Origin of the sequence: Adlercreutzia faecimuris, assembly GCF_022669055.1 — a bacterium.
Lineage (GTDB): Bacteria > Actinomycetota > Coriobacteriia > Coriobacteriales > Eggerthellaceae > Enterorhabdus > Enterorhabdus faecimuris.
Genome location: NZ_JAJMLW010000003.1, coordinates 344,127 through 519,823, shown reverse-complemented (window position 1 = coordinate 519,823; position 175,697 = coordinate 344,127). Strand labels below are relative to the sequence as shown.

The window sequence follows — 175,697 nt, the reverse complement described above, 5'->3', positions numbered from 1 at the left end:
CGCGGCGGCGTCGGCGACGGCGGGGTCGGGGGCCTCGGGGGCCTCGTAGCCGGCGAGCTCGCGCACGGCGTAGCGGCGCGCCCGGGGCGGCACCGTCGCGGCGCCCGCGGGGCGCGCGGCGCCGGCGACCCGGGCGCGCAGGCGCGGGTTGTTGGCCCCGCCGGCCGCCTCGGCCCGCTCCTCCTCGACGTACTCGGCCAAATCGTCGAAGGTGAGCAGCATCGCGCCCGACTGCGACGGGCTCGACTGCATGCGCCGCCTGGGGCGCGCGGGGGCGGCGTCTTCTTGGTAGTCTATCTCGTTGTCAGCCAATGCTTCTATCGGTTTGTTCTCTTTGGGCGGTGCTTGCGTTCTGGGAAATCAGCGGGGCTTGCGGAGGATCTCGAGGCCGACGGGAACCTCGGCCACCCGGCCGAGGATGCGCAGCTCGAGCACGGCGCGGCGCTTGCGGCGGTTGATGCGCTTGACCTGCGCCTCCTTGCCGACGAGCGGGCCGTCCACGATGCGGACGATGCCGCCCTCGACGACCGCGTGCGACATGTCCACCACGCGGTGGCCACGGCGCGTGAAGGCGTCGATCCAGGCCACCTCCTCGTCGTCGAGCGGCAGGAACTCGCCGTCCACGTCGAGGAGCCGCGCGAAGTCCGGCAGCCGATCGAGCGCCGCGCGCAGCCTGCGGGGCTGCGCGGTATCGACGATCAGGTAGCCCGGGAAAAGGGGCTCCTCCACGGTGCTCCACGTATCGCCCACGCGATGGGCCACGCTGCGCCGCGGCACGAAGCACTCCGCGTACAGGCTCGGATCGACCCGCTCCTCGATGAGGCGGCAGGCCGCGGCCTCGCGTCCGGTGCTCACGTGGACCACGTACCACATGGCTGCTCCCTTCCCGGCCCCTCCGGGCCCGGCGCGCGAGAGCAGCGCTCCCGCGACGGGGCGCGGCGGCGCCGACGGCCCCTCGGCCGCCCCATCGCTGCGCCTCGCGGCCGACCGGGCGCGGCACGCCCGGCGAGCCTGCGGACATGGCTTCGCCGCCGGCCCCCTCGGGCCGTCCTTCGCAGCCGCGACGCGCGCAGCCGGCCGACGCCCTCAGGCGACCGGGCCGGCCCCGCGCATGGCTTCGCCCCGGCCGCCCACAGGCGACCTGAGGGCCGCGTCCGCGCCACCTTCCCCACTGAGGCCAAGCGGCACGGCTTCGCCATCCAAGGCCCAAGGGCCCTGGTCGCGGCTTCGCCTATTTCCCTCCCGCGCTTATACGAGACGCCGAACGCGGCCTCGCCTTACACGACGGGATATGCGTGCAGTTTCCTGCGGAGAAACCGAGGGAGGAGCCGGCCGGCCGCTCGCTCGGGCTCTCCGCAAGAGGCTGCGGAAGAACGGCAGGTCAGCTCTTGGAGACCACCTCCAGGCCCACCTTGAGGCCGCGGGCGCCGGCCGGCAGAGCGGAGGGGGATGCGGAAGACGGGCTGCGGCCCAGCAGCACCTCGTCGGCGCGCGACGGGTCGAGCCAGGCGGCGCGGCGGTGGCGGTCGACGTGGCAGACGAGCCCCTCCCGCCCGGCGAGCGGGCCGGACTCCACCATCAAGCGCCCGTCCTCGATGCGCCCGCGTGACGTGCGCACCACGTGGTCGGCCCCGCCGAGTACGGCCAAGAGCTCCGCCTCAGCATCGGAGAGCGCGGCCACGCGTCCGTCGGCGGCCAGCACGTCGGCGGCCTGGGTCGAGCGGGCGAGGAGGCGCGCGACGGCCTCGGGATCGTCGGCGTCGAGCAGCAGGTAGCCGGGAAGCAGCAGGTCGGTGGCGTAGCCCCACTCCCCCGCCTTCTGGCGCGGCATCTGGCGGCGCAGCGGGAAGCACGCCCGCACGGCGTCGCCGGCAAGGGACGCGACGAAGCGCGCCGCCGCGTCCTCGCGGGACGGGACGGCCTGCACGACGTAGCGCGCCAGGGGCGCGGCGGCAGGTTGCTGGATGAGGGGATCGCCCGCCCGCGACAAGGCGGGGCGGGCGGAGGAACGGGACGCGCCCGGAACCAGGCGCGCGGAAGAGGCTACGCGGCGGCTGCGAGGGCTACCTTGAAGCGGCTGCCCCCCCCCGCGAGGTTTGTCGGTATGTGTCAGCATCAGCTGGCTCACGGCTCTTCTCGTCCTCGTCTCCTTGACGGATAACGCCCCTCACCTGCGGTAAGGGAGCGTTGTAGTTCAGTTGAATATAGTAGCACAGCGCCCTGGACGCGCCAGGGGGCGTTCATGACTGACCAATTATCGGTACAACTCTCCACAACTCGGAGAAAGGTTCGTCGGCGAGCGGCTGACGAGACGGGGAATGAGGGGCCTTCACCTCCTGCGGGGCTCTTGGTAGCACCGCGGTGGCTCCCCCAGCGCGCGTGGCGACGACGCGACTACGAGGGAGGGAGGAGATCGCGGAAGAGGGCGCTACTCAGCGCGGGGGAACTTCGCCTCCAGGGCCTCTCGCACGCAGGCGGGGACGAACTGGTCGAGCTCACCGTGGAAGGAGGCTATCTCGCGCACCACCGAGGAGGACAGGTACATGTACTCCGGAGGCGACATGATGAAGATGGTCTCGAGCTGGCTATCGAGCTGGTAGTTGAGCGCCGTCTGCTGGAACTCGTACTCGAAGTCGGTGATGGCGCGCAGGCCCTTCACCACCACGCGGGCGTCCATCTGCCGCGCGAAGTCGATGAGCAGGCAGTCGAAGGGCTCCACCCGGACGTTGGGCAGGTGCGCCGTGGCCTCGCGCGCGAGCGCCACGCGCTCCTCGAGCGAGAACAGCGGCCGCTTCTTGGCCGAGGCCGCCACGGCCACCACCACCTCGTCCATGATCTGGGCGGCACGGGTGATGACGTCGAGGTGCCCCGCGGTGATGGGGTCGAAGGTGCCGGGGGTCAGGGCGCGTCTCATCGGGTCTCCTCCTCGTGGGGCGTGGCGGGCGGCTCGGCGCCCTCGGTGCGCGCGCCGTCGGGGCGCAGCAGGTCTATGACAGTATCGCCCCAGGCGCGGCGCGTGGCAACGGCGAGGCCGGCCGACGCGGCCAGATCGTCTACCGCGGCACTCGCCGCCGCGTCGTGCTCGTAGGACACGAGGGCGTCGCCCGCCAGCAGCCCCGCCGCGGCGAGGCGCGCGACGAGCGCCAGCACGTCGGCTGGGTCGGTGGCGTAGGGCGGGTCGAGGAATACCAAGTCGTAGGGCTTTCCCATCCGCGGCACCGCCGCCTTGAGGACGTCGGCGCGGCGCACGCGGGCGCGATCGGACCCGTAGCCGAGCAGCCGCGCGTTGGCCTCGACCACCCTCACGGCCGCGCCGTCGCGCTCCACCAGGCACGCGGCGGCCGCCCCGCGCGAGAGCGCCTCGAGCGCCAGCGCGCCCGACCCCGCGAAGGCGTCGAGCACCACGGCGCCGTCGAAGCCGCCCCGCGCGCTCGCCAGCATGGACATGAGCGACTCGCGCACGCGGTCGGTCGTGGGGCGGGTGCCGTCCCCCTTGGGCGCCTTCAGCACGCGCCCCTTGTGCTCGCCCGCGATGATGCGCATGGCCTTCCTTCCTCTTCCCTACCCGCCGGACGGGGCGTCGGCGTGGGAGGCGAGGATGCGCACCTCGCGGGCCAGCGCCCGGTGCTCGGGGGCCTCGAGGGCCGGATCCTCCTCCAGCAGCGCCGCCGCGTCGGCGTGGGCCGCCTCGATGATGCGCCCGTCGCGCACCACGTTCACGAGCTTGAGCCCCGAGGCGCCGTGCTGGCGGTTGCCGAGGATGTCGCCCTCGCGGCGCAGCGACAGGTCGAACGACGCCAGCTCGAAGCCGTCGTCGGTGCGCTCCATGGCCCCCAGGCGCTGGAGCGCCGCGTCCTGCTTGGACGCCGAGACCAGGAACACCTCGGCCGGCTTCTCGCCGCGGCCGACGCGGCCCCGCAGCTGGTGGAGCTGCGAGAGGCCGAAGCGGTCGGCGTCCTCGATGATCATGACCGTGGCGTTGGGCACGTCCACGCCCACCTCGATGACGGTCGTGGCCACCAGGACCCCGATCTCGCCGGCGCGGAACCGATCCATGACCTGCTTCTTCTCCGCCGCGGTCATCCCCCCGTGCAGGAGCGCCACCTCGTAGTCGGCGAAGGTGGACGACTGGAGCATGGCCGCCTCGCGCGTGGCGGCGGCCACGTCGTCGCCGGCCAGGTCGGCCTCCGACTCGATGCTCACCACCGGGTGCGCCGCGCCGTCCTCCTCGTCGCGCGCGGCCGCCGCCTTGGCGTCGCGCTCCTCGGTGCCCTTGCCGATGAGCGGGCACACCACGTAGACCTGCTCGCCGCGCCCGAGCGCCTCGCGCGCCGCGTCGTAGGCGACGCCGCGCCGCTCCTTGGTCACCACGCGGGTGGCCCGCGCCGCGCCGGCGTGCGGCTTCTCGCGGATGTAGGACAGCGTCAGGCTGCCGAACAGCGCGAGCGCCAGCGTGCGCGGGATGGGCGTGGCCGTCAGGTAGACGGCGTCGGGCGCCTCGCCCTTCGCCAGCAGGCGCGCCCGCTGGTCGACGCCGAAGCGCTGCTGCTCGTCGATGACCACGAGCGTCAGGTTTCTCGGCGCCACGTCGTCCTCGAGCAGCGCGTGGGTGCCGATGAGCACGTCGGTGGTGCCCCCGGCCACGCGCGCGAGGATGGCCTCGCGCTCGGCCGCCGGGGTCGAGCCGGTCAGCACGTCGTAGGTGACGCCCGCCGCGTCCAGGAGCGGCCCCAGGCTGCGCCCGTGCTGGACGGCGAGCACCTCGGTCGGCGCCATGAGCAGGGCCTGCCCGCCCGTGTCGGCGGCCGCGGCCAGGCCGAAGGCGGCCACGGCGGTCTTGCCGGTGCCCACGTCGCCCAGGATCATGTGGTTGGCCGTGCGCGGCGCGGCCATCACGGCCAGAAGGTCGCGGCGCGCCTGATCCTGCTCGCCGGTGAGCGAGAACGGCAGCGCCTCGCCCAGGCGGCGCAGGTACGGCCCGTCGGCGACGTGGGACACGGGCGTGCGCCCGGCGCTGCGCCGCGCGCCCTCCTGCATGAGGAACAGCTCGAGCACCAGCAGCTCCTCGTAGGCCAGCCGCCGGCGCGCCTCGGCCACCTCGCCCATCGTCTGCGGGAAGTGGATGCACGACAGCGCCGACCCGCGACTCATCAGGCGGTACTTCTCGCGCAGGGAGAGCGGCAGCGGGTCGTAGAGCCCGCGCACCGCCGCCAGCGCGTTCTCGGCCAGCCGGCGCATCCACGCGGGGGAGAGCTTCTCGGTGGCCGGGTGCACGGGGATGATCATGGCCGCGGCCTGGCCGCCCTCCACCTTCTCCAGGTAGGGGTTGGTCATGCGCTTGAAGCCGTAGTCGAACTCGACCTTGCCCGCGACGGCCACCACGTCCCCCGCCCTCACCTGGTCCATCAGCCACGGCTGGCGGAAGCACGTCACCATGAGGGTGCCCGTGCCGTCGACGAGCGCCATCTCCACGAGCGGGAGGTTGGGCCGCGGGCGCTTGAGCTTGATCTCGTGGACGGTGCCGCGCACGGTGCACGACTCGCCGATGCGCGCGTCGGCCACGGTGCGCACAGCCGACAGGTCGACGTAGCGCCGCGGGAAGTGGGTCACCAAATCGCGCACGGTGCGGATGCCGAGCTTCTCGAGGGCTTTGGCGCGCGCCGGGCTCACCAGGCGCACGCGGCCCACCGGCTCGTCGAGGGCGAGGGTGGCCGCCAGACGGTCGGGCGCCCCCGCGGGGGCGCCCTCGTGAGCGGCTCTCTTTCGGGTGGCGGCGGCCAAGCGCGGGCGGGTCGGGGCGCTACTCGACCGACAGGATGACCGGGTAGAGGGGCTGGCCGCCGCGGTGGGCGTCCACCTCCAGGTCCTCGTAGGCCTCCTCGATGGCGGCGACGAGCGCCTGGAAGTCGTCCTCGGCCAGGTCCTCGCCGGCCAGAAGCGTGCAGGTGTCGGCGTCGTCGGCCTCCATCGCGGCCAGCAGGTCCATCACCACGCCGGGCACCGTCGCGCCCACCGCGTCGATGGAGCCGTCGCAGATGCCGATGACGTCGCCCTCGGCGATGGGGTTGCCCGCCGCGTCGTGGGAGTCCTTGATGGCGGTGGTGACCTCGCCGGTGCGCACGTCGGCGTAGGCGGCGGTCATCTCCTCGACGTTGGTCTCGAGCGAGGCGTCCTGGTCGACGGCGAACAGGGCCGCGAAGGCCTGGGGCACGCTCTTGGTGGGCACCACGGCGCACGGGCGCTCGGAGAGCTCCGCGGCGCTCTGGGCAGCCATGATGATGTTGGAGTTGTTCGGCAGGATGACGATGGCGTCGGCGTTCACCTGCTCGGCGGCGTCCAGCAGATCCTTGGTGGAGGGGTTCATGGTCTGCCCGCCGGAGACGACCACGTCGACCCCCAGGCTGCGCAGGATCTCGGCGTTGCCCTCGCCCGCGGCCACGGCCACGAACCCGAGCGGCTTGGCCTCGGCCTGCTGCTCGGCGGCCAGCTTCTCGGTGCGCTCCTCGCTCTGGAGCTGCATGTTGTGGATGAACACCTCGGATATCTGGCCGCGCTCCAGGAAGTAGGCGAGCACCTTGTCCGGCGTGTTGGAGTGGACGTGCACCTTGAACTTGGGCACCGAGCCCACGCACAGCTCGCAGTCGCCCATGGTGGCCAGAAACTCGAGCGCCTCGTCGGTGTCGAGGGCGTCGGAGTCCACCAGAAACTCGTTGCAGTAGCGGAAGGCCGAGCCCTCCCAGTCGTTGATCTGCTCGATCTCCACCTTGGGGGCGGCGCCGCGGGCGAAGGCCAGCTCGTCGCCGAGGGTGCCCTCCTTGCCCGTGAGGGCCGAGGCGAAGGAGTCGAAGAAGATGGCCAGGCCGAAGCCGCCGGCGTCCACCACGCCGTTCTCCTTGAGCACGGGGAGCAAATCGGGCGTGCGCTGGACCGACGCGTAGGCCTCGGCGACGACGGCCTCGAGGGCCTCGTCGGTGGCCAGGCCCAGCTTCGCGGCGTTGACGGCCGCCTGGGCGCTGTCGCGCAGGACGGTGAGGATGGTGCCCTCGACCGGCTTGCGCACGGCCTGGAAGGCGACCTCGACGGCCTTCTCGAAGGCCGTGGCCAGCGACGCGGCGGTCATGCCCTCCCAGCCGACCGTGCCCTCGCACAGGCCGCGCAGGATCTGCGAGGTGATGACGCCGGAGTTGCCGCGCGCGCCCATGAGCGCGCCGGTGGTGATGGCCTTGCGGATCTCGGCGCCCTCGGCCCCGATGGGCAGGCGCGCCAGGTTCCCCACGACGCTCTCGATGGTCAACGACATGTTGGTGCCGGTGTCGCCGTCGGGCACGGGGAAGACATTGAGGCGGTTGATCTCCTCCTTGCGGGACGAGAGCGCCTTGCTGGCGGCCGCGATGGCGTTCAGGATGTCGTTAGAGGTGTAGGCGGTTGGCATGGCGGGTGTTTCTCCTTAGGGGATGCGGGGCCGTGGAAGGCGGGCCCTCCTTCTGGCTGGGAAGGGGCGCTAGCGGCGCACCTTGACGTCCTGGACGTGGACCTCCACGCCGGCCAGCGGGACCCGCGCGTACTCGGAGAGCACGAAGCTCACCTGGTCGATGAGGTTGCGCGACACCGTGGAGATGTTGGTGCCGTACTCGATGACGACGTAGAGCTCGACGTGGATGCCCTCCTCGGTGGCATCCACCACCACGCCGCGGCGCAGGCGCGAGTTGGGGAGGATCTTGGCGATGCCGTCAGCGGCGTTGGGAGCGGTCATGCCGACGACGCCGTAGCACTCCATGGCCGCGTTGCCGACCATGTCGGCCAGCACGTCGTTGGCGACGTGGAGCTCACCGGGGATAGTAGTGTCCATGATGCTCCTTTCAGGCTCGGCCGCCGCGGGCGGCCGCGAGGGGGAGGCGCGTGAGGTGCCTTTAACTCAACCTGGTAGTATAGCGCAAGGCCCCGCGGCCACGGCCGGCCGGTGGCGGGCGGCGCATAATGCACAAAACGCACGGTGGGCGCCGGGCGGGCGCGGGGGCGTGGGGCGAGGCGGCGGGTTCCCCATTTTCTTCTTGATGGCCGTTGCGCGGTGTGCTATAGTTTGAGGGCTTTTGTGTCCCGTGTGGGTTAACCAAGTAACAATGGAGTTGATAGAAATGTCCAAGGTTTGTGAAGTTTGCGGTAAGCACCCCGTCGCCGGTCGTAGCATCAGCCACTCGCACCGCGTGTCCAATCGCGTCTTCCGCCCCAACGTGCAGAAGATCACCATCAAGGACTCGAACGGCCACGTGCGCAAGGCCAATGTCTGCACGTCCTGCATGAAGGCCGGCAAGGTCGAGCGCGCCTAGCGCCTCCCCTGTCGCCGCGGCTCCTCCGGGACGCCGCACCGCATGAAGCCCGCCATCGCGGGCTTTTTTGCGTTTGGCGCGCGCCTCGCCCGTCTCGCGCTCGCGCGGCGGGCGGGACGCGCGGCGCTAGGCGATGATGAGGAGGCGCTTGCAGGCCGGGCAGGTGCCGAGCGGCGCCTGGGCCTTGAGGTCGATGAGGCGGCCGCCCTCGATGACGGCGCGGCAGGTGCCGCAGCGGTTGCCGTCGAGGCGCCCCACGGCCACGCCGCCGGACCGCGCCGCGGCCCGGTCGTAGAGGTCGAGCACCTCGGGCGAGCAGGACGCGGCGGCCGCGGCGCGCTGGGCCTGCATCTGGGCGATGGTGTTCTTGAGCGAGCCGCCCTCGCGCTGGAACGACTCGACGAGCGAGCGCTCCTGGGCGTCCAGCTCGTCGAGGGCGCGGGCGATCTGGGCCGCGAGCCCGTCGATCTTGGCCAGCTCGTCGGCGGCGGCGTCGTGGTCGGCGGCCAGGGTCGCGCGGCGCTTGGCGATGCCGGCCAGCTCCTTGGTGCGCGCCTCGGCGTTGCGGAAGTCGCCGTGGGCCGCCTCGATGGCCGCCTGGACGCCCGTCTCCTTCTTGGCGAGCGACGCGTCCTCGTCGGTGATGCGCGTGATCTTCTTGCGCGCCTCCCTCTGCAGGCCCTCGACCTGGGCGCGCTTGGCCTCGATCGACTCGCGCTTCTGGCGCGTCGCCAGGATGGCCTCGCGCTGGGGTAGTTCCTCGAGCTGCTTGGTCTGGCGCATGATCTCCAGGTCGATCTGCTGGATCTGGAGCAGGGCGGCCAGGTCGTCCCGTGAAACCTGCATAAGGTCCCATCCTTTCGTCAGCGGCGCTCCTCGGCGTGTCTGACCCCATGATAATGCTCGACCCCGCCTCGGGCGGGGTCGATGGGGAGTTTTTTCCGGCATTTAACGTCGGCCGTGCGCGGGCCGCGGCGCTAGATGCGGATGGCCTCGGGGTAGGCCCAGTTGTCAGCCTGGTCGATGACGATGACGCGGTCGTCGGGCACGCCCGCCTTGAGCAGCGCCTCGGCCAGGACCGCCACGAGCGGCAGCTCGCTCACGTCGTGGCCCAGCTCGATGACGGCCAGCCCCGCGCCGGCCAGCGCCAGCGCCTCGTGGTACTTCACCTCGCCGCAGATGAGGCAGTCGACGCCCTGGGCGAGCGCCGCGCGGCCGAGCGAGCCGGCCGAGCCGGTGGCCGTGGCCGCCGTGCGCACGGGCGCATCGAAGTCGCCCCACACGCGGGGCTGGCGCCCGAAGACCGACGTGCAGCGCGCGGCCAGGCGGCCGAGCGTCTCGGGCTCCTCGCCGGCGGCGCGCACGGCACACACCTGGCCGTAGCCCTTGCGCTTGGAGCCGGCCAGCGGCTCGAGGAACGCGCCCTTGGGGGCGAGCCCCAGCATGCCGGGCAGCACCCGGGCCGCCCGCGGGCTCACGTCGAGCGCGGTGTGGAAGTCCATGAGCGCCACCTGCGACTGGATGGCGGCCCACACGCCCGCCCCGGGGCAGAGCGCATCCGACGCCTCCGGCGCGAAGGCATCGGGAGCGGCGAGGAAGGCGGGGTGGTGCGTGACGAGCACGTTGGCGCCGTCGCGCGCGGCCTCGTGGATGGCGGCCACCGTCGGGTCGAGGGCCACGGCCACCTTCCGCACGGGCAGTGCCCGCTCCCCCACCAGCACGCCGGTGCGATCCCAGCTCTCGGCGTCGGCGGCCGGGAACTCCCTGAGCAGCGCCGACTCCAGCCCGCCCACGGTCATCGCGAAGCCCTGCTTGGCCAGCGCGCCGGACGGCCGCTCCGCCAGCGCCCCGGCATCACCGGCCGCGCGGGCGGCGCCGTCGGTCGCATCCTTGTCCCTGCGGGTGAAAAACGCCATGTCGATCAGCCTCTTCCCATCGTTCGCGTGCCTTCTCGGGCAAACCATAGCGCACGGCGGCGGCCCGGCGGGGGCGCCGCGCGCGGCCCTACAGGATTCCCACGATACGCCGCGCGGGCCCCCTAGGCCAGCGGCACCTCGCGGCGGTCGCCCGACCTGGTGGGAACCGTTACGCAGCGGTAACCGGCGGCGGCCATGAGGGCGTAGCCGCGCTCGATGTCGCGGGCGACGTTGGCCGGGTCGTGGGCGTCGGTGCCCACGGTGCAGGGCGCGCCGGCGCGGCGGAACGCGGCCAGGAGCGCCGGGGCCGGGAACATCTCGGCGCAGGCGTAGTAGCTCCCCGACGTGTTCACCTCCACCATGCGCCCGCCCGCGGCGGCGGCCTCGGCCATGGCCCCGTAGAGGGGCGCGGGGTCGAAGGAGGGCATGAAGCCGAACTTCTTGGCCAGGTCGGGGTGGCTCATGACGTGGAAGGGCTGGGCAGGGTCGGACGCGGCCTGGCACCACAGCTCGACGTAGCGCCGCCAGATGCGGTCGGGCGCCCCCGGCTCGTCCCAGGCGCCGCGCTGGGCCGGGTCGTCGAAGGGCCAGGCGTCCACGAAGTGCACCGAGCCCAAGATGAGCTCGAAGGGGGCCAGGTCGTCCGCGGTGAGGCCGCGGTCCTCGTCGGGGCCCAGGTAGTCCAGCTCGCAGCCGCAGATGATGTCGAGGGCGGGATGGTCGGCCCGCGCCTGCTCGACGGCGGCCAGGTAGGCGGGGATGTCGGCGGCGGGCACCGACAGGTAGCCGTCGGGGTCGAGGGCGGCCGAGAGCGGGAAGTGCTCGGTGAAGGCGAGCGTGGCGATGCCGGCGGCCTCGGCCGCGCGGGCGTAGTCGGCCACCTCGCCGGCCCCGTGGCCGCAGTAGCGCGAGTGGCAGTGCGTGTTGACGAGCTCCAACGTTCCAGTCCCTTCCCGCCGCCGCCCCGGAGCGCGCGACGCGTCCTCTCCTCCCGCCGCCGCCCAGGGCGCGCGGCGTCCTCTTCCTGCCGCCACGCCTCCTCGGGCGCGCGGCGCGTCTTCCCCGGGCCCGCCCGGCCCCCGCCGGCGGACCCGCCCTCCTACCAGTCGAGCGCCCGGGCCATGGCGGCCAGGAGCCCCTCGACGTCGGACTCGGTGGTGTAGCGGCCCATCGACACCCGCAGGGCGCCCTGGGCCCGGTCGGCCGGCACGCCCATGGCACGCAGCACGTGGCTCGGCTCGAGCGAGTGCGACGAGCAGGCCGAGCCGCCCGACACGCCGAAGCCCAGCATGTCCAGGCGCAGGATGAGCGTCTGGCTCTCGTAGCCGTCGACGAGCACGTGCACGACGTTGGGCAGGAAGTCGCGACTCCCCGGCGCCACGTCCACCGTGGCCTCGACGGGCCCCAACGCCGTGAGCCCGGCGTAGAGCCGGTCGCGCAGGACGCGCAGGCGGGCCGCCTCGTCCTCCATCGAGGACTGGGCCGCCACCGCCGCGGCCGCGAAGCCCGCGATGCCGGCCACGTTCTGCGTGCCGCTGCGCAGGCCGGATTCCTGGCCGCCGCCCAGCAGGAAGGGCGCAAACGGCGTGCGGGCGCGCAGGTACAGGGCGCCCACGCCCTTGGGGCCGCCGATCTTGTGGGCTGAGAACGAGGCCGCGTCCACGTCGAGCGCTCCCACGTCGACGGGCGCCTTCCCCAGCGCCTGGACGGCGTCGGTGTGGAAGAGCGCGCCCGCCTCGTGGGCGCAGGCGGCGAGCTGGGCGATGGGCTGGATGCTGCCCACCTCGGAGTTGGCGGCCTGCACCGACACGAGGACGGTATGCGGCGTGAGCGCCTCCTCGAGCGCGCGCACCTCGACGAAGCCCGAGGCGTCGGGGCGCAGGCGGGTCACCTCGAAGCCGAGGGCCTCCAGGCGCTTGGCGGGCGCGAGCACCGCGTCGTGCTCGATGGCCGAAACGATGACGTGGGGCGTGACGTCGCCCTTCCCGGCGCGGCGGTAGACCTCGCGCGCGCCCTCGGCCAGGCCGAGGATGGCCGCGTTGTCGGCCTCGGTGGCGCCGGAGGTGAGGATGACCTCGGAGGGGCGCCGGGCGCCGAGCGCGCCGGCCAGCGCGCGCCGGGCCTCCTCCAGGGCGGCGAAGGCGGCGCGGCCCGGGCCGTGGAGCGAGTTGGCGTTGCCCCCGCAGGCGATGTTCGCGCGGCCGGGCTCTTGGTAGGGCGCCATGGCCGCGGCGGCCTCCTCGCAAAGCGGCGCGGTGGCGGCGTAGTCCAGGTAGGCGTAGGACCCGTCGGCGACGGGCGCGGCGGCGGCCACGGCGCTACGCCCCCGCCGCCGCGAGAGCGGCCAACCGCGCGGCGTCGGCGGCCGCGGCCACCTCGCGCAGGGCGGCACCCGGGTCGTCAGCGGCGAACACCGCGTTGCCGCAGACCAGCACGTCGGCGCCGGCGGCGGCCACGAGCGGCGCCGTGGCCGGCCCGATGCCGCCGTCCACCTGGATGAGCGGCGCCACGCCGAGGGCCCGGGACGCGGCGACCACCTGGGCCACCTTTCCCTCGCTGCCGGCGATGTAGCTCTGGCCCGAGAACCCGGGCTCCACGCTCATGACGAGCACCATGTCCACCTCGCCGAGCACCGGCAGCAGCGCCTCGACGGGCGTGCCCGGCTTCACGGACACCGCGGGCGCGCAGCCCGACTCGCGGATGAGCGCCACCGCGCGGACGAGCTCGTCGACCCCGAGGGCCTCGGCGTGCACGGTGATCGAGTCGGCGCCCGCGTCGACGAACCAGGGGATCTGCTCGAGCGGGTTGGCGATCATGAGGTGCACGTCCATGGGCAGCTCGGTCGCGCGCGACAGCTGCTTGAGCAGCGGCACGCCCATGGTGAGGTTGGGCACGAAGTGGCCGTCCATAACGTCGACGTGCACGTAGCCGGCGCCGGCCTCCTCGATGGCGGCGATGTCGGCGCGCAGGTTCATGAAGTTGGCCGACAGGATGGACGGCGCGATCTTGACAGGTTGGAACATGGGGCTCCCTCGGGTCGGGCAGCGCGGGCGATGCGGGCGGCCGCGTCTGCGCTTCCATCAGCGGGTTCCCATTCTAGCGCAACGCCGCCGCGCCCGGCGCCCCCGTTGACGGGGCGCAACGCGGAAGGCGGGCGGGACGGCGGGCGGCAGGCGCGTGCCGCTCGAAGCAGGCGCGCGCGGGGGGGCGGGGCGGGGCGGGGCGCGGGCGGGACAGGAGGTGCGGGGGCGGGGCGGGGGACGAGGGACGCGGGGCGGGTGGCCTCCCGCGGCCGCGCGCCCCGGGCCCGGCGGGCGCGCCGGGCGGCCCGCTGCGGCGCCGGGGCTATAATGGGGCCACGCGCCGGACAGGAAGGAGCGCCGTGGCCGACCCCGCGCAGACCCACTACCTCTACCGCACCCCCTACGGGCCCGTCACCATCGGGGCCACGCGGCGCGCCGTCACCGCCGTCGTCCTGGGCGAGGCGGCGCTGCCCGGGCCGTGCCGTCCCACCGACCTCACCAACCGCTGCGCCACCGAGCTCATGGAGTACCTGGCCGGCAAACGCCGCGCCTTCTCGGTGCCCGTCGCGCCCGCCGGCACCGACTTCCAGCAGCGCGTGTGGCGCGCCCTGCGCGCGATCCCCTACGGTCAGACGCGCACCGCCGCCGACATCGCCGCGGCCATCGGCTCGCCCGCGTCCTACCGCCTGGTGGGCGCCGCCGTGCGCGCGAACCCCGCCGCCGTGCTCGTCCCGTGCCACCGCGTGGTGGGCGCGGGAGGGCGCACCCCCGGCGCCGGCCGCGCCGCCCGCATGCGCGAGGCCTGCCTCAAGCTCGAGCGCCGCGCGCTGGCCGCCGAGTAGCGCCAGGCGGGCGGCACCCCCTCGCGACCTCCCCGGATTCCCCCCTCCCCTTTCCTTCCCTTCCTTCCCCCAACCCTCCCGCATCCCCTCTCCCACCCCCCTCCCTCCCCTCCCTCCCCTCCCTCCTCTTCCGCGCCCCCATCCAGATCCCCTCTCCTTCCCTCGCCCCCTCGAATCCCCACTCCCCGCTCCCCACTTCCCACTTCTCCCTTCTTTCTTCTTGCCCCTCCCCTCCTTCTTCCTCTCCCTCTCTTCCCCCCTTTCCTTTCCCTTCCCCCCGACAAGATTCCTGGCCGCTTTTGCCATGAATTACGCAGGTCTCCGCGCCAGATGGCCGCTTTGGGCGCGAATTACGCAGGATCAGGCCCCGTCGGGGCGGATCTGGCGGGCGACGATGCGGAATTCGTGGCGAAAACGGCCAGGAATCCCGGAACGCGGGCAAAAAAAAGGGCCGCCCCGGATGGGGGGTCCGGGGCGGCTTCCAATACGCACGGAGGAGAAGGGGGAAACGTGCGCATGCATGAGGTCAACTGCAGGATTGAGAGAGAGGAGGGTTCACGCAGGAGACGAGACAGTCGGCCTCTTGGGTTGTCAAGGTCGTCCGGGAGGCGCGGCCCTCGCCGCCAGGCCCTCGCTGGGCCCCTCCCTTCTGGCTGACGCCAGCATAGAGCGCCAAAACGCCCCCGCGCCGGGCACGGAGGCGTTTTTCACGGTCGCGTATGGCTTTCGTTGCTGGCGCGAAACCTGGGGTGCGCGGGGTCGCGAGCGGCCGCGCGGGGCGCCTCGGGCGAGGCGGGGTCGGCGCGAGGCGCGCAGCATGACGCGGGGCGCCGCGCGAGCGGACGCGCAGCGCGACGGGGCGCCACACGCGGCCGCGCGGCCCGGGCACGGGGGCGCTACAGCCCGTAGAACTCCGTGGTCAGCGGGCGGTCGCCCAGAAGGAGCGCCGCCTCGCGCGGGTCGGCGCCCTCCCACACGATGGCGCGCACCGTGTCGGTGATGGGCAGGTCGACCCCGTGCTCGCGGGCGAGCACGTCGAGGGTCTTGCAGGCCAGCGCGCCCTCGACCACCATGTGGTTGTCGGCCTCGAAGTCGGCCAGGGTGCGGCCGCGCACGACGTACTCCTCGCCGAAGCGGCGGTTGCGCGAGTGGCGCGACATGCAGGTGACCACCATGTCGCCGGCGCCGGCCAGCCCCATGCAGGTGAGCGCCTCGCCGCCGCAGGCCACCACCATGCGGCTCATCTCGGCCAGGCCGCGCGTGATGAGCATGGCCGCCGTGTTGTCGCCGAAGCCCAGCCCGTAGCTCACGCCCACGGCGATGGCGATGACGTTCTTGAACGCCGCGCACAGCTCCACGCCCACCGTGTCGTCGGAGGTGTAGGCGCGGAAGGTGTCGTTGGCCAGCGCGTCGCGGAAGAAGACGGCCGTCTCGGGCGACGAGCAGGCCACCACGCTCGCCGAGGGCTGCCCCTTGATGACCTCCTCGGCGTGGTTGGGGCCCGACAGCACCGCGATGCGGTCGCGGTTGCCCAGCTCCTGCTCCATGACGGCCACGGGGAGCAGCCCGGTGTCGGCCTCGGCGCCCTTCGAGCAGATGAGGACGGGCATCTCGGCGTCGACCACGTCGGCGAGCGCCCGGCCCACGCCGCGCAGCAGGTGCGAGGGCGTCACCACCAGCACGCCGCGGGCGCGCAGGAGCGTGTCGCGGTAGGAGGTGGTGGCGACGATGCCCGCCGAGAGCTCCTCGTCGGGGAAGTAGCGCGTGTTGCGGTGCTCGGCGTTGATCGCCTTCACGACCTCGGGCTTGCGCGCCCACAGGCCCACGTTGGCCCCGTTGGTCGCCAGCACCTGCGCGAGCGCCGTGCCCCACGACCCGGCTCCGATGACGGCTATCTTCATGACGCGTGCCTCCTTACTCGCCCGCTTCCCTGCGGCTTCGCGGCGCCGACCGCGCCTCCGCCCGCTTCCCGATCGCGTCTAAGGCGGGGCGCCTGGGCACCTGCCCCAGGCCCGCCCGGCGCCCGCGCCGCGCTAGCCCGCGGCGGGCTCCTTCTTCTTGTCGCCGATGCGCCGCTCGGTGCCGTGGCGCAGCCTGTCGATGTTGCCGCGGTGCGCCCACACCACCACGAGCGCCGTCGCCGTGATGACGGCCCAGCACGGCCAGTCGCCCCAATAGTAGTAGAGCGCGAACAGCGGGCAGGCCACCGCCGCCGCCACCGAGCCGACCGAGACATAGCGCGTCGCGAGCACCAGCACGGCGAAGATGGCGATCTCCAGGAGCGCGCCCACCGGCCCGAACACGAAGAACAGCGCGCCCACGGCCACCGCGATGCCCTTGCCGCCGCGCCAGCCGAGCCACGGGCTGAAGATGTGCCCGAGCGTGCAGCCGGCGAAGGCGACGGCCAGCGCCACCTGGCGGGCCAGGCGCGCGGCGTCCATGACGGCGTCGGCCTTGTCCAGGCCGCAGAAGGCGAGCAGCGGCGTGACCTGCGGCAGCCCCGTGGCCGCCGAGTCGGCCGCGAGCACGCCCGCCAGCGCGACGGCGAGCGCCCCCGACGCGACGCCCTTGCCGAAGTCGAGCACGAACACCGCCGCGCCGCCGGCCTTGCCGAGCGAGCGCATGGCGTTGGTGGTGCCGATGTTGCCCGAGCCCTCGTCGCGGATGTCCTTGTGGAACACGAGGCGGGATATGACCACGCCCCAGGGGATCGAGCCCAAGAGGAACGTGACGACGAACAGGATGAGGAGCATTCCGAGAGCAGAGAGCATGAAGCGCGGGCCTTCCCTTTCTTACCGACCGCCGGGCGCGGCTAGTCCTTCTTCTTGAACTTGAGGCGGATGGGGGTGCCCGTCAGGTCGAAGGCCTGGCGCAGGCGGTTCTCGAGGTAGCGCTCGTAGTTGTCGTCCACGATGTCGGGGCGGTTGCAGAAGAAGGTGAACTGCGGCGGGCACGTCGACGTCTGCGTGACATACTTCATGCGCAGGATGGCCTTGCCCTTGGATATGGTGTGGCCGCTCTCGCGGATGCCCGACAGGAAGTTGTTGAGCTGGGCGGTGGGGATGGTCTTGGCGTAGTTGGCGTAGGCCTCGTCGATGAGCGTCCAGATGCGGTCGACCTTCTTGCCGGTGAGCGCGCAGACGGCCACCACCGGCGCGTAGCCGACGAAGGTCATGCGGTCCTCGATGCGCTCGCGGATGTCGGCCTTAGCCTCGGGGCCCTCCACCAGGTCCCACTTGTTGAGCACGATCACCATGGCGCAGCCGCGCTCGGCGGCGTAGCCCGCCACGCGCTGGTCCTCGTTGGTCAGCCCGATGGAGCCGTCGATGACGAGCAGCGCCACGTCGGCGCGGTCGATGGCGCGCATGGCGCGGACGAAGCCGTAGTACTCCACGTCCTGGTCGATCTGGCTCTTGCGGCGCAGGCCCGCCGTGTCGACGATGCGGTAGAGCTCGCCGTCGTGCTCGACCAGCGTGTCGATGGCGTCGCGGGTGGTGCCGGCCACGTCCGACACGATGGAGCGCTCGTTGTTGGTGAGCTTGTTGGTGAGCGAGCTCTTCCCCGCGTTGGGGCGGCCGATGATGGCCACGTTGATCGCCGGGACCTCCTCGTGGGGCTCCAGGTCGAGCTTGCGCAGCTCGGCCACCACCTCGTCGAGGATGTCGCCCGTGCCGTGGCCGTGCATGGCGCTCACGGGCCACGGGTCGCCGAGCCCGAGCTGGTAGAACTCCCACAGCCCGTCCTCGCGCGCCGGGTTGTCCATCTTGTTGACGGCCAGGAAGATGGGCTTGGACGACTTGCGCAGGATGCGCGCCACCTCCTCGTCGTCGGCGTTGATGCCCGTGCGGCCGTCCACGAGGAAGATGATGACGTCGGCCTCGCGCGTGGCCTCGAAGGCCTGGGCGGTGATGGATCCCTGGAAGGCGTCGTCGCCGCCCATCTCGATGCCGCCGGTGTCGATGAGGGTGAAGTCGACGCCGTTCCAGTCGGCGGTGTGGTAGGAGCGGTCGCGGGTGACGCCGCGCATCTCGTGGACGATGGCCTCGTCCACCTGGGCGATGCGGTTCACGAGCGTGGACTTGCCCACGTTGGGGCGGCCCACGACGGCGACGATGGGAAGTGCCATGGCGTGTCCTCACGTACGGCGCCCCTCCGGCGCGGGCGGCCGCCTAGCAGGCGTCCGGCGCGGCCAGAAGGGCGATGATCTCGGTCAGGTATTCCTGGGGGTTACAGGATACCACGGCGAGCGGCGCGCCCGCCTCCTTCTCCACAGACGGCACGGTCATGTCATCGAGGGTGACGCCGGCGTCGTTCAGGATGACGCGCGGGACGACGTAGAGGGGGGACGGGGAGCCGCCCGCCCCCTCCGCGCGGATGGCGGCGGCGATGTCGCGGCCGGCGAGCAGGCCGGTCACGGTGACGTTGCCGCCGTAGAAGCGGTTGCGCACCGTGAGGGGCACGACGCGGCCCGCAAGCGGACTTTCCGCCAAGAGCGCGTCGAGCCAGGGCTGCATGGCCTCACCCACCACCAGGCGCACGGGGCGCCCGGCCGCGTCGATGGCGGCCGCGGCGCGCGCGGCCAGACCGCCCTCGCAGGCGGCGGCGAAGTCGTCGACGTAGGAGCGGATGATGCCGATGCCGTCCTCGAACAGGCTGAAGTCGCCGTAGTCCGCGGCCGGCGGGACGTGGGCCGGGGTGTCGGCGAGGTAGGCGTTGCGGTAGAACTCGTCGGCGGCGAAGACCCACGGCGTGCCGCGCTCGGCCAGCGCCCGGCGCTGGAAGGGCTCGATGTCGGCGAGCACGGCCGCGGCGGCGTCGGGCGCGTCGAAGCTGCGCTCGAGGCGCTCCTGGTGGCGCGTGTAGCCGAGCGGCACGATGCCGACGTCCACGATGCCGGGGCGCGCGTAGGCCCACGCGAGCGTCTCGCGCAGGGCGTCGCCGTCGTTGACGCCCGGCATGAGCACGATCTGGCAGTGCGCCTCGATGCCGGCGGCGAGCAGCCGCTCGAGCGCGTCCAGGCCGTGCTGGGCGTGCCGTCCGATCATGCGCCGGCGCAGGTCGGGGTCGGAGGCATGGAGGCTCACGCGCAGGGGGCTCATGCGCTGCTCGACGATGCGCGCCTCGTCGTCGGCCGTGAGGTTGGTGAGCGTGACGAAGGTGCCGGCCAGAAAGCTCAGGCGGAAGTCGTCGTCGCGCAGGCTGAGCGAGGCGCGGCTACCCTCGGGCAGCTGCCGCATGAAGCAGAACACGCAGGCGTTGCGGCACAGGCGCACGCGGTCGAAGACGACGCCCTGGAACGTGACGCCCCAGTCCTGGCCGCACGCGCGCTCGAGCTCGACCTCGCCCTCCTCACCGTCGAGGTCGATGTAGCCCACGCGCACGGTCTCGTCGCAGGCGAGCCAGCGCCAGTCGACGATGTCGCGCAGGGGCGCGCCGTCCACGGAGGTGAGGTAGCAGCCGGGCTCCAGGCCGACCTCCCACGCCGGGGAGCCCTCCTCGACCGCCGCGATGAGCGCCGCGGGCCCGGGATGCGCCGCCGCGGCCCGGTCGGCGGCCGTGGGCGCCGCGGGGGCCGGGCAGGCCGCCGGGGCGTGCGGGGCGGCGGGCGCGGCGGGGTCGAGCGCGCCCGAGGCGGCGGGGTCGAGCGCGTCCGGGGTGGGGGCCGGACAGGCCGTCGGGTCGCCCGGGGCGTCCGGGGCGCCGGGCGCGCCGGCCCGGGCCGCGTCGCGCGCCGCCTGCCGCTCGATGTCGTCTGTGGGATAGATCGCCATGGCCGCGATTATACCGGTTCGCACGCCCCGGGCGCGCCGACGTCATCGCAATCGGACGCCCTCTTTGCAAATCGCGGCGGTTTTGCACCGTCTTCACGAAGTCTGCCAGCGCGACGCCCGGATGGTTGCGAACAAAACCCCAGGTCAGCAAAATTCCTTACGGCGCAAAGGCGCCTCCAACGGCTCACCGCGAGTGCAGAACCGTCGCGATTTGCAGAGAGGCGCGTGTTTGCCGAGTTCTCCCTACAGCTCCCACTCGTAGAGGACGAAGTTGGGCTCGGCGGGGTTGTCGTAGTTGGCGTCGTAGGCCAGGCGGTGGGCGCCGCGACAGGCGAGGCCGAGGCGCTCGTAGGCGCGCTGGGCGCCCACGTTGCCCACGAGGGTGTCCAGGCGGATGACGCGGCAGCCGCGGGCGCGCGCCGCCTGGGCCGCGGCCCCCATGAGCGCGCGCATCAGCCCGCGGCCGCGCAGGTCGGGGCGCACGGCCAGCAGGTGGACGACGGCCACCTCGCCGGCGATCGCGTCGACGCCCCAGGGTACCGCCTCGTAGCCGGGCGCGCACTCCCCGTTCAGGATGAGCGCGCCGGCCAGGCGCTCCGCGCGCCCGCCCTCGCGGGCCGCGATGAGACCGCCCCCGGCGATCGCGTCGGCGAGCATGGCGCGGGAGGGGTGGACGCCCATAGCCCACCGCGGGTCGTTGTCGGTGCCGGCCGCAGCCTCCTGCGCCGCGGCGTAGAGCGCCATCAGCTCGTCGACGAGCGCGTCCGTGCCCGCCGGCCCGAGGGCAGCGGCGTCCGCGGGCGCGATGGCGAAGGCGGGATCGGCGGGGTGACGCTCGGGCATGGGAGGCTCCTTCTCGCGGGTACCCGCCCAGTATAGGCCATCGCCCGCATCGCCAGGCTCCGGCGAGGCGCCGTCCGCGCGGCCGCGGCACCGCGGCACGCACGCCGTCGACGCGCAGGCGGGAGGCGCGCAGGCGCGGGGCCGGCACGAGCGCCCAGCCGTCCAGTCGGCGGCGCCTACAGACTGCGGAGACGGGCCTCCACGGCGGCTATCTGGTCTTCGGGGGTGGAGGCGCCGGCGGTGACGCCGACGCGGGCGCAGCCGGAGAACCAGGCGGGGTCGAGCTCGTCAGCGGACTCGATGTGGAAGGCGCGCGGGCAGCCCTGGGCGCAGATCTCGGCCAGGCGCGTCGTGTTCGACGAGTTGCGCCCGCCGATGACCACCATGGCGTCCACCGTGCCGGCCAGCTCGGCGGCCGCCTGCTGGCGCTGGCCCGTGGCCGAGCAGATGGTGTTCTTCACCAGCGGGTCGAGCCCGCGCTCGCGCAAGGCGGCCACCACTGCGTCGAGGTTCTCGCGACGCTGGGTGGTCTGGGCCACCACGCCGATGGGATCGTAGAGCCCCTCGGGGATGTCGTCGGGACCGGCCACCACGTCCACCTTGCCGCCGGCCTCGCGCGCCCAGGCGGTCAGCCCCTCCACCTCGGGATGACGCGCCTCGCCCAGCACCACCACGCGGCAGCCCGCGCGGGCGAGCTCGGCGGCGGCGTGCTGGGCGCGGGACACGTGCGGGCACGTGGCGTCCACCAACGTGAAGCCGGCCTCCTCCACGGCGTCGAGCACGTCCGGCGTCACCCCGTGGCTGCGGATGACCACCGACGCGGGCGCACCGGCGGGTGCGTTGGGCGTCGCGGGGGCGGCGTCGGCAGGGGCGGCAGACGCGGAAGCAGGCGCGTCGGCGAGGGCAGCGGCAGGGGCGGCGTCGGCCCAGAGCGCCTCGAGCACGCCCGCGGCCATCCCGCCCCCGTGCGGGACGGCGGGCGCAGATGCGCTCGGCGCGGCGCCGGCCGGGGCCGCGCCGACGAGGGCGGGGGCGGATGCGTCGGCGTCGCGGGCGTCTCGGCGGGCGGGCGCGCCGCCAGGCGCCAGGGCCGCCTCGCGGGCGGCCACCTCCCCCACCGACCCCACGGCCTCGGCGCCGCGGGCGGCCAGGTCGGCCACCACCTGCGGGTTGTGGATGAGCGGCCCGAGCGTGTAGGCGCGCCCGCCCGCGGCCAGCACCTCGTCGGCCATGTCGAGGGCCCGCTGCACCCCGTAGCACGCCCCCGCCTTGCCCGCGCGTATGACCTCCATGGCTGCTCCCTTCGCCCAACTGGCCGGGTCGGCCCGGCATCCTCGGCGGCGGCCCCGCCTCGGCGCGCCCGCCGCCCCGCTCGACAGCGCATCCCTCCCTGGAGCCGCCGTCGACCCGCCTGTCAGCGCACGCCGCCTCGGCGCCGCTGCCGCTTTTCTCGACTTATCACACCGAAAAGCACCGCGATTCGGCGCGCTGGGAAGTTAGCCGCGGCTCTTTCCAGGCGAAACGCCCCGGCACGCCTTCCCGGCCTTCCAAGCTGCCCACGCGGCGGTGTGATAAGTCGCATTTTCCAGCATGACGATGTGATATCGCGGGGTTTCGGGCAGATCTTGCCAAAAAATACGGGATATCACCCCTTCCATCGCCCGCGGAGGCGGACGCATGGGCTCTCCCGAATCCGCAGGCGCTCCCGCTGCGCGCGAGGGCTCCCACGACACGCATACACCCGGCGCGCTCTCGAGAATGGAGGGGACGCAGCGCAGGCACGGAACGGCGAGTTGCGCGGGCATGGGGGCATAGAAGCGCGACAGAGGCGACGCGGCACACGACAGCCGACTGAGCCCGAATCCGCAGGCGCAACCGCTGCGTGCGGAGGATCCCACGAATCCACGGACGGACATTACCGCTGTACGCGATGACCCTCACGATGCGCATGCACCCGGCGCGCTTACGGGAATGGAGGAACGCAGACGGGAACGGGGCGGCCGGCTACGCGGGAATGGGGCGACATAGGCGAAGCGGGGGCTCCCCCGAATCCACGGACGGACATTACCGCTGCACGCGAGGGCCCTCACGATACGCATGCGTCCGGCGTGCTTTCGGAGGACGCAAGGGACGCCTACGCAGAACAAGGCGGGAGACGGGATTTCTGGCCGTTTTGGCCATGAATTCCGCGATGTCTAGCGGGCAACCCCCCTCCCCTGCTCGCCATCGCGGAGTTTTCCCAGGTCGTGCGCGCGAAGAAGAGGCCCTGCGCCGCCGAAGCGCTCCTTCGCTGCGGAATTCATGGCCAAAACGGCCAGAAATCACCTCGTCGCCGCCAATCCCCCCCCGCCGACGGGCCGCCCGCGCGCCTCAGGCTCCGCGCCCGCAGTGCTCCGCGAGACGCCCGCGGGCTTGGGGCTATGCGTCGGCGGCGGCCTGCTCGCGGGCGGCGCGCTGGGCGCGGATGCCGGCCACGATCTCCTCGGTGGTGTGGGTCGGCACCGGGTGCTCGGCGAAGACGGCCGCGTAGTCGCGGGCGTGGGGGAACAGCTCGTCCATGCGCACCTCGGCGGCGGGGATGCGCAGCGACAGCGCGAAGACCTCGCGCATGGCGTACCAGGTGCAGCCCTCGAGCCGCTCGTCCTTCGGCAGGAAGTCGAAGTCGCCCAGGAGCAGCGGGCTGCCGTACTCGATCGTCACCTTGGGGAAGCGGAAGAAGCGCCCCTTCTCCTTGATCTTCTCGGCGTTGCGCACGGTCATGGGTAGGATGGGCGCGTGGCCCATGCGGGCGATGAACGCGGCGCCGGCGTGCAGCTCGGGCTCGGTGTCGCTCTTGCCGCGGCGGGTGCCCTCGGGCATGATGCCCACCACCTCGTCGCGCTTGAGCATGGCGGCGGCGCGCTTGATGGCGGTGCGGTCGGCCGAGTCGCGCTTGACGGGGAAGGCGCCCACGCGCGTGAGGATCTGCCCCACCAGGCCGTGGGCGTTGGCGAAGAGGGTGTCGCGGCCCATGAAGCGGATCCACTGGGAGGGCCGGGCCGACAGGTACATGAACACCACGTCCAGGAACGACGTGTGGTTGCCGATGACGACGACGCCCGTCTCGCCCGCGAACCCGCGCAGGGCCTGGCGGTTGTCCACCCGGTAGCGGAAGCACACCTTGAACACCGCGCCGAGGAACGCCCACAGGACGTTGCCCAGCCAGTGGGGCATCTGCCTGGCGTCGGACGTGCCCCCCAGGGGCATGTCCCACATCTGCTCTGATGACAGGAACAGGCTCACGGCCTCCCGCCTCCCTTCCATCGCCCGACGCGCCGCCCGGCACGCCCAACGCGGCGCACTCGGCGCACCCGCCCGCGTCGCCGCCTGACGCAGCACGCCCAGAGCGCCTCGCCCGTGCCCGGCGCACCCGCGCGCCGGGCGCGGCGCCGTCCGCCCTAGGCGCGCGCCTCGTCGGCCAGCGCGCAGATCTCGTCGATCACATCCTCGATGTAGCGCCCCGTCGAGTCCAGGCGCACGGCGTCGTCGGCCGGGCGCAGGGGCGACGTGGCGCGGCTCGAGTCGATCTCGTCGCGGCGGCGCAGGTCGGCCAGCACCTCGTCGTAGTCGATGGAGCCGATGCCGCGGTCGACGTTCTGGCGCACGCGGCGGTGCGCCCGCTCCTCGTCCGACGCGGTGAGGAACACCTTCACCGGCGCCTCGGGGAACACCACCGTGCCGATGTCGCGGCCCTCGACCACGTAGTCGCCGGCGCGCCCGATGCGGCGCTGCTGCTCGACGAGCGCCTCACGCACCGAGGGCGCGGCCGACACGGGGCTCACCGCGCGGTCGATCTCGGCGGTGCGGATGGCGTCGGTCACCTCGACCCCGCCGATGAAGACGCGCTTGGGCACCGGGTCGCCCTCGACGTGCCCGAAGGCGATCTCGTGGGTGCGCGCCACCTGCCCGAGCGCGGCGTCGTCGTCGAAGGGCACGCCGTCGGCCACGGCCTGCCAGGCGATGGCGCGGTACATCGCGCCGGTGTCCAGGCACGAGAACCCCAGCTTCTTCGCCACCGCCTTGGCCACGGTGGACTTGCCGGCCCCGGAGGGCCCGTCGATCGCGATGATCATCTACTTCGCCAGCCTTTCCATGTCGTCGAGGAAGTTCGGGTAGCTCACGGCCACGCAGCCGAAGTCGCGCACCGTGACGGGCACCTGCCCGGTGAGGCCCACCAGCGCCCAGGTCATGGCCAGGCGGTGGTCGCCGCGGGAGTCGAAGACGAGCCCCGCGGGCACCTCGAGCGCCGGGTCGCCCTCGACGCACAGGTCGTCGCCGTCCTCCCAGGCCTCCACGCCGAGCAGCGCGAGCCCCTCGATGATGGCGGCCAGGCGGTCGGTCTCCTTCACGCGCAGCTCGGACACGTCCTTGAAGACGGTGACGCCGCGGGCGCGGGCCGCCACCAGCGCGAGCACCGGCACCTCGTCCACGAGCGAGGCGATGTGCTGGGCCGGCACCTCGCAGCCGCGCAGGACGGGCGTGTAGGCCACGTCGATGGCGCCGCGGGGCTCCTTGCCCTCCTGGCCCTCGTGGCGCACCGCGATGTCGGCGCCCATGCGCTCGAGGGTGCGCACGAAGCCGGTGCGCGCGGGCGCGAGGCTCACGTTCTCCACCGTGAGGCGACTGCCCGGCCGCATGAGGGCGGCGCACACGGGGAAGGCGGCCGAGGAGGGGTCGCCCGGCACCGTCACGTCGGCGGCCGTCATGGCGGCCGGCCCGGTCACCGACGCCAGGCGCGCGGCGGCCGTGGTGGGCACGCCGAACTCCGGCAGCATGAGCTCGGTGTGGTTGCGCGACGGCGCGGGCTCGCGCAGCGTCGTGGTGCCGTGGGCGAAGACGCCGGCCAGGAGCACCGCCGTCTTGAGCTGGGCCGACGCCATGGGCGCGTCGTAGTCGATGGCGCGCAGGGCGGCGCTGCCCGTCTCCGTGAGGGGCAGCGTCTCGCGCCCGGCGGGCTCGAAGCGCGCGCCCATCTTCATGAGCGGCGCGGTGATGCGGCGCATGGGGCGGCGCTGGAGCGACTCGTCGCCGGTGAGCTCGACGGTGACGGGCCACGGGGCCACAACGCCCATGAGCAGGCGCGCCGTGGTGCCGGAGTTGCCGCAGTCGATGGGGCCGGCGGGCTGGCGCGGGCCGGCCGCGCCCCAGCCGGTGACGGTGCCGGCCAGGCTGCCGTCGGGCTGGACGGCCAGGTCGGGCGCGGCCCCGAGGGCGTGCACGGCGCCGATGGACGAGCGCACGTCCTGGGAGTCGAGCACGCCGGTGAGGCGGGACGTGCCCTCGGCCATGGCGGCGAAGATGACCGCGCGGTGCGAGATGGACTTGTCCCCCGGCACGCGCGCCTCGCCTGCGAGCGGGCCGCACAGGGGCTCGATGAGGGTCTCGGGGCCGAAGGCGCGCGGGGCGCCGGGGGCGGGGCTAGTCGACATGGGCGTACTCCTTCACCAGGATGGGGCTGAACGACACGGAGAAGCCGGCCTTGATGAGCTGGAGCGAGAGCTGGCCCACGTCCCCCTCGTCGGTGAGGATGAGGGAGAGCACGGCGTTGCCCTCGGACACGTGGTCGATCTCGATGGACTGGATGTTGCAGCCGACGGAGCTGGCGATGGTGGTCACCTCGGCCACGACGCCGGCGCGGTTGACCATGGGCACGCGCACCTCCAGCAGGTTGTCGGTGGAGGGCACCCAGGCGGCCGGCAACGCCCGGCGGGCGTCGGCGGCCTGGACGAGGAGGTCGGTGAACGCACCGCGGTCGCCGGCCTCGAGCGCGTCGACGAACGACCCGATGATGCCCTGCATCTCCACGAGCCCGTCGCGCAGGGCGGCCGCGTTGTCGAAGGCGATGCCGCACCACAGCTTCGGCGAGCCGGCGGCCACGCGGGTGGTGTCCTTGAAGCCGCCCGCGGCCAGGCGCATGAGCGACTGGGTGTCGTCGGCGTGGCGGCTGGCCAGCTCGACGAGGGAGGACGCCACCATGTGCGGCACGTGGCTCACGATGGCCACGGCGCGGTCGTGCTCCTCGCGGCGCAGCGACACGACGCGCGCCTCCATCCCGGTGATGAGCTCGTGGAGGCGCTGGAAGTGCTCGGGCACCGTGTCGGCGTCGGGGCAGAGGATCCAGTTCGTCCCCTTGAACAGGTCGGTGCGCGCGCCGTCGACGCCGTTGACCTCGGACCCGGTCATCGGGTGGCCCGGCACGTAGTTACGCGGCTCGGGCAGAAGGTCGGCGGCCGCCTCGAGCACGTGGGCCTTGGTGGAGATGGTGTCGGTGACGACGCCGTCGAAGCCCCAGTCGGCCAGCGCGCGGAAGTAGTCGTCCACGCAGGCCACGGGCGTGGCGATGACCACCAGGTCGCAGCGCTCGCGCACGAAGTCGGCCAGCGCCGGGTCGTCCGGGGCCAGGGCCCGGGCCGTCCAGCCGCGCTCGGCGGCGAGGGCGCGGGCGCGGGCGTCCACGTCGACGCCGACGACCTCGGCGTCGGGGAAGGCCTCGGTGACGGCGGCGGCGAGCGAGGCGCCGATGAGGCCCAGGCCCACGATGGCGATGGCGTCGAAGGGCTGGCGGCGCGCGGCGTCGGCGCCGGGGGTGTCGGCGGCCGCGGGGGCCGCGATGGGATCGGTCACGGTTCTCTTCCGTCCTCGGGTGGGGGCTCGCGGGCGGGCCTTCCCGCTCGCGGCGCGCGGGCGGGCCTCCCCGCCCCGCGTGCGACGCCCTATCGTAGCACCATCGGCGGGCGCGGCCAGGGCGAATGGCGCGAATCCGGCAAGTTTCCGGGCTGCGGGGCCCGCGCTGCGGCGCTAGGGGTGCAGCTCGCTGGCGGCCCAGCCCTCGTCGATGGCGCGGTTGCACTGCCCGTCGATGGCCGCGGCCACCTCCTCGGGGGTCGCCTCCCCGCGCAGGAGGTCGGCCATGCACAGGTAGAACACCTCGCGCACGCCGCGGGTGTTGGGGTTGGTGCCGGTGAAGTCCACCACGTTGCGGGCGTTGGCGCGGAACAGGTCGAAACCGGGGATGTCGTCGCCGTAGCGCTCGGCCACCGCCTGGGAGGCCGGCAGCGTCCCCGCCGCGTAGTCGAGCCACCCGGCGTCGCCGTAGACGTAGGCGATGAAGTCCTTGGCCGCCTGCACCGTGCGCGCGTCGCCGTTGTCGAACACCTCGAAGCCTGACACGAACGTGGTCGCGCAGCCCTCCGGGCCCGGGCCGGGGAAGTTGACCAGCCCGATGCTGTCGCCGTAGCGCCCGAGCGACACGTTGTTCACCATGTAGATGGCCAGCTGGCCGTTGCGGAACAGGCTCGAGCAGTCCTCGATCTCCAGGTTCTCGGCATGGGGCGGGTACCAGCCCCGCGCCACGCCGTCCTGGAGCCACCGCAGCGCCTCGACGCCGGCGGGCTCGGACAGGGCGAAGCGGCCCTCGTCGTCGAAGAAGGGCGACCCGGCGCTGCGCAGGAGCGTCATCACGTGGGTGTCGCCCTGGGAGCTGTGGGCGTACATCATCATCGGGAACGTGCCCTCGGGCAGGTTGGCCGCCAGGGCGTCGAGCACCTGCTCCCACTCCTCGCGCGTCCACGACTGGATGACGCCGTCGCGCACGTAGCCGTCGAGCCCCGCGGCGTGGAAGAGCTCCTTGTTGTAGGCCAGCACGTTCTGCCGCGCCAGGTACGGCATGAGGTAGGTGCGACCGCCCACCTCGCTCATGGACCACAGGTAGTCGTAGACGTCGGCGCGCACGGCCGGGTCGATGACGTCGTCGAGCGACACCACGCGCCCGCTGTGGACGTAGGTGGATATGTTGAAGTAGTCGCCGTAGAGCACGTCGGCGGCCCGCGGCGTGTCGAAGCAGCCCACGACGGCCTCGTCGTAGCGGTTCTGCTCGAAGACCTCCACCTCCACCTCGACCGGCGGCCCGTCGTAGGAGGCGGCGAAGTCCTCGGCGGCGGCGGCGATCACCTGGTCGATCTGGGTGACGTCCGGGTCGAAGGACACGCTGTGGCTCGTGCGGGGCACCTTGATGGTCAGGTGCACCGGCTCCTCGGCCGGCCCGCAGCCGGCCGCGGGCAGAAGCGCGCAGGCGAGCGCCGCCGCGGCGGCGAGGGCGGCCAGGCGCCGGGCGGCGCGGGCGGAAAAGCGGGGGCGGGCGCTCATGGGCGGCTCCTTCCCACCTCGGCGAGCTTCTCGAGCATCACGCGCACGTCGAGCGGCTTGGCCAAGAAATCGTCCATGCCGCTGGCGAGCGCGCGGGCGCGGTCCTCGGCGAAGGTGGACGCGGTGCAGGCGAAGATGCGCACCGCCGCGGCGTCGGGGCGGTCGAGCGCGCGGATCTCGCGGGCCGCGCCGCAGCCGTCGAGCACGGGCATCTGGGCGTCCATGAGGATGGCGGCGTAGGAGCCGACGGGCGAGGCGGCGAAGGCATCGACCGCCTGGCGGCCGTCGGCGGCCACGTCCACGACGTAGCCCTCCTCCGCGAGGATACTCGAGATGATGTCGGCGTTGAGCTCGTTGTCCTCGGCCACGAGCACGCGCACCGCCGCGGCCGGCGCCGCGGGCGCAGGCGGCTCGGCGGGCGCGCCGTCCCCGGCCGCAGACGCGGGCAGGCCGTCGGCCGCCCCGCCCCCGCCAGCGGGCGCGCCCGGCGCGTCCTGCGCCCCCGCGTCCCCGGCCGCGGCGGCCCGGGGCATCGTCACCCGCACGGTGAAGCATGACCCCTCGCCCAGGACGCTCTCCACCGAGAGCTCCCCGCCCATCTGGGTGACGAGCATGTGGCTGATGGACATCCCCAGCCCGGTGCCCTTCTGGCTCTCGGCGTTGCGGTTGCGCTCCTGGGTGAACGCGTCGAAGATCTGCCGCTGGAACTCGGGCGTCATGCCGCAGCCCGTGTCGGCCACCGTGATGACGGTCGTCACGCGGCCTCCCGGCGCCGCCTCCTGCGCGGCCCCGAGCGTGACCGCGCCGCCCTCGGGCGTGAACTTCACGGCGTTGGACAGGATGTTCATGAGCACCTGCTCCAGGCGCACCTCGTCCCCCACCAGGCGCGGCCAGGGCAGCTCGCCCCCCTCGCGCCGGAACTCGACGCCCTTGGCGGCCATCGGCCCGCGCTGCATCTCGCAGGCGCTCTCGATGAGGGCGCCCATGTCGAGGGGCTCGTGGCACAGGACCACCTTGCCCGCCTGGAGCTTCGACACGTCCAGGATGTCGTTGACGAGCGCCAGCAGGTAGCGGGCGGCGCTGCCGAGCTTGCGCACGTGGGCCTCCATGGCCTCGCGGTCGTCCAGGTGGCGCTCCATCAGGTGGTTCAGGCCGATGATGCCGTTGAGCGGCGTGCGGATCTCGTGGCTCATGTTCGACAGGAACTCGGCGCGGGCGGCCGCCTCGGCCTTCGCCGACACCGAGCGCTTCATGAAGCGGAAGATGAGCAGCAGCATCACCCCGAGGGCCACCACCACGGCCGCGAGCATGAAGGAGGTCATGGTGATGAACGGGGCGAATCGCTCCTCGAACACATGGGAGGGCACGGCCATGATGAACGACCAGGTGGTGCCCTCCACCGGGGCGAAGCTCAGCACCAGGTGCTCCCCCTCGGCGTTGGTGCAGTCGATGGTGAAGCTCTTCCCCTCCGATATGTTGCGGCGCACGTCGTCGATGGTCACGCCGCCCTCGATGCTGCCGGCGAGCAGCATGTCGTAGAAGTTGTCGCGGCCGGCCAGGTCGGTGGCGGCCGAGGCGCCGACGATGTAGTAGCCCTGGGAGTTGACCACGCTCGACACGCCCTGGCCGTCGAAGCTCTCGATGAGCAGCTGGTTGCGGATGGCGCCCACGTCGCTGCGGCCGAGGATGGCGACGAACTCGTGGCCGCCGAAGGCCACGCCGGTGAGGCGCACCCCGTAGACGAGCGACTCCTTGGTCGTCTCCAGCCGGCCGTTCGCGTCGTCGTAGAGCATGACGAAGTGCTCGCGGCCGTCGGCGAGCATCTCGTCGTAGGCGTGGTCCGCCGCGGCGATGCGCACGTACGAGCTGCTATAGAGCGTGCCGTCGGCGTCGAGCAGGTACAGCGCGTCGAACACCCCCGACGAGGCGGCCTCCAGGTTCAGGCGCTCCTGGGCCACGAGGACGTCCTCCACGTCGTAGAGCTCCATGCGCTCGGCGGCCGAGATGAGGCGGCCGTAGCAGTCGTCGAGCGACCCCTCGATGGTCTCGACGTCATGGCAGGATATCTCGTCGACGGTGGTCATGAGGTTGCTCGCCACGGTCGCGGAGAGCTGGGCCAGGTAGACGCAGACGGCCAGGGCCACCACGGCGATGGTCGCGGCGAACGCGATGATGTACCTCCTGCGCGCCAAAGGCCCCTCCTCCCCGAAGCTCCCGCGGCGTGATCTTCCCACCGCCCAGTTTAGTACCGTTTCGTTACCGAGACGAAGGGATGGCGAAAAACGTAACCTTCGGCTTACCTTTGGGGTGGGCGGCGAAGAGCGACGCGCGCGGTTCGCGCCCTGCGGGCGCGCGCGAGGAGGGAGCAGGGCGGACGGCGGAGGACGGCGCACACGGTTCGCGCCCCGCGGGCGGCGCGGGCGCGCTGCGCCCTCCTCCCGCGCTAGGCCGAGGCGTCGCGCAGGGCGCGGACCTCCTCGCACGTGAGCTCGCGCCACTCCCCGCGCGGCAGGCCCCCCAGGTCCAGCGGGCCGAGCGCCTGGCGGTGCAGGGCGATCACGGGATGGCCCACCGCCTCGAGCATGCGGCGCACCTGGCGCTTGCGGCCCTGGCGCAGCTCCACCACCACGTAGGAGCCCCCGCCCGCAAGCGCCTCCCGCGAGCGCCGGCCGCCGTGGCGGCGCGCCCGCCCGCTCGCCCCGGCGCCGTCCCCCACCGCCGCTGCGGCCCAGGCGGCCTCCTCGCCGCGGGCCACGTGCGCCCGCGCGGGCAGCGTCAGGCCGTCGGACAGGCGCACGCCGCGGCGCAGCTGGTCGAGGTCGCCCTCGTCGGGCGTGCCCTCCACCAGGGCGACGTAGGTCTTGGGGACGTGGCGGCGCGGGTGCATGAGGGCGTGCCCCAGCTCGCCGTCGGTGGTGAACAGCAGAAGGCCGGTCGTGTCGGCGTCCAGCCGCCCCACCGGGTAGAGCCCCGGCAGCTCGCCGGCGGGCACGAGCCCGGCCACGGTGGGCCGCCCCTGGGGGTCGTCCATGGTGGTCACGTAGCCGGCCGGCTTGTGGAGCATGAGGGTGACGGCCTCCCGCGGCGGGGCGACGGGCGCGCCGTCCACCGCCACCGCGTCGGCATCCGGGTCCACCTTCACGCCCAGCTCGTCGGCGACGTCGCCGTTCACCGTCACCCGCCCCGCCGCGATGAGCTCCTCGGCATGGCGCCGCGACGCCACCCCGGCCCGCGCCAGGAACTTCTGGAGCCTCACCTCGCCCATGGGGCGCTACTCATCGTCGGTCTCGAAGGTGAGGGCGTCGAAGTCGATCTTGTCGACCACGCCGAGCGTCGAGGCGATGGCCTCGGCGAACATCGCCTCGGCCGAGCGCGCGCCCGCCGGCGCGTCCGGCTCGGCCGGCGCCCAGGCCGCCACGGCCGCCCCCTCGGCGAGCGCGACGGCGCCCCCCGCGGCCACGGCGCCCAGCGTCGCCGCCGCGGCGTCCGGGCCGAGCAGGGCCTCCTCCTCGAACAGGAAGGCCTCCTCGTCGCCCTCGGCCAGGTCGGCGGCCATGAGGCGCGCCTGCTCATCGGTGACGCCGGCCTCGGACCGGGTGGCGCTCAGGCGCTCGGTGATGAGGCGGCGCGTCTCCTCGTCGGGCGCGAACTCGGCCAGGTCGGGCAGGTCGGCGGGCGAGCGCAGCCCGAACTTCTCCAGGAAGGCGCGGGTGGTGGCGTACAGCGTCGGGTTGCCCGGGGTGTCGGCGGTGCCGGCCTCGCGCACGAGCCCCTTCTCCACCAGCGAGTTGACCGCGCTGTCCGAGCTCACGCCGCGCACCGACGCGATGCCGGCGCGGGTGACGGGCTGGGTGTAGGCGATGATGGCGAGCGTCTCCATGGCCGCGCCCGACAGCTTGCGCGTGTCCCACGACAGCACGTAGCGCTCGATCAGCTCGTGGTAGGCCGGGTGCGTGAACAGCCGCCAGCCGCCGGCCACCTCGCGCAGCTGGATGCCGCCCTCGCGCGCGGCCAGGTCGTCGCGCAGCTCGTGGCAGGCGCGCTCCACCAGCGCCGGGTCGCACTCCAGCATGTCCGCCAGCGCGATGACGCCCACCGGCTCGTCAGTGACGAAGAGCATCGCCTCGACGGCGCCCTTGACCTGCGCCTCCTGCAGTCCCTGGAACATGGCTTATCCCTCCTCGCCCACGGAGGTGAGCCCGTCGGCCCCCTCCAGGTTGAGCTCTCCCGAGCCCTCGATGTAGTCGATGGCGATGTCGCCGAACGCGTCGCGCTGCTCGAGGCGCACCATGGACCGCTTGTACAGCTCCAGGATGGCCAGGAACGTGACCACCACCACGGCCGGCGCCGTGGACTCGCTCACCAGGTCGGAGAACATGAGGTGGCCGCGGTTCACGATGCGCTGGTGGATGGCGCGCACGTGCACCTCCACGGGGATGGGCTTGGCGGCGATGTGCTCGGACTCCAGCAGGAACACCTCGCGCCGCGCCATGGCCGCCGCGGCCAGGAGCGCCAGCGAGTCGACGGTCACGCCGCGCAGGAAGTCGGGCATGAGCGCCAGAAACGGCGCGTCCGGGCCGAAGGGGCGCGTGTGCATGCGGCCCTCGGCGATGAAGCGCGCGTGGAGCGCCGCCGACGCGTTCTTGAACTTCTTGTACTCCAGAAGGCGCGCCACCAGGATGTCGCGGGCCTCCGACGGCGCGAGCTCGGCCAGCTCCTCGTCCACCTCGTCGCGCGGGCGCGGGATGAGGCTCTGGGCCTTGATCTCCAGAAGCGTCGAGGCCACCAGCAGAAAGTCGCTCGCCACGTCCAGGTCGAGGTCGTCCATGTGGGAGACCTCCTCGAGGTACTGGTCGGCGATCTCGGTGATGGAGATGGCGCCAATGTCCACCTTCTGGCGGCTGACCAGGTACAGCAGAAGGTCGAAGGGGCCCTCGAAGCTCTCGATGCGAACCTTGTACGACACGGGCGCCCCCTAGTAGATGCGGAACGGGAACAGCAGGTTGCCCAGGTTGCCGGCCGTCGCCCCCAGGTACCACGAGAACGGGTTCACGTGGATGAGGTAGGGCAGGAGCACCACCGCGACCATGAACACGGGGAAGGCATACTGCTGGATGCGGTAGTACTTCGGCAGGTACCGAGCCGGGATGAGCAGGGCGAAGATGGACGAGCCGTCGAGCGGCGGGATGGGCAGCAGGTTGAAGAACATGAGGAACAGGTTCACGAGCGCGAACTGCGGAAGGAACCACAGGTAGAAGTAGGAGAACAGATCGTTGGAGAGCAGGCCGCCGCGCGCCGGGTCGAGCAGCAGCCACGCCACCGCCGCCGCGACGCAGGCCATGGCCAGGTTGGCGGCCGGGCCCGCCAGGCCCACGATGACGTCGCCTCTGCGCGGGTCCTTGAAGTAGCGCGGGTTGTAGGGCACGGGCTTGGCGTAGCCGAAGACGGGCATGTTCATGAGCATGAGCATGAGGGGCAGGATCACCGTGCCGAAGGGGTCGATGTGCTTGAGGGGGTTGAGCGACAGGCGCCCCGAGCGCTTGGCCGTGGGGTCGCCGAGCTTCCACGCCGCGAAGCCGTGGGCCACCTCGTGCAGCACGAGGGCCGGCACGAAGCTCAGGATGGAGCAGGTGATATATATGAGTTCGATGTTGCTGGACATAGCTTGACAGTGTACCCCAACGGGGGCGCGACTCCTGCCGCGCCCCGAAAATCCACGCTAGGCGCGCTCCTGCTGGCGGGCCATCTCGGCCTCGAGCTCCTCGGTGAGGGAAAGCCACTCCTCCTCGGCCGCGGCCAGGCGCCGCTTCAGGTCAGCGTGCTCGGCGATGGCGTCGGAGGAAGCGTCCTCGTTCACGTAGAAGCCGGGGTCGGCCATGAGGGACAGGAGCTCTTCCATGCGCGCGTTGTCGCGCTCCATCTGCGCGTCCAGCTCGGCGATGCGCTTGCGGTGGTTCTTGAGCGCGGCGTAGGCGCGGTTGCGGGCCTCGGCCTCGCGGCGCTTCTGCTCCTTGGTCTTGGGCGCGCTCGCCTTGGGCGCCGTGAGCGGGGCGGCGGCCGGGGCCGGCGCGGCCGCGCGGTCGCGGCGCCGGTTGACGGTCACCGTCGTCTTGGCCCCCTTGGCGGGGCGACCCGCCGCGCCCTCGTCGAACACGTCGTCGACGAGCGACCGCTCGGCGGGCGCGGGCCCGTCCAGCTGGCCGGACTTGTACAGGTAGTAGTCGTAGTCGCCGTCGTAGCAGGTGATCTTGCCCGGCTTCACCTCCACGATGCGGTTGGCCACCGAGCGGATGAGGTGGCGGTCGTGGGTGATGAACAGGATGGTGCCCTCGAAGTGGCGCAGGGCCTGCTCCAGGATGTCGGCGCTCGCGATGTCGAGGTGGTTGGTCGGCTCGTCGAGGCACAAAAGCGGCTTGGGCGCCACGAGCATCTTGGCGAGCGCGAGCCGGCTCTTCTCGCCGCCGGAGAGCACGCCCACGCGCTTGTCCACCGCGTCCCCGCTGAAGAGGAACGCGCCCAGGAGCGTGCGCACCTGCGATATGGACCAGCCGGGCGCCACGTGGTCGAGCTCCTCGAACACGGTGTTGCCGGCGTGCAGCTCCTCGAGCTGGTGCTGGGCGTAGTAGGTCAGGCTCACGTTGACGCCGTAGTCGATGGTGCCGGCGTCGGGCGCCATCACCCCGGCGATCATCTTGAGCAGGGTGGACTTGCCCGCGCCGTTGGGGCCCACGAGCGCCACCTTGTCGCCGCGGTACATCGTGAAGTCCTGGCCGTCGTAGACCGTCTTCTCGCCGAAGCGCTTCACCAGGCCGCGGGCGCGCACCACCTCGTCGCCGGTGCGCGGCGGCTGCTGGAAGTTGAAGCGCACGGTCTTCCTCTCCTCGGGGATGACCGGCAGCGTCTCCTTGATCTTCTCGATGCGCCGCTCGCGCTCCTGGGCCTGCTTGGCCTTGGTGGCCTTGTAGCGGAAGCGGTCGACGAAGGCCTGGAGGTGCGCGATCTCCTCGAGCTGCTTGGCGCGCTCGGCCTTGAGGCGCTCGAGGCGCTCCTCGCGCGCGACGAGGTACTTGGAGTAGTTGCCCTTGTAGAGGTTGACCTGGCCGTTGTCGATCTCGGCCACGCGGTCGACCATGGCGTCCATGAAGGCGCGGTCGTGGCTGACCACGATGACGGTGCCCTCGTAGCCGCGCAGGAAGCCCTCGAGCCACTTGACCGACTCCAGGTCGAGGTGGTTGGTGGGCTCGTCGAGCAGCAGCACCTCGGGGTTGCGGATGAGCAGCTTCGCGAGCGCGATGCGCATCTGCCAGCCGCCGGAGAACTCGTCGGTGGAGCGCGCCATGTCCGCCTCGGCGAAGCCCAGGCCGAACAGCACGCTTCTCACCTTGGCCTCCAGCGAGTAGCCGCCCATCATCTCGTAGGCGTCCCGGGCCCGCCCCACGGCCGCCAGCTGCGCCTCGGTGGGGTCGCTGCCCAGCTCGGACTCCAGCTTGTGCAGGCGCTGCTCGGCCTCGAGCACCTCCACCTGGCTGGAGAGCACCTCCTCGAACACGGGCAGCCCGCCCATCTCGATGGCCTCCTGCTCGAGGTAGCCCACCCGGGCCCCCTTGGCGAACAGGATGCGCCCCTCGTCGGGGTCGTCCTCGCCCGAGATGATGTTCAGGAGCGTCGTCTTGCCCGCGCCGTTGGGCCCCACGAGCGCCAGGCGGTCGTACTCCTCCAGGCGGAAGGTGACGTCGTGGAACAGCTGGCGTCCGCCGTAGGACTTCGAGAGGTGCTCGGTTTGGAGGATCATGGCGCCCTAGCCTCTTCCTGGTCGGGCCCGCGCGGCGGCGCGGGGCCGCGGGCGTGGGCGCCCCGCGGGCGCGGGGCATAAGAAAGGCCCCTCCGTGGAGGGGCCTGCTGTTCATGGTGGTCGCTACAGGATTTGAACCTGTGACCCCCGCCGTGTGAAGGCGATGCTCTCCCGCTGAGCCAAGCGACCGGATGCGTCCTCAGGGCTGCTGCCCGATGACGTTCGATTATTCTAGCCTTCCCCCGCCGGCGGCGCAAGGGGTAAGTTTGTGGAGAAACGAAGGGGGCGGGCCGCCCGCCTCCCCGCCGCCGGCCCGCGTCCGTCGCGCCCGGCGCGCTTTTAGGCTAGAATAGCCGATGCGCCGCCGCGAGGCGGACGCGGGCCTGTAGCTCAATGGTGGAGCAGGGGACTCATAATCCCTTGGTTGTCGGTTCGAGCCCGGCCGGGCCTACCAGCGAAGACGAGGGGCGCCCCCAGGGGCGCCCCTCTTGCATGTATATGTGCGGACGCGGGCCGGGCGGCTAGTACACCATGCCCATGGCGGCGCGCACCTCGTCCAGGGTGGCGTCGGCGATCTCGTTGGCGCGGCGGTTGCCCTCGCGCAGGATCTCCTCGATGTAGCCCGGATCGGCCTCGAGCTCGGCGCGGCGGGCGCGGATGGGCGCCAGGTAGTCGTTGACGGCCTCGGTCACGTAGGTCTTGAGCGCGCCGGAGCCGGCGTCGGCGATCTCGGCGGCGATGGCCTGCTCGTCACGCCCGGTGCACAGCGCCGCCGTCGTCAGCAGGGCCGACACGCCGGGGCGCGCCTCCTTGTCGAAGGTGATGAGGCGCTCGGAGTCAGTCTTGGACTTCTTGATGAGCTTGGCCGTCTCCTCGGCGGTGGCCGACAGCGCGATGGCGTTGCCGTAGCTCTTCGACATCTTGCGGCCGTCCAGGCCGGGGATCTCCACCGCCTCGGTCAGAAGGCCGTGGGGCTCGGGGAAGACGCGGCCGTAGCGCTCGTTGAAGCGGCGCGCGATCTGGCGGGTCTGCTCGATGTGGGGCAGCTGGTCCTTGCCCACCGGCACGACGTTGCCCTTGCAGAACAGGATGTCGCAGGCCTGGTGCACCGGGTAGGTGAGCAGAAGCCCCGTGAGCGCGTGGCCCGACGCCTCCTGCTCGGACTTCACCGTGGGGTTGCGCAGGAGCTCGGCCTCGGTGACGAGCGAGAGGAACGGCAGCATGAGCTGGTTCAGGGCCGGCACGGCGGAATGGGTGAAGATGATGGTGCGCGCCGGGTCGATGCCGCAGGCCAGGTAGTCGATGACCATGTTGCGCACGTTGTCGGCGATGTGCTCGGTGGTGTCGCGGTCGGTGATGACCTGGTAGTCGGCGATGATGATGCGCGAGGTGACGCCGGCGTCCTGCAGGCGCACGCGCTCACGGATGGTGCCGAAGTAGTGGCCGAGGTGCAGGCGGCCGGTGGGGCGGTCGCCCGTGAGCATGACGTACTTCTCGGGGTGGACGGGAAGGTCCGCCTTGATCTCGTCGCTGATCTTCCTGCTCGCCTCAAAGGTATCGCTGGCCATGGCCCCTCCTCGTCGTCGGCGCGGCCCCTGCGGCCGCGCGGCATGAAAAAGGCCCGCCGCGAGCGCGACGGGCCTGGTCAATCGTGGTGCTCCGTGAAGGACTCGAACCTTCGACCTTGGGATTAAGAGTCCCCTGCTCTACCAACTAAGCTAACGGAGCACGTGTCTGCGCAAAGCGCCTTGCTATTGTAGGCGAACCCCCTTGAGGGCGCAAGCCTCAATTTCAAAAGCGCGCTGGGGTGGATGATGGGACTCGAACCCACGATCTCCAGAGCCACAATCTGGCGCCTTAGCCAACTAGGCCACACCCACCATTTTGCGCAAGGCGAAATTATAGGCCCTCGCCCCCGCTCGCGCAAGGGGCGTTCCCCAAATTATAAGAATCTCATCCGAATTGGCGATTGACCGGGTGAAAGCCCCGATCAAGGGGTATTATCAGAGGCTAGCGCGCCCAGATGGCGGCCCTTCCGGCCCCTCCCCTGCCCCGCGCCCCTCGCCGCCCGCGCCGCCGCGGCCGGGCGAACGCCCCCCTACTCCGAAGGAGCCCGCTCACCCATGGAACCCAAGTCTTCGTCGGACAAGCGCTTCGCGCTGCTCATCGACGCCGACAACGTATCGGCCAAGTACATCAAGCCCATCTTGAACGAGCTGTCGAAGTACGGCACCGTCACCATCAAGCGCATCTACGGCGACTGGACGCTCACCCTGCACGCCAAGTGGAAGGACGCCCTGCTGGAGAACTCGCTCACCCCCATCCAGCAGTTCGGCTACACCTACGGCAAGAACGCCACCGACTCGGCCATGATCATCGACGCCATGGACATCCTCTACGGCGACAACGTGGACGGGTTCTGCCTCGTGTCGTCCGACAGCGACTTCACGCGCCTGGCCAGCCGCCTGCGCGAGAGCGGGCGCACGGTCATCGGCATGGGCGAGAAGAAGACGCCCACCCCCTTCCGCCGCGCCTGCGACATCTTCACCACCCTCGAGCTTCTGCTCGACAGCCGCAAGGGCGACCGCGGCAACGGCAACGGCGCCCCGGCCATCAGCAAGGCCGAGGTGGAGCAGGCCGTCGTCGACATCATCACCGACAACCAGAACAACGGCAAGTCCACGGGGCTCGGCGAGGTGGGCAGCCGCCTGCAGAAGCGCTACCCCGACTTCGACGTGCGCAACTACGGGACGAACCTGCTCTCCAAGCTCCTCGACGAGTTCACGCGCGTGGTCATCACCAAGGACCGCAGCTCGGTGACGGTGGAGCTGGCCGACGGCCACCACGACGACGAGGCCGCGCCCGCGCCGGAGCCGGCCGCCGCCGAGGCCGCGCCCGCCGAGGAGGCCCCCGCGGCCGAGGACGCCGCCTCCCAGGACGGCGCCGCCCGCCGCTCGCGCCGCGGCCGCTCGGGGCGCCGCGTCAACGCCCGCACCCGCGACGAGGAGGCCGCGGCCGAGGAGGAGACCGTCGTGGAGGCCGTCGAGGAGGCGCTCGAGGCGATCGACGAGGCCGCGGCCGAGGCCGTCGCCGAGGAGGAGGCCGCGCCCGAGGATGCGCCCAAGCGCAAGCCGACCCGCCGCGGCCGGCGCGGGGGCCGGCGCCGCAGCGGAGGCGACGCCGCCGAGGCGCCGGTGCCCGAGGACGCCGCGCCCGCCGAGGAGGCCGCCCCGGCCGCCGAGCCCGAGCCCGAGGCGCAGCCCGCGCCCGCGGCCGACGAGGCCGCCCCGGCGCCCGCCAAGCCCAAGCGCGCCCGCAAGGCCCCGGCCAAGAAGGCAGCCGAGAAGAAGCCGGCCGCGGCGAAGAAGGACGACGCCCCCAAGCGCCCGGTGGGCCGCCCGCGCAAGGCGCAGCCCGCGTCCTCGCCCGAGGACTACATCGCCGAGCTCGTCCGCAAGGCCGGCGCCAAGGGCATCGGCGTCACCCAGCTGAGCAACGACGTGCGCGCCCGATTCAAGGACTTCAAGGTGCGCGACCTGGGCTTCCCCCAGATGCGCGCCTACCTCGAGGGCCAGCCCGGCTTCGCCGTCGAGAAGGAGGGGCGCACCTTCACCGTCCGCGCCCGCTAGCCGGCCGCGCCCTCAACCCCGCTCAAACCGTGAAGAGCCCGCGCCCCGACCCGGAGGCGCGGGCTCTTCCCTTACAATAAGGGTAATCATCGCCCGCACGGAAGCAACGAAAGGGGGAATCAGCCCGTGGCGACGCTCACCCTGTGCCTCCTGCTGCTCGCCGCCGTCCTCGTCTCCTCCGTCATCGACCAGATCGTCCCCAAGGTATCGCTGCCGCTCATCCAGATCGGCCTGGGGCTCGTCATCGCGCTGATCGCCTCCACCAACATCACCATCGCGCTCGACCCCGAGCTGTTCTTGGTGCTGTTCATCGCGCCCCTCCTCTACGACGAGGCGAAGAACGCCGACAAGGCGGCCCTGTGGGCCCACATCAAGCCGGTTCTCTCGCTCGCCATCGGGCTGGTGGTGGCCACCGCCCTCATCATCGGCTTCACCCTCAACCTCATCATCCCCTCCATCCCGCTGTTCGCCGCCTTCGCCCTGGGCGCGGCGCTCGGCCCCACCGACGCGGTGGCCGTCACGTCGCTATCCAAGGAGGTCAACATCCCCGCGCGCCAGAAGTCGGTGCTCAAAGGCGAGCTGCTCCTGAACGACGCGTCGGGCATCGTGTCGTTCCAGTTCGCCATCGCAGCGGGCGTGACCGGGTCGTTCTCGCTGCTCAACGCCACCGAGGTGTTCCTCCTCGAGTTCTTCGGCGGCCTGGCGGCGGGCGTGGTGCTCGGCCTCATCGGCAACTTCATCGTGCGCCGCGTGCGCGCCATCGGCGTGGAGAACACCACCTTCCACGTGCTGTTCGAGGTGTTCATCCCCTTCCTCGTGTACCTGATCTCCCAGGCGCTCCACGTGAGCGGCATCATCGCCGTGGTGGTGGCGGGGCTCATGAACGTCATCTCGCCGCGGATGATGGGGCCGTCGGTGTCGCGCATGAACATCGTGTCGTCGAGCGTGTGGCGGGTGCTGTCCTTCGCGCTCAACGGGGTGGTGTTCGTGCTCCTGGGCACGCAGCTGCCCAACGCCATGCGCCGCACCTGGGACGACGTGTCCATCTCCAACGGCACCCTCATCGCCTACGTGGTGGGGCTCACGTTCCTGCTGCTGGCCATCCGCTTCGCCTGGGTGCTCGCCATGGACTGGGTGCACGCGCGCCGCGGCGAGCGGCGCCGCTTCACCGCCCACGACGCCAAGATGGCGCTCGTCACGACGCTGTGCGGCGCGAAGGGCACCATCACGCTGTCCATCATGTTCACCATCCCCATGTACCTGTCCTACGCCACGGTCGACCACCCGGCCATCCGGTTCCCCCAGCGCGACCTGCTCATCTTCCTGGCCTGCGGCGTCATCGTGTGCACGCTGCTGCTGGCCACCTTCGTCGTGCCGCTGCTCTCGCCCAAGCCGGCCCGCAAGGAGTCGGAGCAGGAGGTGCATGACCGCGACACCGCCTGCTACATCGACATCCTGCGCGCGGTGATCGAGGAGCTCACGGCGCGGCAGACGCCGGAGAACCGCGGCGCCACCCGCGCCGTCATCCGGTCGTACAGCGACCGCATCGAGCAGATCAAGGAGAACAACGACATCGAGAGCGAGTCCGACGTGGGGCTGCGCCTCCAGGCCCTGGCCTGGGAGCGCGAGCGGGCGCTCGAGCTCATCGAGGAGGACGCCGTGGCGCCCGTGGTGGGCTACCAGTACCTCGGCCGCCTCGACCGCACCGAGCGGCTGCTGCGCCACAGCAGCGACCGCACGTCGTTCCAGCGCTACGTCCTGCGCCTGCGCGCGCTCCTGCGCCGCGGCCTGCACGCCTTCATCCGCGAGCTGCCGAGCGCCGCCACCCCCGCCCGGGCCGATGAGCTGCGCCAGCTCCAGCTCGACTGCGTGAACTACGCCATCGCGCTTCTGGAGATCACCCTGTCGGACAGCTCGGTACCCACCGAGGACGCCACGGCGCTTCTGCTCGAGTACCAGAACGCGCGCCTGACGCTCCAGGAGCAGCGCCCCACCATCACCACCGCCTTCAAGGTGGTGAACCGCGCCGAGGACGTGCGCCGGCTGGCCCTGAGGCTCGAGCTCGAGCAGATCCAGGCCAAGTACGAGGACGAGTGCCTCTCCCGCGAGGGCGCCAAGCGCATGCGCGAGAACGTCAACCTCATGCAGCTCGACCTGGAGGACAACGTCTAGCGCCCCTCCCGCGGGGCACGTCCGCGAGGGCTCACCTGCCCCGCCAGCACGCGCAAAAAGAGGGGGCGCCCCGCCGGGGCGCCCCCTCTCGCATTCGCGCGTCGCCGCGCGGGCTACATCTTCTCGGGCGCGCTCACGCCGAGCAGGCTGAGCGTCAGCGCCAGCACGATGCGGGTGGCGTCCACCAGCGCCAGGCGCGCGGTCTGCACCGCGGCGTCGTCCACCAGCACGTGGCAGTTGGTGTAGAACTGGTGGAACAGCGCCGCCAGGTCCTGGGCGTAGTGGGTCAGGCGGAACGGCGCGCGGTCGCGGGCGGCCAGCGCCACCAGGTTACCGAAGTCGGCCATCTTGCGCATGAGCGCCAGCTCCGACTCGTGGGTGAGCGGGCTGAGGTCGCAGTCCTCGGGGATGATGCGGGCGGCCAGCTCGCCCATGGTGATCTCGCCCGCCTCGGCGGCCGCAGCATCGGCCGGGTCGGCGGCCTTGCGCAGGATCGAGCAGATGCGCGCGTGGGCGTACTGCACGTAGTACACCGGGTTGGACGAGTCCTTCTTCTTGGCGGCCTCGATGTCGAAGTCGATGGGCTGGTCGGAGGAGCGCGACAGCATCAGGTAGCGCGTGGCGTCCACGCCCACCTCGTCGATGAGCTCCTCGAGCGTGACCATCTCGCCGGTGCGCTTGGACATGCGCACGGCCTCGCCGTCGCGGTAGAGGTTCACGAGCTGCCCGAGCACGATCTCGAGCGCGCCCGGCCAGCCCCACGCCTCGAGCATGCACTCGCAGCGCTTCACGTAGCCGTGGTGGTCGGCGCCCCAGATGTTGATGAGGTGGTCGAAGCCGCGCATCTTCTTGTCGTAGTGGTAGGCCACGTCCGACATGAAGTAGGTCATCTCGCCGTTGGCCTTGATCATGACGCGGTCCTTCTCGTCGCCGAGGGCCGACGAGCGGAACCAGATGGCGCCGTCCTCCTCCTTGACGTAGCCCTTGTCCTCCATGGCCTTGAGGGAGCGCGACACCGGGCTCTCACCGGTCTCGTCCTCGACGTAGAGGCTGCGCTCGCTGAACCAGCGGTCGAAGGTGGTGCCCATGCGGCTCATGACGCGGTGCTGCAGGTCGAGCATCTCCTGGTAGGCGATCTCGCGGAACGCGCTCATGCGCTCCTCGTCGGTCATGTCCTCGTACTTGCGGCCCTCGCGGTCGATGATGCCCTGGGCGATGTCGGCCACGTACGAGCCGCCGTAGCACTGCTCGGGCATCTCCACGTCATGGCCGAGCAGCTGCATATAGCGCACGGCCACGGAGTTGCCGAACACGTCCATCTGGGTGCCGTGGTCGTTGATGTAGAACTCCTCGTACACGTCGTAGCCGGCGTGCTCCATCACGCGCGCCATGGCGTCGCCCAGCGCCGCCCAGCGGCCGTGGCCCACGTGGAAGGGGCCGGTGGGGTTGGCCGAGACGTACTCCAGGTTGATCTTGCGCTCGCCCTCGGGGACGGTGCCGCGGCCGAAGTCCTCGGCCTCGGCGCGCACCTCGCGCACGACGCCCTGGAGCACGGCGTCGGACAGGCGGATGTTGATGAAGCCGGGGCCAGCGATCTCCACCGACGCGATGACTTCGTTGGTGGGGATGTGGTCGACGATGGCCTGGGCCACGTCGCGGGGGCTCTTCTTGGCGAGCTTGGCCGAGCGCATGGCGACGGTGGACGCCCAGTCGCCGTTGGCCTCGTCGCGCGGGCGCTCCAGCGCGGCGGCGGGGGCCTCGTCCATGACGAGCGTGCCGTCGGCGCGGGCCGCGGCGATGGCCTCGTCGATGATGTTCTCAAGCTGTTCGCGGATCTCCATGGTATGCGGTCTCTCCTTCGTCGGCTGAACGGCCCGCGACCTCGGGCGAGGCGGGGCGGGACACATGGGCCCGATTCTACCACCAAACGGCAGAACCGGCAGGTAGGGCATGAAAAAGGCGCACCCGGGAAGCCCCGGGTGCGCCTCGGTCAGGCACAGGCCTTGCTCAGGGGCCGCGCCCCCTCCCCTATCAGGAGAGGATCATCATGGCCGCGGTCAGGATGATCATGCAGACCACGCCCAGCACGACGAACAGCTTGGCGCCGAACTTCAGCCACGTGGTGTACTCGATCTTGGCCAGGGCCAAACCGCCCATGATGGCGCCGGAGGTCGGGGTGAACAGGTTCACCAGGCCGTTGCCGGCGGAGTAGATCATGATCATCGTCTCAACCGAGAAGTTCAGCTGGGACGCCAGGCCGCCCATGATGGGCATGGACACGGTGGCCATGCCGGACGACGAGGGGATCAGGAAGGACAGCACGATGTAGAGCAGGAAGGACAGCGGCGCGAAGATGATGGCCGACATGCCCGCCAGCGCGTTGGCCGCGTTGTCGAGGATCCACAGGTCCAGGCCGGTCTCGCCCATGAGCACCGTGATGGAGCGGGCGAGTGCGATGATGAGCACGACCGACATCATGTCGGCGGCGCCGTTGATGAAGGCCTTCACGAAGCGGGCCTCGGACAGGCCGCCGATGAGGCCGATGACGAGCGCCATCAGCAGGAACCAGGTGGAGGCCTCGTCGAAGTACCACTGGCCGAGCGGCAGGCCGGTGAGGAAGGCGGACCAGCCGTCGGTGACCTGCTCCTCGGCGACGGCCACGCCGTCGACGTTGCCGTCGAGGGCCAGCTCGGACTCGGTGGCCTCATCGTAGACGGCGGTGATGTCCTCGGCGGTGACGGGGGTCACGACCTCCTCGTAGGTGGCGCCGGCGTTGAAGAAGTCGACGTTGAGGTCCTCCCACGGGATGAAGGACACGATCATGATGACGAAGGTCAGCGCGAAGACGACGAGCGACCACTTCTGGCGGCCGGTCATCGCGGGGAGCTTGGCCGTGTCATCGGTCATCTCCTCCTGGGTGGACTCGTCCATGCCCCACTCCTGCATCATGTCCTGCTGCTCCTGCAGCGACAGGATGGTGGAGCCCTTGTCGGCCTTGACCTTCTTGGCGTACTTCATGACGAACACGATGGAGATGGCCAGGGTGACCAGCCACAGGATCACGCCGAGGCCCATGATGATGCCCTGGTTGATCTCGATGCCGGTGCCCGACAGCGAGTCGACGGCCACGCCGACGGCGAACGGGTTGACCGTGGAGCCCAGAACGCCGCAGCCGGCGCCGAGCAGCACGACGGCCGCGCCGGTCAGGCTGTCGAAGCCCGCGGCCACCATGGTGGCGGCCAGGAGCAGGTAGAACGGTACGGTCTCCTCGCACATGCCGTAGGTGGTGCCGCCGATGGAGAAGATGAACATCAGGATGGGAATGAGGACGAGCTCATTGCCATGCAGCTTCTTCACGAGCGCGGCGATGCCGGCGTCGAGGGCGCCCGTCTCGGTGACGATCCCCAGGAAGCCGCCGAGGATCAGGACGAACAGGCAGACGGGTAGTGCGTCGGTGAAACCCTTCACAGGTGCGGTGGTGATGTTGGCGAGCGTCGCGCCGGTCACGCCTTCGGTGCCGGTGGCGGCCATGATCATGGTGATGATCGCCAAGATCACCAGGATGATGAGCAGGATGGAGAACGACGATATGCTGCGCCGCTTGCGATCCTTCTTCTTCTCATCAGCTGTCATAGGTTACCCCTCCTTTTCAAGCTTTTCGGTTACAGATCCGGTGGGCTCGCCCTGCATCGGCGACGTCATGTGAGCAGGATGACCGTCGTCGATGGAGGGCGGGCGTCCCGGCCATGGGGGCCGGGGCGCCCAGGTGGTGCGATCGGGGGCTCGGGCGGCTCCCACGGCCGCCGGGCCCGGTGGGGCCTAGTCGGCCGTGATGACGGTGCCCGTCTCGCCCTTGAGGCCGGCGGCCGCACACTCGAGCGACGTGATGAGCGCCTTGCCCTGAGGGTAGGCCTCCAGGTACTCGATGCAGGCCTGGACCTTCGGCAGCATCGAGCCGGGCGCGAACTGGCCCTCCTCGATGTACTTGTTGGCCTCGGCGATGGTCATGGTGTCGATGGACTTCTGGTCGGGCGTGTTGAAGTTGATGGCCACCTTCTCGACGGCGGTGAGGATCACCAGCATGTCGGCCTTGAAGTCGGCGGCCAGCTTGGCGCTCGAGCGGTCCTTGTCGATGACCGCGGGCACGCCCTCGTAGGAGTCGTTGCGCTCGATCACCGGCACGCCGCCGCCACCGGCCGCGATGACGACGTAGCCGTCGTCCATGAGGTCCTTGATGGCGTCGAACTCGACGATGCGCTGGGGCTTGGGGCTCGCGACCACCATGCGCCAGCCGCGCCCGGCGTCCTCCTTGTAGGTGGCGCCGGTCTCGGCGGCCCGCTTCTGGGCCTCCTCCTCGGTGAGGAACGGGCCGACGGGCTTGGTCGGGTCGGCGAAGGCCGGGTCATCGGGGTAGACGACGGTCTGGGTGATGACCGACGCCGTGGAGCGCATGATGGAGCGGCGCTTCAGCTCGTTCAGGATGGCCTGGGACAGCTGGTAGCCGATGTAGCCCTGGGACATGGCCCCGCACTCGGGGAACGGCATGTCCGGGGTCTTGCCGTCGTGGTCGTGGGCGTAGTCGAACGCGTTGTTGATCATGCCGACCTGGGGGCCGTTGCCGTGGGAGACCACGACGTTGATGCCCTCGGCGATCATGTCGACGATGTGGACGGCGGTGCCCTCGACCAGCTTCAGCTGCTCTTGGGGGGTGTTGCCCAGGGCGTTGCCGCCGAGGGCGATGACGACGCTCTTGCCGTCGCCTTTCTGATATGCCATGGTTGATCACCACTCTTAGGGTCTCGGGGCGGGAAAGGGGACGCAGCGGCCCAGGGGAGGCGCTCGGCCTCCCCCTTTGCGGGCCCCGAGGGGCCCGCGCGGGCTGATGCGGGAGTCTTAGGCGGGGTTAGCGCAGGGTCGCGTACATGATCGCCTTGATGGTGTGCATGCGGTTCTCGGCCTCGTCGAAGACCTTGGACTGGGCGGACTCGAACACCTCGTCGGTGACCTCCATCTCCTCCAGGCCGAACTTCTCATGGACGTCCTCGCCGATGGTGGTCTGGGTGTCGTGGAAGGAGGGCAGGCAGTGCATGAAGATGGCGTCCTTGTGGGCGAGGCCCATGAGCTCGCTGTTCACCTGGAAGGGCTTGAGCAGCTTGATGCGCTCGGCCCACAGCTCGGCCGGCTCGCCCATGGACACCCAGATGTCGGTGTAGAGCACGTCGGCGTCCTTCGCGGCCTCCTTGGCGTCATCGGTGAAGGTGATGGTGGCGCCGGTCTGGGCGGCGATCTCCTTGCAGGTCTCGATCAGCTCGGGCTCGGGCATGAGCTCCTTCGGGCCGCAACCCACGAAGTGCATGCCCATCTTGGCGCCGAGCACCATGAGGGAGTTGCCCATGTTGTTGCGCAGGTCGCCGAAGAAGACGAACTTCAGGCCCTTGACGCCCATCGGGAAGTTCTCCTCGATGGTCAGCAGGTCGGCGATCATCTGCGTGGGGTGGAACTTGTCGGTGAGGCCGTTCCACACCGGCACGCCGGACACCTTCGCCAGCTCCTCGACGAGGTCCTGGGAGAAGCCGCGGTACTCAATGCCGTCGTAGAAGCGGCCGAGGACGCGGCCGGTGTCCTCGATGGACTCCTTCTTGCCCATCTGGGAGCTGCCGGGATCGAGGTAGGTGACGCCCATGCCCAGGTCGTAGCCGGCAACCTCGAAGGAGCAGCGGGTACGGGTGGAGGTCTTCTCGAAGAGCAGGACGATGTTCTTGCCCTCGAGGTAGCGGTGCGGCACGCCGTTGCGCTTCAGGTTCTTGAACGTCTTGGCCACGTCGACGAGGTACTGGATCTCGTCGGGGGTGAAGTCGAGGATCTTGGTGAAGCTGCGGCCGGAGAGGTTGACGGGCATAATGCGCTTCCTTTCATAGGAGGGGTACGGGGGGCCGGGCGCGGGGCCCGGCGCAAAACCAAAAGCCGGGACCGGCGGCCGGAAGGCCGGCCGACGATCCCGGGGGATGGGGTGCTACTCAGCGTCGCGCCAGAGGGGCATCGACATGCAGCGCGGGCCGCCACGGCCGCGGGACAGCTCGGCGGAGGGCATCTGCAGGACGTTGATGCCGGCCTCCTCGAGCACCGCGTTGGTGACGTCGTTGCGCTCGTAGACGACCACGGTACCGGGGCGGATGCACAGGGTGTTGGAACCGTCGTTCCACTGCTCGCGCTCGGCCGCGATGCGGTCGCCGCCGCCGCAGGGGATCAGGGTGACGGGGCGCCCGACGTACTCGGTGAGGATCTCCTCGAGGGTCTCGTTGCGCTCGCGAACCTTGATGCCGCCCTTGCCGTCCGACTTGATCTCGAACACCGTCAGCGGGCCCATGATGCCGGGATGGATGGTGAACTTGTCATAGTCGATCTGGGTGAACACCGTGTCGAGGTGCATGAAGGCGCGGGAGTTCGGGATGTTGAAGGCCAGGATCGTCTCGATGGGGGAATCGGACTCGAAGATGTTCTTCGCGATCTGGTCGATGGCATCCGGCTCGGTGCGCTGGGAGATGCCGATGGCGAGCACCTTGTCGTTGATGTTGAGGATGTCGCCGCCCTCGATGTGGAAGGTGTTGTAGCGGCTGTAGTACTCCGGCACGTCCTGGAGGTCCGGATGGTACTTGAAGATGTACTCGCCGTAGATGGTCTCGCGGTTGCGGGTCTCGGAGTACATGCGGTTGATGGACACGCCGTTGCCGATCATCGCGAACGGGTCGCGGGTGAAGTACAGGTTCGGCATCGGGGCGCACACCAGCTTGGAGGCGTCGCTGACGAGGTCGACCAGGGAGTTGGACTTGTCGGTGTGCAGCTCCTGCAGGTTGATGCCCGCCATCGTCTTGAGCACGAGCTCCTTGTTGGTGGGATAGTTGTCGTTCAGGTAGTCGTAGATGATCTTCTGGTAGCGATCGGTGCGGATGCCCGCCTCGAAGATCCACTGCTTGAGGAACTTCTCGCGAAGCTCGGGGTACAGGTCGAGCACCTCGGCCATCAGGTCCTCGAGGTAGACGACCTCGACGCCCTCGTCACGCAGGATCTTGGCGAACGCGTCGTGCTCCTCCTGGGCGACCTTCAGGAACGGGATGTCGTCGAAGAGCAGTTCCTCCAGGGTGTTCGGCGTGAGGTTGAGCAGCTCGTCACCCGGTCGGTGCAGCAGAACTTTCTTTAGGGGCATGATCTCGCTAGGGACGTTCACACCAGCCATAAAGAGCCCTCCTATCCATGTGTCTTGTGGGTTTCCTTGTCGCCTCGGCGCCGCGCCCCGGCGTCCCGCGGCCGCGCCTCAGCACGTCCTACGATGACACCGGAGGGTGATCGGGACAATCACGGCGATCATTGCCTTGACAACTTGGAACTCCCGCGACACCGCCGCGTTACCGGGCGGAGGCGGGAGGTCGCAGGGTGCGGGCGGCGGTTCGCCGGTGCTTGCCACGGGTGCGGCCCCTCGGCCTTGTGCCGCCCATTCTAGAGGGCCCATCGGCCATTAGATATGTGCATGGTGAACAACACTTAAAAGATCATTTGTGTATAATTGCCATATCATTCCTCCTCCCCCTCATGGAGGAAAAGATTCGTCAACGGTTGGTAAACGAAGGCGAAAGGATGTTGCCCATGCAGTTCCCCCTCGATATGCTCACGGGATACTTCCTCGACCAGGGCATCACCGTGGTCAAGGAGCCCCAGCATCCCCGCGCCCTGTTCTCGTGGGTGTCCGCCTTCCTCGACCAGGAGGCGCCCGCCGTCGCGGAGGGCGAGGACGACACCCTGCGCTTCATGGGCCCGCGCGCCCTCGCCGAGCTGCGCGAGGCCGGCACCCCCGGCCGGCGCGTGGTGGTCTTGGGCCCGCGCGACCCGGTGCCCGAGGTGCTCGCCGCCGGCAACGACGACGTCTACGTCCGCAGCGCCCTTTCCCCCGAGCTGCTGGCCGACCGGGTCCAGCGCCACCTCATGCGCGTCGTCCAGTGGAACGACCAGATGAGCGCCATGCTGGAAGAGGGCTGCATCAACCAGGACCTGCTCAAGGCCTCCGAGCCGGTGCTCGGGTGCTTCGTGGCGCTGTCCGACTCCACGTTCTCCTACATCGCCCACACGCCCAACATAGCGCCGATCGACGAGCGCACCGCCTACCTGGTCAAGAACGGCTGCTACAGCCCCGACACCATCCGGGTGGCGCGCGAGCACGGGCTCATGCGCACCTGGGAGCACCAGGAGTGGACGGCCGTGCACAACGCGCCCACGGCGCTGTGCCCCTACCCCACCCTCGACCGCGTCATCCACCAGCGCGGCAGCTACGCCGCCCACCTGGTCATGGTGTCGCCCTCCGAGATATCCACCTCGCAGCTGTTCCTGTTCAACCTGCTGGCCAAGAAGGTGGAGGCGTGCCTGGAGCGCCACTGGCGCCTGGAGAACCCGCTCGAGCAGAGCTACTCCTACTTCCTGCGCGAGCTCCTGACCGGCAACGTCTACGACGAGCCCCAGCTGGCCGAGCACGCCAAGCTGCACGGGCTGCCGCTCACGGGGCTGTTCGAGCTGTGCGTGTCCGACAACACCTGGCGCGCCGGGTCGCCCAACTACTTCGCCAAGAAGGTGCTCGAGAGCGAGCCGTCGTGCAAGGTGGCCATCAACGGCCAGCGCGTGGCCGTGCTCCTGTGCGCGCCCGACGAGCGGCGCGGGCGCATCGCCGCGATGGAGGAAGAGGTGTTCAGCCTGGCGCACCGCATGCGGGTGGAAGTGGGCGTCTCCGAGAAGTTCGAGCGGCTCGACGAGGCGGCGCTGGCGCTGGAGAAGGCGCGCATCGCGCTCAAGTACGGGCGGCGCAAGTCGCGGCGCTACCTGGCCTTCGACGAGCCGGGGACGGGCACCGAGGACGTGTTCCGCTTCCGCCGGTACTTCCCCTACTTCGCCACCGACCCCTTCGCCCGGTCCGAGAAGTTCGTGGCGCGGCTCCTGGCATCCCCCAACCCGCTCTCCGCCCTGCGCGCCGCCGATCGGGAGCGCGGCACCAACGACCTGGAGATCCTGCGCGTCTACCTGCACAGCGAGGGGCGCGTCAACGTGGTGTGCGACCTCATGCACATGCACCGCAACACAGTGACCTACCGCCTGGAGAAGATACGGCGGCTCGTGGGCGGCAGCCTGGACGACCCCGACCTGCGGATGTACCTGCGCGTGCTCTACCTGCTGACCGAGTAGCGCGCCCGCCGCGCGCGGGCGCGGACAACGGGGACGTAGGATGTTGTCCCGCGCCCGCGTGCCGGGGCCCGGGGCGCCGGGGCGCCGGGCGGCTTTCCCGCCGGGGGCGGGCGGGCGCTGCGCTATAATGGCCGTCACGCGCCCATGGCTCAACGGATAGAGCAACGGACTTCTAATCCGTAGGTTGCAGGTTCGAATCCTGCTGGGCGCGCCATCCGCCGCAGCGGCCGGGCCGGGACTCCCCGCCCGGCCTTCTCTCTTACGGGGCCTTAAGGATCGGCAACCGTTGCGCAACAAGATGAGCAGGCGGCTCGTCGTTTCCGGGCGCGGCCCCTTACACTGGGTCGGTGATCGCAAAGGAGAAGAGCCTATGAACTACCTGCAAGACCACACCCTGTACTACAAGAAGAGCTGCCCGTTCTGCGTGAAGGTGCTGCGGTTCATGGACGCCAACGGCCTGACCATGGACAAGCGCGACACCCTGCAGCCGGGCAACCAGGAAGACCTCGTGCGCATCGGCGGCAAGAAGCAGGTCCCGTGCCTGGTCGTGAACGGCCGGGCGCTCTACGAGTCCGACGACATCATCGCCTACCTGCGCGACAAGATCCCCGCAGCCTAGGAAGGGGCGGAGGGCGACGGCCCTCCCCTCCCCCACGAGACCGAGGCGCCCCGCGCGCCCCTGACATGAGGCGGCCCCCGTCGGATGACGGGGGCCGCGCTTGCGTCTTATGGAGCGGGCGACGGGAGTCGAACCCGCCTCAGCAGCTTGGAAGGCTGCGGTTCTACCGATGAACTACGCCCGCAGGGCGAGGGAGATTATACCCCATTCGCCCCGCCCCGCGCCCACGATCTTCGCCGGCGTCCAAGGCCGTCAGGACGCGGCCCCCTAAAGCACCTGCGATTCGCGGGGTGTTCATGCGGGGACGAGGCTTGAGAATCTACGGCGAGACTATGCGACCCTGGAAGTCTTCTAACGGCCGCGATGCTTTTGCTTGCGCTTCTCCGTCCGCTTGGCGAACTGCTCGCGCTTGTGCTCTTCCTTCCGTTGCCGGGACGAGGTCTTGCCGGCCTCTGCAGTCGCCTCGCGTTGCTCTGCGAGGGTCTGCTGCGCCTTGGTTCCGCGCCAGGCGTCCGACCGCATCTCCTTCTCGATCATGCGGCGGAGCCTCTTGGGGTTGATGCGCTTGGCCTCCCGGGTCTCGATTTGGACCTCGTGCGTGAAGCGCAGGTCGTTCCAATGGTCGCGGATGAAGTCGAACACCTCGGGTGTGGTGGGCTCCGCGCCGAAGACGTGCCTCGCCACGCTGTAGCTGCCGCCGTCCTCCACCTCGACGAGGCCGATCCAGAACGGCTCCTTAAAGCGCACGGTGAGTTTGCACAGGCTCATCGCTGTTCCTCCTTTATGTCGGTGACGAACCTGAAGGAGGGACAACCAAGGAGGCAGGTTACTGACGGCTCGTCGCAAGAGCGCGGCCGCACCCCGACTACCCGACGGGGTCGTGTTTTTACCTTCGGGGAGAGTATATCGCAAGGGGAATGAAAAACCCTCCGACTCAAAGGCCGGGAGCTTCACCTCTCTCCGTTGCGCCGATGTTCTGCCTTCGGGAACGCATGGCTCCAAGGTGATGGCGTGCGGAACGGACAACGGGACAACGGGGACGAACGGGACAACGGGGACGTAGGGTGTTGTCCTCGCTGGATGTTGTCCTCACTAGCGGCGCAATGGTATGCTCGCCTCTCCTTGGCAATCGAGCGATGGGAGGGACGATGGTCAGGACGTCGAGATCGCGCCGTGAGAGCGAGGCGGGAATCTACCATGTCGTGTCGCGCGGGGTCGGCCGCCAGCTCATCTTCGAGGACGACGGCGACCGCCAGTGCTATCTCGACCTGCTCCAACGGGAGGTCGAGGGCCACGGCGGATCCGTCCTCGCCTGGTGCCTCATGGGCAACCATACACATCTTCTGCTGAAGATGGGACTCGCCGACCTGTCGGAGTCCATGCGCCTCGTCAACTCGGCCTACGCGCTCCGCTTCAACAAGAGGCACGGGAGGGTCGGCCACCTCATGCAGGGCAGGTTCAAGAGCGAGCCGGTGGATACGGACGAGTACCTCCTGACCGTAATCCGCTACATCCACCAGAATCCGGAGAAGGCCGGCATCGGCGCCGCGGCGTCCTATCCCTGGAGCAGCTACCGCGAGTATGCAGGCGAGCCCGCCGTGGCCGACACCTCTCTCGTGCTCGAGATGCTCGGGGGCGTCTCGGGATTCAAGCGCTTCCATGAGGCAAGTGACGCATCCGCGCCCTGCGTAGACGAGAACCGCGGACGTCGGGTGCTGGACGACGACAGCGCGCTGGAAGCCGCGCGCCTGCTGCTCGCGCCGACTCGCGTCGAGGAGGTGGCCGCCCTCCCTAGGGAACGGCGCGACGAGGCCCTCTGCCGGCTCAAGGCGGCGGGGCTCTCGGTGAGGCAGGTCGAGCGCCTGACGGGCGTGTCGAAGAGCGTCGTCGCGAAGGCGCGGGCGAAGGCGGGACAATAGCCTACGTCCCCGTTGTCCCGTTCGTCCCCGTTGTCCCGTTGTCCGTTGTCCCGTCCAGCATGGCCAGGATGCGCCCCTTTCCCCCTCCCCTGCCGGCGGCGCGGATCAACGCAGGCCGGGGTCGAGGAAGTAGCCCTCCCTCGAGAAGCGCTTGCGGAAGGTGAGCAGGCTTATCATCACGATGGCCAGCGTGGTGGCGGCCGACATCATGAGCAGAACCACGATCTGGTACTTCGCCGCCACCACCGGGTCGGCGCCGGCGAGGATCTGCCCGCTCATCATGCCCGGTATCTGCACGATGCCGGCGGCGCACATGGTGGCCAGCGTGGGTAGGATCCCCGCGCCCACCGCCGCCTTGATGGAGGGGAAGGCCGCCTCGCGCGGCGTGGCCCCCAGGGCGACGAGCGCGAACATCTCGTCGGAGCGGGCGTCCAGATCGGCGAAGAGCCGGTCGACGGCCACGGCCGTGGCCGACATGGTGTTGCCCAGCGCCATGCCGGCGATGGGCACCAGCTGCCGGGCGCTGTACCACGGGTCAGGCTGGACGACCCCCTCCACCACGATGAACGCGATGGTCATGGACGACGCGAGCAGCGTCGCGAAGACCGGCAGCCACAGGCCGCCGACCTGGTTGCGCACGCGGCTCACCGCGATCTGCGCGGCGCACAGCGTCATGGCCAGCAGCACCAGCGCCACGAGCCACCAGGTCTGGTAGCGGAACAGGTAGACGAGCAGGAACCCCATGGCCAGCAGCTGGACGAAGGCGCGCACGGCCGCCACGGCGATGCTCTTCTCCTGGCCGAGCTCCAGCTTCCACGACACGAAGCCGGCCACCAGCATGAGGGCGCTGGCGGCGAAGAGCTGGGGGTAGCCGATGTCGATGACGCCGCCGTCCATCACGCGTCTCCTTCCGCGCCGAGCCCGGGGCGCAGCCGGCCGCCCTCCAGGCGGAAGACGCCCCGCGCGAAGCCGTCAGGCGGCCGATGGCGGATGCGCAGGCACGTCGCCCCCTCGGCCGCGACGGAGGCCGTGAGCGCGCCCACCGCCCGCGCCGACTCGTCGTCGAGCGCGGCGTCTACCTCGTCGAGCAGCAGCACCGGGGGCCGGGTGGCGAAGGCGCGCAGGAGCGCCACGCGGGCCGCCTGGCCGCCCGAGAGCCGCGCGGCGTCCCGGTCGAGGGGCACGTCGAGGAGCGCCGCGTCCATCAGCTGCGCGAGCTGGGCGTCGGAGGGCGCGGGACGGCCCCGGTTCACCTTGAGCGCCCAGGGAACCAGCAGGTTGTCGCGGACGGTGCCGGGGACGAGCGACGCCCGCTGCGGCACCAGGCAGACGCGCCGGCGCCACTCCTGGCACGTGAGGGCGTTGCCCTCCGTGCCGTCCAGCAGCAGCCGGCCGGCCGCGAGCGGCATCATCCGGGCGCAGGCCCGCAGGAGCATGGACTTCCCCGCGCCCGAGGGGCCGGTGAGGTCGTAGACGGCCCCGGCCTCCAGGCCGAAGGACACGCCCGCGAGCCGCACGGGCGCGCCGTCTCCCCCGCCGACGTAGGCGACGCTCAGGTCACAGGCCTCGAAAAGCGGCATAGGGACTCCTTCCCACGAGGCGGTGCCGGCCGGGCTGGCGCGCCGCCTCATCGCTCGCGCCCGCCTTCCTCCGGCGGCGCCGCCTCCCACGTCCGCCCAGTTTAGCAGAGCCCCGCGCCGCGCGCCCCGGGGCGGAAGTCTGCTAAGCTGTCACGCACGATGCCGAGTGAGGAGGGGCCATGGACAAGAGCCGACGGAAAGAGCTGATCGAGGCGTACCGGAACCGCCGCCCGGAGATGGGCGTCATCGCGCTGCGCTGCCGCGAGACGGGCGACTCGTTCCTCGGCGCCTCGCGGGACGTGCCCGCCGACTTCAACAGCGCCCGCGCGAAGCTCGAGCTGGGCGGCCACCCCAACCGCCAGCTGAGCGCGCTGTGGGAGCGCTACGGCGAGGACGGGTTCGACTTCGTCGTCCTGGAGACGCTCGAGTGCGAGGACCCGGACAAGGACTACGGCCCCGACCTGGAGGCCCTGCGCGAGCTCTGCCTGGCCGCCGACCCCCGCGCCCAGAAGATCTGGCGCTGACGCCCCTCCCCCGACTGCGCGGCCGGCAGCCGCCGGCCCGCGCGGCGCCCACGCCCCCGCCAGGCCCGCGCGCCCGCGCGGCCGCGATCGCGCCGCGCGCCGCCCGCCTGGGGAAACAGGCGCGAAACCCGTCGAAAAGACCTCAGTAACAATTGCCCGATCCGCCGCCGGGGCGCCCGCGGAAGCCTTAGCGTTGCCTCCCGAAGAAGACTACGAGGAGGTGGAGGGCCGTGGCGAGGCGCGCGCGGATCATCGTGGTGGGATGCAGCACGTTCGGGGCCGGCGTGGCCCTGGCCCTGTCGGCCGGGGGCGGCGACGTCATAGCGGTCGACATGCAGGAGGACGCCCTCGACGAGCTGGGCCCCGACTTCGACGGCGAGACGTTCACCGGGGACGGGAGGAGCGCCCAGGCGCTGGAGGAGTGCGGCGTCCGCGAGGCCACGCACCTGGTGGCCGCCACCGGCGACGACGCCACCAACCTCCTCATCGCCGAGCTCGCCAGCGAGGTGTTCGGAGTCCGCCACGTGCTGCCGCTCGTGGAGGACGAGGCCCTCGTGCAGATCCTCGAGGACCGGGGCATCTCCCCCATCTGCCCCCACCGCGTCTGCGAGGAGGAGTTCTTCAGCCTCACCGGGCTTGCGCGGGGAGGCGAGGGGCGATGAGGGTGGTCATCGTGGGCGGGCGCGCCCGGACCGACTACCTCATGGGCGCCCTGGCCGAGACGGCCGACACCGTGGTGGTCATCCACGACGATCGCCGCTTCTGCGAGTACCTCTCGAGCCGCCACGAGGGAACGGTGATCTGGGGCGACGGGATGAAGCTTTCCGTCCTGGAGGACGCGGGCGTGGCCGGCTTCGACGCCATCGTGGCCCTCACCGGCCTCGACGCCGACAACCTGGCCATCTGCCAGATCGCCAAGCGCTTCCTGGGCATCCGGCTCCAGCTGTGCATCGTGTCCAACCCCGAGAACACGCGGATCTTCCGCCAGCTGGGCGTCACGGCGGCCATCAGCGCCACGGCCACCGTGGCCCAGGCCATCCGCTCCGCCATGGATCCGGCCGCCTGGGAGGCCCCAGAGGGCGCCGGCCCCAACGCGGGCGCGCCCGCCGACGCCGACGATGGCGGTGAGCCCTCGATCCGCTCGATCCTCGGATCCTGGCACCGCATCGGCAAAGACCGGGCGTAGCGCCATGGCGCGCCCCGGCAACACGACGGCCCTGCCGGCCCTCGTCCTCGGCAAGCCGGAGGGAGGCCGCCCGCGGTGCCTCCCCCTCCTCGCCCGCTACCTCGGCGTCGCCGCCATGTTCGTCGGCATGGCGGGCCTCGTCCCGCTGGCGGTGATCCCCGCCTACCCCGACGAGGCGTCCCTCGCGCCGTGCTTCATCTTCCCGGGCCTCGGCGCCGCCGTCGCGGGCTACCTCGTGTACTTCGCCTCGCCCCGCCCCGACCCCGGCGCGCGCCTCTCGCGGAGGCAGGCCGCCGCCTGCACGGTGCTCGTCTGGCTCTTCGCCATCGCCGTCTACGCGCTGCCCTACCTGGCCGCCGGGATGCTCTCCCCCGCCCAGGCGCTGTTCGAGTCGACGAGCGGGCTGACCACCACCGGCCTGAGCGTCGTCGACGTCGACAGCTGCCCCGCCATCTTCCTGTTTCACCGCAGCCTGACCTGCTACCTCGGCGGCGTCGGCCTGGTGCTGATCCTCACCTGCCTGGTCACCCAGACGGGCGGGTTGGGGGTCTACAACGCCGAGGGCCACACCGACCACCTGCTGCCGAGCGCCGCCAAGACCGCCCGCATGATCCTGCTCATCTACAACGGGCTCATCATCGGCGGGGCGGTGGCGTACTGGCTGGCCGGCATGACCCCCTTCGACGCCCTCAACATATCCATGTGCGCCGTGCCCACGGGCGGGTTCGCCACCCACGGGGACAGCATCGCCTACTGGGACAGCCCCGCCATAGAGGTCATCACCATCGTGCTCATGCTGGCCGGCGGGACGAACTTCCTGCTGCTGTTCCTGCTGCTGAGGGGCCGGCTCAAGGCGTTTGCCACCCACATCGAGACGCCGATGCTCTTCGGCATATCCGCGCTCGCCGCCCTGGTGCTGGCGGGGTTCTTCCTGGCGGAGGGGATCAGCGGAGACGTCGGCGCGGCGCTGCGCCAGGGCGCCTTCCAGGCCGTGTCGGTGCTGACGTCCACGGGGTTCCAGACCATCCCCTCCTTCGCCGCGCTGGGCCCGGCGCCGCTGTTCGTGATCCTTTTGCTCATGCTCGTGGGCGCCGAGGCGCGCTCCACCTCGGGCGGCATCAAGCTCTACCGCGTGGCCGTCGCCAGCCTGGGCCTCGGCCACGACCTGCGCCGGCGCTACGGGAACCGGCGCCACGTGACCAGCGTCAAGGTGAACCGCTTCGGCCGGCGCTCGGCGCTCTCCGACGACGACGTGGCCGAGGCCCAGACGTTCGTCGCGCTGTACCTGCTGGTGCTCGGCGGGGGCGCGTTCCTGCTCATCCTGTGCGGCGCCAGCCTCCAGGAGGGCGTCTTCGACTTCGCGTCGTGCCTGGGCAGCACCGGGGTCGGCACCGGCTTCCTCGGCGCCGAGAGCGCCCCGGCGCCGCTTCTGATAGGATCCGCCGGCATGCTCTTGGGCCGTCTCGAGATCATCCCCCTGTTCCTGGGAATCGAGGGCCTTGTGTCCCTCATCCGGAGAGGAGCCAGCCATGGCCGCTAGCGCCACGTCCCGAAAGCCGCGGCTCGCCGCCCCCGCGCGGCGCCTCGTCCGCGACGCGATCGTCCTCGCCCTGCTCTACGCCGCCGGCCTGGCCGCCGTATGGGGGCTCTCCCTCCTGGGGGTGAGCACGCTCACGGTCTTCCCCGTCTTCGTCCTGGGGGTGCTCATCGCCAGCCTCGAGACCGACTCGGGCCTGTGCGGCGCCGTCCTCGGCGTGGCCTACCTGCTGTCCTACGACTTCCTGTTCACCGCGCCCGTCATGGAGCTGAAGGTGCTGAGCCGCACCGACGTGGTGGCGCTGGCCGTCTTCCTGGCCGTGGCACTCATCATGGGCGTCATCACCCACCGGATGAGCCGGCAGCTGCAGGAGGCCGAGCGGCTGTCGCGGGCCCTCGGCCAGCTGGGCCGGCTCGCCACCGGGCTCTACGAGAGCGCCACCCCGCAGGAGGCCTGCCGCGTCGCGCGCGACTTCCTGGCGCCGGCCCTCGGCCGCGACGTCGCCATCACCCTGGGAGAGCCGGGGCCCGACCAGCCCGCCGCGGCCCGCGAGTGCTTCGAGCAGCGCTCCCCGACCGGCTACGGCGAGCCGGGCGGCGAGGGCAGGGAGAAGTACCTGCCCCTGGGCATGAAGGGGCGCGTCCTGGGGGTCGTGGCCGTCGACTGCTCGGCCGGGGATGTGGGCAGCGCCAGCCTGGCGCTCATATCCCTGGTGACGGCCCAGGTCATGACGGCCCTCGAGCGCAACGAGCTGGCCGAGGGCCGCGAGGAGGGCTAGCCGCCGGCGCCCGGCGCGCGCGGACAACGGCGAGCGGACAACATCCTACGTCCCCGTTGTCCCCCCGTTGTCCACGTTCGTGGTGATGACGAAGGCGTCCTTGCCCGCGACGAGGTCGCGCAGGTCGTCGTAGGCGCTCCCCGGGATGGGCGCGTAGCGGTTGATCCAGACGTAGCGGCTCCAGAACGCCCAGCGCTCGCCCGGCGTCTCGTAGGGGAAGAAGCCGCCGGAGTACATGTCGCAAAAGCCGTGGCGCCGCGCGAAGTCGCCGAAGTAGCGCTCGAAGCGCTCGCCCGAGTAGGCGAGGCCGGCCGCCGTGGAGAGCCCCGCGCCGGCGCCGACCACGACCGCCTCGGCCGCCGCGAGCTCCTCGGCCAGCCGCGCCGCCCTTCCCGCCGTGCTCATAGCCACGCCACCCGGTTCGGGTAGAGCCCGCGGGGGTCGGCGTCGGTGCTCTCGGGCACGCCGACCACCAGGTGGACCTGCGCCTCGTAGTCGTCCGGGATGCCCGCGCGCGCCGCGAGGCCCCGGCCCGCGTCGGTCGCGAAGGTGCGCGCGGCGCGGCTGACGACGCAGCTCCCCAGCCCGAGCGACCACGCGGCGTTCATCATGTTCGCGACGCACACGCCCGCGTCGAGCGGCGCGTAGGACCAGCCCCGCGGCGTGAACACCGTGATGACCACGGGCGCGTCGTAGAAGGCGTTTCGCCGCCCGGCCATGCACGCCGTCGAGGGCTGCGCGCTCGAGACGGGGTAGTAGCCCTCGTCGTACAGGTCGTTCGATATGCGGCCGAGCATGAGGTTCGCCTCCACGTCCTGGCTGACGAGGAGGATCGGTGCCTGGCACCCGCCGGCGTTGGCCGCGCGCAGGCCCACGTCGACGATGACGTCCAGGCACCCGGGGTCGACGGGCTCGTCCCGGAAGCGGCGTATGGTGCGCCGATCCAGGAGCGTGCCTATGGTCTCGTTGGGAGCCTCGGCGACGTGGGGAGGATTCCCGATGCCCCTCCTCGGGAACCCCCCTTCCAGCGTCGGCCCCTCGTTGGGCTGGTTCATGCGGCTAGCCCTCCGGGAAGAAGAAGCCCGTCGTCATGTCCAGGTAGTTCTGGCCCGCGTAGGCGGGGTAGGCCCCCTCGACGGCGGCCTTGAACGCGGCGGCGTCGGCGCTTCGGGCCGCGATGGCCTTCAGGTCCTCGAGGTAGTCGATCTTGGCCTGCACGTCCTTCAGGTCCTCCGGCGTGTAGTGGCTCGTGAGCACGAGGTCGACGCCGTCGGCCAGGTAGCCCTCAAGCTGCGCGATGATCGCGTCGGCGTGGGCGGCGCCCGCCACGATGGAGTGGCAGTCGTGCCCGAGCATGTGCATGTACACGGCGCCCAGCGCGGGGATCTCGACGTCGAACGCCTCGTCGTTGGGCAGGACGTTCACGGTGATGCCGGCGATCTCAACGGGGCCCGCCCCGAGCACGTTCGTGACTGCGGGGACCGCGCTGTCGAACGCGTCGCCGAAGGCGGCGGCGAAGCCGTCGATGAGCGCCTTGCCGCCGCCCTCGTGACCGTAGGCGTCGGCCGAGGCCGTCGCGTAGACCGGCGTGCCGGGCAGGAAGCTGGCGCCGGCCATGTGGTAGGCGGCCAGGATGCCCTCGACCTCGACGCCCGCGTCGGCCAGGTACCGCGTGAGCTCCTCGATGTTCTCGAAGAAGGGCGGGTACTCGATGACGAGCCCGCGCCCGCCGCGCTCGACGACGAACACCTCGTCGTCGATGGGGTCGTTCGTCTGGTAGGCGTGGAGCCGCACGCCGTCGCGCTCGTAGACGCGCACGCTCCCCTTCGCCAGCTTCTTCTCCACGTAGTCGCTCTTGTTCATGACATGCCTTTCTCTCGCGCGCCCTTCCCGGCGCGCTTGCCTCCTGACGCCGCCCAGCATAGAATCTGCGGTATCAGAGGGAAAGTAGGCACAATAAAGTGCGGTAGGTACCCGTTGGTAACCATTGGCGTTGCGCAGGGGAAGAGGAGGAAACGAGGCCGGCACGCCCCGGAAGGAGAACGGGACGCGCGGAAGCGCTTGGGGCGAGGCATCCCGCCGCCCGCGCTTGCGCGCTGCGGGCTAGGGGCGCGGGGTGAGGAGGTGCTCGGTGCCGTGGAGGGTGACCGATCCGATCAGGCGGGCGGCGTCCTCGGCGGCCATCGGCTTGCCGCGCCGCACCCACTGGCGGTAGAAGTCCAGGGCGATGTTGCGGATGAGGGCGCAGACGAGCTCCTCCTGCTCGGGTGTCATGGCGTAGCGCCAGAACCCCTCCCCCGCCTTCGCGCGGTAGCGGTCCATCTGCGCGGCGTAGATGCGCCCGCCGAAGTCGTAGAAGTTGGGGGAGCACACGAGCTGCTCGATCATGGGCGGCTGGGCGGCGAGGAAGCGGAAGAAGCGCCGCGCGTGGCCGTCCATGTCCCACGGGTCGTCGGGCGTCTTCTCGTGATGGGCGAAGAACTCGTCCATGATGCCGTTCATGATGTCGTCGTAGAACGACTCGAGGGCGTCGTAGTGCAGGTAGAACGTGCGGCGGTTGACCCCGGCGCGCTCGGTGAGGGCCTTCACGGTGATCTTGTCGAGGGTGGTCTCGGCGATCAGCTCCTCGAACGCCGACCGCAGCGCGGCGCGCGTGCGCGCCACCCGCAGGTCGCCCTTGCCATCCGCCATCCGACCCCCCCTCGCCGTCTCCCCTTCTCGTCTTCCCCATCTTAGCGCCTCGAGCCGCCTCCAAGCCCGAGCCGGGCGCGTTCACATTCCGGAAAGTGTGGCATAAGCCACGCATCGCCGCGACTGGATAGCGACTTCGCCCGCGGCGCTTCCTAGACTTCACCCCAGAAGCCGCCCACGCGGGCGGGGCGCCGCAGCCGTCAGGCGCGCGCCACCCCGCCCGCGAGGGCGCCCCGCATGTCCGCCGGGGAGCGGAGGGGCGCCCGCGGCACGTCGGGGCGGCAGGAAGAGAGCAGGAGGACATCATGGAGCAGAGAATCACGGGCGCCGCGATCAGCCGCCGCGGCTTCCTGAGGGCATCGGCCGCCCTGGGCGCGGCCGGCTTGGCAGGCGCGGGGCTGACCGGCCTGACGGCTGCGGGCGCCCGGGCCGACGAGGGCGGCGGCGAGACGCTCGGCTACACCTATCACAACGAGCACTGCCTATGCAACTGCATGCTGCAGTGCACCGTGCGCGACGATCGCCTGGCCATGATCCAGCCGCGCCCCAACGACGACCACCGCTTCCAGAACGTGTGCCTGAAGGGCATCTCGGAAGTGCAGAACATCTACGGCGACGCCCGCATCCAGTACCCCTTGCGGCGCACCGGCGAGCGCGGCAGCGGCCAGTTCGAGCGCATCACCTGGGAGGAGGCCTTCCAGACCATCGCCGAGAACTTCAAGGCCATCCAGGACAAGTACGGCAAGGAGGCCCTGTGGATCCAGTTCTCCACCGAGGCCTCCCAGCGCTTCCCACCGCTGCTCGCCAGCGTGCTGGGGGCCCAGGCCGGCGGCATGAACGGCTACGACATGGGCCAGGGCAACGGCCAGATCATGGCCTTCGCGCCGTGGATCGGCATGTTCGCCCAGAACACCATGTGGGAGTGGCCCGAGGCCGCGGTGGTCATCCTGGCCAACACCAACCTGGTGGAGACGAGTCTCACCTGGTCACGCGGCATGCTGGACGCCCAGGAGGCGGGCACGAAGTTCATCTGCCTGGACCCGCGCTTCAGCCCCACGGCGGGCAAGGCCGACCAATGGGTGAACCTGCGGGCCGGCACCGACCCGGCGTTCTTCCTCGGCATGACGAAGTACATCCTGGACGAGGGCCTCTTCGACCGCGAGCACGTGCTCGCCCACACGGCGCTGCCCTTCCTCATCGACCCGGAGACGGGCGCCTGCCTGGCCGACGTGGCCGCGGGCACCGACCCTAAGACCGGTGAGCCCACCGAGGTGAAGACCTTCTACCTGTGGGACGAGGCCACGGGCGCCGCCGTGCCCCACACCGCCGAGGGTGCCACGCCGGCCCTGGAGGGCGAGTTCACCGTGGACGGCAAGCGCTACATCACCCAGTTCACGCGCCTGCGCAAGGACATGGAGCCCTACACCCTGGAATGGACCGCCGCGACCTGCGACATTCCCGCCGAGGTGGTGGCCGACGTGGCCGAGCAGTACGCGGCCGGCCCCTCCATCATCGACAACGGCGTGGGCGGCATCGACAAGTTCGGCAACAACGACGTCGCCGGCCACTGCTACGCGCTCATCGCGTCGCTCACGGGCAACTACGGCAAGCGCGGCACCGGCTGCGGCATCTACGGCTACCACGTCACTCCCTACGAGGCGCACCTCGGCGCCTGGAAGCTCCCCGAGGGAATGGCGCCCGCGCCGAGCCCCCAGGGCTTCTACGACATCGTGAAGGGCGACACCATCCACGGCGCGATGTTCTTCGGCGACATTCCCACCCAGAAGGCCGCGAACTGGAACAAGACCCTGGAATGGCTCGACTCGCTCGACTTCGTGTGCCTGGCCGACATCTACCACAGCTCGGTGACCGATTTCGTGGATATGGTGCTGCCCGTGTGCAGCAAGTTCGAGTGCGCCGACGCCGTGGGCGGCATCAAGTGCGCCAACGCCCACATCCTGGCGAATCTGAAGGTGCTCGACCCGCTGTTCGAGAGCAAGTCGGACTTCTACATCGAGAAGGGCATCGCCGAGGCCATGGGCCTGGGAGACCTGTTCCCGGCCGATGGCGAGGAGTACGCCCGGGCCCTGCTGGACACCGACGACCCGCAGATGGCCGGCTTCACCCTGGAGAGGCTGCAGGAGGCCGGCGGGGCGCTCAGGCTCATCGGCTCGGAGGACCTCATCGCGCCGGAGGTGGGTTACACCTACGGCACCGCCTCGGGGCGCCAGGAGCCCTACTACGAGGCGCTGCTTCCGTTCGGCCAGGCCTTCCCCGCCTGGGAGGCGCCCTGCGAGGCCTACCCGGAGAACCCGCTGCGCGAGCAGTACCCGCTGCAGTTCAACCAGGCCCGCTCCCGCTTCCGCGTGCATTCCGCCTACTCCGGCGCGAAGTGGATCCAGGAGGTGGCCGAGCCCCACATCGAGCTGAACCCCGTGGACGCCGCTGCCCGCGGCCTCGCCGACGGCGACGCCGTGGAGGTGTTCAACGACCGCGGTTCCTTCCGCACGGTGCTGCGCCTGAACGAGGCCGTGCGGCCCGAGAGCGCCTTCATGGTGGAGAGCACCTACCGCCAGTACCTGGACGGCACCATCATGCAGGCCGTGTCCAACGACACGCTGAACGAGCGCGGCTACGCCCTGCCCTTCGGCCCCATGATTCCCTTCAACGACACGCTCATCGAGATCAAGAAGGCTGGTGAATAGCCATGACGAGACTTGCCATTGGCGTGAACCTGCGCCGCTGCATCGGCTGCAACACCTGCGCCCTTGCCTGCAAGATGCAGAACAACGTGCCCGACGGCATGCTGTGGAACCGCGTGCTCACCGAGGGCTGCGAGCAGTTCGACGGCGCCGAGGGCACCTACCCGCACCTGACGCGCACCTACCTGCCGCTGGCCTGCCAGCACTGCGAGAACCCGGCCTGCGAGCGCGTGTGCCCCACCGGCGCCACCTACAAGGACGATAAGGGCCGCGTGGAGATCGACTACGACAAGTGCATCGGCTGCCGCATGTGCATGGCCGCCTGCCCCTACAACGCGCGTACCTTCAACTGGAACGAGCCGGTGCGCGCCACCGGCGCCGCCTACGGCGACGCGCGGGTGCCCGAGCGCGGCCGCGGCGTCATGGAGAAGTGCACGCTGTGCAAGGAGCGCACCGACGAGGGCGAAGAGCCCCTGTGCGTGCGCTGCTGCCCGGCCGACGCCCGCGTGTTCGGCGACTTGGACGACCCCAATTCCGCCGTGTCGCAGCTGCGTCGCGACGGCCGCGCCGAGGTTCTGCTGGAAGAGAAGGGCACGCGCCCGCAGGTGTTCTACGTTCGCTAGGGAGGGATTGCGACTATGACTTCGTTGATGAAAAACCCGCTCGTCGTCGGGTCGGGCGTGCTGGCCCTCGTGGGCGCCGGCGTGTACGCGTACCAGCTGATGTTCGGCCTCGGCGTGACCGGCATGAACAACTCCACGAGCTGGGGCTTGTACCTCACCTGCTTCATGTTCTTCGTGGGCCTTTCCGCCGGCGGTCTCATCGTGGCCTCGTCGGCCTCCATCTTCGGCATTAAGAAGTACAAGGCCGTGGCGCTGCCCGCCGTCATCCTGTCGCTTACGTGCATCTGCTGCGCGGGAGTGTGCGTGCTCGTGGACCTCGGCGGCATCCAGCGCATCTGGCGCATGGTCACGGGGCTGAACTTCATGTCGCCTCTGGCCTGGGACATGATCGTGATTACCTGCTACCTGGTCATCAACCTGCTGTACCTGTACTTCATGTGCTCGAAGAAGGCCGATCCGGCGAAGGTGGCCGTGGTGTCGCGCTTCGCTCTGCCGGTGGCCATCCTGGTGCACTCCGTGACCGCGTGGATCTTCGGCTTGGAAGTGGCCCGCGAGGCGTGGCATACGGCCATTCTGGCGCCCATCTTCGTGGCGTCGGCGTTGGACTCGGGCCTGGCGCTGCTGGTGCTGGCCCTGTTCGGCCTGCGTTCGCGCGGCGTGTTCCAGACGGCCGACGAGCTGATCACGAGCCTGGCGGGACTTCTGTGCACCTGCATCGCCGTGGACGCCTACTTCATCGGCTGCGAGATCCTCACCACGGCCTACAACGGCACCGAGGGCGGCATGGCCGTGATCGACACGCTGCTGTTCGGCGGTACGGCTCCGTTCTTCTGGTTCGAGGTTATCTGCGGCCTGGCCGTTCCCTTCTGCCTGCTCGTGTTCGCGAAGAACCGCCGCAACATGAAGGTCGTCGGCGTGGCGAGCGCCCTTGTGGTGGCCGGCGTGTTCTGCAAGCGCTGCTGGCTCATGTTCACCGGCTTCGCGGTGCCCAACATCGTGGGCGCGAACGGCATCACCCTGGGCACCACGGCGGCCCAGGCCGGCGGCGCGGCCGACATGTGGGCGCTGATGGGCGTGTACGCGCCCACCGTGCCCGAGGTCATGCTCACCGTGGGCATCTTCGCCCTGGGCGTATGTGCCTTCACCGTGCTCTGCCAGAAGCTGCTGCGCAAGTAGCGCGCCGCGGCATCTTACCCCGGCAAGTGACAAAGGGGCACCCCTAATGGCACGCTGTCGCCATGAGGCGGGGCACCCCGTCGCGGGGCACCCCGCCTCATGGGGTGCCCCGTCCCCTCCTTGCGGCTAGCGGGCTGACGCGTACTCGACGCCCGCGCGCGTGCCCGATCCGGCGTCGTCAAGCGCCCAGATCCTGGCGCCGCGCGCCTCGACGCGCGCCCGGGCCTGCGAGTAGCCGGACTCCGGGTCGGCGGCGTCGCCGAAGGCGAGCGCCTGCGTCGGGCAATCCATGACGCAGAACTGCGGCTCGCCCTCCTTCATGCGCTCGGCGCAGAAGGTGCAGCTCGGCAGGTAGACGGGCTGCCACCACATGCGCAAGTCGGGGTAGACGCCCGCCGGGCGATCGATGCCAGCGCCCGAGCCATGGGTCGTCACCTCGACGCGATACTCATCGTCTTCCAGGTGGTTGCCGACCTTGCAGCCCATCGCGCACGTCCAGCAGCCGATGCAGCGGTCGATGTCGACCAACATCTTGTAAGCCATGGCCCTAAGCCTCCTTCACGATGACGCCCTGCGGGTTGGGGGTCACCTCGCCCTCGAACTTGCGGATGTCGCACCATGAATCCCAGTAGCAGTCGGTCGAGCCCGTGAGCGAGCTCATCGCCTCGACGTAGGGGTTGGGATGATGGCCCGCGGCCAGCCAGTCGGCGAACCACTTGTCCTCGAGCGGCCCCTGCGAATCCTGCCCGGCGCACTGGTGCGTGATCTCGGCGTAGGTGCCCTCCTCGAACTGGCGGCGGCGCCAGCCGAACCACACGTGCACGGTGCCGTCGGGCACGCTCTCGTCGAGCACGAGGCGCGTGACGACATGGCCGCGCTCGTTGAAGACCTCGACCATGTCGCCCTCGGCCAGGTCAAGGCGCGCCGCCTGGGCGGGATTGAGCCGGGTGGCCGGCGTCTCGCCCGACAGCTTCACGGTGATGGGGTCGTCGGTGAAGCTCGACTGCATGAAGAAGCGCTGGCGGCCGGTGAAGAGCTGGTACGGGTACTCGGTCGACTTGCCGATCTTGTTCGGCTCGAGCACCTTGGTCGTGGCCATGCCGAGGTCGGCGAGCTTCTCGGAGTAGATGATCTCCATGCGGCCGGTCTCGTTGTCGAGCACCTCGGCGGGGTTGAGGTACGGCGTGTACTTGGGCTCGGGCGGCGCCGCGGCGCGAATCATCTTCTCGGTCTTGAGGCGCTCGTAGGTGACGGGCGGCTGGATGCCGGCGATGAGCGGGTAGGGCGTCTGCAGGCGGATGTCGATGTACTCGGGGATGCCCATCGTGAAGTAGTCGCCCAGGCCGACGCGCTTGGCCAGCTCGCTGAAGACCCAGACGGGCTCGTGGCCGTCGACCTGCGGCTCGATGGCCGGCTCCTGCAGGATGAGGTGGTTGTAGCACGCGCCCGTGATGAGGTCCTCGCGCTCGAAGGACATGAGGTCGGGCAGCACGTAGTCGGCGATCTCGCCGGTGTCGGTGAGCCAGACGTCGTAATCGACGACGAGCTCCATGTCCTTGACCACGTCGAGCCAGCGCTGGCGGTCGGGCTGCTGGTGCACGGGATTGCCCGAGCACACGATGAGCGCCTTGTAGGGGCTGTCGTCGGCTTCGGCGGCCGCGAACCACTCGGCCATGCGCACGGCCTTCGACTTCACGCCGGCCACGCCGTCGGGGCAGCTGATGGGCAGGTCGTTGAAGACGAGCGGCCAGCTCTGGAGCTGCAGGGCCTCGAACACGCCGCTGCCGGGCCTGCCCAGGCGGCCCGTGAGGGCGCCGAGCAGGAGGAACTGGCGGTAGGTCTCGTTGGAGTTGCGGTAGCGCAGGCCGTAGCCCGACAAGATGAAGGCGTTCTCAGCCTCGACCCAATCACGCGCGAGGCGCTCGGCGTCCTCGGCGCTGATGCCGCACTTCTCGGCGGCGAGCTCGAAGGTGTAGGCGGCCGCCGCGTCCTTGAGCTTCTGCAGCGCCGTGGCGTAGCTGCGCCCGCTCGCCTCGAAGGTGCCGAGCAGCGGAATGTCCGCGCCTTCCGGATAGGCTCCGGCCTTCGCCGCGACGGCGGCAGGAGCGCCGGCGTTGGCGTCCCACACAAGGAAGCCCCCGTCTTCGCTGCGCGCGAGCAGGCCCGTCTCGTCATCGACGAGGTAGGCGGCGATGGAACGCGCGAGCAGGTACTCGCTCGCCTGCAGGTCGTTCTGGAGGATGTAGTTGACCATCGCCATCGCAAGGTAGCCATCGGAGGCAGGCTTCATCGCGACGAACTCGTCGGCGAAGCCGGCGGTGCCATCGAAGATGAGGCCGAGGTCGACGATGCGGGCGCCGGCCTCGCGGGCGCGCACGAGGTTCTGGGCGCAGCGCATCTGGTTCTCGATGGGGTTGCATCCCCACACGTAGATGAGGTCGGTGCCGACCATGATGCGCGGGTCGATGACCGTGCGCGGGAACTCGCTGCCGGCGTTGTAGAACTCGGCGTAGAACGGACCGTTGTCCAGGCCAATGGAGCCGAGCGGGACGGTGACGCCGAAGGTGTTCGCGAAGCGGAACGGCATCAGGTTCTCGAAGCTGTACTGGGCGGGAACGCCGGCGCCGAGGTTCCAGAGGACGACCTTGTCCGGGCCGTACTCGTCGCGGATCCTGCAGAGCTTCTCGCCGATCTCGTCGAGGGCTTGATCCCAGCTGATCTCCTCCCACTTGCCCTCGCCGCGCTCGCCGACGCGCTTGAGCGGCTTCCTCAGGCGCTTGGGGTCATAGGGCTGGCGGCCTGCGAGGCAGCCCTTCTGGCAGATGTGCCCGTCGGGCTCCTCCGGAGCCGAGTAGACGATACGCTCCATGCGCTCGATCTTGCCATCCTTCACGATGGTCTTGAGCGCGCAGTAGTCGTGATCGCCCCAGCCAGGGCAGGCGGTGTAGACGAACGATTCTTCCGACATGCCTTGCTCCTCTCTCCTGCTTGCATCGACATCATGGCACCTGCCAGTCTATATACAAGCGTTTGATGCATCTACTAACGAGATTTGAGGTAGCATTACAACCATAAGTTGCGTATTGAGACGAGGTACCCGTGAACGTCAAGACCTTGCACTATCTCATCGAGCTCGAGCGTACGGGATCGCTCTACGCCGCGGCGCGCCAGGCGCGCATCTCGCAGCAGGGCATGAGCAAGGCCATCGCCTCGCTCGAAGCCGAGCTGGGCTGCCCGCTCGTCACGCGCAGCCTGCGGGGAACCTCGCTCACCGACGCCGGCCGGATCGTGCTCGAATCCGCGCGGGGCATCGTGGCCGAGCACCAGCGCATGACCGAGCGCCTGCTCGAGCTGGAGAGCATCGACGACCTCTCGCGGTACCGCATCAACGTGTTCGTGAGCCACTATGCGGCGCAGATCGCCTCCATCGACCCGGAGTACGTGCGCCTGCTCTCCACGAACACCTTCTACGTGGAGGAGCCCTTCGCCAAGCTGCTCATGCGCGCCCGATCATCCGACGGGACCGACCTCGCCTTCACCGACCTGTTCGGGCCGTCAGTCGGGCAGGTCGCCGACAGTCCCGACGTCAGCTTCGAGCCTATCATCCAGACCCGCTACGGGTTCATCGGGAAGGAGGGCGCGCACCTGCGGGGCAAGGCGGCCCTGCATCGCGGCGAGGTCTGCGACCTGCCCGTCGCCATCGACACGAACCCCGAGGCGGGGCGCCTCATCGACCTGCTCTTTGCGGAGCATCCGCTGCGCAACGTGCGAATGGGCACCTCGAGCCAGCGCATGCTCGTCGAGTACGTGCAGATGGCCGATTCCGACGTGCTCGCCTTCTCGGACTCGTTCAGCTACTACATCATGCGGAAGAACGGGCTGCCCGAGGTGCAGGGCCTGCACTTCACGCCGCTCGCCACGCTCAAGTCCGTGGCGCAGGTGGGCTTCCTCCTGCCTGCGAGGACGACGCTGTCCCCGCAGGCGCGCCACACGATTCGCGTGCTGCGCCGCTACATCGCCGAGAAGTGCCCGGACTACTCGTAGGCACGCCGCCCCGCGCCCGCAGGCGATGGGCGCAGAGCGAGGGGATCCGGCCCGTCGAGCCCTTCGGGGCGGTCGGCCCGGCGGGGCGCTAGTCGGACAGCCCGAGGGCGGCGGCCCAGGCGGGCTCCCTGAAGCCGGGGATGACGGCGTCGGGGGTGATGAGGAGCGGGCGCTTGACGAGCATGCCGTCGGTGGCCAGAAGGTCGTACTGCGCGTCCTCGCCCATGTCCGGCAGCTTCGCGGCGAGCCCCATCTCGCGGTAGAGCATGCCGCTCGTGTTGAAGAACCGCCGCAGGGGCAGGCCGCTCGCCCGATGCCAGCGGCGCAGCTCGTCGGCCGTGGGGGCGTCCTCCACGATGTGGCGCGCCTCGTAGGCCACGCCGTGCCCGTCGAGCCACGCGCGCGCCTTCCGGCACGTCGAGCACTTCGGGTACTCCAGGAACAGGACGTCTGCGGCCATGGGCCCTCCTCGCGTCGTCGGGCGGCGCGGGTCGGCGCGCCGCGGGGCTTCCGCCCATTATAGGCTCCCCTGCGGGACGCGAGAGGGACGTGGCCGACGAAGGCGGGCTCAGAGGCGCGCGGTCGCCTATAATGGGCGGATGCCGCAGCCGAGGAGGAGGCCCCATGGATATCATCGTCGCACGCCCGGAGCACCTGGACGCCCTGGTCGCCGTCACCGAGCGCGCCCAGGCCGCCATGGCCGCCCTGGGGCTCGACCAGTGGCAGAGCGGGTATCCGAACCGCGCGGTATGGGAGGCGGACGTCGTCGCCGAACGGGCCTGGGTGGCCCTGGACGCGGGGCGCGTGGCGGGGATGATGTGCTACTGCACCGGCTCCGACCCGTCCTACGCCTCCATCGACGGGGCGTGGCTGACCGCGGGCCCCTACGCCTCGGTCCACCGGCTGGCCGTCGACCCCGACCGGCGCGGGGGCGGCCTGGCCGGCACGCTGCTCGCCTTCGCCTGCGACCGGGCCGCCGCTGAGGGCCTGGCGTCGGTGCGCATCGACACCCACGCCGACAACGCGCCCATGCGCCGCGCCGTGGCCAAGGCCGGGTTCGCGCCCTGCGGCGTCATCACCCTCGCCGAGGGCGCCGAGGCCGGCGAGCCCCGCCTGGCCTTCGAGCGCCCGCTGCGGTAGCACCCGGGTTCTCGCGCTACCGTCTCGCCCCCCGACTTCCCGGCTTTCTCTCCCCGGCTTTCCCTCCCCCACTCCCTCAACCTTCGCAGCTTCCCCTCTCTGCCCTCCCCTTCCTCCTCAGATCCCTTCCTGCCTTCTCTCTGGCCTCCCCTCCCTCCCTAGATCCCTTCCCAACTTTCTCCTTGACTTCCCCCGAATGCAATATATACTTTGCAAATGACCGATATATATTGCATGAAGGGAACAGGCGTTGGGAGACGGAAGGAACCTGCGGATGCGGGACGCGCGCGAGGCGGCGGGGCTCTCGCAAGCCGAGCTGGCGGCGCGGGTGGACGCGACGCGGCAGACCATCGGGCTGATCGAGGCCGGGCGCTACAACCCGAGCCTGCGGCTCTGCACGGCCATCTGCCGCACGCTGGGCGTGACCCTCGACGACCTGTTCTGGGATTAGGAGGATGCCATGAGGATGATCGAGCGCTGGCGCGAGTACCTGGGGCCTGTCGACGAGCGGCTGGCCGCCGAGTCGGGGCGCTACGTCAAGGTGGGCTTCTGCATGCTGCTCATCGGGGCGTCGCTGTGCCTGTACTACGGGATCATGCTGCAGCAGGTGGCCGAGACCACCGGCAACCCGCTCCTCACCCCGCTCGGAGCGTCGGTGGTTCCCTCCAACAACGTGCTCCTCGTCGTCATCTTGGCGGCGTGCTTCGTGCCGCTCGGGCTCGAGGTGCGCGCCGGCGCCTTCGACGAGCACAGCCGGATCGCCTCGGTCGACACCATCCCCTGGGACTACGTGGCGGTGCTCGCGCTGATATGCGGCGCGAGCCTGGGCGTCGTCACGGCCGGGATGCGCATCCTGGCGGAGATCCAGATAGTCGGCATCGCCGAGGTGACGTGGGCGGGCGACCTGGCCATGGGCGCCGTCTACTTCGTCATGGCCTTCGTGCTGGGGATCATCGTCCTCGCCGGCGTCTTCAACGCCGCCATCAAGCGCCGCCACGCCCTCGAGGCCGAGCTGGGGGACTAGGCTGGCGGGGCGCTAGTCCTCGCGCCAGCGCTTGAGCTGGGGGAGCACGGTGCGCATGAGGGATATCGCCTCGTCGGGCGACACGTCGTTGGCCTGGGCCATCATCGGCGCGCAGAACTCGACCATCTCGTCCAGGGTGCAGTCCACGGCATAGGCGCCGGACTCGTCCACGCACCACTTGCACCACTCGTCCGACGGCGCGCCGTCCGTATTGCGGGCACGCTCCTCATCGTCGGTGAGGTACATGCCGCAGCTCTGGCAGAACGCGCCCTCGGGCGGCATCTCCAGGAGCATGGTCACGGGCACGCCGAGGGTGGCGGCGATGAGCTTGAGCATGTCGATGCCCGGCCGCGTCTCGCCGCGCTCCCAGCGCGAGACGGCCTGGCGCGTGACATAGAGGCGGTCGGCGAGCTGCTGCTGGGTCATCCCGCGCTCCTCGCGCAGGCGGGGCAGAAGCTCGGCCACGGGCATTCCGAAGGCGGGCTCCCGTAGCTTGGGGGCGGCCTGATCGGCGGAGGGGGCGGGCGCGGCGGCACCCGGGTCGGTCTGAACGGCGGCGGCAGCAGCGCTCGGGGCGGCTTGGGCGATGGCGGTCATGGGAAGGCTCCTCTCGGTAGGAAGGCGCGGGATGCGCCGGCCACCCCATTCAACCACGCCCGCCCCCTCCCGTAAAGAAACGCGCCGTTGCGCGCCGAGGCGGGATGGAGCGCCCGCCGGGACGGGCACCGCGCCGCGTTTCCCGGCGGCACACGACGCCAGACGCCTCAGCTGGCCGCCTCATCCTCCACGAGCAGGCCGGCGTCGCCGGCGACGTCGCGCACCTCACGCTCGATCGAGCGAGCCCGTCGGCCGGAGATGCCGGCACGCTCCCCCACGGCCACCACGTCCTCAGCCGTGATGCCGCGCCCCCTCCCGTTCACCGTGGTGGCATGCTCGCCGTTCATCCCGGGGTTGCTCGTCAGGTCGTAGGCCGGCGAGAGGAGCCATTGGCCGGCACGCTCATCGTAGAGGAACGAGAAGTTGCGCGCATGGTCGTCGCGGTTGCCGATGCACACGTTGAGGGCCATGATCCGGAACAGGGCCTCCACCTGGGCCATGTCATCTGTGAGCCGCAGCGTCAGCTTGAGGAGCAGGTCGTAGTCGAGGTTGGGGATGCGATGCGAGGTCTCCAGGAGCGCGCCCGCCGAGGCCATGTGCACCTTCTCCCCGCCGCCGGGGCGATCGAAGCGGCGCACGGCGAAGTAGCCGGGGCACCGACGCGAGGGCAGCAGGCGCGTCTCGGGCATCATGATCCCGCAGGAGCGAGCCGCCTGGGCGACGCGATGCTCATGGGCCCCGATGCCCTCCCCATCATGAGAGGAGGGGAACTTCACGATCCACTCCTCGCCGTCAATGGCCGTGAGTATCTTGGGGCGCGCGCCGCCGGAGGAGCCGGTCGACCAGGAGGCGCCCCCACCCATCGGGGAGGCTGTCGTCGAAGATGCCGTGCAACCCGTCGAAGGGACGATGCCGCGCGCGAAACACGCGCTTCTCGAGGGGAAGGCTGAAGGGACTCAGAGAGAAGCCCTCGGCGAGCCAGGAGTCGTCGTACTCGAACGCGATGTCGTCGTCGACCGTGAGCGCGAGCCTGCCCACGGGCCGGCCGCCCATCGTCACGTCGAGGGCCGTCATGCCCAGGTCGAGGGGCTCCGCCGCCATCCGGATCACCGTCCCCTCTGCGCCCGGCCGCCCTCGGCGCGGAGGCGGTCGGCTATGACCTCGTCGATGGACTGGTAGCTGCGCTGCGCGAACAGTCCCCCCAGATCCCGCTCACAGCCGAGCGCGAGGGCCACCCGCACGAGGGAGTCGAAGGCGATGAGCCCCTTCTGCTCGAAGCGCTTGTAGGAGGCCAGAGACATGCCGGCCCGACGGCTGAGCTCCTCCTGGGTGAGCCCCCGCTCCCTGCGCCGCGCGCGAACGCGCCCGGCCACCTCGCGCGCTATCTCGGGAGCAGTCTTTTGGTCAAGGGAAATCATGGCTAATATTTTAGCTTATTATCCGCTTTTTCATAAAAATGGATAATATTTTATCCATAAATCACCCGGCTTATCCCCATGGGAAAGCGCGCCGCGGCGGAGTGGAGCGCCGAGCCGCGCCGGTACGCGCCCGAGCCGGTCGCGCGCCGCTCGAGGCACCCGTCGGGACAGGCGTCACGCTGAGCCCAGGCGGGTCATGAGGACGTCGGCCTGGGCGGCGAGGGCGGCCTGCTCGGCGGGGGTGAGGGCGAGCTCGTCGGTCGTGTAGGCCCGGCGGTCGAGGGCGACGAGGGCACGGGCCGTGTCCACGAGCTCGGCGCGGGCCGTGGCGAGCACCTCGGCCAGGTCGGCCGCGCAGTAGCGCCCGCGCGATCCGCCGGCCGCGCAGGTGACGGCCACTGGCCTCCCGCGCAGGGCCGTCTCGGCGCCGCCAGGCTCGAGCGGCCGCGACAGCCAGTCGATCAGGTTCTTCAGCACGCCGGGGATGCCGTGGTTGTACTCGGGCGAGAACACCCACACGGCGTCGGCCGCCATCACCTCATCGCGCACGCGGCGCACGGCATCGGGCGCCGGGAACTCGGCGTCCTGGTTCATGTACGGCACGTCGGCGTAGTCGAGCCAGCGCGTCTCGGCGCGGCCGGCCAGCAGCTCCCGCGCCCGCTCCCCCGCCTGACGGTTGAGCGATCGGGCGCGCAGCGACCCGCAGACAAACAGCACGTGGGGCGTTCCACCTTCCATGGCCGGGCTCCTTCCTCGTGGACTCCGCCCACGATACCCTCGTCGCCGCGCCCCGCGCCCGCCCGCGCCCCATCGGGCGCCGAGCCGTTACGGACGCAAGAGAGGGGGCCGGCGCGCAGCCGGCCCCCTCGAAGATAGCTGGTCGGGATGACAGGATTCGAACCTGCGGCATCCTGCTCCCAAAGCAGGCGCGCTACCAGACTGCGCCACATCCCGATGAGGCGCGCTTGATTATAGCAGAAGCCGCCCGGCCGCCCGCCAGCGCGCCGAGACGCTATCCCAGCAGCTCCCGCAGCTGGCGCAGGGCGTTGCCGCGGTGCGAGATGGCGTTCTTGTCGTCCTGGCTCACCTCGGCGAGCGTGCGGCCGTCGTCGAACGCGTCGGGCAGGAACAGCGGGTCGTAGCCGAAGCCCTCGCTCCCCCGCTCCTCGTGGCCGATGCGCCCCTCGATGGTGCCGCGGGCCACGGCCTCGGATCCGTCCTCGTCCACGAACACGAGCGTGCAGACGAAGCGCGCCGCGCGATCCGCGTCAGCCACCCCGGCCAGCTCGCGCAGGAGCTTGGCGTTGTTGGCCGCATCGTCGCCGTCGGCACCGGCGTAGCGCGACGAGTACACGCCCGGCGCCCCGCCGAGGGCGTCCACCTCGAGCCCCGAGTCATCGGCGAGCGCCGCCACGGGGTGCCCGAGCGCCTCCTCGGCCGCGGCGCGGGCCGCCAGCGCCTTGATGCGAGCGTTGCCCTCGAAGGTGCCGGCGTCCTCCTCCGGGTCGGAGACGAGCCCCGCCTCGCGCAGGGTCTTGAACTCCCAGCCCTCGAAGTCGAGCGCGGTGGTGATCTCAGCCACCTTGTGGGCGTTGTTGGTGGCGATGACGACGGTCTTCATCGGGCGAATCCCCCTCCTTCTCGGTTGTCGGGCGCCGGCGGGCGCCGGCTCGGACGCCCCCGGCAGCGGCCGGCGGCGGCCCTCCTATCCCACGGGCGGCAGCGCAAGCTGCGCGGCCCGCGTCATGTCCATGTTGAGCACCCGGCTGCCGAACTGGGCGAACTCCGCCACGTCGGCGCCGGTGGTGTAGAACTCGTAGGCGGCCACGTTGCCCGGCCGCGCCAGCCCGTGGCGGCGGCGCAGGATCTCGGCCACGTCGCGCGTCGTCTCCTCCGCCGAGGATATGAGCGTCACCTCACGCCCCACGACGCCCCCGATGAGCGCCTTGAGCAGCGGGTAGTGGGTGCAGCCCAGCACGAGCGTGTCGATGGCGCAGCGCCGCAGGGGCTCGAGGTACTCGCGCGCGATGGCCTCGAACTCCGGGCGGATGTAGACCTTCGACGCCTCGGACAGGTAGCTCTCGAAGGGCCCCTCGGCCATGCGGATGCCCAGCTCGGCGATCTCGACGAAGCGCGGCGCCGCCGTCGAGAACACGGTGATGCCCGCGTCGATGTGGCGGATGGCGTCGGCGTAGGCGTTCGAGTCGATGGTGGCGCGCGTGGCCACCACGCCAACCCGGCGGTTGCGCGTGGTCATGGCCGCGGCGCGCGCGCCCGGCTCCACCACGCCGATGACGGGCACCGAGAACTCGCGCTGGGCCTGCTCGAGCCCGGCGGCGGTGGCGGTGTTGCACGCGATGACGATGAGCTTGCAGCCGCGGTCCACCAGCACGCGGCAGATCTGGCGCACGAAGCCGCGCACCTCGGCCAGGTCGCGCGGGCCGTAGGGGCAGCGGGCCGAGTCGCCCACGTAGATGATGTCCTCCTCGGGCAGCGCGGCCATGACCTCGCGCATGACGGTGAGGCCGCCGTAGCCGGAGTCGAAGATGCCGATGGGCGCGTTGTCGTAGGTGCCGGGCCGGTCGTCGCGCACCGCGGCCGGGAGGCTTTCGAGGATGTCCATGGGACGGAAGTATACCCCCGCCGCCGCCCTGCCGCGCCGCGCCGGCGCCAGACGGCACGAGGAACCCACGGCCGCGCCCTCACCGCCTCCGCGCCGCCGGGCCCTTTCCCTGAAGCCGGCTCCATGGAGTACAATCGGCGGCGGAACACGACGACGGGCGCCCGCGCCCAGGAGGGAGACGCCATGAAGGCGCTGCTCATCAACGGAAGCCCCCGCTGGAAGGGGAACACCAACCGCGCGCTGGAGGAGGTGGCCGCCGCGCTCGAGGCCGAGGGGCTGGAAACCGAGATCGCCTGGATCGGCAACAAGCCCATCCGCGGCTGCATCGCCTGCGGCATCTGCTCGCGCAACGGCGACGGCCGCTGCGTCTTTACCGAGGACCCGTGCAACGAGCTCATCGCCAAGGCCGCCGAGGCCGACGCGCTCGTCATCGGCTCGCCGGTGTATTACGCCGGCGCCAACGGCAGCCTCATCAGCCTGCTCGACCGCATGTTCTACGCCGGAGGCCCGCTCATGCGCTTCAAGCCGGCCGCGGGCGTGGCCGTGGCGCGCCGCGCGGGCACCACGCTCACCGTCGACCAGATCAACAAGTACTTCCAGATCAACTGCATGCCGGTGGCGTCGTCCACCTACTGGGCGCTCGCCCACGGCCGCGCCGAGGGCGAGGCAGCCGCCGACGCCGAGGGCATGCACACCCTGCGCACCCTGGGCCGCAACCTCGCCTGGCTCGCCAAGTGCCTCGACGCCGGGCGCGCCGCCGGCATCGAGCCGCCGGCGCTCGAGCCCAAGCCCATGACCAACTTCGTGCGCGACGACCTGCTGGAGGCGTAGGCTCCCATGGCCAAGCACGCCAAGGAGGCCAAGACCAACGCCCTGCGCGAGCTGGACGCCGCGGGCATACCGCACGAGTTCCGCGTCTTCGACTGCGAGGGCGCGCCCTCGGGCGTGGAGGTGGCCGCGATGCTCGGGCTCGACCCCGACCGCGTATTCAAGACGCTCGTCACCGTGGGCAAGTCCGGCGAGCATTACGTGTTCATGATCCCCGTGGCCGCCGAGCTCGACCTGAAGAAGGCGGCCGCGTCGGTCGGCGAGAAGGCCGTGGCCATGGTCAAGTCCAAGGAGCTCCTGCCCCTCACCGGCTACGTCCACGGCGGCTGCTCGCCCATCGGCCAGAGGAAGCTCCTGGTCACGCGCGTGGACGAGACGGCGCAGCTCTTCGACGCCATCACGTTCTCGGGCGGCCGCATCGGCTGCCAGATCACCATGGCCCCCGACGACCTGGCCCGCATCGTCCCCCTCGCCTACGCCGACCTGACGGCCTAGGCGCCCGTGGCGGGAGGCGCGCGAATATGGTAAGATGAGGCCAATCGGTGCCCCGCCTGGCCGGGCAGCATCGGTTGTTAGTTAAGCCGGGTCCGCCCTAGACAAGTGGCCCGGCTTTCTCTTTTCCCAACGCCGTCCGTCACTCCCTTCGCATCAGGACGAGCCCGATGATTCCGATGAGCACGAGCAGAATGTCGCAGAGCGCGATGACTGTCTGTGCGTCCATAGGCCGCTCCCTTCTCGAAGCTGCCCGGACGTGACGGAGCACCTCATCCGATTCTAGCAGAGCGCCCTCTCGCCCCCGGCAACGCCGGGCGCCGCGAGGGCGTCGCCCCCGCCCCGCGAACGCGCTCGCCCCGCACCGGCGGAGCGCCACGGTAGTGCCGCCCCGACGCAACGCGGCCCCCGTGCCTTCCGCACGGGGGCCGCTTCTCGTATTCGGCGCTGCTCGCTAGTAGTGCACCACGACGGGGTCGCCGACGCGGAGCAGGTCGTGGAGCTCCTTGGCCTTGGCCGGCGGCAGGTTCACGCAGCCGTGGCTGCCGGCGTAGGTGTAGCGGTTGCCGCCGAAGGACGACTGCCAGCCGGCATCGTGGAAGCCGATGGAGTTGCCCTTGAAGGGCATCCAGAAGTCCACGGGCGTGCGGTAGTCCTCGGTGCCGTCGGGCTTGAGCCCGATGAGCTCGGAGGCGCCGGCGTTGGACTTGATGTAGTAGACGCCCGGGGGCGTGCCGTTGTTCTGGTTGGGGTTGCCGGTGACGACGTCGCTCTCCCAGATGACCGCGCCGTCGTCGCCGTAGAGCCACGCGTGCTGCTGGCTGAGGTCCACCTCGGCGTAGCGCACGCCCCAGTCGGGCGCGCCGGCGCCGTTCCAGGCGGCCGCCTTGCTCTTGAGCGGCATCTCCACCGCGGCGGTCTGGCCCGCGCCCACGTTGTCGCGCACCGTCGCCACCAGGGCGTCGGCGTCCACGCGCCAGCCGTAGTCGCCGCCCGACACGGTGAGCGCCTTGCCGTCGGACGCCCGCGTCCACGCGCGCTCCGACCCGATGGTGGAGTTGGTGGCGGCCACGCCCTTGGCCCACGCGACCAGCAGCCCGTCGTCGAGCGCCACGGACAGGTCGGGACCCACCGTCACCCACGAGGCGATGAGCTCCGGGGTCACTTGGGCGCCCACGATGCCGTTCATGGTGAGGTCGAAGTCGGCGGCGATGAGGGCGTTGGCCTGGGCGAGCGCGTCGGCCACGCGCGGGTCGTCCTGGAGCACCTCGGGCAGGGCCAGCACGTCAGTCGACACGGCGATGGCCGGCTTGAGGACGGCAGCCTGGGCCGACACCTCCTCGATGAGCTTGTCGGGGTCGATGGCGGTGCCGTAGCGCTCGGGCACCACGACGAAGGCGCCCTTGCGCTCGTCGAAGGCCACGGTGGCGCTCACGGGCGGCTCGGCCGTCTCGTTCACCGCGGCCGCGGCGGCCGCGAGCGCGTCGGCCAGCTCGGTGGTCTGGTACGACGCCACCAGGCTCGCCGTCTCGTCGTGGTCGCGGAACACCTCGACCGGCCAGCGCCACGGGTCGACGCGGGAGTGCATCTCCTGGGCGATGGTCTTGCCGTCCAGCGACATGCCGGCGGACTGCGAGGTCAGCGCCAGGTCGATGCCCTGGCCCTTGACGGTGAACGAGTAGCCGCCCACCTTCTCCTCGAGGATGGCGTGGACGTCGTCGGAGGTCTTGAGCGAGATGTCGGTGCCGGCGATGACGGTGTTGGGGAAGAACAGGTTGGCGAAGACGGCCACGCCGATCAGGTACACGGCGGCCACGGTGCCCACGATGGCGCCGAGCGTGATGCCGGCCACCTTGAGGGCGCCCCGGCGCCGGTCGGCGTCCTTCATGCTCACCTCGCGCCCGCCCTTCGGGGGCTGGGGCGCGGCGGCCTTGCTGGACGCGGGGGCCTTGCCGCCCTTCGCGGGGGCAGCGGCCTTGGCGGCCTTCGCGGCGCCCTTGCCAGACGCGGCGCCCTTGCCGCCCTTGGCGGGCGCGGCGGCCTTGGCGGCCGTCATCGGCTCGCCCGGGGCCGGCTTGGCGTGCCGGCTGGCCTTGGCCCTCTGGGTCGCGGCGGCCGGTGCCGCCTTCGCGGACTCCGCCTTCTTCTTTCCGTGCATTCCCTTGCTCTTCGCCATGGTCTCTCTCGTAGCTCTCAGCGTGCGTGGCCGCCGTCTGCAGACGGCATCCCACCATTGTAACCAAACCGTTCGCCCTATCGCGCGTACTTTGGCATACGGAGGGCGCGCGCCAGCTGGGGCGGGGCATTCATCACGATCAATCCACGCCTCGCTTGACAGGGGCGCGCGCAGGGATAGAATGGGTCATCCCTTCGGGTTACCCGCGGCGGGACGGACGCGGCACGCGACGCGAGCCCCCTCCCCGGCCGCCGGCATGTTCGGGGGCGACTGGTTTCGACATGGTAGGCTTGAGATGAGGAGCAGGTCGTGGTCTCCTCGCCACGTTAAACAGGGGTAACGTCAAGTTAATTGGCAAACCTTCTTCTAAGTCCGGCTACTACATGCCGGCCGCCATGGCTGCCTAGCAGCTGTCGCGATCGCCGACCCTGGAGGTTCCCCGATCCTCGGAAGGCGTCATTTTAGGGGAATGCGCCTTGGCACGTAGCCGGTATGGCCAAGGCAAAGATCGAACCGGCTAGGGGCGCGGACGCCCGTCAGCGAGCCGATCCGCCCCGAACCCTGATCGCCGACTAAGCCTGTAGGGCCTCGTCAAGGGTCTAGTATGGACCGGAGTTCGATTCTCCGCGCCTCCACCAGTTGAGAAGGGCGGCCCCGCGCAGAAGGCGCGGGGCCGCTTTGCATCCGGGGAGCCCCCGACTCCCCGGATGTCGAGGGAGGGGATGGCGCGGGCCGTCTTGCGCCCGGTGCGATCCGGCGCCTAGCCCTCCTCCCCCGCCTCCTCGGCGGCCGCGGGGCGCGCGAGGAGGGTGTAGCACTCCGGGCAGCTGACGGCGTCGGGTGCCACCTCGGCGCCGCAGGCCGGGCAGCGGCCATCGCGGGCGGCGCCGGCGGCGTCGGCCATGCAGGCGCCGCACATCACGCAGGGGATGCACATGACTCGTCCAGCTCCCTCCTCATCAGGTACAGCGACCCGTGGATGATGTTCTCGAAGGGCCGCACGTCGTCGACCGTCCGGCAGCCCCGCGACGACAGCACGCGCCGCACGATCTGCCCGATGAAGGCCGCCGCGTAGAACTCGGCCATGAAGTCGAGCGCCTCAGGACCGGGCTCCGCCCCGCGGAAGATGAACAGGATGTCCTGCTCGAAGGCGCGCTTGTACAGGTCGAACAGGTAGGCCTGGAGACTGCCCAGGTCGGCGGTCTTGAGCAGCGGCGGGTACAGCGCGGGCCGCGCCTTCAGGCAGCGGGACACCAGCATGAAGAACTCCGCGTGGGACAGGCGCCCCGACCCGTCCACGATGTGCACGTAGTAGGGGTAGTTGGCGCAGGGCGACGAGTCCCGCGGCTCGAAGACCAGGCACGACTGGGGGAACGCGTCGCGCAGCGCGTGGCCCAGGTCGCGCCGGAAGATCCAGTTGACGAGCATCTCCTTGCTGGGGAAGTGGTAGTAGAACGTCTTGCGGTTGATGCCGAGCGCGTTCGACACGTCGCGCACCGACACCTTGGCCGGGTCCTTCTCCTCGGCCAGCGCGATGAACGCGTCGGCGATGCGCCGCTTCATCATCGGGTTCTCCATGGGTCGTCCTCCCCCTCGGAACGTGTACGCCCGTGCCGTGGAACCTCACCGCCATCTAACCACACGGCCTGCCCATCCGCAATGGTCATCCGGCGCCGTCTGTCCATCGCGCCGCCCCACGCCGCGCGCGGTGCCCGTTGCCAGCCACCCCCGCCGGCGCGTAGAACGGGGGCATGGCGAACCAAGCCAGGCCCCGGGCATGGGGGAAGGAGGCAAGCGGCCCACCATCTGCGGTTCCAAGGCCCCGCCGGCGCATCCGGCCGGGCATCATCCCCAACGAGGAGAAGGAGAGAACCATGGCTGACAACACGGTAGAGACCGTCGCGACCGACGAGGAGGGCGTGGAGGTCCTGCGAGCCGGCTGCTTCTTCTGCCACGTGCGCTGCGGCGTGCTGGTCACGAAGAAGAACGGTCGCATCATCGACATCAAGGGCGACCCGGACTGCCCCCACAACAAGGGCTTCGTCTGCTCGCGCCTGGAGAAGGGCCGCTACCTGGAGGGCTTCGTCTACAACCCCAACCGCCTGAGAAGGCCGCTCAAGCGCGCCGGCGAGCGCGGCGGCGGCCAGTGGGAGGAGATCACCTGGGACCAGGCCTTCGACGAGATAGCCGCCAAGCTGGCCGAGCTGCGTGACAAGTACGGCGCCGAGACGCTCGCCTTCACCGAGGGCACGGCCCGCACCTGGAGCTGGCTGCACTACAAGTTCACCAACCTCTTCGGCAGCCCCAACACCGGCGGCAACGGCACCATCTGCTACAGCTCCGACATGTGGCTCGAGCCCTGCACCTACGGCGGCTTCTGCTCCGACAAGTCGGACTGGGTCAACGCCGACCTCGTCATCCTGTGGGGGCGCAACACCGACGCCTCCGAGCCGCTCCTGTGGGACTGGGTCACCACCAACCGCAAGGATCGCGGCGCCAAGCTCATGGTCATCGACCCCCGCTGCTCCGAGGTGGCCCAGCAGGCCGACCTCTGGCTGCAGCTGCGCCCCGGCACCGACGCGGCGCTGGCCCTGGGCATGATCAACGTCATCATCCAGGAGGACCTCTACGACCATGAGTTCGTGGACGAGTGGTGCGTGGGCTTCGACAAGCTGGCCGAGCGCGCCGCCGAGTACCCGGTGGACAAGGTCGCCGAGATCACCTGGGTTCCCGCCGAGAAGATCGTCCAGGCCGCGCGCATGTACGCGACCATCAAGCCGGCCTGCCTGCCGTGGGGCCAGAAGGGCGGCGACGCCAACGGCATCAACGCCACCTCCACCATCCGCGCCAAGGCCATCCTGCGCGCCATCACCGGCAACATCGACCGCAAGGGCGGCGACCTCCTGGCCCCGCCGAGCCGCTTCCCACCGTCGTTCTACGAGCACTACGCCCTGCCCCAGGAGCAGCGCGACAAGATGATCGGCAACGACCGGTTCCCGGGCCTCACCTACAAGGGCTGGGACATCATCTCCCAGGCCTACCCGTCCTTCTACCCCTACGCCAACGCGCCGCTGCTGTTCCGCGCCATGCGCGACGGCGACCCCTACCCGGTGAAGGCCCTCATCGTGCAGGCCGACAACCCCGTGGTGGCGTTCTCCAACACCAAGCTGGTGGTCGAGGCCCTCATGAACCTGGAGCTCCTGGTCGTCCATGACTACTTCATGACGCCCACCGGCGCGCTGGCCGACTACGTGCTGCCCGCCGCCACCTGGCTCGAGCGCCCCGACAACTGCTACACCGTCATGAACCACCGCCCGATGTACTTCGGCGCCCAGGCCCGCGTGCTCGACCGCTTCGAGGGCGGCGCGGACATCGACTTCCGCGACGACTACGAGTTCTTCTACGGCCTGGCCAGCCGCCTCGGCCAGACCGAGCAGTGGTGGGGCCCCAAGGCCGAGGACATGCTCGACTTCCAGCTGGCGCCCATGGGGCTCACCCACGAGAAGTTCTACAACGACGTGAAGTACATGGTGGGCCAGAAGAAGTTCGAGAAGTACAAGGAGCCCGGCTACAAGTTCCTCACCCCGTCGGGCAAGGTGGAGCTGTACTCCTCGGTCATCGAGAAGCTCTCCGAGGAGATCGGCGGCAACTTCGACCCGCTGCCCTTCTTCGAGTACCCGGGGCTCAGCGTCGAGAAGCACCCCGAGTGGGAGGGCGAGTACCCGCTGGTCATGATCGCCGGCGCCCGCTTCATGCCGTGCTACCACTCCGAGCACCGGCAGCCCGGCCCCTACCGCGACCTGCATCCGGACCCGATCTTCGACATCCACCCGGACACGGCCATCGACCTGGACATCCGCGACGGCGACTGGTGCTGGATCGAGACCGCCGTCGGGCGCATCAAGCAGCGCGCCCGCAAGACCTCCAGCGTCGACCCGCGCGTCATCAGCGTGCAGCATGACTGGTGGTTCCCCGAGAAGGAAGAGGCGTACCCGTCGCTGTTCGGCGTGTTCGAGTCGAGCGTCAACGTCATCCTGGACGACGATCCCGACTCGCTCGACCAGCTGATCGGCGCCTGGCAGCAGACCGGCGTCGCCGCCAAGGTCTACCGCTGCGCCGAGGGCGAGTACTAGGCCCCGAGATCCTCGGGCACCCGGGCGCGCGCCGCCCGGGTGCCCGGGTGCATACCTGCACACCCGAGAGAAAGGACGAGCCATGGCCTCCGACATCGACAAGCTCTACGGCGTGAGCCCCGAGGACATCGCCAAGCTGAAGGACGCGGGCATCGAGTCCATCGAGCAGTTCTACGAGATAGCCAAGCACCCCGACTCCCGCGCCGAGCTCTCCGAGAAGATCGGCGTGGACGGCTTCACCCTTGAGGGATGGTCGGCCACGGCCGGCAACTACATCCTCATGATGAACTGCGAGTGGGACTAGGAAGGGGGCCGCGCCATGTGCTTCAGACCGCCCTCCGCCGAGGCCGGGGAGATCATCTGCCCGAGCTGCTACGTGGTAGCCGAGCCCAACCCCGACGGCACCTGCCCCGAGTGCGGCGCCGTCATGCGTCCTGACGAGCCCGCGGCGCCCGCCGCGCCCGCCGCGCCCGCGGCCCCGCCGGCGCCCGGCGCCCCCAAGCCGCCGTCGCCGCCGAGCGCCTAGCCCGCGGCATGAGAGGGCCCCGCCTGCCGGCGGGGCCCTCGTGCGTCTCACGGGTGCGCGCAGGCGTCCCCGCATGGGAGGGGCCCCGCCGGCGGGCGGGGCCCCTCGCGTCTCCGCCGCGCGCGGCGGGCTACTTCTTCTTGAGGAAGCCCAGGCCCTCGGTGATGTCGTCGAGGGCGCCCTTGAGCTCGGCGGCGACGGCGACGCCGTCCTTGTAGATGGCGTTCATGTCGGCCGTGGCCTCGGCGACACCCTCGCGGGTGATGCCCAGGTCGAACTCCTCCTCGTCCGAGGCGCGGATGACGGTCACGCCCTCCTCGCCGTCCTCGTCGGCCTCGTCGTCGTCCTCGACGAAGTAGTACTCCTGCTCGTTGCCGTCCTCGTCGAGCAGGATGAAGCCGATCTCGTTGTCGTCCTCGTCGACGATGTAGGCGTAGACGTCGCCGTCCTCGATCTCCATCTCGATGACCTCGGCCTCCAGGTCGTCGGCGTCCTCGACCTCGTAGCCCTCGCCGTTCAGGGCGTCGGCGTCCTCCTCGTCGGCCTCGGCCTCGGCCACCTCGTCGTCGGACCAGCCGTCGTAGTCGGCCTCGTTCTCCGTCTCGAAGCTGGCGTAGGCGTGCTCCAGGTCATCCTCCTGGGCGTCGGGCCCCAGGATCTCGTCGACGTCGTCCTCGACGTCCTGGACCTCGGTCTCCTCGTCTATCTGCTCGGCGTCGGTCTCGCCCGACTCCTCCATGACCTCAAGCTCCTCGTCCAGGCCCATGGCAGGCTCCTTTCATCGTGGTCGGCGCGGCGCCGCGCGCCGGGCTCCGTCAGCGGGCGCGCTCCTTCATGGCGCGCTCGACGTCGCGGCGGGCGTCGCGCTCCTTCATGCTCTCACGTTTATCATAGAGCTTCTTGCCGCGGGCGAGGGCCACCTCAACCTTAACCAAACCGTTGTCCTTGAAGTAGAGCTTGAGCGGGACGATGGCCAGGCCCTTCTCGCGCGCCTTCTCCTCCAGGTAGCGGATCTGGCGCTTGTGCATGAGCAGCTTGCGCTTGCGGTCGGGGTCGGGGTTGGCGATGTTGCCGTGGGCGAAGGGCGGGATGTGGACGTTGTTGAGCCACAGCTCGCCGCCCCGGGCCAGCACGAAGCACTCGGTGAGCTGGCAGTGGTTCTCGCGCAGCGACCTCACCTCGGTGCCCGTGAGCTCGATGCCGGCCTCCCACGTCTCCAGGATCTCGTAGTCGTGGAAGGCGCGGCGGTTCTTGGCGATGGTCTTCTCTTCCTTCTTCATGGGTTTCCTCCAGAGCGAATTCATCTGGCATGCGGGCCCCCCGGAAGCGGGGCGCGTCCCCTACTCCTCCACGTCGGCCAGGGTGGCGGGGATGCCGGGGCGGACGGGGTCGGCCAGGCCGGGGACGAAGCAGGCGTCGGCGTCGAGGTCGAGGGCGAAGCGCGTGAGCAGGCGCACCGTGGCCTCCAGGTCGGCCAGCGCCACCACCTCGGTGGGCGTGTGCATGTAGCGCAGCGGCACCGACACGAGCCCGGTGGGGATGCCGCCGCGCGTCACCTGGATGGCGCGCGCGTCGGTGCCGGTGACCGAGGGCTCGGCCTCGAGCTGGTACGGGATGCCCTCGGCCTCGGCGGCGGCCACCAGCCGCTCGAACACGACCGGGTTGATGTTGGGCCCGCGGGCGATGACGGGGCCCTCGCCGCAGGTGATCTTGCCGTACTTGGCCTTGTCGATGCCGGGGTAGTCGGTGGCGTGGGTCACGTCGAAGGCGACGGCCACGTCGGGGCGCACCGCGTGGGCCGAGGTCATGGCCCCGCGCGTGCCAATCTCCTCCTGGACGGTGGCGGCCGCGACGAAGGCGCCGGGCGCCCGGCCGGCGGCCGCGAGCTCCTCCATCACGCGGCAGGCCACCCACACGCCGCACTTGTCGTCGAAGGCGCGCGAGACGGCCATGCCCTCGCCGAAGGTCTCGAAGCCGACGCCGAAGGTGATGACGTCGCCCACACGCACGGCCTCGCGCACCGCCTCGCCCGGCATCCCCAGGTCGATGACGAGCTTGTCGAGCGCGGTCACGGCCTTGCGCTCGTCGGCCTCGATGAGGTGGATGGGCTTGCGGCCCACCACGCCGCGCAGAGGCGCGCCCGCGCCGGAGGCGTGCACGTCCACGCGCATGCCGGGCAGGATGGCCGCGTCCACGCCGCCGAGGGCCGCCACCGACAGGAAGCCCTCGTCGGACACGTAGGTGACCATGAGGCCGATCTCGTCCATGTGGGCGGCCAGCATGAGCGACGGGCCGTCCGCGGCGCCGTCGAGGCGCGCGTGGACCGAGCCCATCACGTCGGTGGATATCTCGTCGGCCACGGACGCCAGGCGCTGGCGCACCAGCGTGGCCACCGGCACCTCGCTGCCGGTGGGCGACGGGGTCTCGAGCAGGTCCTGGAGGAAGCTCAGGTGCTCTTCGTTCATGAGGGCTCCTTTCGGGGCGGGCCGCGCGGGCGGGCGCCCGGGCAGGGCGCGGGGCCGGCCTACCAGTATTCCTTCTTGTACTTGCGCTTGCGCTCGGGCTTGGGGGCGCGGAAGTCCAGCTCGAGCTGGCCGTCGGTCTTCTCCGCCTTCGCCGGCTTGCGCTCCACCTTGTCGATGGACCAGCCCACGGCGTCCTTGCCGAACAGCTCCAGCATGCGCACGCGCGCGTCGTGGAGGTTGGCCTTGGTGTTCGCGCGGGCGTCGCTCTCGAACTCGAACAGGCCGCGGGCGCGCGTGTCCGCGGCGTTGGGCGAGCGGTAGTGGGCGATGTAGGTCTGCATGGGGGTGGGTCGATCCGTCCTCGCGGGTGCGTTCACTTCACCGGGGATTCTACCACGGCCGCGCCGGGGCCGGGACGCGGCGCGGGCGGCTTTGCCGGGCGGTCGCGGGAGGGGCGGCGCGGGGCCGGGCGGGGCGGTCGCCGGGCGCCGCGGACGCGGGATCGGCGGGCCTGCGGACGCGGGGTCGGCGGGCACGCGGGCGCGTGCGGCGGCGCGGGCGGCTAGCTCCAGCTGGACGAGACGCCGCGGCCGGCGCGGGAGGCCTCGCGGCCCAGGGCCTCCAGGGCCTCGGCGTGGGCGACGTCGTCGCCGTAGCGGCGCGCCTGGGCGTAGCCCTGCCGCACGAGGATGCCGCCGAGCATCTTCTCCCCTATCTCGCCGGTGTCGTCTACGTCGTCGGGCACCTCCAGCCACACGTGGCGCAGCAGGCGCCCGTACTGGTCGACGTCGCTCTCGTCCCGCTCGAGCCACACCACGTCCCCGCGCCCGACTAGGCTCTTGGTGAAGTCCGAGGCGCGCTCGCCCTCGGGGGTGTTGCGCTCCTCCTCGGGCGCGACGCTCTCGGGGCAGTCGATGCCCACCATGCGCACGCGCTCCTCGCGGCCGCCGAGGGACACGACGAGCGTGTCGCCGTCCACCACCCGCACCACCGTCGCCTGCTCGAGGGCCGGCGCCTGCCGCCCGTCGGCGGCCGCGGCGGGAGGGCGCGCAGCGTCAGGGGCGCCGTCGGGGGCGCCCAGGCTCGCGGCCCCGCCGCCGACGGCCAGCACGAGCGCGAGCGCCGCCACGGCCGAGATGACCGGGTGGCGCAGGATAAGGCCGTCCCACGCTCGCTTGACCGCGCTCTCGTCGCGGCCGCCTCGCCTCGCGTCGCCCATGGGGCCTCCCTTCCGCCCGCCTTCCGTCCGCACGCCCCGCGCCCGGGGCCGTCGCGTGCCCGCTGCCGCGCCCGTCGCCGAGTGCCGCGGCGGGGCGCGCCCGCCTTCCGCGTCCACCGCCGACGGGGGGGGTGCCGCGGCTTCCGCATCCTCCCCGCCCTTCCGCGCCCGCCCGGGGCGCGGCCGCGGGGCCGTCGGGGCCATCTTAGCGGAGCGGGCGGGCGCGGCGGCGGTCATCGGGTATCATGTCAGCCGTACGTAGACATTCGGCCGCGCGCGCGGCCCGCGGGAGGAGGCGCCCATGGAGGCCTACAAGCAGGAGTTCATCGAGTTCATGGTGGCGAGCGACGTGCTGAAGTTCGGCGACTTCACGCTGAAGAGCGGCCGCAAGTCCCCCTTCTTCATGAACGCCGGCGCCTACGTCACCGGCGAGCAGCTGCACCAGCTGGGGCTCTACTACGCCCAGGCGATCAACGACAGCTTCGGGCTCGACTTCGACGTGGTGTTCGGGCCAGCCTACAAGGGCATCCCGCTGGCCGTCGTCACCGCCATGGGGCTGCACGAGCTCTACGGCAAGGAGGTCCGCTACTGCTCCAACCGCAAGGAGGCCAAGGACCACGGCGCCGACGCCGGCAACCTGCTGGGGTCGGACCTGCGCGACGGCGACCGCGTCGTCATGGTGGAGGACGTGACCACCTCGGGCAAGTCCATCGACGAGACCTACCCCCTGCTGCGCGCCGCGGCCGACGTGGACGTGCGCGGGCTCATCGTGTCGCTCAACCGCCAGGAGGTCGGCAAGGGCGGCGTCACCACGGCCCAGCGCGAGGTCGAGGAGCGCTACGGGTTCCCCGTGGCGTCCATCGTGTCGATGGACGAGGTGCGCGCCTATCTGACCGGCCGCGAGGTGGGCGGGCGCGTGGTCATCGACGAGGCGCTCGCCGCCGCGCTCGACGACTACTACGCCCAGTGGGGCGCCAAGGCCTAGCGCGCCCTGCCGACGGGTGCGAGGCGCAGCCGGCACCCGCGGCTTGCACGCCGGCTCGGCGCCGCGCGCCCGACGCACCCGCCTGCCCGCGGCCCGCCTGCGCGCTGCCGCCCACTCGCGGGCCCGCACCCGCCTGCGCCCTGCGCGCCCGACACATCCGCCCGCGCCACGCCCCTCCCGCGAACCCCGCCAGAACGGAGCCATGCCATGAGCCCGCTGCCCTCCCCGCGCGACCCCTTCGCCACGCCTCCCCTCGCGCCCGCGCCGCCGGCGGCCCTGCGCGATCCGGCGCCGCTCGACGCGGGCCGCGCGCTTGCCTGGGAGCCTGGCGACGAGCCCTGGGAGAACGTCGAGGCCGTGGGGCTCGACCTGTCCGGGCGCAACCTGCGCGAGCTGGAGGTGGCCGGCGCGCGCCTGGCCGGATGCCGCCTGGCCGGCTGCGACCTGACGGGCGCCGTCCTCTCCGACGTGGCCTTCGAGCGCTGCGACCTGTCCAACGCCGTGCTCGACCGCGCCGCGCTCACGCGCTGCACGTTTCAGGACTGCAAGCTCACCGGCGCCTCGCTCATGGAGGCCGGCCTCGAGTCCGTGGCGATGGCCGACTGCTCCTGCGGGCTCGCCGGCCTCAACCAGGCGCGGCTGTGGGCCTTCTCGGCACGCACCTGCGACTTCTCGGGCGCCGACGTGTCCGAGGCCACGCTGCGCCACGTCGTCCTCGACGACGTGCGCCTGGCCGGCACGAGCCTCTTCCGCACCCCGCTCTCCGGCGTCGACCTGACGCGCTGCTCGCTCGAGGGCATCGTGCTGTCGGACGCCCTGGGCGAGGTGCGCGGCGCCAAGATGGACCTCTACCAGGCCGCCGGCCTCGCCCGCCACCTCGGCGTCATCATCCAGGAGTAGTCCGCCGGCCGACGCGGGCGCGGAGGCGCGAGGCCGCGGGGTGCGAGGCGCGGGCCGACGTGGGCGCGGGGCGCGAGACGCGGCGTGGGCCGGCGCGGGGCGCGACGCAGGCCGGCGCGGGACGCATCTGCCACCGCGGCCGGGCCTCTCGGCGGCAGATGCACGCGAAAAGCCGTTTCATATCCATTTCGTCGAGTTTCCCGAGCCTGAAAGGCGCCTTTCCGCCGCCTTGTGCCCGCACTTCCCGCAAAACCCCTGGTGGGAAAATCCCAGCCTCGGCTCAGCCGCCTTCTCATCGGTTTTGCCTCGGAAAACTCGCCAAAATGGATATGAAACGCCAATCAACGTGCAAGTGACCCCCCTGCGCGGCGCCTAGCGGCGGATCGCGCCCGAGCCCGAGAGCACCGTCGCCCGCAGCAGCCGGTGCCGCTCCTCGAACCCGCCGCAGCGCACGCGCAGCTGTCCCCCGAGACTCCTCGCGAGCGTGCCGGCGAACCGGGCGAACGCCCACGGATCGTAGAGCTGCCCCTTGGTGAGGGTCAGCACCGTCACCCCCAGCCGCGTGAGGTCGATCCTCCGCAGCGCGTCCCGCGCGATGCGCTCGGGCCCCGTGTGGCACAGGTCGCTGTCGTACTCGACCGCCACCTGCGCCTCGGGCCAGAAGAGGTCGCAGAGGTAATACGCCTTCCCCACCGACGCCTGATGGCGCGCGCCTGGGTCGATCCGGTGGTTGAGGAGGGGCCTCTCGATCGCGAAGCCACCGTAGCGGTGGGGCAGCGAGAGGAGCATGGCCGTCGCCGTCTCGGCCGGCGAGAAGGAGTTCCCGATGATGTGCGGCAACGCGCGCGTCAGGTGGCGGATCCCGTAGGCGCCCTCCATGCGGGCGGCGAAGCGCCCCAGCCGGACGGGGTCGGTGAGGGGGTCGCGCTCGTCGAACAGGCACGCGCCCTGGCGGTCGAAGGAGTAGCGGCCGCAGAACTCGTAGCCCAGCTTGACGAGCTCGAGCATTTCCATCGAGCGCGCCATCTGCATCAGGCAGCACTCGGGCGACACGACGAACTCTCCCGGGGCCAGCTGCCGGAGGGCGCCGGACGGGAAGCGGCCCAGCGAGTGGTAGACGACCTCGGCGGTCGAGCGGCGCTTCACAGATGAGGGGACGAGGAGGTGGTAAGGTCGCTCGAGGTAGCGCGCCTGCGAGGAGCAGGCCCTCGCCCGGGCCGGCAGGTCGCTGGCGTCTCCCCGCGCCCACGCCCTGTCCAACCCGCCGCGAAACGGCTGCGTCGGGCAGTCCATGCGGTAGAGGCCTACCGCGGATCTATGGCAGAAGATGAGGCTCATGGCGGGAGTCTAGCACGTCGGGAGACGCCGTTTCGACCTGAAAACGCCCACGTCGCCGGGGGAGCGCCGCGAAGGCGCTCCCGCGTCGCGGGGCGGGCGCACCGCGACGACAACAAGGCGCGGGGGCGGCGACATCGGCCGCCCCCGCGGCGAAAACGGAAAGATCGCGGCGGGGATGGTGACGCGGCTCGTCAAATGCCGTTTCATATCCATTTTGGCGAGTTACCCGAGGGAGCGAGGGCTCCCTCGCCCCGGGCGGCCGGCCGCCGTTCGCGTTTGCCCTGTTCAGCGCTGCGCTCGTCTGCGATGACCGCCTAGGCGTCCTCCCAGGAGGCGGAAAACAGCCGCCTTGCCTCGGAAAACTCGCCAAAATGGATATGAAACGCCAAATCCGCTGCACGCAGCCGCGACCCTACCCCACGTCGCCCGCGGGAACAGGCTGCGCGGAAATACAGGCCGGCGCGAGCCGCGAGACGCGGGGCGGCGCGCGCGGGTACCGGAGGCGCAGGCGCGCGAGCTCGTGGGCGCCGCAGCCGCAGACGCGCGGGCGCGCGAACTCGTGAACGCCGCCCTACGGGCGTTTGTTTTCCGAGGCTCAACGGGGGCGCCACAGGGCGCCGACGGATGGCGGGGCGCCGGGAGGGCCCGCGGCAAGGCGCCTATGATCGCCGTTGAGAGCCGAAGGGTTCGCGGCAGCCCGCCTGGGCGGCGCGGGGCTTTTCGGAGCGTATCGGAAGCCGTGCCCGACGCACCGTGCGCGACACGCCAGCGGAAGGAACCGACATGGACATCAGAGCAACGAAGATCACCTCCGGCCTGTGCGCCGCGGGCCTGTGCGCCCTCATGGGCGGGGCGGCCGTCCTCATGCAGGCGCAGCCGGCCCTCGCCGAGTCGCAGGCCCCCCAGTCGACCGGGCCGGCCGACGTGAGCGTCGTCACGATCATCGACGAGGAGGAGCTGGCCGACGGGCTGCTCGCGCCCCTGGGCCAGGCGGCGCTGACGCTGCACGCCACGCCGCTCGACCAGGCCGGCCAGACGGCCCAGGACATCGCCGCAGCCGCCGCGCACACCGCGGCCGAGGGCGCCGAGGACGCCACGCACGTGAACCCGGATTCCGACAGCGCCGACTCGAACGCGCCCATCAAGGCCGACAAGATCGGCGACGAGGGCGTGACGGCCCAGGATGAGGCCGCCGCCTCCACCCCGACGGCCGCCGAGGGCGCCGAGGAGCCGACCGAGACGGCGCGGTAGGCGCCTATCCGCCGACGGGCACGCGAGGGCCCGGGCTCCCCAGGAGCCCGGGCCCTCTTTCGCGAAGGGCGCCCCACCCGCCGCGAGGCGACGGCGGCACGAGCCGGCAGCGAGGCCAGCGGCCCGAGGCGCCGCCCGCCGTCCGCCGCGCGCAGCCCGCGCCCGACGCGCTCCCCTACCCCCGCCCCGGGGCGGCCGCGGCGTTGCCGCCGGCCTCGGCGCTCTGCAGCCGCAGCCGTCCGGCCACGAGCGCCGCGCCGAAGACGGCCGCGGCGAACAGCGCCACCAGCCCCAAATCGCCCAGCACGGCGCCCACGGCCCCCGTCGTCGGCTCGACGAGGTGCGCGCAGCGGTCGAGCGCGTCGGTGTACCAGTACACGGGCGTGAACCGCGCGAGCGCCACCACGGCCTCGGGCATGAGCGAGAGCGGCACCCACGCCCCGCCCAGGAAGGTCAGCACCATCCCCAGGATGTTGCCCACCGCGTTGGACGCCGTCTCGCCGACGCCCAGCTGCCCCAGCAGAAAGCCGATGGACAGCGGCACGAGCGCCAGCACGGCCACCGCCAGCAGCATCAGCCCGTGCGCCGCGGGCGGCAGCCCCGCGGCCGTCGAGCCGAAGGCCGCCCAGCCCGCTCCGGCCACCACCGCCGCCACGCCCACGGTCACCACCAGGCACGCGGCCGCCTCGCGCAGGCCGAGCCCCAGCCCGGAGGCGGGCGACACCAGGTTGCGCCGCCGCACGTCGGTGCGGCTGAACGCCCCCATGAGCAGCCCCACCGACACCACGATGGCGGCGGTCAGGGTATAGGCGCACCACTTCAGGTAGAAGGCGAGCGCGTTGCCGGATGCGGCCGACCCCTCGGGCACCACCACCTCGGGCACGGCCTGCTCGCCGGCCACGGCGACGGCGCGCGCGGCCACGTCGCCAGCCGGGGCGCCGGGCAGGAGCACCGCGGCGGCGCGGGCCAGCCCCAGGTACTGGGAGGCCTCGGCGCCGGCGAGCATGCCCTCCATCGACGCGGGGCCGAAGGCCACGTCCAGCACCGGGGGCTCATCGCCCGCCCGCACGGCGGCCAGGAAGTCGTCGGTGAAGCCCTCCGGCACGATGATCAGGCACGACACCTGCCCCGTCGCCACTGCGTCCTGCAGCGCGAAGGGCTCATCGTCCACCTCCGTGACCTCGGCGCCCGCGGCCAGGAACTCCGCCAGGCCCGCGCCGAGCGCTCCCCCGTCGCGGTCGACGACGGCCACGTCCGGGCGCGCCGGCTCGAAGTCCCCGCCGTCGCCCAGCGACAGCCCGACCGTGATGAACAGCCCCATCGCGCTCAGGAACCCCACGTAGACGAGCAGGTAGGCCGGATGGGCGGCCACCACCCTCAAAGCACAGCTAAATACTCGCATAGCGCTGCCTCCTCACGAACGCGAGCGACGCGGCGAACAGCGCCGCCGCCAGGGCCAGGAGCGTCCCCAGCTTGGCCAGGAAGGGCGCCAGGGAGTCGTAGTAGTACAGGCTGTAGAACATGTCGGTGATGACGCGCGCCGGGTTGAGGGCGGCCAGCGCCGGCGCCTCGCGCGCGACGAGGTCGGCCAGTTCCATGCACGGCTCGCCGTAGAGCCCGGCGAACAGCGAGAGCAGGCAGACGATGCCGGTGAGCAGGCCGGTCTTGGCACCATAGTCCACCTTCGGCAGCGACCCGACGAGCGTGCCGAGGGCCGTGGCCAGAAGCGCCGCGGCGGCCAGCCCCGCCACGCACAGCCCCTCGCGCCCGCCGAAGCCCACCCCCACCACGAACCGCACGTAGAGGAAGGCGACCATGAGGCAGGCGAAGGCGATCACCCAGCAGGCCGCCAGCGACGCGACGAGCACGCGCCCGCGCGACAGCGCGCCCACGGCGCAGCGGGCGCCGAGCGGCGAGAGGTTGGGCTGGACGCGGCACACGGCCACCAGCCCGATCGTGCCGCCGAACAGGGCGGCCATGCCGAAGAGCGCGTAGTAGAACCGCACCGTCTCGGTGGGCGCCTCCCGCGTGAGCGACACCGACCGCAGGCCCTCCGGCGGCTCGAGCGCCGCGGCGACGCGGTCGGGGTCGGCCAGCGCCCGGGGGTCGGCGGCGACGATGCCCGCCAGGAGCTCCCGGTCGCGCCCGTAGGCGCTCACGACGTTCTGGAGGATCGTCTGGTTGACCTGGTCGACGCCCACGCCGTCGTCGGCCGGGGCCACCGCCAGGCGCGGGACGCCCGCGGCGTCCACCGACAGCACCCCGGCCACCTCGCCGGCGAGCAGCGCGCGGCGCGCGGCGGCCTCGTCGGGGTAGGCGGTCACGGCGAGGAGCGCGTCTGAGCCCTCCGCGTCGGGCTCGGCCAGGGACTCGACCGCGCCCGCCAGCGGCGAGGCGTCCCAGTCCGCGTCGGCGACGACGGCGGTGGGCACGGGGTCGAAGGACTGGGCCTCGTCGATGTTGGCGAACATGAGCATGAAGATGGTGGACAGCAGGATGGGGAAGGCGAGCGCCCAGACGAACACGCCGCGGTCGCGCGCGACGGTCTTCAGGGTCGCCGTGAACACGCTGAGCATGGCCGCCCCCCTAGTCCCGCAGGTCCGTGCCGGTGATCTCGAGGAACACGTCGTTCAGGGTCGGCGGCTCCGCGTAGATGCGGCCCATCGGCACCTGGTGGCGCTCGAGCACGGCCAGCACGTCGGCCACGTTGCGCGTCCCCTGCCCGCACATCACCGTGAGGCGGCCGTCCTCGGCCGCGGCCCGGCGCACGTGGGGCAGCACGCGCAGGTCGGCGAGCACGGGCTCGGGCAGCTCGGGCAGCCCGGCCACCTCCACCTCGATGCGCTCGCCGGCGCTCACCATGGCCTTGAGCTCGGCGTTGGTGCCCACCGCCACGCCGCGCCCGTGGTCCATGATCATGATGCGGGTGCAGATCTCCTCGACCTCCTCCATGTAGTGGCTCGTGTAGACCACCGTGGCGCCGGAGGCGTTCATGGCCTTGATGCCCTCGAGGATGGCGTTGCGGCTCTGCGGGTCGACGGCCACGGTGGGCTCGTCGAAGAACACCAGGTCGGGCTCGTGCGCGATGCCGCAGGCGATGTTGAGGCGCCGCAGCAGGCCGCCGGAGAGCTTGCGCGGACGGAACCGGGCGTAGTCCTCGAGGCCCACGAAGGCGATGGCGCGCTCCACCAGCTCGCGGCGGCGCGCCCGCTCGCCCACGTAGAGCGAGCAGAAGTAGTCGATGTTGTCGCGCACCGTGAGCTCCTCGAACACGGCCACGTTCTGCGGCACCACGCCGATGCGGCGCTTGAGGTCGTAGCGGGTGGGGGCCATGGGCTCGCCGAACAGGCTGATCGAGCCCTTGTCGTAGGTGAGCAGCTGCAGGATGCAGTTGATGGCCGTGGTCTTGCCCGAGCCGTTGGGGCCCAGGAGCCCGAAGACCTCGCCGGGGCGGATGCGCAGGTCGAAGTGGTCGAGCGCGACCAGGTCGCCGTAGCGCTTGACCAGGTTCTCGACGGATACGATGTCCATGGGGCCGTCCTTTCGCCGGGGTTCCCTCCGAGGCGATCATCCCAGAAGGCGCCGGCGCGCGGAAGTGACGGGCGTCATGAGTTGGGCGAGGGCGGGGCAGGCGCGGGGCGGGCGCGTGGACGAAAAACGGCGATCTCACCGGCGCGAAAAGTGAGATCGCGCCTTTTCGTCCAGAAAGGGGACGAAAAACGGCGATGTCGCCGTTTTCGCCGTCATCGGGGGCGCGAGATCGCCGTTTTTCGTCCACGGGAATGCGAGATCGCGCCTTTTCGTCCATCGGGTCCCGTGACGAATGTCACGAACCGGGCGCGCGGGGGACGGCGCGGGGCGAGGGGCGGCGGGCGGCGGCCTATAATGGCCCCATGGACCGCGTGGCAGACGAGACGATCATCCTCATCCTGTGCCTGGCGACCGTCGCGGGCGGCGCGTGGCTCGGCGCGCCCGCGGGCGGGCCCGAGGTGGCCGCGACGCTCGTGTCCGTGTGCCTGGCATGCCTGTGCGAGGCGCTGCCCGCGGGCGCCCGCCGCCCCGGGCGGGCCGACGCGCCCGAGCCGCACGGGCGGCCGGGACGCGAGGACGCCGCCGCAGATGCGCCCTCCCCTGCCTCCGAGACGCCTGGACCGCTCCCCGCCCGGGCGCGCGCGGCCTGGCCCCGCTGGGCGCGGGCGGCGGCCGTGGGGGCCTGGGAGGCCGCCGCGCTCGCCTGGGCGCCGCTCGTGCCGTTCGCGCCCCTGGCGGCCTACCTGGCCGGCGCCTTCCGCCTGGGCCCCCTGCGCGCGCTGTGGGCCGTCCCCGCCCTGGCCGCCCTCGGCCGCGGGGACGCGGGCGTCGCGGGGGCCGCCCTCGCGATCGGCGCGGCGGCCTGCGTGCTCGCCGAGCGCACCCGCCGGCTCGTGGAGGGGCGCCGCGCGACGCTCGCCCTGCGCGACCAGGTGCAGGAGCGCTCGATCGCGCTCGCCCGGCGCAACCGCGACCTCATGGACCGCCAGGACCTGGAGGTGCGCTGCGCGGTGCTCGACGAGCGCGGGCGCATCGCCCGGGAGATCCACGACAACGTGGGGCACCTGCTCACCCGCTCGCTGCTCCAGGTGGAGGCCCTGCGCGTGACCCAGGCCGCCACGCCGGCCGCCGAGGGGCTCGCGGCGGTGTCGGCCACCCTGGACGAGGCGCTCGGCACCGTGCGCGCGAGCGTCCACGACCTGCACGACGGGGCCTTCGACGCCCGCACCGCCCTCGAGCGCGCGGTGGGCGACTGGGAGGCCGGCGACGCGACGCTCGTCTACGACGCCGGGCCGCTGCCCCGGCCCGTGGCCTACGCGGTGCTGGCCGTGGCGCGCGAGGCGCTGTCGAACGCGGCGCGCCACGGCGGCGCGCGGGCGGTGGCCGTGGAGCTGGCGGAGTACCCGGGCTTCTGGCGGCTGACCGTGGCCGACGACGGCACGGGCGGCCCCGGGTCCTCGGGGCCCGCAGACGGCGCGGGCGAGGCGGCGGGGATGGGGCTCGCGTCCATGCGCGAGCGGGTGGAGGCGCTCGGCGGCACGCTCAGCGCCGGCCCCGCGGCCGCGGGCGGCTTCGCCGTGCGCGCGATCATCCCACGGGAGAGGGAGGGGGAGGACGAATGATGGTGGCCGAGGATACCCGAGGCGACCGGCCCGGCGAGCCGGGCGGCGACGGCGCGGCGCTCCCGGCGCCCACAGGGTCGCGCTCCGGCGCGCGAGACGGGGCGGCGGACGGCGGCGCGCGGGACGCGGCGGGCGCCGGCACATGCGGCGATGCGGCGGACGCGCCCGTCCGCGTGGTGATCGCCGACGACGACCCGCTCGTGGGCTCGTCGCTGCGCACCATCCTGGAGGCGAGCGGAGAGGTGGCCGTGGCCGCCGTCGGCGAGAGCGGCGAGGAGGCCGTGGCGCTCTACGGCGAGCTGCGCCCCGACGTGCTGCTGCTCGACATCCGCATGCCGGGGATGGGCGGGCTGGCCGCGGCCGAGCAGGTGCTCGCGGCCGACCCCGGCGCGCGGGTGGTGTTTCTCACCACGTTCTCGGACGACGACTACATCGTGCGCGCCCTGCGCCTGGGCGCCCGCGGCTACCTGGTGAAGCAGGACGTGGGCACCATCGCGTCCGCCCTGCGCGCCGTCATGGCCGGCCAGGCGGTCTTCGGCCCCGAGGTGTGCGAGCGGATCGACCTTATGGTGGGCCGCGGCGCGAGCGGGTCCGGCGCGGCGCGGGGCGCGGGCGACGGGCACGCGGCCGGCCATGCCGGCGTGACGGCCCCGCAGGGCACCCCCGCGGCCGGCGCCGACGCGACGCGGGGTGCGGACGCGGCCGCCGCGGGCGCAGGCGCGTTGGCCGCGCTCACCGAGCGCGAGCGCGACATCGCGGCGCTCGTGGCCGAGGGTCTCGACAACCGCGAGATCGCCGCAGCCCTCTACCTGTCCGAGGGCACCGTGCGCAACCACATATCGGTCATGCTCCAGAAGCTCGCCCTGCGAAACCGCACCCAGCTCGCCATAGCCTGGTGGCGCGCCCAGCCCTAGCCCGCGCGCAGAACGGGCGCGCAAAATGGCCCAAACGCACGGTTTGACGACACGATGCGGAGGATGGGACGCCATGGCGTCCGCAAAACCCCAGGTCGCGAAAACCGGATTCCGCGAAAGGGGGCTCCTGAGGGTCCCGCGGGGCGGTTTTCCGTCGTCAAACCGTTCGTTTCGGCCATTTTGCGCGCGGAAACCGCACGAGGCCCGCGCCCACGTACCCTACTCCCCCGGCGCGTGGGTGGCGCGCCAGGCGTCCCAGGCAGCGGCGCGCGCCTCGTCGGGGATGGGCTCGCGGCACAGCGGGCACCTCTCCAGGTCGATGAGCGTGGGCTTGCCGCACGCCGGGCACGTGACCATCTTCGGCCGGCAGTTGTCGCAGGTGGGCAGGCAGATGTAGCAGTCGGGCATGGATGCCCCTCCTTCTCTCTCGACTCGGGCGCCACTGGGACGTGCGATGCGGGCGCCACCGGGGCGCGGGCGCGGGACGCGCGATGCACGCCCCAGCCGCCGGCGGCGCCGCGCCCGCCCTCGGCGCGCCCACGCGCCGCGCCCGCCCCCGGCGCGCCCGGCCCCCGACGGCGCCTCTCCCCTACAGCACCTCGGCCAGCGACACGAGCGGCGGCAGGATGGCCGTGAACACGACCAGGAGCACGACGGTCAGCGGCACGCCGAACTTGAGCACGTCGAAGATGGTGTAGTGGCCCCGCTGGTAGGTGATGAGGTAGAGCGCGTCGATGGCGGGGATGAGGAACGTGATCTGCGCCCAGATGGACATGGTCATGATGACGCAGAGGGGGTCGATGCCGGTGTTGACGGCCAGCGCCACCATGGCCGGCGTGAGCATCACCACGATGGGCGGCCCCGAGGGCACGAAGGCGCGCAGAAGCGCGATGGCGGCGCCCATCATGAACAGGATGCCGAAGGCGGGCCAGTCGGTCGTGCCGCCCAGAAGCGAGTTGGCCACCCAGTCGATGGCGCCCGTGGACAGCAGCGCCGAGGCGAGCGCCATGAGGCAGCCGAGCATGATGACCAGGTCCCACGGCACCTCGCGCGAGTACTCGTCCCAGGTGAGCAGGTCCATGGCGGGCACGAACATGACCACCATGCCGATCATCGCCACCATGGTGGAGTCGAGCCCGGGCAGGTAGCTCGTGAGGATCCACAGCACGAACATGGCCGTCACCAGCGCGATGGTCTTCCACTCCTTGGCCGTGAGCGGGCCCAGGTGCCCGCAGGCGGAGCGCAGCGCGTCCATCTCCTCGCAGGTGAGCGGGGCGGGACGGAAGGTGACGCACAGCGCCGCCCAGCCCGCCAGCACCGAGATGACGGCGATGGGCACGCCCACCACCATCCACTGGAAGAACGACACCTCCATGCCGTTGGTCTGGAAGAGCAGCTCGAGCATGGTGAAGTTCGACGACGACCCGATGGGCGTGGCGATGCCGCCAGCGAGCGAGCCGATGGGCACGCCGATCATCACGCACTTCATGAAGCGCTTGTCGAACCGGAGCCCCAGGTCGGGGTTCTCGAACACGGCCAGCACCACCGCGGCGAACAGCGCGCAGGCGGCCAGGTCGCTCATGACGGTGGAGATGATGGCCGACGCCAGCATGTAGGCGAGCACGATGAGGCGGCTCGAGCCCTTGAACCAGCGCAGGAGCAGGCCCATGAGGCGCTGGGGCAGATCGGAGTTGCGCACCATGGCGGCGATGGCGAAGGCAGCCAGCAGGAAGAAGAAGACCGAGCTGATGAAGTCCTTGATGGTGGCGCCGAGCGAGGCGGTCACCCCCAGGACGGGCAGCAGGATCATCACCAGCAGGCCGGCGATGGGCTTGGGCACGACGTTGCCCATCCACAGCGTGATGTTGAACAGGGTGAGCCCCAAGGCGAGCATGCCGGGGCGGTCGAGGCCGGCGGGAACGGGAGCGAAGGCGAAGGCGGCGAGCACGGCCGCGGCGATGAGGGCGAAGCCCACCCTCTTTGCTAAGCAGTTCATTGATATCCCCCTTGCTGCTTAACCCTTAGGTTGTCGGATTCGGCGGGCGGAGGGCAGCGAGGATGCCCAGCGCCAGCAGCACGAGGCCGCCGCAGGCGAGGAACATGGCACCCACCCCCCAGGACTGGAGCACGGCGCCCGCGGCCATGGGGCCGAACCCCATGCCGATGTCCGTGCCGATGTAGAACGTGTTGGACGCGCGGCCCAGCTCGTGCGCGGGAACGTCGCGCACCGCCTGGGCCTGGATGGCCGCGTAGGCCGATCCCTGGCCGACCCCCATGCACGCCGCCGCCAGCAGCACCAGCGGAAGCGACGCCATGCCGGCCAGCAGCACCGTGGCGGCCAGCTCCACGACGAGGGCCGGCGCCACCACCCGGCGCGTCCCCCAGCGGTCGGTCAGGCGGCCGGCCGTGGGCTTGGACACGAGGGCGGCGATGGCGTAGACGGCGTAGTACGCCGACACGCCCGCGATGCCGCGCAGCTCGCCTGCCGTGAGGAGCAGGGTAACGGCTACGCCGTGGGGAACGATGGAGAGCCCGGCCATAACGGCGACGGGCACGTTGGGCAGGTAGATGAAGCGCTCGAGCCACGCGCGGGGCCCTGAGGCGGGGCGGCCGGGCGCGGCGGCGCGGGGCGCGGCCGGCTTGGCGGGGCGCGGGGCCGGGGCGGCGCCGGCCGGCTCGCGGAAGGACAGGCTCACGGCGAACCCGATGACGAACAGCACGCCGGCGGCGGCGAAGCTCGCCGGGTAGCCGGCCGCGCCGATGACGAGCGCGCCGGCGGCGGGGCCCAAGGCGCACGACACCGTCTGGGCGATGCCCGTCCAGCCCACGGCCTGGCCGAGCCGCTCGGCGGGCACCGACAGCGACACGAGCGCGATGACGGCGGCCGAGCGGAACGCGAAGGCGATGCCCGCCATCACGCGGAACAGGCCGATGACGGCCACCGAGGAGGACAGCGCGCAGCCGAAGGCGCTCGCGCAGAACAGCGCCGCGGCGATGAGCAGAAACGACTTCTTGGCCAGGCGGTCGGCGAGCCAGCCGGTGAGCGGGCGGGCGACGAGCGCCATCGACGCCGAGAGCCCGGCCAGGACGCCGCCCACGGCGATGGTGGCGCCCAGGGCCACCGCGTAGCCCGAAACGACGGGGTTGGTCATGTAGGCCCCGAACTGGAAGAGGGCCTCGATGAGCACCAGCTGGACGAACCGTATGTTCCAGAGCCTCTCGGCCTTCATGGTCAAGCCCCTCATCGAACGCGCGGGCGCCGCTGGGGCGCCCGCTCACATCAGGTCGTCTGCGCTACTCGGCCTTCGGCGGGGCCGCGGGAGCGGCCGGGGCGCCAGGCGCCTTGGGGGCGCCGGGGACGGCCGGGGCCGGGGCGCCGGGAGCGGCCGGGGCGGCCACGTTGCCCTCGGCGCCGGCGATGTCGGACCCGCACTCGGAGCACACGGTGGCCCCGGCGATGTTCATCTCGCCGCAGTGCGGGCACTTCACGCGGTCCTCGGGCAGCTCGGCGCCGCACTTGACGCACTTGTCGGCGACGGCGGGGTTGATCATTCCGCACTCGGGGCACGTCTTGGGCGTGGAGGCGGCGGCAGGTCTAAAGCACATGGGGTCCTTCTTTCGCTAGCGGGGGCGGAGGGCCCGCGGGCAGGGGCGCCCGCGGGCCTCGCCGGTCTTCCTACGGGATGAGCAGGCTGGTGCGGCGGTCACGCTCGGCCATCTTGGCGGCGAGCTCGTCGATCGGGCCGTACTCGATGGCGCTGGCCAGGCAGTGCAGCACGCAGGTGGGCTGCTCGCCGGCGGCCACGCGGTCGGCGCACAGGTCGCAGTAGGTGGTGATCACGGGGTAGTAGGTGTGCTCCCACTTCCCCTCCTCCATCAGCTCCCAGGGGCCGTTGACCAGCATCTTGATGCCGAACTGGCCGATGGGGTAGTCGTGCTCGTTCTTGCACGCGATCTCGCAGCTATGGCAGCCGGTGCACCAGTAGTTGTCGATCAGCAGACCGTATTTCTGAGTCATTGACGTCTCCTCCTTACTCGACCACGAGATCCTTGAGGAAAGGATCGTTCTTGATGGAACCGGGGTAGTTCTGCTGGCTCTTGAGGTTCTGCGGCGCGACCTCCTTCAGAGGCGGCTTGTCGGCCTTGACGATGCGGCAGCACAGGGCCTTCATCGGGGCGCCGAAGCCGTAGTGGCCGATGACGTCATTGGGAACCAGCGTGTTGATGTTGGAGGCCCACACGCCGCCGATGCTCGGCTCGTTCATGTCCTCCTCGGGGTACCACCAGCCGTGGTCGGCCATGACCACGTTGGGCTTGACGATGGGGGTGACCTTCGCCTTCTCGTAGCAGTGGCCCCACGGGTTCTCGATGCGCACCCAGTCGCCGTCGATGACGCCGATCTGCTCGGCCAGCTCGGGGTTCATCTGCACGTACGGGTACTCCTTGATCTCGCGCAGCATCTTGGACTGGCGATGCTCGGAGTGGAACGAGGCCCAGTTGCGCGCGCCGGTGGTGAGGATGATCGGGAAGTCCTTCTTCCAATCCGGGTGCTCGGCGGTGTAGGAGCGCATGAAGCGGCTCGCCTCGGAGTCGTGCAGCGGGTCGTCCGCCGTCACGTCCTCCCAGTAGGGGCTGAACACGGGCTCCTCGTAGTAGGGCAGCGGGTCGCCGTCGCAGGCGGCGAACATGAGGCTCATCAGCTCCACCTTGCCGGTGGTGGTGTTGAAGCCGGGCTGGCCGTCGGCGCGCAGCATGCCGCGCTCGTACTTGAGGTACTCGGTCTTGCGGGACACCTGCACGTGCTCCTTGAGGTACTCCCAGTCATGGCCGAAGCCGACCACCTTGGTGAGGTCCTGGGTGATGTAGTTCTCGATGGAGGACACCTTGGACTCGCCGTCGATGTAGAAGTTGTCGTGGAACGCGGGGCGCTGGGCCAGGTCGTGGATGATCTGGAACTCGCTCTTGGCCTCGCCGACGGGCTCGATGACCTTCACCATGCCCTTGACCGGGCCGGGATGCTCGCCCATGAGCTGGGTGATGTAGCCGTCATGCTCGAGCCAGGTCGCCAGGGGCAGGAACAGATCGCAGCACGAGGCGATGGTCGGGTTCATGAAGATGTCCTGGGCCACCACGAAGTCCATGCGCTTGAGGGCGGCATGCCAGCGCTGCGGCGCGGCGGTGTTGGTCGGGGACACCGGGTTGGTGTGCAGGATCCAGCAGAAGCGGATCGGGTAGGGCTCGTCGGTCTCGAGCGTGTCGATGATGACGTCCGGGACGGCCTTGCCGAGCAGCAGCTGGTAGATCTTGTACTGCGACAGGCCGATGGTGGTGTCGCGCTGCTCCTGGGTCACCGGGTTCGGGGGGATGACCTCCTTCTTCTGGTTAGCCGAGGAGTCCTCGCCGTTGCCGTCGTACTTGTTGCCGCCGAAGTCGAGCGTGATGTTCCAGCCGATGTTGGTGCCGCCGGGGATGTCCAGGTTGCCGGTGATGGCGGCCAGGGCGTAGAGGCAGTGCACGGACTGCACGCCGTTGGGGTTCTGGTCGTTGGCCAGGCCCATGTTGAGGCCCCAGGGCTTCTCGGACAGGCAGTGGGCGACGTCGCGGATCATCTGCTCGGGCACCTCGGTGACCTTGGCGGCCCACTCGACGGAGTACTCGTTGACGCGCTCCTTGAACTCGTCGAAGCCGTAGCACCACTTCTCGACGAAGTCATGGTCGTAGAGGTCCTCGTTGATGATGACGTTGAGCAGGCCGAAGGCGAGCGCGGTGTCGGTGTTGGGGCGCAGCTGCATGTGGTAGAGCGCGCGGGTGGACAGCCAGTTGACGCGCGGGTCCACGTTGATGAGCTTGGTGCCGCGCTTGAGCAGCTCGATGATGGAGTGGCCCCAGGTGCCGTCGGGGTTGGAGCGCAGGGAGTCGCGGCCCCAGTTGAGCAGGTACTTGGGCTGCACCCACTCGGGGTCGTCGTAGCGGCCCGGCAGGCCGTTGGCGAAGTCGTACTCGATGTAGCCGGCGCCGCCGATCATGGAGCACACGGTGTCACGCGGGGCCATGCACGAGAAGCCGGTCTGGGTGTAGCACTGGTTGGTGGTCACGCAGATGCGGGCGGAGGTGTTGGTCATGTAGCGGCCAGCCTCGCGGCCGGTGCCGGTGAGGACGGTCAGCGCGTTGGGGCCGTACTTCTCCTTGACCTCGGCGATCTTCTCCTCGATCTTGTCGTAGGCCCAGTCCCAGGTGACGACCTTCCAGGCGTCGGCCTTGCCGCGGTCGGCGGGGTCGCGGTACATCGGGTGCACGATGCGGTCGGGATGGTACTGCAGGTCGAGCACGCGCAGGCAGCGCACGCACAGGCGGCCCTGGGTGATGACGTCATCGGGGTCGCCCTCGACCTTGGTGATCTTGCCGTCCTTGACGAAGGCGCGGATGCCGCAGCCCACGCCATGGCACCCCGGAGGGGACCACGGGGACGTGCGGTAGACCTCGGTGCCGTCGTCCAGGAACGTCACACGCGGCTTAGCGTCCTCCTTGATGAATGTAGCCATGAAGTAACCTCCTCTTTCTCTTCTCTTTACGCGTTGTACGTGGATTTCGCGATGCCGCCGCGGGCTCGCGCCCCATGCGGGGCCGCCCCAGGCGGGCTCACGCAAAATCACCCCCTCTCTCGCGCTTTTGGAACACCGCTTCGCGGGCCGCCTCGGGCCCGGGAGACTGCTGGTGAAAAGGAGCTCTGCGAGCGGCGGATGCTGGGAGGAACCCCTTTCCTCCCCCGTCGCCGCAAGGACTATAACAAGGGGCCCCGGAATAGCTGAAATAGCGATACAGCACGTTCCGGAGGTATCGTTTCCCCAGGTCACGCCTAAGGTGCTGATGGCAGCTATGCCTGATGGGAATAGCTGCCATCAGCAGGCCCGGCCCGGCTGCAAGACGGCGCCGGCGGGCAGGTCCCCCTCCCCCGACGCGCAGGGCGGCGTGGCGGCGCGCGCCCTAGGACAGGGCGGGCAGGTGCATGGCGTTGTAGACCAGAAGCAGCCCGACGACCACGATGGCGATGCCCACCAGCCGCAGGAAGGTGACGCGCTGCTCGCCGGCGGTGATGAACACGGTGGGCTTGACGGGGTTGACGAACACCTCGTAGGTCTTGCCGGCCACGAAGGGCACGGCGAGCCGGCCCGGCCGCAGGTAGAGGTGGAAGAACACGTTGGCGCTCTTGCCCCGGTAGCGCCGGCCCTCGAAGGTGTAGGTGAACTCGGGCACCGCCAGCACGAACGGGCCGCTCGCCCGGTTGACCTCGGTCGGGTCGCCCGCGGGCTTGGCCACGTACTCCGCCGGGACCGGCACGCGGCAGCGGTCGGTCGACAGCGAGATGAGCACGTCGACGATGAGCACGGCGCAGCCGGCGAACAGCACGAGCACCGAGGCGACGAAGATCAGGGTGTTCAGCATCTGGGGGCCTCCCTTGGCAGCTGGCTCGAACGGGCGGCCGGGCGGGTCGGGGCGCGGCCCCGCGGCGGGGGCGCCCCGACCCGGCGGCGGGGGCCGGGAGAGGCGGCGCGGACAGGAGCCGCGCCCTCCCGGCAGCGGCCCGGCGCGCCGAGGCGCCGGGCCCTCGTCAGGCTCTCCCGGGAGCCGGGGCGCTAGGCCTCGGTGTCCTGGGCGGCCTTGTCAAGCTCGATCTCGGCCTTGAGCGAGGCGTTGATCTTGGCCTCGTCCTCCTTGTGGCGCTTGTCGAGGTCGGCGTTGATGACAGCCATCTGCTTGGCGTCCAGGCGGTGCATGAAGAAGAACAGGACGAAGCAGACGATGAGCACGATGGCCGGGACCATGAAGGTGAGGAAGGCGATGCCGGTGACCATCTCAGGCGGGGCCACGGTGATCTCCTTGCTGTAGCCGATGGCGGCCAGGCCGAAGCCCACGAGCGCGCCCTGCAGGATCTTGCCGATGTTGGGGCACCACTGGATCGTGCCCATGATGAAGGCCTTGGAGGTCTTGCCCTTCTTCCACTCCTGCCACGCGATGGCGTTGGACATGCAGGAGAACTCGACGGCCATCATCATGTTGGTGCCGAAGAAGCTGGCGCACACGCAGATGATGAAGGGCCAGTAGCTGGAGGCCACGAAGAAGCCCGCGAGCATGGCCGCGGCGGCGATGCCGGTGCCCAGGAGGTAGGTCCAGCGGTTGCCGATGGTCTTGGCGCACGCCTCGCCGGCGAAGGTGGCGATGAGGCCGCAGATGTTGGCGGCGGTCAGCATGCCGGCGTACAGGGTGTTGTCATTGTAGACGACGGTGCAGAAGTAGATGGCCATGCCGTTGAGCACCATGGTGCACACCGCGCGGGCCACCTCGCCGAGCCACAGGCCCAGCGCCGGGACGTTGGTGAAGAAGAACTTGAGGGACTCGACGATGGACACCTTGTCGGTGATGCCGGTCTCGACCTCCTTGAACTTCTCGCCCTTCTTCTTGGCAGCGGCCTTGGCCTGGCAGTACTCCTCGGTCGGGTCCTTGCCCTTGAACAGCATGAACAGGCCGACGAAGGCGGCGACGAAGATGACGCCCCAGATGAAGGCCGTGATGGTGTAGCCGATCGGCACGTCGGGGCGGGTGCCCGCGGCGAAGTCGCCGCCGGCGAAGAAGATGATCATCGGCAGCGAGATGGCGGCGAACAGGACCTTGATGGCCATGTTGCCCTGGGCCTTGCGGGTGGACATGAGCGAGCGGTCAGCCTCGGTGCGCGACACGGCGCTGATGATCGAGGTGCCCGAGATCATGAACAGGTTGATGAAGAACTGCCCGATGATGTAGCAGCCGCCGATGAGGGCGATCTGCGCGCCGGAGCCGGTGGTGATGCCCGGCAGCCACGTCCAGTCCGTCCAGGCGCCCAGGATGAAGATGAACGCCAGCGGCGGGGCGATCAGCAGGTAGGAGCGGTACTGGCCCCAGCGGAACCACACCTTCTCCACCACCATGGCGGCGATGAACACGAACACCCACGCGGCCATGGACGAGATGGAGGTGATGGAGCCCATGACGGCGGGATCGAGGCCCACGGCGTTGGTCAGGAAGAAGTTCCAGTACGAGGTGAGCATCTGGTTGAAGCCGGAGAACATCATGAAGCCCAGGCCGTAGAGCAAGCCGGTGGTCTGGGACACGTTGTTCTTCAGCTTCTCCACAGCTCCGCCCGAAGACTCGGGGGCGGAAATCTTGTTTTCAGCCATTGTTTCCCCTTAGCTAGTTGAGATAGGACATGATCTCCCCCATGTCCGCCACATCCTCCAGGTGCAAGAGCGCGTCCGCCAAACCGTCGATGTCGGCGATGGGGTGCCGCGCCAGGGCGGCGTTGCCCTTGAACTTGGTGATGAGCTGGTCGAGGGAGAGCGGGGCGCACACGGCCCCGCGGACGTAGTCGGCCCGGTTCTCGATCACCGTGCCGTCGCGCAGGGTGACGATCGCCGTCGCCGCGTTGGCGTTGTGCGTGTCGTCGACCTCGAGCTCGAGGCGGTCGGTGAGGGCGAGGGTGGCCGGATCGTCCAGGTTCTGCGCCTCGAAGTCGGCGAGGACGAGGTTGCGCTTGCGCAGCATCGTCGCGACGACGAACGGGATGGAGACCTTCGAGGTGATGCTCGTCTTGGGACGGGCCTTCTCCTCCTTGGGGTAGAACAGGTCGCGGGACTCCTTGGGCCCCTTGAGCAAGATCGACTCGACGTCGTCGGCCGTGATGCGCGGGTTGGCCTCGAGCACCTGCAGGACCGCCTCGGCGTAGGCCTGGGTGCCCTGGCAGGACGGCCACATCTTGTAGGTGACCAGCGTCGAGCCGGTGTAGACGCGGCCGAGGTCGCGCGTGAGCGGCTCCATGTCGACGTTGCCGTGGTAGATGATGCGGAACAGGTCCTCGATGGCGGTCTTGCAGCCCTCGAAGCCCCGCTTGGCCAGCATCGCGCAGCGGATGCCCTCCTGGTTGCCGAAGGCATCGCGGATCGACCGGAACTCGCAGTTGAACAGGGTGTCGCGGATGCCGGACACCCGGTTGACCGCCAGGCCCAGCGCGTCGGTCATCTGGTCGGCGTCCAGGTGCAAAAGCACCGCGGCCGCCGCCGTCGCCTCGAACACGCCGATGGTGGTGATCGGGAAGAAGTCGTAGTCCCACAGGATGTTGCCCTTGACGCAGTCGGCCAGGCGGATGCCCAGGTCGTTGGCGAGCGCCATGGCCAGGATGAGGTCCTTGCCCGACGTGGTCCCCAGAAACTCCGCCAACGTGACGGCAGCCGGCAGGCAGCTGCCCGACGGGTGGACGAGCGGCCGGTCGATGCCGGCGGAGTCGTCGAAGTCCACCGCGTGGGTCAGCGATCCGTTCATGAACGCCGCCTCCAGGAGCGAGGCCTTCTCGCCGTAGCCGATGAGCGTGCAGCGGTGGCCCTCGTCGACGTCCATGACCAGGTCGTGCACCACGTCGCTCGTCGGGGCGAGGGTCGTGGCCGGGAACATGATGCCCAGGGTGTCGAGGATGCTCTTCTTGGCGAACTCGACGGCCTCGGGCGGCAGGTCCTCGTAGGTGGTGGTTGCCAGATGCTCGGCGACCATGCGTGTGTAGTCAATCATAAACTCACCCCCTCTCGTCATGACCAACAGCCTCCCCGGCGCTTGATGTGGCCCCCTCCCCAAGGGACCGCGCCGATGGATATTGAGATTTTTAAGGATTCGCACCGCATACTAAAAATTCATTTTTCGGGCCTGATCGGCCCTTTTCCCCGAAAAAAGAATGGGGGCGATTCCCGGGGGTAATAGGTGCTATGCGCCCCGGGGCCGCACCTGGGCGCGGGACGCGAGGGCCCCGCGCCCGCGCCCCGGCCGGCGTCAGGCGGCGCGCCGCGTGCGCGCGACGAACAGGACGGCCGCCACGACGACGGCCGCGCCGCCGAACGCGTAGAGCGCCCCTACGCCGAGCGAGCCCAGAAGGATGCTGCCGATGACGGGCGACAGGAACATGTTGATGTCCGGGCCGATGTAGAAGGTGTTGGCGGCGCGCCCCATGGCCTCGGGCGGCACGCCGGCGACCGCCTCGGCCTGGAGCACCGGGTAGAGCGAGCCCTGGCCGATGCCGAGCAGAAACCCGCCGGCGATGATCATGGCGGTGTTGGCCATGAGGCCGAGCACCGCCACGCTCGCCAGCTCGACGGCGAACAGCGGCAGCACGATGCGGCGCGCGCCCAGCGTGTCGGCCACGCGCCCCATGAGCGGGCGCCCCACGAAGGCCGCCAGCGCGTACGCGGTGAAGAACAGGGTGGCCCCGCCGATGCCGCGCTGGTCGGCCGCCAGGATGATCAGCGCGAGGGACGCCCCCTGGGGCACGCCGGAGAGCCCCGCCATGACCGTGAAGATGAGGTTGGGCCGGTAGATGAAGTTGCGCCACCGGAGCGCCTCGCGCAGCGACCCCACCGCGGGCCGCTGGCGGGCGGGCTCGCCCTCGGGTGCCGGGGGCCGGCGGAAGGCGAGCGCCAGGCCGAGGGCGACGACGAGGATCCCCGAGGCGATGAGGAAGCTGCCCCGGTAGCCCACGGCCACGCCGACCTGCTGGGATATGATGGGCCCCACCGCGGTGGAGAGCACCGAGGAGAGCCCCATCCACCCCATGCCGCCGTGCAGCCGCGAGGCGGGCACGACCCGCGCCACCAGCGATATGACGCACACCGAGCGCAGGGCGAAGGAGACGCCCTGGAGCACGCGGCAGGCGCCGATGAGCGCGAGCGACTCCAGGAGCGCGCAGCCCAGCGTCGCCATCAGGAACAGCGCCGCCGACGCCACCATGAGCGCCTTCTTGCTCACCAGGTCGGCGACAAGGCCGGTGAAGGGCCGCGACGCCATGGAGGCGCCGGGGTTGAGCCCGGCCATGAGGCCGGCCACCGCGTAGGTGGCCCCCAGCGTGACGGCGTACACCGAGATGACCGTGTTGGTCATGTAGGCGCCGAACTGGTAGATGATGTCGAAGGCGAGCAGGTTGACGAAGCCTGCCGTCCAGAGCCGCTCCGACGCCATGGCCTAGGCGGTGAGCAGGCTCGTGAGCCGGGTGATGCTCTCCTCGGCCTCCAGGTTCATGACCATCTCGATGACGCGGTCGGCGCGCTCGGGCGTGAGGGCGCGCGACGTGAGGTCGCGGAACTTGGCCACCAGCTCGTCCTCGGTGAGCGGGTTCTGCTTGGTGCCCTTGGCGAAGGCGACCGTCTCCTCGTAGGTGGCGCCGTCGGCCATGCGCACGGTCACGCGCGCCGGGCCGTCGCCGTCGTCGAGCACCGCGCGCCCGTCGTCCGCGGCGTAGCCGATCTTGTCGATGAGCGCGGTGATGGCGGGGTCGGCGATGTTGTCCATCGTGTAGTCGTAGTAGCCGTTGCCGCCCTTCACCAGGCGCATCGCGCAGGCGAAGCGGCCGCAGAACTGGGCCTGGATGACGTCTTCGGGGTGCACGATCTGCCCGACGTTGCCCACCTCGCGCGGCAGCTGCAGGATGGTGACCGACTCGATGGCGGCGGGGTCTATGCCGCGGGCGCGAATGAGCTCGGCCGCGTCGATGACGGTGTGCTGGGCCGCGCAGCAGCAGTAGGGCTTCACGCCCACGTCCAGGGTGAGGAACCGCTCGGCGAAGGGCAGCGTGAGCCACTCCCAGTCCGGCTCGCCCTCGCAGATGCCCTTGACGAAGCTCTTCCTGCCCTCGAGGGCCTGAGACGACCCGGTGATGCCGGCCTGGGCCAGGAGCGCCGAGCGGACGCCGGCGTAGGCGCCCAGCGCCCCCAGGGTGCGCTTGACCGTGCCGCCCGAGCAGCTGTACTCGGTGTTGCCCGAGGCCTGGGTGGTGGCGATGGCGAGCGCGTCGCGCATGGTGAGCTCGTCGAAGCCGAGGAGCTGGCCCGCGGCCGCGGCGGCCCCGAAGGCGCCGGCGACGGCGGTGCAGTGGAAGAAGCGGTGGCGCATGGCGTCGGCGGCATGGGCGAAGCGCAGGAAGGTCTCGTAGCCCGACACCATGGCGGCGAGCACCTCGCGCCCGGTGCTGGCCTGCTCGTCGCCCACGGCGAGCATGGCGGGCACGACGCAGACGGCCGGGTGGCTCGTGGTCTGCATCTCCACGTCGTCCATCTCGAAGCCATGGCCGAACACGCCGTTGCAGAAGGCCGCGTCCTCGGCGTTGGTGCGGGTTCCGTAGTAGGCGATGGTGCTGCGGCCGGCGCCGCGCTTGGCGGTCGTGTAGCTCAAGGCGGCCTTGCCCCACGGCAGCGTCGCGAAGGCCAGCTGGCAGCCCAGCTGGTCGAGGAGCAGCAGCTTCGCCTTGCGCACCACCTCCGGCGGCAGGTCGTCGTAGGTCAGCCTCGCCGCCTGCTCAGCCAGGATCGTCGTCTCGTTCATGCCGTGAACCCCTCCCTCTTCGGTTTTTCCTCCTCTATCTAGGAAGCCCCCTCCACGACCGCCGTCTCCAGCAGCCACGCGAGGGCCTTCTCCCTGCGGATGCGCTCGGCGAGGGGCGCGAGCAGGCCGCGCTCGGCCAGGGCCTCGTCGGTGAGGCCGGCCGCAGCGGGCGGCAGCGCCTGCTTGGCGCGCGCGATGTCGTCGGGCGTGGCCTCCAGGCCGCGCGCCCGCGCCAGCGCGTCGAGCGCCAGGTTCTGGCGCAGGAGCTCCGAGGCCTGCATGAACACGTTCATGTTGAACGCGTCCTTGGCCATGTCGTGCTCCTCGAGGTACTTGTCGAGACTCGACCCCTCGGCGTCGAGCTTGCGCATGGTGGACGCCATGAGCGAGTCCTTGGCGTCCTGGTACATCTCATCGGGGATCGTCCCCTGAAGGCGCCGCTCCAGGGCGGCGCGGACCTTGTAGACCAGGTCCTGGCGCTCGACGCGGGCCGCCTGCCCCTCCAGGTCGGCGCGGACGTAGGCGCGGAACCCCGCCACGTCGCCGAACTGCGGCAGGTTCTCGGCCACCCAGGCGTCGTCGATGACGGGCTCGCGGCGCTCCTGCACCTCGTGCAGCATCACGTCGACCTCGTAGTCCTCCGCGCCGTCCAGGCCCGTGAGCGTGAAGGTCACCTTGCGGATCTCGCCGAGCCCCATCCCCACGACGCCCTCGACGAGCGCGTCGGGCAGGAGTCCCCGGCGCACCTCCACGACGCGGCGCAGGCCCGACAGGTCGCGGACGGGCTTGCCGTCGCGCAGCATGTCCACGTCCATGAGGGCGAAGTCGCCCTCGCGCAGGTCGTCGTGGCCGGCGCGGACGAGGGCGGCGAACTGCCGGGCCGTGTAGGCCAGCTGCTCGTCGATGTCGGCCTCCTCGACCGTCACCGCATCCAGGCTCACGTGGACGGGCTCTGCGCTCGCAAGCGACACGACCGGGCGGGGTATCAGGTTCACGGTGAAGGCGAAGTCCTCCCCCGCGACCGGATCCTCCTCGGCGTGCACCCCGGGCGTGAGCACCGTGTCCACGTCAACCTGGCGCACGGCCGCCGTGGTGAGGCGGTTGAGCACGAAGTCCCGCAGGGCCTCGGCCGCCACGTCGGCGCCCACCATCTCGTCGAGGCGCTCGCGCACCTCGGACTCGTCGGCGGCGTCGATCCCCCTCACGCGGGCCATGAGCCGGTAGAACTCGGAGATGGCGGCGGACACGTCGGCGCCGGCGGCCACCACGTCAACCTCGATGCGCTGGCCGCCGTCCTTGGGCTCGGCGGACAGCCGGACGAACTCGATCGCACCCATCGCCATCTCCTCTCTCATGCAGCCTTCGGGGGAAGCCTAGTTCTGGCCCGGGGCCTTGGGGGCGCCAGGCGCCGCGGGGGCGCCGGGGGCCTTCGGGGCACCGGGGGCCGCGGGCGCGCCCGGGCGTCCGGGGGCGCCGGGGGCTCCCGGGGCGCCGGCGGCCGCGAGCGTCGCGCCGCATTCCTTGCACGCGGTCTCGAAGAAGCCGTTCTCCGCGCCGCACTTGGGGCACGTCTTGGTAGCTGCCTGGGAGTCTGCGGGTCTAAAGCACATGTCGTTCTTCCTCCTTAAGGACCGGCCCCGCCCTTCGGGGCCGGCTCTTCTGCACGTCGCCAGCGCGCGGCCGGCGGGACTTACTTGACCTTGTCGCCGCCCTTCTGGGCCTTGTAGTACTTGCCCAGGGGGACGATCTCGCCCTTCTCGCCTTCCGGCTCGGTGCCGTCGAGGCGGTAGTAGACGATCTCGGGCATCATCTCGACCTCGTTGAGCCACTCGTAGCGGTAGTACAGCGCGCCGTCCAGCACATAGGCCTCGACGGTCGACTCGGCGGCCAGCAGGTCGGCGTACTTCTGCAGGATCTCATCGCGTTCCATTGAAAACCCCTCCTCGGGCTTAGGTCCTGCGCGGGGCGGCCGCTCGTCCGGGCCGCCCCGCGGCTGCAAGAGCGTCGTTACTTGAGCTTGGTGCCCTTCTGCGCCTCGTGGAACTCGACGGAGGACACCGGCACCGGGTCGGCGCCCACCTCGGCCACCTTGTTGAAGGTGATCTGGCCGGGCTCGGTCACGGGCTCCGTCTCGTCGTAGCGGTAGTACAGGGCGCCGTCGGGGCCGATGTAGGCCTCGATGCAGTTCCAGTCGGCGACCAGATCGCCGTAGGACTCGGTCACTTGATCCAGGGTCATCTCCAGGGCTCCTTTCCTACTGCTCGCACGGGGTGAACAGCACCATGTGCGAAGAGGTCATCTGACGGGCCAGGTCCTCCACCGGGCCGTAGTACATGCACAGGCCCTGGCAGTGGTGGACGCAGGTGGGCAGGCGGCCCTCCTTCACGCGGTCGGCGCACAGGTCGCAGCGGTCGGTGGGCGTGGGGATGTAGTTGTACTCCCACGAGCCGTCCGCCAGCTGGTCGGGACCCTGCTGGGTCAGTTTGATGCCCCACTCGCCCTGGGCGAAGCCGTGCTCCACCTTGCACGCCATCTCGCAGGAGTGGCAGCCGGTGCAGAAGTTGTAGTCGATGAGCAGTCCGTTCATGCCTTTCAGCCTCCTTTCCCTATCTCGCTATCGGTTGACGATCTCGTACTGGTCGCGGCCCACGTTCTCGGGCATATCGCCCTTGGGCTCGGTCCCGTCGGTCACCTTGTAGACCTTGCACATCTGGGTCTTGTAGGACGAGCCGTAGCCGGACGTGGCCATGTCGTTCTGGACCGTCAGGCAGTTGATGTTGGAGTCGAAGGCGCCGAACAGGCCGTCGGCCAGCTTGCCGGAGCGCTCGGGGAACCACCAGCCGTGCTCGGCCATGATCGTGCCCTTGAGCTGGCCGGGGGTGACCATCGCCTTCTGCTTGCACTTGCCGAACTGGTTCTCCAGGTATACCCAGTCGCCGTCCTTGATGCCGAGCTCGGCGGCGTCCTGGTCGTTGATCTCGCACAGCGGCCAGGGGTGGAACTCGCGCATCGACTTGAGCTGACGGTGCTCGGAGTGGAAGAACTCCCAGGAGCGGCGGCCGGTGGTCAGCACGAACGGGAACTCCTCGGCCTCCTCCGGGTGCGAGATGGGGCTGCACGTGGGCTCCTTGAAGTGCGGCAGCGGGTCGATGCCGGCGGAGTCGTACATGGTGCAGTACAGCTCGATGCGGCCCGTGGTGGTGTTGAAGCCGGGCTGGTGGTCGAAGCGCATGTCGCCCGTCTCGTACTTGCGGTACTGGAACTTGGGGTACACGAGCGTCTTCTCCTGCAGCTCGTCCCAGGTCATGTCGAAGGGCATGGAGGACAGGTTCTTCATGAGGAACTCGTTCATCTCCAGCACGTCATCCCAGAAGAACATGTCGGGGTTGAGGATCTGGCCGAGCTCGAGCATGATCTGCTCGTCGCCGCGGGCGTCGCCGGCCTGCAGGATCTTGTTGATGGCGCGCAGCGGGGTGAACCAGGCGCGGATGCCCCAGCGCTCGCAGCCCATGGCGATGGGCAGCACGATGTCGGCGCAGCCGACGGCCGTCGGGGTCATGAACAGGTCGCACACCACGACGAAGGGCACCTTCTGCCAGGCCTCGTAGACGCGCTTGGACTCGCCGGCCATGTTGATGAAGGTGTTGGTGGAGCACAGGAAGCCCATCTTGATGGGATAGGGCTCGCCGGTCTCCATGGCCAGCAGGATGTCGTCGCCCATGGAGTGCGGGCCGAAGCCGACGGTGCGCAGCGCGTACTTGCCGTCGCCCAGGCGCCCCTCGCGGACCTGCTTGCCCATGCCCTTGCAGATGTTCTCGCGGATGTCAGACTGCACGTGGCCGTACTTGACGTTCACGAAGCCGCCGGGCACGTCGATGGAGCCGGTCAGCACCTCGACGGCCGCCACGGCCAGCGACGCGCCGACGGCCCACTTGGTCTCGTCGAGCGGCAGGCCCCACTGCAGGGCCACGGTGCCGGCCTGGCCCAGATAGCGGGCGGCCTCGACGATCTTGGCGGCCGGGACCCAGGAGATCTTCTCGACGACCTCGGGGGTGTAGAGCGCGGCGCGCTCGGCGAGCGCCTCCATGCCGTAGACCCACTTGTCGCAGAAGTCCTGGTCGTAGAGCTTCTCCTGGATCATGATGTTGCAGATGCCGAGCGCCACCGCGGCGTCGGTGCCGGGGCGCAGCTGCAGGAAGATGTCGGCGTGGGCGGCCATCCAGGTGACGCGCGGGTCGACGACGAAGAGCTTGGAGCCGTGCTGCATGCAGTCGATGATCCAGTGGCCGAAGAAGCCGTCGGCGTTGGACACGACCGGGTTGCAGGCCCAGTTCAGGATGACGTCGGGGCGACGGTACTCCGGGTCGTCGAAGCGCTCGGCCGACAGCTGGGCGCAGTCGGCGATGAAGTCGGAGCCGAAGATGGCGTTCATGGCCTGCAGGCGCGGGGTGTAGCAGCAGTCGCCGGAGAGCATGCCCGCGGTGTCGTTGGGGGTGCGGAAGCCGGCGAAGGCCAGAGACGACGTCTGCCAGGTGGCGTTGCGGCCGGTGCCGATGCCGGTGACGATGGACTTGGGGCCGTACTCCTCGGTCACCTCGCGGGCCTTCTCCGCGATGATCGCGTAGGCCTCGTCCATGGTGATCTCTTCCCACTTGTTCTCACCGCGCTCGCCGACGCGGCGCAGCGGGTGCAGGATGCGGTCGGGGTGGTTGACGGCCTCGACCATGGCCAGGCAGCGCATGCACAGGCGGCCGTCGTTGACGGGGCTGCGCGGGTCGCCCTCGATCTTCACCAGCTTGTTGTCCTTGGTGTAGAACAGGACGTTGCATCCCTGGTGGCAGCCGGGGCCCGACCACTGGCAGCTGCGGGTGACGGTGACGTCGCCCTCCTGCCATTGCCACTCCTCGCGATAGAGATCAGGGTTCATTCCTTGTCTCATCCAAACGCTCCTCTCTCCTCTGGCTCGTGCGGCCGGACGCCTCCCGCGCGCTCCCCGCGCGCCGGGATGCCCGGCCCCGGCGATCGGCCGGGACGTGCGCGGGACGCCGTGCCCGCGGCCCTTCTCCGGCCTTTCCTCCTCGGCACTATAGGAAAAGCGCGGGGCATGGAAAAAAGTCGGATTGCGTGACGCGGCCCTGTGGGTACGGCATAGACTGATCGTCGTTTCGGCATGGGTTTTCGGGGGTCGCATTCCGTGTTGGCATAGGTGCCATTCGGATATCCGGAGCGTCCGGGAGCCAGGTATTCCCGATGCTAGAATGGGATTCGGCTGACGGTTCTGAAGGGGGTACGGGATGAAGATCGATTCGCTGTACGAGTACATTGTCCTGACGCACTACCTGAACTTCACCACCGCCGCCGCCAACCTGCACACCTCCCAGCCCAACCTGAGCAAGCACATCCTCGAGCTCGAGCAGGAGCTGGGCGTCGATCTGCTCAAGCGCGGCAAGCGCCTGGAGCTGACGCCGGCGGGCACGGCCTTCCTGGAGGACGCCATCCAGATCCACCACGCCTACAAGGACGCCCTGCGCCGGGCGCGCGAGATAGCCTCCCACGACATCGTCGAGCTGGTGGTGCAGGAGCCCTACGTCATGGACGCCATGAGCGAGATCCTGTTCAAGTCGGTCATGCGCTTCAAGCGCGAGAACCCCTACGTGCTCACGAAGTACTACCAGGAGAAGGGCAAGAAGTCGGTCGAGCTGCTGGAGCAGGGCAAGATCGACATCGCGCTCACGGTCGACTGCAACAGCATCGAGTGGATCGAGCAGGTGAGCGAGAAGAAGAACCTCATCTTCTTCCCCGTCATCCAGGAGCAGCTGCACGTGTGGCTGTGGGACCACCACCCGCTGGCGCGCCGCGACGCGGTGACGCTGGAGGACCTGCTGCACGTGCCCATCAACATGACCGCCACCCGCAGCTTCGACCCCATGCGCTACGCCGTGCTCGACCTGTTCCAGAAGTCGGTGGGCGCGCGGCCCAACCTGCAGACCTACTCCAACGACTCGCTCAACGAGTTCTTCATGAACACCCAGGACAGAAACGCCGTGTTCCTCGTGTCGGAGGCCATGGCCCGCTCGCAGCTTCTGGGGATGCACTACGACATGGTGAGCCTGCCCATCGACGACGAGCGGGCGCGCATCACGTCGTACCTGCTGTTCCGCAGCGACTACCAGAAGCTGGCCATCGACCGGTTCCTCGAGACGGTCGAGCGCGTGGTGGCCGACAACATCGAGCGCAGCGCCACCGCCTCCTACCTGGGCGACATCACCGTGGAGCTGTAGGGCGCGGCGCGGGCGCGAGGGGCGCGGCGCACGCGAGGGACGCGAGGGGCGCAGGCGGGCGCGAGGGGCGCGAGGGGCATGGCACGCGCGAGACGACCGGCGCGAGCACCCCGGGCGCGTTTTTTTGGCCATTCGCTTCGAAATTCCGAGGTAATTCGCGTCTCTGGCGCGCCGGGGCGTCACTTTGCGCTGACGCGACCTGGTCAAATAAGCATTAGGACGCTATGAGGGGGGGGGGGCTGACGGAGCCGAAAGGCTCGGAATATCGAAGCGAATGGCCATTTCTCGCTCAAATCGCTGCACGGGTCGAGATGAGGGAGCGAAAAACGGGATGCGGAGGGCCCGGGCGGCCCGCTAGGGACGGGCCGCCGCCGAGGAGGAGGGCTTCGCCGCCGCGCCAGGCGGCAGCGGCAAGGTCCAGCCGCAGGTTTCGCAGCGCGGACGCTCGGGGGTGAGCACCGTCTTGCAGCGAGGGCAGCGCACCTCTGCCTTAGGCAGAGACGACCCGCACTTTCCGCAGTTCACGCACGGATAGCACATGGCATCGCCTCCTCTCGCCGCCGACCTTGCGACCCCATGGTAGGACGCGGGCATCACATGGGGCAAATCGCGATCTGGATGGACGGCCATGCCCGATGGGAATGACCGCGACGCGACGGAGGCGCTCAGGCGCAGGCACGGGCAAGGAGGCTCGAAGCCCGCCTGGCAGCGCGGCAGACGGAGAAGGGAGACCTGAGGGCCCCGACCGCCCCGACGAAACCGAGAGACTCCCCCCTCTTTCCTTGACGGAAAACGCGGCATCACCGGCAGAGGCGCCTGCCGACGCTAAGATGCGGTGCCGGTCTCCTTGCGCGCCTCCACGACATCAATGAGCTGCTGCTGGGAATGGACGCCCATCTTGGCGTAGATATGGCGGACGTGGCTCTTCACCGCGTTATGCGATACGACGAGGCGCTCCTGGATAACAGGGCTCGTGCGCCCGCGAGCGAGCAGGCGCAGCACGTCGAGCTCGCGCGTCGTCAGGCCGTATGCGGCAGCCACGGCGACGCAGGCCGCCTCAAGGCGCTCCTCGCCGGCCTCGACCCCCTCAAGCGCGACGGAGCCTCCCCCGGCATCGAGGGAGACGGGATCCGCCTCCTGCGACGTCTGCCCGTCACACTTGGTCGAAAGCGCCCCCTGCGTCCGTCCGGCCCCAAGGCCGCCAACCCCCGATGCGCACGGCAGGCCGCCGGCCCAGGGAAGCCCGGGGCCTTCGCCCTCCGGGTCACGACCGTCAAGCGGCACCACGCTGGCGATGGCGCCATCAAAGCTGAAGCGCGCCAGAACCGTCAGGTGGCAGGCGATGAAGACGAAGGCCACGAAAGCCGTCATCACCATCATGAGCAGCGGATCGCCCACGGCCAGAGCACGGCACGCCCCCATGAGCAGCACGCCGCTCACCATTCCAAGCCAATCGGCCGCAAGCATGGTCGCCGAGGTAACGAGCGCGCCAAGGGGATTGCGTGCTCCCACCGACGCGATGAGGTAGTACAGAAGCACCGTGAAGCAGTCAGACCCGCTGTGGAGCAACGCCGCGGCAGCGTACCTCCATGACCCGTCACCCACCCCCGCCATCAGGGCAATCGGGGTCAGCAGCAACCCCGCTATGACGACGAGGGCCGCACCGCGCTCAAGCCCGTCGCAGGAGAGCCCGCGTCCGCGCCGCGACACAGCCCAGACGAGCACGACGCCCACAGGCGCCAAGGCCACGAGAGACTCGGAAAGCGGCAGGGCCTGGTCGTGCTGGCCCAGCGCGTAGCCGTTCGCCAATTGGAAGAGGAAGGCGGTAACGTAGACGACGCTCGTAGCCGGAAGGTAGGATGACGGGTTGGTCACGTCGAGCACCAGAGGGGGCTCACCCGCGGCGATGGCTCCGAGAAGCTGCTCGATGAGGGGGATGATCAGCAGATAGGCGCCGCCTATGCAGCTCACGTACAGCACCATGGCAGCTGGCAGCCCGATACCCTCCCCGACGCCGAAGAGCGCTATGCGCGCAAGCCCGCTCAGCACAAGGGCCAGCGGAACGACGATAGCGCAGCGCCACCGCTCGATGCGCGTGAGCGCCACGCCCGCCAGCACCGAGAACCAGATGAGCGCCATCCCCCCGAAGGGACTGCCCGCCAGCACGAGGACAGGGCTCCAGCGCCCCACGCCCACGCCCAGCAGCACCATGCTCAGCACGAGCAGCGCGAACATGGCCAGCGTGATGGCGCGCTCGCGCAGAAGGGCGGGGCGACGTTGGGCAGCCACCGCCACGACAAGGGCGAAAGCGGCGCCTGCCACCGTAGAGACGTCGCGAGCAAGCGGACTCACGGCGGCCATGGCCGGGAACAGGCACGCGCTCATGATGGCCGACGCCGTCAGCAGCAGCGTCAGCGCCAGGCATGCCTGGACGCTTCGCATGGCCCCTCCTCTCACTCTCAGGTCATCGCGCGCCCCGCTTGCGCCCCCCCAAGGCAGGCACGCAGCGGGAAGGGAAGCGGCGAGCACGACGCACTGGCAGCGTCGCATCACCTCGAGATCAGCCCACGCGGCGCCCTCCCTGCCGCGGCAGCCGTAGGTCTCGAACCGCTCCAGGCCTTTCAGTATACTCCCGACCCTCACCCCCTTCGTCACCCGCAGAAGGTGAAACCGACACCTTCTTCCCTCATTTCACCAGGTCAGACCCGATTGTAATTTCGGGCTGCCAGGGTGGAGCCGTCAGCGCCGACGCACGTTAGAGTTCCTCCTGTCAGGAGAGGGCGTCAGAAGCGCCCCCTAAGAGAAGGAGGGATCATGACAACCCACGACAACGGACTCACGCGCCGCAGCTTCATCGGGCTGGGCGCCGTCTTGGCGGCAGGCGCAACCGCTGGGCTCGCCGGCTGCGCGCCCAGAAGCCGCGAGGCAGGCCTCGCCCCAGGCGGCGGCTCAACCGGTGCGGCAGCCTCCGCCGACTGGCTCGGCGAGGAGCCGGCCCTCGGCAGCGTGGCGCGCACCGAGGAATGCGACCTGCTCATCGTCGGCGCCGGCACGGCGGGCCTCGCGGCGGCCGCCACCGCCGCCGACTTGGGACTCGACTTCATCCTCTGCGAGAAGACGGGCACCGTCCAGGAGACACGCGAGTACTTCGGCGCCGTCGACAGCCCCTACCAGCAGGCGATGCAGATCGCCATCGACAAGCCCAAGCTTCTTAACGAGCTGACGCGCTACGCGTCGGGCAAATGCAACCAGGAGGTGCTCAAGGTCTGGATCGACGAGAGCGGCGAGACCGTCGCCTGGTTCGACGCGCTCATGCAGGAGGCCACGGGCAAGCCCTGCGTCGTCGACGTCACCCCCGAGCACGCCACCGGGGGCACCGACTACTACCTCCCCACCCTGCAGCACGTCTGGCTCACCCCCTACGAGCCCCCCACGCGCAACGACGTGTTCGCCGCCCACATCGAGCAGGCCGGCCGCCCCGCGCGCTTCAACTGGACGATGACGCGCCTCATCCACGAAGGAGGCAAGGTCACCGGCGCCCTGTTCGACACCGATGAGGGAACTGTGCAGGTGAACGCCAAGAACACCCTGCTCGCAACCGGCGGATACCCGGCAAACCCCGCTATGATGGAAGCCCTCTCGCCCGCCACCCTGGCTGTCTGCACGGCGTCGAGCTTCGCGCCCGCCAACACGGGAGAGGGCATCAAGGCGGGCCTGTGGGCAGGCGCCTCGAAGGATCGCGAGTCTGCCACGATGATCTTCGACCGCGGCGCCGTAGCACCGGGCGTGACCTGCGGATATGTCGGCGAGGGCGATGCTCGCATGCTGCCAGGCACCATCTTCCAGGAAAACATCGGCAGCCAGCCGTTCATGAAGGTCAACCTCCATGGCAAGCGCTTCGTCAACGAGTCGATGCCCTACGACTTCCTCTGCAACGCCGCCGGCCAGCAACCTGGAGGCGTGTGGTGCCAGGTCTTCGACGCCAACGCGTCCGACGACATCCTGCGCTTCGACACCATCGGCTGCTCGGCCTTCGCCAAGCAGATGATGGCCGTCGGCATGCCCGTCGAGGAGTTCTGCGCGGCATCAGCGGAGCAGGGTATCCTGAAGAAGGCGGACACCCTCGAGGATCTGGCCGACCAGCTCGGGTTCGAGGGTGCCGACAAGGAGTCGTTCCTCGCGCAGATCGAACGCTACAACGCCCAGTTCGACGCGCAGATCGATGACGACTTCGGCAAGGAGGCCTATCGCCTGTCAGCCATCCGCCAGGCGCCGTTCTACGGCTGCTGGTTCGGCGGCACGCTGCTCACCACCATCGACGGCCTCACCATCAACAAGCACTGCCAGGTCCTCGACGGCGACGGCGAGGTCATCGAGGGCCTCTTCGCGGCGGGCGATTGCTCGGGCAGCTTCTTCAGCGGCAATTACCCCGAGTACCTCGTCGGCGTGGCCTGCGGCCGCTCTACCACCCAAGGCCGCCACGTCGCCCGCTACCTGGCCGGCGAGATCTCCTAAGGAGGCTGACATGACTGAGGAGAAGAAGCCTGCGGAGACAAGGCCCGAGACGCGGCGGGCGCGCAAGCGCTGGCCCGTGGCGGCGGCCGTGGTGGCTGCGGTGGTCATCGTAGCCGGAGCCGGGTTCTACGCTTGGCATGAGCAGCCCTCGTTCTGCAACGCCGTCTGCCATGCGCCGATGGATCCCTACCTTCCCACCTACGAGGCCGAGCCGGGCCAGGCGGCGCTGGACAAGTGGGGCAACGAGGTGAGCGAGGCCGCCTCCATGATGGCAGCCTCGCATCGGGCCGCCGACGGCACGACCTGCATGGGCTGTCACGTGCCAACCCTGGGCGAGCAGGTGTCAGAGGGCATGGCCTGGGTAGCCGGGGACTACTACGATCCGCTCGACGAGCGCAGCCTGGCTGAGCTCGGCGCGGCACGCGAACTTGAGGGAGACGAGTTCTGCCTGAACGAGGCATGCCATGCGAACGCCGACGGCACGGCGATGACGCGCGACGACTTGGCTGAGCTCACAGCCGACCGGGAGTTCAACCCCCACGTGACCCAGCACGAGGAACGCGCCTGCAGCGACTGCCATAAGGCGCATCGCGCCTCGGTCATGGTCTGCTCGCAGTGCCACGCCGAGGCCGAGGTTCCCGAAGGTTGGATAACCCCCGTCCAGGACGCCCAGCTGCTCAAGCCGATTCCCGTGGCATAGCCGGCCGGCCAACGCGACGGCCCCTCCCCGCCGCGTTGGCCCCCGCCGCGGGCGCGCAACCGCCGCGGCCACTCCCGCCGCCAGAAATCGTGGCTTTTCACACGCCATGAGTCTCCCTCGAAGCGCAGAGGCAGTATCGAATACAGCGTTTCACCAGGTCAGCATCGAACGCCTACGCCTCCGAATCCCAGCCTCGCCCCGCCGCACTGTGAAAAGCCTTAGTTTTTGGCAGCGCAAAATGAAAAGTCCCTGTTTTCGGCAGAAACTACCGAAAACAGGGACTTTTCACACCGAACGCGACTCGGGACGCGATGCGGAGCACCCCGGCTCATCGCGCCCTCCACGCCTCGCACTGGCGTAAGGGGCAACGCGTCCCGCGACTGCGCGCCCGCGCCCCTCGCGGCCACGCCGCCATTCCCCGCCGCCCCCGCAGGCGAGGAGCCCACGCCCCTCGCGCCTCTGCGGGCCCGCTCCTCGCCCGCGCTACAGCTCGCGGCGCTCGTAGAGCCCGACGGCCACCTGCGCGCTCACGGCGTAGACTGCCAGCGTCGCGACCACGCCGGCCACGCAGACCAGCGCCAGGTTCGCCCCCTGGAAGAGCCACGCCTCAAGGCCGGTCAGCATGCCGGCGAGCGGGCCGTCGTCGCCCGCCAGGAGTATCCCGAGCGACATCAGAAGCACGATGACGACCGGCACCAGGCGCGCGCCCTTCGTCATCCCGAACCGCATGATTAACGGCAGAGTCACCGCGCCGGCCACCAGCGCGATCACCGCGCTTACCGCCGCGCCGGCCACGATCTCCGCCACGAAGCCCTCATGGGGCACCAGCCCCTCCGGCAGCGGCACGGGCGCAAGCGCTGCCACCGCGCCCGCCGCCAGCGCCAGCAGCACGCCCAGCACGCTGGCGAGGACGACCGCCAGAAGCGCCACCAGCAGGATGCTCGCATAGCGGCCGAGCACCACCTGGCGTCGCGTCACCGGCAGCGTCAGGCGGAACAGCTCCCAGTCGCGCGTCTCGTCGTAGGCGCTCGTCGTGAACAGGAACATGAGGGGAATCATGATGGCGGTCGCCGCGGACGCCGCCACGAAGCTCTGGGTTGCGATCGAGATGAACGCGCCCACGATCGCGCAGATGCCCGCAAGCTGCAAAAGCGCGCTGCGCATGGTGACCAGATCGGAGATGACCAGGGTTTTCATCGCACCTCTCCCTTCAGGACGAGCGTCATGTAGTCTTCGATGGAAGCCTTGTCCACCGGCACCTGCGGAAGGGCCCGGGCGAAGGCGAAGCGATCGGGAACGAGCACGTCAACGCCGTAGTCATGGCGCAGCACGCGCGCCTGTCCCGGCTCCAGCACGCCAGACCCCAGCACGGCGTCCAGCTCGGACGCACGGCAGCGGGCCACGCCGGCCTCGTCGCAGATGGCGTCCTTGGGCAGCGCGAACACCGGCCGGCCCTCGTCGATGCAGACCACCTCGTCGGCGATCTTCTCCAAGTCGGACGTGATATGCGTCGACATGAGGATGCCGCGGTCGCCCTCGGCCATGAAGTCACGCAGGATGTCGAGCACCTCGTCGCGCGCGAGCGGGTCGAGCCCGGCCGTCGCCTCGTCGAGCACGAGCAGCTCGGGGTCATGGGCCAGGGCGAAGGCCAGCGTGAGCTTCATGCCCATGCCGCGCGAGAGCTCCTTCACCGTCTTCGCGGGGGCCAGGCCGAACGCTCGGCACAGCTCCTCGTAGCGCTCACGCCGCCAGGTGGGATAAGCCGCCCGCCCGATGAGCCCCACGTCCGCCACGCGGCACGTATCGGGGAAGACGCAGGTGTCGAAGACCACGCCGATGCGCGCCTTCACCGCGTCGAGCGCCCGAGCCCGCTCGCGCGCGCCCGGGCCAGCGACCGGCTCACCCAGAAGCTCGATGCTGCCGGCGTCAGGCTCGACGAGCCCTAAGATGGCCTTGAGCGTGGTGGTCTTGCCAGCTCCGTTCGATCCCACGAAGCCCACGACGGAACCTGGCTCCACGGCCAGCTCCACGCCAGAGAGCATGAACCCGTCATAGCGCTTCTCCAGCCCTTCCACTTTTATCAGATAGTCCATGCGGATGTCCTTTCCGTTGCCGCGCGGCCCGCAGCGTCTTCGCGCGCGGCCCGCAGCGCCTTCGCGACCTGCGTCACAGCCAAGCCTGCGCCCGTCGTCTTCGTGGCCCCGCGCCTCCTCGCCTCTAGCCTTCCTCGGCCATGAGGTCGAGCATGGCATGCAGGTCCTCGAGCGGAATGCCTGCCGACGCGGCCTCGCCCACGGCCTGGGCCAGGAGCGACTCCACACGGCGCAGGCGCTCCTCGCGCAGCAGCTCGACGTTGCCGCCGGCGACGAACGAGCCCTTTCCCTGCACGGTGTCGATGAAGCCCGCCTCCTCCAACTCGGCGTAGGCGCGCTTCGTGGTGATGACGCTGATGCGCAGGTCGTTTGCCAGCGCGCGGATGGAAGGCAGCGGGCTGCCCTCCGCAAGCTCTCCTGCGAGGATGGCCCCCTTGATCTGGGAGGCGATCTGCGCGTAGATGGGCTCGCCGCTGGCGTTCGATACGATGATGTCCAAGGTGCCTCTTTCCGGGTCGGCCCCGCCACGAACCTGCGCGGAGGCGGGCCCTCGCCCGCTCCCGTCCGAATCCGCGCCGAGGCGCCGCCCGTTCGGTCGGATCCCCGCCAGACGGCGTCCCATCTGACGAGGATCGTATATAGTGTATATACCCTATATACACATCATATACACACCTATGCACAGTGTCAATCGGAAAAGAGGGGGAAGAGGACGGGAGTGGGAGGGGATGGGCTGGATGTTTCACGTGAAACATCCAGCGGTCACGATGACACGAGCGAGACGTGGGCGCGGGGCGGGTGCGAGACGGGAGCTGGACGGGCGCGGGTGACGCGACGTGGGCGCGGGCGGGAAGGGCGAACGAGGCGTGGGCGACGCGGGCGCCCAGGCGCAGAAGGGGGCCGGCATCCCGCATGGGACGACCGGCCCCCAAGCCTCGCGTGGCGCGCAAGCAACCCTAGGCGCCGCTGTCCGTCCGCAGGGCCTCGACCACGTTGTCGGCCTTGCAGCGATGCATGCCGTAGGCCACCGAGATGCCGATGGCGACCGCAGTCATGGCGAAGGCCAGGGCCACGTAGCCCCACGGCAGCGCGAAGGCGATTCCCGTGACCGATCCCGATACCGCGCGGAACAGCAGGTAGGACACGCCGAGCGACAGCACGATGCCCGGTACGAGGCCGCGCAGGCACCAGGCCACGCACTCATCCATGATCATGGCGCGGAACTGGCGGTTCGACAGCCCCGTCGAGCGCATCACAGCGAACTCGCGGCGGCGCAGGATGAGCCCGTTGGTCACCGTGTTGAACACGTTGGCCAGCGCGATGAGCGCGAGGATCACCGTGAACAGCAGGCAGAACACGTTGACGACCAGGGCGAGCATGCGGTTGCTCTCCGCATCGCCAGCGTAGTCGCTCATGCCCAGGTAGGAGGCCTCGTAGGCCGACTCGTCATGGATGAAGGCCCCCGCGCGATCCACCAGCGCCTGGCCCACCACGCCCGAATCGCCCTCGGGCGCGTCGAAGGCGCCGAGGAAGGTGGGCACGTCGATGCCGAGCGAGCAGCTGCTGGCAAGCGACATCGGCACGATGAGCTGCAGCTGCTCACCCCTCATTCCCACCGCCGCCGGAGCTTCGTCGACGAGGGCCGCCACCTCAAGCGGCTCGAAGGCCATCTGCGCCTGGGAGAGGTCGACCGCCACCTCCTCGACCGCGTCGCCGCCGATCGGGCGCGTGAAGTAGGGCTCGAGCGCCATCACGGCACGTCTGCTTTCCGACGCGTCGCCGTCCAAGGTGACTGAGATTCCGTCAGCGGGCTGTCCCTGGCAGGTTGCTGCGAGGGCCACCTCCAGAGTCCCCGTGGCCCGGAGCGTCTCAAGCAGCCGGTAGGTGCTGCCGTCGTTGCCGTAGCCCCGCGACACGCCGACGGCACGCGGATGCGCGGCGTCATGGTAGGCAGAGGGATCCTGCCCCAAGCTGGCGACGAAGCGATCGAAGGACGCGTCGTCGAGGTAGGAAACAAGCGCATTGGCCGCGTAGCGCCCGTCGGCCATGACGCCACCGTTGCCGCCGCCCGCCTTGCGGTACGCCTCACCCGCCATGGCGTCGGGCAGGACGACCGCCGCGTACCCGCTCAGGCGCCAGCTCACGGGCTCGGCCTCAGGTGTAGCGCAAAGCGCGTCCCACAGCGATGAGAGCACGGCGGCCTGCGCGGCAAAGCGCCCATCAGCCGCGCGGGCAGCCTCCTCGACGGTCACCGGCGCGGCATCGGCGCCACCCGCGGCGTCCGCGCCCGCGCCGTCCGCGCCCGCGGCATCGGCGCCACCCGCGGCGTCGGCATCGGTGCTACCCGCGGCATCGGCGCCACCCGCGGCGTCCGCGCCCTCCGCGCCGTCGAACGGCTGCAGCGATGTGAACACCGCCACGTCCCCGGGCGCCTCGCTGCCGCTGGCCACGTCGGTCAGCATTCCCAGGAACAGGGAAAGCGAGCCCGCCGTCATCAGCAGCACGATGGCCAGCGCGAGCGACACCGACGCCGCGCGCCCACGCGCCGCCCCGCGCCTGCCGTTGATGCGCGCCAGCAGGCCACCCATCCCGAAGACGCGCCCGGCCAGACCGCGCCGCGCCCACAGCCGGCTCGGCACCACGGCGCGCGCCGCGCGGGCCGCCCCACGCCTGGAGGCGCGGTCGACCTGCCCGCCGCGTAGCGCGTCCACCACGTTCACGCGGCTCGCGCGGACGGCAGGCACCGCCACCGATACCAGCACCGTGACCAGGGTGAGCACCGCGGCGAACCCGAGGGCCCACGGCCTCACGGCAAGCTCGAAGCCCACCTCGGCCGCACCGAACGCCTGGGCGAGGGAGGGGCCGAGGGCCGCGAACGTCACCGCGCAGCCGACGAGGCCCACCGCAAGCCCCAGCGGAATGCCGGCCAACGCCACCGCCCCCGCCTCTAGCAGCACCGCCCGGCGCAGCTGGCGCCGCGATGCGCCGATGGAGGCCAGAAGCCCGAACTGCCGCATGCGCTCTGCCACTGAGATGGCGAAGGCATTGTAGATGAGCGACACGCACGCGACGGTGATGACCGTCGCGAGGATGGCCACGATGCCGAAGAACGTGTCCCAGATGGCACCCCCCGAGCGCAGGCCCATGTAGCGCAGCATTCCCGTATGCAGCGTCACATCCGCGTCGGGGAACGCCGCCTCCATGCGCTCGCGCACCTCCTCGGCGCTCTCCGCGCCGGGCAGGGTGGAAAACGCGCTCGCCACGCCCCCGTCTGCCAGGTCACCCCCGACGAAGCCCGCCATGCCGACGCCATGGGACGACGCGTAGATGGATCGGTTGTAGAAGCCGACCACCGTGTAGGTGCGCTCCTCGACGTCGGTCAGCTCCTCGTTGAGCGGGCTGCCCTCCGGATCAGCCCTCAGGTAGCCGATGGACGAGTCGAGAAGCGTGCCGTCCTCGATCATGTCCGTGCGCACCTCGGAGGGATCGGCCGCGTACGTCTCGCCCGAGAGGACTGAGGACTGCGAGACGGATCCCTCGCGCCCCGGCGCGAGCACCGCGCGGCGCTCACCCACGGGCAGGGTCAGCGTGTCCCCCACCTCAAGGCCGCCGTTGGTGCGCCACGTGTCGAACAGCAGGATCTCGCCCTCAGCCTCGGGCAGACGACCCTCGCTCGGCCGCACGGCGCAGAGGCTCTCCACGTCACCGGCAAACCCGATGAGCACGAGGTAGTTCCCGTAGACGCTTCGCTGGCTCTCCGTGAGCTCGCCGAAGCCGGCATCCTGGAGCAGGGCGACGTCCCCAAGCTCGCCTGACGCCCTGCCCGCCGCGGCCAACTCGTCAAGGCGGGCGCAATCATCAGAGCGCACCTCGGCCATCCAGGTGCCCGACAGGTTGGCCTCGGCGCGGTAGAGCATCGACTGGAGCGAGGTGAAGGTGGTGAGCACCGCGGTCAAAAGCGCCGCCGCTAGGACGACGCCCGCCACGGTCACGAGCGTCCGCACCCGGTTGGCGCGCAGCGAGCGCAGCGTGAAGCGAGTCATGGCGTTCATCGGCGGATCCTCTCGTCCCGCACGACGCGCCCGTCCTCGATGGCGATGATGCGATCAGCCGCGAGGGCTATCTCCTCATCATGGGTGATGACCACGAGCGTCTGCCCCAGCTCGCGGTTGGAGTCGCGCAGAAGCGCCATGATGTCGCGGCTGTTGCGCGTGTCGAGGTTGCCCGTCGGCTCGTCGGCGAGCACCACCGCCGGCGCGTTCATGAGCGCGCGCCCGATGGCGACGCGCTGCTGCTGGCCGCCGGAGAGCTGGCTGGGCAGGTGTCCCTCGCGGCCGCGCAGCCCCAGCTTGTCGAGCAGCCCGTAGAGCCGTCCCTCGTTCACCGGCCGCCCGTCGAGGGCCACCGGCAGCGTCATGTTCTCCACCACGTTGAGCACCGGCACCAGGTTATAGAACTGGTAGACGAGCCCCACTTCGCGCCGGCGGAACACCGCCAGCTCCTCGTCTGATCGGGCGTACACGTCGGCGCCGTTGAGCAGCACCGTGCCCGACGTGGGCCGATCCACGCCGCCCATCAGGTGCAGAAGCGTCGACTTGCCCGAGCCCGACGACCCCACGATGGCGACGAACTCGCCCTCCTCGACGGAGAACGTCACGTCGTCGAGGGCGCGCGTCGCCGCCGCGCCCTCCCCGTAGACCTTCGTCAGATGGCTGACGGTCAGGATGTCCATGGCATCCGCCTTTCCTCGTATTCGAGCCACATTCCGAAAACGAGTGTGACCGAGCGGCCTTTCCCGGCCGTGACCAGCGCCTTACGGAATAGTAATCCGCCGCGGCGCAGGGCCGAGACGCGCCCGGGCCGCAGCTCAGGGCCGAGACGCGCCCGGGCCGAGCGCAGGGCCGCGGGGCCAGGGGCCGAGCGCAGGGCCGCGGGGCCAGGGGCGCCTCTCATCCGATCGGCCAAGAAGATGGGGAAGGGGCGCGCTCTGGGCTTGCCGCCCTCCCGCCGAAGGCCCCGCCGCCCCTTCGTGCCCGCACCTGCGTCTCCGCCTGCCAGGCGCGCCGGGCTGCCGGGCGCGCCTACACCACCAGCTTGGGGAAGCTGAGGGCGAACCGCGCCCCGCCCGCGTCTGCGTTGGAGGCCCGCAGGGTGCCGCCCTGCGCCGACACGAGCGCCTGGGCCAGCGCGAGCCCGATGCCGAACCCGCCGGAAGTGCGCAGGCCGCCGGCCCCCAACGCCTCGCCGACGTCGGAGGCGCGCCCGCGGTAGAAGCGCTCGAAGACGTGCGGCAGGTCCTCAGGCGCGATGCCGGGGCCCGTGTCGCTCACCACGATGGACGTCACCAGCGCGTCGGCGCTCACCCGCACGCGCACCTCGCCACCCGGCGGCGTGTGCTCCATGCAGTTCTTCACGATGTTCTCCACGGCCTCTGCGGTCCAGCGCGCGTCGCCGTCGAAGGTCGCGTCCTCGTCCAGATCCAGCACGAGCGCCACGTCATGCAGGTCCATCGCCGTGGCCAGGGGCTCAACGGCACGCCGCGCCACCGCGGCCGCCGACACGGGGCGCGCCGAGAGCGGCATGGCCCCGGCGTCCACCTTCGCTATCTTGAGCAGCGTGGTCACGAGCCACGCGATGCGGTCGAGCAACGCCTCCAGCTCGCAGACGGCCCGCTTGCGCCGCACCGGGTCATCGGCCGCCTCAATGCCGGGCAGCATGAGCCCCACCGCCGTGAGCGGCGTGCGTATCTGGTGGGACACATCGGCCAGCGCGTCGGCCAAGGCCGTCTTCTCGCAGGCCAGAAGCTCACTCGTCCGCGCAAGGCGCGCCACCATCTTCCCCAGCTCGTTGGTGAGCACGGCCACGTCACCCTCGCGGCAGGAGGAGAATCCCACGCTGCGTCCGCCATGGAGCACCTCGTCGATCTCAGCCGTGAGGCGGTGTATCTGACGATGGCGTGACCATGACACCGCCAGGAAGAAGACGAGGGCCACAACGCCCGACACCGCGCACCACGTCGCCGCGCCCGACCCGGCCGAGACTTGTGCCGCCACGACCACCAGGGCCATGGCCAGGGCCAAGAGGGCGCTCTGGCGAAACAGCGTCGCCGCCGACCCCATGCTAGTCCCCCACCTTGTAGCCCAAGCCCCGCGCCGTCACGACGATGGCCGGATCGGCCGGGTCGTCCTCGATCTTCTCGCGCAGGCGGCGGATGTAGACGTTGATGGAGTTGTCGGACACGTACTCGCCGGCGCTGTCCCAGATGGCGTCGCGCAAGTTCTCGCGCGTGACGAGGCGTCCCTTGCTCTGGAGCAGGTAGAGCAGCAGCTTGTACTCGAGCGCCGAGAGGAACACCTCGCGCCCGCCCTTCGTCACTGTGGCCGAGGACGCGTCCAGCCGCACGTCACCGGCAGCGAGCACGCTGTCGGCCCCGCCCGAGCGCCTGAGCGCCGCGCGGATGCGCGAGAGCAGCTCGCGGGCGCGAAACGGCTTGGCGACATAGTCGACGGCGCCCATGTCGAGACCCGCCACGGTGGAGAACTCGTCGTCAGAGGCGGTGAGGAAGATGACCGGCATGGAGGGGTGCGCCTCGCGCGCGGCCGCGCACACGGCGAACCCGTTGCCCTGGGCCAGCGTCACGTCCAGGAGGGCCAGGTCGAAGGCCGTCTCGGCCAGCGTGGCCACCGCGTCGTCCTGGCGGCCGACGGCGCGGACGCGGTAGCCCTCGCCCTCCAGCAGGCCGCAGAGCGTCGAGACGATCATCGGGTCGTCCTCGACCAGCAGCACGTCCATGGGTTCCTCCTCACGCGCGGGGCGCCCGTCGGCGCCTGAGAATCCTGCAGGAGATTATACCGTCGCCGCCCTCGTCCGCCCACGCGCCCCGCATTACGGAAGCGTAAGGCGCGCGACGGACGCGGACACGGGAGGGCGGGCGCGAGGAGCGGGGCGGCGAGCGGGTGCAGGGGCCAGGCACGAGACAGACGGGGCGGGCGCGAGGGGCGAGCGGGCGCGTTGGACCCGCGGACACGAGGGGCGAGCGGGCGTGGGGCGCGAGGGGCGCGAGGGGCGGGGCCATGGGCGCGAACGGTCAGGCGCCGCGCGCGGGCGCAAGGCGGGAGGCGGTGGTCAGAAAACGCCGATCTCACATACGCACAGCCCCGTTTTCGCGCAGTGCCTCTTCCGCGTCCTCCGTTTCCCCAGGTCAACGCAACGCCATCATTCCTCTTAGACGTTCCTCCCCGTCAACGTGGTGTGAGATCGGCGTTTTCTGCCCAGCCGAATGTGAGATCGGCACTTTCTGACCAGCATCGTGGGCGGAAACGCGCGATCTCACACCACCGGCCCCCCACAGCCCCTCGCGATCCCGCGAGTTGTGGGCTCCTCGTAGGCTTTCACGCCTGTGGTCCCCCGAGAACCGCGCGAGAGCCTACAATCTTCGCCCGATCTGAGCGAGGTGTAAACGCCATGAGACTCGTGCTCTACGGACCGTCAGCCTACCGATTCTGGATCCACGCCGTCCGCGCGCCGCGCCCCGGCCCCCTCTCCGACGAGCGCGTGCTCGCCGACGCTGCCCCCACCACGCGCGCCATGGCCTACCTACGCCAAGCGCTCCCCTTTCTCACGGCCCCCGTCCACCTCCTCACCGCTCGCGACTCACGCCGTCTCGGCGCCGACGCCATCGTCCACCGCTCCTCACGGGCTTACCCGGACGGATCGTTCCTGCAGGCGGGCAACGGCATCTACGTCCCCTGCCCCGCGCTCACCGCCGCGCAGGTGGCCGGAGGCGTTGACGATCTGCTGCTCGCACGGGCCCTCTGCCTGCTGCTCGGCACCGGCGCCGTCGCCCCCGACGAGCGCTATGGCCATCGGCGGCGAGATGCCCCGGCCAACCGGGAGTCGCTCGCCTCCTACCTGGCCGCATGCCCCGGAGTGCCGGGCGGAAACCGCGTGGGCCGCCTCCTGCCGCACCTCGTCGAGGGCGTCGCGTCGCCCGCGGAGGCGGATCTGGCGCTCGCGCTGTGCCTCCCCTACCACCTGGGCGGCTACCACCTCAGGCACCCGGTCGCCAACCACCCCATCGCCCTCAGCCCCCAAGGGCGGGCCATCGCGGGGCAGCCCGTCGCCGTCGTCGACCTCTGCTGGCCAGAGCACGGCCTCATCGTCGAGTACGACTCCGACCTCACCCACCTCAACCCCGAGCAGCATGCCCGCGACGCCTCCCGCCGCGCTGCCCTGGCTCACGACGGCTACCACGTCATGACCATCACCCGCGAGCACCTCTACGGCCCGCGAACCCTCGATCCGGTGGCCCAGACGGTGGCGCGGCTCGACGGCGCGCGCCTTCGACCCCGCTCCCCGCGCTGGCCCGAACGCCACGCCGCCCTCCGCCGGCTCCCCCGCGGCTACGACCTGGCAGACGAGGCCTGGGAGTAGCAACGCGCAGGCGAAGGCGAGGCGACTAGGCGCCGTGGCGAGCGCGCCGGACGACGACCGGCCGAGCGGCGGAAGCGGCGACGCATGAGGGTGACGCCAGAGCGGCGGGCAGCCGAGGGGGGGGGCACGCCACCGGAAGAGGCGCCGCGGCAGGGCACCGGACGCAAGCGGGACCAGGTCGTCGGCCCAGCCGCAGACGGGATGAGCCTGGCCTGCGCGAGGATCGGCGTGCCGTGCTGCCGGCCGGCTGTCGGCTAAGACCGGCCAAGCGCAAGCAGGTCGGGCGCCTGCACGCTCGATCCCCGCGCAGGCCAGGGCACGACCGGCGCGAACGCCGGAACCGGGGCACGCGAGGCCGGCATCCACACGGAGCCGGGGGCTCGCCTGGCGCGAGGAGACCAGGCGGACGAGCCGCGGGCGGGGCGGGCCGAGACGAGGCCGGCGGCAGACGCGACGACGGACAAGCGCGTGGCGCCCGCAGCCAACCGCCTCACGGCGACGCTCGCCCCGCTGGCGAAGGCCGCGCCCTTCGCGGCAACGCCAAGCGCACGCGGTGTCGCTGCGAAGGGCAGGCCCCGCGCGCCAGCCGTCCCTGGGGTGCTCGAACGCTGCGCGAGGGGGCGAAAAGGCGCGCCAAGCCACGATGCCGGACGATGGACGAAAGCCGATGCGCTCCAAAGCGAAACACGGACTTCGCAGGAGGGCAGCCGATGGTCAGAAAATGCCGATCTCACTTGCGAAACGTCGCCTTTCGACGGCCCTTTGAGTGCTTCGCCTGCATTTCCCCAGTTCAAGAGCATGCGCATTCTCCGTTGGCGGTCCATGCGCCTTCGATTAGAGGTGAAATCGGCACTTTCTGACCACCTGAATGTGAGAACGGCGTTCTCTGACCAAAAACGTGGTCGGAAAGCGACGATCTCACAGCGCGGGGAGCGAAGACGCGGCCGTCAGGCGGGGCGGGACGAAGCCGCCGAGCGAGGAGGGGCGAAGCGAGGCCGCGAGGCCGCCGGGCGGGGCGAGAAAGCAGGGACCGTCAGGCGAGGCGAGCGCAGGGCGAGGGAGCGGGGATCGCCAGGCGGGGCGAGCGCGAAGGGCGAGGAGGAGGGCGAGGGGCGGAGCCGGATGCGGCAAGCGGGCATGAGCGCCAGACGCGCGGGGGCGGGCGCGTCGCACGGGGCGGAAGGCGCGCTGGCAAGCACGAGGTCGTCGGAGGCGGGGCGCGAGGGCGGACGCGGGCTCGGGCCCGGGCCCGAATGCTCGTGAGACGAGCCCGCCCGCAGGCGCAAGACGGGCGGCCCCACGAGCGCGGAGGACGAGGCCGCAAAGCCGCCGGGCGGGGCGAGCGCGGGACGAGGCCGCGAGGCCGCCGGGCGGGGGGGCGCGAAGGGGCGGCAGCCGCGGGCGGGGCCCCTCTCCCGGCCACCGCCCCCGCGCAGGCGCTCAGGCGAGGCGGGCCAGGGCCTCCTCGAGGGCGGGCAGGTCGGCGGACTCGTAGCGGTAGGAGACCGTCTGGGGTTCGGCCGGGGCGGCGGGGTCGGGCTGCTCCACGCGGACGAAGATGAGATCCACCGCGGCGTAGCCGGCCGCGAGCGCCGCGTAGGCGTAGCAGGCGGCCTGGAGCGCGTGCTTGGCGCGCAGGGCCTCCGGCGCCTCGTCGGGAGCGCCACCCGTCTTGTAGTCGACGACGAGCGCCTCACCCGCCGGCGCGGAGAAGGGGCTGTCGGCGGCCAGCAGGTCCACCTCGCCCCAGAGCGTCACGGCGCCGAGCGGCGCGGAGAAGGGCAGCTCGGCCGCCCGGCAGGCGCGCTCGCGGACGCGCTCGCGCAGGGCGCTGCCGAGCCAGCGCTCAAGAGCGGCGACCAGGCGCGCCTCGTCGGCGACGCCGTGGGCACGGGCCTGGGCGCCCACGGCCGCGCGGGCCGCGTCGGCCCCGCGCAGGGCATCCAGCTGGGCCAGCCGGTGGAAGGCGCTGCCGAACGCGGTGGCCTTGTTGGCGTCGGCCGCGGGACGCGCGGGCGCCTCGAAGCCGGCCGCGGGGGGCGCGGCGAGATTCGCGAGGACGTCGGCCGCCAAGGGGCCCGGGGAATCACCGGCCCCGGCGCCCTCCGCCAAGGGGCCCGCAAGGCCATCGGCACCGGGCGCGTCCGCAGACGACGCGAGGGGACCCGCCGCGGCGTCGGCATCGGCGGCCGCATCGACAAGGGCCGCGGGCGTCGGCGTCCCGGGATGCGCCGCGGCGCCGACGCCCGCCAGCTCGGCGGCCACGCGGAGGGCGTCGGAGGCCTCGGCCAGGGCGCTGTAGGAGGTCAGACCGTCGTCGGGCCGTCCGTTGACGCGGCGCGGCTGCCGCGCGACCGACGCGAGGGCCGGGTACGCGATGGTCGCGGCCTCCGCATCCGACGCCCGATCCCCGCAGCGCGCGTCCTCCGCATTCGGCGCGTCCCCTGCGCCCCGCACCTCATCCGCGCAGCGCGCGCCCTCCGCATCCGGCACCCCCTCCGCGCCTCGTGCGCCCCACGCGCTCTTCGCGCCCTCTGCGCCCTCTGCGCCCTGCGCGCCTTCCGCGTCCTTCTCGTCCTGCGCCCCCTCCGCGGCTGCCATGAGCGCGTCGGCGTCCACGTAGGCGTAGGCCAGCGGCTCGCTGCCGCCGTAGTCGACCGCGCCGTCCTCGGACGGGAACGGCTCGGTGCCGAAGAGGGCCGCGCGCAGGTCCTCCTGCACGGGCTCGAGGGAGGCGCCGTCCTTCGTCAGGCGGGCGCGGCACGACACGAGCAGCGCCTCGCTCGCCCGCGTGGCCGCCACGTAGAAGAGCCTCCGGCGCTCGAGCACCGCCTCCTCCTCGGCTGCCGCGACCAGGGCCGTGCGGTAGAACGCCGGGGTGGGCGCGCCGGCCACCGGCTCCCAGGAGGCCGCCCCCGCGCCGGGGAACAGCCCGTCGCGCTCCTCCTCGAACAGGCCCGCGTAGGTCTGGGCCGGGTTCCCCTTCGCGCGCGGCGCGGCGCCCTCGCCCGGCTCGAGCGAGGCGGCCACGCGCCCGCCGGCCACCAGCATCCGCAGATCGCCGGCCCGCTCGCCGCCGTCGTAGCAGTCCGTGACCGCCACCAGCGAGAACTCCAGGCCCTTGGAGCTGTGGGCCGTCATGATGCGCACCGACCCCGCCGCATCGCCCACGAGCGCGCCCATCTTCTCCTTGGCGCCCATGCGCTCGGCGAAGGCGCGCGCCGCCCGGGCCATGTCCAGGCCGCGGCGGCCCTCCAGGTCCTCCACGATGGCGACGGCCTTCAGCAGGTTGGCCGCCCGGGCCTCGCCGTCGGCCCCCTCGCCGGCCAGGCGGTTGAGCAGCCCCGACTCGACCAGCACCTGGCGCAGCACCCGCGAGGGGCGCCGCCTCCCCACGGCGCGCCAGGCCCGCTGCATCACCGCGCAGGCGAAGGCGAGGCGCTCCCCCGCCCCCTCCGGCGTGCGGGGGAACGCCTTGCGGCCGATGGAGCAGCGCCGGGGCAGGGCCGCCGGGCTCTCCTGCTCCTCGGAGAACAGGGTGCCCAGCTCCATGAGGTCGTCCGCGCCCAGGCGGAAGAGGTCGCCCGAGAGCACGGCGAAGAGCGCCTCGGTGTCCTCCGGCTGGGCGAGCGCGCGCAGGAGGCAGCTCGTCAGCTGGGCCTCGGCGGTGCCGTAGAAGCCCGAGCCGCCGGTCATCACGCAGGAGAGCCCCTCGGCCCGCAGGGCGTCGGCGTAGACGGCGGCGTGGCGCGTCGTGCCCATGAGCAGCACCATGTCGCCTGGGCGATGCCCCGCGTCGCGCAGCCCGGCGAACCAGCGCGCGATGCCGGCGGCCTCCGCGGCCCGGGCGCCGTCGCTGTTAGCCCCCACGTGCTTGGAGGAGGACTGGGTGTAGCCCACCACCTGCAGGGCGATGCGCGGGCCGGCGCCCCGGTAGTGGCGCCCGCGGGCCACGAGCGACGCCTCGTCGCGGCCGGCCTCCAGGTCGAGGAAGTCCTCGACGAAGAAGCCGGGCTGGCCGCAGACGCGCCGCACGAAGGCGAGCACGTCGCCGTGGCTGCGGAAGTTGCGGTCGAGCGACAGGCAGGCGGCCCCCACCTCGGGCGACGCCATGGCCCGCTTGTGCCCCAGGTAGACCCCCACGTCCGCCCCCTGGAACCGGTAGATGGACTGCTGGGAGTCGCCCACGGTGCACAGGTTGGCGCAGCCGGGGCGGCACAGGCGCTCGATGAGGTCGATCTGCAGCTGGTTGGTGTCCTGGAACTCGTCGACCATCACCAGCTGGAACCGCTCGCGCAGCTCCCCGGCGATGGAGGGGTGGTCGCGCAGGGCCGCCAGCGCCAGGCGCAGCAGGTCGGCCATGTCGATGGCGCCGGCGGCGGCCTTGGCGGCCGCGTACTCGGCATCCACCGCGCGCGCCAGATCCATGAGCTGGGCCGCCAGGCAGCCGCCCAGGCCCAGTCTCGCCTCCAGGGCCGCCTTGTCGATCGCCTGGTGCAGGCGCTTGATGTCGTCGGCCAGCTTGCCCCGGGCCCCCGGGCGGGCCAGGCCGCCGAGGACCTCGATGAGGCCGGCCCAGCCCTCCGGGTCGTCGGCGCCGGGGTCGGCCAGGTAGGCGGCCAGGGCCTCGCAGGCCGGCTCCACCGCGGCCAGGGCCTTCTCCGTGAGCGGCAGCGCCGCCACCTCGCCGTAGGCCGCCGCCAGCTCGCGGGCCACGTCCCCCGGCGTGCGGGCGCCCACAGGCCCCCACGAGAAGGCGCCCAGCCCCTCGGTGAGCGACTCGGCGCGCTTGAGCACCGCCGTCGCCAGCGACTCCATGGTCACGGCGCGCTTGCCGTCCGACGGCGGGAACGAGCGGGCCAGGTCCGCCCAGGGCACCGCCCCCGCCTCCTCGGCGCGCTCGAGCACGGCCCCGTAGGCCCGCCGGCGCAGCGCATCGGCCTCGCCCTCCTCCAGCTGGCGGAAGGCCGGGTCCATCCCCAGCTCCAAGGCGTGGGCGCGCAGGATGCGGCCGGCCATGCCGTGGATAGTCGATATCCACGCGGCATCCACCTGCAGGGCCGCGTCGAGCATCCCCTCGGCGCGCAGCACGGCGCGCACGCGGCTCTTGATCTCGGCGGCGGCCTTGTCGGTGAAGGTGATGGCGAGCACCCGGTCGATGCCGTCCACCGCCGGGCCGCTCTCGGGTGAGAGCGCGTAGGCGATGCGCTGCTGCAGCGTGAAGGTCTTGCCCGAGCCTGCGCCCGCGCACAGCAGCAGCGGGCCGTCCACCCGCTCGATGGAGGCCCGCTGGGCGGGCGTCAGGCTCATCGCGTCCAGGTTCATCTAGAGCCTCCTCTCGCAGGCCACGGCCGAGCACCACCGGCAGGCCTCCTTGTCCGACGGGGCGGGGCGCACGTCGCCCGCGGCCAGGGAGGCCAGGCGCCGGGCCACCTCCTCCTCGACGCGGTCCAGCAGCTCCGCGAACGACCCCACCGGCCCGTAGGGCACCCGCGAGCGCTCCGGATCCAGGCCGAGCACCGCCGCGGCGTCGAGGGAGCGGCCGTCGAAGGCGCCGGCTACCGCCTGGCGCAGCGGGTTGACGTAGAGCGCCGCCACCACGCGCACGCCCAGGAGCCGCTCGGCCACGCGGGCGTAGACGAGGGCCTGCGTCCGCCGCGGCAGCGCGAAGGCGCCGCCAGGCTCCTCGTCGCGCCCATGCAGGTGGTAGACCGGGCCGAGGGAGGTCTTGTAGTCGATGACCACCGCCCGCCCCTCGGCGTCCACGTCGATGCGGTCCACCGTGCCCGTCAGCCAATGGCCCGCGTAGGGCACGTCGCCGCCCCGGCCGTAGTCCCACTCGAGGTACGTCGGGACGAAGCCGGGCAGAAACGCCGCCTCGGCCGCCACGTAGCGCTCGAGCTTGGGGAGCAGCCCCGCGCGCAGGTCGCGCTCATGCCGGTCGAGGGGGACGTAGCGATGCCCCGGCTTGCGCAGCGCCTGGGACGCGCAGGCCTCGTCGAACACGGCGCCGAGCAGGGCGACGGCCCGGTCGCGGTTGGCCTCGGTCACGCGCGGCTCGCCCTCCTCGCGCAGGCGCAGGTAGAAGCTCTGGAGCATCTCGTGGACGAAGGTGCCGCGCTCCAGGGAGCCGAAGCCCTCGTCAGGCCCCTCAAGGGCCAGGCGGCGCTGGAGGAACCAGTGGTAGGGGCAGTCCAGGTAGCTCTCGATGGCCGAGGGCGACAGGTCGAGCCCCTCCCGCGTGACGCTGGCCGGCCCGCGGGGCAGCGTGATGAAGGGGGCGAGGGCCTCGCCGATGGCGCCGGTGGGCGGAAGGGGCGCCACCAGGCCCGCCGGCTGCTCGTCCGTCCCGCAGGCGCCGTAGACGAAGCGGCTCTCCGCCAAGGTGCGGGCGAAGGGCACGAGCGTCTCGGGGATGGCCAGGTCGCGATCCATGCCGGCGTCGGAGCGCAGGTCGGCGCGGTAGCAGTCGACGGCCTCCTCGAACAGCGTGGCCGGGTAGCGCGGCTCGGCGCCCACGGCGTTGAGCGCGCGCTCGAGCACCACCGCGGCCCGGGCCGCCTCCACCGCGTCGCGGAACCGGCGACGCTGGACGGCCAGCGCGTCGGCGGGGCGCGCGGCGCCCAGCTTGGCCAGCAGCGTGCGACGCGCCCCCTCCTCGGGCCGAACGGGGCGCTCGGCCGAGTTCAGGCCGCAGACCAAAAGCCCGTGGACCGCGCCGGGCGCCAGGCGCGCGGCGCGCTCGAGAGTGGTGAGGAGGATGACGGGGGGCGCGGGACGGCCGGCGGGCGCGGGGACGCGGCGCGGCAGCGTCGCGTCCGCAGGCGCGCCGGGCGCGGACGCGAGGACGTCCGGCGCGGCAGGGCCATCGGGCACATCGGCGCGGCGCGGGACGCCCGCCTCGTCGGGCGCGGGGGCGTCATCAGCACCCGCAAGCGCGGCGCCGTCGGGCGCGGGCGCCGGTTCGACGCGCAGCGACAGGGGCACGGCGCGACCGGACAGGAGCGCCATGAGACGGCTGAACGAGAGCCCCTCCGCCTCGGCCGCGGGGGCGGCGGCCAGCACGGGGGCCAGGGCCGCGGCAGCCGCGGCGCGCTCGCCCTCCCCCCGCGCGCGGGCCAGAAGCGCCGCGGCCAGGGCATCGACGCCCTGGGACAGGCGCCCGGCGGCCAGGGCGTCCACCGCGGGGGCCAGGGCCTCGGCATCGAGGGCGCCCAGGCCGGCGCAGACGGCCTCCGGGCTGGTCAGGCGGTCGCGGCGCCAGGCGCGGTCGGCCCCGAACGCCGCCCCGCACCACACGCCCGACGCCGCCCCCAGGGCCGCGTCCGCCGCGGCGTCGGCGGCGAGGCGCCCCTCGTCGGCGCCCAGGGCGTCGCCCAGGGCCAGCAGGAACCGCCCCGCCTCGGTGCGGCCCAGCGGCACCGAGGCCTCCAGGGCCACGGCCGCGCCCCCGGCCGCCAACTCGTCGGCGTAGTCGGCGAACAGCGCCTCGGGGTCGAGGGCCGCCACCGCCACGAGCGGCGCGCCCGGCGCCGCGACGCGCGCCACGCCCCGGGAATCCGCCGCGTCGCCCGGCGCCGCGATGCGCGCGGCCGGGCTGCCCGCCGACTCTCCCCCGACGCCGGCGGCGCCCCCCGCGCTCGCGACCCGATCGCCCGACGGCTCGCCCGCGGCGGCCGCGCCTCCCGACGACAGCCCCGCCAGGTCCCCGGCCGCGGCAGCGGCCTCTCGCGCCAGGGCCAGGGCCTCGTCGGCGATGAGGCGGCCCTCCACCGTGGCGCCCGTGGGGAACGCGCAGCGCAGGGCGCCGGCGGGCTCCACGGGATGGGCCGGGTCGGGCCGGTAGAGCGCGTCCAGCAGGGCCGCGAGCTCCGGCGCGCGCGGCGCGGGCCGCGCCGTCGCGCGCCCGTTCTCCACGCGCGTCGCGCCCAGCGCGTCCAGGAGCGCGGCCTGGGGACGGGACAGCTCGTCGGCCTCCATCCCCAGCACGATGACGGCCTCGGCAGCGCGCGCGGCGCCCGAAGCCCGCGTGTCGTCACCCGCGATCCCCCGCGCGGCGCCCGAAGCCCGCGCGCCCTCGGCCGCGACGGCAGCCGCCGGACCCAGGTCGCCAGGCCGCTTCCCGTCGGCAGCGCTGCGGGCCGCGGAGCACGGGGAGCCCGATCCCTCCGCATCGCCGCCGCGGAGCGCCCCGGCGGTCGCTCCGCCCAGGGCCTCCGCCAGCAGCGCGCAGGCCTCCGACGGCTCCGCCAGGCCGCGGGCCGCCAGCTCGTCGGCATAGCGCGCCGCGGCCGCGAGCAGGCGCTCCTCGTCGGGAGCCAGGCCCGGGCCGCGACGCTCCCCGTCCAGCAGGGCCGGCAGGTCCTCGGCCACGAGGTCGGCCAGCAGGGCCGGCAGGTCCTCGGCCACGAGGTCGGCCAGCAGGGCCACGCGCCCCGGCGTCGCCTCGCACCCGAGCGCCTCGTCGAGGACGGCGGCGGCCAGGACGAGCCGCTCCCCCTCGCCCGCCAGGCGCCGGCCGTCGCCCCAGAGCTCCCAGCGATCCGCGAGCCACAGCCCCCACGGCAGCGCCTCCACGCCGAGCGCGCCGCCGGCCGCCGCCAGGCGCCGGCGCACCGCCGCGGCCTGCTCGGCCGAGGCCGTCACCACGCAGGCCCGCAGGCCCGTCGCCGCGCCGGCCCGCGCCCGCGCCACGGCCGCCTCCAGCGCCTCGTCCGCGTTGCCCGCCGCCAGCACGCCGCCCGCGCCGGTCGCCGGCCCGCCGCCGGCCGAGCCAGCGCGCTCCGGCCCGCCCGCGCCGGCGGGCGCCGCGCCTACGTCGGCCGCAGGGCGCCCGGCCCCCGACGGCGCCGGCGCCTCACCCGCCGAGAACGAGGCGCGCCCCGCGCTCGCGTCGGCCGCGGGAACCCCCCGCATCGTCATCGTCCCGTTTTCCCCGATCTCTGCCACCATCGCCTCTTCCGCACCCAGGTTTTCGCTCCCGCTATTGTAGCCAAAGCCCGGCGCTTCCCCCGCCCGCGGCGCCCTCCGACAAAACGCGGCCGCAAATTGACCAGAATAGACGGCTTGACGACGAAGGAATCGGCCGGCAAGAACGCATGGGCAACGTTTCCCCAGGTCGCGCGTAGCCGTCCGCCGCATGGCGGGGCGACATCCGACGAAACGGCCCCCCAGGCAGCCCCCGATGTCGTCAGCCCGTCTATTCTGGCCAATTTAGCCGCGAGCCCTGCGCGGCCGCAGGAGACGGCCCCGCACGAGCCTCGCCCCTGCCCCAGCCGCCGCGGGCCCTGCGCGAGCGCGGGAAAAGGGCCCCTCGCAGGATCGGCCTCCCGTCACAGCCGCGGAAAGGGCGCCGCCTGAGAAGCGAGACCCCCGCAGAGCCGTCGCGCCCCTCCACCGGATCGCCGCGACGCGGTAGAATGGTCTGTCGCCCAACGCCGCCCCGGCCGCGGGTGCCCACGATTGGAGACCCCATGCCCCACCCGCCCATAGCCAGCGCAAACGCCCCCGCCGTCCCGTCCGCGGCCGACGCAGCCGCATTCGCCGTCCCGACGCCGGCCGGCGCCGCCGCGACCGCCCGCGCGTCAGCCGGCGGCGCCTCCGCAGCCTCCCCGTCGGCCGACGCCGCGCCCGCCCCTGCGCTCTCCCCCAAGCCCGCGGCCGGCGGCGCCGCGCCCGCCATCCCGCCAAGGCCCGCGGCCCCCACGCCCCCGGCCCCCAGCGCCATCGAGGTGCGCGGCGCCCGCGTCCACAACCTGCGCGACGTCGACGTCGACGTTCCCCTCGGCCGGATCGTCGGCATCGCCGGCGTGTCCGGCTCGGGCAAGAGCTCGCTCGCCCTCGGCGTCCTGTACGCCGAGGGGAGCCGCCGCTACCTGGAGGCGCTCTCCACCTACACGCGCCGCCGCATCGCCCAGGACGCGCGCGCCGACGTCGACGAGGTGCGCCACGTGCCCGCCGCCCTCGCCCTGCGCCAGCGGCCCGGCGTCCCCGGCACGCACTCCACCTTCGGCACCTCCACCGAGCTCCTCAGCTACCTGCGCCTCATGTTCTCGCGCCTCGCGTCCCACCGCTGCCCAGCGGGCCACCTGAACCCGCCCACGCTCGACGTCGCCGCCGGGCTCCCCCTCACGTGCGCCGCCTGCGGCACCGAGTTCTTCGCCCCCTCCGCCGAGGAGCTGGCCTTCAACGGCGCGGGCGCGTGCGCCGCCTGCGGCGGCACCGGCGTGGTGCGCCGCGTCGACGAGTCCACCCTCATCCCCGACCCCTCCCTCACCCTGGAGGAGGGCGCCGTGGCCCCCTGGCGCCAGCTCATGTGGTCGCTCATGGCCCAGGTGGCCGGCGAGATGGGCGTGCGCACCGACGTCCCCTACCGCGACCTCACCGACGCCGAGAAGGAGATCGTGCTGCACGGCCCGATGGAGAAGCGCCACATCCTCTACCAGCCCAAGGGCCGCGACCGCGCCACCGAGCTCGACTTCACCTACTACAGCGCCGTCAGCACCGTGGAGAACGCGCTTTCCAAGGTCAAGGACGAGAGGGGCATGGCCCGCGTGGCGAAGTTCCTCACCGAGGACACCTGCCCCGACTGCCACGGCACCCGCCTCTCGGCGCGGGCGCGCGGCAGCGAGATAGGCGGGGTCACCCTCGCCCAGGCCGCGGCCCTCACCTTGGACGAGCTGCGGGCGTGGCTGCCCACCGTGCCCCCGGGCCTGCCCGCCGAGATGCGCCCCCTGGCCGAGGCCATCATCGCCGAGACGGCCGAGCCCCTCGAGCGCCTCGGCCAGCTGGGGCTCGGGTACCTCGCGCTCGACCGGGCGAGCGCCACCCTCTCCAACGGCGAGCGCCAGCGCGCGGCCCTCTCCCGCGCGGTGCGCAGCCGCACCACCGGCGTGCTCTACGTGCTCGACGAGCCCTCCATCGGCCTGCACCCGGCCAACGTGGAGGGGCTGCTCGGCGTCATGGACGACCTCGTCGCCGACGGCAACTCCGTGGTGATGGTCGACCACGACGCGGCCGTGCTGCGCCACGCCGGCCACCTCATCGAGATAGGCCCGGGCTCCGGCGCCGACGGCGGCCGCGTCATCGCGAGCGGGACGGTGGCCCAGGTGGAAGCCGACCCCGCCAGCCGCATAGGGCCGTTCCTCTCCGGCGCGGCCCGGGTGCGCGTGCGCGCGCCCATGGCCCCCGGGCACGTCTTCGACGAGGGCGCCATCCGCCTCTCCGCCGGCGCCGTCCACACCGTGCGCCCCCTCGAGGCGCTCATCCCCAAGGGACGCCTCACCGCCGTCACGGGGGTGTCGGGATCGGGGAAGACCACGCTCGTGCTCGAGAGCCTCGTGGCCGGCCTGGAGGCCTCCCTGGCCGGACGGCCGCTGCCGCCCCACGTGGAGGCCGTGGACGCCCCGGGCATCGCGCGGGTGAACCTGGTGGACGCCTCCCCCATCGGCGTGAACGTGCGCTCCACGGTGGGCACCTACTCCGGCGTCCTCGACGACCTGCGCCGCGCCTTCGCCCGGCTGCCCGAGGCCCGCTCGCGCGGCCTCAAGGCGGGCGACTTCTCCTACAACACCGGGAGCCTGCGCTGTCCCACCTGCGACGGCACCGGCCAGGTGTCGCTCGACGTGCAGTTCCTCCCCGACGTGGACATCCCCTGCCCCGACTGCCGCGGCACCCGCTACGGGGCGGACGCCTACGCCATCCAGCTGATGGTGGAGGAAGGCGCGCCGGCCGACGGCGAGCAGGACGCGCGGCGGGCCGGCGCGGAGGGCGCCGCGCGCGGCGAGCGCGTCCACGGCGACGACCTGGCGCCCGTGCGCACCCTAGCGCTGCCGGAGCTGCTCGCCCTCACGGTGGACCAGGCCCTGGCGGCGCTGGCCGGCCTCCCGCGGATCCGCGGGAAGCTCCAGACCCTCCACGACCTGGGACTCGGCTACCTCACCCTGGGCGAGGCCACCCCGGCGCTCTCCGGCGGCGAGGCCCAGCGCCTCAAGCTGGCCAGCGAGATGCGCCGCAGCCAGGCCGACGCGCTCTTCGTGTTCGACGAGCCCACCATCGGCCTGCACCCCCTGGACGTGGAGACCCTCATCGCCGTGCTCGGCCGCCTCATCAACCACGGCGCCACCGTGGTGGTGGTCGAGCACGACCTGGACATGATCGCCAACGCCGACTACGTCATCGACCTGGGGCCCGGCGGCGGGGCGGACGGCGGGCGCATCGTGGCCGCGGGCACCCCCGCCCAGGTAGCCGACGATCCCGCCAGCATCACCGGCCGCTACCTGAGGGAGACGCTGGCAGGCTAGCGAGCCGAAGGCGGCGGGGCCGAGCGCCCGCGGCACCGAGACCAGGCAGCCCCCCCCCGCGCCCGGGGACCGGGGCGAGGGGAGCACCCCCCGCAGCAAGGAGGCGCCCGAAGCCCGCCCCCCGGCGCGGGGGGCCGGACGACCGAGACAGACCGAGAGGAGCCGATACAGGCCATGATCTCCGAGGACGAGATAGCCCGCCACTGCACGGCGCGCACGCTGCAGCGGGCCCGCTCCATAGCCGAGCGCGCCCAGGACATCCTCACGCGCCAGTGCCGCTACGCGGGCGGCGAGACCAAGCTCTCGGCCTTCGTGGCCTCGAGCGCCGGCTGGTCCGACCGCTACCGCACCTCGGTGACCCTCGACGAGGCGGCCGGCCAGGTCGTCGACTACGCCTGCACCTGCCCCGCCTTCCGCGGATCGGACGGCATGTGCAAGCACGCCGCCGCCCTGGCCCTGGCCTTCGTCGCGCGCCCCGACGGCTTCATCGGCTACCGGCCCGGCGCCGCGCCGCAGACGAGCCCCGCCCTGGCCTCCTACCTGGACCGGGTGCGCCGCGCCTCCCACGAGGCCCTGCGCGAGGCCGTGGACGTGGAGCTCGTCTTGGGCTACGCCTACGAGAACTGGACGGCGCGCTTCCGCGTGGCGGGCCCGCGCGGCGGCTACGCCCTGCGCTCGCTCGCGGAGTTCGCCAGCGCGCTGCGCCTGGGCGAGACGGTGACCTATGGGCAGAAGCTCTCCTTCGCCCACGCGCCGGAGGCCTTCACCGCCCACGGGCGCGCCCTCGCGGCGTTCATCGAGCGGGCCGTGGCCGAGCGCACCCGCCTGGGGGCGCGCCGCCCGGGACGGACCGACGGCGACCTGCGCGAGCTGCACCTGTCCGAGGCAGAGGTGGTGGACCTCATCGACCTGGAGGGCGGCCGCACCTTCACCCTGGAGGGCGGCGACGGGGTGCTGCGGCGCACGAACCAGGTGAGCGCCATCGACGAGGATCCGCCGCTCACCGTGCGCCTGTGCGCCCTGGAGCCGGGCGGCTACACGGTCATGCGCGACGAGCCGCTCGTCTTCGCCGCGGCCGGGGAGCGGATGTACGCCGTCCACGACGACCTGCTCTACCGCTGCTCGCCCGCCTTCGCCCGCTGCGCCGGCTTCCTGCGGGCGGTCTACCAGTCCAGCGACGAGGAGCTCTTCGTGGCCGAGGCCGACCTGCCGCTGTTCTGCGCCGAGGTGCTCCCACGGCTCGAGGAGAGCCTCACGGTGAGCGCACCGGCCCAGATAGACCGCTACCGGCCCGTCCCCTGCGCCCTGGAGTTCCGCCTCGACCGCGAGGGCTGCGCGGTGACCGTGCTGGCCCACGCCGTCTACGGCGAGGCGCGCCTGCCCCTGGCCGTGCCGCCGAGCGCGCTCGCCTCCCAGGTGGAGGCGGCCCACGGCGCGCCCGTCACCGCGGGCATCGCCGCGCCAGGCGGCCCCGCGGCCGCGGGCGGCCCGGCGCCCCTGCGCGACGAGGCGGCCGAGCGGCGTGCCTGCGAGCTGCTGGGCGCCTACTTCCGCCCCGACGCCACGCTGCCCCTGGCCGACGGCGACGGCGTGGAGCGGCTGCTCTTCGGCGGCCTGGCGCGGCTCCAGTCCCTCGGCGAGGTGTTCACCACCCCCGCCTTCGACCGGCTCATCGCCGATGGCAAGCCCCGGGTGGACGTGGGGCTCTCGCTCCACGGCAGCCTGCTCGACCTGGACGTCTCCTCGGCCGACATGCCGCCCGAGGAGCTGGCGGCCCTCCTCGACAGCTACCGCCGGCGCCGCCGCTACCACCGCCTGCGCGACGGGGCGTTCCTGAGCCTGGAGGGCTACGACCTCTCCGAGCTCGAGCGGCTCGCCGACGATTTGGGCCTCTCCGCGGCCGACCTGGCCTCGGGCCGCGTGGAGCTGCCGGCGTGGCGCGCCTTCTACCTGGACGAGGCCCTGCCCGACGCCCGGCGCGACGAGGGCTTCGAACGCTACGTCGAGCGCCTGCGCGCCGTGGACCTGGGCGCCTACGAGCCGCCGCGGGACCTGCGCGCCGAGCTGCGCCCCTACCAGCGCGAGGGCTTCGCGTGGCTCTCGGCCCTGGCCGACCTGGGGCTCGGCGGCATCCTGGCCGACGAGATGGGGCTCGGCAAGTCGGTGCAGCTCATCGCGCTTCTGCTGGCGCGGGCCGACGACCTGCGCGCATCGGGGGGCACCCTCATCGTGTGCCCGGCATCCCTCGTCTACCACTGGACGGCCGAGCTGCGCCGGTTCGCGCCCTCGCTTTCGGCGGCGGCCGTGGCCGGGCCCAAGCGCGACCGCGACCGGGTGCGCGCCCACGGGGCCGACGTGCTCGTGACCTCCTACGACCTGCTGCGCCGCGACGCCGAGGCCTGGGAGGCGCGCGAGCTGGGCTGCGCGGTGCTCGACGAGGCCCAGTACGTCAAGAACCAGGCCACCCTCACCGCCCGGGCGGCCAAGCGCCTCCACGCCCCGCTGCGCCTGGCGCTCACGGGCACGCCGGTGGAGAACCGCCTCTCGGAGCTCTGGAGCATCTTCGACTTCCTCATGCCGGGGCTCCTCGGATCCTACGCGAGCTTCTCCCAGCGATTCGAGGCCTCCATCCTCGGCCGCGAGGAGGAGCCCGACGCCGACGAAGCCGCCGACGCCGCGGCGCGCCTGGCGGCCCTCGTGGGCCCCTTCGTCCTGCGCCGCCTCAAGGCCGACGTGCTGCCCGACCTGCCGCCCAAGCTGGAGAGCGTGGTGGCGGTGCCCCTCCGCGGAGAGCAGGCCAAGCTCTACGCCGCCCACGAGCAGCGGCTGCGCCAGGACCTGGCCGCCCCCAAGCCCAAGGACGGCCGCGGCTTCGACGCGCGCAAGGTGGAGGTGCTCGCCGAGCTCACCCGCCTGCGGCAGCTCTGCTGCGACCCGGCCCTCGTCTACGAAAACTTCCGCGGGCGCGCCGCCAAGATGGACGCCATCATGGACCTCGTGGCCGAGGCGCGCGACGGCGGGCAGAAGACGCTCGTGTTCTCGCAGTTCACCACGTACCTGGCGCGCATCGCCGAGCGGCTCGACCGCGACGGGGTGCCCTACTACGTCATCACGGGGGCCACGCCCAAGCGCCGGCGCCTCGAGCTGGTGGAGGCGTTCAACGGCGACGATACCCCCGTCTTCCTCGTGTCGCTGCGGGCCGGGGGCACGGGGCTCAACCTGACGGGCGCGTCGGTGGTCATCCACGCCGACCCGTGGTGGAACGCCGCCGCTGAGGCCCAGGCGTCCGACCGCGCGCACCGCATCGGGCAGACCGAGGCCGTGAGCGTCTACCGCGTCATCGCCGAGGGCACGGTGGAGGAGCGCATCCTGCGCCTGCAGGAGCGCAAGGCCGACCTGGCCGACGCCGTCATCGGCGCCGCGGACGGCGTGTCGCTGGCCCGCCTCACCCAGGAGGACCTCATCGACCTGCTCTCCGGCGACTAGGCGCCCGGCGCGAGCGGCGTCCGGCGCCAGGGCCCGCCAGCGCACCTGCGCAAGTCGCGCGCAAAAGCTCGTGCGACGCCCGATGCCGGGGCCCGTCAACATGCCATGCACCGCCGGCCCCGACGCGAGCCGCGCGCCCGACGAGCCGCGCGCCGGGGCCGCACGGCGTCCGCGGGCCGCCCCGGCGCCACGTTTTCGCGTGAACATGGCACTGATTGACGATTCGGTACGGTCTGGAGGGCGCCGAGGCTCCGCTTACGCGGCCCCTAACCCCCTGCGGCCCGAGCCGACCTGGGCAAACGTCGACCCAGGAGTCGCGGCCTCCGCCGCGCACCGTACCGAATCGTCAATCAGTGCCATCTCGGGGCCGAAAAGCGGCGCTACCACCCCAGAAGCGCGAAGTCGGCGTCCTCGTCGACCACGGGCAGCCCCGCGTCGCGCAGAAGCGCCGCCGCCAGGCCCCAGCCGGGGACGAGCGCGCCGGAGAACGTGCCGTCGTAGACCGCGCCCGGCCCGCAGGAGGGCGAGCGGGACTTGAGCACCGCCCCCGCGCAGCCGGCGGCCAGGGCCTCCCCGGCGCTCAGGCGCGCCCCGCGGGCGAAGGCCTCGGTGAGATCACGTCCCTCGGCGTCAACCACGCGCAGGGGGTCGCGCCCGGCTATCTCGGCCGGGGGCCGCGGGACGGGCAGCCCGCCGGCACGCTCCGGGCACACTGGCACCAGCTCGTGGCGCGCGCCGAGCGCGGCGACGCGCGCGCAGGGCCTCGCCGTGCCGTCGTAGCGGCACGGCTCGCCGAGCAGACACGCGCTCACGGCCAGGATCACGCGCGCTCCTCGAAGAAGGCGCGCACCTTCACGAGGGCCTCGGCCAGCACGCGCTCCTCCTCGTCGGTGAGGGTGCCCAGGGCCTCGTCGACCATCTGGCGGTGGAACAGGCGGTGGGCCCGGTAGACCTGGCGGCCCTTGCGCGACAGCGACACCAGCACGCGCCGGCGGTCGGCCGTGTCGCGCTCGCGGATGAGGTAGCCCTTCTCCACCAGGCGGTTCACGCAGATGGTGAGGGTGGCCAGCGTCACGCCCAGGCGCGAGGCGACCACGTTCATGGGGTTGGCCTCGCGGTAGCCCACGGCGTCGATGGTGTGGATCTCGGTGATGGTCAGGCCCTCGGTGAAACGGTTGTCGAGCGACTTCTCCTCGATGCGCAGAATCGAGTTGAACACCGAGGTGAGCAGATCGTCGATCTCCTCACGGCGTTCCCTGGCGGCGTCGGCCATGAAGCGCTCCTCTCCGTCGGACGAGGGTGGGCGCGCCGCGGCCCCGAGCGCTGGCCGGCGGCGGCTCTTCCTGAGTGCAAAGGTAAGGGTAAGTGCTGTTGATATGGTAGCGCATTTCCGAAGCGCCTTAGGAAAAAGCCTGATAACGATACGGTTCCACGATGACGGCGCCGCGGTGGCGCCCATCGGTTAGAATGGGCCGACGCATTCGTCCGGCGGGCCGCGCGCCCCCGGCCAAGACCCTGTCGCCCGCGCCCCGGCGCCGGCGCCGAAAGGAGCCACCCATGCAGCGAGAGCAGTTCGGATCCCGCCTGGGATTCATCCTCATCAGCGCGGGCTGCGCCATCGGCCTGGGCAACGTCTGGCGCTTCCCCTACATCTGCGGCGAGTACGGCGGCGCGGCCTTCGTCCTCATGTACCTGGTGTTCCTCGTCATCCTGGGCCTGCCCATCATGGCCATGGAGTTCGCCGTCGGCCGCGGCTCGCAGAAGTCCATCGCGCGCGCCTTCGACGTGCTCGAGCCGAAGGGGTCGGGCTGGCACCGCTTCAAGTGGGTGGGCATCGCCGGCAACTACCTGCTCATGATGTTCTACACCACGGTGGCCGGCTGGATGCTCGCCTACGTGCCCAAGATGGCCGCCGGCACCTTCACCGGCGCCGATACCGCCCAGACCGCCGCCGCCTTCGACGCGATGCTCGGCAACCCCGAGGAGCTGGTCGTCTGGATGATCGTGGCCGTGGGCATCGCCATCGGCGTGTGCTCACTGGGGCTGCAGAAGGGCGTCGAGCGCATCACGAAGGTGATGATGGTGTGCCTCTTGGCCATCATCGGCGTCCTCATCGTCCGCGCGGTCACCCTGCCCGGCGCCGGCGAGGGCGTGCTGTTCTACCTGGCGCCTGACTTCTCCAAGATCTTCGCCGACGTGGGGACGTTCTGCGACGCGGCCTACGCGGCCATGGGCCAGGCGTTCTTCACGCTGTCGATCGGCATGGGGTCGATGGCCATCTTCGGCAGCTACATCGGCAAGGACCGCTCGCTCATGGGCGAGGCGGCCACCATCGGCGCGCTGGACACCGGCGTGGCCCTGGCCACCGGCCTCATCATCTTCCCCGCCTGCTTCGCCTTCGGCGTGGCGCCCGACTCCGGCCCGGGGCTCGTGTTCATCACGCTGCCCTCGGTCTTCGAGCAGATGTGGCTCGGGCACGTGTGGGGCACGCTGTTCTTCATCTTCATGAGCTTCGCGGCACTCTCCACCGTCATCGCGGTGTTCGAGTGCATCCTGTCCTTCGCCATGGACCAGTGGGGCTGGACGCGCAGGAAGGCGGTCATCTTCAACCTCATCGCCATCCCGCTGCTGTCGCTGCCCTGCGCGCTCGGCTTCAACGTGCTGTCCGGCGTCGAGCTGGCGGGCGTGGGTAACATCCAGTCCATCGAGGACTTCCTCGTGTCCAACAACATCCTGCCCCTGGGCTCGCTCGTGTTCGTGGCGTTCTGCGCCGGCAAGCGCGGCTGGGGCTGGGACAACTTCCTGGCCGAGGCCAACAGCGGCTCGGGCCTCAAGTTCCCCGCGTGGATCCGCCCGTGGATGCGCTTCGGCGTGCCCACCCTCGTCATCGTCATCCTGGCGCTCGGGTGGCTGCCCATCATCCAGACCTGGATCGGGATGGCCTAGCGCGTCCAGCCTCGATGCCGGCGGGGAGGGGGCGGAGGGAGCACCCCCACGCACCCACCACGCGCGAGGCCCCCCGGCGCATGCCGGGGGGCCTCGCGTTTTTCGCCTCCCTAGCGCAGCCCGCGCAGGTCGCGGCCCTCGGCGGGCTTGAGCTCCAGCTTGCGGGTGGCCGGCTCGGCGCGCACGAGGGTGACGGGCAGCCGCTGGCCCAGGCGGAAGGTGCGGCCCGTCTCCTCGCCGGTGAGCACGTGGCGCGCGGCGTCGAAGGCGAAGTACTCCCGCCCGAGCGCGCGCATGGGCAGAAAGCCCTCGGCCGTGCACTCCAGCCGCGCGTAGATGCCGTAGCTCGCCACGCCCGACACGACGGCGGGGAAGCTCTCCCCCACGTGGTTCGCCAGGTACTCCACCATCTTGAGCTCCTGGGACTCGCGCGCCGCCTCGTCGGCCACGCGCTCCATGTCCGAGGAGTGCTCGCCGATCCACGGCAGCGCCGCCACCTCCTGGTCGAACCGCTGCGGGCGCTTGGTGAGCGCCGCGCGCAGCATCCGGTGCACCACCAGGTCGGGGTAGCGGCGGATGGGGCTCGTGAAGTGCGCGTAGGACCCAAGCCCCAGCCCGTAGTGGCCGTCGTTGACGGGCCGGTAGAGCGCGCGGCGCTGGGAGCGCAGGAGCAGCATGGACACGAGCTCGCCCTCGGCCCGCCCGGCGCTGGCCGCGAGCACCGCCTGGATGGCGTGGGCGTCGCCCGTCACCAGGCGCGCCGCCATCTCCTCGGTGAACCACGGGAACTCCTGGAGCACGGGCACGAGCCCGCCGAGCGCGTCGGGGGCCGGCGGCTCGTGGACGCGGAACAGGCAGGGGAAGCCGCGCTCCTCCAGCAGCCGCGCCACGGCCTCGTTGGCGAGCACCATGGCCTGCTCCACCAGCTCGGTGGCGTCGGTCTTCTCGCGCAGGCGGATGGCGAGGGGCGCGCCCTCGGCGTCGAGCTGGACCTTGGCCTCCACCGTGTCGAAGTCGAGCGCCCCAGCCCGCGCCCGGATCCCGCGCCTCAGGCGCGCGAGCCGCGCCGCCGCCACGACGCGCGCCGCGATGGGGTCGGCGTCCGCCGCGGCGAGGGGCGGCCGGAGGGCTCCGCTCGGAAGCTGCGCAGCCCTCGCTCCGCCCTCCGGCCGCCCCTCGCCGCCGTCCGCGCCCTCGTCCATCGCCTCCTCGCCTACGTCCGCCGCCTCGATCAGCGCCTGGGCCTCGTCGTAGGTGAGGCGCGCGTCGGACCGGATGAGCGCCGGGTACGCTTCGTAGCGCACCAGGTCGCCGGCGTCGTCCAGGTAGAGGTCGACCGTCATCGAGCGGCTCTCCTCGCCGGGCTTGAGCGAGCAGAGCTCGTTGGACAGCTCCTCGGGCAGCATCGGGATGACGCGGTCGACCAGGTACACGCTGGTGGCGCGCCGCCGCGCGTCCAGGTCGAGCGAGCACCCCCAGGGCACGTAGTGCGACACGTCCGCGATGTGCACCCCCAGCCGCCAGAGCCCCCTGCGAGCCCCCGAGGGCGCCCCCTCCCCCACCCAGTCGAGCGAGATGGCGTCGTCGAAGTCGCGGGCGTCGGCGGGGTCGATGGTGAGGGTGACGCGGTCGCGCAGGTCGCGGTAGCCGGCGGAAAGCGCGCCCTCGGCGTCGAGCACGGCCGCGCGGGCCTCGGCGAGCGCGGCCTCCGAGAACTCCGTCTCGAGCTTGTGGCGCGCCACGATGACGTCGACGCCGAGCGTCGCCGCCTCGGCCGTGCCGATGACCTCCTCCACCACGCCCGTGGCCGCCGTGTGCCGCGTGGGGAACTGCGTCACCCGCACGCGCACGAGCGCGCCGTCGGGCACCTCGGGGTGGTCGGCGCGCATGGTGAAGATGTCGTAGGGGATGCGCGTGTCCTCGGGCACCACCACGCCGAAGGGCTCGGCCACCTCGTAGCGGCCGATCACCGTGTCGTGCGCCCGGTCGAGCACGCGCACCACGCGCGCCGCCGGCTTCTCCTCCTCGCGCCGCCCGCGCCCGGCCGCGCCCGGCCGCCCGCCGCCGCGACGCGAGGGCAGGGGCGCGAGCTCCACCAGATCGCCGTCGAAGGCGCCGCCCATGGCGCTCGCGGGCACGAAGAACTCGCCCTCGGCGGTGGACACGAACCCGAAGCCCCCGGCCCGGGCGATGAGCACCCCGCGCGGGTTCGACCGCGGCGAGCGACGCACGTGCTTGCGATGACGGCCCATGGCAGGCTCCTTTCGTCGGCGGGAGGAGGCGGCCCGGCCCCGGCGGGCACGGGCGGCGGGCGGCGCGGCTGCACGGCTTCCGGGCGCAGCCCTCGGGCAGCGCGGGCGGCGATCCGCCGCGGCGCGACGTCGGCGAGGACAGGCGCCGACGCGTGCGGGCACGGCACCCGGTCGCGCGCCCGCGCGCCCGCGCGGCGCTAGCCCCGCGTCACCATGGAGTGCGCGGTGTCGATGGCCACCAGGCGCTGGGTGTCGGCGTCCTCGGCCGAGCCGACCATGATGTTGGGCACGACGCCCACGCCGTTGATCTCATGCCCGAGGGGCGACAGGTAGTAGGCGGCCGTGTAGCGCACGGCGCCCCCGAAGGTGAGCTCGCGCACCACCTGCACCGAGCCCTTCCCGAGCGTGGTCTGCCCCACCACCTCGGCGCGCTGGTTGTCCTGAAGCGCGGCGGCCAGCACCTCCGACGCCGCCGACGTGTAGCCGTTCACGAGCACCACCAGCGGCGCGTCGGTGACGGTGACGCCGCCCGCGGTCTTGGACGACACGCCGTCCACCGTGCGGATCTCGACGATGACGCCGCTCTTGATGAACAGGCTCGCGATGTCGACGGCCTGGGTGAGGTAGCCGCCGGGGTTGTCGCGGATGTCGAGCACGAAGGCGGTGGCGCCCTGGTTGGTCAGGTCGGCCACGGCGGACCTGACCAGCTCGGACGAGTTCTGCGTGATCTGGCGCAGGCGGATGTAGCCCACCTCGTTCACCAGCTCGGTCGTCACGTTCACCTCGTCGTAGCGACGGCAGACGAGCGTGGTGGTGAACTCCGACCCGGTCTGGGCGTCCAGGCTGATGGGGCGCATCCAGGTGATGATGACGCTCGCGCCCTCGTCGCGCGCCAGCGAGTTCACCACCTCGGTCAGCGACCAGGCGCGGCCCGAGTCGCCGTCGATGGCCTCGACGAAGTCGCCCTGGCGCACGCCCTTGGCCTCGGCCTCGGACCCCTCGAACACGTCGGCCACGTAGGCGCGGCCGTCGTACTCCGAGAACAGCACGCCGATGCCGGCGTAGGTGCGCTCGGTCGTCTCCTTGATGTAGTTGTTGTAACGGTCGGGGTTGAAGTAGGCGGCGTAGGGGTCGCCCGTGGCCTTGAGCAGGTCGTCGAGCATCGAGAAGGTGGCCTTCTCCAAGTCGACGGTGTCCAGGCTGTTGTCGGCCAGCAGGTCCTCCACCTCGGCCACGCGCGCCGATATGGAGTCGTAGGTCGACTTGAGGTTCTTCGACGAGCCGGTGGCCGTCGCCTCCTCGGGCGCCACGGTGAAGCCGAGCGACTGTACGAAGGCCACCTGGCTGCGCACGACGAAGCCCCCGGCGAAGGCCGCGACCACCGCCAGGAAGAACGCGAAGAGGCGCATGGCCCGGCGGCCCCGCGCCCTCTCCTGCTTGGTGAGGACCGCGACCTTGCGCTCGCGGCCCCTGTGCTTTCCGTCCCTCGCCATGGGGATGCGCCCCGCGGGGTGCCTAGACCTTCAGGTAGCGGCGCATGGCGAACGCCGATCCGACGAGGCCGATGACGAGGCCCGCGCCCACCAGCGACAGGTAGATCACCGCGTAGGTGCCCCCGTCGACCTCGAGCGAGAGGAAGGGCAGGGCCGCCTGCACGCGCGGGATGGCCGCCGAGCGCAGGGCCTGGAGCACGCCCACGGCCAGAAGCGAGCCGATGAGCGCGTGGAGCGCGCCCTCCATGAGGAAGGGCCCGCGGATGAAGCCGTTGGACGCGCCCACCAGGCGCATGATGGCGATCTCCTTGCGGCGCGCCAGGATGGCCAGGCGGATGGTGTTGTTGATGAACACAAGCGCGATGAAGATGAGCAGCGCGATGAGCGCGATGCCGATGTAGCGCACGTAGTTGGTCACCGCGAACAGGCGCTCGACCGACTGCTGACCGTACTTGACGGCCTCGGCCGGGTCGTCGGGGTTGTCGGTGACCTGCGGGTAGAGGGAGGTGGCGAGCACCTGGTCGGCCACCGACTCCACCAGCTGCGGGTCGGACAGCTCGATGTCGATGGACGCCGGCAGCGGGTTCTGGCCGTCGAGCTGGTCGATGATGTCGGGGTTGGACGTCGACGCGCGGAAGTTCTCGAGCGCCTGGTCCTTGGTGGTGAAGCCCACCGAGGCCACGCCCTCCATGCCGCGGATCTGGCCCATCAGCTCGTCGATCTGGGCCTGGTCGGCGTCGTCGGCGACGTAGGCGGTGATGGACACCTCGTTCTCGATGGAGGACACCAGGTGGTTGATGACGGTGCCGCCCACCAGGAACACGCCGATGATCAGAAGCGACAGGAAGATCGTGACGATGGAGCCCAGCGTGGTGGACAGGTTGCGGGTGAAGCCCTGGATGGACTCCTTGAGGAAGTAGAAGAAGCTAGACATCGAAGCCGTACACCCCCCGGTCCTGGTCGCGCGTCAGGTGGCCGCGGTCGAGCGCGATGACGCGGCGGCGCATGTTGTCGACCATCTCGCGGTCGTGGGTGGCGATGAGCACCGTGGTGCCGGTGCGGTTGATGCGCTCGAGCAGGTCCATGATGCCGCGGGACGTCTGCGGGTCGAGGTTGCCCGTGGGCTCGTCGCAGATGAGCAGCGGCGGGCGGTTCACGATGGCGCGGGCGATGGACACGCGCTGCTGCTGGCCGCCGGAGAGCTGGTCGGGGTAGCTGTTGAGCTTCTCCGACAGGCCCACCAGGCGCAGCACCTCGGGCACCTGGGTCTTGATGACGTGGCGGCTCTTGCCGATGACCTCCAGCGCGAAGGCGACGTTCTCGAAGACCGTCTTGTTCGGCAGCAGCTTGAAGTCCTGGAACACGCAGCCGATGTTGCGGCGCAGGTAGGGCACGCGCCAGTTGCGCATGGTGGTGAGGTCCTCGTCCGCCACGTAGATCTTGCCCTCGGTGGGCTTGATCTCGCGGGTGAGCAGGCGGATGAAGGTGGACTTGCCGGACCCGGAGTGGCCCACGAGGAACAGGAACTCGCCGGCGAAGATCTGCAGCGACACGTCGTTCAGGGCGGGCTTGTTGGGCTGGGCCGGGTAGACCTTGGTCACATGGTCGAAGGTGATGACCGGCGTGCCCAGGGGCGCGGAGGTCTCGTCAACCTCGAGCACGGGCAGCGATTGCGACAGCTGCGACGCCATCTGCGCTCGGCGGGAATGGGCCCCCGAGCCGGCGTGGCGGGCGCGCGGCCTGCCTTGGCTCGTCTCATTGGTCACAGTTTTGCTCCGTTCAAGTTGTCGTTCATTACTGGAACCGTCTAAGTTTAGCAGAGGCCCTAAACGGCCAAGACCCTCTTCACAGCTTCAACAACGGCCGCCGCATCCAGCCCGAAGTAGGCCAGCAGCTCCTCGAACTCGCCTGACTTGCCGAAGCGGTCGCGCACGCCGACGAAGGCCGCCGGCGCCGGGTGGCGCTCGGCCAGAAGCTCGGCCACGGCCGAGCCGAGGCCGCCGATGACGCTGTGCTCCTCGGCCACGACGACGCGCCCGGTCTTGGCGACCGACGCCAGGATGGTGTCGGCGTCGAGGGGCTTCACGCAGAAGGCGTCGATGACCTCGGCCGCTATGCCCTCGGCCGCCAGGGCGTCGGCGGCCGCCAGCGCCTCGCGGATCTCCACGCCGTTGGCGACGATGGTGACGTCCGCCCCCTCGCGCAGCACGTAGGCGCGGCCCATCTCCAGCTCGACGTCGTCATCGTAGACGCAGGGCACCGACGCGCGGCCCATGCGCACGTAGACGGGGCCGGGCGTGGCCGCCGCCAGGCGGATGGCCGCGCGGGCCGCCGCGTAGTCGGCGGGCACGAGCACGCGCATGCCGGGCAGCCCGCGCATGAGCGACACGTCCTCGAGCATCTGGTGCGAGCCGCCGTCGGGGCCCACCGAGATGCCGGCGTGGGTGGGGGCGATCTTCACGTCCAGGCCGGAGTAGCACACCGTGTTGCGGATCTGGTCGTAGGCGCGCCCGGTGCCGAACACGGCGAACGAGCCGGTGAAGGCCACGTGCCCGGTGAGCGCGAGGCCCGCGGCCACGTCGACCATGTTCTGCTCGGCGATGCCGCAGTTGAACAGGCGGTCGGCGTACCCGGCGTCGGCCAGCTTCTTGGTGGTGGTCGATCCGGTGAGGTCGGCGTCGACGGCCACGACGGGCACGCCCTCGGCCGCCAGCTCGGCCAGAGTCACACCGAAGGCGGCGCGGGTGGCCTTCTTGCAGGCCGCCTGCTCGGGAGTTGCGAGCTTTACCATGGTCGTGCCTCCTCTACTCGCCGGCCGCTTGCAGGTCGGCAAGCGCGATCTTGAGCTCATCGGCGTTGGGCGCCTTGCCGTGCCAGCCGGCCTGGTTCTCCATGAACGAGACGCCCTTGCCCTTGACGGTGTGGGCGATGATGGCGTGGGGGCGCTCGCCCGCGGCAGCCTTGGCGGCGGTGAGCGCCGCGGTGACGGCGGGCAGGTCGTGCCCGTCCACCTCGGCCACGTCCCAGCCGAAGGCGGCGAACTTGGCGCCGATGTCCTCCGGGTCGCACACGTCGCAGATGGCCCCGTCGATCTGCAGGCCGTTGTGGTCGACGACGGCCACCAGGTTGCCCAGGCGCCGGTGCGCGGCGAACATGGCCGCCTCCCACACCTGGCCCTCCTCGCACTCGCCGTCGCCGAGCAGGGCGAAGACGGTACCCGCGCGCCCGTCGAGGGCGAGCCCGGCCGCGGTGCCGGCGGCGATGGAGAGCCCCTGGCCGAGCGAGCCGGTGGACACCTCCACGCCCGGCACGAGCCGGCAGTCGGGGTGCCCCTGCAGGCGGCTGCCCAGCTTGCGCAGGGTCATGAGCTCCTCGCGGGGGAGGTAGCCGGCATGGGCGAGGGTGGCGTAGAGGGCGGGCGCCGCGTGGCCCTTGGCCAGGATGAACCAGTCGCGCCCCTCCTTCTTGGGGTCGGCGGGGTCATGGTCCATCACGCCGCCCAGGTACAGGGCGGTGAGGATGTCGGCGCAGGAGAGCGACCCTCCCGGATGCCCGCTTCCGGCCTCCGCGATCATCGACACGATGTCAGCGCGGATGGCCCGGGCCTCGGCTTCCAATGGGCGTGCGTCCACGGCACTTCCTTTCCCTCGAAACAGCTCTGGCGTCATTCTAGCGAAAACCGCGGGGGTCGCCCGCGGGGATGGGCGGGATCGGCGCGGCGCGCCGGGCGGGGCGTCACTGCGAGGCATGCCACTTGTGGTAGCCGATGACGAAGTCCTCCAGGTCGCCCCCGAGCACGGCGTCCACGTTGCCCGTCTCCACGCCGCTGCGCAGGTCCTTGACCATCTGGTAGGGGTAGAGCACGTAGTTGCGGATCTGGCTGCCGAAGGAGTTGTCCATGCGCTCGCCGCGCAGGGCGTCGATCTCCTCGGCGCGGCGGCGCTCCTCGAGCTCGTAGAGGCGGGCGCGCAGCACGCGGAAGGCGGCCTCCTTGTTCTGGAGCTGGGACTTCTCGTTCTGGCAGGTGACGACGATGCCCGTGGGCAGGTGCGTCAGGCGCACGGCGGAGTCGGTGGTGTTGACGCACTGGCCGCCCGGGCCGCTCGAGCGGTACACGTCCACGCGCACGTCGGCCGGGTTGAGATCCACCTCGATGTCGTCGGGCATCACCGGCAGCACCTCGACGCTGGCGAAGGTGGTCTGGCGGCGCTTCTTGTCGTCGGTGGGCGAGATGCGCACGAGGCGGTGGACGCCGGCCTCGGACCTGAGCATGCCGTAGGCGTTGCGACCCTCCACCTGGATGACAGCCCGGTCGAGCCCGATGCCCTCGCCGGGCACCACGTCCAGGTCGGTCACGCGCCAGCCCTTGGCGTCGGCGTAGCGGCCGTACATGCGGTAGAGCATGTCCGTCCAGTCCTGGGCCTCCAGCCCGCCCTGGCCGGGGTTCACCGTGAGGATGGCGTCGCCCGCGTCGAAGCGGCCCGAGAACCACGAGGCCACCTCGAGCCCGTCGAGCATGGTCGCGAGCCGCCCGAGGGCCTCGGCGCACTCGTCGGCGAAGGCGGGGTCCTCCCCCGCCAGCTCGAAGGCGGCGCGCGCGTCCTCCAGCAGGGCCGCGGCCGCGTCGTAGTCGGCGATCACGTCGCGCAGGTTGGACGCCTCCTTCGACACCTGCTGGGCGCGGGAGGCGTCGTCCCAGAACCCGGGCGAGGCTATCTGGGCGTCCAGGCGGGCGAGCTCGGCGGCCTTGTCGTCGACGTGCAGGAAGCCGCGGGCGTCGGCGATGCGCGGCGCGGCGGCCTCCAGTTCCTTGGCGAGTTCCTTCAGTTCCATCGTCTCAGTTCTTCTCCGGGGCCGCGGCTAGCTTTCCCTGCCGTGGCACTTCTTGTACTTGAGGCCGCTGCCGCAGGGGCACGGGTCGTTGCGGCCCACGTTGGCGAAGGGGTCGTCCTTGTCCTTCTCGTAGGTGGCGGGCTTGGCCGGCGCCGGCTTGGGCGGGGCCCCGGCGGCCGCGGCGGCGGCCGGGTGCGCGGCGCGGCGGGCGGCGGCGGTGCCCGAGCCGGACAGCGCCTCCTCGGGGCTCGAGTAGCTCATCTTGCGCTCGAGCGGGTCGTGCTGCTCGGGCAGCGGGGCGGGCGCGTCGGCCTTGACGGCTATCTGGAGGCGCAGCAGGGTGCGCAGGTAGTCGTCGTACATCGACGCGGTCAGGCGCTCGAAGGCGGCGTAGGCCTCGTTCTTGTACTCCACCAGCGGGTCGCGCTGGCCGAAGGCGCGCAGGCCGATGCCGGTCTTGAGGTAGTCCATCTCCTGGAGGTGCTGCATCCACTTGGTGTCGATGATGCGCAGCATCACCTGGGCGGCGAGGCTCTCCATCATGGCGTGGCCGAGCGTGGCGGCCTTCTCGTCGTAGATGGCCTCGAGGTAGGAGGCCAGGGCCCCGTCGACCTCCTGCGGGTCGTCGCCGTGGTCGAGCGCCGAGAGCGAGAAGCCGCTCGTGCCGGTCATGTTGGCCGCCCACATGTCGACGGCCTTGGCGTCCCAGTCGTCGCTCGGCAGGTTGGCGGGGCAGTTCTCGCCCACCACCTCGTCGACGGCGTCGCCGATGATCTCCGGCGTGCGGCCGGCCATGTCCTTGCCGTCGAGGATGGCGTTGCGCTCCTCGTAGATGGCCTTGCGCTGCAGGTTCATCACGTCGTCGTACTCGAGCACGTTCTTGCGGGCGGCGAAGTGCATGGACTCCACCTGGCGCTGGGCGCTCTCGATGGACTTGGACACCATCGACGCCTGGATCGGCATGTCGTCGGGCATGTCGGTCTTCTTCATCATGTTGGAGATGGAGTCCATGCGACTGCCGCCGAACAGGCGCATGAGGTCGTCCTCGAGCGACAGGTAGAACTGCGTCGTGCCCGGGTCGCCCTGGCGGCCCGAGCGGCCGCGCAGCTGGTTGTCGATGCGGCGCGACTCGTGGCGCTCGGTGCCGATGACGCACAGGCCGCCCGCCTCGAGCACCTGCTCCTGCTCGGCGGCGCAGGTGGCGCGGGCGTCGGCCAGGGCGCGCTCGCGCTGCTCGTCGGTGGGCCGGTCGGCGTGGGGGTTGCCCTCCTCGTCGAGCTCGGGGGCGTCGGGGTCGAGCCCGCGGGCGCGCAGCAGGTCCTCGGCCAGCACGTCGGGGTCGCCGCCGAGGCGGATGTCGGTGCCGCGGCCGGCCATGTTGGTGGCGATGGTGACGGCCCCCAGGCGCCCGGCCTGGGCCACGATGTGCGCCTCGCGCTCGTGGTTCTTGGCGTTGAGCGTCTCGTGGCGTATGCCGCGCTTGTCGAGCAGGCGCGAGAGGCGCTCGGAGTTCTCGATGGACACCGTGCCGATGAGGCAGGGCTGCCCCGCGGCGTGGCGGGCGGCCACGTCGTCGGCCACGGCGTTGAACTTGGCGTCGACCGTGCGGTAGACCAGGTCGTTCTCGTCCACGCGGATGACCGGCTTGTTGGGCGGGATGGCCATGACGGGCAGGTTGTAGATCTGGCGGAACTCGGCGTCCTCGGTCATGGCCGTGCCGGTCATGCCCGACAGCTTGTCGTAGAGGCGGAAGTAGTTCTGCAGCGTGATGGTGGCCAGCGTCTGGTTCTCCTCGCGCACGAGCACGTGCTCCTTGGCCTCCACGGCCTGGTGCAGGCCCTCCGACCAGCGGCGGCCCTCCATGATGCGGCCGGTGAACTCGTCGACGATCTTCACCTCGCCGTCCACCACCACGTAGTCGATGTCGCGGTGGAACAGGAACTGGGCCTTGAGCGCCTGCTGCAGGTGGTTGGCCAGCTGGCCGGACGGGTCGGCGTAGATGTCGTCGATGCCGAGCATCGCCTCGATGCGCTCCAGGCCGCTCTCGGTGGCGTTGATGGTCTTCTTCGCCTCGTCCTTCTCGAAGTCGACGCCCTCGGTGAGCCCGGGCATCACGCGGGCGAACTTGTTGTACGTCTCGGCCGCCTGGGTGCCCGCGCCCGAGATGATGAGCGGGGTGCGGGCCTCGTCGATGAGGATGGAGTCGACCTCGTCGACGATGGCGAAGGAGTGCCCGCGCTGCACGCGCGCCCCGGCGCGGGTGACCATGTTGTCGCGCAGGTAGTCGAAGCCGAACTCCGAGTTGGTGCCGTAGGTGACGTCGGCCTGGTAGGCGGGGATCTTGTCGGCCGGGCGCATGCCGTTCTGGATGAGGCCCGTGCGCATCCCCAGGAAGCGGTAGATCTGGCCCATCCACTCGCAGTCGCGCCGCGCCAGGTAGTCGTTGACGGTGACGATGTGGACGTTGTCGCCGGGGATGGCGTTGAGGTAGCCGGCGAGCGTGGAGACGAGCGTCTTGCCCTCGCCGGTCTTCATCTCGGCGATCTGCCCCTCGTGCAGGGCCATGCCGCCGATGAGCTGGACGTCGAAGTGGCGCAGGCCCGTGGTGCGCACCGACGCCTCGCGCACGGCGGCGAAGGCCTCGGGCAAAAGGTCGTCGAGGCTCTCGCCGGCGGCGTGGCGCTCGCGGAACTCGACGGTCTTGGCGGCGAGCTCCTCGTCGGAGAGGGCCTGCATGGACGGCTCGAGGGCGTTGATCTTCTGCACCGCGGCCTCGTAGCGCTTGAGCTGCTTGCCCTCGCCGAGGGTGAGCAGCTTGGAGAGGAATCCCATGGACGCTTCTTTCTCTCGCTGGCGTCTCGGCGCAGGGCCGGCCCCGCGCCATCGCATAAGTACAAGCACTTTAGCACAGGAGCCCCTTGACCTGCGGCTCCTCCTCCCCATTTACACGTCCACCTCCTCCTCGATGATGCCGCGGTACAGCTCGACGATGCCGGGAGACGGATCGATGCCCAGCTCCTCGGCCAGGTAGGCGCGGCACGAGAAGTAGGTCTCGAGCGCCGCGGCGCGCTGGCCGGCGGCCACCTGGGCCCGCATGAGGGCCACGTAGGCATCCTCGCGCGAGCGGTCGCGGCGCAGGGCCTCGCGGGCGAACCACAGCGCGCCGCGCACCTCCCCCGCCTCGGCCAGGCGCTCGGAGGCCGCCACGAGCGCGTCGGAGAGCTCGGTGCGATAGCGCAGGCGCAGGGCGTCCACCAGCGCGCTGTCGTGCTCGCAGGGCAGCAGGTCCTCAGCGTAGGGGCCGCTCACCTGGGAGTAGAGGTCCTCCCACCCGTCCAGCTGGGCGCGGCCGAACAGGAGGCGGCGGCAGAGGGCCTCGAAGCGGGCGACGTCGCTGTCCACCAGGCGCGCGTCCAGACGGCAGCCGAAGTCGTCGCGGGACAGGTACGGGCAGCTGCCGTCCACCGCGAGGGCCCGGGAGAGCCGCGACCAGGTGCTCGTGAGGTTCTTGCGGGCCGTGCGGGCGTCGCTGCCGGGCCAGAGCGCCTCGGCCAGCCGGTCCAGCGGCAGCTCGCCGCCCCGGCGCAGCACCAGGACGGCCAGGAGCGTCTTGGCCTTGCGGTGGCGCCGCAGCCGGTCGGTGACGGGCTCGTCGCCCAGGCGCACGCTCATGCCGCCGAACAGGTCGACGCGCAGAAGGGGCGGCGCGGGCCGCGACGCCGGCTCGGTCCCGCGGGACGCGCGGCGGTCCTCGCGGAAGGGGTCGGGGTGGGCCCGGCGCCAGGCCGCCGAGCGGCGGTCGGCCGCGGCCAGGGCGCGGCGGTAGGCGGCGCGCTCCTCGCGCTCGCGGGCCGCGGCCTCGCGCAGGGCCGCCACGAGCGCGGCCGAGGGCCGAAGGCGCGCCAGCCCCTCCTGGGCCGCGGCCAAAGGCTCCAGGGCGCTGCCGGCGGCCAGGGCGGCCCACCCCAGGGGCTCCCCCGCCTCGGCGGCGGCCTCGAGCCGGGCCGCGGCGTGCTCGGCCGCGGGGGCCAGGGCGGCGGGGCCGGCCCCGGCCTCGCGCCCAGCGGCGAGCACCCAGGACGCGGCCAGGAGCAGCGCGCAGGCCGCGTCGCCGTCGCCGGGGCGGGCCAGGGCGGCGGCCTGGCCCCAGGCGGCCGCGGCGCGCTCGGCCCGGGCGGCCGGTCCGGCGCCCGGCTCGCCTCCCGGCGCGGCGAGGGCCGCCGCCACGCGGGCGAGCACGCCCGGGGCCCGGCCGGAGAGCCCCTCCTCGCCGTGGGCCAGCAGCGTCGAGGCCAGGGCCGCCGCGCGCGTCACGTCGTCCGGCTCGCCGTGGCGCATGACGAGCGCCGCGCCACCCAGGCGCTCGTCCGGCTCGGCCGCCGGTGCCGTCAGCGCGCGCCGCCCCAGGACCGCGGCGCGGGCCTCGTCGCCGAGGGCGGCCGCGGCCCACCCGGCGGCCACGTTGAGGGCCGCGCGCCGGGGCTGGGACTTGTGGGAGACGAGCCCGTACAGGCGGTCGACGGCCCGGGCCTGCCCGGCGCAGGTGACCGCCCAGCCCCTATCGGCCAGCCACGTCCCGCAGGCCTGCCGCGACGCCAGGGCGTCCACGGCCTCGGCGGCCCGGCGGTGGGCGCCCCGGGCGATGAGCGCGTCGGCCAGGCGCGCGGCCAGGACGTCGCGGTCGTCGAGGCCCGCCGCCGCGGCCAGGGCCGGCAGCGACGGGGACACCGCCTGGGCGAGCTCGGCAAGGGGAATCGCCGCGGCGCGGTAGCGGCGCTCGGCCGTGTCCACCCCGCAGAAGGGGTAGCCCTCCTCCAGGGCGCGCGCCAGCTCCCCGCAGCGGCGCTCGGGCAGGAAGGCCGTCAGGTCGTCCACGCTGCCGGCCCCGAGCGCGCACGTCACGAGCAGGGCCAGCAGCAGGTCGGCGGGCAGCTCCTCGCGGCGGATGCCCCGGGCGAGCATCCGCTGGCCGCCCTCGGCCCAGCGCAGGCACGCCACGCGCTCGGCGGGGTTGCGCAGCTCGTCGGGCAGCGCCTCGGGCCCCTCCCCCGCCAGGTGCAGCGCGGCCTCCTCCTCGGCCAGCAGCAGGTCGGCCGGCCCCAGCAGCAGCCGGTCGCGCTCGAGGGCGCCGAAGGCGTCGGAGGAGGGCGGGCAGGTGACGACCACCTCCACCTCCTCGGCGAGCAGCTCGTCGGCCAGGGCGGCGAAGCGCTCCGCGCGGGCGGGGTCGAGCGGCGGCAGGTCGTCGAAGACGGCCAGGTGCGATGTGGGGCCGATGGACGCCATCGCGTCGGCGATGACCCCGGCGTCCAGGTCGCGCAGGAAGCAGGGCGAGCGGCAGTCCACCCAGAAGATGCGCTTGAAGCCGAAGACGGTCTCGGCGTACTCCGCGGCCACGGCGGTCTTCCCGAAGCCGTCGGGCGCCACGATGAAGCGCGCCACCGAGCGCGACCGCAGCATCCGCGCGGCCAGCTCGGGGCGCGGCACGTGGCGCACCGGCAGCACCCCCTCCGGGCGCTGGCCGTTGCAGAACGCGGCCTTCAGGAACGCGGACACGGCGCCTCCTCTCGCGGGTCGTCCCAGGTTTGCGACCATCCCATCCTAGGAGCGCCCCCAAGGTGAGGCAAATCACTCATATAGCGCGTATCGCCACGTGGGCGCCGCGTTGTTGCCCGCCTTGCCCCCGAAGCCCGCACCCGGGGTGCAGCCGGGGGCCGCCAGGTGCTCCGCCCCCGCCCCTCCGGAGCCGCGCGCGATCCCTCCCCCGGCGCCGCCGCGAGGCCGGGCGGGACCGCACGGATGGCGCGGGCGGGTGGCCCCACGGGCGCGCGATGGTAGAATGGGCGCGACCGAGACCCGAGGGAGAGGACGCCCCATGCTCTTTGCCGCCACCCTGGCCGACCTGCCAGCCTTCCGCATCGGACACGCCCAGGACGAGGCGGCCGGCACCGGCTGCACCGCCGTCATCGCGCCGGCGGGCGCGACCTGCGGCGTGGCCGTGCGCGGGGGCGGCCCCGCCACGCGCGAGACCGACCTGCTCAAGCCCGAGAACATGATCGAGGCCGTCCACGCCGTGGTGCTCTCCGGCGGCTCGGCCTTCGGGCTGGAGGCCTCCTGCGGCGTCATGGACGCCCTGGCCGAGCGCGGCATCGGCTTTTCCCTGGGGCCGGCGTGCGTGCCCATCGTCACCGGCGCGTGCCTGTTCGACCTGCTGGTCGGCGCACCGACCCACCCGGACAAGGCCATGGGCCGCGCGGCGGCCGAGGCGGCGCTGGACGCGGGCTACGACGGCGCGGCGCTGCCCCAGGGCAACGTGGGCGCCGGCACGGGCGCCACGGTGGGCAAGCTCGGCGCGCCCGAGGCGGCCATGAAGTCGGGCCTGGGCGTGAGCGCCCTGCGGGCGGGCGACGTCGTCACGGCGGCCGTCGTCGCCGTGAACGCGCTCGGCCACGTGCGCGCGGCCGACGGCACCTGGCTGGCCGGCACCCGCGGCGCCGACGGCGCCGTCATGGACCCCCTCGCCGCCTTCGCCCAGGCCGCCGCGGCCCAGGCGGCCGCCGCCGGCGCGCCGGTCGCCAACACCACCATCGGCTGCGTGCTCACCAACGCGCGCCTCACGAAGGCCCAGGCCACCAAGGTGGCCTCCGTCGCCCACGACGCCTACGCGCGCGCCATCAAGCCCGTGCACACCATGAACGACGGCGACACGGTGTTCGCCTTCGCCTCCGGCGAGGTCGAGGCCCCCGTCGACGTGGTGGGCGTCATGGCGACCGAGGCCATGGAGCAGGCCATCCGCAACGCCGTCCTCGCCGCCGAGGGCGCCTTCGGCCTGCCCGCCGCCCGCGACCTCCGCTAGCCCCGACGCGAGAAGGGGCGCCCCCGCGGGGGCGCCCCTTCTAAAGCACGCTCTGTCGCCGGCGCTACTCCGCCGCGGCCGGGCGGCCGAGCAGCTTGGCGATGCGCTCGGAGTACTGCAGGTCGGCAAGGCCCGCCTCGGCGGCCAGGTCGAGCACCGGCGCGTCGTTCCACAGCGTCTCCAGGCGGTAGTACTCGCGCGTCTCGGGCTGGAAGACGTGCACCACCACGGCGCCGTAGTCCAGAAGCGACCACGACCCGTCGGCCGAGCCCTCGCGGTGCAGGGGCTTCACCCCGCCGCGCTCGCGCAGCTGATCCTCGATCTCGTCGATGATGGCGTCCACCTGGCGGTTGTTCGACGCGGTGACGATGACGAAGTAGTCGGTGACGCCGATGAGCTCGCGCACCTCCTGCACCATGATGTCGGTGGCCTTCTTCTCGTCGGCCGCCTGGGCGGCGATGATGGCGCACTCCCGCGGGGTCGCCTGCTCCCTCTTAGCTTCGGTCACGGTCACTTCCCTTCCTCGACGCCCGGCGGGCGACGTACGTGTTCCAGATGCGTATGGTATCAGGATGCATCAGGCGCCGGCGCTCCAGCAGCAGATACACCCAGTATTCATAGGTGAGGAAGAACAGCTCCTCCAGGCCCACCTCCCCCTCGGCGGCGCGCAGCTCGTCGATGCGGCCGAAGCGGCGCCCCGGCTCCAGGGCGTCGGCTACGTAGAGCACCATGTCGAGCGGGCCCATGTCCTCGGCGGCCACGGTGTGCCGGTCGATGGCCCGCAGCACGTCGGCGGGGATCTCCGGGAACGCGCGCCCAAGCGCCTCGGCGGCGGTGTAGGCGTGGAGCACCTGGGGCATGTGCTCGACGAGCCACGGGCCCAGCCGCTCCTCGAGCCCCAGGTCGCGGGCGCGCTGGCGGATGCCCTCGTCGTCGTAGCCCTTGTCCCAGTCGTGCAGGAGGCCGGCCGCGTAGGCCTTTCGCTCGTCCACGCCGTAGGCCCGCGCCAGGCGCGCCGCCGTGGCGGCCACCCCGCGGATGTGCTCGAGCCGCCGCGGGCTCACCCGCCCGGCCAGCTCCTCCTCGCGCGCGGCGAGGAACTCGTCGGTCAGGCCGGATGCGTCATCGGTGGTCATGGCTTGCTCCTTTCTCGAGCGGGAACCGCGGGGCCGGGGCGGCCGGGTCGCAGCCGCCAGGCCGCGGGCTCGCGGCGCGCGGGGCCCGCGCGATCGCGCCCGCAGCGCCCTACTGCGGGCAGGCGGTGGCGAAGGGCGCGGCGCCGGGCCCGCGGTACAGGCCGCGGCGGTAGATGTAGTCGCAGACGGGCAGCGTCGTCAGGTAACGCAGCGAGAACCCGTCGTGGACGCGCTGGCGCAGCATGCTCGACGATATGGCGAGCGCCGTCACCTCCAGGTAGCTCACGTCGTAGTCGCCCAGGCTCGCCAGCTCGGCCTTGAAGGCGTCGGTCACCGCGTAGCCCGGCCGCGTCACGGCGATGAAGCGCGTGAGCGAGGCGATGGCCGCGCTCTCCCGCCAGCGCGCGATGGACAGGATCGAGTCGGCGCCGGTGATGAAGAACAGCTCCACGTTGGCCGGGTAGTGGGCGCGCAGGGCCCGCACCGTGTCCACCGCGTAGGTGACGCCGGGGCGGTCGATCTCCAGCGAGCTCACGTCGAAGTGCCGGTTGGGCAGCACCGCCAGCCGGCACATGGCCAGGCGGTCGGCCGCGTCGGTCACGGCCCGGTCGCGCTTGAAGGCGGGGATGCCCGTCGGGATGAACACCACCGCGTCGAGCCCGAAGGCCTCGCGCGCCTGCTCGGCGCAGGCGAGGTGCCCGATGTGGATGGGGTCGAAGGTGCCGCCCATGATGCCCAGGCGCGCGGGCGCCCCGTCGGCGCCCAGGTCGTCGAAGCGGGCGCTCACCGCGGGCGCGGGCCCCTCGGCCGCGGCGGCCCACCCGGCCAGCGGGCAGGCGCCGCCGGCCTCGGCGCACGCGGCGCCCGGCAGCGCCACGAGGTCCGCCGCCTCGTCCCCGGCGCGCACTAGCCGCGCACCTGGCCGTCGCCGCGCAGGACGTACTTGTGGGTGGTCAGCGCCTCCAGGGCGAAGGGCCCGCGGGCGTGCAGCTTCTGGGTGGAGATGCCGATCTCGGCGCCCAGGCCGAACTGGCCGCCGTCGGTGAAGGCGGTCGAGGCGTTGGCGTAGACGGCCGCCGCGTCCACCCGCCCGAGGAACTCCTCGACGGCGTCGGCGTCGGTGGCGACGATGGCCTCGGAGTGGCGCGTGCCGTAGCGGTTGACGTGCTCGACGGCCTCGTCCACGCCCGCCACGCAGCGCACGGCGATCTCGGGGCCCAGGTACTCGCGGGCCCAGTCGTCCTCGGTCGCCGGCACGATGTCGACGTCCAGGTCGGCCGCCGCGGCCCGCGCGCGCTCGTCGGCGTGGATGGTGACGCCGCGCTCGCCCAGGGCCGCCAGCACCTCGGGGAGAAAGTCGTCGGCCGCCTCCTCGTCCACCAGCAGCGTCTCGGCGGCGTTGCACACGCCGAAGCGGCGGCACTTGGCGTTGAGCACGATGTCGCGCGCCTTCGCGCGGTCGGCCGAGGCGTGGACGTAGACGTGGCAGTTGCCCGTGCCCGTCTCGATGACCGGCACCCGCGAGCACTCCACGCAGTGGCGGATGAGCCCGGCGCCCCCGCGGGGGATGAGCACGTCCACCAGGCCGTGGAGCTGCATGAGCGCATCGGTGGCGGCGCGGTCGGTGGTGGTGATGGCGCAGATGCAGCCCTCGGGCAGCCCCGCGCCCACGGCCGCGGCGTGCAGCACGTCGGCGATGGCCTCGTTGGAGCGGGCCGCCAGGCTGCCGCCGCGCAGCACGCAGGCGTTGCCCGCCTTCAGGCAGATGCCCGCGGCGTCGGCAGTGACGTTGGGGCGTGCCTCGTAGACGACGGCCACCACGCCGAGCGGCACCGACACGCGCGTGAGCTCGATGCCGTTGGGCAGCGTCCGCGCCTCGATCACCCGCCCGAGCGGGTCGGGCAGGGCCCGGAGGTCCTCCAGGGCCGATGCCATGTCGTCCACGCGGCCCGCGTCCAGCATGAGCCGGTCGAGCAGGGCCTCGCTCGTGCCCGCCTCGCGGGCGGCCGCCATGTCGGCCTCGTTGGCCTCGACGATGGCGCCGGCGTGGGCGCGCAGGGCCGCGGCCATGGCAGCCAGCGCCGCGTCGCGCTCCCCTCCCGTCGTCCGCGCCAGGTCCACGCTCGCCCGACGCGCCCGCTCCGCGAGCGCCCGGACCTCGGATTCGATGTCCATGTCCTCTGCCTTCCTCGTCAGGCGCGCCCGCGCAGGCGCGCCGCCTTACTCGAACAGCACCAGCTCGTCGCGGTGGATGACCGGGCGCTCGTCCAGGATGGCGAGGATGGCGTTGGCCGCCAGCTCCTCGCGCGTGCGCCCGGCCGCGAGCGCCAGGAGGTCGCTCGACGCCGCCGCGCGCCCGCGGGCGAACACGTGCCCGTCCCCGTCGGCCACGTCCACGATGTCGTCGGCCTCGAAGCTCCCCTCGACGGCGCGCACGCCCACGGCCAGGAGCGACTTGCCGCCGCGCACGAGCGCGTCGCGCGCGCCCGCGTCCACCGTGACGGTGCCGCGCGCCGCGTCGCCAAGGGCGATCCACAGCTTCCGCGGCGTGATGGCGTGGGGTCGCTCCGGCGCCGTGAACAGGGTGCCCACCGCGCGCCCGGCCGCCGCGTCCACGATGGCGCCGGGGCGGCGCCCCTGGCAGATGACCATCGGGATGCCCGCCGCCATCAGCACGCGGGCCGCCTTGATCTTGGTGATCATGCCGCCCGAGCCCACCGCCGTGCCCGCCTCGCCGGCCACGGCCATGACGGACCGGTCGATGCGCTCGACGCGCTCGATGAGGCGCGCGTCGGGGTTGCGGCGCGGGTTGTCGTCGTAGAGCCCGTCGATGTCCGACAGGATCACCAGCAGATCGGCGTCGATGAGGCAGCCCACCAGCGCGCCCAAGGTGTCGTTGTCGCCGAAGCGGATCTGCTCGACCGACACGGTGTCGTTCTCGTTGACCACCGGCACGACGCCCAGCTCCAGCAGGCGCATGAGCGTGTCGCGCGCGTGGAGGTAGGCCGTGCGGTCGGCCGTGTCGCGCCGGGTGAGCAGCACCGTGGAGGTGAGCATCCCCCGCGCGCCGAAGGCCTCGGCGTAGGCGGCCGAGAGCGTGCCCTGGCCCACCGAGGCCGCGGCCTGCAGGCTCGGCATGTCCGTCGGGCGCTCCTCGATCCCGAGCGCCTCGAGCCCGCAGGCGATGGCGCCGCTCGACACGATGACCGGCTGCCAGCCGGCCGCGCGCACCGCGGCCACCTGCTCGGCCAGGACGCCGAGGTAGGCGTAGTCGGGCCGCCCGTCGGCCGTGGTGAGGGTGGACGACCCGATCTTCACCACCAGGCGCCGGGGGGCGCCGGCCTCGACGCCCGTCACAGGTCCAGCTCCTGGTAGACGTCCACGTGCCCCTCGGGCGACTCGTACTCGAAGGAGTAGCCGAGGATGCGGATCTCGTCGCCGTCGAGGGCGCCGGCCTTCCGCAGGGCGTCGTCGACGCCGAGGCGCTTCATGCGGTGCTGCAGGAACGTGACGGCCTCCTCGTTCTCCCAGTCGGTCTGGACGACCATGCGCTCGACCCGGCCGCCGGTGACGCGGAAGGCGTCGCCCTCGCGCGTGATGTCGAAGCGCGCCTCGCGGGCCTCGCGGCGGTGCTCCCACACGTGCTCGTACTGCACCTCGGCGGCCGCCGCGTCGCGGGCGGCCTCGCGCAGCTCGTGCACCTTGGTGGCGATGGCCGCCTTGAGCGAGTCGACGCCGGCGCCCGTGAGCGCCGATATGCGGTAGAGCTTGGGGTCGACGGGGCTCGGGGCGAACTCGTCGCCGCCGGCCGCCGCCACCGAGTCGGCCCGGACGCGCTCGGCCAGCCGCTCGCAGACCTCCTCGGTGCCGGGCACGTCTATCTTGTTGGCCACCACGATGCGCGGGCGCTCGGCCAGGTCGGCCGCGTAGAGCGCCAGCTCGCGGTTGATGATGTCGTAGTCCTCCAGCGGGTCGCGCCCCTCGTAGTCGCCGGTCAAATCGACGATGTGGACGATGAGCGCCGTGCGCTCGATGTGGCGCAGGAACTCGTGCCCGAGGCCGCGCCCCTCGTGCGCCCCCTCGATGAGGCCGGGGATGTCGGCCACCACGAAGGACAGGTCGCCTGACGTGGCCACGCCCAGGTTGGGCACCAGCGTGGTGAACGGGTAGTCGGCCACCTTGGGGCGCGCCGCGCTCATCTTGGCGATGAGCGAGCTCTTCCCCGCCGAGGGCATGCCCACGAGCGCAGCGTCGGCCATGAGCTTCATCTCCAGCTCGATCCAGCCCTCCTGGGCCGGCTCGCCGAGCTCGGCGAAGGCGGGCGCGCGGCGGGTGGAGGTGACGAAGTGGATGTTGCCGCGGCCGCCCATGCCGCCGCGGGCCACGGTGACCGTCTCGCCGTCGTGGGTGAGGTCGGCGATGAGCTCGCCGGTCTCCTTGGAGTCCTCGAAGTACTCGCGCACCACGGTGCCCACCGGCACCCTGAGCACGAGGTCCTCCCCCTGGGCGCCGTGCATGCGGCTGCCCTTGCCGTGGGTGCCGCGCTCGGCCTTGAAGTGGTGCTTGAAGCGGTACTCGATGAGCGAGGACACGCTCGCGTCGGCCTGGATGACCACGTTGCCGCCGTGGCCGCCGTCGCCGCCGTCCGGGCCGCCCTTGGGCACGTGGGCCTCCCGGCGGAAGGACATGCAGCCGGCGCCGCC

General features: G+C 71.4%; 147 protein-coding genes, 7 tRNA genes and 1 other RNA gene (1 of these 155 only partly in view). 40 read left to right on the top strand and 115 right to left on the bottom strand.

Annotation, left to right across the window (positions count from 1 at the left end; translation table 11 throughout):
* From LPT13_RS10210 to LPT13_RS10175, 8 genes are all read right to left on the bottom strand, one after another.
* Positions 1-312: hypothetical protein (locus LPT13_RS10210; protein WP_242166208.1), on the bottom strand; the 312-nt coding region annotated here is incomplete at its 3' end.
* 48 nt (positions 313-360) lie between these two features.
* Positions 361-873 (bottom strand): antiterminator LoaP, encoded by a 513-nt coding sequence (loaP, locus tag LPT13_RS10205; RefSeq protein WP_242166206.1) that lies wholly within the window; start codon positions 871-873, stop codon positions 361-363.
* A gap of 508 nt (positions 874-1,381) precedes the next feature.
* Entirely contained in the window at positions 1,382-1,990 is a 609-nt protein-coding gene (locus tag LPT13_RS10200; protein ID WP_242166204.1) for an antitermination protein NusG, read from the bottom strand.
* Between the two features lie 438 nt (positions 1,991-2,428).
* The gene (gene coaD / locus LPT13_RS10195; RefSeq protein ID WP_242166202.1) at positions 2,429-2,914 is read right to left on the bottom strand and encodes a pantetheine-phosphate adenylyltransferase; all 486 of its coding nucleotides are present in this window, start codon (positions 2,912-2,914) and stop codon (positions 2,429-2,431) included.
* Positions 2,911-3,543: a 16S rRNA (guanine(966)-N(2))-methyltransferase RsmD gene (gene rsmD / locus LPT13_RS10190; protein WP_242166201.1), complete on the bottom strand. Its 633-nt coding sequence runs from the start codon at positions 3,541-3,543 to the stop codon at positions 2,911-2,913. The genes coaD and rsmD overlap by 4 nt, the downstream gene beginning before the upstream one ends.
* A gap of 18 nt (positions 3,544-3,561) precedes the next feature.
* Entirely contained in the window at positions 3,562-5,781 is a 2,220-nt protein-coding gene (locus LPT13_RS10185; RefSeq protein ID WP_242166200.1) for an ATP-dependent DNA helicase RecG, read from the bottom strand.
* A gap of 19 nt (positions 5,782-5,800) precedes the next feature.
* Positions 5,801-7,432, bottom strand: coding sequence for a DAK2 domain-containing protein (locus LPT13_RS10180; RefSeq protein WP_242166199.1), 1,632 nt, complete (start codon positions 7,430-7,432; stop codon positions 5,801-5,803).
* A 69-nt stretch (positions 7,433-7,501) separates the two neighbouring features.
* Entirely contained in the window at positions 7,502-7,849 is a 348-nt protein-coding gene (locus LPT13_RS10175) for an Asp23/Gls24 family envelope stress response protein (RefSeq protein ID WP_242166198.1), read from the bottom strand.
* A 286-nt stretch (positions 7,850-8,135) separates the two neighbouring features.
* On the opposite strand from LPT13_RS10175, the gene rpmB reads away from it, so the two are divergent.
* Positions 8,136-8,327 (top strand): 50S ribosomal protein L28, encoded by a 192-nt coding sequence (rpmB, locus tag LPT13_RS10170; RefSeq protein ID WP_347264279.1) that lies wholly within the window; start codon positions 8,136-8,138, stop codon positions 8,325-8,327.
* A 126-nt stretch (positions 8,328-8,453) separates the two neighbouring features.
* Here the strand turns inward: rpmB and LPT13_RS10165 are convergent, their stop codons facing one another.
* From LPT13_RS10165 to rpe, 5 genes are all read right to left on the bottom strand, one after another.
* Positions 8,454-9,173, bottom strand: a complete 720-nt coding sequence (locus LPT13_RS10165; protein WP_242166196.1) for a zinc ribbon domain-containing protein — start codon at positions 9,171-9,173, stop codon at positions 8,454-8,456.
* 131 nt (positions 9,174-9,304) lie between these two features.
* Positions 9,305-10,243 (bottom strand): Nif3-like dinuclear metal center hexameric protein, encoded by a 939-nt coding sequence (locus LPT13_RS10160; protein ID WP_242166195.1) that lies wholly within the window; start codon positions 10,241-10,243, stop codon positions 9,305-9,307.
* Positions 10,244-10,365: 122 nt separating this feature from the next.
* Positions 10,366-11,181 (bottom strand): histidinol-phosphatase HisJ family protein, encoded by an 816-nt coding sequence (locus LPT13_RS10155; RefSeq protein ID WP_242166194.1) that lies wholly within the window; start codon positions 11,179-11,181, stop codon positions 10,366-10,368.
* Between the two features lie 161 nt (positions 11,182-11,342).
* Complete coding sequence (locus LPT13_RS10150; RefSeq protein WP_347264271.1) at positions 11,343-12,557, bottom strand: cysteine desulfurase family protein; 1,215 nt, start codon at positions 12,555-12,557, stop codon at positions 11,343-11,345.
* Between the two features lie 4 nt (positions 12,558-12,561).
* Complete coding sequence (rpe, locus tag LPT13_RS10145; protein WP_242166193.1) at positions 12,562-13,266, bottom strand: ribulose-phosphate 3-epimerase; 705 nt, start codon at positions 13,264-13,266, stop codon at positions 12,562-12,564.
* A 359-nt stretch (positions 13,267-13,625) separates the two neighbouring features.
* On the opposite strand from rpe, the gene LPT13_RS10140 reads away from it, so the two are divergent.
* Entirely contained in the window at positions 13,626-14,108 is a 483-nt protein-coding gene (locus tag LPT13_RS10140) for a methylated-DNA--[protein]-cysteine S-methyltransferase (RefSeq protein WP_242166190.1), read from the top strand.
* 896 nt (positions 14,109-15,004) lie between these two features.
* On the opposite strand, the gene LPT13_RS10135 is transcribed toward LPT13_RS10140, so the two are convergent.
* From LPT13_RS10135 to LPT13_RS10050, 18 genes are all read right to left on the bottom strand, one after another.
* The gene (locus LPT13_RS10135) at positions 15,005-16,009 is read right to left on the bottom strand and encodes an NAD(P)H-dependent glycerol-3-phosphate dehydrogenase (RefSeq protein ID WP_242166188.1); all 1,005 of its coding nucleotides are present in this window, start codon (positions 16,007-16,009) and stop codon (positions 15,005-15,007) included.
* 132 nt (positions 16,010-16,141) lie between these two features.
* Complete coding sequence (gene plsY, locus LPT13_RS10130; RefSeq protein WP_242166186.1) at positions 16,142-16,879, bottom strand: glycerol-3-phosphate 1-O-acyltransferase PlsY; 738 nt, start codon at positions 16,877-16,879, stop codon at positions 16,142-16,144.
* A gap of 41 nt (positions 16,880-16,920) precedes the next feature.
* Positions 16,921-18,234, bottom strand: a complete 1,314-nt coding sequence (gene der / locus LPT13_RS10125) for a ribosome biogenesis GTPase Der (protein ID WP_242166184.1) — start codon at positions 18,232-18,234, stop codon at positions 16,921-16,923.
* Between the two features lie 43 nt (positions 18,235-18,277).
* Positions 18,278-19,879, bottom strand: a complete 1,602-nt coding sequence (locus tag LPT13_RS10120; RefSeq protein WP_242166181.1) for a DUF512 domain-containing protein — start codon at positions 19,877-19,879, stop codon at positions 18,278-18,280.
* 243 nt (positions 19,880-20,122) lie between these two features.
* Positions 20,123-20,722 (bottom strand): GNAT family N-acetyltransferase, encoded by a 600-nt coding sequence (locus LPT13_RS10115; RefSeq protein ID WP_242166179.1) that lies wholly within the window; start codon positions 20,720-20,722, stop codon positions 20,123-20,125.
* Positions 20,723-20,898: 176 nt separating this feature from the next.
* Positions 20,899-22,014: a 4-hydroxy-3-methylbut-2-enyl diphosphate reductase gene (gene ispH / locus LPT13_RS10110; RefSeq protein WP_242166176.1), complete on the bottom strand. Its 1,116-nt coding sequence runs from the start codon at positions 22,012-22,014 to the stop codon at positions 20,899-20,901.
* A 1,126-nt stretch (positions 22,015-23,140) separates the two neighbouring features.
* Complete coding sequence (locus LPT13_RS10105; protein WP_242166175.1) at positions 23,141-24,004, bottom strand: lysophospholipid acyltransferase family protein; 864 nt, start codon at positions 24,002-24,004, stop codon at positions 23,141-23,143.
* A gap of 155 nt (positions 24,005-24,159) precedes the next feature.
* Positions 24,160-24,834, bottom strand: a complete 675-nt coding sequence (gene cmk / locus LPT13_RS10100) for a (d)CMP kinase (RefSeq protein WP_242166173.1) — start codon at positions 24,832-24,834, stop codon at positions 24,160-24,162.
* A complete protein-coding gene (gene aroA, locus LPT13_RS10095; RefSeq protein WP_242166172.1) occupies positions 24,835-26,190 on the bottom strand; it encodes a 3-phosphoshikimate 1-carboxyvinyltransferase in 1,356 nt (451 codons plus the stop codon).
* A complete protein-coding gene (locus LPT13_RS10090) occupies positions 26,180-27,385 on the bottom strand; it encodes a prephenate dehydrogenase/arogenate dehydrogenase family protein (RefSeq protein ID WP_242166171.1) in 1,206 nt (401 codons plus the stop codon). Before LPT13_RS10090 ends, aroA begins: the two co-directional genes overlap by 11 nt.
* 174 nt (positions 27,386-27,559) lie before the next feature.
* Positions 27,560-28,906: an ABC transporter substrate-binding protein gene (locus tag LPT13_RS10085; RefSeq protein WP_242166170.1), complete on the bottom strand. Its 1,347-nt coding sequence runs from the start codon at positions 28,904-28,906 to the stop codon at positions 27,560-27,562.
* Positions 28,903-31,098, bottom strand: a complete 2,196-nt coding sequence (locus LPT13_RS10080) for a hybrid sensor histidine kinase/response regulator (RefSeq protein WP_242166169.1) — start codon at positions 31,096-31,098, stop codon at positions 28,903-28,905. The genes LPT13_RS10085 and LPT13_RS10080 overlap by 4 nt, the downstream gene beginning before the upstream one ends.
* 251 nt (positions 31,099-31,349) lie before the next feature.
* On the bottom strand, positions 31,350-32,171 hold the full coding sequence (locus LPT13_RS10075) for a pseudouridine synthase (RefSeq protein WP_242166168.1): 822 nt from the start codon (positions 32,169-32,171) through the stop codon (positions 31,350-31,352).
* A 6-nt stretch (positions 32,172-32,177) separates the two neighbouring features.
* Complete coding sequence (gene scpB / locus LPT13_RS10070) at positions 32,178-33,074, bottom strand: SMC-Scp complex subunit ScpB (protein WP_242166167.1); 897 nt, start codon at positions 33,072-33,074, stop codon at positions 32,178-32,180.
* Between the two features lie 3 nt (positions 33,075-33,077).
* Entirely contained in the window at positions 33,078-33,872 is a 795-nt protein-coding gene (locus tag LPT13_RS10065; protein WP_242166165.1) for a segregation and condensation protein A, read from the bottom strand.
* 9 nt (positions 33,873-33,881) lie between these two features.
* Positions 33,882-34,568, bottom strand: a complete 687-nt coding sequence (locus tag LPT13_RS10060) for a site-2 protease family protein (RefSeq protein ID WP_242166163.1) — start codon at positions 34,566-34,568, stop codon at positions 33,882-33,884.
* A gap of 57 nt (positions 34,569-34,625) precedes the next feature.
* Positions 34,626-36,698 carry a ribosomal protection-like ABC-F family protein gene (gene abc-f, locus LPT13_RS10055; protein WP_242166160.1) on the bottom strand — a complete coding sequence of 691 codons (2,073 nt, stop codon included), beginning with the start codon at positions 36,696-36,698 and terminating at the stop codon, positions 34,626-34,628.
* Between the two features lie 114 nt (positions 36,699-36,812).
* Positions 36,813-36,887 (bottom strand) — tRNA-Val (locus tag LPT13_RS10050).
* A 190-nt stretch (positions 36,888-37,077) separates the two neighbouring features.
* On the opposite strand from LPT13_RS10050, the gene LPT13_RS10045 reads away from it, so the two are divergent.
* A tRNA-Ile gene (locus tag LPT13_RS10045) sits at positions 37,078-37,152 on the top strand.
* Between the two features lie 67 nt (positions 37,153-37,219).
* Here the strand turns inward: LPT13_RS10045 and trpS are convergent.
* The 3 genes from trpS to LPT13_RS10030 all read right to left on the bottom strand — a co-directional run bounded on the left by trpS (position 37,220) and on the right by LPT13_RS10030 (position 38,578).
* Complete coding sequence (trpS, locus tag LPT13_RS10040; protein WP_242166159.1) at positions 37,220-38,266, bottom strand: tryptophan--tRNA ligase; 1,047 nt, start codon at positions 38,264-38,266, stop codon at positions 37,220-37,222.
* Between the two features lie 84 nt (positions 38,267-38,350).
* Positions 38,351-38,426 (bottom strand) — tRNA-Lys (locus LPT13_RS10035).
* 75 nt (positions 38,427-38,501) lie between these two features.
* A tRNA-His gene (locus tag LPT13_RS10030) sits at positions 38,502-38,578 on the bottom strand.
* Positions 38,579-38,821: 243 nt separating this feature from the next.
* Between LPT13_RS10030 and LPT13_RS10025 the strand changes: the two genes are divergently transcribed.
* Positions 38,822-40,327 (top strand): NYN domain-containing protein, encoded by a 1,506-nt coding sequence (locus tag LPT13_RS10025; protein ID WP_242166157.1) that lies wholly within the window; start codon positions 38,822-38,824, stop codon positions 40,325-40,327.
* A 126-nt stretch (positions 40,328-40,453) separates the two neighbouring features.
* Complete coding sequence (locus LPT13_RS10020; RefSeq protein ID WP_242166156.1) at positions 40,454-42,499, top strand: cation:proton antiporter; 2,046 nt, start codon at positions 40,454-40,456, stop codon at positions 42,497-42,499.
* 113 nt (positions 42,500-42,612) lie between these two features.
* Here LPT13_RS10020 and argS read toward each other — a convergent pair whose 3' ends face one another.
* The 5 genes from argS to arcA form a co-directional block, all read right to left on the bottom strand.
* Entirely contained in the window at positions 42,613-44,340 is a 1,728-nt protein-coding gene (gene argS / locus LPT13_RS10015) for an arginine--tRNA ligase (RefSeq protein ID WP_242166155.1), read from the bottom strand.
* Positions 44,341-44,530: 190 nt separating this feature from the next.
* Positions 44,531-46,132: a YfcC family protein gene (locus LPT13_RS10010; RefSeq protein ID WP_242166154.1), complete on the bottom strand. Its 1,602-nt coding sequence runs from the start codon at positions 46,130-46,132 to the stop codon at positions 44,531-44,533.
* 186 nt (positions 46,133-46,318) lie between these two features.
* A complete protein-coding gene (arcC, locus tag LPT13_RS10005) occupies positions 46,319-47,275 on the bottom strand; it encodes a carbamate kinase (RefSeq protein ID WP_242166153.1) in 957 nt (318 codons plus the stop codon).
* A gap of 127 nt (positions 47,276-47,402) precedes the next feature.
* The gene (argF, locus tag LPT13_RS10000) at positions 47,403-48,398 is read right to left on the bottom strand and encodes an ornithine carbamoyltransferase (protein WP_242166152.1); all 996 of its coding nucleotides are present in this window, start codon (positions 48,396-48,398) and stop codon (positions 47,403-47,405) included.
* A 114-nt stretch (positions 48,399-48,512) separates the two neighbouring features.
* Positions 48,513-49,733, bottom strand: a complete 1,221-nt coding sequence (gene arcA / locus LPT13_RS09995) for an arginine deiminase (RefSeq protein WP_242166151.1) — start codon at positions 49,731-49,733, stop codon at positions 48,513-48,515.
* Positions 49,734-50,140: 407 nt separating this feature from the next.
* Here arcA and LPT13_RS09990 point away from each other — a divergent pair, with 407 nt between their 5' ends.
* From LPT13_RS09990 to LPT13_RS09980, 3 genes are all read left to right on the top strand, one after another.
* Positions 50,141-51,721, top strand: coding sequence for a PucR family transcriptional regulator (locus tag LPT13_RS09990; protein ID WP_242166150.1), 1,581 nt, complete (start codon positions 50,141-50,143; stop codon positions 51,719-51,721).
* Between the two features lie 138 nt (positions 51,722-51,859).
* Positions 51,860-51,935: transfer RNA gene (locus tag LPT13_RS09985), tRNA-Arg, on the top strand.
* 156 nt (positions 51,936-52,091) lie between these two features.
* The gene (locus LPT13_RS09980; protein WP_242166149.1) at positions 52,092-52,340 is read left to right on the top strand and encodes a glutaredoxin family protein; all 249 of its coding nucleotides are present in this window, start codon (positions 52,092-52,094) and stop codon (positions 52,338-52,340) included.
* Between the two features lie 110 nt (positions 52,341-52,450).
* On the opposite strand, the gene LPT13_RS09975 is transcribed toward LPT13_RS09980, so the two are convergent.
* Together LPT13_RS09975 and LPT13_RS09970 are read right to left on the bottom strand one after the other, a co-directional pair.
* Positions 52,451-52,524: transfer RNA gene (locus tag LPT13_RS09975), tRNA-Gly, on the bottom strand.
* A 167-nt stretch (positions 52,525-52,691) separates the two neighbouring features.
* Positions 52,692-53,108, bottom strand: coding sequence for a YjdF family protein (locus LPT13_RS09970; RefSeq protein ID WP_242166147.1), 417 nt, complete (start codon positions 53,106-53,108; stop codon positions 52,692-52,694).
* Between the two features lie 380 nt (positions 53,109-53,488).
* On the opposite strand from LPT13_RS09970, the gene LPT13_RS09965 reads away from it, so the two are divergent.
* The gene (locus tag LPT13_RS09965; protein ID WP_242166146.1) at positions 53,489-54,259 is read left to right on the top strand and encodes a transposase; all 771 of its coding nucleotides are present in this window, start codon (positions 53,489-53,491) and stop codon (positions 54,257-54,259) included.
* Between the two features lie 105 nt (positions 54,260-54,364).
* Here the strand turns inward: LPT13_RS09965 and LPT13_RS09960 are convergent, their stop codons facing one another.
* On the bottom strand, positions 54,365-55,156 hold the full coding sequence (locus LPT13_RS09960) for an ABC transporter permease (protein ID WP_242166145.1): 792 nt from the start codon (positions 55,154-55,156) through the stop codon (positions 54,365-54,367).
* Positions 55,156-55,839, bottom strand: a complete 684-nt coding sequence (locus LPT13_RS09955; protein ID WP_242166144.1) for an ABC transporter ATP-binding protein — start codon at positions 55,837-55,839, stop codon at positions 55,156-55,158. Before LPT13_RS09955 ends, LPT13_RS09960 begins: the two co-directional genes overlap by 1 nt.
* Positions 55,840-56,018: 179 nt before the next feature.
* On the opposite strand from LPT13_RS09955, the gene LPT13_RS09950 reads away from it, so the two are divergent.
* From LPT13_RS09950 to LPT13_RS09930, 5 genes are all read left to right on the top strand, one after another.
* On the top strand, positions 56,019-56,363 hold the full coding sequence (locus tag LPT13_RS09950; protein WP_242166143.1) for a GIY-YIG nuclease family protein: 345 nt from the start codon (positions 56,019-56,021) through the stop codon (positions 56,361-56,363).
* 230 nt (positions 56,364-56,593) lie between these two features.
* On the top strand, positions 56,594-57,025 hold the full coding sequence (locus tag LPT13_RS09945) for an NAD-binding protein (RefSeq protein WP_242166142.1): 432 nt from the start codon (positions 56,594-56,596) through the stop codon (positions 57,023-57,025).
* Positions 57,022-57,549 carry a potassium channel family protein gene (locus LPT13_RS09940; protein ID WP_242166141.1) on the top strand — a complete coding sequence of 176 codons (528 nt, stop codon included), beginning with the start codon at positions 57,022-57,024 and terminating at the stop codon, positions 57,547-57,549. Before LPT13_RS09945 ends, LPT13_RS09940 begins: the two co-directional genes overlap by 4 nt.
* Before the next feature lie 4 nt (positions 57,550-57,553).
* Entirely contained in the window at positions 57,554-59,089 is a 1,536-nt protein-coding gene (locus LPT13_RS09935; protein ID WP_242166139.1) for a TrkH family potassium uptake protein, read from the top strand.
* Positions 59,079-59,864 carry a DUF4118 domain-containing protein gene (locus LPT13_RS09930; RefSeq protein ID WP_242166137.1) on the top strand — a complete coding sequence of 262 codons (786 nt, stop codon included), beginning with the start codon at positions 59,079-59,081 and terminating at the stop codon, positions 59,862-59,864. The genes LPT13_RS09935 and LPT13_RS09930 overlap by 11 nt, the downstream gene beginning before the upstream one ends.
* Positions 59,865-59,909: 45 nt before the next feature.
* Here the strand turns inward: LPT13_RS09930 and LPT13_RS09925 are convergent, their stop codons facing one another.
* From LPT13_RS09925 to LPT13_RS09910, 4 genes are all read right to left on the bottom strand, one after another.
* Entirely contained in the window at positions 59,910-60,269 is a 360-nt protein-coding gene (locus tag LPT13_RS09925) for an SIR2 family NAD-dependent protein deacylase (RefSeq protein WP_242166136.1), read from the bottom strand.
* A complete protein-coding gene (locus tag LPT13_RS09920; protein WP_242166135.1) occupies positions 60,266-60,919 on the bottom strand; it encodes a nitroreductase family protein in 654 nt (217 codons plus the stop codon). The genes LPT13_RS09925 and LPT13_RS09920 overlap by 4 nt, the downstream gene beginning before the upstream one ends.
* Before the next feature lie 4 nt (positions 60,920-60,923).
* Entirely contained in the window at positions 60,924-61,727 is an 804-nt protein-coding gene (locus tag LPT13_RS09915) for a hypothetical protein (RefSeq protein ID WP_242166134.1), read from the bottom strand.
* 240 nt (positions 61,728-61,967) lie between these two features.
* Entirely contained in the window at positions 61,968-62,555 is a 588-nt protein-coding gene (locus LPT13_RS09910) for a TetR/AcrR family transcriptional regulator (RefSeq protein WP_242166133.1), read from the bottom strand.
* 305 nt (positions 62,556-62,860) lie between these two features.
* Between LPT13_RS09910 and LPT13_RS09905 the strand changes: the two genes are divergently transcribed.
* The 3 genes from LPT13_RS09905 to nrfD are packed head-to-tail and all read left to right on the top strand — an operon-like array spanning position 62,861 to position 67,056.
* The gene (locus LPT13_RS09905) at positions 62,861-65,260 is read left to right on the top strand and encodes a molybdopterin-dependent oxidoreductase (RefSeq protein WP_242166132.1); all 2,400 of its coding nucleotides are present in this window, start codon (positions 62,861-62,863) and stop codon (positions 65,258-65,260) included.
* Positions 65,261-65,262: 2 nt separating this feature from the next.
* Positions 65,263-65,880 carry a 4Fe-4S dicluster domain-containing protein gene (locus LPT13_RS09900; protein WP_242166131.1) on the top strand — a complete coding sequence of 206 codons (618 nt, stop codon included), beginning with the start codon at positions 65,263-65,265 and terminating at the stop codon, positions 65,878-65,880.
* Between the two features lie 15 nt (positions 65,881-65,895).
* Positions 65,896-67,056 carry an NrfD/PsrC family molybdoenzyme membrane anchor subunit gene (gene nrfD / locus LPT13_RS09895; protein WP_242166130.1) on the top strand — a complete coding sequence of 387 codons (1,161 nt, stop codon included), beginning with the start codon at positions 65,896-65,898 and terminating at the stop codon, positions 67,054-67,056.
* Positions 67,057-67,182: 126 nt separating this feature from the next.
* Here nrfD and LPT13_RS09890 read toward each other — a convergent pair whose 3' ends face one another.
* Together LPT13_RS09890 and LPT13_RS09885 are read right to left on the bottom strand one after the other, a co-directional pair.
* Positions 67,183-67,599 carry a 4Fe-4S dicluster domain-containing protein gene (locus LPT13_RS09890; protein ID WP_242166129.1) on the bottom strand — a complete coding sequence of 139 codons (417 nt, stop codon included), beginning with the start codon at positions 67,597-67,599 and terminating at the stop codon, positions 67,183-67,185.
* Positions 67,600-67,603: 4 nt separating this feature from the next.
* Complete coding sequence (locus LPT13_RS09885) at positions 67,604-70,024, bottom strand: molybdopterin-containing oxidoreductase family protein (protein WP_242166128.1); 2,421 nt, start codon at positions 70,022-70,024, stop codon at positions 67,604-67,606.
* Between the two features lie 131 nt (positions 70,025-70,155).
* On the opposite strand from LPT13_RS09885, the gene LPT13_RS09880 reads away from it, so the two are divergent.
* A complete protein-coding gene (locus LPT13_RS09880; RefSeq protein WP_242166126.1) occupies positions 70,156-71,100 on the top strand; it encodes a LysR family transcriptional regulator in 945 nt (314 codons plus the stop codon).
* Between the two features lie 88 nt (positions 71,101-71,188).
* On the opposite strand, the gene LPT13_RS09875 is transcribed toward LPT13_RS09880, so the two are convergent.
* Entirely contained in the window at positions 71,189-71,560 is a 372-nt protein-coding gene (locus LPT13_RS09875; protein ID WP_242166125.1) for an arsenate reductase family protein, read from the bottom strand.
* 164 nt (positions 71,561-71,724) lie between these two features.
* On the opposite strand from LPT13_RS09875, the gene LPT13_RS09870 reads away from it, so the two are divergent.
* The 3 genes from LPT13_RS09870 (at position 71,725) to LPT13_RS09860 (ending at position 73,264) form a co-directional block, all read left to right on the top strand.
* Entirely contained in the window at positions 71,725-72,240 is a 516-nt protein-coding gene (locus tag LPT13_RS09870) for a GNAT family N-acetyltransferase (RefSeq protein ID WP_242166124.1), read from the top strand.
* 274 nt (positions 72,241-72,514) lie between these two features.
* Positions 72,515-72,691, top strand: a complete 177-nt coding sequence (locus tag LPT13_RS09865; RefSeq protein ID WP_242166123.1) for a helix-turn-helix transcriptional regulator — start codon at positions 72,515-72,517, stop codon at positions 72,689-72,691.
* Between the two features lie 9 nt (positions 72,692-72,700).
* Entirely contained in the window at positions 72,701-73,264 is a 564-nt protein-coding gene (locus LPT13_RS09860) for a hypothetical protein (protein WP_242166122.1), read from the top strand.
* Between the two features lie 12 nt (positions 73,265-73,276).
* Here LPT13_RS09860 and LPT13_RS09855 read toward each other — a convergent pair whose 3' ends face one another.
* From LPT13_RS09855 to murI, 8 genes are all read right to left on the bottom strand, one after another.
* A complete protein-coding gene (locus LPT13_RS09855) occupies positions 73,277-73,861 on the bottom strand; it encodes a zinc ribbon domain-containing protein (RefSeq protein ID WP_242166121.1) in 585 nt (194 codons plus the stop codon).
* 167 nt (positions 73,862-74,028) lie between these two features.
* Positions 74,029-74,637 carry a HipA domain-containing protein gene (locus tag LPT13_RS09850; protein WP_242166120.1) on the bottom strand — a complete coding sequence of 203 codons (609 nt, stop codon included), beginning with the start codon at positions 74,635-74,637 and terminating at the stop codon, positions 74,029-74,031.
* Between the two features lie 16 nt (positions 74,638-74,653).
* The gene (locus tag LPT13_RS09845) at positions 74,654-74,962 is read right to left on the bottom strand and encodes a HipA N-terminal domain-containing protein (RefSeq protein ID WP_242166119.1); all 309 of its coding nucleotides are present in this window, start codon (positions 74,960-74,962) and stop codon (positions 74,654-74,656) included.
* Positions 74,963-74,967: 5 nt separating this feature from the next.
* Positions 74,968-75,279 carry a helix-turn-helix domain-containing protein gene (locus tag LPT13_RS09840; RefSeq protein WP_242166116.1) on the bottom strand — a complete coding sequence of 104 codons (312 nt, stop codon included), beginning with the start codon at positions 75,277-75,279 and terminating at the stop codon, positions 74,968-74,970.
* A 174-nt stretch (positions 75,280-75,453) separates the two neighbouring features.
* A complete protein-coding gene (locus LPT13_RS09835) occupies positions 75,454-76,017 on the bottom strand; it encodes an NADPH-dependent FMN reductase (RefSeq protein WP_242166115.1) in 564 nt (187 codons plus the stop codon).
* A gap of 139 nt (positions 76,018-76,156) precedes the next feature.
* A tRNA-Pro gene (locus LPT13_RS09830) sits at positions 76,157-76,233 on the bottom strand.
* 58 nt (positions 76,234-76,291) lie between these two features.
* Entirely contained in the window at positions 76,292-76,900 is a 609-nt protein-coding gene (gene rdgB / locus LPT13_RS09825) for an RdgB/HAM1 family non-canonical purine NTP pyrophosphatase (protein ID WP_242166113.1), read from the bottom strand.
* 84 nt (positions 76,901-76,984) lie between these two features.
* Positions 76,985-77,902: a glutamate racemase gene (gene murI, locus LPT13_RS09820; RefSeq protein ID WP_242166111.1), complete on the bottom strand. Its 918-nt coding sequence runs from the start codon at positions 77,900-77,902 to the stop codon at positions 76,985-76,987.
* 123 nt (positions 77,903-78,025) lie between these two features.
* Between murI and LPT13_RS09815 the strand changes: the two genes are divergently transcribed.
* Complete coding sequence (locus tag LPT13_RS09815; RefSeq protein ID WP_242166110.1) at positions 78,026-78,733, top strand: flavodoxin family protein; 708 nt, start codon at positions 78,026-78,028, stop codon at positions 78,731-78,733.
* Positions 78,734-78,739: 6 nt separating this feature from the next.
* Positions 78,740-79,225, top strand: coding sequence for a Cys-tRNA(Pro) deacylase (gene ybaK, locus LPT13_RS09810; protein WP_242166108.1), 486 nt, complete (start codon positions 78,740-78,742; stop codon positions 79,223-79,225).
* A gap of 451 nt (positions 79,226-79,676) precedes the next feature.
* Here the strand turns inward: ybaK and LPT13_RS09805 are convergent, their stop codons facing one another.
* The gene (locus tag LPT13_RS09805; RefSeq protein WP_242166106.1) at positions 79,677-81,398 is read right to left on the bottom strand and encodes a L,D-transpeptidase family protein; all 1,722 of its coding nucleotides are present in this window, start codon (positions 81,396-81,398) and stop codon (positions 79,677-79,679) included.
* Positions 81,399-81,660: 262 nt separating this feature from the next.
* On the opposite strand from LPT13_RS09805, the gene ssrA reads away from it, so the two are divergent.
* Positions 81,661-82,036, top strand: a transfer-messenger RNA (tmRNA) gene (gene ssrA, locus LPT13_RS09800).
* 122 nt (positions 82,037-82,158) lie between these two features.
* On the opposite strand, the gene LPT13_RS09795 is transcribed toward ssrA, so the two are convergent.
* Both LPT13_RS09795 and LPT13_RS09790 read right to left on the bottom strand, forming a co-directional pair.
* Positions 82,159-82,335 carry a hypothetical protein gene (locus LPT13_RS09795; protein WP_242166104.1) on the bottom strand — a complete coding sequence of 59 codons (177 nt, stop codon included), beginning with the start codon at positions 82,333-82,335 and terminating at the stop codon, positions 82,159-82,161.
* A complete protein-coding gene (locus LPT13_RS09790) occupies positions 82,317-82,976 on the bottom strand; it encodes a TetR/AcrR family transcriptional regulator (protein WP_242166101.1) in 660 nt (219 codons plus the stop codon). The genes LPT13_RS09795 and LPT13_RS09790 overlap by 19 nt, the downstream gene beginning before the upstream one ends.
* A 296-nt stretch (positions 82,977-83,272) precedes the next feature.
* Between LPT13_RS09790 and LPT13_RS09785 the strand changes: the two genes are divergently transcribed.
* The 3 genes from LPT13_RS09785 (at position 83,273) to LPT13_RS09775 (ending at position 86,057) form a co-directional block, all read left to right on the top strand.
* Positions 83,273-85,531 (top strand): molybdopterin-containing oxidoreductase family protein, encoded by a 2,259-nt coding sequence (locus tag LPT13_RS09785; protein WP_242166099.1) that lies wholly within the window; start codon positions 83,273-83,275, stop codon positions 85,529-85,531.
* Between the two features lie 82 nt (positions 85,532-85,613).
* Entirely contained in the window at positions 85,614-85,835 is a 222-nt protein-coding gene (locus LPT13_RS09780) for a DUF4332 domain-containing protein (protein WP_242166097.1), read from the top strand.
* A 15-nt stretch (positions 85,836-85,850) separates the two neighbouring features.
* Positions 85,851-86,057, top strand: coding sequence for a hypothetical protein (locus tag LPT13_RS09775; protein WP_242166095.1), 207 nt, complete (start codon positions 85,851-85,853; stop codon positions 86,055-86,057).
* 130 nt (positions 86,058-86,187) lie between these two features.
* Here LPT13_RS09775 and LPT13_RS09770 read toward each other — a convergent pair whose 3' ends face one another.
* The 5 genes from LPT13_RS09770 to LPT13_RS09750 all read right to left on the bottom strand — a co-directional run bounded on the left by LPT13_RS09770 (position 86,188) and on the right by LPT13_RS09750 (position 89,741).
* On the bottom strand, positions 86,188-86,823 hold the full coding sequence (locus tag LPT13_RS09770) for a hypothetical protein (protein ID WP_242166093.1): 636 nt from the start codon (positions 86,821-86,823) through the stop codon (positions 86,188-86,190).
* Between the two features lie 49 nt (positions 86,824-86,872).
* Positions 86,873-87,337 (bottom strand): SsrA-binding protein SmpB, encoded by a 465-nt coding sequence (smpB, locus tag LPT13_RS09765; protein WP_242166092.1) that lies wholly within the window; start codon positions 87,335-87,337, stop codon positions 86,873-86,875.
* A gap of 60 nt (positions 87,338-87,397) precedes the next feature.
* Positions 87,398-88,522, bottom strand: coding sequence for a M42 family metallopeptidase (locus LPT13_RS09760; protein ID WP_242166091.1), 1,125 nt, complete (start codon positions 88,520-88,522; stop codon positions 87,398-87,400).
* A 59-nt stretch (positions 88,523-88,581) separates the two neighbouring features.
* Positions 88,582-88,863 carry a hypothetical protein gene (locus LPT13_RS09755; RefSeq protein WP_242166089.1) on the bottom strand — a complete coding sequence of 94 codons (282 nt, stop codon included), beginning with the start codon at positions 88,861-88,863 and terminating at the stop codon, positions 88,582-88,584.
* A 221-nt stretch (positions 88,864-89,084) separates the two neighbouring features.
* Positions 89,085-89,741, bottom strand: a complete 657-nt coding sequence (locus LPT13_RS09750; RefSeq protein ID WP_242166087.1) for a thermonuclease family protein — start codon at positions 89,739-89,741, stop codon at positions 89,085-89,087.
* A 301-nt stretch (positions 89,742-90,042) separates the two neighbouring features.
* Between LPT13_RS09750 and pyrE the strand changes: the two genes are divergently transcribed.
* Both pyrE and LPT13_RS09740 read left to right on the top strand, forming a co-directional pair.
* Positions 90,043-90,726 (top strand): orotate phosphoribosyltransferase, encoded by a 684-nt coding sequence (gene pyrE / locus LPT13_RS09745; protein WP_242166086.1) that lies wholly within the window; start codon positions 90,043-90,045, stop codon positions 90,724-90,726.
* A gap of 207 nt (positions 90,727-90,933) precedes the next feature.
* Positions 90,934-91,626 (top strand): pentapeptide repeat-containing protein, encoded by a 693-nt coding sequence (locus LPT13_RS09740; RefSeq protein WP_242166084.1) that lies wholly within the window; start codon positions 90,934-90,936, stop codon positions 91,624-91,626.
* A gap of 372 nt (positions 91,627-91,998) precedes the next feature.
* Here LPT13_RS09740 and LPT13_RS09735 read toward each other — a convergent pair whose 3' ends face one another.
* Positions 91,999-92,964 (bottom strand): endonuclease domain-containing protein, encoded by a 966-nt coding sequence (locus LPT13_RS09735; RefSeq protein ID WP_242166082.1) that lies wholly within the window; start codon positions 92,962-92,964, stop codon positions 91,999-92,001.
* A 783-nt stretch (positions 92,965-93,747) separates the two neighbouring features.
* Between LPT13_RS09735 and LPT13_RS09730 the strand changes: the two genes are divergently transcribed.
* Positions 93,748-94,215 (top strand): hypothetical protein, encoded by a 468-nt coding sequence (locus LPT13_RS09730; RefSeq protein WP_242166080.1) that lies wholly within the window; start codon positions 93,748-93,750, stop codon positions 94,213-94,215.
* Between the two features lie 175 nt (positions 94,216-94,390).
* Here LPT13_RS09730 and LPT13_RS09725 read toward each other — a convergent pair whose 3' ends face one another.
* From LPT13_RS09725 to LPT13_RS09715, 3 genes are read right to left on the bottom strand one after another with little or no spacing between them, the layout of a single operon-like run.
* On the bottom strand, positions 94,391-95,617 hold the full coding sequence (locus LPT13_RS09725) for an ABC transporter permease (protein WP_242166078.1): 1,227 nt from the start codon (positions 95,615-95,617) through the stop codon (positions 94,391-94,393).
* Positions 95,604-96,791, bottom strand: coding sequence for an ABC transporter permease (locus tag LPT13_RS09720; RefSeq protein WP_242166077.1), 1,188 nt, complete (start codon positions 96,789-96,791; stop codon positions 95,604-95,606). The genes LPT13_RS09725 and LPT13_RS09720 overlap by 14 nt, the downstream gene beginning before the upstream one ends.
* Positions 96,792-96,801: 10 nt before the next feature.
* Positions 96,802-97,746 (bottom strand): ABC transporter ATP-binding protein, encoded by a 945-nt coding sequence (locus LPT13_RS09715; RefSeq protein ID WP_242166075.1) that lies wholly within the window; start codon positions 97,744-97,746, stop codon positions 96,802-96,804.
* Between the two features lie 362 nt (positions 97,747-98,108).
* Here LPT13_RS09715 and LPT13_RS09710 point away from each other — a divergent pair, with 362 nt between their 5' ends.
* On the top strand, positions 98,109-99,368 hold the full coding sequence (locus LPT13_RS09710; RefSeq protein ID WP_242166073.1) for a sensor histidine kinase: 1,260 nt from the start codon (positions 98,109-98,111) through the stop codon (positions 99,366-99,368).
* On the top strand, positions 99,365-100,282 hold the full coding sequence (locus LPT13_RS09705) for a response regulator transcription factor (RefSeq protein WP_242166071.1): 918 nt from the start codon (positions 99,365-99,367) through the stop codon (positions 100,280-100,282). Before LPT13_RS09710 ends, LPT13_RS09705 begins: the two co-directional genes overlap by 4 nt.
* 219 nt (positions 100,283-100,501) lie before the next feature.
* Here the strand turns inward: LPT13_RS09705 and LPT13_RS09700 are convergent, their stop codons facing one another.
* The 17 genes from LPT13_RS09700 to LPT13_RS09620 all read right to left on the bottom strand — a co-directional run bounded on the left by LPT13_RS09700 (position 100,502) and on the right by LPT13_RS09620 (position 118,607).
* On the bottom strand, positions 100,502-100,690 hold the full coding sequence (locus tag LPT13_RS09700; protein WP_242166069.1) for a hypothetical protein: 189 nt from the start codon (positions 100,688-100,690) through the stop codon (positions 100,502-100,504).
* 181 nt (positions 100,691-100,871) lie between these two features.
* The gene (locus LPT13_RS09695) at positions 100,872-102,278 is read right to left on the bottom strand and encodes an SLC13 family permease (protein WP_242166067.1); all 1,407 of its coding nucleotides are present in this window, start codon (positions 102,276-102,278) and stop codon (positions 100,872-100,874) included.
* A 25-nt stretch (positions 102,279-102,303) separates the two neighbouring features.
* Positions 102,304-103,512, bottom strand: coding sequence for an MFS transporter (locus LPT13_RS09690; protein WP_242166066.1), 1,209 nt, complete (start codon positions 103,510-103,512; stop codon positions 102,304-102,306).
* 64 nt (positions 103,513-103,576) lie between these two features.
* Positions 103,577-103,888 carry a zinc ribbon domain-containing protein gene (locus LPT13_RS09685; RefSeq protein WP_242166063.1) on the bottom strand — a complete coding sequence of 104 codons (312 nt, stop codon included), beginning with the start codon at positions 103,886-103,888 and terminating at the stop codon, positions 103,577-103,579.
* A 70-nt stretch (positions 103,889-103,958) separates the two neighbouring features.
* Positions 103,959-104,300, bottom strand: a complete 342-nt coding sequence (locus LPT13_RS09680; protein ID WP_242166061.1) for an oxidoreductase — start codon at positions 104,298-104,300, stop codon at positions 103,959-103,961.
* 13 nt (positions 104,301-104,313) lie between these two features.
* On the bottom strand, positions 104,314-106,824 hold the full coding sequence (locus LPT13_RS09675; protein ID WP_242166058.1) for a molybdopterin-dependent oxidoreductase: 2,511 nt from the start codon (positions 106,822-106,824) through the stop codon (positions 104,314-104,316).
* A gap of 442 nt (positions 106,825-107,266) precedes the next feature.
* Complete coding sequence (locus LPT13_RS09670) at positions 107,267-107,725, bottom strand: hypothetical protein (RefSeq protein ID WP_242166056.1); 459 nt, start codon at positions 107,723-107,725, stop codon at positions 107,267-107,269.
* Between the two features lie 191 nt (positions 107,726-107,916).
* Positions 107,917-109,494 carry an MFS transporter gene (locus LPT13_RS09665; protein ID WP_242166054.1) on the bottom strand — a complete coding sequence of 526 codons (1,578 nt, stop codon included), beginning with the start codon at positions 109,492-109,494 and terminating at the stop codon, positions 107,917-107,919.
* A gap of 13 nt (positions 109,495-109,507) precedes the next feature.
* A complete protein-coding gene (locus tag LPT13_RS09660) occupies positions 109,508-110,875 on the bottom strand; it encodes an MmgE/PrpD family protein (protein WP_242166052.1) in 1,368 nt (455 codons plus the stop codon).
* A 255-nt stretch (positions 110,876-111,130) separates the two neighbouring features.
* Entirely contained in the window at positions 111,131-112,309 is a 1,179-nt protein-coding gene (locus tag LPT13_RS09655; protein WP_242166050.1) for an MFS transporter, read from the bottom strand.
* 3 nt (positions 112,310-112,312) lie between these two features.
* On the bottom strand, positions 112,313-113,668 hold the full coding sequence (locus LPT13_RS09650) for an MmgE/PrpD family protein (RefSeq protein WP_242166048.1): 1,356 nt from the start codon (positions 113,666-113,668) through the stop codon (positions 112,313-112,315).
* Between the two features lie 38 nt (positions 113,669-113,706).
* Positions 113,707-115,005, bottom strand: coding sequence for a trigger factor (locus tag LPT13_RS09645; protein ID WP_242166046.1), 1,299 nt, complete (start codon positions 115,003-115,005; stop codon positions 113,707-113,709).
* A gap of 36 nt (positions 115,006-115,041) precedes the next feature.
* Positions 115,042-115,278, bottom strand: coding sequence for a hypothetical protein (locus LPT13_RS09640; RefSeq protein ID WP_242166044.1), 237 nt, complete (start codon positions 115,276-115,278; stop codon positions 115,042-115,044).
* 80 nt (positions 115,279-115,358) lie between these two features.
* Entirely contained in the window at positions 115,359-115,598 is a 240-nt protein-coding gene (locus tag LPT13_RS09635; RefSeq protein ID WP_242166042.1) for a hypothetical protein, read from the bottom strand.
* Positions 115,599-115,675: 77 nt separating this feature from the next.
* The gene (locus LPT13_RS09630; protein WP_242166040.1) at positions 115,676-115,906 is read right to left on the bottom strand and encodes a hypothetical protein; all 231 of its coding nucleotides are present in this window, start codon (positions 115,904-115,906) and stop codon (positions 115,676-115,678) included.
* Positions 115,907-115,922: 16 nt separating this feature from the next.
* Entirely contained in the window at positions 115,923-116,255 is a 333-nt protein-coding gene (locus LPT13_RS09625) for a 4Fe-4S dicluster domain-containing protein (RefSeq protein WP_242166037.1), read from the bottom strand.
* A gap of 27 nt (positions 116,256-116,282) precedes the next feature.
* Positions 116,283-118,607 carry a molybdopterin-dependent oxidoreductase gene (locus LPT13_RS09620; protein ID WP_242166036.1) on the bottom strand — a complete coding sequence of 775 codons (2,325 nt, stop codon included), beginning with the start codon at positions 118,605-118,607 and terminating at the stop codon, positions 116,283-116,285.
* A 355-nt stretch (positions 118,608-118,962) separates the two neighbouring features.
* Here LPT13_RS09620 and LPT13_RS09615 point away from each other — a divergent pair, with 355 nt between their 5' ends.
* A complete protein-coding gene (locus LPT13_RS09615; protein WP_242166034.1) occupies positions 118,963-119,949 on the top strand; it encodes a LysR family transcriptional regulator in 987 nt (328 codons plus the stop codon).
* Positions 119,950-120,303: 354 nt separating this feature from the next.
* Here the strand turns inward: LPT13_RS09615 and LPT13_RS09610 are convergent, their stop codons facing one another.
* Positions 120,304-120,489, bottom strand: a complete 186-nt coding sequence (locus tag LPT13_RS09610; protein WP_242166033.1) for a hypothetical protein — start codon at positions 120,487-120,489, stop codon at positions 120,304-120,306.
* Between the two features lie 285 nt (positions 120,490-120,774).
* Positions 120,775-122,406, bottom strand: a complete 1,632-nt coding sequence (locus tag LPT13_RS09605; protein ID WP_242166031.1) for a response regulator transcription factor — start codon at positions 122,404-122,406, stop codon at positions 120,775-120,777.
* A gap of 357 nt (positions 122,407-122,763) precedes the next feature.
* On the opposite strand from LPT13_RS09605, the gene LPT13_RS09600 reads away from it, so the two are divergent.
* Both LPT13_RS09600 and LPT13_RS09595 read left to right on the top strand, forming a co-directional pair.
* A complete protein-coding gene (locus tag LPT13_RS09600; RefSeq protein ID WP_242166029.1) occupies positions 122,764-124,464 on the top strand; it encodes an FAD-binding protein in 1,701 nt (566 codons plus the stop codon).
* Positions 124,465-124,474: 10 nt separating this feature from the next.
* Entirely contained in the window at positions 124,475-125,164 is a 690-nt protein-coding gene (locus LPT13_RS09595) for a cytochrome c3 family protein (protein WP_242166027.1), read from the top strand.
* A 483-nt stretch (positions 125,165-125,647) separates the two neighbouring features.
* On the opposite strand, the gene LPT13_RS09590 is transcribed toward LPT13_RS09595, so the two are convergent.
* The 7 genes from LPT13_RS09590 to LPT13_RS09560 form a co-directional block, all read right to left on the bottom strand.
* Positions 125,648-126,361, bottom strand: coding sequence for an ABC-2 transporter permease (locus tag LPT13_RS09590; RefSeq protein WP_242166025.1), 714 nt, complete (start codon positions 126,359-126,361; stop codon positions 125,648-125,650).
* Entirely contained in the window at positions 126,358-127,257 is a 900-nt protein-coding gene (locus LPT13_RS09585; RefSeq protein ID WP_242166022.1) for an ABC transporter ATP-binding protein, read from the bottom strand. The genes LPT13_RS09590 and LPT13_RS09585 overlap by 4 nt, the downstream gene beginning before the upstream one ends.
* A gap of 124 nt (positions 127,258-127,381) precedes the next feature.
* Positions 127,382-127,756 carry a GntR family transcriptional regulator gene (locus LPT13_RS09580; RefSeq protein ID WP_242166020.1) on the bottom strand — a complete coding sequence of 125 codons (375 nt, stop codon included), beginning with the start codon at positions 127,754-127,756 and terminating at the stop codon, positions 127,382-127,384.
* Between the two features lie 457 nt (positions 127,757-128,213).
* Entirely contained in the window at positions 128,214-131,309 is a 3,096-nt protein-coding gene (locus LPT13_RS09575) for an ABC transporter permease (RefSeq protein WP_242166019.1), read from the bottom strand.
* Positions 131,306-131,989 carry an ABC transporter ATP-binding protein gene (locus LPT13_RS09570; protein ID WP_242166017.1) on the bottom strand — a complete coding sequence of 228 codons (684 nt, stop codon included), beginning with the start codon at positions 131,987-131,989 and terminating at the stop codon, positions 131,306-131,308. The genes LPT13_RS09575 and LPT13_RS09570 overlap by 4 nt, the downstream gene beginning before the upstream one ends.
* Before the next feature lie 349 nt (positions 131,990-132,338).
* Complete coding sequence (locus LPT13_RS09565) at positions 132,339-133,376, bottom strand: sensor histidine kinase (protein WP_242166015.1); 1,038 nt, start codon at positions 133,374-133,376, stop codon at positions 132,339-132,341.
* A gap of 1 nt (position 133,377) precedes the next feature.
* Positions 133,378-134,049, bottom strand: coding sequence for a response regulator transcription factor (locus tag LPT13_RS09560; protein WP_242166013.1), 672 nt, complete (start codon positions 134,047-134,049; stop codon positions 133,378-133,380).
* Positions 134,050-134,721: 672 nt separating this feature from the next.
* On the opposite strand from LPT13_RS09560, the gene LPT13_RS09555 reads away from it, so the two are divergent.
* The gene (locus tag LPT13_RS09555; RefSeq protein WP_242166011.1) at positions 134,722-135,690 is read left to right on the top strand and encodes an endonuclease domain-containing protein; all 969 of its coding nucleotides are present in this window, start codon (positions 134,722-134,724) and stop codon (positions 135,688-135,690) included.
* 1,440 nt (positions 135,691-137,130) lie between these two features.
* On the opposite strand, the gene LPT13_RS09550 is transcribed toward LPT13_RS09555, so the two are convergent.
* Both LPT13_RS09550 and LPT13_RS09545 read right to left on the bottom strand, forming a co-directional pair.
* Entirely contained in the window at positions 137,131-141,015 is a 3,885-nt protein-coding gene (locus LPT13_RS09550; RefSeq protein WP_242166009.1) for a UvrD-helicase domain-containing protein, read from the bottom strand.
* Positions 141,016-144,642 (bottom strand): PD-(D/E)XK nuclease family protein, encoded by a 3,627-nt coding sequence (locus tag LPT13_RS09545; RefSeq protein ID WP_242166007.1) that lies wholly within the window; start codon positions 144,640-144,642, stop codon positions 141,016-141,018.
* 521 nt (positions 144,643-145,163) lie between these two features.
* Between LPT13_RS09545 and LPT13_RS09540 the strand changes: the two genes are divergently transcribed.
* Positions 145,164-147,992, top strand: coding sequence for an excinuclease ABC subunit UvrA (locus tag LPT13_RS09540; protein WP_242166005.1), 2,829 nt, complete (start codon positions 145,164-145,166; stop codon positions 147,990-147,992).
* Positions 147,993-148,166: 174 nt separating this feature from the next.
* Positions 148,167-151,478, top strand: a complete 3,312-nt coding sequence (locus LPT13_RS09535; RefSeq protein WP_242166002.1) for a DEAD/DEAH box helicase — start codon at positions 148,167-148,169, stop codon at positions 151,476-151,478.
* A 380-nt stretch (positions 151,479-151,858) separates the two neighbouring features.
* Here the strand turns inward: LPT13_RS09535 and LPT13_RS09530 are convergent, their stop codons facing one another.
* Both LPT13_RS09530 and LPT13_RS09525 read right to left on the bottom strand, forming a co-directional pair.
* A complete protein-coding gene (locus LPT13_RS09530) occupies positions 151,859-152,302 on the bottom strand; it encodes a 2-thiouracil desulfurase family protein (RefSeq protein ID WP_242166000.1) in 444 nt (147 codons plus the stop codon).
* Complete coding sequence (locus LPT13_RS09525) at positions 152,299-152,751, bottom strand: MarR family winged helix-turn-helix transcriptional regulator (RefSeq protein WP_242165997.1); 453 nt, start codon at positions 152,749-152,751, stop codon at positions 152,299-152,301. Before LPT13_RS09525 ends, LPT13_RS09530 begins: the two co-directional genes overlap by 4 nt.
* Before the next feature lie 284 nt (positions 152,752-153,035).
* Between LPT13_RS09525 and LPT13_RS09520 the strand changes: the two genes are divergently transcribed.
* Complete coding sequence (locus tag LPT13_RS09520; protein WP_242165995.1) at positions 153,036-154,424, top strand: sodium-dependent transporter; 1,389 nt, start codon at positions 153,036-153,038, stop codon at positions 154,422-154,424.
* Between the two features lie 110 nt (positions 154,425-154,534).
* On the opposite strand, the gene LPT13_RS09515 is transcribed toward LPT13_RS09520, so the two are convergent.
* The 9 genes from LPT13_RS09515 to LPT13_RS11865 form a co-directional block, all read right to left on the bottom strand.
* Positions 154,535-156,676 carry a ribonuclease R family protein gene (locus LPT13_RS09515; protein ID WP_242165992.1) on the bottom strand — a complete coding sequence of 714 codons (2,142 nt, stop codon included), beginning with the start codon at positions 156,674-156,676 and terminating at the stop codon, positions 154,535-154,537.
* A 197-nt stretch (positions 156,677-156,873) separates the two neighbouring features.
* Entirely contained in the window at positions 156,874-158,169 is a 1,296-nt protein-coding gene (locus LPT13_RS09510; protein ID WP_242165990.1) for a S41 family peptidase, read from the bottom strand.
* Positions 158,170-158,191: 22 nt separating this feature from the next.
* Complete coding sequence (gene ftsX, locus LPT13_RS09505) at positions 158,192-159,103, bottom strand: permease-like cell division protein FtsX (RefSeq protein ID WP_242165988.1); 912 nt, start codon at positions 159,101-159,103, stop codon at positions 158,192-158,194.
* Complete coding sequence (gene ftsE, locus LPT13_RS09500; protein WP_430622578.1) at positions 159,096-159,935, bottom strand: cell division ATP-binding protein FtsE; 840 nt, start codon at positions 159,933-159,935, stop codon at positions 159,096-159,098. Before ftsE ends, ftsX begins: the two co-directional genes overlap by 8 nt.
* A gap of 59 nt (positions 159,936-159,994) precedes the next feature.
* Positions 159,995-160,960: a transketolase family protein gene (locus LPT13_RS09495; RefSeq protein WP_242165984.1), complete on the bottom strand. Its 966-nt coding sequence runs from the start codon at positions 160,958-160,960 to the stop codon at positions 159,995-159,997.
* 13 nt (positions 160,961-160,973) lie between these two features.
* Positions 160,974-161,801, bottom strand: coding sequence for a transketolase (locus LPT13_RS09490; protein WP_242165982.1), 828 nt, complete (start codon positions 161,799-161,801; stop codon positions 160,974-160,976).
* 103 nt (positions 161,802-161,904) lie between these two features.
* Positions 161,905-163,002 (bottom strand): peptide chain release factor 2, encoded by a 1,098-nt coding sequence (gene prfB / locus LPT13_RS09485; protein WP_242165980.1) that lies wholly within the window; start codon positions 163,000-163,002, stop codon positions 161,905-161,907.
* 27 nt (positions 163,003-163,029) lie between these two features.
* Entirely contained in the window at positions 163,030-165,834 is a 2,805-nt protein-coding gene (gene secA, locus LPT13_RS09480) for a preprotein translocase subunit SecA (RefSeq protein ID WP_242165978.1), read from the bottom strand.
* A gap of 111 nt (positions 165,835-165,945) precedes the next feature.
* The gene (locus LPT13_RS11865; protein WP_242165976.1) at positions 165,946-168,558 is read right to left on the bottom strand and encodes an AfsR/SARP family transcriptional regulator; all 2,613 of its coding nucleotides are present in this window, start codon (positions 168,556-168,558) and stop codon (positions 165,946-165,948) included.
* Between the two features lie 319 nt (positions 168,559-168,877).
* On the opposite strand from LPT13_RS11865, the gene LPT13_RS09470 reads away from it, so the two are divergent.
* Positions 168,878-169,858, top strand: coding sequence for a P1 family peptidase (locus LPT13_RS09470; RefSeq protein WP_242165975.1), 981 nt, complete (start codon positions 168,878-168,880; stop codon positions 169,856-169,858).
* A gap of 64 nt (positions 169,859-169,922) precedes the next feature.
* On the opposite strand, the gene rsfS is transcribed toward LPT13_RS09470, so the two are convergent.
* The 6 genes from rsfS to obgE form a co-directional block, all read right to left on the bottom strand.
* Positions 169,923-170,366, bottom strand: coding sequence for a ribosome silencing factor (gene rsfS / locus LPT13_RS09465; RefSeq protein WP_242165972.1), 444 nt, complete (start codon positions 170,364-170,366; stop codon positions 169,923-169,925).
* Entirely contained in the window at positions 170,353-170,994 is a 642-nt protein-coding gene (yqeK, locus tag LPT13_RS09460; RefSeq protein ID WP_242165970.1) for a bis(5'-nucleosyl)-tetraphosphatase (symmetrical) YqeK, read from the bottom strand. The genes rsfS and yqeK overlap by 14 nt, the downstream gene beginning before the upstream one ends.
* A 109-nt stretch (positions 170,995-171,103) precedes the next feature.
* Positions 171,104-171,901, bottom strand: coding sequence for a nicotinate-nucleotide adenylyltransferase (nadD, locus tag LPT13_RS09455; protein ID WP_347264227.1), 798 nt, complete (start codon positions 171,899-171,901; stop codon positions 171,104-171,106).
* The gene (locus LPT13_RS09450) at positions 171,901-173,169 is read right to left on the bottom strand and encodes a glutamate-5-semialdehyde dehydrogenase (RefSeq protein WP_242165968.1); all 1,269 of its coding nucleotides are present in this window, start codon (positions 173,167-173,169) and stop codon (positions 171,901-171,903) included. Before LPT13_RS09450 ends, nadD begins: the two co-directional genes overlap by 1 nt.
* Positions 173,170-173,214: 45 nt before the next feature.
* The gene (gene proB / locus LPT13_RS09445; RefSeq protein ID WP_242165967.1) at positions 173,215-174,351 is read right to left on the bottom strand and encodes a glutamate 5-kinase; all 1,137 of its coding nucleotides are present in this window, start codon (positions 174,349-174,351) and stop codon (positions 173,215-173,217) included.
* On the bottom strand, positions 174,348-175,697 hold the 3' portion of the coding sequence (gene obgE, locus LPT13_RS09440) for a GTPase ObgE (protein ID WP_242165966.1). The gene runs 42 nt beyond the window's last position; the window shows 1,350 of its 1,392 coding nt (coding positions 43-1,392); its start codon lies off the right edge, out of view — the gene reads right to left on this strand; the stop codon is at positions 174,348-174,350. Before obgE ends, proB begins: the two co-directional genes overlap by 4 nt.

Bases quoted from the DNA above. Each gene is read 5' to 3' on its own strand.
- LPT13_RS10180 (WP_242166199.1), bottom strand. From the start codon at position 7,432: ATGCCAACCGCCTACACCTCTAACGACATCCTGAACGCCATCGCGGCC.
- LPT13_RS09805 (WP_242166106.1), bottom strand. From the start codon at position 81,398: ATGGCGAAGAGCAAGGGAATGCACGGAAAGAAGAAGGCGGAGTCCGCG.
- pyrE (WP_242166086.1), top strand. From the start codon at position 90,043: ATGGAGGCCTACAAGCAGGAGTTCATCGAGTTCATGGTGGCGAGCGAC.
- rsmD (WP_242166201.1), bottom strand. From the start codon at position 3,543: ATGCGCATCATCGCGGGCGAGCACAAGGGGCGCGTGCTGAAGGCGCCC.
- LPT13_RS09840 (WP_242166116.1), bottom strand. From the start codon at position 75,279: ATGATTTCCCTTGACCAAAAGACTGCTCCCGAGATAGCGCGCGAGGTG.
- LPT13_RS09890 (WP_242166129.1), bottom strand. From the start codon at position 67,599: ATGGCTTACAAGATGTTGGTCGACATCGACCGCTGCATCGGCTGCTGG.
- LPT13_RS09470 (WP_242165975.1), top strand. From the start codon at position 168,878: ATGCTCTTTGCCGCCACCCTGGCCGACCTGCCAGCCTTCCGCATCGGA.
- LPT13_RS09680 (WP_242166061.1), bottom strand. From the start codon at position 104,300: ATGACTCAGAAATACGGTCTGCTGATCGACAACTACTGGTGCACCGGC.
- argS (WP_242166155.1), bottom strand. From the start codon at position 44,340: ATGGAGATCCGCGAACAGCTTGAGAACATCATCGACGAGGCCATCGCC.
- LPT13_RS09920 (WP_242166135.1), bottom strand. From the start codon at position 60,919: ATGAACCAGCCCAACGAGGGGCCGACGCTGGAAGGGGGGTTCCCGAGG.
- LPT13_RS09755 (WP_242166089.1), bottom strand. From the start codon at position 88,863: ATGCAGACCTACATCGCCCACTACCGCTCGCCCAACGCCGCGGACACG.
- LPT13_RS09835 (WP_242166115.1), bottom strand. From the start codon at position 76,017: ATGGAAGGTGGAACGCCCCACGTGCTGTTTGTCTGCGGGTCGCTGCGC.
- LPT13_RS09715 (WP_242166075.1), bottom strand. From the start codon at position 97,746: ATGGACATCGTATCCGTCGAGAACCTGGTCAAGCGCTACGGCGACCTG.
- LPT13_RS09575 (WP_242166019.1), bottom strand. From the start codon at position 131,309: ATGAACGCCATGACTCGCTTCACGCTGCGCTCGCTGCGCGCCAACCGG.
- LPT13_RS09640 (WP_242166044.1), bottom strand. From the start codon at position 115,278: ATGTGCTTTAGACCCGCAGACTCCCAGGCAGCTACCAAGACGTGCCCC.
- LPT13_RS09860 (WP_242166122.1), top strand. From the start codon at position 72,701: ATGAGGATGATCGAGCGCTGGCGCGAGTACCTGGGGCCTGTCGACGAG.
- LPT13_RS10160 (WP_242166195.1), bottom strand. From the start codon at position 10,243: ATGGCGTTTTTCACCCGCAGGGACAAGGATGCGACCGACGGCGCCGCC.
- nrfD (WP_242166130.1), top strand. From the start codon at position 65,896: ATGACTTCGTTGATGAAAAACCCGCTCGTCGTCGGGTCGGGCGTGCTG.
- LPT13_RS09705 (WP_242166071.1), top strand. From the start codon at position 99,365: ATGATGGTGGCCGAGGATACCCGAGGCGACCGGCCCGGCGAGCCGGGC.
- rpe (WP_242166193.1), bottom strand. From the start codon at position 13,266: ATGTTCCAACCTGTCAAGATCGCGCCGTCCATCCTGTCGGCCAACTTC.
- LPT13_RS09535 (WP_242166002.1), top strand. From the start codon at position 148,167: ATGATCTCCGAGGACGAGATAGCCCGCCACTGCACGGCGCGCACGCTG.
- LPT13_RS09655 (WP_242166050.1), bottom strand. From the start codon at position 112,309: ATGGCGTCGGAGCGGCTCTGGACGGCAGGCTTCGTCAACCTGCTCGCC.
- LPT13_RS09780 (WP_242166097.1), top strand. From the start codon at position 85,614: ATGGCCTCCGACATCGACAAGCTCTACGGCGTGAGCCCCGAGGACATC.
- LPT13_RS09990 (WP_242166150.1), top strand. From the start codon at position 50,141: ATGCAGTTCCCCCTCGATATGCTCACGGGATACTTCCTCGACCAGGGC.
- rdgB (WP_242166113.1), bottom strand. From the start codon at position 76,900: ATGAAGACCGTCGTCATCGCCACCAACAACGCCCACAAGGTGGCTGAG.
- LPT13_RS09795 (WP_242166104.1), bottom strand. From the start codon at position 82,335: ATGTGCATCCCCTGCGTGATGTGCGGCGCCTGCATGGCCGACGCCGCC.
- murI (WP_242166111.1), bottom strand. From the start codon at position 77,902: ATGGACATCCTCGAAAGCCTCCCGGCCGCGGTGCGCGACGACCGGCCC.
- LPT13_RS09760 (WP_242166091.1), bottom strand. From the start codon at position 88,522: ATGAACGAAGAGCACCTGAGCTTCCTCCAGGACCTGCTCGAGACCCCG.
- LPT13_RS09510 (WP_242165990.1), bottom strand. From the start codon at position 158,169: ATGGCGAGGGACGGAAAGCACAGGGGCCGCGAGCGCAAGGTCGCGGTC.
- ftsX (WP_242165988.1), bottom strand. From the start codon at position 159,103: ATGTCTAGCTTCTTCTACTTCCTCAAGGAGTCCATCCAGGGCTTCACC.
- LPT13_RS09870 (WP_242166124.1), top strand. From the start codon at position 71,725: ATGGATATCATCGTCGCACGCCCGGAGCACCTGGACGCCCTGGTCGCC.
- LPT13_RS09675 (WP_242166058.1), bottom strand. From the start codon at position 106,824: ATGGCTACATTCATCAAGGAGGACGCTAAGCCGCGTGTGACGTTCCTG.
- LPT13_RS09670 (WP_242166056.1), bottom strand. From the start codon at position 107,725: ATGCTGAACACCCTGATCTTCGTCGCCTCGGTGCTCGTGCTGTTCGCC.
- LPT13_RS10060 (WP_242166163.1), bottom strand. From the start codon at position 34,568: ATGTCCAGCAACATCGAACTCATATATATCACCTGCTCCATCCTGAGC.
- LPT13_RS09630 (WP_242166040.1), bottom strand. From the start codon at position 115,906: ATGACCCTGGATCAAGTGACCGAGTCCTACGGCGATCTGGTCGCCGAC.
- LPT13_RS09790 (WP_242166101.1), bottom strand. From the start codon at position 82,976: ATGGAGAACCCGATGATGAAGCGGCGCATCGCCGACGCGTTCATCGCG.
- arcA (WP_242166151.1), bottom strand. From the start codon at position 49,733: ATGGCTGGTGTGAACGTCCCTAGCGAGATCATGCCCCTAAAGAAAGTT.
- LPT13_RS09770 (WP_242166093.1), bottom strand. From the start codon at position 86,823: ATGGGCCTGGACGAGGAGCTTGAGGTCATGGAGGAGTCGGGCGAGACC.
- LPT13_RS09865 (WP_242166123.1), top strand. From the start codon at position 72,515: ATGCGGGACGCGCGCGAGGCGGCGGGGCTCTCGCAAGCCGAGCTGGCG.
- LPT13_RS09910 (WP_242166133.1), bottom strand. From the start codon at position 62,555: ATGGCGGATGGCAAGGGCGACCTGCGGGTGGCGCGCACGCGCGCCGCG.
- rpmB (WP_347264279.1), top strand. From the start codon at position 8,136: ATGTCCAAGGTTTGTGAAGTTTGCGGTAAGCACCCCGTCGCCGGTCGT.
- trpS (WP_242166159.1), bottom strand. From the start codon at position 38,266: ATGGCCAGCGATACCTTTGAGGCGAGCAGGAAGATCAGCGACGAGATC.
- ybaK (WP_242166108.1), top strand. From the start codon at position 78,740: ATGGCCAAGCACGCCAAGGAGGCCAAGACCAACGCCCTGCGCGAGCTG.
- LPT13_RS09450 (WP_242165968.1), bottom strand. From the start codon at position 173,169: ATGGACATCGAATCCGAGGTCCGGGCGCTCGCGGAGCGGGCGCGTCGG.
- LPT13_RS09900 (WP_242166131.1), top strand. From the start codon at position 65,263: ATGACGAGACTTGCCATTGGCGTGAACCTGCGCCGCTGCATCGGCTGC.
- LPT13_RS09710 (WP_242166073.1), top strand. From the start codon at position 98,109: ATGGACCGCGTGGCAGACGAGACGATCATCCTCATCCTGTGCCTGGCG.
- yqeK (WP_242165970.1), bottom strand. From the start codon at position 170,994: ATGACCACCGATGACGCATCCGGCCTGACCGACGAGTTCCTCGCCGCG.
- LPT13_RS09970 (WP_242166147.1), bottom strand. From the start codon at position 53,108: ATGAGCCTGTGCAAACTCACCGTGCGCTTTAAGGAGCCGTTCTGGATC.
- LPT13_RS09935 (WP_242166139.1), top strand. From the start codon at position 57,554: ATGGCGCGCCCCGGCAACACGACGGCCCTGCCGGCCCTCGTCCTCGGC.
- LPT13_RS09515 (WP_242165992.1), bottom strand. From the start codon at position 156,676: ATGGGCCGTCATCGCAAGCACGTGCGTCGCTCGCCGCGGTCGAACCCG.
- LPT13_RS09600 (WP_242166029.1), top strand. From the start codon at position 122,764: ATGACAACCCACGACAACGGACTCACGCGCCGCAGCTTCATCGGGCTG.
- loaP (WP_242166206.1), bottom strand. From the start codon at position 873: ATGTGGTACGTGGTCCACGTGAGCACCGGACGCGAGGCCGCGGCCTGC.
- LPT13_RS09875 (WP_242166125.1), bottom strand. From the start codon at position 71,560: ATGGCCGCAGACGTCCTGTTCCTGGAGTACCCGAAGTGCTCGACGTGC.
- LPT13_RS09960 (WP_242166145.1), bottom strand. From the start codon at position 55,156: ATGGACGGCGGCGTCATCGACATCGGCTACCCCCAGCTCTTCGCCGCC.
- LPT13_RS10085 (WP_242166170.1), bottom strand. From the start codon at position 28,906: ATGAGCGCCCGCCCCCGCTTTTCCGCCCGCGCCGCCCGGCGCCTGGCC.
- ispH (WP_242166176.1), bottom strand. From the start codon at position 22,014: ATGGAGGTCATACGCGCGGGCAAGGCGGGGGCGTGCTACGGGGTGCAG.
- LPT13_RS09775 (WP_242166095.1), top strand. From the start codon at position 85,851: ATGTGCTTCAGACCGCCCTCCGCCGAGGCCGGGGAGATCATCTGCCCG.
- LPT13_RS09695 (WP_242166067.1), bottom strand. From the start codon at position 102,278: ATGAACTGCTTAGCAAAGAGGGTGGGCTTCGCCCTCATCGCCGCGGCC.
- prfB (WP_242165980.1), bottom strand. From the start codon at position 163,002: ATGGAACTGAAGGAACTCGCCAAGGAACTGGAGGCCGCCGCGCCGCGC.
- smpB (WP_242166092.1), bottom strand. From the start codon at position 87,337: ATGAAGAAGGAAGAGAAGACCATCGCCAAGAACCGCCGCGCCTTCCAC.
- coaD (WP_242166202.1), bottom strand. From the start codon at position 2,914: ATGAGACGCGCCCTGACCCCCGGCACCTTCGACCCCATCACCGCGGGG.
- LPT13_RS09815 (WP_242166110.1), top strand. From the start codon at position 78,026: ATGGAGTACAATCGGCGGCGGAACACGACGACGGGCGCCCGCGCCCAG.
- LPT13_RS10010 (WP_242166154.1), bottom strand. From the start codon at position 46,132: ATGACAGCTGATGAGAAGAAGAAGGATCGCAAGCGGCGCAGCATATCG.
- LPT13_RS09735 (WP_242166082.1), bottom strand. From the start codon at position 92,964: ATGAGCCTCATCTTCTGCCATAGATCCGCGGTAGGCCTCTACCGCATG.
- LPT13_RS09855 (WP_242166121.1), bottom strand. From the start codon at position 73,861: ATGACCGCCATCGCCCAAGCCGCCCCGAGCGCTGCTGCCGCCGCCGTT.
- LPT13_RS09955 (WP_242166144.1), bottom strand. From the start codon at position 55,839: ATGCCGCTTTTCGAGGCCTGTGACCTGAGCGTCGCCTACGTCGGCGGG.
- LPT13_RS09555 (WP_242166011.1), top strand. From the start codon at position 134,722: ATGAGACTCGTGCTCTACGGACCGTCAGCCTACCGATTCTGGATCCAC.
- plsY (WP_242166186.1), bottom strand. From the start codon at position 16,879: ATGCTCTCTGCTCTCGGAATGCTCCTCATCCTGTTCGTCGTCACGTTC.
- LPT13_RS09610 (WP_242166033.1), bottom strand. From the start codon at position 120,489: ATGTGCTATCCGTGCGTGAACTGCGGAAAGTGCGGGTCGTCTCTGCCT.
- LPT13_RS09565 (WP_242166015.1), bottom strand. From the start codon at position 133,376: ATGGGGTCGGCGGCGACGCTGTTTCGCCAGAGCGCCCTCTTGGCCCTG.
- LPT13_RS10165 (WP_242166196.1), bottom strand. From the start codon at position 9,173: ATGCAGGTTTCACGGGACGACCTGGCCGCCCTGCTCCAGATCCAGCAG.
- LPT13_RS09730 (WP_242166080.1), top strand. From the start codon at position 93,748: ATGGACATCAGAGCAACGAAGATCACCTCCGGCCTGTGCGCCGCGGGC.
- der (WP_242166184.1), bottom strand. From the start codon at position 18,234: ATGGCACTTCCCATCGTCGCCGTCGTGGGCCGCCCCAACGTGGGCAAG.
- LPT13_RS09660 (WP_242166052.1), bottom strand. From the start codon at position 110,875: ATGATTGACTACACACGCATGGTCGCCGAGCATCTGGCAACCACCACC.
- aroA (WP_242166172.1), bottom strand. From the start codon at position 26,190: ATGTCGACTAGCCCCGCCCCCGGCGCCCCGCGCGCCTTCGGCCCCGAG.
- arcC (WP_242166153.1), bottom strand. From the start codon at position 47,275: ATGGCATATCAGAAAGGCGACGGCAAGAGCGTCGTCATCGCCCTCGGC.
- LPT13_RS10025 (WP_242166157.1), top strand. From the start codon at position 38,822: ATGGAACCCAAGTCTTCGTCGGACAAGCGCTTCGCGCTGCTCATCGAC.
- LPT13_RS09740 (WP_242166084.1), top strand. From the start codon at position 90,934: ATGAGCCCGCTGCCCTCCCCGCGCGACCCCTTCGCCACGCCTCCCCTC.
- LPT13_RS09585 (WP_242166022.1), bottom strand. From the start codon at position 127,257: ATGGACTATCTGATAAAAGTGGAAGGGCTGGAGAAGCGCTATGACGGG.
- LPT13_RS09725 (WP_242166078.1), bottom strand. From the start codon at position 95,617: ATGCGAGTATTTAGCTGTGCTTTGAGGGTGGTGGCCGCCCATCCGGCC.
- LPT13_RS09570 (WP_242166017.1), bottom strand. From the start codon at position 131,989: ATGGACATCCTGACCGTCAGCCATCTGACGAAGGTCTACGGGGAGGGC.
- LPT13_RS09885 (WP_242166128.1), bottom strand. From the start codon at position 70,024: ATGTCGGAAGAATCGTTCGTCTACACCGCCTGCCCTGGCTGGGGCGAT.
- LPT13_RS09665 (WP_242166054.1), bottom strand. From the start codon at position 109,494: ATGGCTGAAAACAAGATTTCCGCCCCCGAGTCTTCGGGCGGAGCTGTG.
- LPT13_RS09520 (WP_242165995.1), top strand. From the start codon at position 153,036: ATGCAGCGAGAGCAGTTCGGATCCCGCCTGGGATTCATCCTCATCAGC.
- LPT13_RS09845 (WP_242166119.1), bottom strand. From the start codon at position 74,962: ATGGCGGCGGAGCCCCTCGACCTGGGCATGACGGCCCTCGACGTGACG.
- LPT13_RS09925 (WP_242166136.1), bottom strand. From the start codon at position 60,269: ATGAGCACGGCGGGAAGGGCGGCGCGGCTGGCCGAGGAGCTCGCGGCG.
- LPT13_RS09645 (WP_242166046.1), bottom strand. From the start codon at position 115,005: ATGGGTGCGATCGAGTTCGTCCGGCTGTCCGCCGAGCCCAAGGACGGC.
- LPT13_RS09930 (WP_242166137.1), top strand. From the start codon at position 59,079: ATGGCCGCTAGCGCCACGTCCCGAAAGCCGCGGCTCGCCGCCCCCGCG.
- LPT13_RS09700 (WP_242166069.1), bottom strand. From the start codon at position 100,690: ATGCCCGACTGCTACATCTGCCTGCCCACCTGCGACAACTGCCGGCCG.
- LPT13_RS09915 (WP_242166134.1), bottom strand. From the start codon at position 61,727: ATGAACAAGAGCGACTACGTGGAGAAGAAGCTGGCGAAGGGGAGCGTG.
- LPT13_RS09650 (WP_242166048.1), bottom strand. From the start codon at position 113,668: ATGAACGAGACGACGATCCTGGCTGAGCAGGCGGCGAGGCTGACCTAC.
- LPT13_RS09560 (WP_242166013.1), bottom strand. From the start codon at position 134,049: ATGGACGTGCTGCTGGTCGAGGACGACCCGATGATCGTCTCGACGCTC.
- LPT13_RS09615 (WP_242166034.1), top strand. From the start codon at position 118,963: ATGAAGATCGATTCGCTGTACGAGTACATTGTCCTGACGCACTACCTG.
- LPT13_RS09685 (WP_242166063.1), bottom strand. From the start codon at position 103,888: ATGTGCTTTAGACCTGCCGCCGCCTCCACGCCCAAGACGTGCCCCGAG.
- LPT13_RS10075 (WP_242166168.1), bottom strand. From the start codon at position 32,171: ATGGGCGAGGTGAGGCTCCAGAAGTTCCTGGCGCGGGCCGGGGTGGCG.
- LPT13_RS09785 (WP_242166099.1), top strand. From the start codon at position 83,273: ATGGCTGACAACACGGTAGAGACCGTCGCGACCGACGAGGAGGGCGTG.
- LPT13_RS09590 (WP_242166025.1), bottom strand. From the start codon at position 126,361: ATGAAAACCCTGGTCATCTCCGATCTGGTCACCATGCGCAGCGCGCTT.
- LPT13_RS10135 (WP_242166188.1), bottom strand. From the start codon at position 16,009: ATGAAGATAGCCGTCATCGGAGCCGGGTCGTGGGGCACGGCGCTCGCG.
- LPT13_RS09980 (WP_242166149.1), top strand. From the start codon at position 52,092: ATGAACTACCTGCAAGACCACACCCTGTACTACAAGAAGAGCTGCCCG.
- LPT13_RS09540 (WP_242166005.1), top strand. From the start codon at position 145,164: ATGCCCCACCCGCCCATAGCCAGCGCAAACGCCCCCGCCGTCCCGTCC.
- LPT13_RS09525 (WP_242165997.1), bottom strand. From the start codon at position 152,751: ATGGCCGACGCCGCCAGGGAACGCCGTGAGGAGATCGACGATCTGCTC.
- LPT13_RS09690 (WP_242166066.1), bottom strand. From the start codon at position 103,512: ATGAAGGCCGAGAGGCTCTGGAACATACGGTTCGTCCAGCTGGTGCTC.
- LPT13_RS09965 (WP_242166146.1), top strand. From the start codon at position 53,489: ATGGTCAGGACGTCGAGATCGCGCCGTGAGAGCGAGGCGGGAATCTAC.
- LPT13_RS09750 (WP_242166087.1), bottom strand. From the start codon at position 89,741: ATGGGCGACGCGAGGCGAGGCGGCCGCGACGAGAGCGCGGTCAAGCGA.
- scpB (WP_242166167.1), bottom strand. From the start codon at position 33,074: ATGTTCCAGGGACTGCAGGAGGCGCAGGTCAAGGGCGCCGTCGAGGCG.
- LPT13_RS09495 (WP_242165984.1), bottom strand. From the start codon at position 160,960: ATGGTAAAGCTCGCAACTCCCGAGCAGGCGGCCTGCAAGAAGGCCACC.
- secA (WP_242165978.1), bottom strand. From the start codon at position 165,834: ATGGGATTCCTCTCCAAGCTGCTCACCCTCGGCGAGGGCAAGCAGCTC.
- LPT13_RS09950 (WP_242166143.1), top strand. From the start codon at position 56,019: ATGGACAAGAGCCGACGGAAAGAGCTGATCGAGGCGTACCGGAACCGC.
- LPT13_RS09545 (WP_242166007.1), bottom strand. From the start codon at position 144,642: ATGGTGGCAGAGATCGGGGAAAACGGGACGATGACGATGCGGGGGGTT.
- LPT13_RS09940 (WP_242166141.1), top strand. From the start codon at position 57,022: ATGAGGGTGGTCATCGTGGGCGGGCGCGCCCGGACCGACTACCTCATG.
- LPT13_RS10120 (WP_242166181.1), bottom strand. From the start codon at position 19,879: ATGGCGATCTATCCCACAGACGACATCGAGCGGCAGGCGGCGCGCGAC.
- LPT13_RS09625 (WP_242166037.1), bottom strand. From the start codon at position 116,255: ATGAACGGACTGCTCATCGACTACAACTTCTGCACCGGCTGCCACTCC.
- LPT13_RS09620 (WP_242166036.1), bottom strand. From the start codon at position 118,607: ATGAGACAAGGAATGAACCCTGATCTCTATCGCGAGGAGTGGCAATGG.
- LPT13_RS10175 (WP_242166198.1), bottom strand. From the start codon at position 7,849: ATGGACACTACTATCCCCGGTGAGCTCCACGTCGCCAACGACGTGCTG.
- LPT13_RS09905 (WP_242166132.1), top strand. From the start codon at position 62,861: ATGGAGCAGAGAATCACGGGCGCCGCGATCAGCCGCCGCGGCTTCCTG.
- LPT13_RS09595 (WP_242166027.1), top strand. From the start codon at position 124,475: ATGACTGAGGAGAAGAAGCCTGCGGAGACAAGGCCCGAGACGCGGCGG.
- LPT13_RS09635 (WP_242166042.1), bottom strand. From the start codon at position 115,598: ATGGAACGCGATGAGATCCTGCAGAAGTACGCCGACCTGCTGGCCGCC.
- LPT13_RS10115 (WP_242166179.1), bottom strand. From the start codon at position 20,722: ATGCCCGAGCGTCACCCCGCCGATCCCGCCTTCGCCATCGCGCCCGCG.
- LPT13_RS09550 (WP_242166009.1), bottom strand. From the start codon at position 141,015: ATGAACCTGGACGCGATGAGCCTGACGCCCGCCCAGCGGGCCTCCATC.
- argF (WP_242166152.1), bottom strand. From the start codon at position 48,398: ATGCCCGTCAACCTCTCCGGCCGCAGCTTCACCAAGATCCTCGACTTC.
- abc-f (WP_242166160.1), bottom strand. From the start codon at position 36,698: ATGATCCTCCAAACCGAGCACCTCTCGAAGTCCTACGGCGGACGCCAG.
- cmk (WP_242166173.1), bottom strand. From the start codon at position 24,834: ATGATCATCGCGATCGACGGGCCCTCCGGGGCCGGCAAGTCCACCGTG.
- LPT13_RS09720 (WP_242166077.1), bottom strand. From the start codon at position 96,791: ATGCTCAGCGTGTTCACGGCGACCCTGAAGACCGTCGCGCGCGACCGC.